We start from the raw sequence: 207,551 nt of genomic DNA on the forward strand, positions 1-207,551 counted from the left end.
CGCCCGCCTGCGGCCAGGAGGCCCAGAAGCCGCGGCGCGCGGCGTCGCCGTGCTCGGAGACGATCAGCACCGCGCCGCCCCACTCGCCGCCGAGGGCGAAGCCCTGGACGAGCCGGAGCAGGGTCAGCAGCAGCGGCGCCGCCATGCCGATCGCCGCGTGGGTCGGCAGGCAGCCGATCAGGAAGGTCGCCCCGCCCATCATCAGCAGACTGACCACCAGCAGCTTCTTGCGGCCGAGCCGGTCACCGAAGTGCCCGAAGACCACCGCGCCCAGCGGGCGGGCCACGAAGCCCACCGCGTAGGTCAGGAACGCCAGCAGGGTGCCCGTCAGCGGCTCCGACTGGGGGAAGAACAGCTGCGGGAAGACCAGCGCGGCGGCGGAGCCGTACAGGAAGAAGTCATACCACTCGATCGTGGTGCCGACGAGGCTGGCACCCACGATCTTTCCGATGGGGGTACGGGTTTTCTCTGCCATCTCACTCACCAAGGGGAATCGCTGTTGGGGGGGATTCCGGCTACCGTACGTAGTGACCGGCGTCACTCCTATGGGTACGACCGCCATAGCCGACGGGCGCCCTATGTGGATGTGTGAGGCCGCCCGCCACGAGGCCTTCCCGGCGGCCTTCCCGCAGCCTTCCCGCGGCCTTCCCGCGGCCCGATCAGCCGCTGAGGCGGTGCAGGCGCAGGGCGAGCTGGATCTCCAGGGCCCGCTCGGGAGTCTGCCAGTCGTCGCCGAGCAGCTGGCCGATCCGGTCCAGACGCTGGGTGACCGTGTTGACGTGGATGTGCAGGGTCTCGCTCGTCCGCGACAGCGAGCCGCCCGTGCCGAAGTACGCGGTGAGCGTCTGGATCAGCGCGGTGCCCCTGCGGGCGTCGTAGTCGATCACCGGGCCGAGCGCCGAGGCGAGGAACGCCCCGATGTCGCGCCCCTCGCCGACCAGCAGGCCGACGAAGCCCAACTCCCTGGCTCCGGCGCCCTCCCCGGCCCTCCCCAGTGCCACCAGGGCGTCGGCGCAGCGCTGCGCCTCCCGGTGCGCGGCGGCCACCTCCGCGGTGCCGCGTACGGGCCCTCCGGCGCCCGCGGTGGCCGGGTGGCCGAGCGAGGCGCTCAGCTCGGCCGCCACCCGCTTGGCCAGGGGTCCCGGCCGGTCCCCGGGGAGCAGCAGGACCACCTCGTCGCCGCGCTGCGCGGCGAGGCCGTGGTGCAACGTCGCCTGGGAGGACGCCCAGAACGCGGCCCGCTCCCGCCCGCCGCCGTGGCGGACCACGACCACCACGTGGTCGTGGTCCAGGTTCACCCCCACCCGCCGGGCGCGGTCGGCCAGGCCGTCGAGGGCGGGCCGCGAGATCAGGTCGTCGAGCAGCTCGCCCCTGACCCGGCCCTCCGCCTCGGCCACCGTACGCCTGAACAGCAGGAGCAACGCGGTCACCAGCGCGGCCCGCTCCAGGATGCGCTGGTCGGCGTCCGACACCTGGCCGCCGTTGCGCAGCACCAGCGTGCACAGCGGCTCCGCGCCCACGTCCACCGACGCGACCAGCAGGTGCCCCTGCCGCACGGTGCGCCCCAGCGCCCTCGACGACCGCGCGGCGTCCGCGATCACCTCCGCGGCCTTCCGCGTCCTCTGCCTGGTGCCGGGCTTCGAGCCCGGCCTCCGGCCCGTCCCCGGTCCTGACACGGGCTGGTCGGAGGCCGCCTCGCCCGGCGCGTCCTCCTCCAGCACGCCCGCGTCCCCGGCGATCGGGCGCCCCGCGTCGTCGAGCACCGTCAGCGAGCCGCCGAGCACCTCCGTCACCACAGCCGCCACGTCCTCGACCCCGCCGCCGCGCAGCACCAGGCCGGTCATCCGGTCGTGCGCGAGCGCGGCGCGCTCCACGGCCTGGCTGTGCGCGTTCACCTGCCGGTTGGCCTCGCTGAGCTCCTCCAGCGCGTTCCTGGTCTCCTGCAGCAGCCGGGCGTTGTCGATCGCCACCGCCGCGTGCGCGGCCAGCGAGCCCAGCAGCACGACCTCGTCCTGGGTGAAGGGCCGCACGCTCCGGTTGGCCGCGAACAGCACGCCGATCACTCGCGCGCCCAGCTTGAGCGGTACGCCGAGGATGGCGACCAGTCCCTCTTCGAGCACCGCGTCGTCGATGTCGGTCTTGTGGCGGAAGCGCTCGTCGGCGAAATAGTCGGCGGTCGAGTACGGGGTCGCGGTCTGGGCGACGAGCCCGCCGAGCCCCGCGCCCATGGCCAGCCGCAGCGCCCGGAACTTCGCCGACACCGAGCCGTCGGTCACCCGCATCCAGGTGTCGCCCCGCTCGGGGTCGTGCAGCGTCATGTAGGCGGCGTCGGTGCCGAGCAACTGCCTGGCCCGGTGCACGATGGCCTCCAGGACGGCGTCCAGATCCCGCAGCCCGGCCAGGTCGCCCGCCGTGTCGAACAGCGCGGACAGCTCGGCCTCCCGCTTTGCCCTGCGCCGCAGCAGCGCCCGCACCTTCAGCGCGGCGAGCTTGGCCTCCTCCAGCTCCGCCAGCGCCTCCGCGTCGGCCCCGCCGGTCCTCGCCGCGAGAACGGGCCCCTCGAACTCGACCGCCGACGCCTCCCTGGCCAGCAGTTCGAGAAAGACCCGTGTGCTCATGGCGACCATTCTCCGATGCTTGCGACGCCGCTCAGGTCAGGCTCCTTCCCTCGCCGGCCTGGTCCCCGGTGCGGCTGCACGGGTTCACCGGGCGGTCCAGCCGCCGTCTATGGGGAGGGAGGTGCCGGTCATGAAGGAGCCGTGCGGACCGCAGAGGTAGGCGACGAGTTCGGCGACCTCCTCGGGCTCGATCAGCCGCTTGACGGCGGCGGGGGCGAGCATGATCTGCTCGACCACCTCGTCCCTGCCGATGCCGTGGGTGCCGGCCTGGGCGCCGATCTGGTTCTCCACCAGGGGTGTGCGGACGTAGGCGGGGCTCACGCAGTTGGAGGTGACGCCGTGCGGGGCGCCCTCCAGGGCGATCGTCTTGGACAGCCCTTCGAGGGCGTGCTTGGCGGTGACGTACGCCGACTTGTAGGGCGAGGCGCGGAGCCCGTGGACCGAGGAGATGTTGACGATCCGCCCCCAGCCGCGCTCGTACATGCCCGGCAGGACCTCCCTGACCAGCAGGAAGGGCGCCTCGACCATCACTTTGAGGATCTTGGAGAACACCTCCGGCGGGAACTCCTCGATCGGGGCGACGTGCTGGAACCCGGCGTTGTTCACCACGATGTCCGTGCCGGGCGGGATCGCCCGGACGAAGTCCGGTTCCGACAGGTCCGCGACGACGGGTGTCCCCGAGATCTCCGCGGCGACCTTCGCCGCCGCCTCGGCGTCGATGTCGACCACCAGCACGTGTGCCCCTGCCGCGGCCAGCCGGTGCGCACAGGCGCGCCCGATCCCGCTGCCCGCCCCGGTCACCACGGCTCGCCGACCCGCTAGGTCAATCATGCTGCCGAATCTAGGCATGACCCGAATCCCGGCCCATGTCGCCCACCCCCACACTCCGTTACGTGCTTATGTGGCGAGCCTCCGCTCCGGCGGGGGTGCCGCCTGCTCTCCGCACCCGTTCCCGGGGGCGCCTACGCGCGGCTCCGGGGTGCGAACGCCCGGAGCCGGTCGCCGCCGGGGCACGGTGCCGGCGACAGAGCCGGCGGCGGGGCCGGCGGCGGGGCCGGCGACGGGGCCGACGGCGGGGCCGCGCGACTCTCAGATGGTGACCGGGTACATGAGCGTGAGCTCGTCGCCGGGGAGGCCGCGGATGCCCCAGTTGACCTTGGGGGACTCCATGATCACGATTTCCAGGTCCTCGGCGGGGAGGTCGAGCGCCTCCCCGGCCCTGGTGAACAGGGCGCGGATCAGCGAGCGCTTGGCCTCGTCCGACCGGCCGCTGAAACAGGCGATCTCCACGATGAGGTACCGCTCGCTCCGCTGCGGGCAGATCATGTCCTCGGCGTCCAGCAGCAGGAACCGGTGGAACCGCTTGTCCTCGGGGAGTTGCCAGACGTCCACCAGGCAGCCGTGGACGGTGTCGGAGATCTCCTGACGCCGCTCGGACCACACATCTCTGCGGCCGTAGAACTTGATCTGGGTCATGTCCCGAGTCTCCCAGGCAACCGATCTACGGCGTCAATCGGGGCGCCGATCCACGACCGGCGGCCGGGACCACCGGTCCGCGACGTCGGCCCGGTCACCGGCCCGCGACAGGCGGGGGCACGGTCTACGAGGGCGGCCGGGTCATGGACAGCACGTCGAGCAGCTCGTCGAGCCGCTCCTCGGTGAGGGTGCCGTTGGAGACGTGTCCGCGCTCGATGACGACCTCGCGGATGGTCTTGCGCTCCGCCAGGGCCTGCTTCGCTATCTTCGCCGCCTCCTCGTACCCGACGTACGGGTTGAGCGGGGTGACGATCGACGGCGACGACTCCGCGTACTCGCGCATGCGGTCGACGTTGGCGGTGATGCCGTGCACGCACCGGTCGGCCAGCAGACGGGAGGCGTTGGCGAGCAGCCGCACCGACTCCAGGACGTTGCGCGCGATGACCGGGAGCATCACGTTGAGCTCGAACGTTCCCGAGGCGCCGGAGAAGGCGATGGCCGCGTCGTTCCCGACGACCTGGGCGGCGACCATGGTCACCGCCTCGGGGACGACCGGGTTGACCTTGCCCGGCATGATCGAGGAACCGGGCTGCAGGTCGGGCAGGTTGATCTCGCCCAGTCCCGCCCGGGGGCCGGATCCCATCCAGCGCAGATCATTGGCGATCTTGTTGAGCGAGATCGCGACCGTGCGGAGCTGGCCGGAGAGCTCGACGACGGCGTCCCGGGCACCCTGGGCCTCGAAGTGGTCGGGAGCCTCGGAGAACGGCAGCCCGGTGGCCTCGCGCAGCCTCTCGATGACCTTGGCCGCGAAGCCGGGAGGAGTGTTGACGCCGGTGCCGACCGCCGTACCGCCCAGGGGCAGCTGGGCGAGGCGCGGGAGCGCGCTCCGCACCCGCGCGATGGCGTTGTCGATCTGAGTGGCGTACCCGCCGAACTCCTGTCCCAGCGTGACCGGGGTGGCGTCCATCAGGTGCGTGCGCCCTGCCTTGACCACGCCGTCGAACTCCAGCGACTTGTCCCGCAGCGCGGTGGCCAGGTGCCGCAGCGAGGGGATCAGGTGGTACGAGACCTCGGTCGTGGCGGCGACGTGGATGGACGTGGGGAACACGTCGTTGGACGACTGCGAGGCGTTCACGTGGTCGTTGGGGTGGACGGGACGGCCGAGCCGCTCCTCGGCGAGGGTGGCGATCACCTCGTTGGCGTTCATGTTGGAGGAGGTGCCGGAGCCGGTCTGGAAGACGTCGACGGGGAACTCGCCGTCCCACTCGTTCTCCGCAACGTCGGTCGCGGCCTCGGCGATCGCCTGCGCCAGCTCCTTGTCGAGCACCCCCAGCTCCGCGTTGACCTCGGCGGCGAGTGCCTTGATCAGGCCGAGCGCCGCGATGTGCGGGACCTCCAGCCCGCGCCCGGAGACGGGGAAGTTCTCCACCGCCCGCTGGGTCTGCGCCCGCCACTTCGCACCCGCGGGAACCCGTACCTCACCCATCGAGTCATGCTCGATCCGATACTCGCTCATGAACCCAGTCTGCGTCCTGGAGGGGGAATCAAACCGGGTGGGGAGCGGGTGGGTACGGGGTTCTCCTCGCGGGCGGTGCTCAGGACCTGCTCGGAAGTGCTCTGGGCCGTGCCCGGAAGTGCTCCGGGCCGTGCTCAGAAGAAGGCGGCCACCGTCAGGATCATGATCACCACGAGGGCGATCGCCGCCACGCCCATGAGGACGAGGACGCCGATCCGGGTCTTCTGCGACGGCGGCTTCCTCGGCCCTGGGCGGCCGGGGTCGGGCCGGGCGTTCTGGTTCGCGATCGCGAACAGGTCGGTGCCCAGGCCCGGGGAGCGGTAGGCGCCGTCGGACGCCTCGGGGCCCGGCGGACGCCAGGGCTGGGCGGGCCCCGGCCCTCCCCGGTCGGGCGGGCCGCCGGCGCCGGGCGGCCGGTTGCCGGGGAAGAGCCTCAGCGGCGGAGGGGGCGCTTCGGAGTCAGGGGACCCCGGCCGTCCCTCGCCGGAGGCCGCGAACTCCGGATCGACCGGGGGGAAGCCGTGCGGCGGGGTGGCGGAGAGATCGGGCCTGCCGCTCACCGGGAACCCGTGGGGCGGGGTGGCCGCCGACTCGCTTCCCGGACCTCCGAAGGCCGCCGTCTCCTCGGCCGGCTCCTCGAAGGCGCCCCGTCCGGACGCCCCGGGCTTCCCGAAGGCGCCACCGGGAGTCGCGGATCCCCGCGCGACGGGGGTGCCGAGACCGGCGGGACCCTGCCGTCCCGCGACCGGCCTGCCCGGCTCCGCGAGAGGCGGCCGGTCCGGGTAGGGAGAGGTCGTCGGGCGGCCGGAGGCCGGCGCCGGAGAGGCGGAGGGTTCGGCGGGCGCCGCCCCCCCGGGGATGCGCAGACCGTCCTTGGGGCGGATGACCACCATGGTGCGGTCGGCGTCGAAACCGCCGGCGCCGTCCTCGGTGGCGTCGGGACCTTCCGGCTCCTGCTCGGTGTCCGCGGTGTCCGCCTTGTCTTCGGCGTCTTCGGCGTCTTCGGCGTCTCCGAGAGCTCCGGCGTCATCCACGAGCGGGGTCTCGGAGGCCGGGGGAGACGGCGCGAAGGCGGGGGAGGGAGGGGCCGCGGCGGGCGCCGGGGGCGGGGGGAGGGACTCCGCGAGGTGCGAGGGGGTGTCGGCCACCGCCCGGAGCAGCGCGCCCGCCTGGGCGGCCGTCAGCCGCGCCGTGTGGTCCTTCTCCAGCAGCTGTTCGAGCACCGGGCGCAGCGGCCCCGCCTGGGTCGGCGGGTCGACCTGCTCGCTCATCAGCGCGGCCAGGGTCTCCGCCACCGAGGACCGCTCGTAGGCCGGGCGGCCCTCGACCGCGAAGTACAGCGTGGCGCCGAGGGACCACAGGTCCGACTCGGGCCCGGTGTGCTCGCCGCGTGCCCGCTCGGGCGCGGTGTATCCGGGGGAGCCGATCACCATGCCGGTCTTGGTGAGGCTCGTGTCGCCCTCCGCCTTGGCGATGCCGAAGTCGGTGAGGACCACCCGGCCGCTCTCGGTGATCAGCACGTTGCCGGGCTTCACATCGCGGTGCAGGACCCCCTGGGCGTGGGCCGCGCGGAGCGCCCCCAGCAGGTCGGCCCCGATCTCGGCGACGAGGCGGGGTGGGAGGGGACCCTCCTCCTCGATCACCTGCTCCAGGGAACGCGCCTGCACGAGCTCCATGATGATCCAGGGGCTGCCGTCCTCGACGATGGCGTCGTGGACGGTGGCCACCGAGGGGTGGCTGATGCGGGCGGCCGTACGACCCTCGCGGATCATCCGTTCCCGAAGTTCGGTGCGCTGCGCCTCGGTGAGGCCGGGCTCCTGGCGGATCTCCTTGATGGCGACCTCACGGCCGAGGGAACGGTCGTGGGCTTTCCAAACGGTGCCCATCGTGCCCCGGCCGAGCGGCGCGATCAGCTCGTAACGGTCCGCGAGCACACGCGTCTGCTGTTCCGGCATGAGAAGAAGATAGCCATTCCACCTTGAGAAGCGCTTTACCCGCGCTTACGGAGTTCCCTCGGCCAGAGAAGACGCGGGAGGACCAACCTTATGAAGGGTGTCATAAAACGGACAATTGGGCGATAGGTTGGCGAAATCTCCATCGGCTTCCGGTGGACGCCCTCGCCGGGACGCCGGTGCGAGCGAAGCTGGGGTGTCGGCCCCGACGCGGGACCCGACGGCGGCGGGGGCGATCCGGGCGAGGAGGGCCGCGGCGCCGGGGGTGGCGCGGAGCCGACCCGGTGCAGCCCGCGGTGCTGCGAGCGGCGGCTGAACGGCGGAGCCGACGCCCCGTCGGACCCGCCCGCGGACGGCCTGCCGTCGGGCCGCCCGGGGGGCCTGGGGAAGGACTCCTCGGCCATCCCGCCGGCCGCCACCCTGGCGAGCATCATCGAGGCCCGTCCCGCCTCGAGCCGGGAGTTCGGGTCGATCGTCAGGAGGCCGCGCAGCACCGGCGTGAGCGGTCCGGCCCGCTCCATGGGGATCGGCTCGCCACTGGTCAGCGCGGCGAGCGCGGCCGCCGCCGTACGGCGCCCGTGCAGGCCCCGGCCCTCGACGGCGGTGTAGAGGGTCGCGCCGAGCGACCACAGGTCGCCGGACGGGCTGGCCTTGGCCCCCAGCACGCGCTCGGGGGCGATGTATCCGGCGGAACCCAGCACGATGCCCGCCTGGGTGATCGACACGTCGCCTTCGAGCGCGGCCAGGCCGAAGTCGGTGAGCACGGCCCGGTCGTCGGTCACCAGGACGTTGCTCGGCTTCACGTCGCGGTGGAGGATCCCCTTGGCGTGCACGGCGCGCAGCGCCCCCAGGACCTGCCGGCCGATCTCGGCCACCTGGCGCGGCGGCAGCGGTCCGTGGTCCTGGAGGAGCTGCTCCAGCGATCGGGCGCGGAGCAGCTCCATCACGATCCAGGGGCGCTCGTCCTCGGTGACGACGTCGAAGACGGTGATGACGGAGGGATGGGCGACCATCGCGGTCGCGCGTCCCTCGCGCTCGGTCCTGGCGCACAGCTCGGCACGGAGCTCCTCGTCGAGGACCAGGGGGAGGCGGACCTCCTTGACGGCCACCTCGCGGTTGAGCAACTCGTCGTGTGCTCGCCAGACGGTGCCCATGCCACCGCGCCCCACCGGCTCCGACAGCCGGTAGCGCGCTGCGAGAAGGTATCCGGGCGGCGCACGCATGTGGTGCAGCTTACCGATTTGCGTAATGCGACCAGTAGAGACCGGGCCGAATCTTCTTGCCAACTTGGGTCAGATTTTCGCGCTCGTGACTGTTGAGAAACGTTGCGTGACATCTGACCAATCGACCAGGCTCCACAGCTTCTCTCCATAATCGGGCCGTACGTCGCGGTACTGGAGGTAATAGCGGCCGTCCGGCCCACGCAGATCCCCTGCAAGGAGCACCGGCAGGGCCACGAACTGGACATCGTGGTTACCGAGACGGCTCCGTTCGCCGCCGACAGGATCGTCGCGATCGGGGAGGCCTGTTCAAGACGGGGCACGACCACACCCGTCTCCCTCGCCGAGCTCCAGCGCCTCGAACACCTGCGGGTGCTGCTTCCCGGCGCGAAGGTCACCGCGCCGCCCAAGCTCCTGCTGTTCTCCCGGTCGGGCTTCACCGCCGACCTCGCGCACACCGCCGCACGGCGCTCCGACGTCGAACTCGTCGACCTCGGGCGCCTGTACGGCGGATCCTGAAGGGGCGGCGCCCCGCCAGGGGACGATCAGCGGCGGCCGATGGTCAGGACGGGGCCGGTGGAGTCGGTGAAGAAGTCCTCGCCCTTGTCGTCCACGACGATGAAGGCGGGGAAGTCCTCGACCTCGATCTTCCAGACGGCCTCCATGCCCAGCTCGGGGTATTCCAGGACCTCCACCTTCTTGATGCAGTCCTGGGCGAGGCGGGCGGCGGGGCCGCCGATGGAGCCGAGGTAGAAGCCGCCGTGGGCCTGGCACGCGTCGGTGACCTGCTTGGAGCGGTTGCCCTTGGCGAGCATGACCTTGGAGCCTCCGGCCGCCTGGAAGCGTTCGACGTAGGAGTCCATCCGCCCGGCGGTGGTGGGACCGAAGGAGCCCGAGGCGTAGCCCTCGGGGGTCTTGGCGGGCCCGGCGTAGTAGACCGCATGGTTCTTGAGGTATTCCGGCATCTCGCCGCCCGCGTCCAGCAGCTCGCCGATCTTGGCGTGCGCGATGTCGCGGGCGACCACCAGCGGCCCGGTCAGCGACAGGCGGGTCTTGACCGGGTATCTGGTCAGCTCGGCGAGGATCTCCGGCATCGGGCGGTTGAGGTCGATCTTGACGACGTCGTCGGAGAGGTGGTCGTCCGTGGTCTCCGGCAGGAACCTCGCCGGGTCGGTCTCCAGCTGCTCCAGGAAGACCCCCTCGGGGGTGATCTTCGCCAGGGCCTGGCGGTCGGCGCTGCAGGAGACCGCGATGGCGACGGGGCAGGAGGCGCCGTGGCGGGGGAGGCGGATGACGCGGACGTCGTGGCAGAAGTACTTGCCGCCGAACTGCGCGCCGATGCCGAGCTTCTGGGTGAGCTCGAAGACCTTGGCCTCCAGCTCGGTGTCGCGGAAGCCGTGGCCCGAGGGGGAGCCCTCGGTGGGAATGGAGTCCAGGTAGCGGGCGCTGGCGTACTTGGCGGTCTTCAGGGCGAACTCGGCGGACGTGCCGCCGACGACGATCGCCAGGTGGTACGGCGGGCAGGCGGCGGTCCCGAGGGAGCGGATCTTCTCCTCCAGGAACTGGAGCATCCGCTTCTCGTTGAGCACCGCCTTCGTCTCCTGGTACAGGAACGACTTGTTGGCGCTGCCGCCGCCCTTGGCCATGAACAGCAGCTTGTACTCGTCGGGGTGGCCGCCCGGGTCCTCGGCGTAGAGCTCGATCTGCGCGGGGAGGTTGGAGCCGGTGTTCTTCTCCTCCCACATGGTGAGGGGGGCCATCTGGGAGTAGCGCAGGTTCAGCCGGGTGTAGGCGTCGTAGACCCCGCGGGAGATGTGCTCGGCGTCGGCACCGTCGGTGAGCACGTGGCGGCCGCGCTTGCCCATCACGATCGCGGTGCCGGTGTCCTGGCACATCGGAAGCACGCCGCCCGCCGAGATCGACGCGTTCTTCAGCAGGTCGAGGGCGACGAAGCGGTCGTTCCCGCTCGACTCGGGGTCCTCGATGATCTTGCGGAGCTGGGCGAGGTGGGACGACCGCAGGTAGTGGGAGATGTCATGGATCGCGTTCTCGGTGAGGAGCCGCAGCGCCTCGGGCTCGACCTCCAGGAACCTGCGGCCCGCGGCCTCGACGACCCGTACCCCCTCGGCGGTGATCAGACGGTACTCCGTCTCGTCCGGTCCCATGGGAAGCAGGTCGGTGTAGTCGAACTCGGGCATCGTCGTCGATCCTCCGTGCGGGCGCTGTTTTCCCTAGAGGGTACGGCCTCGCGTTCACGCTCCGTCCTCGCGGTCGGTGCGGCGGACTCCCTCCCCCGAGCCGCGCACCAGCGGGCGGACATATAACGCTAAATCAGCATATTTGGGACAAGCATTAGTGGGTTATGCGTCTTTTGGGCACATATGTCCGAATGTACAGGGAAAGGTGAGAGGAGCCGGGCCGAGCGTCCGGCGGAAGCTGGGGGACACCATGAACATCGGAAACGCCGTCCTGGCCGGAAACATCGTCCTGCTGGCGATCGTGGCCATCTTCGTGGTGGCCGGCCTCGGCGTGTCACTCATAGCCATCACGCTGACGAGCATCAAGGAATCCAACGGCCGTACCCCCCAGTGGCCGGTGAGCTGGCCGGAGCCCCCGCTGACCCTCTCCCGGCAGCGGCTGAAGGTCGCCTCGGGGAGGGCAGGCCTGCCCTCGCAGCAGGTGACCCTGCCCCTGCGGCGGGCCGGTGAGTCCGCGCGGCAGATCAGCCTGCCCCAGCGGGTCGAGATCCCCCGGCAGCGGCTCGCTCCGCCTCAGCCGGCCGAGGTGCCCCCGCAGCGGGTGAGCCCGCTGAGCTGAGGCCGACGACGATGCCGGTGACCACGAGCGCGGCGCCGAGCAGGTCGGGCACCGTCGGCGTGCCCAGGCCGAGGACGGCGCCGGTGACGATGGCGCCCACCGGGATCAGCCCGGCGAACAGCCCCGCCCTTCCCGGGCCGAGCCGGGGCAGGGCGTCGTACCAGAGGAAGAACGCCACGGTCGTCACGATCAGCGCCTGGTAGCCCAGGCCCGCCGCCTCGGAGACGGTCGGCACGCGGAACATCGCGGTGCCGTCCGCGAGCAGGCCGGCGACCACCAGCATCGGCACGGCCAGCGTCACCGAGTACGCCGAGACGCGCACCGCGCCCAGCTTCGGCAGCAGCGGGATGGCCAGCAGGGAGAAGCAGAGCTCGCAGCCCAGCGCGCCCAGCGACCAAAGCAGCCCGGGCAGGTCGCCGGTGCCCAGCCCCGCGGCCACCGTCGCCCCGGCGGCGACCAGCGCCGCCGCCCCGAGGAGCGGGGGCGAGGGGCGCCCGCCGAGCAGGGCCAGCGCCAGCGGCACGGTGCCGAGGACGGTCCCGACCAGGGCCGGGCCGCCGTGCCGGGTGGCCTCGACCACGCACACGTTGAAGATCACCAGTCCCGTCAGGGAGAGCGTCGCCAGCAGCGCCGTCTCGCGGGCCGTGAGCCGCACGAACCGCAGCCCCGCGACCCGGGCGACGGTGAGCAGGGCCGCGGCCGCCAGCAGGTGGCGCAGAGCCTGGCCGCCGTAGACCGGGTAGTCCCCGATCACCCCGGCGACCGCCGCCAGGGTGCCCACCAGGAACATCGCCGTCGCGGCCTGGACCAGGCCGCGCGACTCCCGCGGGACGGCAGGGCGGGCGGCGGGGCGGGTGATGCTGACATCCACGTTCATGTGCGGAATGCTAGGAAGTCAATGGCACCCCTGTCGGGTCCAATACGGCAGCGGAACAGAGGACCAATTGGCCGATCTGCACCTCGTCGTCGACCGGGCGGCGGGCGGCGTCGCCGCCCAGATCGCCCGCGAGCTCCGCGAGGCGGTACGCCGCGGGCGGCTGGCCGCGGGGGTCAGGCTGCCCGCCAGCCGCGAGCTGGCCAGGGATCTCGGCCTCTCCCGAGGCGTGGTGGTCGAGGCGTACGAGCAGCTCGTCGCCGAGGGGTTCCTGATCTCCCGGATCGGGGCGGGAACCGTCGTGGCCCCCGCCGCGGGCCGTCCCGCCGCCCTCCCCGTCCCTCCCGAGCACCCCGCCGGTCCTGACGGCCCTTCCCGGACGCCGGAGGGTCCGCCGCGCGCCGGGTCCCGGCCCGCGGAGGCCCGCGGCGCGGAAGGGGATCGCGAGCCGTACCACGGGCGCCGCTCCACCGCGCCCGACCTGGGGGCGTTCCCCAGGGAGCGGTGGCTGGCCTCGATGCGCAGGACGCTCGCCGCGCTGCCCGCCGAGGCCCTGGACTACGGCGATCCCGGCGGCGTCCCGGCGCTGCGCGAGGAGCTGGCCGCCTACCTCAGGAGGGTGAGGGCGGCCGACGTGAGCCCGGACAACCTGGTGATCGTGGGCGGGGTGGCCCAGGGCGTCAGCCTCACGATCCAGGCGCTCGCGGGGAGGCTTCCCCAGGGTCCCTCGCCCCACGACCTGGGCTGGTTCGTCCGGCGGGCCTCGCGTCCGGCGCCGCCCCCCGGCCGGATCCGGCTGGCGGTCGAGGACCCGGCCGGGGGACGCCAGCTCCCGCTGCTGCACGCCGCGGGCGCGGACCTGGTCGCCGTCCCGGTGGACGGCGAGGGCGTCGACGTCGGGGCCCTGGCCGCGACCGGGGCGCGCGCGGTGCTGCTCACCCCCGCGCACCAGTACCCGACGGGCGTCGTGCTCTCGCCCCGCCGCCGCGCCGAGCTGATCGAGTGGTCCGCCGCGACCGGAGCGGCGATCCTGGAGGACGACTACGACGCGGAGTTCCGCTTCGACCGCGACCCGGTGGGCTGCCTGCAGGGCCTCGCCCCCGACCGGGTGATCCTGATCGGGAGCGTCAGCAAGTCCCTGGCCCCTGGGCTCCGCCTGGGCTGGGTGGCCGCGCCGCCCGAGATCGCCGGGTCGCTGCGGCGGGCCCGCGGAGAGCTGGACCTGGGCTCGCCCGTCCTGGAGCAGTACGTCCTGGCCGACTTCGTCACGACCGGCGGCTACGACCGGCACCTGAGAAGGATGCGCCGGGAGTACCGCGCCCGCCGCGACGCCTTCGCGCTGGCGCTCGGCGAGCACCTTCCCGAGATCACGGTGTGGGGCGTCTCCGCCGGGCTCCACCTGCTCGCCGAGCTGCCGTACGGGTGGGACGAGGCGGCGGTGGCGGAGACGGCCCAGGACTGCGGGCTCGCGGTCGAGCCGGTGGGCCCGATGCGGCACGCCCCGGGCCCGCCCGCGCTGGTGATGGGCTTCGCCCGCCTGCCCGCCCGCCGCGCCGACGCGACGATCCGCGCCTTCGCGGACGCCCTGCGCCGTCGCCCCGCACCGTGAGCAGGCCTCCCACCTGCGAACACGTTCACGTCGGAGCTTCAGATACGGCCCGATGGATCGTCTGGATGTCCTGACAAATTCTTGACGGCTTCTGACTCGTCGCTTAGAACTGGAGATCGACCGCTTTCTTCCTCGGAGGCACGATGCGTGTTGGACTACTGGGACTCGGCAGGATCGGGGCGTTCCACGCCGCGACCCTGGCGGCGCATCCCGGGGTCGGCGAGCTGGTGGTGAGCGACGCGGACGGCGGGCGGGCGGCGGAGGTGGCCGCCAGGCTGGGTGCCCGGGTGGGGGACGCGTTCGACAGCGACGCGGTGGTCATCGCCACTCCCACGGCGACCCACGCCGAGCTGCTGATGCGCGCCTGCGCCGAGGGGGTGCCGGCGTTCTGCGAGAAACCGGTGGCGGCCGGCGTACGGGACACCCTCCGGGTGCTCGACGCGGCCAGGCGGAGCGGCACGGTCGTGCACATCGGTTTCCAGCGGCGCTTCGACGCCGGGTACGCCGCGGCGAGGAGGGCGCTGGCCGGCGGCGAGCTGGGCACGCTGTACCGGGTGCACATGGTGAGCGCCGACCCCCACCCGCCCGACCCCGGATACATCCCGCTGTCGGGCGGCATCTACCGCGACTGCCACATCCACGACTTCGACATCCTGCGCTGGGTCACCGGCGGGGAGGCCGACACCGTCTACGCGACCGGCGCCAACCGGGGCGAGGCGTTCTTCGCCGAGGCGGGGGACGTCGACAACAGCGCCGCGCTGCTCACCATGGACGACGGCACGCTCGTCACCCTTCAGGGGTCGCGGTACAACGGCGCCGGGTACGACGTGCGGATGGAGCTGGCGGGCACCCTGCGGACCTGGGCGGTCGGCCTCGACCCGCGCGTGCCGCTGACCAGTGCCGAGGGCCTGCAGCCGCCGGGCGAGCCCTGGCCCGACTTCGCGGCCAGGTTCGAATCCGCCTACGTCGCCGAGCTCGACGCGTTTCTCCGCGCGGCGCGAGGGGAGACGGAGAGTCCCTGCACTGTCGAGGACGCCCTCGCGGCGCTCTATCTCGCCGAGGCCGCGGAGCTCTCCCGGCGCGAGGGGCGCCCGGTGCGCGTCACGGAGGTGATCGTGTGAGAAGAGGCGACCCGGTGAGAGAGACCGGCTCCGCCGGCGGAGGCGGTCCGGTGCGAACGGCCGGCGCGCCCATTTCCTGGGGGGTCTGCGAGGTCCCCGGCTGGGGGCGGCAACTGGATCGTTCCCAGGTGCTCGCGGAGATGAGGGAGCTGGGCCTGACGGCCACCGAGCTCGGCCCCGAGGGGTTCCTGCCGCCCTCGCCGACGCGCTGCCGCTCCCTCCTCGCGGAGTACGGGCTGCGGGCGGTGGGCGGGTTCGTCCCCGTCGTCCTGCACGAGGCCGACCACGACCCGCTCCCGGTCGTCCGGGCCGCGATGCGCGCCTTCATGGACGGCGAGGTGGACATGGTCGTGCTGGCCGCCTCCACCGGAGGTGAGAGCTACGACGCCAGGCCGGAGCTGGACGCGGCCGCCTGGAAGATCCTCATGGGCAACCTGCGCCGGATTTTGAAGAACGCCAAGGAGTTCGGCAGGACCGTCACCCTGCACCCGCACATCGGGACCGTGGTGGAGAACCGGGAGGAGGTCCAGCGGGTGCTCGACGGCAGCGCGATGCCGCTCTGCCTCGACACCGGCCACCTCCTCGCGGGCGGCACCGACCCCGCGGAGCTGGTCTCCCACGCCGCGGAGCGGATCGCGCACGTCCACCTCAAGGACGTGGACGCCGCCATGGCCGGGCGGGTCAGGGCGGGCGAGCTGACCTACACCCGGGCGGTGAAGGACGGCCTCTACCGCCCGCTGGGCCGGGGCGACGTGGACCTCCCCGCCATCGTCGGCGGCCTGACCGGGGCCGGGTACGACGGCTGGTACGTCCTGGAGCAGGACGTCGTGCTCGGTCCCGCCGACGGCGACCCCGGCGCTCCCGGCGCTCCCGGTGCTCCCGGGGGTTCCGGCGACCCCAAGGAGAACGTCCGCGAGAGCCTGGCGTACCTGAGGAAGCTCACCGGCGACGAGACCGGGCCGTCCGGAGGCGGCGGGGGCGGCGGTGCGGCCGGGATCGGCGGGGTGTCCCCCGGTGAGCCGCCCGGCGGGGGACGCGCATGATCGAGGTGCTGGCCATGGGGCGGGCCGGGGTCGACATCTACCCGCTGCAGGTGGGGGTGTCGCTGCGCGAGGTCGAGACCTTCGGCAAGTATCTGGGCGGCAGCCCCACCAACGTGGCCGTGGCCGCCGCCCGGCTGGGCCGCTCCAGCGCGGTGATCACCAGGACCGGGGACGACCCGTTCGGGCTCTTCGTGCACGACGCGCTGCGCGAGTACGGGGTCGACGACGGCTACGTCACCCCGGTCGCGCACCTGCCCACCCCGGTGACGTTCTGCGAGATCCGGCCGCCGGACGACTTCCCCCTCTACTTCTACCGCTTCCCCAAGGCCCCCGACCTGGAGATCTTCCCCGAGGAGCTGGATCTGGAGGCCGTCGCGGGAGCCCGGCTGTTCTGGGCGACCGTCACCGGGCTGTCCCAGGAGCCCTCCCGGAGCGCGCACCTCGCGGCCTGGCGGGCCAGGGGACGCGTGCCGCACACCGTGCTGGACCTCGACTACCGCCCGATGTTCTGGTCCGGCGCGGAGGAGGCCCGCGAGCAGGTGCACGAGGCCCTGCGCCACGTCACGGTGGCGGTGGGGAACCAGGACGAGGCCGAGGTGGCGACCGGCACCCGCGAGCCGCACGATGCGGCCGCGGCGCTGCTGGCGGCGGGCGTCGAGCTCGCGATCGTGAAGCGGGGGGCGGGCGGGGTGCTCGGCATGACCGCGGGCGAGACGGTGGAGGTGCCGCCGGTGCCGGTGGAGGTGGTCAACGGTCTCGGCGCGGGAGACGCCTTCGGCGGTGCCCTCTGCCACGGTCTCCTCGAACGCTGGCCCCTGGAGACCACGCTGCGGTTCGCCAACGCGGCCGGGTCCATCGTCGCGGGACGGCTGGCCTGCGCCCCGGCCATGCCACGGATCGACGAGGTGATGGACGTGCTCGGCGCGAGCGGTGGCGGTCGGGCGGAGGCGGGAGGCGCATGAACGAGCAGGAGCACCGGGCGCTCATCGACACGCGGGCGCGGTTTCCCGGGCGGATCGCCGAGGCGGCGCGGGCGCGGCGGCGCGGAGGGCCGCTGGAGGAACGCGACCGGCTCCTGATCATCGCCGCCGACCACACGGCCAGGGGGGTCGTCGGCGTCGGAGGCCGTCCCGGGGCGATGGAGAGCCGCGTTGAGCTGCTGGACCGGCTGTGCGTGGCGCTGGCCAGGCCCGGCGTGGACGGCGTGCTCGGCACCCCCGACATCGTCGAGGACCTCCTGCTGCTCGGCGCGCTGGAGGGCAAGGTCGTGATCGGGTCGATGAACCGGGGCGGCCTGCACGGGTCGGCCTTCGAGTTCGACGACCGCTTCACCGCCTACGACACCTCCTCGATCGTCCGGATGGGTCTGGACGGCGGCAAGATGCTCTGCCGGATCGGCATGGACGACCCCACCACCGCCCGCACCCTGGAATCGTGCGGCCGGGCCGTCACCGAGCTGGCCTCGCACGGCCTGGTCGCGATGGTCGAGCCGTTCTGGTCCCGGCGGGCGGGGGACGGCGCGATCACCCACGACCTGTCGCCCGAGGGGGTCATCCGGTCCATGCACGTCGCCCAGGGGCTCGGCGCGACCTCCGCGTACACCTGGCTCAAGATCCCGGTCGTGGACGGCATGGAACGGGTGATGCGGGCCACCACGCTGCCGACGCTGCTCCTGGGGGGCGATCCGGGCGGCGCGCCGGAGCTCACCTACGCGGCCTGGCGCGAGGCTCTGCGACTTCCCGGCGTGCGGGGTCTGGTGGTGGGCCGCGCGTTGCTGTATCCCTCCGATGACGACGTGGCCGCGGCCGTCGACACCGCCGCGGCGATGCTGGAGGTGACATGAACGGGAGACCGGGCCGGAACCGCGACGGCGAGGGCACGCACGGGAGACCGGATCGGGGCGGCGACGGCGGGGAGCGGCCATGACCTTCATCCCCGCGGGAAGCACCGCGCTGGCGCCGTGGGCGCTGTCGATCACCCCGGAGGCGGCCGGGTGGACGTACGCGGGGCTCCGCGTGCTCTGCCTGTCCGGCGAGGGTGTGGAGTTCGGCACCGGTGACGAGGAGATGCTGGTCCTGCCGCTGTCGGGCACGTGCGTGGTCGAGTGCGACGGGGAGCGGCTCACGCTGGACGGCAGGACCTCGGTCTTCCACGCGGTCACCGACTTCGCGTACCTGCCCGTCGGCGCGACCGCGCGGATCACCGGCGAGGGCCGCTTCGCCCTCCCCGCCGCCCGCGCGACCAGACGTCTTCCCGTACGGTACGGCCCCGCGCGGGCGGTCCCCGTCGAGGTGCGCGGGACGGGGTCGGCCAGCCGCCAGGTCAACAACTTCTGCGCCCCCGACGCCTTCGACTGCGACAAACTCGTCGCGGTGGAGGTGCTGACCCCCGGCGGCAACTGGTCGTCGTACCCGCCGCACAAGCACGACACGGCCTCCGAGCACGAGGCCGTGCTGGAGGAGATCTACTACTTCGAGGGCGGCCCCGGCTACCAGCGGGTGTACGGCACCCACGACACCCTGGCCGAGGTGGCCGCCGGAGACGTGGTGCTCGTGCCCAGCGGCTACCACGGCCCGTCGATGGCGGCCCCCGGCTACGACCTCTACTACCTGAACGTGCTGGCCGGGCCCGCGCCCGAGCGGTCGATGGCCTTCTGCGACGACCCCCGGCACGCCTGGATCCGCGCCTCGTGGGCACAGCAGCCGATCGACCCGAGGCTTCCGATGACAAAGGCCTTGTAAGGCCCTCTGAGGGGTTGCGATGAGACTCACCGTGGCACAGGCGCTCCTGCGGTTCCTCGCGAACCAGTGGTCGGAGCGCGACGGAGTGGAACACCGGCTGGTGGCCGGATGCCTGGGCATCTTCGGCCACGGCAACGTCGCCGGGATCGGGCAGGCCCTGGCCGAGCGGGGGGCGGGTACGGACGGCGACCTCCCGTACTACCTGGCGCGCAACGAGCAGGCCATGGTGCACACCGCCGTCGGCTACGCGCGGGCCCGCAACCGGCTGTCCGCCTTCGCCTGCACCTCCTCGATCGGCCCCGGCGCCACCAACATGGTCACCGGGGCGGCGCTGGCCACGATCAACCGGATCCCGGTGCTGCTGCTGCCCGGCGACGTCTTCGCCACCCGCGCCGCCGACCCGGTCCTGCAGCAGCTGGAGGACCCCCGCTTCCCCGACGTGACCGTCAACGACGCGCTGCGTCCCGTCTCCCGGTTCTTCGACAGGATCAACCGGCCCGAGCAGCTCCTCGCGGCCCTTCCGGCCGCGATGCGGGTGCTGGCCGACCCGGCCGAGACGGGCGCGGTCACCCTGGCGCTGCCGCAGGACGTGCAGACGGAGGCGTACGACTGGCCGGAGGAGCTGTTCGCCCGCCGGGTGTGGCACGTGGCGCGTCCCGTCCCCGAACCCGCCGCGCTGGCGCGGGCGGCCGAGCTGGTCAGGCGGTCGCGGCGGCCGTTGATCGTGGCGGGGGGCGGGGTGGTCTACAGCGAGGCGTGGGAGACGCTGGCCGCGTTCGCCGCCGACCACGGCGTCCCGGTGGGGGAGACCCAGGCGGGCAAGGGGACGCTGCCGTACGACCACCCCTGCGCGGTCGGCGCGATCGGGCACACCGGCACCGCCGCCGCCAACGACCTGGCCCGCGACGCCGACCTGGTCATCGGGGTCGGCACCCGCTACACCGACTTCACCACCGCCTCCCGCACCCTGTTCGGCGAGGCCGCGTTCCTCAACGTCAACGTCGCGGCCTTCGACGCCGCCAAGCACTCCGGCGAGATGCTCGTCGCCGACGCCCGCGAGGCACTGCGCGCCCTGGATCTCGGCGACTGGAGCGCCGACCTCGGCTGGACCGCCAGGGCGACGCGCCTGACCCACGAGTGGCAGGAGCAGGTCTCCCTGCTGACGACCGGGGACGCGCTGACCCAGCCGGTGGTGCTCGGCATGGTCAACGAGGTGGCCCGGCCCTCGGACGTGGTGGTCAACGCGGCCGGGTCGATGCCCGGCGACCTGCACAAGCTGTGGCGCGCGAGCGACCCGAAGTCCTACCACGTCGAGTACGGCTACTCCTGCATGGGCTACGAGATCGCCGGAGGGCTCGGGGTGAAGCTGGCCGCGCCCGAGCGCGAGGTGTTCGTGCTGGTCGGCGACGGGTCCTACCTGATGATGGCCCAGGAGATCGCCACCGCCGTGCAGGAGGGCGTCAAGCTCGTCGTCGTGCTCGTCGACAACCGGGGCTTCGCCTCCATCGGCGGGCTGTCGGAGGCGGTCGGCGCGGGGCGCCTGGGCACCGCCTACCGGATGCGCGGGGCCGGGGGCGCGCTGGACGGGGCCCTGCTCCCGGTCGACCTGGCCGCCAACGCGGCCAGCCTGGGCGCCGACGTGATCCGCGCCGACGGCCCCGAGTCCCTGCGGGTGGCGCTCACCAAGGCGAGGGAGGCCGTCGGCACCACCGTCGTGTACGTCGAGACGGTGCCGGGTCCCGCTCCGCAGACCACGGCCTGGTGGGACGTCCCGGTGGCGGAGGTGTCGGGGCTGCCGGAGGCGCGGCGGGCCCGCGCCGCCTACGAGCAGGCCAAACGGGACCAGCGCACCTACCTGTGAGGTCCTCCCGCGACCGGGGCCGTGGCCGTGCGGCGGGTTCCGGCACCCGCGGGGTCCCCGGGGTCCCCGGGGTCCCCGGGGTCACGGGGGTCACGGCCGTGCGGCTGGTTCCGGGTCCGGCTGGAAGCCCCTGGCGAGGAACACGATCAGTACCACCAGGACGGCGGCGGGCACGAAGGCCACCCGGATGTCCACCGTGTCGTTGAGCGTCCCGACCACGGCGACGCCGACGAGGACGCCGACGTAGTTGAACATGTTGACCCGCGCGATCGCGGTCTCCGCCCCGGCACCCAACCGGCCCGCGGCCGAGAACGACTGCGGGGCGATGACGGACAGGCCGACGCCGATCAGGCCGAACGACACGACCGCCACCGCGACGCCGGGCGCCACGACGACCCCCAGCGTGCCCACGGCCGCGATCACCGCGCCCGCCCGGACCACCGGCGCGGGCCCGTACCTGCGGACGGCGAGATCGCCGGGGACCCGGGCCAGGAGCATGGTCGCCTGGTAGACGAGGTAGGCGAACGGCACCAGCCAGCCGCTCGCCGCCAGCGCCTTCTCCATGTAGACCGTGCTGTAGCTGGAGACCGCCGCGTCGCCGACGTACAGGAACGCCATCGCCAGGCAGAGCGGGATGATCGGCCGCCACGGCACCTTGACCGCCGCGGGCGCGGCCCGCTCGGCGGACCTCTCCTCCTCCCGCCCGTAGAGGCGGGGAAGCACGATCACCGAGATCAGCGCGCCGATCAGCACCGGGACGGAGAAGGACCAGCGCAGTTCCACGCCGAGCTCGCTGAAGGCGGAGGTGAACCCGGCCCCCAGCATCGAGCCGACGCTCCACACGGCGTGGAAGCCGGTCAGCACGCTCATGCCGTACCGGCGCTCGACCGCGACCGCCTGCATGTTCATCGCCGCGTCCACCGCGCCGAGGAACAGGCCGAACATCGCGCTGAGCGCGTAGAGGCCGATGAGCTGGTCGTTCCAGCCGGACAGGATCACCGCGGTGCAGACGCCGACCTGGGAGATCCGCAGGACCGGGGCGCTGCCGTACCGGCTCGCCAGGGGGCCCGCGACCGCGCTGCCGACCCCGGCGATCACCGGTACGAGCAGCAGGACCAGGTTGAGGTCGCCGTCGCTGAGCGCGAACTTGTGCTGGAGGTCGACCACATGGGTGAGCAGGGTGGCGAGGCAGAGGCCCTGGACGAAGAAGGCCGCCCAGGTCGCCACGCGCGCCTGCCGGTCACGTGGGGTCGGCATGACGACCTCCGGGGGGAACGTGAGGGGGATTCAAGTTCCCGTCAGGTTATGGGCGGGTCACCCGGGGGTCAATGGCCGGTCACCTGCCGGTGGAACCGGCAGGTGACCGGTAGGCGACCGACGCTGCCGGGGGCCGGGGGAACCGGACGGGGCGCTCGAAGGTGAGGGGCCGAAGTCCGCTGTGCCGGGGATCGGGGCGACCGGAAATCCCGCCGGTGAAAGGGCCCGCGGTGCCGCGGGCACGGCCTTCCGGGGCACGCCGGCGCTCTCTCGTCGCTGCCGGAGCCCCGGCAGGGATTATGGTCGAGGGGTGGAGAGTCCCCGTCCCCCCGCCGTCCGCCGTTACGCCCCCGAGCCACGCCCCGCCGATCTGAGGGCCGGGGACACCGACCGCGAGAGGGTGGCCGCCGTGCTGGGCGACGCGCTCGCCGACGGGCGCCTCGACCACGAGGAGCACGACGAGCGCACCGAGGCCCTCTACCGCGCCCGCACGCTGGGAGAGCTCTCCGCGCTCACCGCCGACCTGCTGCCGCCCGAGGCGCAGCCGCTCCGCACCGACGTCCGCCCGGTGACGGCGTTCTTCGGCTCCGAGGAGCGCTCGGGCCGCTGGGTCGTGCCGACCCGGTTCACGGCCACCGCGATCTGCGCCAACGTCAAGCTCGACCTGTGTGACGCGCTGCTCCAGTCCAGCCACGTGACCCTGCACGTCACCGTGATGGGCGGCACCCTCACCCTGATCGTCCCCGAGGGCGTGCGGATCGAGATGCCCGCCTCGGCGTTCATGGGCGGGAAGAAGAACCAGGTCCCGGCCTCGCCCGACGGGCCGGTCATCGAGATCACCGGTGTCGTCACGCTCGGGAGCATCGTGGCCAAGTCTCCCAAGCGTCCTCGCCGCTCCTGGTTCCGCCGCTGACGCCGTTTCCCGGCGTCACCGATCCCCCGGCGAGGGCTCTTCGCCGAGAACCCCCGCCCGGGGCCGTTCCCCGGCCGGCGCCGGTGCCGGCTCTGGTCCGGGCTCCGGTGCCGCCGCTCAGCTGGCGCTGTCGAAGTTGATCGCGCTGTAGGCCCGCAGCTTCCAGAGCTGGTGCTCGCTCTCGATCTTCCGTATCGTCCCCGAACGGCCGCGCATGACCAGGGAGTTGGTGATGGCCCGGCCCGCGCGGTAGCGGACGCCCTGCATCAGCTCGCCGTCGGTGATCCCGGTGGCCGCGAAGAACACGTCGTCGGACCTGACCAGGTCGTCGGTGCTCAGCGTGGCGTCGAGGTCGAGACCCGCGTCCAGCGCCCTGCGGCGCTCGGCGTCGTCCTGCGGCCAGAGCCTGCCCTGGATGACGCCGCCCAGGCACTTGAGCGCGCACGCGGCGATGATGCCCTCCGGGGTGCCGCCGATGCCGAGCATCAGGTCGACGCCCGTGCCCACCCGGGCCGCCATGATCGCACCGGCCACGTCGCCGTCGGTGATGAGCCTGATCCGGGCGCCGGTCTCCCGGATCTCACGGATGATCTTTTCGTGGCGGGGCCGGTCGAGGACGACCACGGTCACGTCCGAGGGCTCGCCGCCCTTGGCGCGGGCCACCGCGGCGATGTTGTCGGCCACCGGGGCGTTGATGTCGACCGACGAGGCGGCCTCGGGGCCGGTGACCAGCTTGTCCATGTAGAAGACGGCCGACGGGTCGTACATCGAGCCGCGCTCGCTGACCGCGATCACCGAGATGCCGTTGGGCATGCCGAGCGCGGTGAGCCGGGTGCCGTCGATCGGGTCCACGGCCACGTCGCACGCCGCGCCGCTGCCGTCGCCCACGTGCTCGCCGTTGTAGAGCATCGGCGCGTTGTCCTTCTCACCCTCGCCGATCACCACCACGCCGCTCATGGACACCGTGTTGATCAGCTGGCGCATGGCGTTCACCGCGGCGCCGTCGGCGCCGTTCTTGTCACCCCGCCCGACCCAGCGGGCACCGGCCATCGCGGCCGCCTCCGTGACCCGGACCAGTTCCAGAGCGAGGTTGCGATCGGGTGCGTGTTCTCCCGCGGCGAGGGCGTCGGGAACGGACGTCTCATCGGACATGGTGGGAAACCCCTCTCGTGGTCAATGCAACGATCGTAGTTGGCACCCCTCTGACCGGTCGGCGGAGGATAATGTGCCCACCATGAGCAGCGACACGGAACGACTGGTGAAAGGCGTGGGTGCGCGGACCTCCGAGCGAGGTGCCGCCACGCGCGTCGCGCTCCTGTCCGCCGCGAGGGAGATCTTCGTCACGAGCGGTTTCGCCGAGACCGGGGTCACCGACGTGGTCGCCCGCGCGGGAGCGAGTGTCGGAAGTCTTTACCATCATTTCTCCGGAAAAGCCGACCTCTATCTCACCCTTTTCGAGGAGTTCCAGACCCGTCAGACCCAGCGGACCAAGCAGGCGGTCCAGGACTCCAGGGCCGACGGTGAGAGCGACCCGATGCGGCTGTTCATCGCCGGGGCCCGCGCCTACCTGGAGGGCTGCCTGACCGAGCGGGAGATCTCCGCGCTGTTCCTGCGCGGGGACGGGCCTCCGGGGTTCGAGCTCATCATGCGCGACCGGCTCCGGCAGTGGGCCAAGCGCAACGCGGCCCTGTTCGAGGGCGACGAGGGAGCACTGGTCGTGGTCCTCACCGGCGCGCTCGCCGCCGCGGTCTCCGAGGTCGCCCTGTCCGACGACGAGGACGCCTCCCGGGTCCTGGTCGAGGACGTGCTGACCATCATCGCCCAGATCCGCCGCCCCTGAGGCCGGACCGCCCTCCCGAACGGATAGTGTCGACAGTCGTGCAAAAGTTCACTCAGGGCTTCTACGGCTACGTGTTCGCAATGGCGGTCTGCCTGGGCGCCGTCGGCCTGTTCCTGCTGGTCACGCCGCAGAGCAGAACCGAGCACATCCCCAGGGTCGACTACTCGATCGCCCTGGCCGACCTGCGCCGCACGGCGCCCTTCCAGGTGTGGGCACCCGAGCCCGTCGCCGCCGGATGGGTCCCGAACAGCTCCCGGAACACGAACGTCAACGGCGTCACGACCTGGAGGCTCGGCTTCGCCACCGCGAAGCGCTTCCACGCGATGCTCGCCCAGAGCAACGAGAAGCCCGCGGCCGGGTTCGCCAACCGGCTCTCCAACACCTCCACGGTCACCGGCACCGTCCAGATCAACGGTGTGACCTGGGAGCAGCGCGTCCGCGAGGACAAGAACCAGCGTTCCCTCGTCCGGCTCCTGCCGGACGTCACGATCGTCGTCACCGGCACCGCCCCGTGGGACGAGCTGTCCGCCCTGGCCGGATCCCTCAAGCAGCAGCCGAAAGTCACCTCCTGAGGCCCGTTTCCCCGAAGGTCGGGGATCGCGCTCACCCCGGACCCGTGCGGGGGCGGGGAAAAAGAGGGCGACCCGACCGGCGGTTACGCTGATCGGGTGTCCGATCTTTGCGGGAGCCGAGCGGAAGTGCGTCCGTGATGTCCTTCACCCCCGACACGCGCGGCCGGAGCGCGGGCCCGGCCATGGCGGCCCGGATCCCGCCACGCGCGGGCGGGAGCCGGTCATGGGCGTGACCGAGGAGCGGCTGGAGCGGTTCGAGGCCAACCGCGGGCGCCTGTTCGGGGTGGCCTACCGGCTGCTCGGGGAGGCCTCAGGGGCCGAGGACGTGGTGCAGGACGCCTACCTGCGCTGGGAGCGCGGCGACACGGCGGTCTCGCCGGAGGCGTGGCTGACCAAGGTGGTCACCAACCTGTGCCTGGACCGGCTCACCTCGGCGCGGGCGCGACGGGAGCGCTATGTCGGGACGTGGCTGCCCGAGCCGGTCGTCACCGGCGGCGGCGCGCTCGGCCCGCTGGAGACGGTGGAGCAGCGGGAGTCGCTGTCGCTGGGGATGCTGGTGCTGCTGGAGCGGCTCACCCCGCCGGAGCGGGCGGTGTTCGTGCTGCGTGAGGCGTTCGGTCACAGCCACCGCGAGGTCGCGGAGATCCTGGAGGTGAGCGAGCCGCACGCACGGCAGCTGTACCGCCGGGCGCAGCGGCATGTCGCCGAGGCGCGCACGCGGTTCACCGCCCCGCCCGGGCAGCACCGGAAACTCCTGGAGCGGTTCTTGGAGGCCACGCTGGCCGGCGACGTGCCGGCGCTGGAGCGGATGCTGGCCGAGGACGTCGTCGCCTGGGCCGACGGTGGCGGCAAGGCGCGAGCGGTGCGGCGTCCGCTGGTCGGCCGGGAGCAGGTCCTGCGTTACCTGCGCGTCCTCGCCGAGTACGCGCAGCGCATCCGCCTCGTACCGGAGGTGGTGAACGGGGAGCTCGCCCTCATGGTGTACCTGGACGGCCGGTTGTCCGGAGTCACCGCCCTCGAGTTCGACGGCGACCGCGTCATCGCCCTCCGTACCATCGCCAACCCAGACAAGCTCGCCTTCATCGCGAAGCAAAAGATGTAGTCATTTATCGGGTCGAGGTGTCACGAATCGCCGCCGTATCCCGTTCATCCAGCGTCGAACGACGGATGGAGAACGCTCATGACGACGACACCGAACATCGCGGTCCTGGGCGCCGGATACACCGGCGTCACGACCGCAAAGCTGCTCGCCAGGCGCACCGGCGCGAACGTCACGATCGTCAACGACCGTGACCGGTTCGTGGAGCGGATGCGCAACCACCAGCTCGCCTCCGGCCGGAGGGTGCGCCACATGCCACTGCGCGGGCTGTTCGAGGGCACCGGCGTCCGGCTGATCGTCGACCGGGTCACGCGCGTCGACACGGAGGGCAGGCGGGTGGAACTGGCCGGTGGCGCCGAGCCGGTCGGCTACGACCTGCTGGTGTACGCGCTGGGCAGCCGCGCCGACCTGGACACCGTCCCCGGGGTGGCCGAGCACGCCTACACCGTCGCCGGCGGGGAGCAGGCCGAGCGGCTGCGCGACCGGATGCGCACCGCCGACACGGTCGCCGTGATCGGCGCCGGACCGACCGGTCTGGAGACGGCCGCCGCGCTGGCCGAGACCTACCCCGACCGCACGGTACGGCTGGTCACCGGCGGAGCGCTGGGCCAGGAGCTGTCCGAGCAGGGCCGTGACTACCTGCACCGCGCTCTGGGTCGCCTCGGCGTCCAGGTGTGGGAGCACGCCAGGGTCGCCAAAACGCGGCCGCCGACGCGGCCGGACAGAAGGCGGACGGCAACCGGCCGGCACCCGGCCGACAACGCCTCCGACGACGCCGAACACGAGGGGACCGGTGGTGCGGCCGCGCTCGGACCGGGCCGCTCAGAAGGGGGCGTCTCCGGCGGGATCGGGCTGCCGCCGCTGCGCCATGGCCGCCGCGAGCTTCACCCTGGCCCCCTGGAGCCACTCCTCGCAGACCGCGGCCAGCCTCTCGCCGCGCTCCCAGAGCTCGATCGACTGTTCCAGGGTGAGCCCGCCCGCCTCGAGGCTGCGGACCACCTCGGTCAGCTCCTCGCGCGCCTGCTCGTACGACGGTGTCTTCTCATCGGCCACGCACCCCACCTTAGGTCGTGTCCCGGAGATCTTCAGCCCGTGACCGTCCGCCCGGCGTGGTCCCGGCGCGCTCTCACCGGTGAGGTCAGACCGGCGGCCCCTCGCCGTACCGCCCGCGGCCCCGCCACGGGTGGTCCACCGGCGCCTCCCCGGCTGCTCAACCGCGGCGTACGGCTGGGACAATTCCCGGGTGAACGTTCGCGACGCGACCCCGCAGGACATCCCCGAGCTGGTGCGTCTCCGTGAGGTCCTGGCCGACCGGATGGCCCAGGACGGCACCTACCCGATCGACGAGGAGTGGCAGGGAGCCTACGCGGAGAGCCTCGAGGAGCGGCTGGGCAGTTCCGACACGGCCGTCTACGTGGTGGACGCCCCCGGAGGACTGGCGGCCTGCGGGATCGGCCTCATCTTCCAGCGCTTTCCCGGCCCCTCCCTGCCCGACGGCCGCTACGGCTACGTCCAGGGCATGGCCACCGACCCCCGGCACCGGCGCCGGGGTCACGGCCGGGCGATCATGGGAGCCCTCCTGGACTGGTACCGAGACAGCGGGGTCCACAGGGTCGACCTGCACGCGACCTCCGACGCCGAGCCCCTCTACCGGCAGTTCGGCTTCGTCGACGACGGCTACCCCTCGCTCACGTGGCGGTCTCGCTCCTGACCGTCACCCGGTCGTCGGGGAAGCGCACCGTCAGCTCGTCACCGGGGGAGACCTCGCTCGCGAGACGTACGACATCGCCCGAGGGACGCTGCACGATCGCGTAGCCGCGCTCCAGCGTGGCGGCGGGGGACAGCGAGACCAGGCGGGCGCGCAGGTGCTCCAGCGAGTCCTGGGCGCGGTCCAGGGAGGCGGTGAGGGAGCGTCTCGCCCGGTCCCTGAGCTGCTCGGCCTGCTCGGCCCTGCGTTCGACCTCGCGCACCGGGTCGGCGAGAGAGGGCCGGGAGCGGGCCGCCGCCAGCCAGGCCGTCTCACGGTCGAGCCAGCCGCCCGCCACCCTGCGGCCCCGGTCGCGGAGCTGGCGGATCAGCGTCATCTGCTCGCCGACGTCCGGCACGACCTTCTTCGCCGCGTCCGTCGGCGTGGACGCGCGCACGTCGGCGACGAGGTCGAGCAGCGGATTGTCCTGCTCGTGACCGATCGCGCTGACCACGGGCGTGCGGCACGCCGCGACCGCCCGGACGAGGGACTCGTCCGAGAAGGGCAGCAGGTCCTCCATCGACCCGCCGCCGCGCGCGACCACGATGACGTCGACCTCGCCGTCCGCGTCGAACTTGCGCAGCGCCTCGGTGACCTCGCCGACCGCGTACGGCCCCTGCACGGCCACCGGCTCGACCTTGAACCGCACGGCGGGCCAGCGGCGCCGCGAGTTCTCCAGCACGTCGCGCTCGGCGGCCGAGTCACGACCGCAGATCAGCCCGACCGTGCCCGGCAGGAACGGCAGCCGCCGCTTCCTGTCGACACCGAAGAGTCCTTCGGACGCGAGCAGCTGGCGCAGCCGCTCCAGCCGCGCCAGCAGCTCGCCGACCCCGACCGGCCGCAACTCCAGCGCGGTGAACGCGAAGGAACCCTTGTTGACCCAGAAGTCGGGCTTCAGGTGGGCCACGATCCTCGCGCCGTCCACCGGCCGGGGGAGGGTCGCCTCGTACACGCCCCGCGGACAGGTGACCCGGGCCGACACGTTGGCCACCGGGTCGCGCAACGTCAGGAACACCGTGCCGCCGCGGGCGGTCAGCTCGGTGATCTGCCCCTCGACCCAGACGGTGCCGAGCTTGCCGATCCAGCCGCCGACCATCTGCAACACCGTGCGAACCGGGAGGGGCTGCTCAGGGGTGGTCTTCGAGCTCATGGCCGGGAGCCTACGCGCCGGACGTGACTATTCCGCGGTCTCCAGCTTGGCCAGGCGGTTCTCGTACATCCGCACGACGGTCTCGCGGTTGGTGGTGGCCCGCTCGTAGGTGATCAGTTCCAGGATCTGCCCGGCCGTCCTGCCGCGCATCCGCGCCCGCAGGGACGCGACCGTCAACTCCGCGTAACCGGGCAGCGGCTCGGCGGGCGTGCCGGTCGTCGCCGTGGGGGAACCGGCCGCGCCGACCGCCTCGGAGGCCGCGGCCCTGGTCTGCGTCACCTCGACCACCGCGGCGTCCGCGGTCTCGGGCTTCGCGGTCTCGACCTTCGTCACCTCGACCTTCACCGCCGAGGGGGTCTCGAGCACGGCCTCCGCGGGGGCGTTCGCCGTGCTGCTCGTCAGGGCGCCGCTCTCCGCGCTCTCGGCGGCGTTCTCGGCGTTCTCGGCGTTCTCGGTGTTCTCGGTGTTCTCGGTGTTCTCGGTGTTCTCGGCCACGGTCTCCGCGGGGGCGGCCTTGGTGGTCTTGCGGGTCCTGGTCGCCTTGGCCTTCGGAGCGGTCTGGGCGGCCTCGGGCGCGATGCTCTCGGACTGCGTGGCCTCGGACTTCCCGGCCTTCGACCCCGCGGCCTTGGAACTCACGGCCTTGGAATTCACGGCCTTGGAGTCCACGGTCTCGGACGCGGCGGCCTCGGTGGCCGGAGCCTTGGCCTTGGCCCGGGTGGCCCTGGGCTTTTTGGCGGGGGTCTCGGCGACCGCGCTCGCCTCGGCGGCCTGGGGCTCCGCGGTCTCGGGCTTCGCGACGGGAGCCTTGGCCCGGGTGGTCCTGGGCTTCCTGGCGGGAGCCTTGGCCTCGGCGGCGGGTGCCTCGGGGGCGGTGGTCTCCGTGGTCTCCGTGGCCTTCGTGACCTTCGTGGTCTTCGTGGCGGCGCTCTCGGTGACCTCGAGCTCGGCGGGCTTGGTGGGCTCGGCGGCCGGGGCCTCCGCGGCCTTGGCTTCGGCGGCTTCGGCGGCCTCGGCGGTGGCGGGGGTCTCCGTGGCCTTCGCCTCCGGGGCGGCGGCTGCCTGCGCGGCCTCGGCCTTCGTGGCGGCCGGGGTCTCCGCGACGACCGGGGCTTCCGTCTCCGCGGCGGCGGGAGCCTCCGCGGCGGTGGCCTCGGCGGGCTTCGCCGCGGCGGCCTCGGCCTTCGGGGCGGTGGGCGCGTCGGTGGTTCCGGCGGTGGCCGGGGCGTCGACGGCCTCCTCGGCCCTGACCTCGGAAGCCTTGACCTCGGGAGCGGAGGGCGTCGCGGTGTCGGGCTTGGTGGGGCTGAAGATGACCGGGTCGGGGGCGGTCCTGGTCCCGTTGCTCTCGGCGGCGGGCCTGCCGGCGGCCTTCTCCGGACGCGGCGCGAAGATGACGGGCTCGCGGCGGGTGGGCTCCCCCGCCTGGTCCTTGGTCTTCTCACCGGTCTCCGCGGGCCTGTCGCCGGTCGTCCCGAAGGGCTCGTCGGTCTCGCCCTGGCCGGAGGTGCCCTTGAACCTGTTCCGGACGCGGTCGCCCAGGAGCAGGGCCTGGCCGACCCCGCTCAGCGCGCTCTGCAACATGTGCAGCGGCAGGTCTTTTGCCTTTTGTGTGACATTGCGGATCATGTCGGGGACTGACATATCGTCTCCCTGGGAGGTCTGTATCGAGAAGGCTAGTGTGGCAAGACTTGTGCCGCATGAACCTGTGGGACGTATGGGCTGTCTCGCGGGCGTGTCCACGTAGCATAAGAGCATGACTTCAGACACCCCCGCGACCCGACGCGTACTAGTGGCGAAGCCCCGTGGTTACTGCGCGGGGGTTGATCGTGCGGTGCAGGCCGTGGAGAAGGCGCTGGAGCAGTACGGCGCCCCGATCTACGTTCGTAAGCAGATCGTTCACAACACCCACGTGGTCAAGACGCTGGAGCAGCGCGGGGCGATCTTCGTCGAGGAGACCGAGGAGGTGCCCGAGGGCGCCATCGTCGTCTTCTCCGCCCACGGGGTCTCCCCGGCGGTCCACCAGGAGGCCGCCCTGCGCAGCCTCAAGACGATCGACGCCACCTGCCCCCTGGTGACCAAGGTGCACAACGAGGCCAAGCGCTTCGCCTCCCAGGACTACGACATCCTCCTCATCGGCCACGAGGGCCACGAGGAGGTCGAGGGCACCGCGGGCGAGGCGCCCGACCACGTCCAGCTCGTCGACGGCCTGCACTCGGTCGACACCGTGCGGGTCAAGGACCCCGAGCGGCTGGTCTGGCTGTCGCAGACCACGCTGTCGGTGGACGAGACGACCGAGACGGTCTCCCGGCTCAAGGAGCGCTTCCCCAACCTGATCGACCCCCCGAGCGACGACATCTGCTACGCCACCCAGAACCGCCAGGTCGCGGTCAAGGAGATCGCCGCCCAGGCCCAGCTGGTCATCGTCGTCGGTTCCGAGAACTCCTCCAACTCCAAGCGGCTGGTCGAGGTCGCCCTCGACCACGGGGCCGACGCCTCCTACCTGGTCGACGACGCCTCGCTCATCGACGACGCCTGGTTCGACGGCGTCACCACGGTCGGCGTGACGAGCGGCGCCTCGGTGCCCGAGGAGCTCGTCGCCGAGGTCCTGGCCCGCCTGGCGCGGAACGGTTTCGGGGACGTCGAGGAGGTCGAGTCCGTCCACGAGAGCGTGCGTTTCGCGCTCCCGCACGAGCTGCGCAAGGACCTGCGCGCCACGGTCTGACCACGGGTCCGGACCACGCGGCTCCGATCAGGCGCCTCCCTCGGGAGACCCCGTCAGTCACCCGAGGGAGCCCTCACCGGCGAGGCCTCACGCCCGGCCGCTACTGCCCCTCGCGCGGGGTGCCGTACACCTTGGGCTCGAAGTATCCCTCGGGCTCGGGGGCGAAGGCGGTGCCGCCGCCGTCGCCGCCGCTCCTCGGGCGGGGGACCGAGGCCTTGGTCGCCTTGAGCTCCTCGCGCAGCTCGCGGACGCAGCGGGTCAGGCCGCGGCGCCAGGCGATGACCAGCACCAGGAACGAGCCGCCGAACAGCCAGGGGGCTCCCTGCGACAACGCCGTGTACATGCCCAGGCCGAAGGCCTGGACGGGGGTGGCCGCGAACAGGGAGCGGACCGCCTCGATGAACGCGGTGGTCACGAAGAAGACCAGGGGCGGGGACACCACCAGCGACAGCAGGTCCCGGCGGTTGACGAGGGCCGCGGCGGCCACGCAACCGGCCACGAACGCCGCCCCCGTCAGCGCCGCCACTCCCAGCAGCGCCTGCAGCACGCTGCCCACCAGCGTGGACGCCAGTACGAAGGCCAGCGCGCCCCGGACGGTCAGCCGGATGCCCGTGGCCCGGTCAAGCTCACTCATGCGATCACCCCGCCGGCCGGCTGCACGCCGCCTCGCTCGTCCACCACTCGCCCCCTTGACCCTGCCCGGCCCTCGCGGACTCCCGCGTCGTCGACCCCGCTGTCTCCAGTGTCCGGCCGCCGGAGCTTTCAGGGAACAGTTTCTAGGGCAGGTCGTTGGCCAACCTACCGTTCAGGCGGGATACGAGAGGTGAGCTTGGCTCCTCTTGCGCGAGCAGTTCCGGCGAGGTCAGGGCGCGCGGCAGGTCCTCGACCGCCTGCGGCGTGTCCAGGTCGGTCTCGACCAGCCCCAGATCGTTCAGCTTGCGGGCGCTCACCAGCACCCGGGTCTCCAGCGAGCCGACCGTCCTGTTGTACGACTCCACGGCCCGGCTCAGCGAGCGGCCCAGGGCGTCGACGTTGCGCCCCATGCTGCTCAGCCGCTCGTACAGCTCCTTGCCGACCTCGAAGATCGCCCGCGCGTTCTCGCCGAGCGCGGCCTGCTGCCAGGCGTACTGCGCGGTGCGGAGCATGGTGATCAGCGTGGTGGGCGTGGCGATGTGAACCCGGCGCCGCATGGCGTACTCCAGCAGGGCGGGGTCGCGTTCCAGGGCCGGGGCGAGGAACGCCTCGCCGGGGATGAACAGCACCATGAACTCCGGCGCCGGGCTGAACGCCTGCCAGTAGGGCTTGGAGGCGAGCCGGTCGACGTGGTCGCGCACGTGCCGGGCGTGGGCGTCGAGCCGGGCCGACTGGTGGTCGGGATCGGCCGACTCGGCGGCCTCCAGATAGGCGGACAGCGAGACCTTGGAGTCGACCACGATGTTCTTGCCGCCGGCCAGCCGCACGATCATGTCGGGTCGCAGGACACCGTCCGGCGTGGTGACGCTCACCTGCTCGTCGAAGTCGCAGAACCGCTGCATCCCGGCGATCTCGGCGACCCTGCGGAGCTGGAGCTCCCCCCACCTGCCCCTGGCCTCGGGCCGCTGCAGGGCCCGTACCAGCGAGCTCGTCTGGGCGCGGAGCTGCTCGTTGCTCTCGCGGACGACGTCGATGTGCTTGGCCAGCTCGGCGTGGGCGGCCCGCTGGCCCGTCTGGGTGTCGCGCAGCTGCGTCTCGACACGGGCCAGGGTGTCCTTCAGCGGCTCGATCAGGTGTTCGACGGCCTGCTTGCGCTGCTCCAGCTCACCGGCCGCCTCGGCCCGGTTGGCGGCCAGCCTCGTCTCCGCCAGTTCCAGGAACCGCAGGTTGTTGACGTCGAGCGCCCGGCTCGACAGGGCCTGGAACCGTTCGGAGAGCTGCCCCTCGATGTAGGCGACCTTCTCTTCGGCGATCTTCGCGCGGGCCTCGGCGTCGGCCAGGCGCGCCGTGACGTCCGCGGCTCCCGAGGAGGCGCGCGCCCGGCCCAGCAGGAACCCGATCGCGAGCCCCGCGGCGAGGCCCACCGCGAGCTGGAAGGAGAGCGCCATGACATCCACCCCGGCATGATTCCAGGCTCGGCCGCTCCTGGCGTGCCGACACGCTCCCGGACCGGAACCGGCTCCGTCCGTGCCCGTGACTCTCACCTGTGACCCGTCCGTGGCGGGTAGCAGTGGGTCATTCCGCGTAAACTCGGCTCACGTGAGCCTGAGCATCGGCATCGTCGGATTGCCCAACGTCGGCAAGTCAACGCTTTTCAACGCGCTGACGAAGACCGCCAACGCCCTGGCGGCGAACTATCCGTTCGCCACCATCGAGCCCAACGTGGGCATCGTCGGCGTTCCCGACCCGCGTCTTGAGAAGCTGGCCGAGATCTTCGGATCCGCCAAGATCCTTCCGGCGAAGGTCGAGTTCGTCGACATCGCGGGTCTGGTCCGCGGCGCCTCGGAGGGACAGGGGCGAGGCAACCAGTTCCTCGCCAACATCCGTGACACCGACGCGATCTGCCAGGTCATCCGGGTCTTCAACGACCCCGACGTGACCCACGTGGACGGCGGCGTCGCCCCCGGGCGCGACATCGAGACGATCAACACCGAGCTGATCCTCGCCGACCTGCAGACGCTGGAGAAGGCGATTCCCCGCCTGCAGAAGGAGTCCAGGACCAACAAGGACCGCAAGGCCGCGCTCGACGCGGCGGAGGCGGCGTTCAAGCTCCTCGACGGCGGCACCACCCTGTACGCCGGGGCCAAGGGCGCGGGCATCGACCCGAAGGACCTGCGCGAGCTGCACCTGCTGACGGCCAAGCCGTTCCTGTACGTCTTCAACCTCGACGCCGACGAGCTGGTGGACGACAAGCTCCGGGCCCAGCTGTCGGCGCTCGTCGCACCGGCCGAGGCCGTCTTCCTCGACGCGAAGATCGAGTCCGAGCTCGTCGAGCTCGACGACGCCGAGGCGCTGGAGCTCCTGCAGTCCGTCGGCCAGGAGGAGTCGGGGCTGACCCAGCTGGCCAGGGTGGGCTTCGAGACCCTGGGGCTGCAGACCTACCTGACCGCCGGCCCCAAGGAGACCAGGGCCTGGACGATCCGCAAGGGCGCCACCGCCCCCGAGGCGGCCGGGGTCATCCACACCGACTTCCAGCGCGGTTTCATCAAGGCCGAGATCGTCTCCTTCGACGAGCTCGTGGAGGCCGGGTCCATCGCCTCCGCCCGCCAGGCGGGCAAGGCCCGTATCGAGGGCAAGGACTACGTCATGCGCGACGGCGACGTGGTGGAGTTCCGCTTCAACGTCTGACCGCTCGCGGGTCACGAACTCACGTGTCACGAAGGAGTCCCCGGCCCGCCGGTGGGGCGGCCGGGTGTTCCCTTCCGAGGGGGCCCGTGGGGATCTGAGGGGACCCGAGGGAACGCGGCCTGCCCGCCGTCGGGGGTCACGTCCATGGGTGTGGGGTACGGGCACCCGGGGCGGGGTGGGCCGACCGGGTTCCGGCGAGGGGCGCGGCGCCGCGCGTGCCAGGGGCACTCCGGACCCCTCACTCACCCCCGTCGTGCTTTCCGCCGCCCAGACAGGCCCGGACACAGGCAGGCCCGGACGATTGCCCACCGCATCCGAGGGTCCATCCCTGGCCGGACGTGCTGAGTCACGCTATTTGGGGGTTGTCACCCTAGGTGACGTATTTCGTGTTAAATGCGCAGGTCGCGACAGTCCGGGGGCCGTCCAGTTAGCAATGGGTGGCTTTTGAGTAATCAGCCCACGCGCTGGCCAGGGGTAATGCGCTTTTCGCGGGTCATCGGCGGCATCGGCGGCCTCGTCGGCGTTCCAGACCGGGTTTGCTCAGTCATCGCGATGCCTGCAGCATAGGCGTGGCTTTCCTGGAAGAATCGGCTGGGCGGCTAGAGTAAGTGCGTCACCATGGCCAATGGGATCGGCGGCGATACGACCCCGCACCGGCCGAGGATTGACGCGAGCGGAGGCGTGATGGCTCGAAGGTCGACGGTCCAGCGTGATCCCCGGATCGCTGGCGACCCCGAGCTGTCGGCATACCCGGACTTTCCCGACGATTCCGATCTCGATCGCGCTCCGGCGCGCGGGCGGGGCGCGTCGCGCGGACGCTGGTCCGGTGGAGGCGGTCGCTGGCTGGTGTGGACCGGCCGTGCCGTGCTCTGGGCGCTGATCGTCGTCATCGTGGTGAACGGGGTCCGTGCGCCCTTCGAGCGCTTCACCCAGCAGAACGCCCCCTCCGGCGCGGCGTCCGTGCCGGACGACGGATTCCCCACGGCCCAGGCCTCGGCCTTCGCGGCGCAGTTCGCCGAGGTCTACCTGAACTTCGACGGGGCCCGCCTCTCGGAGAGGGAGGCGAGGCTCGCCCCCTACCTGCCCGAGGGCGCCGAGGCGCAGTTCGGCTGGGACGGTTTCGGGAGGATGAGCGCTGGAGCGGTGCAACCGTACGGGATCGAGGTCGTCGACACCGCCAACGCCGTCGTCACCGTCGCCTACCAGTCGGATGACCGCCGCCAGCTCCTGTCGGTGCCCGTCTACCACAACCGGGCCGCGAAGAGGTTCGTCGTCGCCGGGCGTCCGGGCATCCTGCCCGCGCCGAGGGTGGCCGACCTGCCGCCCAAGGCCGCGCCCGAGCGCGACCGAACCGCGGAGCAGGAACTGCGCACCACGCTCGAGGACTTCTTCAGGGCGTACGCGGGTGACACCACCGCGCTGCAGCAGTACGCCGACGCCGGGGTCACCCTGCAGGGGTTCGGCGGCGCGTTCACCTTCCAGCAGCTCAAGGACTTCATGGTGCCCCTCGACGGGGGGGCCACCCGCAAGGTGACCGCGACGGTCCTGTGGGGTGTCCCGTCGAAGGCGGAGCCGTCCGCCGAGCCGGAGCCCGCCGACCCCGGCCAAACAGGAGGCAAGCTGGAACAGTCCTACTTGCTCACCATGGTCAAGCAAGGCGACAAATGGTTCGTCAAGGACATCCGCGGCGCATATCGATCTGTGGCGGGGTAACGCATGATCGAATGGTGCCGGTCCACGGTGAGCAGACCCCCCTTGATCGATGAGCCGCCGGTCCGGGTCCCCGCGCTTACGCGCCGCGGGCCCGTCGCCGCCCGGCGGGCACGATCGTGAGTACGGAGGACAAGAAGTGATTCTCAAGACCATGCTGCTGAGCGCCATAGAGCTCGCTCAGCCCACAGCTCCTCCGGCGGGCGTCAACACCGAGGGCCTCGCCGACTTCCTCCGCAGCTTCTTCGCCCCGCTCTTCCTGGTCATCGTCTCGGTGGTGGCCCTCTTCTTCCTCTTCACCCGTGAGATCACCAGGTTCGTCCAGTTCATCATCCTGGCGATCGCCATCGGAGTGATCTTCTACGTGCCGAACATCATCGAGGTGACTGCCAAGGCGATCGCGGGCGCACTGGGCATCTCGGGGGGTTGAGACCGGGTTCGAACGGTCAAACAAGGAGAGGCGGAGAGGAGGATCACGTGGATCTGCCCACGTACACCAATATCTGGAGGATCGAGAAGCGGCTCTACAAGCTGTACGACCTACGGCTGCCGATGCCGCTCCCGATCGTCTGGATCGGTGGGTTCGTGGGAGTGCTGGCCCCGTGGTCGCTGCTTCTCTACCTGCTCGGCCTGCCCTTCGCCGCCCCCTGGCACGTGCTCTACCTGGTGCCGCCCGGTATCGTCACCTGGCTCTCCACCCGGCCGGTGATCGAGAGCAAGCGGCTCACCGAGCTGCTCCAGTCGCAGGCCCGCTACGTGGGGGAGCCGCGCACCTGGTGCCGGATGGCCCCTCTCTCCGAGCCCGCCGAGGTCACGCTGAGCGGCCGGATCTGGCGGGCCGCGCCGCAGCACGCGGCCGTACGGGTCAAGGCGTCGCGCAAGGCCAGGCACGCCCAGTCCAAGCGCGCCGCCGCCCGCTCGCGCGAGGTGCGTCCCGCCGTGGCCGCCGCCGCGGCGGCCGCCGCCACCGCTCCGGTGGCCCGCGAGCGCGTCGCCTGGGCCGAGGTCCACGCTCCTCGACAGGGCGCCGCCCCGGCTCTCGGCCGGCCCTCGGCCGTCGAGGCGCCTCGGGCCGTCGAGGCTCCCTGGGCCGTTGAGGCGCCCCCGGTCGTCGTCCCCGCCGTCCTCCCGATGCCTCCCGCGCCTTTCGCGCCTTCCGTGCCGCGCGCGCCCCTGCCCGTCGTGTCGTCCCTCCCGGGGCCCGTCGAGACCCCAGCCTCCGAGCTCGCCGAGCCCGGGGCCGCCTCCGAGGTTCCCGCCTCCAAGGACTCCGAAGCCTCCGCGTCCGGCTCCGGGGCCTCCGCGTCCGCCTCCAAGGTCGCCGCGTCCGCCGAGGAGACCGGGTCCGTGCCCGGTACGCCGGTCGTGGGCTCGGTCTCGCATCCGTCCGCCGACCCCTCCACCGGACGGCCCGGGAGGCGGGAGGACCGTGTTCCGGCGGCCGGATCCGCCGCGGGGCAGGCGGGCGATTCGAGGGACGAGGCTCCGGCGGCGTCCGGCGCGACCGCGGCTCCGGCCGCTCCCATCGGCACCGAGGCGCTGCGGCGCCTGCGCAGGCTCGCGGCCTCCGCCGAGGCCCAGCGCGCCGCCACCGCCCCGGCCGCGGCGAACACGCCTCCCGTGCCGACCCCGCCGGCCGCGCCCCCCGAGGTGATCGCGCCCGCCGCGCCCGCCGCGCCCTTTGAGACCGCCGTGCCCTTCGAGGCCGTCGCCCCCACCTCGAAGCCTTCCGTCCGGCAGCGGCCGGAGGCCCCGGCCGTGCCGCCGCCCTCGGTTCCCGAGCCGCCTCGGGTGGAGACGCCCGCCCCGGCCCGTGAGGTGCCCGCCGAGCGGCCGACCGTCGTGCCCGACCCCGCGGGGAAGCCCTCCGCCCCGGGCGTTCCTTCCTTCGTGCCGAGGTTCGTCGGACCGGCGCCGATCGGGCACCGCGCCACGGAAGCGGCCGGGCTCCCGCAGGACAGGCAGGACGAGGAGAGCGCGCGGCGCCAGCACCGCAAGGGGCAGCCCGCGCCGATCGGGCGACCGGCCGCCACCTCGCAGGCGTGGCCGCCGGAGAGGAACACGGGCGCGCAGGGAGGGCCCGGTGCCCCGGCTGGTACCGGCGTCCAGGGAAGCGGCGTGTCGATCCGCGCGGTCCCTTCGGGATCGGCCACGGCGGATCCGGTCGCCCCCGCGGTGCCGGTGACAGGTTCCCCGCGCGGCGAGGCCGAGACCAGGGTCCGCCGGGTGGAGTCGGTGGTCGGCCGGGACTCCTCGGGCGGCTGGCGGCGGCTCGCCCAGGTGGTGATCGGACCCGGCGGCGGTGGCCGTACGGACGGCTCGGAGATCGACGAGGCGCGGGCCAGGGCGGTGTTCAGCGGCAGCCGCCGGGTGGTGGTCCTAGGATGCACCGGCGGTGCCGGGCAGACCACGACCGCGCTCATGCTCGGCCACACCCTCGCCCGTTACCGGGAGGACCGGGTTCTCGCGGTCGACGCCAGCACCGGCTCCCACGCCCTGTCCGGCAGGATCCAGGGCGAGTCGCCCGAGACCCTGAGTTCCCTGCTCTCCGGGCTCGACAACGTCCAGGGATACCTCGGCATGCGCGCCTACACCAGCCGCTGCGCCTCGGGGCTGGAGGTCCTCGCCGGAGACAGCGACGCCGGTGCCGAGCAGCGCCTGTCGGACCGCACGCTCTTCTCCGACCGGCGGCTCGGCCAGGCGATGGACATGCTCGACCGGCACTACAAGACGATCGTCGTGGACCCGGCGGCCGCCCTGGCCGCGCGGGTCCTCCCCTACGCCGATCAGCTCGTCCTCGTCGTCCCGGCCAGCGAGGACGGGCCGGACGCGGTGGCCATGACCTACGAGTGGCTCGACGGGCACGGCTGCGCCGACCTGCGCCACCGGGCGGTCATGGTCGTCAACGGGGTGAGCCGCCGCAGCATGGCCGACGTGGAGCAGGCCGAGGCGGTCGCGCGGGGCAGGTGCCGGGCGATCGTCCGGGTTCCCTGGGAGGACGCGCTGGCCCCCGGCAGGGCCGATCGGGTGGAACCGTCCCACCTGAGGGCACCGGGCCGCCGGGCGTACCTCGCCCTGGCCGGTGTCGTCGTGGCGGGCTTCGGAACGGTTCAGGCGGGTCGACCCAGCGAGGAGGAACTAGCCCAGTGATCCCCCGGGCGCGAGGAGATGTGGTGAACGGGCGAGACGAGGTCCAGGTGGTGAGGCAGGCCGGCGTCCGGGCGAGCGGGTCGGGCCGGGCGCGGGCGAACGGGTCGTACGAGGTTCGTGCGGCCGGGCCGGGCCTGGCCGGACCGGAGCGGGCCGGTACGGGCCGCCTCGGCGGGGTTCGTCAGGGTGGGCCGGGCGAGGTGCGGGCGAGCGGGTGCGACGGGATCCGGGCCGGCGAGGGGTCCGGAGGCCACGAAAGCCGCGGAGACCACGAAAGCCATGGAGGCCGCGGAGGCCGTGAGGGCCGTGAAGGCCGCGGAGGCGGGACCGCGCGCGCGGTGGGGGAGGGGCTGTGAGCCGCGCCTCCCGGACGCGCAGCCGTCTGGCCGTCCGATACTTCGACGATCGGATCCTGCTGACCGACTCGTCGGTCTGGGCCTACTTCAGGCTTCCCACCGTGAGCTACGAGTTCATCACCCCCGAGGAGCGGGAGGCGCTGGCCACCAACATCACGATCGCGCTGGCCGCCATCCGCATGCCCGACGCCGAGGTCCACCTGCGCGTGGCGCACCGCACCTACCCCGCCGCCGAGTGGGCGATGGCGCTGAACGCCACCTCCGACGAGGGGCCGGGCTGGCGCGACTACCTGGAGGACATGTACCGCCACGTCTGGGCCAAGGACTTCTGGACCAAGGAGGTCTACCTCGGCGTGCGGCTCGGCACGCGCGGGCGGCAGCTGGGCACCGGGGTCCTCTCACAGCTCTTCGGCTTCTACCAGCGCAGCGAGAAGGCCCTGGGCATCGAGGACGACCACGTCCCCAAGGCCGAGATCGCCAAGTGGTCCGAGCAGGCGGAGCGGCTGGGCAGGGCGCTGTCCGCCAGCGCGCTGTACGCCAGGCACGCCACCTCCGTCGAGCTCGCCTGGCTCTTCCAGCACGCCACGACCGGGTCCCTCGGCGACCCTCCGGCCTCGGCGAGCCCCAAGCGCCGGTGGGGGCAGGGGGAGATCGAGTCCCTCGTCGAGGGGCAGATCCACAACGGCAGGGCGCTGCTGCGCATCGAGCAGCCGCAGGGCGACTCCTACGTGGCGCACATGTCCTTCGCCCGCTTCCCCGACCTCATGCCCTTCCCCGACGGCGAGCCGTGGATGCACTTCGCCGACCAGCTGCCCTTCCCGGTGGAGATCAGTTCGAGGATGCGGCTGATCCCGCCGGTCAAGGCGAGCAAGGACGTGGCGCGCAAGCTCGCCCACGCCCGCGACATGGACATCCACATCCGCGAGGCGGGCGCGGAGGCGCCGCTGGCCCTGGCCGAGCAGATCGACGCGGCCCGGATGCTGGAGCACGGCATCACCAAGGAGCGCCTGCCGTTCGTGTACGGCTGGCACCGCCTGATCGTGTCGGCCCCGACCGAGGAGATCTGCGTGCAGCGGGTCGAGGCGGTCGTGGAGCACTACCGCGACATGGGCATCGACATCGTCAACTCCACCGGCGACCAGTTCTCGCTGTTCTGCGAGACGCTGCCGGGAGAGCGGGTCCGGGTCAACGCCTACGCGCAGCGGCAGCCGCTGCGCACCATCGCGGGCGGCATGGCCACCGCCACCGTCGACCTGGGCGACCGGGTGGACGAGAGCGCCTCGGGCTGGATGGGCCCGTACGTCGGGGAGACCCTGGGCCGGGCCCGCAGCATCGTGCACTTCGACCCGCTGGTGGCGGCGACGCGCAACCGGCCGACGGCCATCGCCATCACCGGCGAGCCCGGCGGCGGCAAGACCACGCTGGCGCTGCTGATGATCTACCAGATGGCGCTGCGCGGGGTGACGGTCGCGGTCATCGACCCCAAGGGCGACGCCGACTCGCTGGTGCAGCTGCTGAAGAAGCGGGGCAGGAAGGCGCGGATCATCCCCCTGGGCTCGGCGGCTCCCGGCCTGCTGGACCCGTTCTCGTTCGGCGACGACCTGGCGGCCAAGAAGACGATGGCCACCGAGACGCTGCGGCTGCTGCTGCCTCGCATGTCGGAGGAGCGCGAGTCGGCGATGATCCAGGCGGTCGCCGCGGTGTCCAACGCCGAGGACCCGTCGCTGGGCAAGGTCGTCGACTTCCTGGAGCGGGCCGAGGACGCCGCCTCCAAGAACCTGGGCGCGGTGCTCCGCTCCATGTCGGACATGCATCTGGCCAGGCTCTGCTTCGACCCCTCGGGCGGCGACCAGATCGACACCGAGGGCTGGACCACGGTCTTCACCCTGGGCGGCCTGACGCTGCCCGACGCCTCCACCGGCCGCGACGACTACTCGTACGAGCAGAGGCTGTCGGTGGCGCTGCTCTACCTCGTCGCGCAGTTCGCGCGGGGTCTGATGAACGGCCTGGACCGGCGGACGCCCAAGGCGATCTTCCTGGACGAGGCTTGGGCGATCACCTCCACTCCCGAGGGCGCCAAGCTGGTGCCCGAGGTCAGCCGGATGGGCCGCTCCCGCAACACGGCGCTGGTCCTGGTCTCGCAGAACGCCGGAGACCTGCTGAGCGAGCAGGTGACCAACTGCCTGTCGTCGGTCTTCGCGTTCCGCTCCACCGAACGGGTCGAGGTGGAGCACGTGATGGCGCTCCTCGGGGTCGAACCGTCCGAGGAGCACAAGGCGGTGCTGCGCTCGCTCGGTAACGGCGAATGCGTCTTCCGGGATCTGGACGGTCGCGCGGGCCGTATCGGGGTGGACCTTATCTCGGATGAGCTGCTGCGCTGGCTGGACACGAATCCGACCCACGACAAACCCGACGAGAAAGTGCATGATCTTCCTGGGGGCGACAGAGTCGGTAGGCCGGGGGCTGCGGCGCTGGAGGTGCGGTCATGAAAGGCTCCCGCAAGGGGCGTGAGGGCTCTCGTGAGAGACGGTCCCCCAAGGGGCCGAAGGGTCCTCTTGGGCTTCGCAGGCTTCGCGGGGCGACGGGCTCCCGCGGGAGGGGTTCCCGCAGGGGACGGCTGGGCAGGCGGATCGCCATCGGGCTGGTGGCGCTGGCCGCCTTCCTCGCGCTGCCGCTGGTGTTCCCCGCCGACACGTCCACGGCCGTCGCCGCGGCTCCCTGCGACATGTCTCCCGACCTGTCCCCGGACATGGTCGCCGGAGGCGTCGACGGCCTGATCCAGCCGCCGCTTCCCGACGCCGCCCAGCCGGGCGCCCCGGCGGCACAGGCCCCGGCGGTCCAGGGCAACTACGCGACGTACGGCATGAGCGGCCAGTTCTGGCACACCCACCTGCTCGGCTGCGACGACATCGCGGCGGTGATGGGCAACGCGATGGCCAACACGGTCTTCCTGTGGGCCAAGGCGCTGGACCGGCTGACCATCACGACCTACCAGGCGGCGGCCACCGAGGGCCCGCTGGAATCGATCAAGAACGTGGTCGACGACATGGTGGTCCGCCTGGCCGACGCCATGTACTGGCCGTACCTGCGGCCGCTGGTGATCCTCGGCGCCATCTGGCTGGCCTGGTACGGGCTGATCCGCAAGCGCGCCACCACCACCGCCGAGGGCGTCATCTGGATGGTCCTCGCGGTCACCGTGGCGGTCTGGTTCTTCAGCCGCCCCGGCGACCTCACGGGGCTGGGCAAGGTCGTCACCGACAAGACCGGCGAGGTGGTCAACTCCGCCTTCTCCGGGCTCCCCGGCGCGGGCGGGACCTCCTGCCTGCCGGCCAAGGGCGACGCCAACCCGCAGGTCAAGAGCGGCGGGTACGGCCAGAGCGGCGTGCCCGGCGTCGAGCAGAACTCCGACGCGCTCTGGTCCACCCTGGTCTGCAAGCCGTGGCTGATGGGCCAGTTCGGCACGGCCGACGCCGACGCCCCCATCATCAAGGTGTTCGGCGCGAAACTGCTGGAGATCCAGACGATCGACGCGGCCGAGATGAAGGCCGAGCAGATGCCGGAGGCGAACTCCCACCAGGCACGATATGAGACCGAGGTCGCCGACAAGCTGCAGAACACGCCGGTCTTCCCCCTTTTCCAGGGCAAGGACTGGACGAGCCGCCTGGGGGTCGCGATCGGCGCCCTCATGGCCGCGGTGGTCGCGGGACTGCTGATCTTCCTGGTGGCGGTCTCGCTGCTGGTCCTCAAGGTCGGCTTCCTGCTGCTGCTGATCCTCGCGCCGGTCTTCCTGCTGATCGGCGTCCATCCGGGATCCGGGCGGATCATCGCCATGCGCTGGGTGGAGATGCTGATAGGCACCCTGCTCAGACAGGCCGTGCTCGCCCTCGTCCTCGGCGTGCTCGTGTACGGCTACGCCCTGATCATCTCCACGGCGATGCCGTGGGGCATGCAGGTCATGTTCATGGCGATCCTGACGATCGCGGTGTTCTTCTACCGGCGGCCGTTCCAGCACCTGTTCTCGTCCATGGACGGGCACACGCTCACCACCCGGATGCTCGGCGACGCGGCGACCGCGCCGACCCTGCAGCGGGCCGCGTCCGTGCTGCCGCCGGTCGCGGCGGCCAGGGCGGGCCGGTGGGGCATGCGCAAGGCCGAGCCGATGCTGCAGGCGGCCGCGATGGCCGGCGGGGCCTCCGTCGGCGCGGCGGCGGCCGCCTCGGTCGCCCAGGGCAGGGTCCGCGGCGAGGACGGCGGTGCCACGCCGGCCACGCCGTCGGGCACCCGGGTCCCGGCGGGCGCGCAACCGGCTCCGCTCGACACCGACTCCCAGGCGGCCGGGCGGCGCAGGGGCGCCGGCAGGCCGGTCACCGCGGCCCGCCCCGGCGCGGCGCCGCCGCTCAACCTCTCCGGAGCCGGTACGGGAGGCGGCGCGCCCCCCACCAGGTCCGGAGGCTCCTCCGGGCGCGGGTCGAGCGGCTCGGGCGGGTCGAGCGGCTGGTTCGGCGGCCGTTCCGGCGGCTGGGCCCCGCAGGGAGGCTCGGGCGGCCGGTCGTCCTCGGGCGGCGGGTCCTCCTCGGCGGGCAGGTCGTCCGGTGCGCCGGCGGTCAGGCCCTCGGCGCCCCCGGCGGGCAGGTCCTCGGGTTCCTCCGGCTCCTCGGGGGGCGGTCGTTCGGGCACGAGCATCTTCGGCGGCGGTGGCTCCTCCCGGGGCTCCTCGGGTTCGGGCTCCTCGCGGGGCGGCTCCGGCTCGGGATCGCGTAACGGCGGCGGGTCCTCGCGCGGCTCCTCGGGTTCCGGCGGTTCCGGCGGGAGCATCTTCGGCGGCGGTGGCTCCTCGCGGGGCTCCGGTGGTCCGCGGAACCGGGACTCCGCAGGCAGGTCGTCCGAGGCGCCGCCGCTCTGGATCACCAGGCGGGCGGAGCGCGGCGGGGAGGCCGGTGAGCCGCCGCCGTTCTGGCTGCGCCCGTCCAACCGCGACAAGGACTGACAATGATCGAGGGAGGCAGCCGGCGGGGAGCCGTCTTCGCGGTGCTGGTCGTGATACTCGCCGCGGTCGGCATCTACGTGACCATGTGGTCGGACACCGGGGAGAGCCCGGAGACCCGGGCGGAGCCGGCGGGCGTCACCCGCACGGTGGCGTCGGGCCGGGAGCCGGCCGCGGAGCCGGCGCGCCCGGCGGCGACGGCCAGCAACGCGCCCTTCGACGTCTACTCCTACCTGCCGATGACCAAGCAGGAGCTGGCCGCGGCCGCCGACTACGCGCAGCGGTTCACCGCCGAGTACGGCACCTTCAGCTACGACGAGGACCCGGCGGTCTACGGCGACCGTCTCAAGGGGTACGTCACGGCGGAGTTCTCGGGGGCGCTGCTGCGGACCGTCACCTCGCCGGGCACCGTCGAGGCGAACAAGGCCGACGAGATCGTCTCCGTCGGAACGGCGCGCGTGAAGGGCATCCGGCAGATCGACAGCGCCTCGGTGGTCTTCGTGGTCGTCGGCACCCAGAACGTCACGGCCAGGAGCGGGGTGAACGAGAGGACCGCGGAGTACGCCGTCACGCTCATCCAGGTCGGTGCCGAATGGCGGGTCCACGATCTCCAGCCCGCCGACTCCGGCCAGGAGGGGGACGACCAGCCCTTCGAGACCGGCGCGACCGGATGACCGGCGGGACCGCGTACGGGCGCGGCGGGGTTGCGTACGGGCGTGGCGGGACGGGCGGCGGGTCCGCGTACCGGCGCGGCGGGGTCGCGTATGGACGTGGCGGGACGGGCGGCGGGATCGCGTATCGGCGTGGCGGGACGGGCGGCGGGGCCGCGTACCGGCGCGGCGGGACGGGCGGCGAGGTCGCATGAGGGACGGCAAACACCTCCGGCTCGCGCTGATCCTCGGAGTCGCCGGGCTCTGCCTGGTCACGCTGATCATGGCGCCGATGATGATGATCAGTAGTTTCCCGTCCTTCCCGTCGGTCACCGGGGAGACGCAACCCGACTGCGGGGAGGACGCGCGGGCGGCGGAGGACCTGTCGGAGACCGCGACGTCCGACATCCCCGAGGAGTATCTGAAGCTGTACCGCGAGCACGGCCGGAAGGTCGGCGTGCAGTGGAACGTGCTCGCCGGCGTCGGCAAGCGCGAGACCAACCACGGCCGCTCCACGCTCCCCGGCGTGCGGAGCGGCACCAACTACGCGGGTGCCGCCGGGCCGATGCAGTTTCTCATCAGCACGTGGGGCGGCAAGGCCAAGATCAAGATCCCGTCCACGTTCAACGGCTACGCCTCCGACGGCGACGGAGACGGCTGGGCCGACGTGTACAACCCGGCGGACGCCATCCTAGGCGCGGCGAAGATGCTGAAGCGGAACGGCGCGCCGGAGGACGTGCGGCGTTCGCTGTTCGTCTACAACCGCGCCTGGTGGTACGTCGACCAGGTCATGGAGATCGCCGGGAAGTACGCCAAGGACGGCGAGGTCACGACCCCGCCCGAGGCGGACGAGAGCTGCGACGAGCCCATGCTGCAGGCGGCGCCGACGAGCACGGTGGCCGCGATCCTCGAGTACGCGCTGGCCCAGCGGGGCAAGCCCTACATCTGGGGCGGCACGGGCCCGGCCGGCTACGACTGCTCGGGGATCATCTACATGGCCTACCGGAGCGTCGGCCTGACCATCCCGCGCACCACGTTCGGCCAGTGGCCGTTCGGCATAGAGGTTCCCGAGGGGGAGGAGCAGGCCGGGGACCTCGTCTTCTTCAACTCCGGGCCAGGAACCGGCCCAGACCGTCCCGGGCACGTGGGAATGGTGGTCTCTCCGGGCAAGATGGTCGAGGCGAGATGCCGGTTGTGCGGGCCGATCAAGGTCACCACCTACCGGGAACGTACCGGGATCGTGGGATTCACCCGGCCGTTGCAACATCCTCAGATCCTCGCGCAGCTGAAGGCGCGGGAGCAGGGCTGACAGAATCGGGAGCCATGGAAAAGGTCGTTGTGGGCGCCGCCATCGTCGACGGTGACGGAAAACTGCTCGCCGCCCAGCGTGCCGACCCTCCCGAGCTGGCCGGAGGGTGGGAGCTGCCCGGGGGGAAGGTCGATCCCGGCGAGGACGAGCACACGGCACTGGTCAGGGAGTGCCAGGAGGAACTCGGCGTGCTGATCGAGGTGGGCGAGCGCGTCGGCGGCGACTGGGAGCTCGCCGGCGGCTACGTCCTCCGGGTCTGGCTCGCGGTGGTCGCCGAGGGCAAGCCCGAGGCGAGGGAGCACCTAGATCTGCGCTGGCTGGGCGCGGACGAGCTTTACGAGGTGGCGTGGCTCCCCGCGGACCTTCCAATCGTCCGGGCGGTACAAGGTCGTCTCAACGATGGGCAAGGTCGGTTCAATAAGGATTGATCGACTCCGCAACGTGACATAACTGCTACTGGACGTGGCGATGTCGCGTGTCCGTACCCGGGGAACGGAGATATGCGGTGACCGTATGGTGGCGTGGGGCTGGGTTAGTGTCCGCGGTTGGAGCGGGGGTGCTCATCCTCGGATCCTCGGGGGTGTACGCCGTCCAGATGGACGGGCCGGGCGCGCCGCCCCTCGACCTGGCCGCCGCCGCCGACACCGGTACGTGGGCGCCGGGAAGCCGCGCCGACCAGGCGATCCGCTTCCGCATCCGCCTGCAGGGACCGGGCTCCGACGCGCGGCTGGCGGTCCTGACGACCCCCGCCGAGGCGCTCGCGGGCATCGAGTGCCCTGAGGAGACCAGATCCTCGGCACCCGTACCCAAGGGGGCGGGGGTGTGCGTGATCGGCGCCCTGCCCGCCCGGGGCGGTTCCGTCGACGTGCTGCTCGCCGTGCCGCGGCGCCCGCAGGACGTCACGGTGACAGCCCTGGCCCGGATGAGCGGGCCCGACGGCAAGCCGGTGACGCAGCGGGCCCAGAGCACGATCAAGAGCTCGGACGCGGCGATGCGGCCGGGCGGGGCCGTCGCGGGGCCGGAGACGCTGGAGCACGCCCGCGCCGCGAGGGAGGACAGGTCCGCGGGCGCCCGCGGCGTCGGGGCGCCAGGTGCCGCCAGCATGGTCCTCAGGGTTCCCCGGACGGCCGGGGAGGCCGAGGGCGCTCCCCTGGCCGCACCGGACACCTCGCAGGCCGCAGAGGCCGCAGAGGCCGCAGAGGCCGCGGAGGCCGCGGAGGCACTGAGGGCCGAGCGGCGCACGTCGGCGTTCCTGCTCGATCTTCTCGGAAAGTCGTTCGTTCCCCCGGCCGTGGGGCCGGGCGCGGCGGGTACGGGGGCGAACGGCACCGCCGCGCTTCCGGGCCGGGCGGCTTCCACGCTTCCCGCCGGGCCGGGAACGTCGCCGGGGGCCGGCGCGCCGGTGAGCCCGCGGGCGGGCGCGCTCCCCGGGGACGCGGGAGCGACGGGAGGCCCGGCGGCCTCCGACGAGACGCGGGTCACCGCACCGGGCGGACGGCAGGAGGCCGGATCCCCCGCGGCAGCTCCGGTGGCTCCCGCCCCCGTCCGGGTCCCGGGGGCGGCCGCCGCTCCCGGTCGTCCCGCGGGTCCGGTCACCCCGGGTCTTCCGCCGGAGGGGACGCGGCTTCCAAACGGCACCGTGGCCCCGGGCGTCGCGCCCGAGGCCGCTACCGGCGCGCCGGGTCAGGGGCAGGCCGCCGTGCCGCCGGTGGGAGTGCCCGCCACTCCCACACTTCAGGGACAGAACGGCAGGCACCACTCGGCCGTGGGCTCCCAGACGGGTCGCAAGGCGGCCGGGCGGAAGGCGCGCGGGCAACGGCACGCGGCCGGCCGGTCCGGTGCGCGCGGGCAGGGAGCGGGCCGGTCGGCCCTCCGGCACGCGGGTCCCGGCCAGCTGGGCATCGGCCAGCCGGGAATCGGCCTGCCGATGACCGGTCCGCCCGGGGGACCGCAGACGGGGCCGGGTCTCCAGACGCTCGGCCCGGTCCTCCCGGGGGGCGGTCAGAAGATCGCCGGCCGCCCCGGAGCGCGCCGGCCGGTGGTCGGGCCGATGGTTCCCGGCTATCCGGGGGGCGGCCCGCAGCCCGCCATGCCGGGACAGGGCATGGGCCGGCCGATGATGCCGGGCTATCCGGGGATCGGGCAGCCGGGCATGGGACAGCCCGGCGTGCCGCCGCAGGGGGTGGGCGGGCCGATGGGCGGGCCCCTGCCCCCCGGCCACCCCGGAGCGGGTTACCCGGGAGCGGGTCAGCAGCCGGGCGCACAGCAGATGCCGGGCGGGCCGGGGGCGCCGGGGGCGCCGGGGGCGCAGGGGCCCATGATGCCGCCGGTCTCGATGGGAATGGCGGGGGCGGGCCAGATGCCCGGCCTCGTGAACGGTCTCCAGCTGCCGCAGGCGGGTCCCTTCCCCGCCGCGCAGGTGCCCCTTTCGCAGGACCCGCGCCCGCAGGGCGCACCCCTCCCGCAGGACGTCGACGGCCCGAGCGACCAGGTCCAGCCGGTCGCCGAGTCAAGTCCGCTGCTGACAGGGGTCCGGGGTCTCCCGGCGGTGGGGGCGGCGGTGGGAGCGCTGCTCGGTCTCCTGTGGCTGCAGAGGAGGATCCAGCGCCGCCGCCGGTCGCGACACGTTTTGTAAAACGCGGTTTACTGTTACTTTTGCCCAACTAGTATTTACTTTGACGTGTTCATGGTTGATTTCGCGGAGGGCACCGGTGACGCGAGCACGGCACAGGGCAGCTGTCTCCGCCGTTGTGATGTCCGTGGGACTCAGCGGCGCCGTCCTGCTCGCCCTGGCGCCGCTCACCGGATCCTCCGCGGCCGGCGCGACCGTCAGGGTGATGAGCGTCAACCCGGACCCGTCGCAGATCGAGGGCTGTGACGTCGATCCGGCCGGACCCTGCGAGGAGCCCACGCCGATCGTCACCGTCACGGTCACCGAGGATCCCCAGGGCGGCGTCCCCGAGGAGACCGCGGTACCGCAGAAGACCGTGACCACCACGATCACCGTCCCGGCGTCGCCGAAGCCCCCCAAGCCTCCCAAGACGTCCTCGGCCCCGCCGCCGCCCCCGCAGGAGACGGCCGTGCAGCCGCCGCCGGTCCAGAACACCATGCCTCCGGTGACTCCGCCCGCCGATACCGCTTCGCCGGAGAACAACGACCCCCAGTTCCCGCCGACCAACCCCGAGCCGACCCCGCTTCCCACCGCCTCGCCTACGCCGTCCGACACCGCGACGCTCGACGAGAGCGCCGCGGGCACCTCCGTGTACGAGATCCGCAACGCGGGTTCGGAGTTCGACGGGGCCACGCTGAGCCGCCAGCTCGGCATCCCGGCGCTGATCCTGGTGCTGCTGGTGCTGTTCGCCGTCCTGATCTTCGAGGGCAGGCTGCGCCGCCTGGCGCACGCCGCGGCCATCCGCCGGGCCGGTCCGCGCGGGATGGGCCGCGATCCGATGGAGCCGATGGCCTACCCCGGCGGCCCCGGCTACGGTCCCGGCCCCTACCAGGGCGGCACGGCCTACGCGCCGATCATCAGCTTCGTGCCCATGCAGATGTACGCCCCGGTCTATCCGGAGGGCTACACCCCCGAGCGGTACCCCCACGGGTACGACCAGACGACGGCGTACCTGCCCGCGCCCGGTTACGAGCAGCAGCCGGTCGCCGGCCACAGCGACTCGCACGACTTGCACGACCCGTACGACCCGCAGACCGGTCACGTGCAGCCGGGGAGGCCCGCGCAGGCGTCCTACGGCCCGACGGCCCAGGACGGCTCACCGGCCGCCTTCCAGAGCACCTCGCGGTTCGACTCCGGCGAGGGGCGCCTCCCGCAGGGGGCGCCGGAGTTCCCCGGGGCGCCGTTCCCGCAGGAGCCCGCCCGGGGCGATCTGGCAGCCGACGGTCCGCGAGACGACTTCCGGCCGTTCGGCACCGGTCCCGCTCCCGTTCCCCAGGACGTCTCCGGTCAGGGTCCCTCAACGGGCCGGCCCCTCCCCGGCGGTCCCCGGGACGGCTTCACGCCGTCCGGCGGGGAACCGCAGGGCGACCGGAGCGGGCCGGAGCGTCCCGCGGGGGAGACGGCCAAGCCCTTCGGGCCCGAGCCGCGGGGCGGCCCCGCCCAGGGCCCCGCTGAGACGGGTCCCGGCGACCGGCCCGCCGGTGACGAGCGGCCTCCCGCCGAGCCGACCCCGACGGCGGTCTATCCTCTCCCCGGCCAGGACACCGGCAAGAAGAAGCGCGGCCTCTTCCGCCGTTCCACCTGATCCCGGACGATCCTGACCGTTGTCCCCTGCGGCCCGGTCGTGGACGGAGCGGGCCCAGCGGCGCGGCCGGGGTAAGAGGAACGACGTCACGCCGGAGAAGAGCGACGGCCTGTGCCGACGCGGTTCATGCGGAAGCGGACACGGCGGCTGCCGCATGACCGAGAACGGCGGCGCGGGAGAACGGCGGCGCGAGGAAACAACGGGGTAACACGACGGCGCCGCCCCCGGGAGAATCCGGAGACGGCGCCGTCGTGAGCGGTGGGGAGGGTCAGGTCTTCGAGCCGGAACGCTTGAAGATCTTGTTGCCCAGCCAGACCAGCGGGTCGTACTTGCGGTCGACGACGCGCTCCTTCATGGGGATCAGCGCGTTGTCAGTGATCTTGATGTGCTCGGGGCAGACCTCGGTGCAGCACTTGGTGATGTTGCAGTAGCCGAGACCGTGCTCCTCCTGGGCGGAGTCCTTGCGGTCGGCCACGTCGTACGGGTGCATGTCCAGCTCGGCGATCCGCATCAGGAAGCGCGGACCGGCGAAGTTGGTCTTGTTCTCCTCGTGGTCACGGATGACGTGACAGACGTTGTTGCACATGAAGCACTCGATGCACTTGCGGAACTCCTGGGACCGCTCGACGTCGATCTGCTGCATGCGGAACTCGCCCGGCTTCACGTCGGCCGGAGGGGTGAAGGACGGGATCTCCCTGGCCTTCTGGTAGTTGAACGACACGTCCGTGACCAGGTCCTTGATCACCGGGAACGTCCGCATGGGCGTCACGGTGATCGTCTCCTCCTCGGTGAAGGTGGACATCCGGGTCATGCACCCGAGCTTCGGCCTGCCGTTGATCTCCATCGAGCACGAGCCGCACTTGCCGGCCTTGCAGTTCCAGCGGACGGCCAGGTCGGGGGCCTGGGTGGCCTGGAGCCTGTGGATGATGTCGAGGACGACCTCGCCCTCGTTCACCTCGACCGTGAAGTCCTCGAGCTTGCCCTCGCCGCCCTCGCCCCGCCACACGCGGAACTTCGCCTTGTAACTCATGGTTACTCCTTGGCCAGCGCGTCAAAGGCGGCCAGCTCTTCCTCGGTGATGTACTTCTTCAGCTCGTCGCGGTCGAAGAGCTTGATGAGGTCGTCCCGCATCGGCTGCTGCACCTGCTCCTGCACCGTGACGCCGGAGCCGTCCGGGGTGAGACCGCAGCGCAGGATCTTGGTCCGCCACTCGGACGACATGCCGGGGAAGTCGTCGCGCGTGTGACCGCCACGGCTCTCCTGGCGCAGCAGCGCCGCCTTCGCCACGCACTCCGAGACCAGGAGCATGTTGCGCAGGTCGAGGGCGAGGTGCCAGCCCGGGTTGTAGATGCGGCTGCCGGCCGCGCCGACGCCCTGGGCCCGCTCCTTGAGCTTCTCCACCGCCTCCAGCGCCTCGGAGACCTCCTCGGCCTTGCGGATGATGCCGACCAGCTCGTTCATCGTCCGCTGCAGCTCGTGGTGGACCTCGTACGGGTTCTCGCCCGCGCGCTCCAGCGGGGCCAGCGCCTCCGCGCTCGCCTCGGCCACGGCCTCCTCGGAGATCTTCGGCCGGGCCGCCAGACCGTCCACGTACGAGGCCGCTCCAGCGCCCGCTCGGCGGCCGAACACCAGCAGGTCGGACAGCGAGTTGCCGCCCAGCCGGTTGGAGCCGTGCATGCCGCCGGAGACCTCACCGGCCGCGAACAGGCCGGGCACGTCCGCCGCGCCGGTGTCGGCGTCGACCTCGACGCCGCCCATGATGTAGTGGCAGGTCGGGCCGACCTGCATGGCCTCCTTGGTGATGTCGACGTCGGCCAGCTCCTTGAACTGGTGGTGCATCGACGGCAGCCGCTTGATGATCTCCGCGGCGGGTAGGCGGGTGGAGACGTCCAGGTAGACGCCGCCCTGGGGCGATCCGCGGCCGGCCTTCACCTCGGAGTTGATGGCCCGCGCGACCTCGTCGCGGGGGAGCAGCTCCGGAGGGCGGCGGTTGTTGGCCTGGTCGGTGTACCAGCGGTCGCCCTCCTCCTCGCTGGTGGCGTACTTGTCCTTGAACACCTCGGGGATGTAGTCGAACATGAAGCGCTTGCCCTCGGAGTTTCTCAGCACCCCGCCGTCGCCCCGGACGGACTCGGTGACGAGGATGCCCCGCACCGAGGGCGGCCAGACCATCCCGGTGGGATGGAACTGGATGAACTCCATGTTGATCAGCTTCGCGCCGGCCAGCAGGGCCAGCGCGTGGCCGTCGCCGGTGTACTCCCACGAGTTGGACGTGACCACGTACGACTTGCCGATGCCGCCGGTGGCCAGCACGATCGCGGGGGCGTCGAACAGGATGAGCTTGCCGTTCTCCCGCCAGTAGCCGAAGGCCCCGGAGATCGCGCCGCTCCCGCCGGGACCCGTCTCCTTGAGCAGGCGGGTCACCGTGCACTCCTGGAAGACCTTGATGTACGCCTCGGCGTCGCCGTGGAGCCTCTCGTCCTCCTGCTGGAGCGCGACCACCCGCTGCTGCAGGGTGCGGATCAGCTCCAGGCCGGTGCGGTCGCCGACGTGGGCCAGCCGCGGGTACTCGTGCCCGCCGAAGTTGCGCTGGCTGATCTTGCCGTCCTTGGTGCGGTCGAACAGCGCGCCCCACGCCTCCAGCTCCCAGACCCGGTCCGGAGCCTCCTTGGCGTGCAGCTCGGCCATCCTCCAGTTGTTGAGGAACTTGCCGCCGCGCATGGTGTCGCGGAAGTGCACCATCCAGTTGTCGTCGCTGTTGACGTTGCCCATGGCGGCGGCCGCGCCGCCCTCGGCCATGACCGTGTGCGCCTTGCCGAACAGCGACTTGCAGACGATCGCCGTCCGCTTGCCCTGCTGGCGGGCCTCGATGGCCGCCCGCAGACCCGCACCGCCGGCGCCGATGACGACGACGTCGTATTCGTGACGCTCGATTTCCACAGGAGATCCTTATGCGAACGAGAAGGCGATGATGCCCTTGGCGACCAGGCGCACGTACAGGTCGGCGCCCATGACGGAGAACATGGAGATCAGCGCGAGCTGCGAGTGCCTGGCGTTGAGCTTGGAGACGAATCCCCAGGCCCGGTAGCGGATCGGGTGCTTGGAGAAGTGGTTCAGGCGCCCGGCCGTGATGTGCCGGCAGGAGTGGCACGACAGCGTGTACAGGTTGATCAGGACCGCGTTGACGATCAGGATCCAGGTGCCCAGACCGGCCGGCTTCTCGATGAGGGCCTTCACCGCGTCGTACGCGAGGACGAGGCCGACGACGATCGCCGCGTAGAAGAAGTAGCGGTGGATGTTCTGCAGGATCAGCGGGAACCGCGACTCGCCGGAGTACTTCTTGTGCGGCTCGTTCACCCCGCAGGCCGGGGGCGAGAGCCAGAACCCCCGGTAGTAGGCCTTGCGGTAGTAGTAGCAGGTGAAGCGGAACCCCGCGGGAAGGCCGAGGATCAGCAGGCCGGGAGGCAGGGTGTACCAGTCGCCGAAGGGGGCGAGGCCGAACAGCCGCGCGTCCGGCGGACAGCTCGTCGCCAGACAGGGCGACGCGAACGGCGCGTGATACGGCGATACGAAGTATTTTGTATCAAAGATCGCCCACGTGGCGTAGACGAGGAATGCCGTGAAAATGATGAAAGTGACCAGCGGATAGCGCCACCACTGGTCGGTCCGCAGAGTGCGCTCCTTGATCTGCGCACGTTGCCTTCTGGCCGGGCTCTCGGCCGTTGTCTGGGTCATCGAGACCTCTCCACCTCCCGCGGACCCCGCTCGCCCAGGGGTCCGGGTTGTTTCAGTTGTGCCGCGCGTCCGGGCCATCGTCGCGCCGGCTCACACGTGCGCGCGCATGTTGGTGGGGGATACGTTACGACGGAGCCCAGGGGTTGTGTGTAAGGGGTCTCTCACAATTTCACCGACCCGGTGTGATTCCTGTCACGTTCGCCTGGCAGGAGCCCCTCGCCTGCGACGTCTCACGAGGTGGACGATCACAGGGAGGTCTCGGGAGGTTGTGGAGGCGGCTGTGGCGGATGAGCGACCCCTGTTCTCGCCCCCCGCCCGCGCCCCGGCGGGCTCGCCCGTCGCCCGTGTCCTGGGGAGCTCGCCCGTCGTCCGTGCTTCGGCGGGTTCGCCCGTCGCCCGTGCCCCGGCGGGCCGTCAGTAGTGCTGGCTGGAGTTGGGCAGCTTGACGACGGTCACGAAGAAGTCGTCGATCCGCCGGACCACGCTGATGAACTGGTCGAAGTCGACCGGCTTGGAAACATAGGCGTTGGCGTGCAGGTTGTAGCTGCGCAGGATGTCCTCCTCGGACTCCGACGTGGTCAGCACCACCACCGGGATCCCGCGGAGCTTCTCGTCGGCCTTGATGTCCTGGAGCACCTCCCGGCCGTCCTTGCGGGGCAGGTTGAGGTCGAGCAGGATCAGGTCGGGCCGGGGCGCGTCGGCGTAGTCGCCCTCCTTGCGCAGGAAGGCCATGGCCTGCTCGCCGTCGTTGACCACGTGCAGCTTGTTGCGGACCTTGTTGAGCTCGAAGGCCTCCCGCGTCAGCAGGACGTCGCCCGGGTCGTCCTCGACCAGGAGCACGTCGATCCAGCGCAGGTCATTCATCCATGTCTCCTGTGGGAAGGGTCCAGCGGAAGGTCGTGCCCGGCGTGGCGGTTTTCCCGACGTTCTCGCTGTTCTCGGTCTTTTCGGTGATCGCGGTGCTCTCGGTGCTCTCGGCGTTCTCGGTGTTCTCGGTGGTGCCGGCGCCTTCGGCGCTCTCGGCGGTCCCGCCGCCTCCGGCGTCCCCGGTGTCCACCCAGATGCGGCCGCCGTGGTATTCGACGATCTTCTTGCACAACGCCAGCCCGATGCCCGTGCCCGCGTACACGTCCCGGCCGTGCAGGCGCTGGAAGATGAGGAAGATGCGGTCAGTGTATTTGCTGTCGATGCCGATGCCGTTGTCGGTGCAGGAGAACTCCCACATGTCCCCGTCGCGCCGCACCCCGATGTGGATCACCGGTGGTTCCTGCGAGTGGAACTTGATCGCGTTGCCGATGAGGTTCTGGAACAGCTGGGTCAGCTGCGCCCGGTTGCCGTGCACCTCGGGCAGCTCGTCGTGGGTCACCGTCGCCCCGGCGTCCTCGATGGTGGCGCCGAGGTTGTTCAGCGCGGCCTTGAACGGCACGGTGGCGTCGATCCTGGTGCGCTCGCCGCCCATCCTGCCGACCCGGGAGAAGTCGAGCAGGTCGTTGATCAGCATCTGCATGCGCTTGGCGCCGTCGACGGAGAAGGCGATGTACTGCTTGGCGCGCTCGTCGAGCTGGTCGCCGTAGCGCTGCTCGAGCATCTGGGTGAAACTGGCCACCTTGCGCAGCGGCTCCTGCAGGTCGTGGCTGGCCACGTAGGCGAACTGCTCGAGCTCGCCGTTGGAGCGCTTCAGCTCCGCCGCCTGGTCCTCCAGCTTGCGCCGCGTCTCCGAGGACCGGCGCCACTCGGCGAGGATGCGGCGGCGCATCGCGTCGACATGGCCCGACAGCTCGGACAGCTCGGCCGGGCGATCCACCCTGAGCTTGTGGTCGAAATCGCCCTGGGCGACCGCGCGGACCTGCTGGTTCAGCTCGGCCAGCGGGCGGAGCACCGCGTGCCGCACGATGAGCACCGCGGCGATCCCGGCCACGACGAGCGCCGAGGCCACCCCGATGAGCGCGACGTAGAAGGCCTGCCAGCCGCGGTCGAGCCGGACGACGCCGACCTCGTGCAGCCGGTTCAGGTGGCTCTGGAGGCCGGAGAGGGACTGGCGGACCTCGTTGAACCGGGTGGCGTTGATGGGGGCGTTCTGCCGGGCGGCGTCGGTCTTCAGGGTCGGTACGGCGGCGATGACCTTCTCCGCGTAGTCGCGCCGCCAGGCCTCTCCCGTCGCCTTCAGCCGGATCACCTCGGCGGTGACCGCCTGCCGCTCCGGCATCCGGGGGAGCAGCGTGATGAGCGTGTCCAGCGAGGTCTTCTCCGCGGCGATCGCGTTCCGGTATTCCTGCAGGGAGACTTCCTCGTTGGTCCTGCCGTACGCCCGCACCGAGCTCTCCTGCGAGGTCATCGCGTTGGAGATCTCCAGAAGCCGCAGCGCCGCCGGGTCGACGACGTCGACCAGCGTCTCCCTGGCCTCTCGCGTCTCCTCGATCGACTTGATCGTGACGACGGCGGAGACCATGAAGACCAGCGCGATGCCCACCCCGGCGAGCGTGAACCAGCGTCCCACCGGAAGGTTCCCGAACCCCTTCGCGGGGGTGAACGCGGGCAGGGGGCGAGGACTGGGGCCGCGATCCGGACGCTCCGAAAGGTCCGGACGGCCGGTCATCGTTTTCCGTTTCGGGAGATGAGCACGGTCGCCAGGTCGTCGCTGAGCGCGTCGCGGTTCAGCTCTATGACGCGTTCGATGAGCCGGTCGAGCTCGATCCCGCCCTGCTCCTGGACGAGCCTGAGCAGGCCCTCGGTGCCGAGCAGGTCGGGCCCGCCGCCCACGGTGGCCTCGATCAGGCCGTCGGTGTAGAGCAGCAGCGACCAGTCGTCGCCGAGCGGAACGTCGATCGCCGTCCACTCGACGTCCTGGAAGATTCCCAGCGGGGGCCCCGAGGGGGTGCCGGGCACCACGCCGATCACGCCGTCGCGGATCAGCAGCGGCGGCGGGTGGCCGACCACGTGCATCCGCGCCCGGTCGAGCGTGGGGTCGATCGTGGCGATGCACAAAGTAGTGAAGATCTCCGCGGACTTGCGCTCCAGGCGGAGCACCGACTCCAGGGTGCCGAGCAGCTCGTTGCCGGTGTGCCCGGCCAGGACCAGGGTCCGCCAGGCGATCCTGAGCGCGACACCCAGCGCGGCCTCGTCGGGGCCGTGCCCGCACACGTCGCCGACCACCACGTGGATGGCGCCGTCGGGGCTCTGCACGGTGTCCCAGAAGTCACCGGCCAGAAGGGCGCGCCTGCGCCCCGGCAGGTAGCGGGCCTGGTGGTCCAGGACCCCGGGGGCCAGCAGCGGGACCGGCAGGAGCCCGCGTTCGAGGCGGGAGTTCTCCTTGGTGAGCAGCTCGGCCTCGACCAGCTTGCGCTGGGCCAGGTCGGCGCGCTTGCGCTCTATCGAGTAGCGGATCGCCCGCGCCAGCAGGCGGGCCTCCACGTCCTGTTTGACCAGGAAGTCCTGGGCGCCGGCGGCGACGGCCTCCACGCCGACGTGGGTGTCGTTCAGGCCGGTCAGCACGAGCACGGCGGCGTGCGGAGCCATCGACAGCACCTGCTCCAGCGCCTCGAGGCCGGTCGCGTCGGGCAGGGAGAGGTCGACGAGCACGCACCGCACGTCCTCGGTGAGGCGCTCCCGGCTCTCGGCCATGCTGCGCACCCAAATGATCTTGGGTGGGTTGTCCGCCTCGCTGAGCAGTTCCTCCACGAGGAAGGCGTCGCCCGCGTCGTCCTCGATGAGGAGGAGTGTGAGCGTTTCATTGGCGGGGGCGGTCACTGACGCCTCTTCGTGAGATCGGGAGAACCTGTCGACGCTACGTAGAATAGTGTGACACCGGGACTTAGAGGGTGTTGATCAGTTCCCGTGATCCACGCGACCGATATCGTGACCTGCCGCACGTCAGGAACGCGCCGCAGCGGCCGTCGAGCACCCGTCGAGCACCCCCCGGTCGCCGGGCATCCATGGCCGCTGCCCGGCCGGACGGCCCGCAAACCCCCGCCGTAACACGCGAAGAAAACCCCCGCCGTCACACGCGACGAAATCCCCGCCGTCACACGCGACGAGCGACCGCGCCGCGTGCCGAGGTGACGGTTTCCGGAGCGGATCCGCCGGACGGGGGCCGGCCCTCGGCGACCAGTCCTCGACGATCGACGACCGGTGGCCGGTGGCCGGTTCTCGGTGGTCAGCTCTCGGTGATCAGATCGAGTCCCTGGGGGAGGCTGCCGTCGCGGGCGGCCTCGGTGAGGAAGAGGAGCAGGGTCGAGCGGAAGGCCTGCGCGGCGCGGGTGGGCTCGACGTCCTTGCGGTGCGCGATGGCTATGGTGCGGCGCAGCCCGGGGGGCGCCAGCGGCGTCCCGGACAGTCCCGGGCGGCCGTCCAGCACCATCGAGGGCACCAGCGCGATGCCCAGCCCGGCCTCCACGAAGCGCAGCACGGCGTCCATCTCGCCGCCCTCCACCGCGAACCTGGGCTCGAACCCGGCCTGCCTGCAGGCGCTGAGCGTCGCCTCCCGCAGGTCGTACCCGCGCCTGAACATCACCATCGGCCGCCGCCGCAGCTCCTCGATGCGCACGTACGGCCGGCGGGGGTGATCGTTCGAGGGGGAGGCGACGACGAGGTTCTCCCGCAGGATCTCCTCGGTGACGAGGGAGGGGTCGTCGCTGTGCAGCGGCATGATGATCAGCGCCAGGTCGAGCTGGCCGCGGGCGAGGGTGCGGACCAGGTCGCGAGAGCCGCCCTCCTCCACGAACAGCTCGATGCCGGGGTAGGCGTGGTGGAACCTGGCCAGCGCGTCGGCGAGCAGCCCGGCGCAGAGCGAGGGGGTCGCGCCCAGCCGGACCCGTCCCCGGCGCAGTCCCGCGAGCTCGCCGACCTCGCTCCTGGCGGTCTCGGCGTCGGCCAGCATCCTGCGGGCCAGCGGCAGCAGCGCCTCACCCGCCGGGGTCAGCGTGACGTTCCCCCGGGCGCGGCTGAACAGCGGCGCGCCGAGCTCGGCCTCCAGGGCCTTGATCTGCTTGCTCAGCGAAGGCTGGGCGACGCGCATCCCCTCGGCGGCCTGGGTGAAGTGCCGGGCCTCGGCGACCGCCACGAAGTAGGCGAGTTGCTGGAGCTGCACGTTTCCCTAGCGTAGGGGCTCCTCCGCGTACGGCTCCCCTGGTATGCGCGTCGCCGGGGGTGCGAGTCGCCGGGCGGGTGAGGCCCTGGGCGTCGAGGATCCGCCGGGGACCTTGAGCGCCTGGGGTCCCGGACGCGGGACCCATAGCGCACGGGCCCCGCGGTCTCGGATCCGGGACGGGCGGTGGCGTGCGAGACGATGTGAGGCTTTGGCGAGGAAGTTGTGAGATTGCTCGCACCGCAGCGGGGCCATGGGCCTGGAAGCCGCAGGAAAGCAGAGTTAATAGCCACAGGCTATGGAAACCACATCCACGATGACTTGGACGCCGGTAAACCCTCCTACCTAGCGTGACGAGCGTGACTGCCACGATTGAGCGCGGATCCGCCACCGCGTCGGTGAAACCCCCGGCGGACGCCCCAGCCAAGCCGGCTCCGCCCAGGCGGCGGGGCGGCTTCCTCCGCTCCTCCAACGGCAAGAAGGCCGTGATGGCCGTCACGGGCGCCTTGATGGTGCTCTTCCTTGTCGGCCACATGGTCGGAAACCTCAAGAGCTTCTTCGGCGCCGAGTCCTTCAACTCCTACGCGGCCTTCCTGCGGACCGTGGGCGAGCCGATCCTCCCGTACCGCACCCTGCTGACCGCCATCGAGATCGGACTGGTCGTCACGGTCGGGCTGCACATGTGGTCGGCGATCTCCCTGGCCCGGCGGGCGCGCAAGGCCCGTCCGGTCAGGTACGCGGCCAGGCGCAAGTCCCGGGCGAGCGGCTACGCGGTCCACACCATGCGCTACGGCGGCGTCGTCATCGTGCTGTTCGTGGTCTACCACCTGCTGGACCTGACGTTCGGCGTGGCCAACCCAGCGGGCGTGGGCTCCACCCCGTACGAGCGCCTGGTCGAGGGCTTCGCGCCGTCCCGCTGGTGGATCACCCTGTTCTACGTGCTCGCGGTCGTCATGGTCGGCCTGCACCTGCGCCACGGCCTGTGGAGCGCCTTCCAGACGCTCGGCCTGGCGGGCCGCCGCAGCTACCGCTCGCTGAGGGCCGCCGCCACGGGCCTGTCGGCACTGCTGGTCGCCGGCTTCCTCGCGGTCCCGGTCGCGGTCGTCATCGGAGTGATCAAGTGAGCGGGGCCCGGGGTGACGGGCACGACGGCGTACGAGGAGCGGACCTCCCGTACGGCGGACGAGAAGCGGATCTTCCGCATGGCGAGCGAGGAGCGGTGAGCGGGGCATGACCACGGGATACACAGAGGGCGCGCCGATCCGCGACACCAAGGCCCCCGACGGCCCGATCGAGGACCGCTGGGAGAAGCGCAAGTTCGGCGCCAAGCTGGTCAACCCGGCCAACAAGCGCAAGCTCAACGTCATCGTCGTGGGCACGGGGCTGGCGGGCGGCTCGGCCGCCGCGACCCTCGGTGAGCTGGGCTACAACGTCAAGTCCTTCTGCTACCAGGACACGCCCCGGCGCGCGCACTCCATCGCGGCCCAGGGCGGCATCAACGCGGCCAAGAACTACCGGGGCGACGGCGACTCGATCTACCGGCTGTTCTACGACACGGTCAAGGGCGGCGACTTCCGCGCCCGCGAGTCCAACGTCTACCGGCTCGCCCAGGTCAGCGTGAACATCATCGACCAGGCCGTGGCCCAGGGCGTGCCGTTCGCCCGCGAGTACGGCGGCCTGCTCGACACCCGCTCCTTCGGCGGCGCGCAGGTCTCCCGCACCTTCTACGCCAGGGGCCAGACGGGCCAGCAGTTGCTGCTCGGCGCGTACCAGGCGCTGGAGCGGCAGATCGCGGCCGGGACCGTCGAGATGCACACCCGTCACGAGATGCTCGACCTGATCGTCTCCGACGGCCGGGCGCGCGGCGTCATCGTCCGCGACATGGTCACCGGCGAGATCGAGCGGCACCTGGCCGACGCGGTCGTGCTGGCCAGCGGCGGGTACGGCAACGTGTTCTTCCTGTCGACCAACGCCAAGGGCTGCAACACCACGGCGATCTGGCGGGCGCACCGGCGCGGCGCGATGTTCGCCAACCCCTGCTACACCCAGATCCACCCGACCTGCATCCCGGTCAGCGGCGACTACCAGTCGAAGCTGACCCTGATGTCGGAGTCGCTGCGCAACGACGGCCGCGTGTGGGTGCCGCTCGAGCGGGGCGACACCCGCCCGGCCTCGGAGATCCCCGAGGAGGAGCGCGACTACTACCTGGAGCGCATCTACCCGGCGTTCGGCAACCTGGTCCCGCGCGACATCGCCTCCCGCGCCGCCAAGAACGTCTGCGACGAGGGCCGCGGCGTCGGCCCCGGCGGCCTGGGCGTCTACCTCGACTTCGCCGACGCGATCCGCCGCCTGGGCCGCGACGCGGTGGAGAAGAAGTACGGCAACCTCTTCGAGATGTACGAGCGCATCACCGGCGAGGACCCCTACGCCCAGCCGATGCGCATCTACCCGGCCGTCCACTACACGATGGGCGGCCTGTGGGTGGACTACGACCTGCAGTCCACGATCCCCGGCCTGTTCGTGATCGGCGAGGCCAACTTCTCCGACCACGGCGCCAACCGCCTCGGCGCGTCCGCGCTGATGCAGGGCCTGGCCGACGGCTACTTCGTGCTGCCGACCACGATCGGCGACTACCTCGCGAACGGCCCGTACGGCGAGGTCGACGAGGAGGCCGCGGCCGAGGCCGAGGTGGCGGTGCGCGAGAAGATCGCCAGGCTGCTGTCGAACGACGGGGACCGCACCGCGGACTCCTACCACCGCGAGCTGGGCAAGCTCATGTGGGACCACTGCGGCATGGAGCGCACCGAGGAGTCGCTGCGCAAGGCCCTGGAGCGGATCCCCGAGCTGCGCGAGGAGTTCTGGAGGAACGTGAAGGTCTCCGGCGAGGCCGGGGAGCTCAACCAGGCGCTGGAGCGGGCCGGGCGGGTGGCCGACTTCTTCGACCTGGCTGAGCTGATGTGCATCGACGCGCTGCACCGCACCGAGTCGTGCGGCGGCCACTTCCGCGCCGAGTCGCAGGACGCCGACGGCGAGGCCCTGCGCGACGACGAGCACTTCGCCTACGTCGCCGCCTGGGAGTACGGGGAGCAGGGCCCGATCCTGCACAAGGAAGATCTCGACTACGAGTACGTCAAGATGAGCCAGCGGAGTTACAAGTGAATCTCACTCTCAAGGTCTGGCGGCAGCGGGGCCCCGAGGACAAGGGCCGCATGGTCACCTACCGGGTCGAGGACGTGTCCCCGGACATGTCCTTCCTGGAGATGCTCGACGTCCTCAACGAGCGGCTCATCCTGGAGGGCGACGACCCGGTCGCCTTCGACCACGACTGCCGCGAGGGCATCTGCGGCATGTGCGGCATGGTCATCAACGGTGTCGCGCACGGCGAGCAGGTGGCGACCACCACCTGCCAGCTGCACATGCGGCACTTCGAGGACAACGCGGTCATCACCATCGAGCCGTGGCGCGCCGCGCCCTTCCCGGTGGTGAAGGACCTGGTCGTGGACCGCTCGGCGTTCGACCGCATCATCCAGGCGGGCGGCTTCGTCTCCGTCCCGGCGGGATCGGCCCCCGACGCGCACAGCGTCCCGGTGAAGAAGGTCGACGCCGACTCGGCGTTCGACGCGGCCACCTGCATCGGCTGCGGCGCCTGCGTCGCCGCCTGCCCGAACGGCTCGGCCTCCCTCTTCACCGCCGCCAAGATCACTCACCTGGGTCTGCTGCCGCAGGGCCAGCCCGAGCGCGACTCCCGCGCCAAGGCCATGGTCGAGCAGATGGACGCGGAGGGCTTCGGCGGCTGTACCAACACCGGCGAGTGCACGGCGGTCTGTCCCAAGGGCATCCCGCTGGACACCATCGCCCAGATGAACCGCGACTACCTGCGCGCCGCCAAGTAGGTTCCCCGGAGACGGGAGTCGCCCCTGTCGGGGGGCGGCTCCCGTTTCCCGTTCCGGATCGGGGCCGCCCCGGCCCGCCGCCGGCACGAACCGATCGCAGAGGAGAGAACCCGCGATGAGCCCCGAACCGACGTCGCCCCAGGCGGTCGCCGAGCGCATGGTCGAGGTCCCCGCGGGGAGGATCTTCCTGCGGGACGAGGGGACGAAGAGGATCTGGAAGGCCGAGATCGAGGACTTCCGGCTGGCACCGCATCCCGTGACCCGCGAGCTGTACCGCGCCGTCCTGGGCGAGGTGCCCGCGAGCCCGGCGGGTCCCCGGACGCCGGTGACCGAGGTCTCCTGGATGGAGGCGGTCCGGTTCTGCAACCTCCTCTCCCGGGCGGCGGGGCTCGACCCCTGTTACTCGACGGGCGACGACCGCGACGGGCAGGACGTGGTCTGCGACCGGGGGGCCGACGGCTATCGCCTCCCCTCCGAGGCCGAGTGGGAGTACGCGTGCAGGGCCGGGACCTCCGGCGTCCGCTACGGGGAGCTGGACGACATCGCCTGGCACCGGGGGAACTCCGGCGGCGAGGTGCGCGACGTCGCGACCAGGGCGCCGAACGCGTGGGGCCTCCACGACATGATCGGCAACGTGTGGGAGTGGTGCTGGGACGTCTACGACCCCGAGGTCTACGGCCCGTACCGCGTGTTCCGCGGCGGAGGCGCGTACGACCTCCCCCGGGGATGCCGGGCGTCGTGCCGCCGCAAGAGCCACCCGACCTTCCGCGTCGACGACCTCGGGTTCCGCCTCGCCCGATCGCGCTGAGCGCCGAACGCCCGATCGCGCTGAGCGCCGAACGCCCGATCGCGCTGAGCGCCGAACGCCCGATCGCGCTGAGCGCCGAACGCCCGATCGCGCTGAGCGGGGGCGGCGAGCGGGGAACGGGTACGCGCCCACTCGCCGGCCGCGTACCCGACCGCTCGGGACCGGTGGCTCGGTCCGGCACGGCACGCACGGCCTGGCACGGCACTCACGGCTAGCCGAGCTCGGCGACGATCTCCTGTCGCAGCCTCGCGGCGTCGAGGCCCGCGTCGGCCAGCACCTTGCTGCCCAGACCCTGCCCCTCGCGCAGGATGCCCAGGAGGATGTGGCCGTCGCCGATGTAGTTGTGCTTGAGGCTGATGGCCTCGCGCAGGGACAGCTCCAGGGTCTTCTTCGCCCGGGGGCTGAAGGGGACGTGGAAGCCGCCGAACACGCGGCCCCGCCGATCGGTGCCGGGCCTGCGGTCCAGGGCGCCCGGCCCGAAGGCCGCCTCCACCTTCTCCCTGATCGCCGACAGGTCGATGCCGATCGACTCCAGCGCCTCGGCGTCGAGCGCGTCGCCCGGCTTCTGCGGGGTGAGGCGGACGACCGACCGGTAGGCGCCGTCGTGGTCGAGGCCGTGACGGCCCAGCACCCGGGCGGAGAGACTTTCCGGCTGGTCGAGCAGGCCGAGCAGGATGTGCTCGGTGCCGATGACGTCGTGCCGCAGCCTGCGGGCGTTCTCCTGTGCGAGGGTCACCGCCTGGCGGGCCTCGCGGTGGAACCGTTCGAACATCGCTATCTCTCCCGTCTCAGCAAACCTCGGCCACCCGCGTACTTCTTGTGCACCGCCTGCCGGGTCACTTCCAGACAGTGCGCGATCTCCTGCCAGGACCAGCCCTGGTCCCGTGCGTTCTCCACCTGCAGGGCCTCCAGCCGGTCGACCAGCGTCCGCAGTGCCCGCACGGCTCGCAGGCCCACGGCGGGATCGCGGCTACCGGCGTCGGATGCCAGTTGCGCCGTATCACTCATGGTGTCAATCTAAGTTGACGCGAGCCTTTTGTCAACCCTGATTGACGACGACACGCCCGAGGATCGAAAATGATTTGCCTGGTCAGCGCGGAGTTTGTAACCCTTGCAGGGCTATGCGCTCCTTACCCGCCGCCGATCCCGGCGTTCCCGACGCCCGCAGCCCGATCAGATACCTGCGGTGGGTGGCCCGCATGCAGGGGGGCCCGCTGCTTCTCGGCATCGTCTACGCCGTCCTGTGGTGGCTCGCGATGGCGCTCGTGCCGTACGCCATGGGCGAGGGGATCGACGCCATCAGGGCCAGGGACGTGCCGTCCCTGACGACCTGGGGCGGGGTGGTGCTCGCCCTGGGAGTCGCGCAGGCCGTCACGGGCGTCCTGCGCCACCGGATGGCCGTCTACAACTGGCTGGCCGCCGCCTACCGGACCGTCCAGGTCACCGTCAGGCAGTCGACCCGGCTGGGCGCGACCCTGCCCAAGCGCATGTCCACCGGCGAGGTGGTCAGCGTCGGCAACTCCGACATCGCCCACATCGGCAACGCGGTCGACATCCTGATCCGGGGCAGCGGCGCGATCGTCGCCATCGCCGTCGTGACCGTCATCCTGATGAGCAGCTCGCAGCCGCTGGGCCTGGCGGTCCTGGTGGGCCTGCCCCTCATGGCGGTCGCCGTCGCCCCCATGCTCAGGCCGCTGCACCGCCGCCAGAACGCCCACCGCGACCTGCAGGGCGACCTCTCCACCCGCGCCGCCGACATCGTCACCGGCCTGCGGGTGCTGCGCGGCATCGGCGGCGAGCGGGTCTTCGCCGACCGTTACGGCGCCGAGTCCCAGCGGGTGCGGCACGCGGGCGTGCGGGTGGCCTCCGTCGAGTCCATGCTGGAGGGCGCGCAGGTCCTGCTGCCGGGGCTGCTGATCACCGGCGTGATCTGGCTCGGCGCGACCCTCGCGACGCGCGGCGAGATCAGCGTCGGCCAGCTCGTCGCCTTCTACGGCTACGCCGCCTTCCTGATCGCCCCCGTGCGCACCCTCACCGAGGCCGCCGACAAGCTGACCAAGGGGCACGTCGCCGCCCGCAGGGTGGTGCGCATCCTCTCGCTGCGGCCCGAGGTGGAGGGCGGCACCGGCCGCTCCGAGGGCGGCCTGCTGCGCGACGTGGCCTCCGGGGTCGCCGTGCGCCCCGGCGTGCTCACCGCCGTCGCGGCGGCCGCCCCCGAGGAGGCGGCGGCCATCGCCGACCGGCTCGGCCGCTACAGCGAGGGCGACGTCGACTTCGGCGACGTGGCGCTGGAGACCCTGCCGATCTCCGAGGTGCGGCGCCGGATCCTCGTCGCCGACAACGACGCCAAGCTGTTCGCCGGGGTGCTCAGGGAGGAGCTCGACGTCACCGGCCGGGCCACGGCCGAGGAGCTCGATCAGGCACTGAGCGCCGCGTGCGCCGAGGACATCGTCGAGGCGCTGCCCGGCGGTCTCGACGGGCGCGTCGCGGAGGCGGGCCGGGAGTTCTCCGGCGGCCAGCAGCAGCGGCTCCGGCTCGCCAGGGCGCTCACCCTCGACCCGGAGGTGCTCATCCTCATCGAGCCCACCAGCGCGGTCGACGCCCACAGCGAGGCGCGCATCGCCGACCGGCTGGCCAAGGCCCGCGCCGGCAAGACCACGCTGGTCTGCACGACCAGCCCGCTGGTGCTCGACCGCACCGACCACGTCGTCTACGTCGAAGGAGGCGTCGTGCGCGCCGAGGGCACGCACCGGGAGCTGCTCGCCGCCCACCCGGGTTACACCGCCGTCGTCACCCGGGGGGAGGCGTCATGAGCAGGCAGATCCTGCCCGTCGCCGACCGGGCGCAGGTCCGGGCGTACGCCCGCAGGCTCACCCTGAAGTACCCCCGCGATCTGACCGTCGCCCTGCTCCTGCACGCCCTGGCCGCCGTCGCGGGCCTGGCGGTGCCGTGGCTGCTCGGCGGCCTCGTCCAGGGCGTCCACACCGGCTCCGGGGTCGATGTCACCCAGGTGTCGCTCGCCATCGGCGGCTTCGTGGTCGCCCAGGCGGTGCTGGTCAGGTTCGCCGTCTACGCCTCCTCCAGGCTCGGCGAGAAGGTCCTCGCCGAGCTGCGCGAGGAGTTCGTCGGGCGGGTGCTCGGCCTGCCGCTGTCCACGGTGGAGCGTGCCGGATCCGGCGACCTGATCTCGCGGACCTCGCGCGACGTCGACTCGCTGTCGCGCACCGTGCGGCACGCCGTGCCCGAGACGCTGATCGCGCTGGTCACCTGCGTGATCACCGTCGGCGCGCTGCTGCTGGTCGGGCCGCTGCTCATGCTGCCCTCGCTGATCGCCGTCCCCCTCCTGTGGATCTCCACCCGCTGGTATCTCAAGCGGGCCAGGGACGGCTATTTGCGCGAGAGCGCGGCGTACGCCGACATGACCGACGGCCTGGCCGAGACGGTCAACGGCGCCCGCGCCGTGGAGGCCCTGGGCCTGCAGCGGCGGCGGCATCAGCGCACCGACGCCGACATCGCCGAGTCGTGGGCGGCCGAGCGCTACACGATGAGGCTGCGCACGGTCTGGTTCCCGTCGGTCGAGCTCGGTTACGTGATCCCGATCGTGGCGACGCTGGTCATCGGCGGCCTCTTCTACGTTCAGGACTGGGCCTCACTGGACCAGGTCACCACCGCCACGCTGTACGTCCAGCAGCTCATCGACCCGCTCGACCGGCTGCTCATGTGGATCGACGAGCTCCAGGTCGGCGGTGCCTCCATGGCCCGCCTGCTGGGCGTCGCCGAGGTGCCCGACGACCGCGAGACCGGTTCCACCGCCCCCGAGGGCAGCGAGCTGAGGGCCGACGACGTCCGCTACGCCTACCGCGAGGGCCACGACGTGCTGCACGGCATCGACCTGACGGTCAGACCGGGCGAGCGGCTGGCCATGGTCGGCCCGTCAGGAGCCGGCAAGTCCACGCTGGGCCGCCTGCTCGCGGGCGTCCACGGCCCCCGCACCGGCGCGGTCACGGTCGGCGGCACCCCGTTGGTCGAGCTGCCCCTGGAGGACCTGCGCGGCCATGTCGCCCTGGTGACCCAGGAGCACCACGTCTTCCGGGGCACCGTGCGCGACAACGTGCTCATCGCCCGGCCCGACGCCGACGACGCGCGGGTCCGCGAGGTGCTGGAGGCCGTCAACGCCTGGGAGTGGGTCGAGGCCCTGCCCGAGGGGCTCGACACGGCCGTCGGCTCCGGCGGCGAGCCCGTCCCCGCGGCCCAGGCGCAGCAGCTGGCCCTGGCCCGGCTGGTCCTGGCCGACCCGCACACCCTCGTCCTCGACGAGGCCACCTCGCTGATCGACCCCCGCGCCGCCCGCCACCTGGAACGCTCGCTGGCCGCCGTCCTCGACGGCCGTACGGTCATCGCCATCGCCCACCGCCTCTACACGGCCCACGACGCCGACCGCGTCGCGGTGGTGGAGGACGGCCGCATCAGCGAGCTCGGCTCCCACGACGAGCTGGTCGCGGCGGGGGGCTCGTACGCGGCGCTGTGGAGCAGCTGGCACGGCACGTCCCGGTGAGAGCGGGTTTCCTGTGACTCTCGCCGGGACGCGCGGGCACAGATCCGCGCCAGACTTTCGGAAGCGGTGGGACGCGACCGTCGGACCCCTCCTGACGCACCGGCAGATGTGATCTCCGCCCAGATCACCTTTCCGTCCACCGGGGGCACCATGCCGAACCCGCCGGCACGGTGCGCCACGAGATACAGGCCGCGCCCATCGCACGCTTCGAAGGAGTCGTACGCGATTCCAAGGCCACGGACATGCTCGCCATCATGTTCTCCGTCATGGCCCGGTCGCGGTTCCTCGATGTCGTGAAGGCCGGGATCGCGGATCACGAACTTGTGGCATCTCCGCAGGACAAAGCAGAACCGTACGACTTAGATCTTTCCGGCGTGACATGGCTGGGCGCCGCCGGAAGCGGTCCCGTCGATCGTGTCGAGACAGCTCACCCACCAGGCGGGGCGACCGCGCCGCGCCGTTCGGAGGTGGAGACGACCCTGCGCCACACCTGTACGGAATGGATCGCTTTCAGGCGGGGTCCTCGGGCCGGGGAATTCGACGTGTCGACAGCCGTGTGATGTTGGAAGCCGTTCCCGCCCTTGCTGTGCGGCGAGATCCTATTCGTGAGCCGGGGGCTCCAGCGCGGACCGGAGCCCCACATCCTCAAGGAGCCATGACACATGACAGATGATCCGCACCTCTATGACCTCCTCGACGAATACGACCTCGACAACGAGGATTTCGGCTTCCGCGCGGCCTGGTGTGAAGGCCTGACCGCTGAGGAGGCCGTGCGCCGCCTTCGAGCGGACCCCGACACCGCTTACGCGTCCACTATTGACGAGCTGATGCACGAAGAGGAAGAGGGGGACTCCGATTTCGATGAGGGTGCGGTCCTTATCGGCCCAGCCGGGACCTGGACGATGATCCTGCAGCTCAACGGACTGGACTGCACTCGATATTCGACACTTGAGGCATTGTCCGCCGGGGGCGGGCGAGCGGTTGGAATCGGATGGAACGCCAATGGTGACGAGCGGCTGACCTACGCAGAAGACGGGCGCGTCTTGGTCTCAATGGACTTCACGTTTCCGGAGGACCGCAGCGGGCCTGATCGCCAGGCGCTCGACTCGTACATGGAGGGGCTTGCCCTCGGATACGAAGAGGGCGCCGATATCGAGGAGAGCATCAACGCCGCCTTGACGCTGATCGGCCGACTCACCGGACATCCCATCGATCGTGACTGGATCGAGGCCAGTCACACGTTCTACGTGATCCCCAAGGACGCGTGGGCCCTCCAGTCGTAGGCGTGGGACCTCGCGACCCGCGAGGTCCCACCGCCGTCGGCTCGAATCCGCCGGTGCGGCCACTTCCGCCCTCGCTGACGAAGACGGTATTACGTCGCGACCGGAGACGGCCGGGGGCAATCGCGCCGCGCACCTCCTGGGACGCGCAGTTCCCCGGTCTACCTGCGCCGGGGCGGCGTGGAGGGGCTCGCCGCCGACGCGCTCGACCTGGCCGGTACCGAACCGTGGCCGATTCCCGACACCGGCACGATCGAGGGGGAACTGCGCGAACTCACCTGCCCGGTACCGCGGAGACGAGCGCCGGGCGGGTGAACGTCCCCGGTCAGGCGGCTTCAAGGATCTCGCGGGTCAGGGGGCGGCGAGGATCGGGACCTTGCGCTGGATGAGGTCGGCGAGGGCGGCGTGGCCCTGCCGGTTGAGGTGCAGCACCGCGACGCCGCCCTCCTGCCCGGGGGCGAGGGCGTCGAATCCCCGGTAGAACGGGTCGGTGGACTCGCACAGCGAGTGCCCGGCGAACTCGGGGCGCAGGGTCGTCGAGTTCAGGTGAGGGCCGACGAACCGGACGTCGACCCCGCGTGCCCTGGCGGCCTGCGCGCTCCTGGACAGGGTCGCGTCCAGCGCGCCGGAGACCTTCGCCCCCGCCAGGCGCTCCTCGGCGCTGAGGACACCGGCGTCGCAGATCGGGTCGAGCGGTACGCCGGTGGCGTTCTGACCGTTGGTGACCGCCCTGCCGTACCCGGTCATGACGATCTGGGCGCGGGGGCTGCGGCGCTTGATCTCGGTGAGGAGGCCGCTCAGGGACCGCCTCAGGGCGGGCATGCGGTCGAGGATCGCCGTGGTGGGCGCGCCCGCGCAGTCCGCCTGGACGCACACGCCGCCGTATCCGGCGAAGTCGATGTCGTTGCCGCCGATGTTCAGCGTCACCAGATCGGTGCTCCGGCGGAGCGCGTCAAGTTGCGGGGGCTCTCCCTTGAACGGCTGCCGCAGATCCTGGACGGCCGCGCCGCTGCACATGACGTTGGCGAATCTCACATTCGTGCCGCGCTGCCGGAGCCGCTCGACGAGGATCGTGGAGGCGGAGTTGCGGCTGCGGTAGCAGATCCCCTCGGTGCCCGGCTCGTAGTCCCCGGCCCCCGTGCCGGCTCCGTAGGAGTCGCCCAGCGCCACCACGTCGAAGGACCGTGTGACACCGGCCGCGGCGGGGGCCGCCGTGCCCGCCGTCAGCCCGGCGGCCATGACGAGGCCGGTGAGGCCCGCGACGATTCTTGTGCGAGTGACCATCATCAGTGGTGCATCCTCCCGTGAAGACGACGAAGGCCACGGCGACAGGAACTACCCCACCCCCGTGGCGCCTCCCCCTGCGAAGCGTGGATTCGCGCCGGTGCGTCCGTGGTCCGGAACCTGGCCTGGAAACCAGGGAATCCCGTCGGCTGTACGGACCACTCGCGACCGGTTTGGGCACTTATGTTAGGACCGTCGTGTTGACGAAATCTTGAAAGACGGCAAATCCGGTATAGCGGGCCGTCCGCAATGGCCGGGGAGGCGTGCCTGGCGCGGCAGAAAGCTCTTCAGCCCGAGAAGCTACACTCTCGCCCCATGGGTATAGGCCGCATCCTTTTTCTCACCTTCGGCTGCATAGTGCTGTGCATAGCCTTTTTGCTGGCCATGGAGGAGGAGGACCCCATGAACATGCCACGGGCACAGGTCTTCGCGCTGGGGGGCATCGCGTTGATGGTCGCCGGCGCCGCCTGCGGAGCTGCCGAGCGCCGGACCGCTCGGCTCCCGCAGCCTCCCCCGCAGCCCCCGGCTCCGCAGCACTACCCGCCGCAGGGGCACAACCCTCAGCAGGGTTACGCCCCGCAGGGCTACATCGCCCCGCAGGGCCACAACCTCCAGCAGGGCTACATCGCCCCGCAGGCGTACAACCCGCAGCAGCAGGGCTACACCGTTCCGCTCCCTCCCGGCCAGAACCACTGACGCCCTCGGTAAGGCTCAGGACCTGACGCCCTCGGTAAGGCTCAGGACCAGAGCCTTACCGAGGAGAGCTCAGGACAGCGCCTTCTTCAGGAAGTCGACCTGGAGCAGCAGCAGGTTCTCCGCCACGGCCTCCTGCGGGGTCATGTGGGTGACTCCCGACAGCGGCAGCACGTTGTGCGGGCGGCCCTCGGCCAGGAGCGCGGAGGACAGGCGCAGGGTGTGCGCGGCGACCACGTTGTCGTCGGCCAGGCCGTGGATCAGCAGGAGGGGACGGTCCAGCTTCTCCGCGTCGGCGAACAGGGACGAGGAGTCGTAGTGACCCTCGTCCGGGTGGCCGAGGTAGCGCTCGGTGTAGCAGGTGTCGTACAGGCGCCAGTCGGTCACCGGGGCCCCGGCGACGGCCGCGTGGAACACGTCGGGGCGGCGGAGCACGGCCAGGGCGGCCAGGTAGCCGCCGAACGACCAGCCCCGGATGCCGACCCGCGACAGGTCCAGGTCGTCGGGGAACCGCGCGGCGGCGCCGTGCAGGGCGTCGATCTGGTCCTCCAGGACCGGGGTGGCCAGGTCGTGCAGGACGGCCCGCTCGAACTCGGGGCCGCGGCCCGGGGTGCCCCGGCCGTCGGCCACGACCACCGCGAAGCCCTGGTCGGCGAACCACTGGCTGGTCAGGTGAGCTCCGGCCGCGGCCAGCACGCGCTGGGCGTGCGGTCCGCCGTACGGGTCCATGAGGACCGGCAGTTTCGCGGAGCCGGGCACGTGCCCGGAGGGCAGGAGGACGGCGGTGGCCAGGTCGCGCTCGCCCGCCCTGATCAGGGAGACCCGCAGGTCCAGGCTGGGGCGCTCGGCGTGCGAGGTGATGTGGCCGCGGGGCGTGCCGTTGTGCAGGACGCGGGTGACCGAGCCCTCGCTGTCGAGGGTCTGGCCGGTGATCACGAGGGTGCCGCCCGCGGTGTGGCCGCTGTAGACGCCGCCCTCGGCCGGGCTGACGAGGGTGATCTGGCCCCTCCGGTAGGCCCAGACGGCGATCTCGGTGGGCTCCCCGCTCGCCCGGAAGAGCACGGTCTCGCCGTCGATGTCGAGGATCTCGCGGACCTGGAGGGTGGGCGGCGTGACGGGCGAGTCGCCGACGATGAGGCGGTGGCCGCCCTCCGAGGTGGCGGCCCAGACGAGGCTGCCGTCGGACAGGTGGCCGGGGACGCCGGTGACGACGTCGACCCAGGCGGGGTCGGTGTCCTCACGCACGACCGTGGAGGTGCCGGTGGCCGGGTCGACGTCGAGCAGCCGCATGGTCCGCTGGTCGCGCGTCATGGTGACGATCGACAGGCCGTGGGCGTCCCAGGTGACGTTGACCAGGTACTCGTCGTCGAAGGGCACGGCGACGCGGGCCCCGCTGAGGGTGAGGACGAAGAGCTCGACCCCGGCGTTGGCCGTACCCGCGGAGGGGTAGCGCTGCTCGGTGGCGGGACGGGCCGGGTTGGCCGGGTCGGCGATGTGCCAGCGCTGCACCGGCGACTCGTCGGCCCGCTCGACCAGGACGGCGTCGCCGGACGGCGACCACCAGTAGCCCCGCATGCGGTCCATCTCCTCGGCGGCGATGAACTCGGCCAGGCCGTACGTCACCTCCGGGGACTCGGGGCGGGCCAGCGCGTGGTCGACCTCGTCCTCCAGGTCCTGGATGTGGAACGCGCCGCCGGTCACGTAGCCGACGTGGACGCCGGTGGGGGACATCCGGGGGTCGATCACCGGCCCGGAGGTCTTCAGCCGCCGCACATGCGCGGTCTTCAGGTCGACGACGTACAGACCGCCGGAGAGCGCGAACGCCGCGACGGTCACCGCGGCGTCGGTGCTGTACCCGACGACGCCCCCGGCCTGTTCGCGGCTCCGCTCGCGGCGCGCCCGCTCCTCGGGCGGCAGGTCCTCGTCGTCGGCCGCCAGGGCGCGTGGGTCGACGATCAGCCGTTCGGCGCCGCTGAGGACGTCGTACTCCCACAGGCAGGTCACCGGGTCGAAGCCGCCCCTGGTCCGGAGGAAGACGACGCGGTCACCGCCCGGGGCGATCGTGAAGCCGCGCGGCACTCCAAGGGTGAATCGACGGGTTCTGGCGTGCAGGCGAGGGAAGCTCTCACTCATACGAGCCATCTTGCCAGTTCCGCATCGAGTGTCTTGTTTCCGAGGCGCGGACGGACCGGGAATCCGGCGTTCTGCACGCCGCGCGGCATCGATACCCTCGGACGCATGACTGATCGGCGCCTGATGCTCGTGCACGCCCATCCGGACGACGAGACGATCGGCAGCGGAGCCACCATGGCCAGGTACGCCGCCGAGGGCGCGCACGTCACGCTGGTGACCTGCACCCTGGGGGAGGAGGGGGAGGTGATCCCCCCGGAGCTCGCCCACCTGGCCGCCGACCGCGACGACACCCTGGGCGGGCATCGCGTCGGGGAACTCGCCGCGGCCTGCGCGGCGCTCGGCGTCACCGACCACCGGTTCCTGGGCGGTCCCGGCCGCTGGAGGGACTCCGGCATGATGGGCGTCGCCTCCAACCACAGGGCGAACGCCTTCTGGCGGGCCGACCTGGACGAGGCGGCCGGCGAGCTCGTGAGGATCATCCGCGAGGTGCGGCCCCAGGTGCTCGTCACCTACGACGAGAACGGTTTCTACGGTCACCCCGACCACATCCAGGCCCACCGCGTCGCCTGGCGGGCCGTCGAGCTGGCCGCCGACCCGGCGTTCGAACCGGCGTCCGGAGCGGGGGCCGGAGCGATCTCCGGATCGAAGGCCGAGCCGATGTCCGGGGCGGTGGCCGGGGCGGTGTCCGGGGCGGTGTCCGGAGCGGGGCCCGAGCCGGTGTCCGGGGCGGGCTCAGGCGCGGGCGGGCCGTGGCGGGTCGCCAAGATCTACCACACCGCCATGCCCCGGTCCGTGATGTACAGGACCGAGGAGGCGATGCGCGAGAGGGGCGCCCCCTTCCTCGTCGAGCCGGTCGACGACCTGCCGTTCGGCTGCGAGGACAAGGACGTCACCACCGAGATCGACGCCCGCGCCCACGTCGGCCGGAAGATCGACGCGATGCGGGCGCACGCCACCCAGATCAGCGTGGACCCGCCCTGGTTCGCCCTGTCCAACGACGTCGGCCAGGAGGTGCTCGGGGTCGAGCACTTCATCCTCCGCTCCGGCGTGCCGGGGCCCGCCGGTCCCGGAGCGCCGATCGAGGCGGGAGGGCTCGGCGAGCCGTACGACCGCGAGGACGACCTCTTCGCCGGGATCCACTAGCCTCGATGCTTGTGATGGAGCAGGTGCCGGCTGTGCGTGAGCCCTCGGAGACGGTCGTCACCGTGGCGGCCAACGCCGTGCTCGTCATGCTCGGGCTCCTGCTGGGCGTCCTCGGCGGGTTCCAGCACTCCTGGTACGTCAGGCCCGTCCCGGTCTCCGCCATCGGCTGCCTCGCCCTGCTGTTCGCGGTGACCTACGGGGCCGGCCGGATGACGCACGGCAAGGCGGCACCCCTGTCGTTCGCGGCGGGCTGGGCGCTGGTCACCGTGATCTGGATCTCCGCACGGCCGGAGGGGGACCTGGTCATCGCCAACGACCTGTCCGGTTACGTCTACCTCTACGGGGGCCTGGTGGCGGTCGTGACGGGGGTCCTGCTCTCGCCGTCGGCCGCCGTGGCCGGGTCGTGGCTGCTCACCCCGCACGGGTACGGCTCCGGACCGCAGCCCTCGCCCGTACCGCAGGCGCCGCAGGCGCCGCACGCACCGCCCGGCCCGCAGGTCCCACCCGTACCGCCGGGCCCGGCCGCTCCCTGACGACCTCGTCACACACGAGAAAAGCCGGGGAAGACGGGGAAAGGCGGGGAAGACGGGGAAAGGCCGGGGAAAGCCACTGTCGCCGTTCGGCCGGATGACGCACAATCCCGGTATGCGGCGGTTGCATCGGGTACGGCGGACGCTCAACTACGTCAACCTGTCCACCCCACTGGGGCTGCTCCTGGCACGCCTCGGCCGTGCCCGGGTGAGCGCCGGGCCCGACGGGCTGATCCTGGCCTACGGCTACCGCTTCCGGTTCCCGATCGCCTCGGCGTTCACCGTGGGCAACGTGGTGCTGACCAAGCACCCGGAGGGTTTCCTCACCGGTGCCCTGCTCAGGCACGAGGACCGGCACGCCTCCCAGTACATGTGCTGCGTGGGCCTGCCGATGCTCCCGCTCTATCTCGTCGCGGTGGCCGTCTCCATGATGATCTGCGGCAACCAGGCCTCATGGAACCTCTTCGAGCGGCTGGCGAACCTGGAGGACGGCAACTACACCCGTAGATCTCCCTGGTGGTTTCACACTAGACCCCCGCAAAAGGAATGAATCTCTCTGGGAGGGGATCTACAAGGGGTGAGCTGTTGATGACCGAAGGGGGCCGCCCATGTCACAGACATCCCACCCAGCAATCGCCTCCCACGTGCCCGCGGAACCCGACGGCCTTCTCGAAGAGCCCTCGCGGCGCTCCGGGTGGTCGGCCCGCTTCACCACGCGGCCGGTACGCGCGCTCAGGCAGCTGGGCCGGACCGCCGGCCGGGCGGTGCGGGACCGGCCCGCCGAGCGGCGGGCCGCGGTGCCCGGGGCGGTACCCCGCGCTCCCGAACCCCCCGGGCGATCCGCGCGACCGGCACCCTACGCGCGGTCCGCGCCTCCCGCGCGACCGGCGCCGCCGAGGCGGCCCGAGCCCCTGCCGCGGCGGTCGTGGCCGGGCGGTTTCAAGGACCGGCTCACCTCGCCGATCCCGACGTTCCAGGAGCTGCTGGCGGTCGCCTGGCACGGCACGCTCCGGCCCGGCGTCGGGGACGAGGACCGCATCCCGGTCCACCGGGACGGGCTTCCCCTGGCGACGGGTACCGACGCGGTCGTCACCTGGGTGGGGCACGCGACGTACGTGGTGCAGATCGGCGGGCTGACCATCCTCACGGACCCGGTCTGGGCGAGGAAGATCGTCGGCATTCACCGGCCCCGGCTCACCCCGCCCGGTGTCGCGTGGGCGGACCTGCCCCGGATCGACGCCGTGGTGATCAGCCACAACCACTACGACCACCTGGACGCGCGGACCGTGCGGCGGCTGCCGCGCGGTACGCCCGTGCTCGTGCCGGCGGGGCTGAGGTCCTGGTTCACCCGGCGCGGGTTCCGCGACGTCACCGAGCTCGACTGGTGGGAGAGCACCTGGGTGGGCGGTGTCCGCTTCGACTTCGTCCCCGCCCACCACTGGAGCCGCCGGTCGGTGTGGGACACCTGCAAGTCCCTCTGGGGCGGCTGGGTGATCGCCTCCGACGACCAGACGATCTACTTCGCCGGGGACACCGGCTACGGCGAGCGCTTCGCCCAGATCGGGGCCCGCTACCCGGGAGGCATCGACCTGGCCCTGATGCCGGTGGGCGCCTTCGAGCCCCGCTGGTTCATGAAGGCCGCGCACGTCGATCCCGCGCAGGCCGTACGGGCCTGCCAGGACGTGGGGGCCCGCCGGATGGCGACCATGCACTGGGGCACGTTCGTGCTGTCGGGCGAGTCGCTTCTCGCGCCGGTGGAGGAGGCCAGGGCGGCCTGGGCGGAGGCCGGGCGGGACCGCGCCGACCTGTGGGACCTCGCCATCGGGGAGTCCCGCGTCCTGACGACCTGACGACCTGACGACCTGACGTCTCACGTCCTGACGATCTGACGTCTCACGTCCTGACGGCCGGCGGCCCGGAGGACGGGCCGCCGGGCCGCGGACGCGCTCGTCCCGCGGCCCGGAAGGCCTCCGCGCCGTCAGGGGCTGAGCGTCAGGGTGTGGGTGGCGGCCTTCTCGACGGAGTCCCGGCGGGCGAGCATGGGAACGGTCTCGCCGTCCGCCCACAGCGGCGCCTGGTCCCAGTAGTTGGCGTGGAACGCGTGGCCGGAGGCGCCGGTCAGGTTGATCCACCGGGACTTGTCCAGGTTCGCCAGGTCCACCACCATCCGCATGGACGGCAGCCAGCTCACCGCGTAGCCGTCCTGCGCGTCCCACCCGGCGGCGTTGACCGCGTCGTCGCTGCCGGACACCGGGAACGGGCCCCGGTTGAACAGCCACTCGATCGGGCCGATTCCCGAGGTGCCGAAGCTCTGGTGGACGAGCTCCAGGGAGTGCAGGTCGCCCCAGCGCCAGCCCTTGACGTCCGGGCCGAGCAGGCCGTTCAGCTCGTCGTAGGCCAGCGCCATCGCCCGCCGCAGCATGTCGTCGCGGGTCTCGGCGCCCGGGGTGGCCGTGTCGTTCCAGAACGCGTCGTCCGGCTTGTCGAGCATGACCCGGACGACCTCGAACCAGCGGTCGCCGCCCTGGGACCTGGCGCCCTCGGGGAGATCGTCGTTGAAGGTCTCGACGAGCAGGTGCCGCCAGACGGCGTTGAAGTACATCGCGGGCCCCGACTCCGCGCCCTGCGTGCGATCCCACTTGCGCAGCAGCTCGCGGGCGTCCTTGGCGGGCCCGGCCATCTCGACGTCCAGCAGCTTGGGCACCAGGAACCGGGCGAGGCCGTTGTCGCTGTCCTGCTGCAGCTCGCTCATCGCGGCCACGTCCACCTTGCCGCCGTCCTTCACCGCCTCGCGGAGGCGATCCAGGATGCGCTGGGAGCGGTATCCGTACGCCCAGTCCTTGGTGAGGATGTACGGGTAGCGGGCAGGGTCGACGACCGCGTTGTTCGCGGTCACGATGTAGCCCTCCGGCGGGTTGTAGAGGCTGGGCAGCTCGTTGAAGGGGATCGTCGACTGCCAGGCGTACTCGCCGGTCCAGCCGGGCACCGGCCAGGTGCCGTCGCCGCGGGTCCGCACCGGGATCCGCCCGGGGGCCTGGTAGCCGATGTTGCCCGCGGTGTCGGCGTAGATCAGGTTCTGTGCGGGCACCTCGAACCTGGCGGCCGCGGCCCTGAACTGCTGCCAGTCCTGCGCGGTGTTCAGCGCGAAGATCGCGTCAGCGGTCCTGCCCGGCTCCAGGGCCGTCCATTTGAGCGCGACCGCGTCGGCCTGCTCCTTGAAGAGCGCGTCCATGCCCGGGAGCGTGTTCCTCACGTTCTCCAGGACGTCGGAGATGATCGGCCCGTGTATGGTGTCGCGCACCTTGAGCCGTACGTCGGCGCCCCCGGCCACCTTGATGGTCTCGGTCCTGGTGGTCAGCGGCTTCCAGTCGCCCATGAACAGGTACGAGTCGTCCTTGACCCGTTCCAGATAGAGGTCGGCGACGTCCGGGCCCAGGTTGGTGAAGCCCCAGGCGACCTTGTCGTTGCGGCCGATGACCACGCCCGGCACGCCGGAGAAGGTGAACCCGGTGACGTCGAACGGGCACTCGGCGCTCTTGACGCGGCAGTGCAGCCCGGCCTGGTACCAGACCGAGGGCATGCCCGGCCCCAGGTGGGGGTCGTTGGAGAGCAGCGGTTTGCCCGACGCGGTGTGCTCGCCGCCGACCACCCACGAGTTGGAGCCGATGCCGTGCCCGCCCGCCGGGTCGCCCATCAGGCTCGGCACCGCGCGGATGGCCTCGGCCGCCCGGGTCAGCGCCCCCGTCGCCGGAGCCACCCCGGACGGCTCGGTCTCGACCTTCTTCGGCTCCTGGCCCTGGTCGAACCCGCGCTCGCCGACCGAGCCCCGGGTGACGATCGGCTGGTGGGTGCCGTACGGGTAGCCGGGCCACAGCTGCTCCACCCGGCCGCGCGGCAGCTTGCTCGCCGCGAGCGCCCGGCCGATCTCGTCGGCCATGTTGGAGCGCAGGTCCCAGGCCATCGCCTTGAGCCAGGCCAGCGAGTCGACCGGGGTCCACGGCTCCGCCTTGTAGTCCGGGCTGGTCGCCCGCAGCAGCACGTACTCCAGGCTCCTGTCGGCGAAGCCGTCGTTGCGCGCCATCCAGGCGTTCACCCCGCGGGCGTAGGCGTCCAGGTAGTGCCTGGTCTGCTCGCCGAGCAGGGGCAGCTCCTTCTCGGCCACCTTCCGCCAGCCCATGGTCCGGATGACCCTGTCCTCGGTCAGCGTCGCCGAGCCGAACATCTCCGACAGCCGCCCGGCGGTCACGTGGCGGCGGAAGTCCATCTCGAAGAAGCGGTCCTGGGCGTGCACGTAGCCCTGGGCCAGGAACAGGTCGTCGGGGGAGTCCGCGTAGATGTGCGGGATACCCGTCTTATCGCGATATACGGTGACTTTCCCCTTCAAGCCTCTCACCTTGAGCTCGCCTTCGAGCTGCGGGAACGACGCCCGCACGCTCCACACGCCCGCTCCGGCGAGTAGCAGCCCGAGCACCAGAAACACGGTGAGCACCCGTGCCAGCCACGTGAGCGGGCGGGGCATCCAGGCGTACGGGCGAAACCTCACAAAAACCTCCTAGGCGACAAGCTCCCGCAAGTGTGGCACCACCCCCGCGGTGTCGGTGCAGCCGTAATTGTGAAGATGCACGCATGAGACTTTCCACGGCCGACCTGGTCGACGCCCACGGTTCGGCGGTCGCGAGCTGCCTGACCCAGTTCCGCTCCTACGGCCCGAGCCCCCGGTTCGCCGGGCCGATCGCGACCGTCCGCTGCCTGGAGGACAACGCCCTCGTCAAGCGGGTCCTGGCCACCCCGGGCGAGGGCCGCGTGCTGGTCGTGGACGGCGCGGGATCCCTGCGCACCGCCCTGATGGGCGACGTCATCGCCGCCTCCGCCGTCGCGCACGGCTGGTCCGCCGTCGTCGTCAACGGCGCCGTCCGCGACACGGCCGCCCTCGCCGGACTGGACCTGGGGATCAAGGCGCTCGGCTCGAACCCGGCCAAGAGCGCCAAGGAGGGCACCGGCGAGCTCGACGTGCCGGTCACCTTCGGAGAGGTCGTCTTCACCCCCGGCGCCTGGCTCTACAGCGACGAGGACGGCATCCTCGTCAGCCCCGCCGAACTCTCCTGAGGGTCTTTCCGCGACGTTGGTGGGCCCCTCCTGACCAGGGGCCTTTCCTCGGAACTTTCCCGAGGGTCTTTCCGCGACGTTGAGGGGCCCCTCCTGACCAGGGGCCTTTTCTCGTTCCCGAAAGAGTTCCCGCGCCTTTGGCGGGCCGCTCCGGCGGGGCCCGGTCCGACGGCCGGGCGTCGGACGTCAGATCGGGCCGATTCCCCAGTGGTGCACGGCGCGGTCGCCGGGGGCCAGCCTGATGACGTCCTCGCCGGTGCGGAAGGCGTTCGGCGGGCAGGTCATCGGCTCCACCGCCAGCCCCTGGCGGCGGTGGCCCTCCGGCAGGGTGTCTCCGGTGTAGAGCTGGAGCCACTCGATGCCCTCGCCCGCCCACAGCTCGACCCCGGTCCCGTCCGGGCCGGCCAGCGTGACCCGCACCCGCCCGTCGGCGCCGCGCTCCAGGCCGGTGAACGCGGTGTCGAGCTCCGTCCCGCCGATCGGGCGGGCGGTCCTGAAGTCGTACTCGGTGCCCTTGACGTCGTGGCGGCCGGTGGGGATCTTCCGGTCGTTCACCGCGATCCACTGCTCGGCGGGGAGTTCGAGCACGGCGTCGTCGAGGGCGCAGAGGGCGCCGAGGGACAGGTAGGGGTGGGCTCCGAAGCCGTACGGCGCGTCGCCGGCGCCGACGTTCTCCGCGGTCACCTCGATCTCCAGGCCGGTGGCGCCCAGGGCGTACCGGATGGAAAGGTCGAGGACGTGCGGGTAGCCGAGCTGGGGGAACAGCCGCAGCCCCAGCCGGATCGAGGACTCGTCGTGGGACAGGACCCGCCAGGGGAACGACCGGGAGAAGCCGTGGATCGCGTTGCCGGTCTTGGGCTCGCTCAGCGCGAGCTGCCGGTCCTCGCCGTCGAAGGTGTAGCGGCCGTCCTCGACCCTGTTCGGCCAGGGAAGCAGCGGCAGCCCCGCACCGCCGAGCGGGGACTGGTCCTCGGGGAAGTCGACGACGAGCGGCCTGCCGTCCAGGGTGAGGCTTCTGAGGCCCGCCCCGAGCTCGGTGATGACGGCCTGGAAGCCGCCGGCCGCGATGGTGTGTTGGGCGCCGGTGGGCGCGATGTATGTCACCCGGCAATTCAACACCTAACGTCCGTCGCTTCCCGTCCACACCGCCATTGGCCCGCCCTCCACCCCGCGCGTCACCCGCCCGCGCCGCCGGTCTCCCCGGTCTGGCGCGTTCCCCGCGGCCCTACAGCACCGTCTCCAGGACCGTGGACTGCACGGCGAAGCCGTTGGTCCGGTAGAAGCGGACGGCCGCCTCGTTGCTCGCGTAGGCGGTCACCCCGGCGTACCGGGCGCCGTGGTGGCGGGCCCACTGCCTGAACTCCTCCACCAGCCTGGCGCCGATCTTCCGGCCACGGTAGGACGGCTCGACGTACATGCTGCCCAGCGTCGCCACGGTGACCGGCCGCATCGCGGTGGGTCCGGACAGGGTCCCGGTCAGGTGGCCGACGATCCGGCCGCCGTCCTCGGCGACCATCACCAGGCGGTCCGGATCCTCCAGCGCGTCCACGAAGCGGGCCCGCCCGTGCTCCACGGGCCAGTTCACGTTCAGGGCGGGGTCACGGGTCCCGGCGTCCTCGGCGAACAGCGCGGAGCTGCAGGCGACGATCCCGTCCACATCCGCGATCGTGCCGGGTCTTACGGCGACGACGATCTCACTCATGATCAGGACGCTATCGGTCGCGACCGACATTACGAGTGATCTGCTGCTTTCGTCCCTCCCGGCGGGGCGGAAACCCTTTCCGGCGGGGTGGGAATCCCGCCCCCGGGCCGGGAGATCCTCTCCCGGCGGGACCGGTCCAGGGCGTAGGGGCGTACCGGTCCCGCGCGAAACGGCCGTCAGGCCCAGGTCTGGCCCTCCGGGGTGTCGACGACCTTCACGCCGAGGGCGGCCAGCTCGTCGCGGAGGCTGTCGGAGGCGGCCCAGTCCCTGGCGTCGCGGGCCCGCGCGCGCCGCTCCAGCAGCTCGGCGGCGCCCTCGGGCAGGGGCTTCGGCCGGACCGTCCTGCCGATGTCGAGGGAGAGGTCCAGGGCGAGGACCTGGTCGAGGTGCAGGAACGCCTCGAAGCGGGAACCGGGGGAGATCGAGTCGTCGCGCTCCAGCTCGCGCAGGAGCCGCAGCGCCAGCGGGGTGTCGAGGTCGTCGTCGAAGGCGGCCTCGATCCGGGAGACCCGGTCGGCGGGCATCGGGCCGCTCGGCGACTCCGACCACTCGGCCACCTGGCCGCGCCAGCGCCGCAGGGTCTTGTCGGCGGCCCGGAGGGTGTCCCAGGTGAGGTTCATCTGCTGGCGGTGGCGGTGCTCCAGCAGCGCCAGCCGCACGGCCAGCGGGTCGAGGCCCGCGTCCGCCACGTCCTTGAGCAGGACCACGTTGCCGGTGGACTTCGACATCTTGCGCCCGTCGAAGAGCAGGTGCTCGCCGTGCACCCAGTGGCGCACCACCTCGTGCCCGGCGGTGGCGTCGGACTGGGCACGCTCGTCCTCGTGGTGCGGGAAGCGCAGGTCGATCCCGCCGGTGTGCAGGTCGATGTGCTCGCCGAGGAACCGCAGCGACATGGCTGAGCACTCGATGTGCCAGCCGGGGAAGCCGCGGCCCCACGGGGTCTCCCAGGTCAGCCCCGCCTCCGAGGGCTTCCACAGCGCCCAGTCGGCGTGGAACCGCTTGCGCGGGTCGACGGCCTCGATCCGGTGGCCCGGCCTCAGCCGGTCGAGCCGGTTGCCGGAGATCTCCCCGTACGTCGGGAAGGAGGCGGCGTCGAAGAAGACCGACCCGTCGGGCACCGCGTACGCGTGCCCCTTCTCGATCAGCTTGGCGATCATCTCGATCATCAGGTCGATCGTCTCGCTCGCCCGGGGCGAGTGCTCGGGCGGGCGGATGTTCAGCGCGGTCGTGTCCGCCACGAAGGCGTCCTCGTAGAACCGGGCGACCTCCAGGACGCTCCGCCCCTCGGCCCTGGCCTGGGCGAGCACCTTGTCCTCGCCCGAGGGGTCGAGCTCGGTGTCGTCCACCAGGTGCCCGACGTCGGTGATGTTGCGGCAGGCCACCACCCGGATCCGCTGCCGCTCGCTGACCCGCCTGATCAGGTCCGCCAGCAGGTAGGACCGGAGGTTGCCCACGTGGGCCGACCGGTAGACGGTCGGGCCGCAGGTGTACATCCGCAGGGAGCGGCTCCCCTCGGGAACGATCCGCTCAACCCGGCGATTCCGCGTGTCATACAGGCTCAGCATGGGTCGAGCCTACGCAACCGCGCCCGCTCCCACGGCGTAAGAGCCCGCACGGGTGAGTCCACGCCGGTGAGTTCGCCCGGGCGCGCCCCGGGCCCGGTCGTGTCCGGACCCGGGGCGCGACTCCTCGGCCTTCCCTGCCTTCCCGGCTCGTCCGGCCCGCTCAGCCTTCGAGGAAGGCGAGGATCTCGCGGTCGCCCCGGTCGCGCAGGCGGGCGATCACCTCCTCGCGGGTGCAGCCCTCCGACAGGCCGATGCGGGCGCCGATCAGGCGGATGCCCTCGGCCTCCGACGCCACCGGCGCCGTGTAGCCGATCAGGTGCAGCGCCCGGTTGAGCGCGGGCAGGGCCGGCGAGGCCGCGGGCAGGTAGCGGGTGAGCAGCTCGCCGCCGTCGGAGACCGTGAGGAAGACGTGGTCGCCCTCGGAGGCGTTGGCGGCGATCAGGACGGGGCGGATGGACCCCATGGTCGGCTGGTTGTGCCAGCTGATCACCACGTCGCCCGACGGGGTGGAGGCGGTCAGCTGGCCGCCGGGGGCCATGCCCAGGTGCGCGGCGAAGCCGGTCGGCAGCGGGGAACCCGAGCCGCGCAGGTGCTCGGCGTTGACGTCCACCCGGTGCCACCAGCGCCCGTCGCGGCTGCGGAAGCAGCGCCGGGTCTCCGAGACGTCCCGGCGCGGCTGGTAGTCGGCCTGCTCGGACCCGGCCACCCTGATCCACCCGCGCTGCGTGCGCTCGAAGCCGGGCCCGCCCGCGTACGCGCGGACCGAGCTCTCGCTCACGTCGTAGCGCCCGGTGAGGTTGGTGACGATCGTGTTGACCGACGCCTCGCCGTTGGACCGCTCGATCTCCCTGACGATCATCTCCCGGATGCCCAGGTACTGCTCGCCGCCCCAGCGCGACAGCCCGTACTTGTTCCGGTCGACCCGCAGGAAGCGGTCGTCGGCGGTGAGCTGGTTGCGGATGCCGACGAGGCTGTAGTCCTCGCCGATGCGCTCCTGGATCTCCTCGGGCGTCAGCGGGCCGCCCGCCACCGCCAGCACGGCCTCGGCCTTGTCGTTGACGCTGCGCGGCCACGGGACCACGTGGTTCTCCAGCACCCGCAGCTGGGGCACCGCGATGAGCCAGCGCTCGGCCACGTCCTCGCGGATGCCGAGCTGGCTGGCCAGCGTCACGGCCTCGTCCAGCGGGCGCGGCCCGTCGGTGAACAGCTGCCGGGTCTTCTCCCTGAGCTCGTCCGCCCCCCCGGCGACCAGCCAGCCGTCCACCTGCTCGTAGCCGGTCAGCAGGGTCCGTACGAACCGCCAGGAGGGGATGCCCAGCGTGGCCAGGTCGGTGCGGTGCCACGGCACGGCCGCGGCCAGGTCGTCGGCGGGCACGGCGGAGCCCAGCCGGCCCCGCAGCCACGACACGTGGGCGATCAGCGGCGCCGCGTCGTCCTTGGCGAGCCAGGCCTCGACGTGGTCGCGCAGGTCGCGCTCGATCTGCCGGATGCGCTCCCTGGTGACGGAGAACCGCTGGGCGAGGTCGTCGAGCGTGGCCCGCTGGGAGGCGTACAGCCGGTCCCTGGCGATGGCCCGCTGGCGCTCGTCCAGCGTGGCGAAGACCTCGTCGATCAGCTCGGGCAGCGGCCGGTCGGGCCGGGAGGGGCGGATCCTGGCGACGCTCTCCTCGGTGACCGGTTCGAGCAATCGCTCCAGCACCCCGGTGAACAGCTTGTGCACCACCTCGCGGCCGAGCCCTTCGGGCGTGCGGACGCTCGCGGCGGGGTCGGCGAACCTGAGCAGGGGGAGAACGTCACCGAGCATGAGGTGCCCCCAGCACGCCAGGGCGAGGTCGGTCAGGCGACCGGCGACCTCGGACGTCCCGATGGTCGAGCAGGCGGTGTCGAGCGGAAGCGCCTGCCACCACGCCTCCGGGAGGCGGGGGTCGGTCGCGATCGGCGCTACCTGGCCGGGAGAGGTCCAGCGCAAGGGTGGCGCGATGTCGCTCAGGCTGAGGTTCATTGAGGTCCAACCGGCAAAGGGGAATATATCCGCAGTTCAGACTATGTGGTCAGGTAGGAAGGAAGGGACTGGCCCGTCCGTAATGAGAAACGTAGAGGAGTTCCCTCGCCCGGGTGCAGGCCACGTAGAGCAGGCCGCGTTCCCGCTGGAGATCGTGTGCCCTGGCGGCGGGGTCCTCGCCGACCGGGGTCAGGGAGTCGGGGTCGGGCACGATCCCGTCGGCCACGCCGATCACCGCGACCCGCCGGAACTCCAGTCCCTTCATGGCGTGCAGCGTCGTCACCCGTACCCCCAGATCGCGCAGAGCGGCCCGCGCGTCACGCACGAGGCCGGCGGTCCTGGCGGCCACCGCTATCTCCTCGGGCGTCACGCCCTCATTCACCCACTGTCCCACCTGTGCCACCAGACCCGTCAGCTCATCCTGCGGTGAATCGTAGGCGCGGACCATCGGCCGGAGCCCGTGCCGGGTGCCCCGGAAGCCGTAAAGCTCCTGCACACCCTTGACGAGCCCGTCGGCGGGACCGCCCCCGCGCAACCGGACCCCCCAGGAAAGGATCTCCCGGGGAAGCCGGTACGACACCCGCAGGCGCTGCTGGATCGCGTCGATCCCGACCGCGCCGAGCGTCACCCGCGTGTCGAAGATGCGCTGGTGCGGGTCGCCCACGATGAACATGTCGTCGCGGGCGTGCGGCACCGCCGCCCGCAGCAGCCGCCACTGCGCCGGGTGCAGGTCCTGCGCCTCGTCCACCACGATGTGCCGGTACGGCTCCCGCGCCGGCTCCGCCTCCTCCAGCAGGTCCCCGGTCGTCTGGCCGAGCAGCGTCGACGCCTCGGAGGCCAGCTGCAGCAGGGTCCGCTTGCCGCGCTCGCGCAGCTGCCCGGTGACGTGCTCGACGGCCTTCCACACGGAGGTGCGCTCCCCGGCCGTCAGCTCGACGCTGCGGCCCGGGCGGGGGGCCTCCAGGTATTCGTCCAGGGTCCGCAGGTTCTGCGCCAGGACGACCTGCTCCCACTCGCGCAGCAGGAACGCCGGGCTGTGACCGGTCTCGGTCTCCTCCCAGAGCGCGGTCAGCTCGGCGGCGCCGACCAGGGCGGGCGGGCGGCCCTCGGCCTCGGCGACGATGCGGTGGGCCAGCCGGTCCACGTTGCCGACCTCGATCCGCTTGCGGATCACCTCGTCCTCGATCAGCTGGTCGAGCCTGGTCGCGAGCTCGGCGCTCAGCCCCTGGGAGAAGGTGACGAGCAGGATCTGCCCGCTCGCGCGCCCGGCCAGGTAGGCCGCCCTGTGCAGGGCGACGAGCGTCTTGCCGGTGCCCGCGCCGCCGGTGACCAGCGTCGGCTGCTGGTAGGACTCCCAGTACGCCAGCCGGTGCTGCGGCGGGTGCAGGAACACGCACCAGCCCGGCGCGTCGAGCACGCGGTTCAGCTCGCGCGGGTCGTCGGTGAAGACGGCGCGGTCCGGGCTGCGCAGGAGCGCGGCGCCGAAGTCCTCGGGATTGATCGGCTCGGGGTCCGCGGCGACGGCGCGGCAGTTCTCCAGCTCCCGCCAGGCCCCGGCCATCGACTCGCCCCTGGCGAGCGCCGCCAGCGGCTCGTACTGCGTCGGGGGCAGCAGCGGTTCGAGGGCCTCCAGGGTGAGCTGGTCGGTGATCTGCCTGACCAGCGGCAGGAACCGGCCGTCGACCCCCAGCTCGGCCAGGTCGCTGTCGCAGAAGTCGGAGAACAGTCGCGTCGCGGACGCCTCGGCCGCCCTGCGCACCGCGGGCCGCACCCGGTCCAGCGCCTCGGCGTCCCACATCTCGACCACGCCCAGCGCCGTGTTGACGCCGAACCGGTAGCGCTGCGCGTACGCCCACGCCTCCGCGTCCGGCAGCACGGTCAGCAGCCAGTAGACGTCCCGCTGCTTGACCACGACGCCCCGGTGCCGGTCGGCCAGCCTCAGGGTCGCCACCCTGGGGTCCCTCGCCCCCCTGACCCGTTCGGGGTGCGGGGCGCCCGCCACGTTCTGCAGGAACCTGCGCGCCGAGACCACGACGTCCCGGCGCACCGGCTGGGCCAGGGCGCCGAGTTCGACGGGGAAGTCCGGGGAGATGGCGAGGCGGGGCATGGATCAGGCCAACAGTGACAGGAGATCGCGGTCCCCGCGTTCTCGCAGCCGGGTGAGGAGTTCGGGGGTGGCCACGGGTCCCGTCATGCCGACCCGGGTGGCGATCACCCGCCCGGCCTGCTCGGGGGTGCCGCCCGTCGCGGTGTAGCCGACGAGCCGCAGCGCCCGCGCCGTCGCCTCCACCTCCTCGCCCGCGGCCGGCAGGTGCCTGGCCCGCAGCACGCCCTCGTCCGACAGGGTGAGGAACAGGTGGCTGCCCTCCTTGGCTCCCACGTCCTCCAGGAGCGTCATGAGCGACTCCAGCACGGGCCTGTCCTGCCAGCTGAGAACCAGCTCCCCGACCGCGCTGCTGACCGTGCGGCCGTCACCGGGCGACATCCCGAGGTAGGCGGCGAACCCGCTGGGCAGCGGGCACTCTGCGCCCCCGAGGTGCTCCGCGGTGACGTCGATCCTCAGCCACCAGCGGCCGTCGGGCTGCCGGAAGCAGCGCCTGGTCAGCGAGACGTCCTTCAGCGGGCGGAACGGCGCCTTCCTCGGCTCCCGCCCGGACTCCCCGCCGTTCGTCCCGCCGTTCGCCCCGCCGATTCCGCCGGCCCCGCCGCTCAGGTCGCCGGGCTTCTCCGCGGTCAGGGCCGGGGCGCCGTTCGAGCGCTGGGGAGGCCGCTCGCCCGCGCCGAGGATCCGGAGCTGCGGGACGTTCTCCAGCCACTCCTTGGACACCTCGGGGTGGATGCCCAGCGAGGAGACCATGTCGAGGGCCTTGTTGATGGTGAGCGGCGGCTTGGCGCCGCTGATCATGTCGCGGGTGCGGTGGCGCAGCTCGGTGATGTCGCCCTCCACCAGCCACTCGTCGACCAGGTGGTAGCCGGGGAGGGTGGCCAGCACGAACTGCCAGGCCGGTACGTCGAGGGAGTGCAGCTCCTGGGTGTGCCAGGGGGCCGCGTTGATCAGCCGCTCCCTGGGCGCGGCCTTGCCGAGGATCCCCTTCACCTCCTCCAGGTGCTCCCGGTACGGGGCGGCCTCGTCGGAGGCGGTCCACTCGTCGAGCTCCCTGCGCAGGTCGGCCTCGATGTCGGCGATGACCTCCGGGGGCACCGCGAAGAGCTTGGCCAGCGCCTCCACGGTCGCCGGGGCGTCGCTGAACAGCCTGTTCTGCGCCACCGCCCAGCGCTTGTCCTCCACGTTGGCGAAGACGCCGTCCACCAGCGCGTGCAGGCTCCTCGGCGCCGGCCGCACCGGCGGCCGCGCGGCTCCGCCGTCCTCGTGGTCCTCCGCGCTCTCGTGGTCCTCCGCGTCCTCGTGGCCTTCCGCGCTCTCGTGGTCCTCCGCGTCCTCGTGGCCTTCCGCGCTCTCGTGGCCTTCCGCGCTCTCGTGGTCCTCCGCGCTCTCGTGGCCTTCCGCGTCCTCGTGGTCCTCGTGGCTCTCCGCGACCGGCTCGGGGACGTCCGCCGCCTCGGGGGCGCCTGCGGGTACGGGGTCGCCCGCCCGGTCGTCCTCGGGGCCGTTCTCGCGGCCGTCCACGGATTCGTCCGCGGGCCCGGCGACGCGCCCGGCCTCGGGGACGGCCTCCGCTCCCGCGGGCCCGGCCTCGGCGGCCCTCACGTCCTCGGCGGCGAACCCGGTCTCGGCGGCCCTCACGTCCTCGGGGGCGGCCGCGAACCGCTCTTCCCCCGCGGAGGTGCTCGACGGCCGGTTCTTCCTCGAGGCGGGCTGGAAGAGCGACCCGGGGGCCTCCTGGGGGCCGGCGTCCGGATCCGCCGTGCGACGGGCCTCGGGCACCGGCAGGGCGTCGCGCTCCCGGGGGGGCTTGCGCTTCGGCAGGGCCACTGGCTCGGCGAGGGCCTCCGGCTCCGGCGCGTTCCCGGGATGGCCTGGATGGGAGGCCGCCGCGGCGGGCGGAGCGTCCCGAGCCGGGAGGTCTCCGGCGGCGGACCCGCTCCCGGCGGGCGCGGGCGAGCCCACCGGCCCGGGGGAGGGCTCGGAGGATTCGGAGGTCTCACGCGGGGGGACGGGCGTCCGGGCGGCTCCGGCGGTGAGCGTCGCCGGGACCGGGACCGCGTGGGCGGGGGCCGCCAGGCGCGTGAAGACCGCCGTGAAGAGGGCCTGCAGCAGCGGGACGGGCTGGATGAACGGCTGGTCGCGCAGGTCGTGGCCGGTCAGCGCGAGAAGGCCCGGCCAGGACCCGGCCCGGTCGAGGGCGATGGCCGTGTAGGGCTCGTCCGCGTCGTCCGGGTCCAGGACGTGCAGAGCGGGGAGCACGTCCCCCACGGCGGCGGCCGGCCAGTGGTTCAGGGCGACCGAGGCGAGGATGTCGGCCAGCCTCTCCGGGCCCAGCACGGCGAGCACGCGGGCCATCGGCAGGCTCCGCCACCAAGCGTCCGGTAGGTCGGGCTGTTCGCGCAGAAGTGGGATCGTGGCCGCGTCGCTCCAGCGCAGCGGCGGCACGAGGTCACTCAGACAGAAGTTCATCCGTTCCCTTCACCAGCCCCTCAAGCCGCCCGAGTCACTCCATGTGGCCGGGGAACGAGACTCATGGAACAGACCATAGTCTGGCAAATCGCCGCGGCACATTGGGCCGGTTCAGCGGCGTACGGCCGCGAACCGCAGTCGCACGTAGTCGGCCATCCAACCGGTCTCCCGCCGGAGGGCGGGGGCCGCCAGCTCGTTCACCCGGCGGAGCAGCGGGTCGACCATCTCCGCGGGCACCTCCTTGAGCAGCGAACCCGCGAACATCCGGACCCAGTCGGCCGCCCCGCCGGGGCACTCGTCGAGCGGGGTCGGCCTGTCGAAGTATTCCAGCAGGCGGACGGTGAAGCCGCCCTTCTCCAGCCGTGTGGCGTACTCGGCGGGGGTGGGGAAGTACCACGGCAGGTCGGGCTCGCGCAGCCCGTACTCCCGCCAGGCGGTGGAAAGCGCCGCCGTCAGCGCGGCGCAGTTGCCCGCGCCGCCCATCTCGGCCACGAACCGCCCGCCCGGGGTGAGGGCCTCGCGGACACTGGTGATCACCGCGTCCGGCTCCCGGCCCATCCAGTGCAGGGCGGCGTTGGAGAAGACCGCGTCGTACGGCTGGGCCACCGTGAAGTCGCGGCCGTCGCCGACGATGAAGTCCAGCCCCGGATACTGGGCCAGGGCCTTCTCGATCATCGCCTGCGAGCCGTCGATCCCCAGGACGCGGGCGCCCCGGGAGGTGATCTCGGCCGTCAGCATCCCGGTGCCGCAGCCGAGATCCACGATGCGTTCCCCCGGTTGCGGGTCGAGAAGCTCGACCAGGGGGGCGCCGTGCGCCGAAACGTACCCAAAGCTGCTGTCATACGCGCGAGCGCTCCACCTCATCGAGCTCGGGGTGTCGTATCGCAAGACGATCAGCTCACATTCTGAGACGCGAGGCTTCCTGTCGGCCTCTCCAGACACTTTAGAGCCTCTGGGAAGTCACGACATATCAGTCTCGGCAGCCTCAGGTTCATCTCACCTTCTTGACCCATTCGCGCTGAAGGTAGGCCCTGGCCCTGTCGATCTCCGGGATGGTGAGGATCACCGGCTTCGCGCTGGTCGCGGGCAGTTTCGCGGCCAGCTCGCGGTCGAGGGTGCCGCGCATCTGCAGGGCCTCCATCCTGGCCGGGCGGGCATAGCCCTTCAGGAACAGGTTCTGTCCCCTGTCGGAGAACAGGAACTCCTGCCAGAGCCGGGCCGCGGCCGGGTGCGGGGCCTGCTTGTTGACGGCCTGGACGTAGTACGCGCCGAGCACGGCGTCACCGGGAATCGCGACCTTCCACGCCTTGTCGACGGCGGCCCGCTCGGCGTTGTGGTAGTCCCAGTCGACGAGCACCGAGGCCGCCTTGGGCGTGGCCGCGAGATTGCCCTCGCCCTTGAGGCGGTGGAAGAACTCCACGCCCCGCTCGGCCCTCGCCTCGCCGCCCCTCAGGGAGACGGCCATCACCCCGTTGAAGGCCGCGGAGACCTCCCGGGGGTCGCCGGGCAGCGCGACGCTGTGTCCTGGTTTGAGCAGGTCGGAGAAGGAGGCGGGGGCCGCGACCTTGCTCGGGTCGTAGCCGATGGACATGTAGCCGCCGTACCCGGCGTACCAGAGGCCCCTGTGGTCCTTCAGGCGGTCGGGGATGTCCTGCCAGCCCTGGACCCTGTACGGGGCGAAGAGGGCGGACTTGGCCGCGGCGACGTCCATGCTCAGGTCGAACACGTCCGGCTTGAGCTCGGCCGCGGCGGCGATCTCCCTCGCGCTGCTGGCGTCGGGCTCCAGCTGGTTGACCTTGATCCCGTACTCCTCGGAGAAGGTGTCGATGATCTCGCCGTAGTTGACCCAGTCGCGCGGCAGCGCGATCACCGTGAGTGCCCCCTCCTTCCTGGCCGCCTCGACGAGGCGCTCCATCGTCGAGAAACCCTCCTTCAGGGAGGCGGCCTGCGTGTTGAGAGGCGGGAATTGGACGTTCTGAGGAGCCGGGGCGCCACATCCGGCGATCGTGGCCGTGAGGATCACGGCGGCTGCGGCGCTGGTACGTACGGTCACGAACGGAATACTCTCCGCTGTCATTCGTCTGGTCGAGCAGGCGCGACCCTTATTGGCGAACGGCTTACACGTGTCTTGGCGAGTGGCTTACCCGGCGCGGTCCGGCCGTCGTCCGCGCGCGCCGCGCGGGAACTCCGCCGGTGCCCGAGAGCCGGTGCCGGAGAGCCGGTGCCCAGGTCGGCGGGGTGGGCCGCTCCGCTCAGGCGCGCGGGCGCGGGGACTCCGGGACGACCTTCGCCGCGGCGAGCGTCTCCTCGTCGATTTCCACCAGGGTGCCGTTTCGCCTGCGGACGCCGAGCACGCCGTCCCGCCAGAATTCCAGCTCACCCACCGCGTCGCGGAACCCTTCAGGAACCCGTCTCCGAGTGGTGACTCTTTTGCCCACGTCGGAAGGGGTTATGGTGATGTTCAGGCGAGCGCTGAAACCAAGGGCCATCGGCTTTTGCCCCCTCCCGTTTCAGACAGATGGCAGGCACGGCAATACTAGGGCGTAGCAACTCGCGGTCGAAGTCGTGCCTAGGTGCGTTAAGAAGAAGGAGCCCGAGGTGACCTACGTCATCGCGCAGCCTTGCGTGGACGTCCTGGACAAGGCGTGCATCGAGGAGTGCCCCGTCGATTGCATCTACGAGGGTGAGCGGATGCTCTACATCCACCCCGACGAATGCGTCGACTGCGGCGCGTGCGAACCCGTCTGTCCGGTGGAGGCCATCTTCTACGAGGACGACCTGCCCGAACAGTGGAAGGACTTCTACAAGGCGAACGTGGACTTCTTCGAGGACCTGGGGTCGCCCGGCGGCGCCTCCAAGGTCGGCAAGATCGAGAAGGACCACCCGGTCGTCGCGGCCCTGCCCCCGCAGGCCGAGAGCCACTAGGAGCGGGTGCCGGAGGGGGGCGGCCACGACGGCCGTCCCCCTCCGGTCCCGCCTCCGGCAGACCCGCCCCAGCGAAGGACGACGGCTGATCACCATGAACGCCATTCCCGACCCGTCAGAGGCCACGAGCGTCCCGGCGAGGTTCCGATGAACGGTTTGCCGGACTTCCCGTGGGACCGGCTCACGCCGCTGAAGGAGCTCGCGGCGTCGCACCCCGACGGGATCGTCGACCTGTCGGTGGGCACTCCCGTCGACCCGGTGCCCGCCGTCGTGCGGCAGGCCCTCGCGGACGCCTCGGACAGTCCCGGATACCCGCTGACGTACGGCACCGAGCGCCTTCGCTCGGCCGCCGCCGGGTGGCTGCGACGCAGGCACGGCGTGGTCCTCGACCAGGCGGACGTGCTGCCGCTGATCGGTTCCAAGGAGTTCGTGGCCTGGCTGCCGACGCTGCTCGGCGTCGGTCCGGGGCAGCGGGTGATCCTCCCCGAGCTGGCCTACCCCACCTACGACGTGGGAGCGCGCCTCGCGGGCGCCGAACCGTACGCCACCGACGGGCTGCTCGCGCTCGGCCCCGAGCGGGTGCCCCTGGTCTGGGTGAACTCCCCGTCCAACCCGACCGGCAGGGTCCTGCCCGCCGAGCACCTGCGCAAGGTCGTCTCGTGGGCGCGCGAGCACGGCGCGGTCGTGGCCTCCGACGAGTGCTACATCGAGCTGGGCTGGGAGGAGCGGCCGGTCTCGATCCTGCACCCGGACGTCTGCGGCGGCTCGCACGAGGGCCTGCTCGCGGTGCACTCGCTGTCCAAGCGCTCCAACCTGGCCGGTTACCGGGCCGGGTTCGTCGCGGGCGATCCCGTGCTGGTCAAGCGGCTGCTGGAGATACGCAAGCACGCGGGCATGATCATGCCCGCGCCGGTCCAGGCGGCGATGGCCGTGGCCCTGGACGACGACGCGCACGCCGAGGAGCAGCGGGCCCGCTACGCCGCCCGCCGCGCGGCGCTGCGTCCCGCGCTGGAGGCGGCCGGCTGGAAGATCGAGCACTCCACCGCGGGCCTGTACCTGTGGGCGTCCGACGGGGCCGGCTGCTGGGACCAGGTCCGCGCGCTGGCCGACAGGGGAATCCTGGTCGCACCCGGCGACTTCTACGGGACCGCGGGCGAGCGGCACATCAGGATCGCCGTGACGGCCGGTGACGAACGCATCAGTGCGGCGGTGCGCCGCCTCCAGTAGGATCGCGCGGCATGACCACCGAGGTCGCCGTGATACTCGGATTGAGTGTGGCCACGCTCGTCCTGCTGCTCGGCGCGTTCTTCGCGACGACGCGCCAGGACAGGAAGGCCGGCGATTCCGAGCGTTCCGGCGAGACCCCCCTCCCCTCGGTTGAGGCCGCGCAGCCGCAGGCCCAACCGTCCATGGGCCGTGTCGGCATCGACTACCCCGACCCCCGCACGATCAAGGTCGGTGACACGATCGACTGTCAGGGGGTGCGCAGCCGCGTCCTCGGCGCCCTGTACCTGTCCTGGCAGGGCAGCCAGTGGACCGAGTACCTCCTCGACGACGGCACCCGGCGCTACCACTGGCTGTCGATCCAGATGCGCGAGGGCCTGGCCGGCGAACCGCCGCACCTGGAGGTGCTGCTGTGGACGCCGGTGCCCACCGAGGGCATGATCCCCGCCAAGGCCACGCTGAGTGTCGAGGGGGTCGACTTCTTCCCCGTCGACCGGGGCACCGCGGCCTTCCGCGGGGAGGGCGTCACCTCGATGCCCGAGCGGGGCCTGCTCGACTTCGCCGACTACCGGGCCGCCGACGGCCGCCTGCTCAGCTTCGAACGCCTCCAGGGCAAGCGCTGGACCTCCTCCCACGCCCAGCCCCTCGCCCCCGGCACGATCAGGATCGAGAAGAAGAAGGGCGGCTAGGAGAGCTCGACCTTCCCGGCGGAGGACCCCGGCTCGGCCTTCCAGCCGTCGTGGCCCTTCGCAGAGACCCATGACTGGCCGTCGTAGCGGATCCTGGACAGCCCGAACGTCTTGGCGTGCGCCATCGACCAGGCGGCCACCAGCCAGCCGCGCCTGCGCGAGGGGGCCTCGAAGGCGTCCCCGGGCCCCAGGGCCCTGGCGAGCCTGCGCCCGGCCCCCCGCTCGTCGGGGAGAGGGGTCTTGCCCGCCGGGGCGGGGAACCAGCAGTGCACGGCCTTGGGCACGCGCCCGGTGAACCCCGCGGCGAGGATCTTCCCGTCGTCCTCGTGCTGGGCGTACGCCGTCCCGTCGGCCGAGCGCTGCACCTCCTGGGCCGCCTCGTGGAGCGGCAGCTTCCGGTAGCCCTTCACCTTCACCAGCGCGGCGAAGAACTTCCCCGAGGCGTAGACGGGGTCGACGAGCTGCTTGGGAGTGCCCCAGCCCTGGGAGGGGCGCTGCTGGAACACGCCGACCGAGTCGCGGTCGCCGCCCGTCAGGTTCTCCAGCTTGGACTCCTGCATGGCGGTGGCGTAGGCGATCACCACGGCCCGCTCGGGCAGCTTCCTGCGGGCCGCCACGGCCGCGATGACCGCCGCCACCTTGGCCTGTTCGAGATCCAGCTCCAGCGAGCCCTCCGGCGTCGTGATCTTGCATCCCTCGCCGAAGTCGACGAGCGGTGTCACCCGCCTGAGCAAGATGAAGAGACCCACGGTGATGGCCACCGCGAGCACGGTCACGATCACGATGATCGCGATGACCCCTTTTGAGAAGCGCCGTCGCACGGTCAAGAACCTACAGGTCCCCAGCGATTGCGCGGTCTGGTAGAACCCCGCGAACATAGGCTCCGGGCCATGACCCAGAGCGATGCCAGCCCGTTGCCCGCGGCCGTCGACGAGCTGTGGTGGCGCAGGGCCGAGCTGAGCCCCGCCGACGCCGAGGCCCGTGCCGTCGTGGTGAGCGCCGTGGACATGCTCGACAGCGGCAAGGCCAGGGTGGCCGAGGTCTCCCGCACCGGCGAGGTGGTCGTGGACGAGCGCGCCCGGCGGGCCGTCATGCTCGCGTTCCGGGTGCTCGGCATGGCCAGGTCCCAGGTGGGCGACTTCCACCACCACGACCGCGTCCCGCTGAAGACCTCCGTCGAGGGGGTGCGCGTCGTGCCGGGGGCGATCGCCCGCTGGGGCTCCTACCTGGCGCCGGGCGTCGTGCTGATGCCCTCGTTCGTCGACATCGGCGCCCACGTGGACGAGGGCAGCACGGTCGGCACCTGGGTCTCGATCGGCGTGGGTGTCCAGATCGGCAGGAACGTCCGCCTGTCCGGGGGAGCCGGTGTCGGCGAGACCGGCGGCCGGGACGGCGCGGAGGACCCCCGCGCCACCGGGGAGCCGTCGGGGACGGTGCCCGTGGTCGTCGAGGACGGCGCGCTGATCGGCGGAGGGGCCGTGATCGTCGACGGGGCCCGCGTGGGCCGGGGCGCCGTGGTCGGCGCCGGGACGGTCCTGTCGGGCTCGACCCCGGTCGTCGACGTGCGGACGGGTGAGGAACTGGGCCGCGGGCGCGTCCCCGACTGGTGCGTGGCGACCGGAGGCACCCGGTGGCGCGAGTTTCCCGGCGGCGGCTTCGGTCTGCGCTGCGTCCTGGTGCTCGAACGCCTGGAGGAGGGCCACCGGCCCGGCAGGGCCGAACTCGACCGCCTCCTGCACGGGTGACCGCCTCCCGCGCGAGCGGGGCCGGGACGGGCCGGATCCCGTACGAGTACTAGGGTCGCGGGCATGAGTACGCGTCTGGACCTCACGCAGGATGTCGGGGAGCTCACCGCCGGGATCGTGGACGTCGAGTCGGTCAGCGGCGGCGAGAAGGCCCTGGCCGACGCCGTGGAGGAGGCACTGCGGTCGCTCCGGCACCTGACCGTCGAGCGCGACGGCGACTCGGTCGTGGCCCGCACCAACCTGGGCCGCGGCGAGCGGGTGGTGATCGCCGGACACCTCGACACCGTCCCCGTCGTCGGCAACCTGCCCAGCCGGGTCGAGGGCGACCGGCTGTACGGCTGCGGCACCTCGGACATGAAGGCCGGCGTCGCGGTCGCCCTGAAACTGGCGGCCGCCCTTCCCGAGCCCGGCAGGGACGTGACCTACGTCTTCTACGACTGCGAGGAGATCGAGGCCGAGCGCAACGGCCTGCTCCGGCTCAGCCGCAGCCACCCCGACTGGCTCGCGGGTGACTTCGCCGTGCTCATGGAGCCCACCGACGGCGTGATCGAGGGCGGTTGCCAGGGCACGCTCAGGGCCCAGATCGTCACCCGGGGCAAGCGGTCGCACAGCGCCAGGTCCTGGCTCGGGGTCAACGCCATTCACGCGGCCCAGCCGGTGCTCGCGATCCTGAACGCCTACCGGGCCAGGCTTCCCGTCGTGGACGGGCTGGAGTACCACGAGGGCCTGAACGCGGTGGGCATCGGCGGCGGCGTCGCGGGCAACGTGATCCCCGACGAGTGCGTGGTGACCGTGAACTACCGCTTCGCCCCCGACCTGTCGCTGGACGAGGCACGCGCCCACGTGAGCGAGGTGTTCGAGGGGTACGAGGTCCGCTTCACCGACGCCGCCGCCGCCGCGCGGCCCGGCCTGACCCATCCGGTGGCGGCTGCCTTCGTCGACGCCGTCGGCGGCACGCCGCGCGCCAAGCTCGGCTGGACCGACGTCTCGCTCTTCTCCGGCCTGGGCGTGCCCGCGGTCAACTACGGTCCCGGAGATCCGAATCTGGCGCACCAGAAGGACGAGTTCGTCTCGTTGAGCAAGATCGCCGACTGCGAGCGCGGAATGCTCGGCTGGCTGTCCTGAGAGAGGCGGGGCCCTGTTCTGAAAGGGAAGGATCCCGCCGGAGCCGGTGCGCCGTTCGCGAGGCCCCCGGTAGGCGGGACCCCTCGGTGCGCGTGACCCGGGAGGGGCCGGTACAAATGAAAGTGGCTTTCCTCGCCGGCCATTTGGCGGGGAAAGCCACTTTCAGTCCCGAGCAGCACCCTCGTGCAGTTAGACGCACCCTGTTCAAAATCCGGTTCCATGTTTTCATGGAGATTTTTCAAGATTTTTCTGGGACGGCGCTACGGTGACCCGCATGAAGAAAACACGTCCGGAACGTCGTCAGGGAGCCGCGGTGGTTCGCGGCGATCTCGTCTCCGACTCCACCCACGACCAGCGGCTTCTTGATCGGAGGGGGCCGGCCGACTGGCTGCACATGGATCCGTGGCGGGTGATGCGCATCCAGGCCGAGTTCGTCGAGGGCTTCGGCCAGCTCGCCGAACTGCCCCAGGCGGTGACCGTCTTCGGGTCCGCGCGCACCCCCGTGGACAGCCCCGAGTACGAGATGGGGATCCAGCTGGGCCGCAAGCTGTCCGAGGCGGGCTACGCCGTGATCACCGGTGGCGGCCCCGGCTGCATGGAGGCCGCCAACAAGGGGGCCGTGGAGGCGGAGGGCGTCTCGGTGGGCCTGGGCATCGAGCTGCCCTTCGAGCAGAGCATGAACGAGTACGTCGACCTCGGCATCGAGTTCCGCTACTTCTTCGTCCGCAAGACCATGTTCGTGAAGTACTCCTGCGGATTCGTCACGCTGCCCGGCGGTTTCGGCACCATGGACGAGCTCTTCGAGGCGCTCACCCTGGTCCAGACCCAGAAGGTCACCTCCTTCCCGGTGGTGCTCATGGGAACGGAGTTCTGGGGCGGCCTGCTCGACTGGATCAAGAACACTCTCATGGGGACGGGAAAGATCTCTCCGGCGGACGTTGATCTCATTCACGTCACCGACGACGTGGACGAGGCGGTCCGGATCATCGTCGAGGCCGACAACAACAGGGGCGGGCGACTGGAGGACGAGCGGAAGGCCGCCATGACCACGGTCGGCGACGCCGAATAAGGTCGGCACGTGTTCATTTGTGTATTCCTCGCATCGAGTCAGAAGATCGACAAGAAGTATCTGGAGCTGGCGGAGCAGGTCGGCTCCGAGCTCGCCGGCCGGGGGCACGCCCTGGTGAGCGGCGGGGCCAGGATCTCCTGCATGGGCGCCGTGGCCCGCGCGGCCCGCGCGGGCGGCGCCCGCACCATCGGGGTGATCCCCCAGGCGCTGGTGGACATCGAGCTCGCGGACGAGGACGCCGACGAGCTGGTGGTCACCACCGACATGCGTGAGCGCAAGGGGGTGATGGACGCCCGCTCCGACGCCTTCCTGGTGCTGCCCGGGGGCATCGGGACGCTGGAGGAGCTGTTCGAGATCTGGACGTCCCGCACGCTCGGCCTGCACGACAAGCCGCTGGTGATCCTCGATCCCTGGGGGATCTACGCGCCGCTGCGGGAGCTGGTGGAGGGCATGGACGAGGCGGGCTTCACCCGCCCGAACGTCTTCGACGCCATCTCCTGGACCACCACGGTCGACGAGGCGTTCCGGCTGCTGGAGAAGTCGACCAGGCACCTGGAGCCGAGCCCGGAGGAGCTAGGCGAGGCCACGGCGGGTTAGCGCGGGCGGGCGCCGCCCGGCGAGGGAGTCGGTCATCTCGACCGCGAGCCGCACCTGGTCGGCGCGGTCCGTACGGAAGACCCGGGCGCCGGCCCAGGCGCAGATCGAGGCCGCGGTGAGTTCCGCGGCCTCGGCGTCCCGCTCCCTCACGACGGCGGTTCCGGCGTCCCCGCCGACGTCCGCCCCGGTGTTCTCGATGTTCCCGGTGTTCCCGGTGTTCCCGCCGCGCGCGGCGGTTTCGGCGGCGGCCAGCCGGGCGGGGGTGACGACCACGGTGTGCCCGGCACGGACGAGCTCCTCGACCTCCCCGACCGAACGGGCCTCGACCCAGCCGGGTTCACCCCGGTCACCGGGTCCGAGCACGACGAACATCATGATCCGATCCTAGGCCAGTGGAGATGTGGCACGATTCGTATGTGCTGGTCGTATTAGCTTTCGCTGCCGTAGCCGTCATCGCCGGTGTCACGGTGGTCGCCATGGGCCGGGGAGGCGAGCTGAGTGAGTTCGCCCCCGACGTGCCCCCGCTGAACCTGCCCCAGGCGGGTCAGCTCGGCGCGGTCGACTTCATGGCCCTCCAGCTTCCGGTGAGCCTCGTCGGATACAACACGCAGAGCGTGGACGAGACCCTGAACCGGGTCGCCGGGGCCCTGAGCGAGCGTGACACCAGGATCGCCGTGCTGGAGCAGCGGGTGTCGGAACTGCTCGCCGGCAGGCTCCAGGCCCGCCACGAGCTCAACCCCGGCTCCCCGCCTCCTCAGCGCGGGCTCGAGGCGCCGTACGAGTTCCCCGCCGGGGACGGCTTCGGGGCGGCCGAGGAGCTGTCCAACGGGTCGCCGGCCGAGCGCGAGCCCGAGGGGTCCGGTGAGCCCTCCGGGCCGGAGAAGGCTCCCAAGGCCACTGGGACCGCCGGGACGGCCGAGGGCGGCACGTCGTCCGGTGTGTCGCCGTTCGCCAGGCCGTCCGAGCCGGCCGAACCGCTTGAGCCGGCCGAACCGTCCGGGTCGTCCGAACCGTTCGGGTCGTCCGAACCGGAGAAGCTTCTCGAGACAGCTGAGACCGCCGGGACGGCCGAGGCCGCCGCGCCGTCCGACCTGTCGCGGTTCGCCAGACCGTCCGAACCGTCCGATCCGTCCTCAGTGCCGGATTCGCCGTCATCGCCCTCCTCTTCCGGGGCTTCCGGGGCTTCCGGGGCTTCGGATTCCGGGACCTCGGACTCGAAGGAGTCGTCTCCCGGTTCCGTCGGCCTTCGTACGGGGGAGCGGCAGGAGACGGAGGACCCGCGGTGACCGAGACCTCGCGGGTCGCGGGCGGCGTCGAGGCCGTAGAACCCGCGGAGGCCGCAGTGGCTGTGGGGGCTGTGGGGGCCGTGGAGCTCGTGCGCTGTGGCTGGGCGACCTCCGCCCCCGACTACGTCGCCTACCACGACGATGAGTGGGGCCGTCCGGTCACCGGCGACGACCGGGTTTTCGAGCGGATCGCGCTGGAGTCGTTCCAGTCCGGCCTGTCGTGGATCACCATCCTGCGCAAGCGGGAGAACTTCCGCAGGGCCTTCGAGGGGTTCTCCATCCCGGCCGTGGCCGGATTCGGCGACGAGGACGTCGCCCGCCTGCTCGGCGACGCGGGCATCGTCAGGAACCGGGCCAAGATCGAGGCGACGATCGCCAACGCGCGGGCCGCGCTCGGCATCGGCCTGTCCGACCTCGTCTGGAAGCACGCGGACCCGGGCGCGCCCGTCCCGAAGACCCTGGCGGACGTGCCCGCCCAGACCGCCGGTTCCAAGGCCCTGGCCAAGGACCTCAAGGCGCGCGGCTTCCGTTTCATCGGCCCGACCACCGCCTACGCGCTGATGCAGGCCATCGGCCTGGTCAACGATCACCTGGCCGACTGCTGGACACGCCGGGCCTGACGCCCCCGCGCCGGGGCGGCCCCGGAAGCCGCCGCCGGCCCTCGAACCCGGCGCCTCCAGAAGTCCGCGCCCCCAGAGCCTTCGCGGTTCGCGGCCCCGGCGTCGGCGCCCCCCGACGTCCGAGGTCTTCGAGGTCAGCGCCCCTCGAAGGAGGTCAGCGCCCCTCGAAGACGGGGCGCTCCTTGGCGAGGAAGGCGCGGGTCGCGTTCAGGTGGTCGCCGGTCCTGGCACAGGCGTCCTGGAGATCGGCCTCCAGCTCCAGGGCCTCGGCCAGGGAACTGGTCGCGGCGAACCGCAGGGCGCGTTTGGTCGCCGCGTAGGCGCTCGTGGGGCCCTGCGCCAGCCGTACGGCCAGAGCGCGGGCCGCGGTGTCCAGCTCGCCGGCCGGGACGACCCGCGAGACGACCCCGAGCTCGAGCGCACGGTCCGCGCCGAAGGGCTCGCCGAGCAGCAGGAGTTCGGCCGCGCGCGCCGGGCCGACCAGGCGCTGGAGGGTCCAGGAGGCGCCGGAGTCGGGGGCCAGGCCGATCCCGGAGAAGGCCGTCGCGAATCTGGCCCTCTCCGAGGCGATCCGCAGGTCGCACGCGAAGGCCAGGGAGGCGCCCGCGCCCGCGGCGACGCCGTTCACCGCCGCGACGACCGGCTTGTCCATCTCGGCGATCGTTCGGACGACCGGGTTGTAGTGCGTGCGCACGGTCCCGTCCAGCCCCCGGCCGGCCTCCAGGTTCGCGGCGTGTTCCGTCAGGTCCTGGCCGGCGCAGAACGCCCGTCCCGACCCGGTCAGCACCACCGCCCGCACCGAGGACGCCCGCGCCGCCGAGGTCAGCGCCTCCAGCAGGGCGGTCTTCGCCCGGACCGTCAGCGCGTTCATCGCCTCCGGCCGGTTGAGGACGATGGTGGCGACGGCGTCGTCGACGGAGTAGAGGACGTCGTTCAACGAATGCTCCTTCCGGACGTCCCGGCCTCGCCCGAGGGCTCACCGGGACCCTGCCTGTAAGGGGGGTGTCGGTACGGGGGCGTCCGTGCGGCTCCGCCGGGCCCGCGCGGCTGTTCGCACGGCTCCACCGGCGGCTCCGGGCCTCGCTCCCGGTCGCGGACGCCGGCCGGGGTCTCGCCACGGTGTCCCACGTTGTTCGTCGCGGTGTTCGTCACGGTTGCGGCACGATGTCCGCTACGCCTCGCCGAGGTGGCGGTCGACGAAGGCGGCGGCGGCCGGGAGCAGCCGCCCGGCCTCGCGCTCGAAGTAGATCCTGGCCTTCTCCCCCGGCCAGCCCCGGGGCAGGAGCTCCGCGGGAAGCCCGGGGTCGCGGAACAGGAAGTTGCGCCACCCGTGCAGCAGCCTGCTCCGGGTGGCGAACACCTGGTCGTCGCCCGCGTTGTCGGGCAGCCGGCCGACCAGGTCCGTCGCCTGGGCCATCCACTCCTCGTAGGCGGCCCCGATGCCGTCCAGGTCCCAGGTCCTGGCGACCAGCGCCGCGGGGTCGCCGTCGAGCACCGCGTCGAACCGGTCCACGGACAGGTCCTCGCCCTCGAAGATCGCGTCCAGCTCGGGGGAGGGCCGCGGCCCGATCCAGGTCGTCTCCGACATCGGCGCGTACCCGATGAAGGCCAGATCCGAGCGCAGGCGCTCCCGCCTGGACCGCTCGCGTACGGGTTCCACCACGAGGATGTGCCACCGGCCGTTCCATGTGATCGTCCCGACTCGGTAAATTCTCAGCGCGGCCTCGTCGAGGCGGTGCACGCACTTGGGGGTGACCTCGTAACCGGGCCCCCTGGGCAGCCGGGCGGGCGCGAGCCAGCCCTGCCGCACCATCCGCGAGACGGCGGTGCGCACGGCGGGAGCCGCGATGTCCAGCGGGGCGAGCAGGCGGACGAGGGCGGCCACGGACGCGCGGCCGCCTCGGGACCTGAGGTGGTCCCCGTACAGATCGAAGAGAGCGGCGCGAGCGTTCACGAGGACAAGTTTGGTCGTCCGAGGGGCCCCGGACAACGGTCTTGATCGCCGGATGAGCCGACGCTGAGACTGATCGTTCCCATTCTCCGTGCGGAGGCGGGATAATAGGACATCACAGAAGACGTGAATGCGTCGGCCACCCTCGGGTCAGTCGGAGATCCGGAGCCCGAAGCAGGAAGGGATACACGCATGGCGGCTATGAAGCCGAGGACCGGTGATGGTCCGCTGGAGGTCGTCAAGGAAGGCAGGGGGATCGTCATGCGGGTTCCTCTGGAGGGTGGCGGCCGCCTTGTCGTCGAGCTTTCGGCGGACGAGGCAAGTGCCCTCGCTGAGGAACTGAAGAAAATAGTCGGTTGATCCCGATCTAAGACAGAAGTGGTGGAGCCGGGCCCTATTTGAGCTTGCTCGGGGAGCATGACACCTGCGATGGCCCGCGCGACCGACGACGAACACGGCCCTGGCCGCCGGACCGCCTCACGGCGGCTCGCGCCAGGGCCGCGGTGTTCTCCCCGGCGTTCTCCACCACGCCGGGCCTGATGACTGGAGTTACCCCTATGCCCATCTCCCCCTACCTGCTCCTGCCTCGCGTTCCCTACGCGCAGGGGCTCTCCGCCGCGCCCCCCGCGGGCGCGGCGCCCGCCACCGGGGAGGAAACCGGGACCGTGCCTTCCGGGCTCCCCGGTGACGCCGAGCTGCTGGCCGTCCCCTTCGCCGAGGACCTCGCGCCCGAGATCGAGCTGCCGGTGCCCGCGGCGGCGCTGCTCGCCCACCACAAGGCCAAGGGCGAGGCGGGTGAGATCGTCGAGGTTCCCGTCGCGAACGGCGACGCCGTCGGCCGGGTGCTCCTCTACGGGGTCGGCGACGGCTCGGCGACCGCCCTGCGCAAGGCGGGCGCGGCGGTCGCGCGGCGCGGCAAGGGCAGGGACGCCATCAGGATCGTGCTCCCGGGCGGGCCGGTGGCCGCGTTCGTGGAGGGCGCGCTGCTGGCCACGTACACCTTCAGGGCCGGCGAGGCGAAGTCCGCCCCGGTGACGCTCGAGTTCGTCGGCGAGGGGGTCGAGGCGGAGGTCGCCGAGGCCGAGGTGATCGCCGGGGCCGTGGCGCTCGCCAGGGACCTGGCCAACACCCCCTCCTCGGTGAAGTCCCCCGCCTGGCTCGCCGAGCGCGCCGCCGAGCAGGGTGTCGCGGTGCGGGTGTGGGACGAGCGGGAACTGCGCTCCGGCGGGTTCGGCGGCATCCTCGCCGTCGGGCAGGGGTCGGTGCACCCGCCCCGGCTGATCCAGCTCTCCTACGAGCCCGAGGACGCGACCGGCCACGTGGTCCTGGTCGGCAAGGGCATCACGTACGACACCGGCGGCATCTCGCTCAAGCCGACGAGCAACATGGTGTTCATGAAGACCGACATGGCCGGCGGGGCCGTCGTCATCGCGGTCCTGGGCGCCCTGGCCGCGCTCGGCGTGCGGGTGCGGGTCACCGGCCTCGTCGCCGCCGCCGAGAACGCCTTCTCCGGCACGGCCCAGCGCCCCTCCGACGTGATCACGCAGTACGGCGGCCGGACCGTGGAGGTGCTCAACACCGACGCCGAGGGGCGTCTGGTCCTGGCCGACGCGCTGGCCTACGCCGACGCGGAGCTGGACCCGGACGTCATGGTCGACATCGCCACGCTGACCGGGGCGATCGGCATCGCCCTGGGCAAGGACCTCGGCGCGGTCTTCGCCTCCGACGACGAGCTGGCCGACGAGCTGGCGGGGGCGGGGACGACCAGCGGGGAGCGGCTCTGGCGCATGCCCCTGATCGAGGACTACGTTCCCGCGCTCGACTCGTCCGTGGCCGACATGACCAACATCGAGGCGGGCTCGACCTACGGCGCCGGTTCCATCACCGCGGCGCTGTTCCTGCGCGAGTTCACCGGCGGGCGGCCGTGGGCGCACCTGGACATCGCGGGTGTCGGCCGCAGCGGCGCGGACGAGGGCGTTTTCAGCAAGGGGGCCACCGGGTTCGGCGTGCGCCTGCTGCTCGAATGGCTGTCGGGGCTCCAGAAGCGCTGACCGGGGACGGCCGGGGACGACAGGGGACGACAGGGGACGCTGACGGGACGGTGTCAGTCGGCGAGCTTGACGGCCGCCAGGATGCCGTCCCCCAGGGGCATCATCAGCGGGCGGAGCCGCTCGTCGGAGCGGACCAGCTTGCCCAGCTCCCTGATGGCGACCGTGTCGGGGTCGCGCTGCACGGGGTCGGCCACCCGGTTGCCCCAGAGGGCGTTGTCGAAGACGACGATGCCGCCGACCCGCAGCAGCCGGACGGACTCGGCCAGATAGTCGGCGTACTCGTGCATGGCGCCGTCGCAGAAGACGAGGTCGTAGCCGCCGTCGGAGAGGCGGGGGAGCACGTCGAGGGCGCGGCCGGTGATCAGGCGGATCCGGCCGCCGGAGAATCCGGCCTGGGCGAAGCTCTGCCTGGCCAGCCGCTGGTGCTCGGGCTCCACGTCCACGCTGGTGAGCGTGCCGTCCTGGCGCATGCCGCGGAGCAGCCACAGCCCCGAGACTCCGCAGCCGGTGCCGATCTCCACGACGGCGCGGGCGTTGATGGCGGTGGCGAGGAAGCAGAGAGCGGCGCCGCCACCGGGCAGGATCGGGGGCGCTCCCACTTCCGCGCCGCGCATGCGCGCGGCCCGCAGGATGTCGTCCTCCCTGTGGAACTCGTCGGCATAGGCCAGAGTGGCCTCCAACGGACTTGTCGGCGTCTCTGCCATCGGCCTCTCCTCCCGCTTTCTCCGTACACAGTCATATAGGCACTGGGTCGCAGCCTAAGGGAGGCAGGCCCGATCGGGAACTCATGTCACCCCCGGTGCGTTGCACGGTTTAAGCGGCCTTTGCCGGTCCTGAAGGTAGTCAGTGCGCACGAAGGGACGAAACCAGGCACTATGGCGATAGCGGTGGTCCCGGAGAGAGGAGTGCTGGTGGAGGAGTCCGACCACCAGGCCGAAGCTCCCGTGTCTGATTGGACGCCTCCTACATGGGAGGAGGTGGTCCGGACGCACTCGGCGCGCGTCTACCGGCTGGCCTATCGGCTGACCGGCAACGTGCACGATGCGGAAGATCTCACACAGGAGGTCTTCGTCCGGGTCTTCAGGTCGTTGTCGAACTACACGCCAGGCACTTTCGAGGGCTGGCTGCACCGCATCACCACCAACCTGTTCCTCGACATGGCGCGGCGCAAGCAGCGCATCAGGTTCGAGGGGCTCGCCGACGACGCCGCCGAGCGGCTGCGCGGGCGCGAGCCTTCTCCCGCACAGGTGTACGACGACACCCATCTGGAGCCCGACATCCAGGCGGCACTCGACGCGCTCGCGCCCGAGTTCCGCGCGGCCGTCGTTCTGTGTGACATCGAGGGGCTGTCCTACGAGGAGATCGCGGCGACGCTGGGCGTGAAGCTCGGCACGGTACGCAGCCGGATCCACCGTGGGCGGGCGCAGCTGCGTGAGGCGCTGGAGCATCGCGCGCCGCGGAACGATCAATTCCCCCCGAGCGTTACCCACGGGGAGGAATTCGCATGAGAAACCACAGTCATGACGAATGTCACGACGAGCCACTTGGCAAGGAGTGCGCATGAGTCACCTTGGAGAACGCGTTTCCGCACTGGTCGACGGTGAGCTGAATCACCACGAGCGCGACCGTGCCCTGTCGCATCTGACCTTCTGCGCCCCCTGCAGGGCCGAGGTCGACGCCATGCGGGCGCTGAAGAGCCGGTTGCGGTCCCTCGACGGTCCCGCGATGCCGACGGACCTGACGACGTCCCTGCTGCGGATGGCGGAGCCCGGCGGCCCGCTGCCCCCGCGTGAGCGCCCCTTTCCGGCCTCACGCACCTTCGGCGGCGCGCCCATTCCGAGCATGCACAGCGTCGCGCCCCCCGACAACCGGCCCCGGGGCCGTGCCGGGGGTCCCCGCCGTGCCCGGAGGGCGGGATACGTCGCGGTGGGCGTCGCCTCGGCCGCCGTGGCGATCGGGACGCTGTTCGTGGTAGGCGGGACCGACCCCAACCCTCGTGTCGTGCCACCGGTCGACATGTTCGCCAACCAGCACAGGAACACCGCGCCCTACGGCGGATCGGCGACGCCGATTCTCTCCCCCTCTCCGTGATCCGGCTGCCCGCCACGGTCATCCTGGCCGCCCTGTTGCTGCTGGGGCTGGTGGCGGGCGGTCCGGCGTACGCCGTCCGGTCCCCGCACGCCGTGCCGCCGGACGACGTCGAGAGCGAGGACACCGGCCTGCACCTGCTCCGTGAGGCGGCGGTCGCGGGCCGGTCCCGTGGATACTCCGGCACCCAGTACGTCACCGCCTGGGGCGCCGACGCCTCCTCCGGTGCCGCCGCCGCGGTGCTGGAGGTGCGAAACGTCCCCGGAAAGGGCATGACGGTCCGCGCCGAGCCCTCCGGCTCCGTGCGGAAGGCCGATCCCGGCACCCCGGCCGGGGGCATGTCCAGCCCGTCCGAGGCGATGCTCGAGGTCCTGGCACGCAACTACCGGGTCGTGACCGCGGGGGAGGGCTTCGCCTGCGGGCGCCCCGCCCGCCTCGTGGACGTCCTGCGGGCCGACGGCACGGCCGCCGCCCGATACTGGCTCGACGAGGCCGGGGGCCCGGTGCTGCGCCGTGAGCTCATGGACGCGCAGGGCCGGGTCGTCAGCGCCGGGGCCTTCGTCGATCTGACGCTCGACCCGGTGGAGAGGGGGACGGCGCCCGCGATGGCCGCCGGCGGCCCGGACCTGGCCGAGCTTCCCCGGCTGGAAGCCGAGGGCCGGCGGTTCCCCCGCACCCTGCCCGGGCGCCTGGAGCTGTTCGCCGCGCACGACATCCCTCCTGGATACTTGTATCTGGGCTACTCGGATGGCCTGTCGGTTGTGTCGGTTTTTATCCAGTCTGGGATGCTTGATGAGGAACGCCTCCGTGGTTGGCATGCGGAGGAGCGCAAGGGGCATACGATCTGGGTTCGAGACCCAGCTGGGCAGGAGACGATCTGGGCGAGTGGGGGTCATGTCTACACCGTCTTTGCCGACGCGCCGGCCGACATGGTCGACGCCGCTGTCGCGGCGTTGCCGCACGAGCCCGTTCCCGATCTCTGGACGCGGCTCGGCCGAGGCGCGAGCCGCCTGCTCTCCTGGGTCAATCCCTTCGGATAACGCGTGCTTTACACATCTCGTATGCCGCTCGGGGGAAGATTGCCGGGTTGACTCGGTGAGCGGCCGCCTGCGAGGCAAGGAGTAGTGAGTATTCGATGACCGACGATGCCCGTACTTCCCATGAGGCGCACGATGCTGAGGGGCGTACACCGTCGGACTTCACCGACGGCGGACACGGCACTCCTGAGTCCCGACGCGCCGACTCCTCAGGTCCTGAGTCCTCCCGCCCGGAGTTCCTGCCCGCCGGGGAGGGGCCCTTCCCGGCCGAGCAGCCCCGCGACGACGGCTGGAGCCAGCTGGGCGCCCCGCCCGACCGCGCCCGGTGGGGCCGGCAGGACCAGCCCGAGCTGCTCCGCCACGACGACAGGTACGACGACGGCGACGTGCCGCCCGGCGAGGGCGGCCGGGATCCCGGCTTCACCGGGGAGCACTGGGGGGATCCCTCGGGCAGGCCCAGGCACGACACGGCGGTCTTCGCCTCCCAGGCCGCGCCGCCCCCGCCACCCCCGCCGCCCGCCCAGGCGTTCGGCATGGGACCGGGCTGGGCGCCGCCTCCGGGGAGCCTGGGGGCTCCCGGAAGCTTCGGCGGCCCGCCGCCCGCGCCCGTCCGGCGCGGGCCGCGTACCGCCACGCTGGTGATCCTCGCCCTGATGGTCGCGCTGCTCGCCTCCACGCTGGGCAGCGTCGGCACCTACCTCCTCACCAAGCCCGCGGGCTCGGGGCGCGACCCCTCCTTCAGCCTCGGAGGGGCGCCGACGGGTTCCAACGTCCGGCCCCCCGAATCCGTCGCGGGCGTGGCCTCGAAGGTCCTGCCCAGCGTGGTGTCGCTGGCCGTCGAGGGCGGAGCGAGTTCCAGCACCGGTTCCGGCTTCCTGATCAAGGGCGGCTACGTGGTGACCAACAACCACGTGGTGGCCAACGCCGAACCGAGCGGCCAGATCCAGATCCAGTTCAACAACCGCAAGTCCACCTCTGCCATCGTCGTGGGCACCGACCCCGAGTCCGACCTGGCCGTGGTCAAGCCCGCGGAGACCTTCGGCGCCCCCGAGATCACCCTCGGCAACTCCGACAACGTGGTCGTGGGCGATCCGGTCATCGCCATCGGATCCCCGCTGGGGCTGACCGGCACCGTCACCTCCGGCATCGTCAGCTCGCTGAACCGTCCCGTCCAGGCGGGCGAGGAGAACAGCTCCGAGGCGACCTGGCTCAGCGCCGTGCAGACCGACGCCGCGATCAACCCCGGCAACTCGGGGGGCCCGCTGGTCAACGTCAACGGCGAGGTCATCGGCGTCAACTCGGCGATCGCCACGCTCGGCAGGTCGGTCGGCGGCCAGAGCGGCAGCATCGGCCTCGGCTTCGCCATCCCGGTGAACCACGCCCGGCGGGTCGCCCAGGAGCTGATCACCACGGGCAAGGCCAAGAAGTCGCGGATCGGCGTCGCCATCGACCCGACCTACCAGGGCGTCGGGGTGCGCATCGCCACCGAGCCCAGGCAGGGCACCCAGCCGGTCGAGCCGAACGGTCCCGCCGCCCAGGCGGGGCTCAAGCCCGGAGACGTCATCCTGGAGGTCGAAGGTGTCGTGCTCCAGGACGGCAACGAGCTGATCGCCATGATCCGCAACAGGGCCCCCGGCGAGAAGCTCTCGATCAAGTACCAGCGTGGCGGCCAGGAGAACATCGCGACGGTGACCGTCGGCGCCGCCCCTGAGCAGCCCTCCCCCAAACCCTCCTGAGCGCGAGGGCGGGGCGCGTGCTCACGAGTGGGGGCGTTAGTGTGGAACCTCTCCGGCGTGTGGCCGGAGAGGAGCTTCTGGCATCCTCCCGGTAGGAGATCACCGTGTTCGGACTCGGCTGGCCTGAGATCGTGGCGCTGGTGGTGATCGCCCTTCTCGTCTTCGGCCCGGAGAAGCTTCCCCAGGCCGCCTCGCAGGCGGGCAAGACGCTGCGCAACCTGCGCCGGATGGCCAACAACGCGAGAGACGACCTGCGGACGGGCCTCGGGCCCGAGTTCGCCGACTTCGACCCGGCCGACCTCAACCCGAAGAACTTCGTCCGCAAGCACCTCACCGCCGACCTCGAGGACGACTGGAACGCCACCTCGGCCACCACCGCCACCGCCGAACCGGCCGACCACGCGATGAGCGTCGCCGACGAGTTGGGCTACGGCGAGATCCCCCCGTACGACTCCGACGCGACCTGATCGCCGAGCTTCGCCTGGTCGTCAGGCCCCACCCGGCTGAAACGCGTCTCATACGGCCGACGGCGGCGCCCCGTGAAGGGGCGCCGCCGTCGTCGTGCCTGGGGAGGGCCCGGACCGGCCGGGCCGGGGGCGGAGCAGGTCCGTTCCCCGGGGGCGTGTGGCCGGTCCGGCCGGGCGGTGGGCCGGGGCTCAGCCGCGCCGGGTGGGCGAGATGCCGAGCTGGAGGCCCTTGATGCTGCCCGACTTCTTGCTCAGGGAGGCGGCGATGCGGCTCAGCTCGACCGCCGCCGGGGCGTCCGGGTCGGTCAGCACCAGCGGCTTGCCCTCGTCGCCGCCCTCGCGCAGGCGCATGTCGATGGGCACCTGGCCCAGGAGCGGCACGCGGGAGCCGAGGGTGCGGGTCAGCGCGTCGGCCACGGTCTGGCCGCCGCCCTCGCCGAAGACCGAGATCCGCTCGTCGCAGTGCGGGCAGGGCAGCCACGACATGTTCTCGATGACACCGGCGATCTGCTGGTGGGTCTGGACGGCGATCGATCCGGCGCGCTCGGCGACCTCGGCGGCGGCCTGCTGCGGGGTGGTCACCACCAGGAGCTCCGCCGAGGGCATCCGCTGCGCCACGGAGATCGCGATGTCGCCGGTCCCCGGGGGCAGGTCCATCAGCAGCACGTCCAGGTCGCCCCAGTAGACGTCGGCCAGGAACTGGTGCAGGGCCCGGTCGAGCATCGGGCCGCGCCACACGACCGGGGTGTTGCCCTCCGGCTTGAACATGCCGACCGAGATGACCTTGATGTCATGCGCCACCGGCGGCATGATCATGTCCTCGACCTTGGTGGGGCGCTCGGAGACGCCGAGCATGCGGGGAACGCTGTGACCGTAGATGTCGGCGTCGACGACGCCGACCTTCAGGCCGCTCGCGGCCATCGCGGCGGCGAGGTTGACGGTGACGGACGACTTGCCGACGCCGCCCTTGCCGGAGGCGACCGCGAAGACGCGGGTCAGCGAGCCGGGCTGGGCGAAGGGGATCTCCTTCTCGGGCCCCTTGTTGCCGCGCAGCTTGGTCTGCAGCGTCTTGCGCTGCTCGGTGCTCATGACGTCCATCTCGACGGAGACGCCGGTCACTCCGCCGACCTTGGAGACCGCGCCGGTGACGTCCCGGGTGATGGTGTCCTTCATGGGACAGCCGGACACCGTCAGGAAGATCGCGACACGTACGGCTCCCTCGGGGGAGATGTCGACGCTCTTGACCATGTCGAGTTCGGTGATCGGCCGACGGATCTCAGGGTCGTTGACGGTCGCGAGGGCGGCCATCACCAGTTCCGGGGTAGGTGCCATCGAAGTGTCGGCAATCACGCCACCCTGGGGCGACGGGGAATGCCGTCCCTCCTTGTCTGTTATCGATGAGGCGTCTCACCGGCGGGACCTGCCCGTCGTGGCGCCCTTGTGGCTTGGCGGGAGGCCGATCCCGTCAGGGAACGGTCGGAGTCGTGAGCCCATGGTATGAAACCCGAGGCCACCGGAAGGAATTCCGAATCCGGCGATGATCACTGGATTCGGACAATTCGCTGTGTAGATGCGCGTGCAACGTTCTAAGGTTACTCCGTGACCCTCACGGCGGGCGAGTCAAGAGAGAGCGTCGGTTCGGCGGAGCTGGTGGTCTGGCGCATGCTCCAGCGGGCCCAGGTCCGCATCACCCGGGCCCTGGAGGCCGACCTGCTGGCCGAGCACGACCTGGCCCTGGCCTCGTACGAGGTGCTGTTGCAGCTGTCCGAGGCGCCCGAGCGGCGGCTGAGGATGAACGACCTGGCCGACCGGGTGCTGCTCTCGCGCAGTGGCCTGACCCGGCTCATCGACCGCCTCCAGCGCGACGGCCTGGTCGAGCGCGAAGCCTGCGCCAGCGACGCGCGCGGCCTGTTCGCGGTCCTGACGGACGCGGGCGCCGCGCGGCTGGCCGAGGCCGGCCCCACCTACCTGCGCGGGGTCCGCGCCCAGTTCCTGGACATGCTCGACGCCGACGAGCTGCGGCGGTGCGCGGCCATGCTGACCAAGCTCTTCCCCGGCCCCCAGGCGGACACCGACCCGTACTGAGCCGTGCCTGAGCCGTGCCTGAGCGGTGGGCCCGGCCCCGTCCGGGCCGCAGGGTCCCGTCCGGCGCGTCCCCGCCGGTCCGCCGCGGTTCGTGGCCGGCCGGTCCACAGTGGTTCGTGGCGGGGCCGGCCCGCCGTGGAGTGCCGCCGGGGCGCTCCCAGGACCGCCCGCGGGCTCTTTCCGAGCGCCATGACGGGTTTCCGTCCTGCCGCGACCCCGCCCTGCCCGTTCTGACCCCTCTTTCGGACAAGGCCGCCGGGCGCCATGTCACATGCCAGACCCAGAGTGATGTCGAACGCATAAAGGATCTTGCCGGTCATACGGACACTCGTGGAGATTGCGGATATTCACGACTAATGCGGAGGCGCGATGCCAACGTTACGAGCAGCCCTCACCGCCCTCATCGTGGTCGCGGCGGGTGTCACCCCGGCCCACGCGGCCGCCCAACCCTCTCTCACCGTCGAGCAGGGACGGACCCAGCCGGTCTTCTCGTACGCCGACGCCGTCCGCGAGCACGTCTACGTCGAGTCGAGCGTCGACAGTGACGCCGACGGCAGGCCGGACCGGGTCCGGGTCGACATCATCAGGCCGAAGGAGTCCGGTCCCGGGCTCAAGGTGCCGGTGATCATCGACGAGAGCCCGTACTACGACAACTCCGGCCGGGGGAACGAGGCCGAGCGGAAGGTCTACGACGCCGCCGGGAACGTCACGAAGTTTCCCCTGTACTACGACAACTACTTCGTACCGCGTGGTTACGCCGTCCTCAACGTCGACATGATCGGGACCACCAGGTCCGACGGCTGTCCCGACGTCGGAGGGCGGGCCGACGTGCTGGGCGGCAAGGCCGTCATCGACTGGCTGAACGGCCGCGCCACCGCCTACCGCGCCGACGGCACGCCCGCGGTCGCGGACTGGACCACCGGCAAGGCCGCGATGATCGGCAAGTCGTACGACGGCACGCTGGCCAACGCCGTGGCGGCGACCGGCGTGCAGGGGCTGGAGACGATCGTCCCGATCTCGGCGATCAGCTCCTGGTACAAGTACCAGCGCTCCAACGGGGTGATCTACAACTACGACTACATGTCGTGGCTGGGCAACTACGTCGACAGCGACCCCACGGACAAGTGCGCGGCCACCTGGGCGCGCCTGGACGCCGAGGACGGCGACGACACCGGGAACTACAACGGCTTCTGGGCCGAGCGCGACTACATCGCGGGCTCGCTGGCCGACGTCTCCAAGGTGCGCGCCAGCGTCTTCGCCGTGCACACGGTCAACGACCTCAACGTCATGCCCGACAACTTCTCCACATGGTGGAAGGCACTGGCCGACCGGAACGTACCCCGCAAGATCTGGGTCGGGCAGTACCAGCACGTGGACCCCTTCGACTTCGAGGGGCGCCGTGACATCTGGGTCGACACGCTGCACCGCTGGTTCGACCACTGGCTGCTCGGCGTGCAGAACGGCATCATGCGCGAGCCCCGCGCCGACGTGCAGAGCAGCCTCGACCGCTGGACCACCCAGCGCGACTGGCCCGCCCCGCTCGCCCTGAAGGTCCCCTTCCGCCCCGCGGCCGACGGCTCGTTCGGCCTCGTACCGGCGAAGAGGGGCCAGACCGCCACGTTCACCGACATCCGCCAGTCCGAGGAGGCGATGGTCGCCGACGTCGGCACCGTCAAGCCGGGGAGGGTGGCCTTCACCACCGGCGCGCTGCCGCTGGACCTGCGCCTGTCCGGCACTCCCGTGGTGGACCTGCGCGTCGCGCTCGACAAGCCCACCTCGAACCTGACCGCGCTCCTCGTCGACTTCGGCGAGGACACCCGGATCGACTGGCGGCGCGGCCAGGGCATCACCACGGTCACCGAGGAGAGCTGCCACGGCGAGAGCACGGCCGACGACGACGCCTGCTACAAGCAGGTCGTCACCAACCGGGCCACCCGCCCCCTGGAGATCGTCGCCCGGGGCTGGATCGACGTGCAGAACCGCGACTCGCTCAGCACGCCCTCGCCGCTGCCCGCGGGCACCTACGGCAGGGTGAGCTGGGAGACGCTGCCGCAGGACTACGTCTTCAAGAAGGGGCACAGGCTGGCCCTCGTGATCGCGGGCACCGACTCGACCTACAGCGACGAGACGGCCACCGGCGCGAACGTCACCGTCGACCTGGCCGGGAGCAGGGTGCTCCTGCCGCTGGCGATCAGCACCCTGCGGAGCGACGACGTGCCGAAGGACACGGCCAGGTGGAGTGGCCCGAGGCAGCTGGACCTGCCGGAGCCGGAGAACCGGTTCTTCTGATCCAGGAGTGATCTCCAGGGGCCCCTGATCCTCAGGAGGCCCGCGGGGGGTGAGCCGGGCGGGACGCCGGGCTCACCCCCCGTCCCGTGTCACCGGGTACGGTGCTCGGCCCGCGCGTCCGCCGGGCGGGAGGGCCGGGCGGCCCGGGAACCCCGGCTCACGACTCCACGGACTCCTGGGGCTCCTGGAGGTCCTCCTGCAGGCGTTGCAGCTCCGAGCGGATGTAGTCGCGGGTCGCCACCTCGCCGAGCGCCATCCGCAGGGCGGCGATCTCCCGGGTGAGGTAGTCCAGGTCGGCCTGGTTGCGCTCCGCAGCCCTGCGGTCGTGCTCGTTCTGGACCCGGTCGCGGTCGTCCTGCCGGTTCTGGGCGAGCAGGATCAGCGGCGCCGCGTACGAGGCCTGGAGCGACAGGATCAGCGTCAGGAAGATGAACGGGTAGGGGTCGAACTTCAGCGACGGGGGGGCGAGGACGTTCCACAGGACCCAGAGGGCGACGAAACCCGTCATGTAGACCAGGAACCTGGCGGTGCCGAGGAAGCGGGCGATCCGCTCCGACAGCCGCCCGAACGCCTCGGGGTCGTAGTGGGGGCGCAACCGCGGGCCGGGCTGCCTGGGCTGGTCGAGGCGGTCAGGCATCGTCGCCCCCCCTCGGCCGGTCGTCCCGCTCACGCCAGTCCTCCGGCAGCAGGTGGTCGAGCACGTCGTCCACGGTGACGGCGCCGACCAGGCGGCCCGCCTCGTTCACCACGGGAGCCGCGACGAGGTTGTAGTTGGCCAGGTAGGAGGTCACCTGGTTCAGGCTGAACCCCGGCCTGATCGGGTCCAGGGAGGTGTCCAGGATGCCGCCCAGCAGGGTCGAGGGCGGCTCGCGCAGCAGCCGCTGGAAGTGGGCCAGGCCGAGGAAGCGGCCGGTGGGCGTCTCGACGGGCGGCCGGGCCACGTAGACCTGCGCGGCCACCGCCGGGGTGAGCTCGCGCTGGCGGATGTTGGCCAGCGCCTCGGCGACCGTCGCGTTCGGCGGCAGGACCACCGGCTCGCTCGTCATGATCCCGCCCGCCGTGTTCTCGGGGTAGATCAGCAGCCGCCTGACCGGCGCGGCCTCCTCGGGCTCCATGAGCGCCATCAGCGCCTCGGCCTGCTCGGCGGGGAGATCCTGGAGGAGGTCGGCCGCGTCGTCGGGGTTCATCTCCTCCAGCACGTCCGCGGCCCGCTCGGGGGCGAGCCTGCTCAGGATGCCGATCTGGTCCCGTTCGGGAAGCTCCTCCAGCACGTCCGCGAGCCGTACGTCGTCCAGGGCCGCCGCCACCTCGACCCGCCGCTTGTCGGGCAGCTCGTGCAGGGCCCCGGCCAGGTCGGCGGCGCGCATCGACTCGAAGGCGACCAGCAGGTTGGCCGCGCCCTGGTCCTTCTGGACGGCGCCGAAGCCGCGGACCTCGCCCCAGTCGACGATCTTGGTCGCGCCGCGCCGGCGCAGTCCTATGCCGGGGGGACTCCCGACCACCGCGACCTTGGTGATCAGCCACTCGGAGCCTCTCGTCTCCTCCATGGCCAGGTCCAGGACCGTCATCCGCTCGCCGTCGACCTCCACCCGGAGGTCGAGCAGCTCGGCGATGGCCAGTGTCTCGGTCGCCCGCTGCTCGAACCTGCGCATGTTGAGCTGGCCGCTGAAGACGACGGCGCCGGCCTTGGCGGACCGTATCCGGGTGATCGGCAGGAAGACCCTGCGCCGGGGCTGCACCTCGACGACCAGCCCGTGCACGTGCGGTGGCGCGCTGCCGGCGATGGCCACCACCACGTCGCGGACCCGGCCGATCTGGTCCCCGGCGGGGTCGAAGACCGGGGTGCCGGCGAGACGCGCGATGAAGATCCTCACATCTGAAGCGTAGGCCGCATCTCGGGCCGACCGGTCGCTGCCACGCACCCCGGCTCACAATCCGGAATCGGCTTGCTGTCCGATATACCGACATGCCAGCATCAAACGTGCTTAACGGTAATTACAGAAACGGTGGGTCATGAGACGTGCAGGACTGCTGATCGCGCTCGCGTCCTCCCTGTGCTTCGCCTTCTCGGGACCCATGGCCAAATACCTGGGCGCGGCGGGACTGGCCCCGCTGGAGGCGGTCTGGATCCGCATGGCGGGCGCCGGGCTGCTGCTCGTCGGCATCCTCGCGGTCGCCCGGCCCTCGGCGCTGCGCATCCCCCGCTCGCGGCTGCCGTTCCTCCTGGCGTACGCGATGATCGCGGTCGCCGGTGTGCAGGCGCTGTTCTTCGCGGCGATCACCCGGCTGCCGGTCGGCGTCACCCTGCTGATCGAGTACACCTCGCCGGTGGTGGTGGTGCTCTGGGTGCGCTTCGTCCGGCGGGTACGGCTGCCGCGGGCGGCCTTCGTCGGCGCCGTCGTCGCCGTGGTCGGGCTCGGCATCGTGGTGGAGGTCTGGTCGGGTCTCGCCCTCGACCCGGTGGGACTGCTGCTCGCCTTCGCCGCGATGACGGGCTGCGCCGGATACTTCCTGCTCAGCGACAGCTTCGGCGACGACATCGACCCGCTCGGCCTGATCGCCTGGGGCCTGCTCGGGGCCGCCGTGGCGCTCCTGCCGATCTCCCGGCCGTGGAACATCCCCTGGGGGGCGATCAGCGGGACGGCCACCCCCGAGGGCGGCCACACGCTGCCGGTCGTCGGGGCGCTGGTCTGGCTGATCGTGGTCGCCACGGCCGCCGCCTACATCCTCGGTGTGCTCGCGATCCGCCGCCTGTCGGCCGCCATCGGCTCCACGGTCGCCTCGCTGGAGGTCATCGCCGGGGCGGTGGTCGCCTGGATCCTGCTGGGCGAGGCGCTCGGGCCCTTCCAGATCGCGGGCGGCGTGATCGTCCTGGTCGGCGCCTACCTGGCCCAGCGGGCCACGGCCGCGCTGCCCGCGCCCGTACCCGTGCGAGAGACCGGGGAACCGGCCCCCGTGGGGTGAACCTGGATGAACCGGCATGAGCCGGGCTGAGCTGCTATGAGCGGGGCTGAGCTTCTACGAGCCGGGTTGAGCTGCTATGAGCCGGGATGGGCTTGTGCGAGCCGGGACGAGCGTCGCCGGACGGACCCGGCGGCCGGAGGGGGCCGTGCCGGACGGCGGCGGTCAGGCGGGTTCGCGCGGGACGAGACGTATCACCTTGGAGGCCGCCGCCCAGCGCTCCAGGAGCCTCGCGCCGTCGGGGGCGTTGAGCCGCTCCTTGGCGAGCGCCGCGACCGCGTCGGGGGCCTTCGCCTGGTCCACCACCTCCACGGAGGCCTCGAAGGCCACCAGGTGCCCGCCGTTGTCCTTGCTGCGCAGCGTCACCCGCACCTCCCCGGCCTCGGCCAGCCCCGGCAGCGGCTGCTCGCCCCCGCCGGTGACCAGGTAGATCGCGCCGTCGTGCCAGGTGTGCCAGGCCAGCCGGGGCCGGTCCAGCGACAGCCACAGGACGCTCGACTTCTTCGCGCCCTCCTCGATCACGCCCATGAGACGAATGTACGGCCTGCGCCCCCCGAATGGCGGTACAGGCCGTACACGCCACGAGGTCAGCGCCGCGAGAGCCTCCAGGCGGCCGGGAGGAGCTCCGCCGCGACAACGATCTTGAGGGCGTCGCCCAGCAGGAAGGGCACCACGCCCAGGGCGAGCCCGGTGGCGAGGTCCACTTGGGCGACGGCGACGAGGACCGGCAGGCCGAAGGCGTAGATGACCAGGTTGCCGAGGATCATCGTGCCGATCGTGCGCGGGACGGTGCGGTCGCCGCCGCGCTCGGCGAGCTTGCCGACGACGGCCGCCGCGGCGACGAAGCCGATGACGTACCCGAAGGAGGCTCCGCCGAAGCCGGAGGCGCCGTCGGCGAACCACGGCACGCCCGCGACGCCGGCCAGCATGTAGAGCGCCATGCTCAGCACCGCGCGGTTCATGCCGAGGGCGGCGCCGACCAGCACGACCGCGAAGGTCTGGCCGCTGACCGGCACCGGCGAGCCGGGCAGCGGGAAGCTGAGCTGCGCCGCCAGGCCCGTCAGGGCGGCGCCGCCGACCACGAGCGCGACGTCGCGGACGCGGGAGGCCGGGATGAGGTCGGACAGTACGGCGGGCCTGGCCACCGAAGAAGCGTTTGCCATGGTGCTGGTCTCCTTTGGCAGATTCTTGATGTCCATTCTTCTGACATCTCCGGCAAGGGTCCTACGAGATCATCGCCAAGAACAGGGCGGGGTCTTTGTGCGGACGCCATAACGTCCGCAACGTCCCTCCGGCCTGTCGTCCGTCCCCGGGCGGGCGTTAGCGTGTTCCCCATGCGTTCCCGACGATCGTGTCTCGCGGTGCCCGGCAGCAACCCCAGATTTCTGGAGAAGGCACAGGGGCTCCCCGCCGACGAGGTCTTCCTCGACCTGGAGGACTCCGTCGCGCCGCTCGCCAAGGAGGGCGCGCGCAAGAACATCGTGGCCGCCCTGCGCGAGGGCGACTGGTCGGGCAGGACGAGGGTCGTCCGGGTCAACGACCTCGGCACCCAGTGGACCTACCGGGACGTCATCGAGGTCGTGGAGGGCGCGGGGGAGTTCGTCGACTGCCTGATGCTGCCCAAGGTGGAGGACGCGGCCCAGGTGATGTGGCTCGACACGCTGCTCACCCAGATCGAGAGGGCGAACGGTCTCCCGGTCGGCCGGATCGGCATCGAGGCCCAGATCGAGAACGCCAGGGGCCTGGTCAACGTGGACGCCATCGGCGGCGCGTCCCCGCGCCTGGAGACGCTCGTGTTCGGCCCGGCCGACTTCATGGCCTCGATCAACATGCGGACCCTGGTGGTCGGCGAGCAGCCGCCCGGCTACACCGAGGGCGACGCCTACCACTACATCCTGATGCGGATCCTGATGGCCGCCAGGACGCACGACCTGCAGGCCGTCGACGGCCCGTACCTGGCGATCAAGGACCTCGACGGGTTCCGGCGGGTGGCGGGGCGGGCCGCGGCGCTCGGGTTCGACGGGAAGTGGGTGCTGCACCCCTCCCAGATCGAGGTCGCGAACGAGGTGTTCTCGCCGTCGCAGGACGACTATGACCACGCCGAGCTGATCCTCGACGCGTACGAGTACTACACGACGGTCGAGAGGCGCGGCGCGGTCATGCTCGGCGACGAGATGATCGACGAGGCGTCCAGGAAGATGGCGCTGGTGGTCGCGGCGAAGGGCAGGGCCGCCGGGCTGCGGCGCACCACGGCCTTCACCCCGCCTACAGCTTGACCCCGATGGTGGTGAAGAACCAGAACGACGAGGTCAGCCAGAGGCCGGTCAGGGCGACGAAGGTCAGCCCGCCGAGGACCGGGAGGGTCCAGCCGGGCAGGCCCCGCTTGGGCAGCGACAGCATCTTCGCGGTGAAGACACCGTAGAAGAAGCAGCCGAGCAGCGAGTGGATCATCACGCGCGGCACGTCGAACTGGGTGCCGAGCGCGTACAGGCAGTGGAGCGCCACCGGGATCGTCAGGATGAACGCCACCCGCCCCGACCAGCGGTGCAGGGTCCCGATCCACGGCACGTCCAGCTTGATCCGGCCCCACATGACCAGGGCCGAGAAGAGCTGGACCAGTGCCAGCAGGAACGCGCCGGTGGTGAGCCAGGCCTTCATGGCCAGCGCCCCGGAGAATCCGGCCAGGCCGATCGCGTACCCGGTGGGCGCGTGGACCCGGCCGTAGACGCCCAGCCCGACCGCGACCAGCCCGCCGACGACGAGCGGGACGAGGAGCGGCGCGAGGTTGTTCGGCTGCCGGTGCTGGACGGGTGTGATCTGCGTGTCACTCATCAGAACCCCTCGATGAACTCGTCGACGTCCTGCGGATCTACTTCCACGCCGTTCACGACGGCGTTCTCGCCCGGCTCGGGGATCGCCACGTCGGCGACCTTGTCGCCCACGAGGGTGAGGCCGACCCGGGTGCCGTCGTCGAGGTAGATCCATCCGGCGCGGACGTTCGCGCCGCGGACGAGCGCGGTCGCCCGGTAGAGGCCGGAGGGCTTCTTCACGGTCGGAGCCTTGAAGTCCCACTCCTTGCCGTCGAAACCGAGGCTCCCCGCGGCCCTGCCGCCGCCGAGCCGGGCGGTGAGCGAGGCGCCGTGGCGCCCGGACAGGGTGACCTTGCCGTCGGCGGCCCTGCCCTTCATCCAGGCCTCGATCTTGCCGTCGCAGAAGTAACCGACCGCCTTGCCGTTCCTGATGGAGATGGCGATCAGCCCGCCGTTGCCGGTGACCCGCCCGGCGTAGTCGGCCTTGACGGGGGTGGGCTTGGCCGTCTTGACGACCTCCGGCTCCGGCGTCGGCGACGCCACCGTGGTGGCCTGGGCCACCGGAGGGGGTGCGTCGTCCTGCGCGTTGACGGTCTGTGTGGTGGGTGAGGTGGTGGCGCTGGCCACGCCGAGGGCGACGGCCATCACCGCTCCTGCCGCCAGTGTGTATACGGGCCCCAGCCGTGTCATATCCGCTCCCTGGGGTGGTGGGTTGTAAGTCAGGTGTACATGCCGTCGTTCCGGAAGTCTGTGAACTAATCCGCACACGGGCGGACGACGCCGAGATGATCTCGGGCTCGCCGGCCGTCCGGTCCTCGCGACGGGGGGTTCGGGGGATCTTCCAGTGGCTGATGTTTTTGAAATTTAAAGGATAAGGCATGACAATTCGGGCGCTCGGTTGATAAATCTGACTAGAGAGGTCTCGTCATCGCGGCCCGGACGTGTTGCTCTTGACTGTGTACGGACGGGAGCCGGGTATCCGGCCGCGGGAGGTGATCGTTTCCGGAGAACGGGGTAGTAGTAGGGTCGCGTGCGATTCGCCGCATCCGTAGGGGTTGCGGCCTGCTGTTACGGAGACGACTGGAACGGTCCGGGGTGGTGACTCCGGACTGGAACGGGCTTCCTGCGAGGAGGTGCTGAGCGTGGCCTCGGGCCCCCACGACCCGCGCTCGCGAGAGTGGCCGGCGGACGACGACGGCGTTCACGACGATGCTGTGCACGAAGGCGGGTCCCAGGAGTCCCACACGTCCCCGCCGACGATCCAGCACTCCCCGCCGGGCCCCGCCGACGACGGGGCGCGAGGGCGCCCCATGGCCTCCCCGTGGATGCTCCCGCCGTTCGCGGCACCCACCCCGGACGACGGCGAGCCGCCCCGGGCCCGCCCCGAGGGACTGGGAGGCGAGCGCCGCCGCCCGTACGCCCGCCCCTACGGCCCCGCACCCCAGCCTCCCGCCCGGCCCGCCGGACCGCCGCCCCCGCAGGAGCCTCCCGCCGGCCCTGTCGCCGCCGATCCCCCGCCCGCGGAGGAGGGGCCCGCGGAGGAGAGGCCCGCGGGGCCGGGACGCCACGCCACGCCCGAGCAGGGGCGGCCGCGTCTGGTGGACCGTCCGGATCTCCTGGTCGCCTCCGGGCCGGCTCCCGAGCGCAGGGGCAGGAGAAGGGCGCAGCGCCCCGATCTCCTGGTCGCCTCGGCGCCACCCCGGGAGCCGGTGAGGGACGAACGGACGGAGCCTTTGCCGCCACCCGCGCCCGAGGACCGGATCAGGGTCGAGCCGAGCATCGCGGCGACGCCGGAACCGGCTCCGGAACCCGGCCCCGAGCCCGGGACGGAAACCGGAGCGCGGGCCAGGCCGGACGCCGGTCCGGATCGCGGATCGGCGCCCGGCCCCGGACCCGGGTGGACTGCCGGGCCCGAGCGGTCCTCCGTGCCGGTCGAGGACGACTTCGAACCCGTACGCCGGGTGGGGCGCCCGCCCGGTGGCAGGCCCGCCAGGCCCGACCTGCTCGTCGCGCAGGGCCCGCCCGACAGGCGGGGGCCGAACGGCGGGCGGCACCACCGCCCGGCCAGCGCGCCCTCCGCCGTACGCCGTTCCACCCCGACCAGGCGCAGGCGCGGCCGGGGCCTGGTGATCCCGTTCCTGATGGTCATGGTCCTCACCGTCGCGGTCGGCGGCGGCCTGGTCCTGTGGGGCTGGGTGAGCAGCCCGTTCGCCACCGGTCTCCGGCTGGTCGGCGACGAGGTGAGCTCGGGCGACGACAACTTCGTGCCGCAGGCCGGTGTCGGCGGCAACGGATCCAACCAGGTGCTCAACGCGGTGGCCTCGGTGGGCTCCGTCATGGTCGCGGTCGGCAGCGACACCACCAGCCCGGTCCCCAGACCGCTGTTCCTGGTCTCTCCCGACGGCGGCGCGACCTGGCAGCTGGGCAAGGTGACCGGCCCGGAGGGGTACGAGACGGGACCGACCACGGTGGGCCGGGTGGCGGGCGGCGACGGCCTCTGGCTGGCCGCGGGAAACGACCCCCTCGGCTCCGGGCACGGCCTGTGGACCAGCTCCGACGGCCAGGGCTGGACCGCCGCCGACCCCGGCGAGCTGGGCGCCTTCACGCGCGGGGACAAGATCATGGATCTGGCCAGGACCGCCTCCGGGTTCGTCGCGGTCGGCGCGGCCGTACTGGAGGACGGCACCACCGGGGCCGTCGCCTGGGTCTCCCCGGACGGGCGGGCCTGGGACCGGGTGGAGACCCGGGAGATCGGCATGCCGGACAAGGTGCGCGGCATCAAGGCGGTCGTCGCCAGGGGGGACGCCGTCGTCGCGCTGGCGGACCCGGCCCAGGGCCAGTCCACCTCGGTCATCCTGCGCTCGGCCGACGGGGGCAGGAGCTGGCAGCGGACCGGTACCGCGCTCAACGACGTCGTCCCGGAGCCGGGCGCGCTGGCCGTGGCCGCCGGGGGGTTCGTGCTCGTACCGACCCAGCAGCGCAGCGACAAGGGCGAGGTCCGCGTCTACTGCTCGCCCGAGGGCGCCGACTGGAAGGCCTGCGGCACCATCACCGGCCTGGGGCCCGAGGGCACGGGCGTCAAGCGCCTCGCCTCCTCCTCGGCGGGGGTGGCCGCGGTCGTCGAGTCGGGCTTCGAGCGCTACACCGTCCACACCAGCGAGGACGGCCGCGACTGGAGCAGGACCACCGACCTCGGCGAGGTGCCGGGCTCGCTGCGGGCGCTCGCGCTGTCCGACACCGGCACGCTCGTCGTCGGCGGCGACGAGCGCGCCGCCGACGTGGACAACCGGGTGGTCCTCATCACCGCGCCCAAGGGCGGCGAGCCGAGACCGGTGCCCCTGAGCGGGATCCAGGGCCTCGCCAGAGCCGCCCGCGAGACGGCCAGGGTGGCCGCGGGCGACGGCAGGTTCGTCGCGGTCGGCGCGGTCTCCGGCGACGCCGGGATCTGGAGCAGCGCGAGCGGCGAGAACTGGAAGGCGGGCGGCCCGGCGCAGCTCCTCGGCGGCCCCAGGCGGCAGGCGCTCGCCGACGTCGCGCACGGCAGGCGGGGCTGGCTGGCGGCGGGCAGCACGATGACCGACGCCTCCTCCACCGAGCCGTTGCTGCTCACCTCCTCCGACGGGCAGAGCTGGCGCAGGGTGCCGGTGCTGGGTCCCCTCGCCCCGGCGGGCGACCACGACTTCCTCGCCCCGCACGCGGTGGCGGCGGGGCCGTCCGGCTACGTCATCGCGGGCGAGGACCGCGGGCCCGCCGCCACCGTGCCCGTCCTGTGGTTCTCCACCGACCTCAAGCGCTACTCCAGGGCGGCCAAGCTTCCCGCGGGCGGTACGGGGGTGCGGCTGCACGACGTCTCGGCGACCTCGTCCGGGTACGTGGCGGTCGGCGGCACCGGCACGGCCGAGCGCGAGACCGGGGTGGTCTGGGTGTCGGCCGACGGGGTCAACTGGACCGCGCGCAAACCGGTCCTGCCCCCGGGGGCGACGTCCGCGGGCCTGCGGCACGTGGTCCTGTACGGCGGGTACGTCGTCGCGGCGGGCACGGCCAGGACCGAGGACGGCGTGAAGGCCTTCGGCGCGGTGTCGGACGACAACGGGGCGAGCTGGGAGTTCTCCTGGTTCCCCGCGGACCGGGCGTCCGCCGTCCAGGACCTCGCCGCGACGCCGGAGGGCGTGGTGGCCGTCGGCTGGCACGGGGCGCCGGGAGCCGGAGACAGCGCGGCCTGGACCTCCGAGGACGGGCTGAAGTGGCAGCGCCACACCCCGAGCCAGGGCAGCCTGGACGGCGACGGCGCCCAGTGGCTCGGCGCGGTGGCGGTCTCCGGCGGCCAGGTGGTGGCCCTGGGCCGCTCCACCACCTACAGCGCGGACCACCTCACCCTGTGGCGCTCCACGCTCACCTCGTCGCGATGACGGGCAGGCGCCGGGAAACGCCGGCAAGCGCCGGCAAGCACCGGGGAGCGCCGGGGAGCACGGCGCCCCGGGCTCGCGGCGGTCCCGTGACCGGACCCCGCGAGCTCACCCGGGCGCGATGACCGCCCACTCGACCAGCGCGTCCAGCAGGCCCGGGGCGAGGGGGAGGCGCGCGAGCTCCCCGGGGGCGAACCAGCGGGCGTCCGCGGCGTCGTCCCCGGCGGCGAGCGTGCCACCGGAGACGACGGCGAGGTAGTCGCGGATCTCGTAGACGGCGCCGCCGGGGCCGGGGCGGTCGACGGTCCCGGCCAGGAGCCCGGGGACGACCGTCAGGCCGGTCTCCTCGAGGACCTCCCTGACGACCGCCTCGGGATCGGACTCCCCGGGTTCGACCCGCCCGCCGGGGACGGACCACAGGCCCTCACCGGGCGGCCGGCCACGGCGGACCAGGAGCATCCGCCCCGAGCCGTCAAGGATGATCGCTCCGACACAATTTACGCGCACGTGGAAAAGATTACGTTGTGATAACGACCAAGCCTCTTGACGGATGGCCCGCCGAAGAAGCAGCGTGGGTAGTCGTGAAAGCCGCCCCTACGTGCCCACGGTGTTTCGGCCCGCTTCGTCCGCCGAGTGCTTGGTCAAGCTCCTGGAGATGCGGTCCCCACGGCGATGTCCTGCCGTTCCAGCCACCCAGACCTCCGTCCTCCGCCGCGGTGGAGGCCGTCACCCGAGCTTCCCGCGTGCCCGTCTGGGTCCCCTGGCCGCTGCCCACGGGGTGGCTGGTCACGGGGTTCGGCGAGGTGGGCGACGAGCGCAGCGACGTGCGGGCCACCGTGGTCGCGCTCTCCGGTCCCTCGCTGATCCACGGTCCCGCCGACATGCTGATCATCGCCGAGGAGCCCGGAGTGGGGCTCGGCGCGGCGTTCGCGGGGCTGGAGGGCACCGATCCGGGGACCGGGTTCGACAAGGGCCCGCCGCACGCCAAGATCGCCGTCAGGGGCCATCCGGCCGCCCTGTGGTGCGTCACCGCGGCCCCCGACCGGGCCGTCTACGCGGGTGAGGCGCTGGGAAACTGGTTCTGGGCGGTGGTGTGGCCGGCCGAGGCCGGTTACCTGATCACCCTGGCCGAGCTGTCCCTGCGCGACCTGCGCGACCAGGACCAGACCCTCGACCTGCCCTTCGGGGCGTTCTCCCCGCGTCTGGACGCCCCGGCACCCTGAAACCGCCCGCGCGCCCGCCTCCCCGCCCGGGCCGCCCTCGCCCTCCCCGCCCGTTCCCTCTCCGGAGCCTTGACCCTCGCGTCCGAACCGGAAGGCGGGGTGAGGCAGTAAAGTTCGGAAGCGTGACAGCGCGTATCGAGCGAGTGGTGACCGAGGGCGTCGTCGATGTCGACGGCGTCGAGCACAAGGTCGAGAACAACACGTGGATCCTGGGTGACGACGAGGATGTCATCGTCATCGACGCCGCGCGCGACGCGGAGAAGATCCTGGAGAAGGTCGGCGAGCGGGAGGTGCTGGCGATCATCTGCACCCATGGCCTGCCCGACCACGTGGGCGCGGCCATCGAGGTCGCGGCCAGAGACGAGGCGGTGGTCGCACTCCACCCGAAGGACCGGCCGCTGTGGCGGCTGACCTGGCCCGACACCTGGCCGGACATCGACATGGAGGACGAGGGCCTGTTCGAGGTCGGCGGCGTCCAGCTTGAGGTCATGTCCACCCCGGGCATCTCCCACGGCGGCGTCTCGCTGTACTGCGAGGCCCTTGACGTGGTCTTCACCGGCAAGACCCTCCAGGCCGACGGCCCCGGCAGGATCGGCGGTGAGTATCCCGCCCTGGCCGACCAGCTGACCGCCATCGGCGGGCGCCTGTTCACCCTGCCGCACCGCACCCGGGTGCTGCCCGCGCACGGCGAGGAGACCACCATCGGCGATCTGGAGCCCCAGTTCGACGCCTGGCTCTCCGGCTCGCTGACCCGCGGCCCCGAGGCGCCGGAGGAGGAGGGTCCGCTGACCGACGGCACGCGCGCGGCGGGAATCCGGCTGAATCCCCGGAACGACCTGCTCTAGATGGACCAGCTTCCCCTGGAGGGCATGCCGCGGCGGCTCTACGCCTGCACGCCGTCGCGGCTGAACAACTGGCTCGACTGCCCCCGCCGCTACCGGTTCACCTACATGGACCGGCCCACGCCGCAGAAGGGCCCGCCGTGGGCCCACAACAGCGTGGGCGCCAGCGTGCACAACGCCCTGGCCGCCTGGTGGCGCGAGCCGTACGAGCGGCGCACGCCCGAGGTCGCGGCGAGCCTGCTCACCAGGGGATGGATCAACGAGGGGTTCCGCGACGCCGAGCAGTCGCGGACCTGGCGCGACCGGGCCGGGGAGATGGTCTCCGGATACGTGGCGAGCCTCGACCCGTCCGCCGAGCCGGTCGGCGTCGAGCGCACGGTCGCCACGCGCACCTCCGTCGTGGCGCTCTCCGGCCGCGTGGACCGGCTCGACCGGCGAGGCGAGGAGCTGGTCGTGGTCGACTACAAGACCGGCCGCCGCCCGCTGAGCACCGACGACGCCCGCTCCTCGCTCGCGCTGGCGGTCTACGCCATCGCCTCCTCCCGGATGATGCGCCGCCCCTGCCACCGGGTCGAGCTGCACCACCTGCCGACCGCCTCGATCGTGGAGTGGGAGCACACCGACGAGTCGCTGGCCCGCCACCTGGGCCACGCCGAGGAGATCGCCGTCGAGGCCTCCGAGGCCGACGAGCGCTACAGGGAGTGGTCGGCCACCACCCGGCCCAAGGGGACCGCCCCGCCCCGGGCGCGCGGCGAGGGCGACCGCACCCCGCCCGCGGTGCCCTCCGAGATCGACGCGGTCTTCCCGCCCCGTACGGGCCCGCTGTGCTCGTGGTGCGACTTCCGCCGCCACTGCCCCGAGGGCCAGGCCGCGGGCGACGACCGCGAGCCCTGGGCCGCTCTCGCCGACTGAGCCGCGAGACCCGCCCGGCCGTGCTCGAGGCTCGCGCCCGGCTCGGCGGACCGGCCGCCGAACCGCACGGCGCCCGGTGCCGGGCCCGGGGCCCGGCCCCCGGGGCCGCGGGGTCGCATTCGCGAGAGCGTGTCGCCGGTGCCGTCAGGAGGGCCGGGACGGCCAGCGGCGCGGGTCGGTCAGTCCCCTGAGCCCTCCGGCCATGTCGTAGCCCGCCGCGCCGAGCCGCTCGCGCGAGGCGGCGAGCATCTCGCGGGTGGCCGGCATGAACGCCCGGTCGTGGACACGTTCGGGAAGCGCGCCCACGGCCAGCCGGAACGCCCTCAGCGCCGCGGTCACCGCACCCGGCGGCACCTCGGGCAGCACGCCGTACATCCGCCTGGCCCAGCCGGGCAGCGCGTAGTAGCAGAGCGCCCCGAAGGGGAAGTAGGCGGGTTTGCCGGGGGTGAGGGCGCGCAGCCCGGCGGGCAGGCGCGGCCACATCAGGAAGCGGACCGTGGACACGGCCTCGGGGGTGACCCTCAGCAGCGGGCGCGTCGCGGCGAAGTAGTCGTCCAGCTCCGCCACGGAGCCGGGCACGTCCTCGGCGTGCAGGCCGACGTAGGTGGCGCTGCGGCGCTGCTCGGCCAGGTAGCGGTCGGCCTGGCGGTCGTCGAGCCCCAGGCCCGCCCGCCGTGCCACGGACAGGTAGGAGGAGACCTCCGCGCAGTGCACCCACAGCAGCAGCTCCGGGTCGTCCACCCGGCGGACCCGGCCGGTGCCGGGGTCGTCGAAGCGCAGCCGCCGGTGGATCCCCCGGACGCGGCGGCCGATCTCGTCGGCCTCCGCGGGACTGCCGAAGGTGACCCTGCCCACGAAGTCGGCCGTACGGCGGAGCCTCCCGAACGGATCCCGCCGGAAGTCGGAGTTCTGCCAGACCCCGCGCATCGCGAGCGGGTGCAGGGCCTGGAGCATGAGACCGCCGACCCCGCCGATCCACATGGAGCGGTCGATGTGCACCAGCCACGTCACGGTGTGCGGGGGCTGGACGACGATGTCCTCGATGCTCGCCATGGTCGGCACATGGTTACACGGCGGCCGGCGACCCGTCCAACGGGACCGCCCCGGCCGGTCAGCTCCTCAGACGGCTCTCGGCGGCGTTCCAGAAGCGGATGAGGGCGGCGGCCGTGGTCTCCGGGGCCTCCACCGCCGGGGAGTGGGCCGCGCCGGGGACGACCACGCAGTCGGCGTCCAGGCGGCGGGCCATCTCCGACTGCATGCGCGGCGGCCAGCCGTCGTCGTGCTCGCCGTACAGGACCAGGGTGTCGACCCCGACCTGGGTGAGCTCGTCGCACCGGTCCTGCGCGGAGAGCACCTCCTCGGTCATCGTGAGCATGCCGACGGGCGAGTTGGCGAACAGCCGCTTGCGCAGGAAGGCGATGATCTCGTCGGACACCCCCGAGGCCAGGGCCTCGGGCTCCATCCGGGTGTGCCACAGGTGCTCCAGGCCGACGCCGGGCAACTCCGAGATCATGAAGCGGCCCGCGCGCTCGCGAGGCCCGACGATCGCGCCGGGCCCGGAGCTCATGAGCGTGTAGGACACGAACCGGGTGCGGCCGTCGATGACCGCCTCCCGGGTGACCAGGCCGCCGAACGAGTGGCCGACCAGGTGGATCGGGCCGCCGTGGCCGATCACCTGGGCCAGGACGTCGACGTCGTTGCCGAGCGCGGCGCAGGTGTAGGCGCTCCTGTCGTCAGGGCCGCTCGTCTCGAACTGGCCGCGCATGTCGATCGCGACGACCTGACGGCCCGACTGCGCGAGCGTCTGCAGGACCGCGATGAAGTCTTCCTTGCTGCCGGTCAGGCCGGGAACCAGCAGGGCGGGCCACCGCTCGGGGATGCCGCTGACGGGCAGGGCCTCCAGTACGGCGAAGGCGCCCACCGCCGTCTCGATCTGGCGAGAGCGGACGCCAGGAGGCAGGGTCAGAAAACGCGGCGTACTCACGTGGCCCCACGATACCTCTCTTGGTGACATCGCTCCGTGCGTCCGGAAGGGGCCGGGAGCGTGAAAAGGGGCGCCACCGACATGGTCGCGCCCCTTCTCATGGTGACACTTGCTAGTTGGGGCGACGCGTTCCCCGCTGCTGCTGGCCGCCGCGCACCGGCGGGCGGCGACGGCTCTGCACGCGTTCCGAGGCCGCCGAGGGGGCGATCTCGTCGTCGTCCGACGCCAGGTCCGGCGACTTGAAGATCACCGCGAACGGGCTCGGGGGAATGATCTTCTCGGGCTGCGGCCGGGGCTTGGAGGCCTCCACCACGGGTTCGTCGTCCCAGCGCTCTGCCATGGTGTCGTCGTCCTCTCCGCGATCCGTGAACTCCGCCACCCGCTCCTCGGCCCACGACGGAGCCGGAGGGGCCTCCGCGATCGCCGGGGTCGCCGGGATGTCCGCCGGCTGCTCGCGCCTGCCACGGCGCTGCCGGCGAACCGGCTCCTCCGCCGCGGGCTCGGCGTGAACCGGGGCCAGCGGGGCCACCGGGTCCGCCGGGGCCTCTGCCGTCGTGCCGACCAGGCTCACCTCGGGGTTCAGCCCGGCCTTGCGAGCCCGGCCCCTGCGGGGCGCGGTCTCGGCGGGCTGCTCGTCACGGACGTCCCTGCGGGGTGCCACGTTCGTCTCCACCTCGGCGATCTCGACGACAGGGGGCTGAACCTCCTCGGCCACGACCGGCGCGGGGATCTCCTCGCCGGTACGGCCTCCGCGGGTGCGACGGCGCTCGCGGGACGTGCGCGCGGGGCGCTCGCGGCGCTCCTCGCGATCGTCCTCGCGTCCCCTGCGGGAGTCGTCCTCGCGCCCCTTACGGGGAGCGCGGGAGCGGATCCGGCCGGTCTCACCGAGATCCTCGACCTCCTCGGCGGCCAGGCCCGCCCGGGAGCGGTTGGCGCGCGGCAGCACGCCCTTGGTGCCCTCGGGGATGCCCAGGTCGCTGAAGACGTGCGGGGAGGTCGAGTAGGTCTCGACCGGCTCGGGGAAGGGGAGCGAGAGCGCGTTGTTGATGACCTTCCAGCGAGTGAGGTCCTCCCACTCGACGAAGGTCACCGCGACGCCCGTCTTGCCGGCCCGGCCGGTGCGGCCGATCCGGTGGACGTACGCCTTCTCGTCCTGCGGGCAGTCGTAGTTGACGACGTGGGTGACGTCGTCGACGTCGATGCCGCGCGCCGCGACGTCGGTCGCGACCAGCACGTCGATCTTGCCGTTGCGGAAGGCCCGCAGGGCCTGCTCGCGCTGGCCCTGACCGAGGTCTCCGTGCACGGCCGCGGCGGCGAAGCCGCGCTCCTTGAGCTGCTCGACGACCATGTCGCAGGCGCGCTTGGTCTCACAGAAGATCATCGTGAGCCCGCGGCCCTCGCACTGCAGCAGCCGGCCGACGATCTCGATCTTGTCCATCCGGTGCGTGCGCCAGACGAACTGCGTCGTCTGCGGGGTCGCCTCGGCCTCGATGTCGTTGTTCTCGGCCCGCACGTGGGTGGGGCGGGTGAGGTAACGCCTGGACAGGGCGACGATCTCGCCCGGCAGGGTCGCGGAGAACAGCATCGTCTGCCGCTCCGCGGGGATGAGCTTGATGATGCGCTCGATGTCGGGCAGGAAGCCCAGGTCGAGCATCCGGTCGGCCTCGTCGAGGACGAGCGTCCCGATCTGGCTGAGGTCGAGGTGCTTCTGCTTGACCAGGTCGAGCAGGCGGCCCGGGGTGCCGACGATGACGTCGACGCCCTGCTTGAGCGCCTCGATCTGGGGTTCGTAGGCGCGCCCGCCGTACACGGTGAGGATCCGCGAGCCGAGCTTGCCGGCCGCCGTCACGAGGTCCTCGGTGACCTGGACGGCGAGCTCGCGGGTCGGTACGACGACCAGCCCGCGGGGCTTCTTGCGGTTCTTCCTCGGCTTGCCGACACGTTGCAGCATCGCCACGCCGAAGGCGTAGGTCTTGCCGGTGCCGGTGCGCGCCTGGCCGATGATGTCCTGGCCGTTGAGGGCCAGGGGGAGTGCCATTTCCTGGATCGGGAACGGCGCGATGATGCCCTCGGTCTCAAGGGCATCGGCGATCTCTGGGGTGACTCCGAGGTCTCGGAACGTCGTCAGCTTGGCCTGCCTAAATCTCCGTTGAAGGCAGGCCTGCCGGGACCACGGGCAGAAAACGTGTTCCCCGTGCCGGGTCCTCGCGGAAGGTCCAGCCCTCTCATGTCATCAGCGACCGCTGCGGCGTCACGCCGACTTTTGGGGGCGTCCGGGAGTGGATATCCCGGATTAACACGGTGCGGTCGCACTTTCACAGAGCAGTGTACTCGATACCACAACGGAGAACCGATTTCTTCTTGTTCCTGGTGAATCGCGAGGTCGCTCAGCTCGTAGGCTGCGTCCATGAGCGATTCCCCTCCCGGCGTCTCCGACCTGCTCGGTGTCCTCGCCTACGCCGAGCTGACCGCCTTCCTCAGACTCGCCGAGGACGCCACCAGGTACGCCCCCTCGCTGACCGACCGGGCGGCCCTCGGCGGCCTCGCGGCGGCCGAGTACGCGCACTTCGAGTTGCTCCGCGACCGGCTCGCCTCCCTCGGGGTGGATCCCGAGGAGGCGATGGCGCCGTTCACCGGGCCGCTGGACGACTGGCACGCCCTGACCTTCCCCGGAGACTGGCTGGAGGCTCTGGTCAAGGCGTACGTCGGCACGGGGATCGCGCTCGACTTCTACCGCGAGGCGGCCATCGGCGTGGACGACGAGACGCGGAGCCTCGTCGACGAGGTCCTCGCGGACGAGGGGCGGTCGCAGTTCGCCGTCGAGAGGGTCCGCGCGGCGCTCCAGGAGGATCCCAGACAGGCCGGGAGGCTGGCGCTGTGGGCCAGGCGCATGGTGGGGGAGGCGTTGAGCCAGGGACAGCACGTCGCCGCCGCCAGGCCCGAGCTCGCGGCCCTGCTGGTGGAGGCGGCCGGGGAGGACATCAGCCGGATGTTCGCCCGGCTGACCGAGAAGCACGGCCAGCGGATGGCCGCCCTGGGGCTGACCCCGGGCCCGTAGCGCGGCGGCCGGGCCTCCACCGGCCTTCCGGCCGTCGTGACCGCCGCTCCCGCCCGGCGGGACCGGACGCGGGCGACGCCCCGGGTGCCGGACGCGGGCGACGCCCCGGGGCGGGTCCGCCGTGGTGACGAACCGGTGCTTTCCGCCCCGTCACGTGGGAGAGTCCGCTTCACCTTTGGCCTGAACGCCGGAGCACTGCGGACGAATCCGGTAGCGTGCGGGACATGAGGGCCTCGCGCCGCTATGGCAGTTCCTTGACGAGATGTGGGCCGAACCGCTGGACTTCGCGTCCCGTGCTGCGCAGGGGAGGCGGGGGCTGTCCGGCCATCAGCCGGGGGCGGGAGCATCTCCGCCGTGTCAGGCGCCCGCGCTGCTGCGGGCTCGGCGAGCGGGACGAGTGCTCGGGCGGCTGAGGGCCACGCTCGCGCCGGATCCGCGGACCGCGCCATGCCGCGAAGGACGGCCTGGCGCGAGCCCGGAATCCGTCAGAGCGTGCCGCCGAAGCCGACGGGGCGCGCCTCCTCCTCGCCGATCTCGATGAAGCCGAGTGAGGCGACCGGGACGATGATCTTCCGGCCGTTGACGTCGGTGATGGTGAAGACACCGCTGCCGGACGAGAGGGCGGCGCTGATCTCGCTCTCGAGCTGCTCGGCGGTGAGGTCGGTCTCCACTACGAGTTCACGGTGTACGGAACGTACGCCGATCTTGATTTCCATCGTGCTCCCTTTCGATGAGGGTTGCTCGTCCCATGGTCGCCCCACAGGGGGGCCGACGCGCCGGTTGATCGCGCCAAGCGAACAGATGATCGCGTCAAGCGAACGGCCGGTCGGGGGCCGGGGACGCCGGAGGATCGCCGAGACGCCCGGCGAGGGCGCGGGAAAACCGGCCCGGGCCGGCGCGGGAGCGCGGGTGACGCCCGGGGTCCCTCAGTGGTCGGCGACGGTGCGGGGGAAGCCGGAGATGCCGCGCCACGACAGGCGGGCGATGAGCTGGGTGGCCGCGTCCTTGGGGATGGAGCCGTTGCTGCTGATCCAGTAACGGGCGCTGACCTCGGCCATGCCGACGAGCCCGACGCCGAGCAGGCGCGCCTCGTCGCTGGAGCAGCCGGTGTCCTCCTGGATGACCTGGCTGATCATCTCGGCGCTCTCGCGGAGGTTGCGCTCCATGCGCTGGCGGACCGGGGCGACGTTACGGAGATCCGACTCGAACACCAGCCGGAACGCCTCACCCTGGCTGGAGACGAAGTCGAAGAAGGCGCCGATCGCGGCCTGGACGCGCTGCTTGTTGTCCGTGGTGGAGGCGAGGGCGTCGCGACAGCGGGTGATCATGTCGTCCACGTGCAGGTCGAGCAGGGCCAGGTAGAGCTCCTGCTTGCCGGGGAAGTGCTGGTAGAGGACCGGCTTGCTGACCCCCGCCCGCTCGGCGATCTCGTCCATCGCGGCCGCGTGGTAGCCGTTCTCCACGAACACCTCCTGCGCCGCGCTGAGCAACTGGCGGCGGCGGGCCGTCCGGGGCAGCCGGGTGCCCCGGGGCTTGGCGTCCGGGGTGGCGGTCACGTGGTCTCCTCGTGTCAAGCTCCTGGCGTCTGTGGCCATCCTACGCGTGGGTAACCCGGGTCAGCGATAATCGTCCTCGTCGAGCTCGACGGTGCGCCGCTGCTCGAAGGCGTCCGCGGGATCGGCCTCCAGGGGGATGGAGTCGGGCCACTCCGGCTCCTCCTCGCGCACCGTGCGGCTCTGCTCGGCGGCGTCGGCGGGGTCCACCTCGGCCGGGAGGTCGACGGGCGCCTCGGAGCCGTTCTCGCGCACCGGCCGGTGCTGCTCGGCGGCGTCGGCCTCGGGCGTCTCGACGGAGAGCTCCTCGGGAAGGTCGTCGACCGTTTTCCCGTGCGATGTGTCGCCGCGCGCGTTCATATGTCTGACATCCCCTGTCGTCATCCGGGCTTCGGCACGTTCTCTCTCCTCACCCGGTTCCTGCAAACGTCGGACATCGCCCAGCGTACGACCTCGGATGCCGCGCGCCGAGAAAGACGCGGCATCGGATTGCCCATGGCGGCACCTGCCACGTCGACGGCGTCTCGCATCCGCGCGGAGGTGTTTCGAACATGAGTGCGACGCCGGTGAGATGTCCGGCCGGGAGGACCGTGTCGGGAGGCCATGAGGTGTGCGCGCCGCCTGAGGCGGAAGGGGGCGAGCTGCTCCAGAGTGGGCAGGCGGCCCGAGGGGGAGGGCGGGGGAATGCCGGCGGGGGCTTCTGCGCCGGGCGTCGGATGTCTCGGATATGACAGTGTCTCGGATATGACAGGGCGGGGGCCCGCGGTCGGAAAACCGCGGAGCCCCCGCCTGCAATTCGTGAGAAATGAAAACTCGCACTGTGTCGAGAGCCGGAATCCGGGAAATCTGTCCCCGGCCTTCCGTGCTCACCGTTCTGATCGGCGTTTCTCCGTGGAGGAACGCGACCCTGGTGGATACGGGACCTCTACTCTGCCGTCACGGTTCCGGAGCCGCTCGGAAAAGCGGTTCCAGCCGTTTCCGGTGTCGTGTTCCGATCCCGTGTCAAGCGTGGATCAGGACGCGACCGGCGGCGGGCCCAGGGGCGGTCCGGGAGGGCCGGGAGGCCTGCTGTCGGTCTCCGTCAGAGGCACGAGGCGGTCGGAACGGGTCTTGTTCTCCAGGCGGTTGCGGTTGCAGTTGTCCTGGTCGAGAGTCAGCCTGAAGCGGTGGTGAGTACGACGGTAGTGGTGGCGGCGGCCGCAGCAGCCGCCGCCGCCCCAGGTGGTGAAGGTGCCGGCGGTGACCGCGGTGGTCATCGCGTTGGCGCTCGTGACGGTGGTCGCCGCGCCCATGGCGACGACCCCGCCGGCCAGCGCCGTGCTGATCGCGAGCCCTGCGAGCACACTCTTGAACTCGGGCATTGCGTTTCCCCCTTGAAAGGATTGATTTACCAATTTTTGACATTTTCCGTATGAGTCGGAAATTGCCAGAGATGGTTAGAGATGGCCGATGATGAGCCATCCCTGGTTGTCATAGTTTCCTCGCATGTCTGCCGACAAACAGAGATCGAAGGCTTTTACCCTACTCTTAGCTATTTATCGTCGACGTTGGATACTTATTGATCGCTTTAAAGTGAAATGTATTTAATGTCGGATTTGTTCTTCGGGGCGGAGAAGTAGGGGGCCGGGTACCGGCGGAAGGCGAGCCGGTGCCGCTCGCGCCATGTCCTCTCGGTCCTCTCGGTCCTCTCGTGTGCCGCTCGGTGTCGCCGCGGGGCCTCGGCTCCGGGAGGCGGTCCGGGGCGTCCAGGAAGGGGCGGGAAGGGGGCGGGAAGGGGGCCGGCCTCCGCCGCGGGGGATCCGCCGGCGTACTTCGGCTTCCAGGTGGTGGAGACGGGAGTTCCGAGGTGGTGGGGAACGGAGGGCGGGGTGCGCCGGAAATGAGGTGTGCCAGAAATAGGGCATAACGTACGAAAGCCCCGCGGTCCGGAAACCGCGGGGCCTCGCTTGTGACTTCGTGAAATGAAGAACTCGCACTGTAGGTGAGGGTCAGGCTCCTGGGGATATCTCCTCAGGCTCCCGCTGTCGCCGTTCGACCGATGTCTCCGGGTGGGAAGCCCGGCCGTGGCGGATACGGGGATCCTGTCCCTCCGTCACGGTCTCGAAGCCGCGGACGATCGCGGATCCGGCCGTGAGTGAGCTCGTCCCGTGGCCACGCCCCGGTCGGGGTGTGCGGCCTCGGGCCGACGACTAGCTGACGCCCGCGCCGAGGAGCGGCACGATGCGGTCGCTGCGGTTGTCGTTGAACAGCTCGTTGTCGTTGTTGTTGTGGTTGTTGATGATCAGCCTGAAGCGCTTGCGGCTGTGGTGACGGTGGCAGTGGCCGCCGCCGCCGCAGCAGCAGCGACGCCCGCCGTAGCCACCGCAGGTCGGGAAGGCTGCGGCGGTGACCGTGGTGGTCATCGCGTTGGCGCTCATGACAGTGGTCGCCGCGCCCATGGTGACGATCCCGCCGGCCAGTGCCGTGCTGATCGCGAGCCCTGCGAGGACACTCTTGAACTTGGGCATTGCGTTTCCCCCTTGGAAGGACTAATTACCCCTGTTTTCGACATTTTCCATATAAACCGGAAAACATCAGAGATGGCCGGTGATGAGCCATCCCTGGTTGTCATAGTTTCCTCACATGTCTGCCGACAAACGGACATCGAAGGCTTTTGCACTCCTCTTAGCTATTTATCGTCGATGTTGGATGCCTATTGGTCGTTTTGAAATGAAATGTATTTAATGTCGGATTTGTTCTTTGAAAACGGGAGCAGGGGGTGGGACGCCGTCCGCCGGTGAGCAGGTGTGACCCTCACGTGCCGGCGCTGAGGCGGTGGGGACCGGGCGGGGCGGGGGGCGGAGTGTCAGGCGGTGGCGGGAAAGGCGGTCCTCGGGAAGCCGGAGGACGCGCGAAGGCCCCGCGGTCCGGAAACCGCGGGGCCTCGCTTGTGACTTCGTGAAACGAGAACTCGCACTGTGTCGAGGGTCAGGGTCCTGGGGATCTCTCCTCAAGTTTCCGCTGTCGCTGTTTGGCCGGCTTCTCTGGGTGAGAGGCGGCGCCGCGGCGAATGCGGGAGTCCTGTCCCTCCGTCACGGTTTCGAAGCCGCCGGAAATCGCGGATCGAGCCGTGAGTGGTCCTGTCCTCTGACGGTGCCGCGCCTCCGCGGGGACGCGCGACTCCGGGCCTGGCGACTAGTCTTCGTCGCCGCCGAAGGTCAGGGGCCGGAGACGGTCGCTGCGGTTGTCATTGCGCAGGTAGTTGTCGTTGTTGTTGTGGTTGTTGATGATCAGCTTGAAGCGGTGGTGGCTACGACGGTGGTGGCGGTGGCCACCGCAGCAACGGCCGCAGCCGCGACGCCAGCCGCAGCCGCCGCCCCAGGTCGGGTAGGCGGCTGTGGTGATCGCGGTGGTCATCGCGCTGGCGCTCGTGACGGTGGTCGCTGCGCCCATGGCGACGGCTCCACCGGTCAGCGCCGTGCTGATCGCGAGCCCTGCGATGACACTCTTGAACTTGGGCATGCGTTTCCCCCTTGAAATGATCGGTTACCCCGATTTTCGACATTTTCCGCATAAGGCGGAATTGCCAGAGATGGCCGGTGATGAGCCATCCCTGCTTGTCATGATTTCCGCCCATGTCTGGTGAGAAACGGGAATCGAGGGGTTTTGCTATCCTCTTATCTATTTATGGCACGTGTTGAACTCTTATTAGTTGTTTTGAAGTGAAATGTCCCTAATGTCGTTTTTGTTCATCGAGGGTGAGCGGGGTTCGGCTGCCGGTGCCGCGCTCGACGAGCGGGGGGCGGGGCGGAAACACCACCGGTCTAATGCTGATAAATCGTGCAATAAAAGACATCTGGGGAAAATGGGCTTATGTGTCTTTTGTGATACCCGGAGGCTGTTGCCTGGCATGGTGCGAGCCGAACTATCGTGGAAGGCAGTGGAACGACAGGAGGAGGCGCGGTGAACAGCCCAATCCCCATCTGGCAGGGCGAGATGATCGACCTCGGCGACCAGCGGGTCCACGTGCGGTCGACGCCGCGAGGGCCCGCCGAGACCGCCGTCTACGTGCACGGTCTCGCGGGTTCCGCGACCAACTGGACCGACCTGATGGACGAGCTGTCCGGAGTGGTGACCGGGCACGCCCTCGACCTGCCCGGCGCCGGATACTCGCCGGAGCCGCCCGGCGGCGACTACTCCGTCGACGCCCACGCCCGGACCGTCACCGCCCTGATCGAACGGGTCTCCGGCACCCCCGTCCACCTGTTCGGCAACTCCCTGGGCGGCGCCGTCTCGGTGCGGGTCGCCGCCACCCGCCCCGACCTGGTCCGCTCGCTGACCCTGATCTCGCCGGCCCTGCCCGACCTCCTGCCCCGGTCCGGCCCGGCACGGGTGGCGCTGTCCACCGTGCCCCACATCGGCGAGTGGGCGGCGAGCCGGCTCACCCTCGTGCCCGCCGAGCGCAGGCTCGGCGTCACGCTCGCCCTGTGTTACGCCGACATCGAGCGGATCCACCCGGACCGGCTCAAGGAGGCGGCCGACGAACTGCGCCGCAGGGACGGCCTGCCGTACGCGGTGGAGGCGATGATCAACTCGGCCCGCGGCATCGTCGCCGAGTACTTCAGGCGCGGCGAGACGAACCTGTGGCGGCAGGCGGCCATGGTGACCGCGCCCACGCTGGTCATCCACGGCCGCCACGACCGCCTCGTCAACCCCCGGATGGCCGCCCGCGCCGTCCGGACGTTCCCGAACGTGCGGCTGATGCTGCTGCCCGACGCCGGGCACGTGGCCCAGATGGAGTTCCCCGAGCGGGTGGCCCGCGCGGCCCGGCTCCTGATCGCCGAGACGGTCCTCGCGCCGGTTGGGGAATGACAGGGGCATCGGGTTAGGTTGTGAGGAAGGCGTGCTGCGCCAGCCGCATCAAGGACCCCTGAAACGGGAGCAGAACTGTGTCGTTGCCACCGCTGGTAGAGCCGGCAGCCGAACTGACCGTCGACGAGGTGCGTCGTTACTCGCGCCACCTGATCATCCCTGACGTCGGCATGGCCGGGCAGAAGCGCCTGAAGAACGCCAAGGTGCTCTGTGTGGGCGCCGGAGGCCTGGGTTCCCCCGCGCTGCTCTATCTCGCGGCCGCGGGAGTGGGCACGCTTGGCGTCATCGACTTCGACGTGGTCGACGAGTCCAATCTCCAGCGGCAGGTCATCCACGGCCAGTCCGACGTCGGACGCCCCAAGGCCGAGAGCGCCGCCGACAGCGTCAGGGAGATCAACCCGCTGGTCAAAGTGGTCGTCCACAACGAGGCTCTCACCACCGACAACGTGATGGAGATCTTCGCCGCCTACGACCTGATCGTGGACGGCACCGACAACTTCGCCACCCGCTACATGGTCAACGACGCGGCCGTCCTGCTCGGCAAGCCGTACGTCTGGGGCTCGATCTACCGCTTCGACGGCCAGGCCAGCGTCTTCTGGGCCGAGCACGGCCCCTGCTACCGCTGCCTCTACCCCGAGCCCCCGCCGCCCGGCATGGTCCCCTCGTGCGCCGAGGGCGGCGTGCTCGGCGTGCTGTGCGCGTCGATCGGCTCCATCCAGGTCAACGAGGCCATCAAGCTCCTCGCGGGCATCGGCGAGCCGCTGGTCGGCCGCCTGATGATCTACGACGCCCTGGAGATGAACTACCGCTCGGTCAAGGTCCGCAGGGACCCCGAGTGCGTGCTCTGCGGCAAGAACCCGACGGTCACCCAGCTGCTCGACGACTACGAGGCGTTCTGCGGCGCGGTCTCCGAGGAGGCCCAGGAGGCCGCCTCCGGCTCCACGATCACCGCCGCCGAGCTCAAGTCCTGGCAGGACAAGGGCGAGAGCATCTACGTGATCGACGTCCGCGAGCCGAACGAGTACGAGATCGTGTCCATCCCCGGCGCCGTGCTCATCCCCAAGGGCGAGTTCCTCAACGGCTCCGCGCTGGAGAGGCTGCCGCAGGACAAGAAGATCGTCCTGCACTGCAAGTCCGGTGCCCGCTCCGCCGAGGTCCTCGCGGTCGTCAAGAGCGCCGGCTTCTCCGACGCCGTCCACGTGGGCGGCGGCGTGCTCAGCTGGATCAAGACGGTCGACCCGAGCCTGCCCGCTTACTGAGAAACCGAGCCTGCCCGCTTACCGAGAAACCCGAGAACCCGCGCGACCCGCGCCCCGTGGAGCACCCGCTCCGCGGGGCGCTCGCCGCTCAGGGGCTCCGCGGGGGTTCCGCCGAGGTCACCAAGTCCTCTCCACACTGACGGATCTGGACGGAACGGCGGATGACACCCGCCACACCGCATTAAGGTCGGGGACGTGAATGAAGTCCCACGTCAGCGGCGGCGTTCATGGCCGACGCTGGTCGTGGCTTCCGCCCTGACGCTGCTCTGCGCGATCGTGGCCGGGGTGGCGAGCAGTGCCGCCGCGACGGAACTCACCCGGGGGCCGACCCAGGCGGAGCTCGACCGGGCCGCCCTCGACGAGGTGGCCAGGCGCTGGCAGGCCTGGCCCGCCGGGCGCGTCTTCCCCGAGACCGTCCCCTACGCCGCGGAGCAGGGTGGTGAGGAGAAGGCCCGACGGGTGGGCATCTCGCCGGAGACCCGCTGTGACGGCGCGGTCGACGCCAGGTTGCGCAAGGTGCTGCGGCGGGCGGGCTGCCTGGGCATCCTGCGGGCCACCTACATCGACGCGCTCCAGGGGATCGTGGTGACCGTCGGCGTCGCGGCCTTCGCGGACGAGTTCGACGCCACCAGGGCCAAAGCGGCTCTGCCCAGAGGCGGCGGTCCCTCGCCCGGCCTGAGGGCGCTGGCCTTCCGCGGCACCGTGACCGACCGGTTCGTCTCCGCCGGACGCCAGGCGGGCCTCGTCCGGCAGGCGGGCCCGTACGTGGTGATGGCCACGGTCGGCCAGACCGACGGCCGGCCCGCCAGGGCGGTCGGCGAGCAGCGGCCGACCCTGTTCGCGTTCACCGGGGACATCGCCGACCGCATCCTCGCCGATCTGTCCATGCCCGCCCACCCCGACTGCGTCTCCACGGAGTGGCGATGCTGACCACGCCCCGACGCCCTCCCGCCGCCGGTCCGTCCGCGAGGGCGGAACCGAGGGGGCCGGGGGACCCGGCGGTGCCGGTGGCGACGTTGACCTTGAGGGCGTTGAGGGCGTTGAGGGCACTGGGGAAAGCGGTGACGCGGACGGTGCCGGTGGTGCTGACGGCGGTGGTGGTGCCGGTGGTCCTGGTCCCGGTTCCGGCCGCGCGGGCCGACGACGTCAGGGACAGCCAGCGGGAGGTGCTGCGGACCCTCGACCTGCCCGCCGCCTGGCGGATCTCCGAGGGCAGGGGCGTGACCGTGGCCGTGCTCGACTCCGGGGTGGACCGTGACCACCGTGACCTGGTCGGTTCGGTGACCGAGGGCAAGGACTTCACGGCCGGGGCGAACCCGCCGGGGGTGAGCCCCCTGAGGCTGCACGGCACGTACATGGCGTCGCTGATCGCCGGGCACGGCCACGGGCCGGGCGGGGCCGACGGGGTGATCGGAGTCGCGCCCCGCGCGAGGGTGCTGTCGGTACGGGTCATCCTGGAGGACGAGGAGCCGGGTTTCCGGGAGTTCAACACCGCCGAGCGCTACGAGAACGTGGTGGCCAGGGGCATCAGGCACGCGGTGGACCGCGGCGCCGACGTGATCAACATGTCGATCTCCAAGGAGCTGGCGACCAGGGAGGAGCGGTCGGCGATCCGCTACGCGATCTCCAAGGGGGTCGTGCTCGTCGCGGCGGCGGGCAACGAGGGCGCCGGGAAGCCGGACGCCAGCGGCCACGCCCCCTACTCCTACCCGGCGGCCTTCCCGGGAGTGGTCTCGGTCGCCGCGACGGACCGCGGGCTGCGCCGGGCCTCGTTCTCCAACCGGAACCCCTCGGTCCTGGTGGCCGCGCCGGGGGTGGACATCCTCGGCGCCGGTCCGGGGGACGAGTACTGGGTCGGCCGGGGCACCTCCCAGGCGACCGCCCTGGTCTCGGGGGTTGTCGCCCTCATTAAGGCCAAATATCCAAAAATGTCGCCCGTGCTGGTCGTGCAGGCGATCACCGAGGGGGCCACCCGGCGGCCCACGGGCGGCTACGACACCGGTACGGGCTTCGGCGTGGTCAACGCGACCCGGGCCCTCGCCGCCGCCGCCAGGATCTCCCGGCACACCCTCACCGCCGAGGGGGCGGGGGGACACGACCCCGCTCGCCCGCTGGGCGTGGCGGCCGAGCCGGTGCGGGTCGTCCACCGCGACCGGGACCGGATCACCCTGTACGGCGGCGTGGCCGTGGCCGCCGGGTTCGGCGCGGTCGTCTCCCTGATCGCGCTCGCCGTGTTCGTCGGCCGTACCCGCTCGTCGGAGGCCTTCGACGAGCCCGGGCCAGGCCCGGCCGCGGCCCCCTGGCCGTGAGCTCCCGGCGGTGCCGGGCGAGCCTCCGAGACCCGGTCCGGCCACGGAGAGTGCCGCGAAAATACCCGCCGCCGATAGGGCGGAGAGGTCCTTCGACGTAGCATCGGAGTATGTCGCAGCAAGGGCGGTCCCAGGAGCCGGAGCGGCCTCTGGGAACCCCCGCCCCCCGCGCTCGCGGCGGCTGGCCGCCGTCAGGCTCCCGGGTGGGCGGCATCGGCGGGTCCGGCGGTGGCCGGATCCGGCGGGCGTCCGCGCCGGGCTCCGCGGCCAGGCGGACCCGCGTGCGGGCCTGGCCGGCGGCGGGGCGCGACCGCGCGGCGGTCAAGCGGACCGAGCTGGCGACCCTGGAACAGGGCATCCGCTTCCGTACGATCTTCCTGATCCTGATGGGCACGATCCTCGCCATCGCCGCCACCAACGTGCTGACCGGTACGGTCGGGCTGGTGCGGGAGACGAGTTCGCGCCCGCTGACCGCCGCCGAGCAGGCCCGCTACATCCAGGACGACATCGCCAGGCGCTGGCACACCTGGACCGCCGACCTGGTCTTCCCCGTCGAGCTGCAGTACCTCGGCCTCGGCAGGGTCCAGCAGTACGCCCGCAGGGTCGGTCTCGCCCCCGAGGTGGCCTGCGCGGCGGGAACGGACGCGCCGGTGGGCTCGGTGCTCTCGGAGTACGGCTGCCGCACCCTGCTGCGGGCCACCTACGTCGACCAGACGTCCTCCTTCGCCTTCACCGTGGGCATCGCCGTGCTCGACGACGAGGAGCGGCGGATCGCCGCCTCCGCGCAGCTGGCCGTGGACGATCGGGTGGGGGTGCGCCCCGTGGCCTTCCCCGGCACGGCGACCGAGCTGTTCGGGGCCGCGCAACGCCAGCGCAACGCCTGGGTGGGCGTCGGCCCCTACATCGTCTTCTCCACCGCCGGCTACACCGACGGCCGCACCCGGCAGGCGGTCGCCCCCGAGGAGATCCTGCACAGCGAGCTGTGGCCCACGGCCCAGGCGGTCGCGGGGCGCATCGCCCGCGCCCTGGGCGACGAGCCCAGCGCCGTGCCCCAGTGCACCCAGGGGAACGTGTGCTGAGGCGGCGCCTCTGGGCGGCGGGAGCGCTGGTCGCGCTCTCCGTGGCGGGTCCGGTCCCGGTCGCCGCCCCGGCGACGGCCATCTCGGCGCTCGCCGGGTCGTCGTCGTCCGTTCCACCCTCGCCGTCCGTGTCGACCGCGCCGCCCGAGCCGGTGCCGTCGGAGTCGGCTCCACCCGAGCCCGCGCCTCTCGAGGGCGCCGCGGACGTGCGCGAGGACCAGCGCTGGGTGCTGGAGATGCTCAACGCCGAGGAGGCGTGGAAGGTCACCAAGGGGTCGGGCGTCATCGTGGCACTGGTCGACAGCGGGGTGGACGACCAGGTCGCCGAGCTGCGGGGACGGGTGATCTCCGGGCCCGACATGGGGTCGATCAGGTTCGACAGGGACACCCCGGACGCCGGGCGGCACGGCACCGCGATGGCCTCGCTCATCGCCGGGGCGGGCAAGGGGCGGGAGGGCCTTCTCGGCGTCGCGCCCGAGGCCAGGATCCTCTCGCTGCCGCTGATCGTCGAGGAGCGGCCCGAGGACGGGTCCGCCCTGCCCGAGGAGGACCTGCGCTCGCGCAGCGACAGCCCCCTGGCCCGCGCGATCCGCTACGCCGTCGACCACGGGGCCAAGGTCGTCAGCATGTCGCTGGGCGCGTACGGGCCGCACCGGAGCGAGCGGGAGGCGGTCTCCTACGCGCTGTCCCGGGGGGTGGTGCTCGTCGCCGCCGTGGGCAACGACGGCGAATCCCAGTACTCCATGGACAACGCCACCTCCTTCTGGAACTTCCCCGCCGGATACTCGGGGGTCATCGGGGTGGGCGCGGTCGACGACCTGGGCAAGCCGGCGACGTTCAGCAGCGACAACCTGTCGGTCATGGTCTCGGCGCCGGGCGTCGACGTGCCGGTGGTCGTTCCCGGCGGAAAGTACGGATCGTCGGAGGGGACCAGCTCGGCGACCGCGCTGGTCGCCGGGGTCGCCGCCCTCATAAAAGCAAAGTATCCGGATATATCACCGCAAATGGTGTCGCAGGCTCTCACCTCCACGGCGACGGCGGGTCCCGCCAACGGCTATGACGACCACATCGGGTTCGGTGTCGTCGACGCCGCGGCGGCCCTGGCCAAGGCGGGCCGGCTGGTGGCCGGCGCGGCGGAGGTCCCGGTGCCCGACGGCAAGCGCTTCGGTGACGGCACCCTGCCCACCGAGCCCAGCAGGCCGGGCCCCGAGCCCGTGCGCCTCTGGCTGTACGGCGTGGGCCTCGCGGGCGGCCTGCTGGCGTTCGCGGGGGCCGTGGCGATGCTCAACCGGCACTCCGGCAGGGAAGGGCCGATGGCGGCGGCCTTCGAGCCGGTCCGGCGCGGTAGATCGCGAAGGTAACCGTAATTCGACTGCGATTCGAACGCGTTTTGGACACCGTTCGGATGCGGTAGCCCGGATGTCTGGATTCACGCCCCGGAAAACCGGGAACGTTCGCTAGTCTCGCGCGTTATGGGGTACGAGTTGCGCGTGGAGCGCCCTGCGCCTCTCGCCTTCGCGGAACTCGCGACTGTGCTGGGGCAGGCGGGGTTCGAGTTCAGGGGCTCGCAGGAGTCTGGGGAGATCCTGGCCCGCCACAACGGCGCGGTCCATGCCATCGCGGTATGGGACGGCCGCCTTTCCGGCACTCCCGGGTCCGACTGGCAGGTGGCCCAGCTGGCGCGCGTGTCCGCCCTGCTGGGAGCGCGGCTGGTGGGCGAGGACGGCGAGTCCTACGCGATCCGCGGCGGCCTGGTCGAGCAGCTGAACGGCTCGGCGGCCTACGAGTTCGGCAAGCTCGACGAGATCCTCTCCGCCGGACCGACCGTATGGAGCCAGTAGGCCATCCCACCCCGTACGCCGAGCGGGTGCTCGACCTGGTCGAGCGCATCCCGGCCGGAATGGTGATGTCCTACGGCGACGTCGCCGAGTATCTCGGCGAGGGGGGCCCGCGCCAGGTCGGCAGGGTGATGTCCACCTGGGGCGGGGGCGTGCCCTGGTGGCGTGTCGTGCACGCCGACGGCACCCCGCCGCCCGGCCACGAGCAGCGGTGCCTGGCGAGCTGGCGCGAGGAGCGGACCCCGCTCAGGGGCGCCCGCGCCGACATGCGGGCGGCCAGGTGGGACGGGAAGTCGTAGATCGTGCGGCGGCCGGGCGGGACGGGAGGCCGCTGGATCGTGCGGTGGTCAGGTGGGACGGGAGGCCGTGGATCGTGCGGCGGCCGGACGGGACGGGAACCCGCCGGGTCGCGCGGCGGGAGGGCGGGGGAAACCCGCTAGATCACAAATGCCTGTAAATCCTGCAAGCCCGTAAATCACGGCGTAACCGGCCCTGCCGCGGCGCACTACCATGGCCTAGGACAGCGCTCTGTCCGAAAGGCGGTGCTTTCCCCATGGCCACCGGTGCCACTCCCGCACGAGCCAGCGGCGACCCCGTCGCTGATCGTCTGCGGGCTGTCCAGGATCTCTGCGACCGGGGAGAACCCCTCGACTCGATCATGGCCGCTGTGCTGGCGGACGGGCTGAAACCGGACGAGCGCCGACGCTTCGACGCCGACGCCCTGGCCGGCCCCCTGGGGTCCCGGCTGGAGATCGCGGCCAAGCGGGGCGCCGCCAGGCGCCGCGAGTTCGTCACGCTCCTGAAGCCGTACGTGACCGGTGTCGACGCGAAGGTCAAGCGCGACCTGCCGGTCGCCCGCAGGATCGCCTTCCACCTGATCGAGCATCGGGGGATCGACGACCTCGCCGACGGCGACGCGCTGCAGAAGCTCGTGACCGCCGCCGCGGAGCCGTCCAAGCGGGTCCGCAAGAGCCTCCGCTGGTACGCGGACCTGCCGCTCCAGGACGAGCTGCCCGAGTCCCTGTACCGGCTGCGGGCGGCCGACCTCATCCCGGTGACCCAGATCGAGGACATCTCCTGGTCGGGCGGGCGGCTGCACATCAGCGGCCACGCCTACCTGGCCGGGCTGTCCGTGCGAAGCCGCCGCTTCAACCGGGCGAGCGTGGTGCTGCGCGGCCCGCGCTGGCTGCCGCCGGTACGGCTCCGCACCCGCAGGGTCTTCCACCCCGAGGCGACCCACGGCGCGGAGGAGGCGGGCTGCAACTACGACTGGTCCGGCTTCACCGCCGAGATGAGCCCGTGGCCGCTGCGCTGGCGTTCGGCCGTACGGGCCGTGGTGCGCGGGGGCAAGCGGCTGCTGCGCCGCCGGGCGACCGTGCAGGACACCACCACCTGGCGTACCGAGATCGTGATCTGGAGCCGGGGCGCCCGCGCCGGCGGTCTCCTTCGCGGCCCCTCCACCGGCCGCACCGAGCGCCCGGCGGGGCTGGACCTCGGCAAGGGCTGGTGGATCCGTCCCGTCTGGACCTCCGACCGCGCCCTGCAGATCGTGCTGCAGCCCACCCGGGCCGAGCTGGCCGGCGTGCGGCTGGAGGGCGAGCGCCTGGAGGTCGAGGTCTTCCTGCCGGGCAAGGGCGTGACCAGGGGACAGGCCCGCCTGGACGGCCACCGGATCGCCGCCGACTTCACCCCCGTCGAGGGCGGCACCACCGTCGTCGTGCCGCTCGCGACGGCGTCCCTGCTGCAGGAGCGCGACGGCGGCCGGCTCTGGATCGAGCCCAAGGGCGACCCCGCGGCCTCCGTCATGATCGGGAAAGCTCGGGAGAGCCGTACGGTCGTCGGAGACCGTGAGATCACCGTGCTGCGCGACCGGCGCGACCGGGTGAGCGTCTCCGCCCACCGGATCCGCCCGGTCATCGACGCGGCGACCTGGGACGAGCGGGGCGTGCTCACCCTGGAGGGCTCCTACCCGGGCTCCGGCGAGGCCGCGCTGACCCTCAAGCACCGCAGCGGGCTGATCCAGGCCGTCCCCCTGGAGCGCGAGGACTCCCGCTTCACGGTCCGGCTCGCGCCCGCCGCGATGCCACGCTTCGGGGACACGGCCCCGCTGAGCAGCGGTACCTGGAGCATGGCGGTCCGCGACGCGGCCGGTCAGATCGTCCCGTTCCGCGTCGACCACGCCATCCTCGACGGGCTGGACGAGGACACGAAGATCCTCGACGGCCGCGAATACCGCCTGATCTCCACCCGTTTCGACATCCCGGTGCTGTCCGTCGCCGAGCACCTTCCCGACGACGAGAAGGGCGCCGGCGGCCTGTACGCCCTGCGCCGGCACTTCTACCCCGCCGAGCGGACCCGCGAGCTGAACGACGCGACCGTCTACGCCGCCTACGACGGGCGGCAGTACGAGGGCAGCGTCCGCGCGGTCTACGAGGAGCGCGTGCGGCGCGGTGACGCCGGCGAGCACATCTGGGTGGTCAAGGACGGCGCGTTCGTGCCTCCCGGCCCGCAGGAGCTCGGCTTCGGCACGGGCGCGGGCCCGACCGTGGTGCGCGCGGGCAGCCGCGAGCACTACGCGGCGCTGGCCCGCTCGCGCTACGTGGTGACCAACGGCTTCCTGCCGCCGTGGTTCCGCTCCCGCGAGGACCAGGTCGTCGTGCAGACCTGGCACGGCACCCCGGTCAAGCGCCTGGGCAACGACCTGCCGCACATGTCCCGCGACCCCAGGCCGCCGGCCTGGCACCGGCAGGCCGTCGAGGTGCGCGGCTGGGACCTGCTGGTCTCCCAGAGCCCCTGGGCGACCCGCGTCCTTCGCAAGGCGTTCGGCTACCAGGGCGAGGTCCTGGAGAGCGGCTACCCGCGCAACGACGTGCTCGTCGCCCCCGACCGCGACGAACTGGCCGCGGCGGTGCGCGCGCGGCTCGGCATCGCCGAGGGCGCCAAGGTGGTCCTCTACGCGCCGACCTACCGCGACTACGACCGCAAGAACGCCTCGATCCGCCTGGACCTGGCCGAGGCGCACCGGGTGCTCGGTCCCGGCCACGAGTTCCTGATCCGGGGTCACTCGATGCAGGCGGCACCGAACGTGCGTGCCGGCCTCGGGCGCGACGTCACGACATATCCGGATATCACGGATCTGCTGTTGATCGCGGACGTGCTGATCACGGACTACTCGTCGGTCATGTTCGACTTCGCGGCGACCGGCAGGCCGATGCTCTTCTTCACCTACGACCTGCCGCGCTACTCGTCCAAGCGGGGCGTCTACCTCGACCTGGCCGCCGAGGCCCCCGGCCCGCTGCTGTCCACCGGGGCGGAGGTCATCAAGGCCCTGCGGTCGATCGACGAGGTGGTCGCCGCCCACGCCGAGAAGTACGACCTCTTCCAGCGCACCTACGCGCCCCGGGACGACGGCAAGGCGACGGCGAGGCTCGTCGACCACGTCTTCCCGACCTGATCGCCGCGCGCCGGTCCGGGTGATCCGACCGACCCTCCGGGAGCCGTTTCCCTGAAACGGCTCCCGGACCCGTTTTCCGGCTTTTTGTCCGAGGGTGGAGGCTTCCGCCCAGGTCCGCGCGGTGCTCGGGCCGGCGGATCTTCCGGAAACCGCCCGCCGCCCGCCGTGTTCGGTGGAGAATCCGCCATGCCGTACCCACCGACTCGGCACGATCATCGTCCGGGATCTGGTGGAATGGCGAGTTGTGAGTGGTCAGGACTGGCGGCTGATACGTCGTGAGGGCGCGGGGAGGGCTGTTGCCCCTGTGCTCGACGAGCACCAGCGGGCGGTGGTGGCCCATGAGAGCGGCCCGCTCCTCGTGCTCGCGGGGCCCGGCACCGGCAAGACCACCACGATCGTCGAGACCGTCGTCGACAGGATCGAGCGCCGGGGCGTCGACCCCGAGCGGGTGCTCGTCCTCACCTTCAGCCGCAAGGCCGCCGAGGAGCTGCGCGAGCGCATCACCGCCCGGATGCGCCGCACCACCCGCACCCCCCTCGCCCTCACCTTCCACAGCTACGCCTACGCGCTGCTGCGCCGCGAGGCCGTGCTCGCCGGAGGGCTGCCGCCGCGGCTGCTGACCGGTCCCGAGCAGCTGCTGGAGATCCGCCGCCTGCTCCACGGCGAGCTGGAGGACGGCGCCGCGCACTGGCCCGACGACATGCACGAGGCGCTCAAGACGCGCGGTTTCGCCTCCGAGCTCCGCGACTTCCTGGCCCGCGCCGCCGAGCGCGGCCTCGACGGGCCCGAGCTGAGAGAGCTGGGCCGCCGCCACGGCCGTCCGGACTGGACGGCCGCGGGGGCGTTCGCCGACCGCTACCAGGCCAGGTTCGACCTCGACCTCGAACCGGTCCTCGACTACGCGGAGCTGATCCGCGCGGCGGGGGCCCTGCTGTCCGACCCCGAGGTACGGGCCCGCGAGCGGTCGGCGTACGACGCCGTCTTCGTCGACGAGTACCAGGACACCGACCCCGCGCAGGAGTTCCTGCTGCAGCAGCTGGCCGGGGAGGGCCGCGACCTGGTCGCGGTCGGCGACCCCGACCAGTCGATCTACGGTTTCCGCGGCGCCGACGTCCGCGGGATCATGAACTTCCCCGACCGCTTCCGCGACGCCGGCGGCGCGAAGGCCCCCGTCGTCGCGCTGCGCGTCTGCCGCCGCAGCGGCCGGGACCTGCTGCGGGCCACCCGCCGGGTCACCGCCCGCCTGCCCGCCACCCCGGGCGGCGCCGCCCACCGGGACCTGCGCGCCCTGCCGGACGCCGAGCCCGGCGACGTACGGGTGCTGGTGGCCGACGGCGCCACCCAGGAGGCGGCGATCGTGGCCGACACGCTCCGCAGGGCGCACCTGCTGGACGGCGTCCCCTGGTCGCGGATGGCCGTGCTGGTGCGGTCGGCGACGCGCCAGGTGCCGCTGCTGCGCCGCGCCCTGGTCACCGCCGGGGTGCCGGTCGTGGTCGGCGGCGGCGAGGTGCCGCTGTTCCAGGAGCCGGGCGTACGGCCGCTGATCAGGCTCATCCAGGTGGCGCTGCACCCGGAGACCCTGGACGAGGGGGTGGCGGAGGAGCTGCTGACCGGGGCGCTCGGCGGCACCGACATGATCGGGGTGCGCCGCCTGCGCCGCGCCCTGCGGATCGCCGAGCACGAGGCGCTGGCCGACCCCGGCGAGCACGAGGCGCCGGACGGCCCCGGCGAGCACGACCCGGCCGGCCTGGACGGCCTGGACGACGTGGCCGAGATGGTGGAACGTGTCGCCGAGCGCGAGAGTCCCGGCCCGCGTTCCTCGGGCGAGCTGATGGTCGCGGCGCTGAAGGACGCGCGGGAGCTGGTGAGGGTGGAGCCGCACGTGGCGCTGCCCGCCGAGCGGCTCGCCGGTCTCATCTCCGCCGCCACCGAGGCCGTACGGCAGGGCGGCACCGCCGAGGACGTGCTGTGGGCCGTCTGGCAGGCCACCGGCCTGGCCAGGAAGTGGACCGACGTCAGCCTCAGGGGCGGCGTCAGGGGCACCATGGCCGACCGCGACCTCGACGCGGTCGTGGCGCTGTTCGACCACACGGCCAGGTTCGTCGACCGGCTCCCGCACGCCGGGGTGGACGTGTTCGTCGAGGACCTGGTCGCCCAGGAGATCCCCGGCGACTCCCTCGCCGACCGGGCCCCCGACGGGGACACGGTCCGCATCCTCACCGCGCACCGCTCCAAGGGCCTGGAGTGGGACGTGGTGGTCGTCGCGGGGGTCCAGGAGGGCGCCTGGCCGGACCTGCGGCTGCGCGGGTCCATCCTGAGCACCGACGACATGGTCGCCAGGGCCGAGGGCTCCGAGCACGAGAACCCGGCGGCCGTCTCCGCGGCCCTGGCCTCCCAGCTGCTGGCCGAGGAGCGCCGCCTGTTCTACGTGGCCGCCACCAGGGCCAGGAAGAGGCTCATCGTCACCGCCGTGGGCGGCGACGACACCGAGGAGCGGCCCTCCCGTTTCCTCACCGAGCTGGTCCCCGGCTCGGCCGAGGACGCCGCGGGCGTCGACGAGCGGTCCCGCTGGCTCAGCATGCCCGCGCTCGTCGCCGACCTGCGCTCGGCGGTCGCCGACTCCACCAGGCCCGAGCCGCTGCGCAGGTCCGCGGCCGAGCACCTGGCCAGGCTCGCCGCCTCCGGGGTGCCCGGCGCCCACCCCAACGAGTGGTACGCCCTCACCCCCATCTCCGACGACCGCCCGCTCAGCTGGCCCGACGACATCGTGCGCGTCTCGCCCTCGGCGGTGGAGAGCTTCAGCAAGTGCGGCCTGCGCTGGCTGCTGGAGACCTCCGTGGGCGCGGGCGGCACCGACGTGGCCCGCGGCCTGGGCACGGTCGTGCACGCGCTCGCCGTCCTCGCCGCGACGGGCATGCCCACCGAGGAGACCCTCGGAAAGCGACTGGACGACGTCTGGCACGAGCTCGACTTCGGCGGCGTCTGGTACAACCGCAAGCAGCGCAGGGTCGCCGAGGAGATGATCTCCAAGTTCGTCCGCTGGCACGAGGAGAACCCCCGGGAGCTGGTCGGCCTGGAGGAGGCGTTCACGGCCATGGTCTCCGAGGGTGTGCAGATCAAGGGCCGGGTCGACCGGGTCGAGCGCGACGGCGACGGCCGGGCCGTGATCATCGACATCAAGACCGGCAAGAACGGCCCCAAGGACGCCGATCTCGAACGCCACCCCCAGCTCGGCGTCTACCAGCTCGCCGCGCTGCTGGGCGCCTTCCAGCGGCACGGCATGACCGAGCCGGGCGGCGCGGCCCTGGTCCAGGTGGGCGACGCGGCGGGCAAGAAGGCCGCCAAGGAGCAGATCCAGCCTCCCCTGGCGGACGACCCCGACCCCGGCTGGGCCCGCGACATGGTCGACACCGTCGCCGTCGGCATGTCGGGACCGTTCTTCCAGGCCAAGGTGAACGACGGCTGCCGCACCTGCGCCGTGCGGTCGAGCTGCCCGGTCAGCAAGAACGGAGATCAGGTGTGCTGAGCCCGGTCCAGCTGGCCGCCAAGCTGGGCATCCTGCCGCCGACCCCCGAACAGGCCGCCGTGATCGAGGCCGGTCTCGAACCGATGGTGGTGATGGCCGGAGCCGGGTCGGGCAAGAGCGAGACCATGGCCGGGCGCGTCGTCTGGCTGGTCGCCAACGGCCTGGTCCGCCCCGAGCAGGTGCTCGGCCTGACCTTCACCAGGAAGGCCGCCGGAGAGCTGGCCGCGCGCGTGCGCGAGCGGCTCAACGGCCTGGTCGAGACCAAGCAGGTGCCCGCCGACCTGATGGAGGGCGAGCCGACCATCTCGACGTACCACGCCTACGCGGCCCGCCTGGTCACCGACCACGCCCTGCGCGAGGCGCTGGAGCCGACCATGCGCCTGGTCTCCCCGGCCGTCTCCTGGCAGCTCGCCGGCCGGGTGGTCAGCGCGTACGACGGGCCGATGGAACAGGTCGAGTGGAGCCCGGCGACCGTCACCCGGGCGGTGCTGGAGCTGGCCGGGGAGCTGGCCGAGCACCTGCGCACCCCGCAGGACGTGCGCGACGTCGGCGCCTGGCTCGCCCAGCGGTACGCCGAGCTGCCCGGCACGCCGATCAAGGACCAGCGCAGGCCGCTGGCCGTCCAGCGGGCCAGGGAGCAGCTGCTGCCGCTGGTCGAGGCGTACGACCGGCTCAAGCGGAGCAGGGAGGTCGTCGACCACGGCGACCAGATGGCGCTCGCCGCCCGGATCGCCGCCAAGCACGCCGACGTCGGCGAGATCGAGCGCGGGCGGTTCGCCGTGGTCCTCCTGGACGAGTACCAGGACACCAGCCACGCCCAGCTCGTCCTGCTGCGCGCCCTGTTCGGCGGCGGCCACCCGGTGACGGCCGTGGGCGACCCCTGCCAGTCCATCTACGGCTGGCGCGGCGCCTCCGCGGGCAACCTGACCCGCTTCCCCCGCGACTTCAGGACCGCCTCCGGAGAGCTCGCCCCGATCAACCGCCTGTCGGTCAGCTTCCGCAACGGCGACGCCGTGCTGGACGTCGCCGCCCGGCTCCAGCTGCCGCTGCGGATGGAGGCCAGGGAGGTGCCGGTCCTGGTGCCCGGCGGCAACCGGGTCGACCGCGGCCGGGTGGTGTGCGCCTTCCACGAGACCGCCGACGACGAGGCGGAGTGGGTCGCCTCGGGGATCGCCAGGGTGCTGGGCGCGGAGAGCGCGCCCGACGGCATGCCCTGGGGCGAGGGCGAGCGCAAGAGGGCCAAGCAGAGCGCCTGGGGCGGCCCGCAGTGTCTCCAGCCGCACGACGTGGCGATCCTGGCGCGCAAGCGCTCGCAGTTCCCCGCGCTGCGCAGGGCGCTGGAGGCGCGCGGCATCCCGGTCGAGATCGTCGGCCTGGGCGGCCTGCTCACCGTGCCCGAGGTGGCCGACATCGTCTCCACGCTGCGGGTGATCTACGATCCGAGCGCCGGGGACGCGCTGGTGCGGCTGCTGTCCGGCCCCCGCTGGCGGATCGGCCCGGCCGACCTCAAGGAGCTGGGCGAGCGGGCCCGCGAGCTGAACCGGGAGACCCGCGAGGGCTCCTCGCCGGTGGCCGACCCGCTGGACCAGGTCGTGGCGGACATGGCCGAGGAGCGTGGCAGCCTGGTCGACGCCCTCGACGAGCTGCCCGACCGCCCCGCCTGGCAGGACCTGTTCTCCCCCCTGGCCGCGGTGCGGCTGACGGCGATGGCCCAGGAGTTGCGCGTCCTGCGCGCCCACACCGGCCAGCCGCTGCCCGACCTGATCCTGGAGATCGAGCGCACGCTCGGCCTGGACATCGAGGTGGCGGCCAGGGGGACGGCCGTCGGCCCGTTCGCCGCCCGCGCCGACCTCGACGCCTTCCTGGACGCCGCCGCCCGGTTCGCCGGTGACTCCGAGGACCCGACGCTGGGCGCGTTCCTGGCGTTCCTGAAGGCGGCCGACGAGGAGGAGAACGGGCTGGACGCCGGGCGGGTGGGCGAGAGCAACAGCGTGAAGCTGATGACCGTGCACGCCTCCAAGGGACTGGAGTGGCCGGTCGTCGTGGTGCCCGGCCTGTCCCAGGCGCTGTCCAAGGCCGGGACGCTCACCGTCGGCACCATGTTCCCGGCCCGCGCCACGACCAGCCCGAAATGGACGGAGAACCCCCGCAAGCTGCCCTACCCGCTGCGCGGCGACGCCTCGGACCTGCCGGAGCTGGCCGGGCTCGCCAAGGAGGAGCTGGCCGCCTTCGACGAGCGCTGCCGCGACCGCGACCTGCTGGAGGAGCGCCGCCTGGCGTACGTCGCCGTCACCCGCGCCCACTACCTCCTGATCGCCTCCGGCTACCGCTGGGGGACGGCGGCCAAGCCGCTGGAGCCGTCCGACTTCCTGGTGGAGATCCGCGAGACCTGCGGCCGGGTGGCCTTCTGGGCCCCGGAGGTGGAGGAGGGGGCGACCAACCCGCTCCTCGCCGAGCCCGCCGAGTCCGTCTGGCCGATCGCCCCGGAGGACGTCCGCTACGCGGCGGTCCTCGACGGCGCCACCATGGTCGAGGCGGCCCTCGCCGCCCTGGCGGGGGGCACGGCTCCCGGGGCCGGTTCCGTGCCCGGGAGCAGGCCCGCGTCCGCGTACGAGGACGTTCCCTTCCCCGAGGGTCCGGGGGGCGGGGGGGCTTTTTCCGAGGACGCGGACGTGCCCTTCCCGGACGACGAGAGTGTGCCCTTCCCCGGCGACCCGTGGGACGAGTCCTTCCCGGCGGATCCGGAGGACGAGGACGTGCCGTTCGCGGCGGCTCCGCAGGACGCTTTCCCCGGGGCGTCCGAGGCCGTGGCCCCCACCCGGGGGAGCCAACCGGCCGGGGCAGGCCCGGGAGTGCTGTCCGAGGCCGGGGCGGGGCCGGAAACGGTGTCCGAGCCGGTGTCCGGAGGGGCCGGGGCGGTGTCCGAGGGCGAGGCCGAGCCGGGGGCGGCGGGCGCGACATCCGAGGCCGAGTCCGGGTCCGAAGCCGAGTCCGGCCCCGGGTCCGAAGCCGAGTCCGGCCCCGGGTCCGAGGCCGAGTCCGAGCCATGGGCCGGGTTCGAGGCCGAGGTCGGGGAGCCGCCGGAGCGTCGGCCGGTGCCGACGGCCGACCTGCGCGGGTGGGACAGGGAGCGGGCGAAGGCGTGGGAGCGCGACATCGAGCTCCTGCTCAGGGAGCGGGAGCTGAACCGGCGGCGCGGTGGCGGCCGGGTGGAGCTGCCCACCCACCTGACCGTGTCCTCCCTCGTCACCCTGGCCTCCGACGCCAAAGCGCTGGCCCGGCAGATCCGCCGCCCGGTGCCCAAGAAGCCCGCCCCGCTGGCTCGCCGGGGCACCTCCTTCCACCGCTGGCTGGAGGGGCGCTGGGGCCAGCAGCGGTTGATGGACGAGTTCGAGCTGCCCGGCGCGTCCGACGACTTCGAGGAGACCGACGCCCACCTCGACGAGCTGCGCGCCCGCTTCGAGGAGAGCGAGTGGGCGGGCAGGGAGCCGTTCGACGTCGAGGTCCCGTTCGAAACCATGATCGCCGACCGGGTGGTACGCGGCCGGATGGACGCGGTCTTCCAGATCTCCGACGACCGCTACGAGGTCGTCGACTGGAAGACCGGCCGCCGCCCCAACGGGAAGAAGGCCGAGGCCGCCGCCTCCGTCCAGCTCGCCGCCTACCGGCTGGCCTGGTCCCACCTGGCCGGGGTCCCCCTGGACCGGGTGAGCGCCGCCTTCCACTACGTCCTGCTCAACGAGACGGTCCGCCCCGTCAACCTCCTCGACGAGCGCGGCCTCGTCACCCTTGTCGAATCGGTGCCGGCCCTACGCTGATCCGGTGCCGTAACCCGTCCGGTGAACCGGCTCCCCGCCCGGAGGGCATGGCCCGCGACTTCGCGAAAAGGAAAAGCCCCAGGCCGCTTGCATCAGAGGCGGCACTGGGGCGTTCGTAATAACGATACCATCACCGAGTGCCACACGTCGATGACAACGTCGCTGCCGTCTGGAATATGCTCTCCGAGCCACGAATGGCTCCTTATCTGGAATTGGCGGGCCAGAACAAGCGGGATGCGCTCGCACTGTACGAGTGGAGCACCCGAACGGCCGCGACCGCGTTCGAAATCGTCGGTCACCTCGAAGTTCTTTTCCGTAATGCCCTAGACAAAAACCTCCGGGCGCACTTTCGGGAAGAGTCATGCGGAATTCCTTGGTTCCTGCTGCCCACTCCCGGTGGGGAACATGTCGCCGAGGCGGTCACAATCGTGCGCGAACGGTTGCGGCCGCAAAGAAAGGAATCGCGCCATCAGATCGTCGCCAACCTCAGCTTTGGCTTCTGGGCGGGCCTTGTTGGGCCAAAATACGAGGAACTATGGCGCGAATCGCTGTACAAGGCGTTCCCCAACTCGTCCGGCCGGCGCAAGCAGGTTTCCACCGCAGTCGAAAGAGTGCGAAAGTTCAGGAACCGTTTGGCGCATCACGACTCAATGATCAACGTTGATGTCCCCTTCGAAGTTCGCCAAATTCTCGAACTCGCAGGCTACATCAATGCGGATGTGGCGACATGGCTGGAGCGGCGAAACGAAGTGATGGCCGCCTATGCGCAACGTCCCGTCGAAGTCCAGGACACAGTGGTCGTCGCGGCCAAAGACGCCTGGCCGTTGTACGAACAGTGCCGTGCATATGTGTGTCAGGCAGGGCGTACATTCAGGCCGATTGACCGTATCGCATTCTATGCGGACCGTGAGATCAAGTGGGACGTTCCCAAAGTGCTTCACCGCCGGGATAACGTGGAATGGACGGCCGACGAGGCCTCCCGCCTCCGGACGGCTGATGATCGGAATGATCGGAAAATTGCCGAAGTCATCGATCAGAGCCGGAAGCTAGGTTGGGCCGACGGTCGATATCAGGTGTTCCTGCTCACTCGTCATGGTGATCCGACCCATCGTCGGCTGCCGATGTCGCTGCCGCACGTGGAAACCGGTCGAGGCTCGGCATTCACGCAAAGGCAGCGATATATTTCCCTCCACTCGCTGGAGATGGCGACAACCACCACGGACCTGTGCGGTACCTAAGTCGCCACTACGCCGCTCGGATTCGCCGAGTGCGCGCTGTGAAATCGCGCTCATCGGGCAATGCGCAGGATTCCCGCGCCTGAGGCCGCCCAGCCTGACCCCCACCACGGATTACTGCCGCAAACGCCGTCCGGCAACCTGGCGTACGGGGAGGAAGAGCGGGAGATGTCGATGGGTGAGGAGAAGGTGGCCCGTCCGCGGGGGCCCCGTACCGGCCGCATCGGGTCGTCGAGGCACTCCTGAAGAGCGGCACGGCCGTGTGCGGGACGCCCGGGGCGTGATGACCGCACCCGAGCCGGAGCTTGTCCACTCCCGGACGGAGGTCTACTCTCTGACTTGTTGACCAGATTTCATAATTGGTCATGAAGTCAGAGGGATCAGAGCGAGAGGTGCCGGAGTGGCGGAGCGAGCAGGGCAGGCCGACGGGCGCGCCGACCGGATCCTTGACGCGGCCGCCGAACTGCTCGTGCGCCTCGGCTACCGGAAGGTGACGATCGAGGACATCGCCCAGCTCGCGGGCATCGGAAAGGGCACGGTCTACCTGCACTGGCGCACCAAGCAGCAGCTGTTCGAGGCCGTGCTGCTGCGCGAGTCCATCTCGTACGTCGAGGAGTTGCTCGACGGGCTGCGCCGGGATCCGGCGATGCTGCTGCCGCACCGTTTCGTGTCGGAGTCCTTCCTCATGGTCGGTGACAGGCCGGTGCTGCGGGCGCTGTCCGAGGGATACCTCCAGCAGGGGCGGTACAGGTACGCCGACGCCTTTCTGCACAGCCAGGAACTGCTCGCCTCCGAGCGGTTCTACGGCCTGATGATCCGGCACGGCCTGTTCCGCGACGACGTCCCGAACCTGTCGTACACACTGAGCGCGATGATGTTGGGGTTCCACCTGCACGACGCCGCGAACCTGATCGGCGTCGAGGTGGACACGCGGGCCAGGGCCGAGTCGATCTCGTTCATGGTCAGGCACGCCTTCGAGCCGCCCGAGCCGCCGGGGCCCGAGGAACTGGCCAAGGCCGCCGCCGAGGTCATCGCCGTCTTCGAGGCCCTGATCCCGCCGTACCGCACCTGGATCTACGCGCACGACCGCACGCACGAGCCCGGCTGACCCCGGACCCGTCCCGACGAGAAAGGCGGACCATGACCACCATCGCCGACACATGGGGCCTGCACGAGGGGCACTTCTGGCTGCGCGGACGGCACCCGGACCAGCCGGTGAGCTTCGACGCCGCCACCGGCATGTGGAACGTCTACGGCTACCCCGAGACGCTGCGGATCCTCGGCGATCCGAAGACGTTCTCCTCCGACACCGGCCGGGTGGTTCCCGACGTCGAGCCGGCCGGCGAGGGCATCCTGACGCAGATGGACCCGCCCATGCACGGCAAGCTGCGCAAGCTCGTCAGCCACGCCTTCACGCCGAAGGTCGTCGCGGACCTCGAGCCGCGGATCGCCGCGCTGACCCGCGACCTGCTCGACGAGGTGGCCGACCCGGACCGCCTGGAGCTGGTGACCGACCTCGCCTACCCGCTGCCGGTCATCGTCATCGCGGAACTCCTGGGGGTGCCCGGCAGTGACCGCCACCTGTTCAAGCAGTGGGTGGACAAGATGTTCGAGAACACCCAGCAGTTCTCCCTCGTCAACCGGAGCGAGGAGCAGGAGCGCAGCGTCGAGGTCGCGATGGAGCAGTTCAAGCACCTCGCCGACTACATCGGCGAGCACGCCGACGAGCGCAGACGCCGGCCGCGCGCCGACCTGCTCACCAAACTCGTCGAGGCCGAGGTCGACGGCGAGCGTCTCACCCGGACCGAGGTGGTGAACTTCGCGAACATCCTGCTCGTGGCCGGGCACATCACCACCACCATGCTGCTGGGCAACACGGTGCTGTGCCTGGACGCCCATCCCGAGCAGCTCGCCAGGACCCGCGAGGACCGGTCGGCGATCCCCGCCGCCATCGAGGAGTCCCTGCGCTTCTTCAGCCCGTTCGCGGCCGTCGGCCGGGTCACCAACACCGATGTCGAGCTCGGCGGGCAGCACATCCCCGCCGACCGGTTCCTCATGGTGTGGATCGCGGCGGCCAACCGCGACCCGAGGCAGTTCGCCGACCCCGACGTCTTCGACTCCGCCCGCGACCCCAACCCCCACCTCGGTTTCGGCAGGGGCATCCACTTCTGCATCGGCGCGCCGCTGGCACGCCTGGAGGGCAGGGTCGCGCTCGACATCCTGCTCGACCGCTTTCCTCGCCTGCGCACCGATCCGGACGAGCCGCCGCGGTTCATCCCGAGCCCGGGCATGACCGGGGTGCGCGAGCTGCCGCTGCTCACCTCCGGTTCCTGAACGAGGCCGTTCCACCGGGCACGCCCGGGCGGCACCGCCCGCCCGGGCGTCACCTCGGTGGCGGCAGCTCCCCCGAACCGCGGACGACGAGCTCGACCGGCACCGTCACCTGCTGTCTCGGGCGCGCGGGATCCCGCAGCCGGGCGAGCAGGAGCTCCACCGCCGCGCTGCCGAGGCGGCCGACGTCGTAGCGGATCACGGTGATCCCCGGGTTGAGGACCCCCGCCATCTCGAAGTCGTCGAAGCCGACGAAGGCCGGGCGGGGACCCGGATGGTCGCGCAGGGCCTGTACGAGGCCGAGCGCGGCGCGGTTGTTGGTCGCGAAGAACGCGGTCGGCGGATCGGGCAGCGCGAGCAGCCGCCGCACCTCCTGCTCGACCCGCCAGGGGTCGAACACGCCGGTCACGCACAGTGCCGGGTCCACGGCGACCCCGGCCGCGCGCAGCGCCGCGCGGTGTCCCTCTGCCCGGGCGTGCACCGAGCTCAACGGGTCGTTGTCCGAGATCAGGGCGATCCGCCGGTGGCCGTACGCGAGCAGGTGCTCGGTGGCGATCCGGCCGCCCGCGCCGGCGTCGAGGAGCACGGCGTCCACCTCAGCCATCCCCTCGGGCACGCGGTCGACGAAGACCGCGGTGAGCCCGCTCGCGACGTACTCCGCCAGCCAGGCGTGGTCACCGGCGGTCGGGACGATGACCATGGCGTCCACGCCCCGGCCGTACATCGTCTCGATGATCATGACCTCGCGGTCGGCCCGCTCCTCGTAGCTGCCGAACACCACCAGGGCCTCGTGCGCCGAGGCGGCCGACTCCACGGCCTTGGCGAGCCGCGAGTAGAACTCGTTGGAGATGTTCTCGATCACCAGGCCCAGGGTGAGGACCGAGCCGCCCCTGGCCAGCCGGCTGGCGGCCTCGTTGCGCCGGAACCCCAGCGTCGTGATCGCGTCCTGGACGCGTCGCACCACGTCCTGCCGTACGTGGGGCTCCTGGTTCACCACCCGGGAGACCGTCTTGAGGCTGACCCCCGCGTGGCGCGCGACGTCGGCCATCGTGGTCCTGCGAGGGCTCATCCCCATCCTTTTCCCGGACTGGTCGAACTGATCTTCCGGAACATGTTGTACCTTGCGCAGTCATGTACGAACACATCGACGACAACTGGATCTGCAGCCGGTACGGCGAGGACGAACCCTGGATGCTCGGCGCGGTCAACCCGCCGGTCTTCGAGAGCTCCCTGTTCACCTTTCCCACGGCGGGGGCGCTGTCGGGGAGCCTCGCGGCCGAGGACGAGAACTACGTCTACTCGCGCGGCACCAATCCCACGGTGGACCTGCTCCAGCGCAAGCTCGCCGCGCTGGAGCGGGCGGAGCGGGCCAAGTGTTTCGGCTCCGGCATGGGCGCCATCGCCGCGACGATCTCCTCGCTGGTCTCCGCCGGCGACCACGTGATCGTGCTCGGCGCGGTCTACGGTCCGACCACCCAGTTCCTCCGCTACCTGGAGAAGTTCGGGGTGTCGCATACGACGGTGCACACCGATAATCCTGCCGCTCTTGATAGCGCTGTCAAGCCGAACAGCCGGATGCTCTACCTGGAGTCGCCCTCGTACATGCGCTACGGGGTCATCGACATCCGCGCCTTCGCCGAGTGGGCGCGCGGCCGCGGCCTGACCACCGTGATGGACAACACCTGGGCGACGCCGATCTTCCAGAAGCCCCTCACGATGGGGGTCGACCTGGTCGTGCACTCGCTGTCGAAGTACATCGGCGGCCACAGCGACCTCGTCGGCGGCGTCGTGGCGGGCCCCGCGCGCCTGGTCAGGCCGCTGGCGCTGACCGAGTACCAGCTGTACGGCGCCGCGCTGTCCGCCCACGAGGCGAGCAAGGCGATCAAGGGGCTGCGGACCCTGCCGATCCGCATGGCGGCACACCAGGAACGCGGGCTGCGGGTGGCGGAGTTCCTGGTCAAGCACCCCGCGGTCCGGGCGGTCAACCACCCGGGACTGCCTGGCCATCCGGGGCACGAGCTCGCGAGCGCCCAGATGACGGGCTTCTCCAGCGTCTTCAGCGTCGAGCTGGACACCGAGGACGTCGCCGAGGTCGGCCGGTTCGTGGACGCGCTGCGGCACTTCCGCATCGGCGTGTCGTGGGGCGGCTACGAGAGCCTGGTCAACGCGCCGGCGCTCACCACGCTGGACTCCGTGCGCGCGACCATGGAGATCCCGGTGGGACTGGTCCGTCTCTCGGTGGGCCTGGAGGACCCCGCCACGCTGATCGCCGATCTCGCGAACGCCCTGGAGAAGTCTTGACGGACCACTGAGGGCTCCGTAGCATCCCCGTCATCCAGAGTTGTGACAGCGCTGTCAAAAGCACTGCCCTCCGTTGAGCCAACCCCGTTGGGGAGACCATGAGAACACCCCCCAGGTTCGCCGCCCTGATGGTCGGCGTGCTGACCATGACACTGGCCGCCTGCGGCGCCGACGACGCCGCGGGCACGGTCAGGCTGCGCATGATCGAGAGCCTGACCAGCCCGGACCGCACCAAGCTGCTGCGGAGCCTGATCACCGACTTCGAGCGGCAGAACCCGGGGGTCAAGGTCGAGCTGATCTCGCCGCCCCTGGAGAGCGCCGACCAGAAGATCACTCAAGTGCTGCAGACCAAGAAGGGCGTGGACGTCCTGGAGGTCCGCGACCACACCGCCAAGTCGTTCTCCAACAACGGCTGGCTGGCCGAGCTCCCGACGCAGGGCTGGTCCGGCTGGGGCGAGCTGACCGAGCTCGCCCAGAAGAAGGCCGTCGAGGTGGGCGGCAAGCCGTACCTCATCCCCTACGGCTTCTACGAGAAGGTGCTCTTCTACCGCTCGGACTGGCTGCGCGAGGCCGGCGTCGCGCAGCCGCCCGCCACCTGGCAGGAGCTGCACGACACCGCCAAGCGGCTCACCGACAAGGGCAAGCGCCGCTACGGATACTCCTTCCGCGGCGGCAAGGGCGGCTTCGACTACGCCGTCCTGATCGTCAGCGCCTTCAACGGCGACAAGGTGGACCCGGAGAAGTCCTTCTTCCTGAAGGACGGGAAGACGATCTGGTCCACGCCGGAGGCCGCGCAGGCCATGGACCTGTTCGTCCGGCTGTTCAAGGAGGCGTCCCCCGCCGACTCCGTCTCGTGGAGCTTCCCGGAGATGGTGCAGGGCTTCACCTCCAACGTCACCGGCATGCTCATCCAGGACCCCGAAGTGATCAAGACGATCCAGGAGAGCGGCGTGCCCGAGGACGGGTGGAGCGCCGCGCCGATCCCGAAGGGTCCCGGCGGGTACGCGCTGCAGCCCGTCGGGTACGCCGGCTGGGGTGTGACGTCCTTCAGCACGTACAGGAACGAGGCGACCAAGCTCGTCCAGTTCCTCAGCGAGAGCGCGCAGAGCATCAAGTTCGCCAAGGGCAACTCGCTCATCCCGATCGCCAAGGCCGCCGAGCAGGACCCCGAGTTCTCCCAGGGAGCGTGGAAGGCGTACCTGGACGCCCAGCAGGACGCCCAGCAGGTGATCACGATCCGGCCGGTCGACTACCCGGGCTGGAGCGAGTGGCAGCAGGCCGCCGACAAGGACATCCAGTCCCTGCTGACCGGCGGCAAGACGGCCGCGGACGTCCTGGGCGCCTGGGACGCGTTCTGGACGGACCAGGCGAAGAAGAAGACCTCGTGACGGTGGCGGAAAGAACCGGGCCGGGCGCCGGCAGCACCGGCAGTGCGGCCCGGCCCGTCTTCGACGCCAGGCGGGCCCGCTTCATCGCGCTCTGCCTGCTGCCCGGGGTCGTGTTCGTCGCGGTGTTCACGTACTACCCGATGATCCGGGGCGGCGTGCTCGCGTTCCAGCGCTACAACCTGTTCGACCTGACCTCCACGCCGTTCGCCGGGCTGGAGAACTTCCGGGCCGTCCTCGGCGACGACCAGTTCTGGACCGCACTGGCCAACACCGGCATCTGGGTGGCCGTGTCCGTGGTGTTCCAGCTCGTGCTCGGCTTCGGGCTCGCCCTGCTGCTGCGCAGGCACTTCCGGGGTCGCGGGCTCTACCAGGCGTGGGTCTTCTTCCCCTGGGCCATGTCGGGCTTCCTCATCGGCCTGCTGTGGCGCTGGATGTTCAACGGCGAGTTCGGCGTCGTCAACGACCTGCTGATCAAGACCGGCCTGGCCGACGAGCCGATCCCCTTCCTCTCCTCGCCCGGCTGGGCGATGGCCTCGATCATCATCGCCAACGTCTGGTACGGCGTGACGTTCTTCGCGATCATGATCATCGCGGCGCTCCAGTCGGTGCCCCGCGAGCTGTACGAGGCGGCGGACGTCGACGGGGCCTCCCGCTTCCGGCAGTTCCGCCACGTGACGCTGCCGGCGATCCGGACCACGCTGGTGCTCATCGTCCTGCTGCGGGTCATCTGGATCCTCAACTTCCCCGACCTCATCTACTCGATGACCGGCGGCGGCCCCGCGGGAAGCACGCACATCGCCACGACCTACCTCATCGAGCAGGTGCAGAACGGCGACTACGGCAAGGCCGGCGCGGTGGGGATCTTCGTTCTCGGGCTCCTGCTCTCGTTCAGCATCTTCTATCTCAACGCCACCCGGTTCGAGAAGGCGAGGGACTGACCCGTGAACCGCCCGGCCCCGCTGCCCGCCCGGATCGCGAAGGCCGTGGTCCTCGGCGTCTGGCTGCTGATCACCGTCTTCCCGCTCTACTGGATCGTCGTCACCTCGCTGAAGCCCACCTCGGAGATCTTCGCGGTGCCGCTGCGCTATCTCCCCGGCGACGCCACGCTGGACCACTACCGTGAGCTCTTCTCCTTCGCCTCGTTCGGCACGTATCTCGGCAACAGCCTGATCGTCTCGCTGGTCTCGGCCGCGGTGGTCACCGCGACCGGCGTGCTGGGCGGCTACGTGCTGGCGCGCTTCCACTTCCCGGGGCGCGGGGCGCTCATGCTCGCCTACCTGGTCACCCAGATGATCCCGCTGTTCATCGCGCTGGGCCCGCTGTACCTGATGATGTCCGGGTTCGACCTACTCAACCGGCTGAGCGGGCTGATGCTCGTCTACGTCGCGATGCTCGTCCCGTTCTCGACGATCATCATGCGCGGCTTCTACGAACGGGTCCCCGCCGCGCTCGAGGAGGCGGCCATGGTCGACGGCTGCTCGCGGCTGACGGCGATGGTGCGGGTGGTGGTGCCCGTCATGCTGCCCGGGATCGCCGCCACCTTCATCTTCGGCTTCGTGCAGTGCTGGAACGAGCTCTTCCTGGCGATCGCCTTCATCGACAGCGAGGAGACCAAGACCATCCCGGTCGCGATGAACTCGTTCATCACGCAGTACGACATCGACTGGGGCCCGATGGCGGCCGCGACGGTGGTCTCGGTCATCCCGACGCTCGTGCTGTTCTCCTTCGCGCGCCGCTACATCGTGGAGGGGCTGACCTCGGGCGCGGTCAAGGGCTGACACCACCCGTGCCGTCCTCCCGGCACGTCACACGCCGGGAGGACGTGACGGTCAGAGCTTGCGGCCCACCCCGACGTAGCCGATCGAGGTGTTCCGGTCGGTGAACAGGGGCGGGTCGACGGGACGCCAGTCCTGGGGGAACACCAGGCCGGGCTCGGCCAGCTCGTAGCCGTCGAAGAAGCGGGCGATCTCGTCGTGCGTGCGCAGGCTCAGCGCCTCGGTGGCCCGCTTGTAGACCTCCAGTGCCTCCGGCGTGCTGTCGGCGCTGGGGTCGATCGCGTGACTGAGAACGAGGTGGCTGCCCGGCGCGCTCGCTTTGCGCAGCCGCTCGATGATCTCGTACGCGCCCGCGCCGTCGGGGTTCTCGTCCGGGACGAAGTGCAGGATGGCGAGCAGCAGGAACGCCACGGGCCGGTCGAAGTCGACGTGCTCGCGAAGCTTGGCCAGCAGCGTCTCCGGGTCACGCACGTCGGCCTGCACGACGGTGACGTTGTCGCCCTTGCCCAGGATCGCCCGGCTGTGCGTGCACACGACGGGGTCGTAGTCCACGTAGACCACGCTGGTGTCGGGCGCGCTCTCGTGCGCGATCTCGTGCGTGTTGCCCCGCGTGGGCAACCCGGAGCCCAGGTCCACGATCTGCCGGACACCCGATTCGACCAGATGGCGTACGGCGCGTGCGAGGAACGCCCGGTTCTCCCGCGCGGAGTCGCGGGTGTCGGGGAAGAGCTTCAGGATCTGCTCGGCCGCGGCCCGGTCGGCGGCGAAGTTGTCCTTGCCGTCCAGGTAGTAGTCGTACATCCGGGCGACGTTGGGCACGCTCGGGTCGACCCCGGCCGGCGAAGCCTGATCATCCACGGTTTCTCCAGACTTTCCAGCGTTTGTCTGGGTTTGATCTTAGAGAGTCTTTCGCGTTTTGGTAGCGAGATGGGGCGATCACTACCTTGACCCCCCGGTTATCCGGACAGAGGGGGTCGGGGGATGTGCAGTATCGGTGCAGACGCAAGCGCAACACGCCAGCTCCAGTGATTGACTACTATATGCACCCAAACAAACACTTAGCGTAAGAAGACTCCTCGGTGGCATGTTCCGTCCGTACAGACCCACAGCAGGAGGAATGAGGATGAATGTCCTAAATACGTCGGAAGATGGGCATCAGCGCGCCGACATGGAAACCTCGGATCGACGGGCCTTCTTGTCCAAGACGCTCGGCGTGACAGCTGGTCTCGTCGGAGCCGCAGTGGCCGGGGCGTATGCCGCTCCAGCTTCCGCCCAGGGGTCCAAGCTACGGGCGGTGCAGGAAAAGTGGCGGTTCTGCGCGAACTGCTACGGCATGTTCTTCTGGGGCTACCCGGACCACGGCCGCTGCCCGGTCGGCGGCTCCCACAGCGCCGCCGGATACAACTTCGTCCTCCCGGTTTACCGGAGATAACGTCCAGAAGAGGATCCTCAAAGCCCCGGGAGCGATGCCGTGCAGGTGTGCGAGGAGAGGTCTCGCCGGACGACCCTTATGATCACCGGGTGGTTTCACCGAGGGTCGCGACGGTCGTCTGGATGCTCGCCCTGACGGCCGGCTGCGGAGGCGGCGGCGCGGTCACGGCGGAAACGCCCGCCGAGGCGGTGACCCAGCGGATGAAGGGCTCGGCCGGTGTGAAGGTCGCCAGGCTCGTCCGCCTGGACTACGGCGAGAAAGCGTTCACCCCTCCGGCGGAGGACGACTTCGTCGTGCCGGTCGACATCGGCGAATACAGCGAGAGCCGTACCGCTGGAGTCCTCGGCGCGACCGCCTCCGACCTGACCACGACCTACTACCGGACCAACGTCCCCGATGAGCTGAAAAGCGTTGTCCCGACCGACCTGTCCTTCATGATGACCAGGACGATCACGATCGCGGGCTCCGGCACCTACGAACACCGGGCTGACCGGCAGGACGTTCCCGCGGGCAGGTCCTGGCTTCACAGCCGCGACTCCGAGTGCGAGCGGTTGTCGCGCGCCATCGGCTCACTCGGCGTACGCGACCTCGTCTCACCTGAGGTGCTGCGAAAACTGGCGGCCCCGGTTCCCTCGTCGGGGGAGGCCATCGACGGAGTCGCCACCGTCGTGCACGCCGGGAGTGGCTCGCTGGGGGAGTTCGGCGACGCGACTTTGCATGACGACCCCGTGGTTGTCGCCCGGTTGCGCGAATGGCACGACTTGCCACGGGTCTCCTGGCGGTTGTGGGTCGGACCGGACCGGCTTCCCCGTCGGGTGCACCTCACCTCGACCTATCCCACGGCTGAGAACGACCAGCCCAAGAGCACCGTGATCGAGGTCGATTTCACCGGCTGGGGCAGTGACGTGCTCGTCGACCCCCCACCGCCGGACCAGGTGCACGAGACCGGGACCTGTCTGGCCCCGGAGCCGGACTGAGCCGTTGGAGGTCCGGCCTCGGCAGCGGCTCGTGGGAGGTTTCCCGCTCCGGGACCGCCGTCGGTTGTGCGGACCCGGCCCCGGCCTCCCGGCTCCACGAGAGGGCCGACCGGCCCCTCTGACAACGAGTCACAAGTGGTACGGGCGATTATCACAGCGGCCATTGATTCGGTGTTGGGCGGAACGTATGTTCCTCTCACCATCCGAGTAAGACTCATGTTTAGGGGACCCTCCTAATGCATGCACGTCTCCGGCGGGTGATCACGGCGGCCTCCGGGTTGTCGCTGGTCCTCGCGCTGGCATCCCCCGTCGTGCCCGCATCCGCCACCGCGTCCGAAACCGTGGCCGAAACCGCGTCTGGAACCGCGTCCGAGGCCACGGCGGCGGCCGTTCTCCCTCCCGACGACTACTGCCTCGGCGAGTGCTCCGACATCCTGCCCCCGGGGCAGAACGGCAACGCCACCCTGGCCGGGATCCTCGCCCACCAGACCCTGGGCACCAAGCCGAGGCACAGCGACGACCAGCTCGGCAGGTACGCGAACCTCCTGTCCGGCTACACCGGCCTGACCAACGACCAGATCGCCGACTTCTTCAACGACGCCTCGTTCGGCGTCCCCGCGGGACAGGTGGAGAGCACCACGAGCCCGCGCTCGGACGTGACGATCGTCCGCGACCGGGCGACCGGGGTCCCGCACATCACCGGGACGACCCGCGAGGGCACGATGTTCGGCGCCGGGTACGCGGGCGCGCAGGACCGCCTGTGGGTGATGGACCTGATGCGGCACGTGGGCCGCGGCGAGCTGACCCCGTTCGCCGGGGGTGCGCCGGGCAACCGGGCGCTGGAGCAGAGCGCGTGGCGCAACTCCCCGTACACCGAGGCGGACCTGCAGGCGCAGATCAACAGGGTCAGGGACTCCGGCCCCCGGGGCGCGCAGCTCTACACCGACGTGCAGAACTACATCGCCGGTGTCAACGCCTACATCGACCGCTGCATGGCGGACCGCAACTGCCCCGGCGAGTACGTCCTGACCGGGCACCTCGACGCGGTCACCAACGCGGGTGGCCCGGTGGACTTCACCATGACCGACCTCGTCGCGATCTCCGGCGTGATCGGCGGCCTGTTCGGCGGCGGCGGCGGGGCGGAGATGCAGTCCGCGCTGGTGCGGGTCGCGGCCCGCGCCAAGTACGGCACGGCGGCCGGCGACCAGGTCTGGTCGGCGTTCCGGGCGCAGAACGACCCGGAGACGACGCTCACCCTGCACAACGGGCAGAGCTTCCCGTTCGGCGGCGCGCCCGCCGGGGCCACCGGCGTCGTCCTGCCCGACCCGTCGACGGCGCCGGTGGACATCACCGCGAACGAGACCGGCTCCGCCACCTCGTCCGCCGCTTCGGCTCAGAAGGGCGTGCTCGACGGGCTGCTCGTCGACAACTCCAAGCCCGGCATGTCCAACGCCGTGGTGGTCTCGGCGGCCAAGTCGTCGACCGGGAACCCCGTCGCGGTGTTCGGCCCGCAGACGGGTTACTTCGCCCCCCAGCTGCTCATGCTGCAGGAGCTCTCCGGACCCGGCATCCGGGCGCGCGGCGCCGCCTTCGCCGGGCTCAACCTCTACGTGCTGCTCGGCCGGGGCACCGACTACGCCTGGAGCGCGACCTCCAGCGGCCAGGACATCACCGACACCTACGCCCTCCAGCTCTGCGCGCCCGGTGGCGGCGCGGTCACCACCGCGTCCGACCACTACCTCTACCGGGGCGTCTGCACGGAGATGGAGACGCTGAGGAAGACCAACTCGTGGAAGCCCACCGTGGCCGACTCCACCGCGCGCGGCTCCTACGACCTCGTCGTCCAGCGCACGAAGTACGGCCTGGTGAGCTGGCGCGGCACCGTCGGCGGGCAGCCCACCGCCTTCACCACGCTGCGGTCGACGTACCACCACGAGGTCGACTCGGCGATCGGCTTCCAGATGTTCAACGACCCGGCCCAGATGGGCGACCCCGCGGCGTTCACGAACTCGGCCTCCACCATCGGCTTCGCGTTCAACTGGTTCTACGTCAACTCCAGGGACTCGGCGTACTTCATGTCGGGCGACACCCCGGTCAGGTCCGCGGTGTCCGACCCGAACCTGCCGATGACGGCCGACGCGGCGCACGAGTGGGCGGGTTACGACCCGGCCGCCAACACCGCGACCTACACCGCCCCCGCCACCCACCCGCAGGCGGTGAACCAGGACTACTTCGTCAGCTGGAACAACAAGCAGGCCAAGGACTACGGCGCCGCCGACGGCAACTTCAGCTTCGGGCCGGTCCACCGGGTCGACCTGCTGGACGCCCCGATCAAGGCGGCCCTGTCGGGAAGCGGCAAGCTCGACCGGGCGGGCACCACGAGGATCGTGGCCGACGCCGCGGTGACCGACCTGCGCGGCAAGAAGGTCCTGCCCGACCTGCTCAGGGTCGTCAACAGCGCGGCGGTGACCGACCCGGCCCTCGCCTCGGCGGTCGCCAAGCTGTCGGCCTGGACGTCGGCGGGCTCCCGCAGGCTGGAGACCTCGCCGGGCAGCAGGGCGTACGCCCACGCCGAGGCGATCCGCGCGTTCGACGCGTGGTGGCCCAAGCTCGTCCGCGCGCAGTTCAGGCCAGGGCTGGGTGACGGCCTCTACCAGTCGGTGGTCAACGCCATCCAGATCAACGAGTCGCCCTCCGGCCACCAGCAGGGCGACCTGTCCACCCTGCCCACCTCCGCGAACGAGGCCCAGGCGCACAAGGGGTCGGCGTTCCAGTACGGCTGGTGGGGCTACGTGAGCAAGGACCTCAGGAGCGTGCTCGGCGACCCGGTCTCCGGGCCGCTGCCCGCCAGGTACTGCGGGGACGGCACGGTGGCCGGCTGCCGTACCGTCCTGCTGGAAAGCCTGGCGGCGGCGCTCGCCGAGCCCGCGACCACGACCTACCCGGCGGACGACGTGTGCTCGGCGGGCGACCAGTGGTGCTCCGACGCCATCGAGCACTCACCGCTCGGCGGGATCACGCACTCGCTGATCTCCTGGCAGAACCGGCCGACCTACCAGCAGGTCGTGTCGTTCCCCGCCCGCCGGGGTGACGCGATCGCCAACGTGGCGGAGGGGAAGAGCGCCAGGGCGTCGAGCACCCAGCTCTTCTACCCGGCGAGCAGGGCCGTCGACGGCGACCCGACCACCCGCTGGTCGAGCTCGTCCAGTGACAACCAGTATCTCCAGGTCGACCTCGGGGCGGCCACGACCGTGGCCAGGGTCCTGCTGCGCTGGGAGGCGGCCTACGGGGCCGCGTACTCGATCCAGACCTCGACCGACGGCTCCACCTGGACCACCGTCCACTCCACCACCACCGGGAACGGGGGCGTGGACAACGTGAGGTTCAGCCCGACCAGCGCCCGCTACGTCCGCATGCAGGGTGTCACGCGCGGCACGTCGCACGGCTACTCCCTCTACGAGCTGGAGGTCTATCCCCGCTGACACGGAGGGTGGGGGAGGGCGGTGACCGTCACCGCCCTCCCCGCCGCTCAGGCCGTGGCCAGCGGATTGGCGACCGTCACGTACCCCGCGGAACGGTCCGCCGAGCGCGCCCACCGGACCGACAGGTTGGCCTTGGCCGGCAGCGGCGCCCCCGACAGCAGGTCCGACAGCGGCCGGGGCCATCCGCGCGACGCCGCGTACTCCGCCAGCACCTCCCCGGCCACCGCCCACAGCTCCCGCGTGGACCCGGTCCCCGCGAGGGAGGCGGCGATCTCGACGAGGTGGTTGACCATCAGGCAGTAGACCACCCGGTTCCAGCCGGAGGCCGCGTCGTAGGTGAGCGCCTCGGCGACCCGGCCGGGCAGCCCGGACAGGTCGTGCCGCCCGGCGACGAGCTTCGTGCCCTCCAGGTCGCGGAAGACGGCCTCCACCGGCAGCCCTTCCGCGTCCACGCCGATCAGGACGTTCTGCAGGTGGGGTTCCAGCACCACGCCGTGGCCGAAGTAGGCGTCGAGCACCGGCGGCGCCACGCGTTCCACGTACGCCCGCCACCAGCGCGCCGGATCGGCCACCGGCCACCCGGCCATGGTCGGCGCGCCGCCCGGTGCCGGATCCGCCAGGACCGGCACGTCGCCCGGCACGCTGCCGGCCCCCTGCCGTCCGGCGGCCAGCGCGCCGCTCAGCAGCGGGGTCACCCCCGGCCTGCAGACCGACCACGGCCCCATCCGGACGATCACGCCGAGCCCTTCCAGCAGCCGGGTCCCCAGCTCCGCGGAGCGGTAGCCAGGTTCGGGCAGCCAGCGGGTGCCCGGGAAGGCGGCCGCCAGGTCGAGGAACACCGGTTCGAGGCGACGGCTCAGCTCGACCGCGCCCGCCAGCTCGTACCAGGAGTTCTTCCGCACGCAGTTGGTGATCCGCACGTCCAGGCTGAACTTCAGGCACCGGTCGATCAGCGGCTCGTAGACCGTGCGGACCGACGACGTGGGAACCGCCGTCCGGGAGCCGTCTCCCAGGTCGACCAGACGGCCGTCGGCCAGCGGCGCGGCCAGGTCCGCCGCGAGCAGTTCCAGCTGCCACGGGTGCGCGGGCAGCAGCGAGTAGCCGGGCGGCGCCTGGCCGAGCTCGTCGAGCGCGCCGGTGTCGCCCGCCTCGGCCAGCACGTCGTCCCTGACCCCGAGCAGCCGCAGCGGGAAACTCGCGTGCGCCTCGGGCGCGTAACGCAGCCAGCCCGCGCCGCCGCGTGCCTTCGGGCTGGGATGGAACGGGTGCCCGAAGACCAGCGCCTGCTCCGAGGCCAGCCACGGGTCGGCGGGCGGCGGGACCTCCCGCCGGGCCGCGATCAACGTCGCCAGGGCGTCCCTGCTCGCGGCCACCTGGGCGCCGAACTCGTCGTTGCCCTCGCGCTCGCCTTCGCCTTCGCCCTCGCTCTCGCCGAGCTCGGTCTCCACCAGCCGGACGAGCAGGTCCGCCGAGAGCGGCTGCCAGGAGTCGTTCTCCAGCCACTCGGGCCGCCCCTCGAAGCGCAGCGCGAGCCCGCCGTGCGTGCGCGCCCGCAGGCGGGTGCCCGCGACGCGCAGCAGCACGTACGGTTCCTCGTACCCGACCTGCCCGCGAGGTCCCGCGATCTCCCTTACGCAACAGCGCAGCAGCGCCGACACCGAGGCTTCCTCGGCGACGGCGACGGCGACGGCGACGGCGGAGGGTGAGCCGAGGGCGAGGCTCGTCATGTCGTCCTTTGCGTGATCTGGGAGGGCTGGCGGAGATAGTTCGGCCCGCTCGTGCCGTAGAACTTGTTCACGTCCCGCGCACCGGTGCGCGCCTTGTCCACCAGCGTCCCGGCGGTGATCATCGATTTGCCGACGAGCCGTGCGGCGTCGAGGGTCCTGGCCCGCAGCAGCCTGGCCATCGGATCCTCCCCGTACGCGTCGAGCGCCTCGGCGAGCGTGCCCCGGACCAGCTCGAAGGCCGTCGGCGGCGGCAGCGCGCCGAACGTCACGGCGGCGGCGGCCAGGTGCAGGGTGATGGTCACGAACACGTCGGCGAGCGCGTGCGGGTCGTCGGTGAACATCCGCGCGTCGGTGAGGTCCGGCACCGCGAGCCCCGCGTCCCTCAGCCTGTCGGGCGAGGTCAGCAGGCCGTCGTTGTCCTTGACGAGCAGCCGCACGCCCCCCTCGCCCGCGGTCCCCTCCGCGCCGAACACCAGCGAGAGGTTCTGCTGGTGGGCCTCCAGCGCCGTGCCGTATCTGACGAAGAGCCGCACGTGGAAGCGGAACAGCACCCGCAGGTACCGGCCGAGCAGCCGGGCGACGTCCCCGCCGGACCATCTTTCCGCGAGCTCCTCCACGACCAGCCCGCCCCCCGGCAGCGGCGCCGTCAGCGCCGCGACCGGGACGACCTCTCCCGCGGGGTGGCGGCGCAGGAGCCAGCCCAGGTACTCGTGCCCGGCGTGCCCGTACGTCTGCTCGTCGGCCAGGAGCACCTCCGGATCGGGCATGGCCCGCAGGAGCAGCTCGGCCCGCGCCCCGTCGGCGAGCGTGTCCGGTTTGAGCGACCTGCGGTTGCGCAGCCCGAGGGTGCTGGTGGTCAGCGGCAGCTTCAGGTGCGTGCCCGGGGCGATCTCGACCGTGCGCATCGACAGCGTGGGCCTGACCTCCAGGCGCGCCAGCGGGGCCACGACCGTCCCGGGGATCTCCTCGACCGCGGGGACCGTCAGCGGGTGGACGGGGAACAGCACGTGGGTCTCCGCGAGCTCCGCGGCCAGGCCGACGGCGGGGAATCCGGGCGCCCCCGGCAGCTCCGCCCCGGTGAGCCGCTCCCGCGGCACCGCGGCCCAGCGCAGCTCGAAGGAGGGCGCGAACTCCGGCGCGTACGCGGTCAGATCCTCGTCGGACAGGCCGGTCCGGCACCGGGCCGTCGGGTAGACGGGGTGATCGACGAACGCGGCCAGCGTCTCGTACCACATGCCGTCGCGTCCCCTCCCGCCGTCCGCCGTATGCCCGCTTTCCTGGCCCTGGCCCTGGCCCTGGTCCGGCGTGCGCGTGGGGCCGGGGCGAGCGGCGGGGCGCACGGCGACGGTGGCGTCCAGCCTGGCGAGCACCTCCTCGCGGTGGACGTCGTGAAGGTCGAGGGCGCGCAGCGCCTCGCGGCACTCCGTGACGAACGACTCGACCCCGGCGGCGTCGGCGGGGGCGGAGATCTCCCGCAGGGCGCCCAGGACCTCGTCCAGGCGCAGTGCCTCCTCCGGGGCCGCCACGAAGTCCTGGAACAGCGAGCCGGGGGTCAGCCGGACCCGCCTGCCCCCGGGCAGGACCAGCGCGACACCGTCCTTGCTGCGGGTCACCCGCCCGGCCAGGCCGCCGTAGTCCTCGCGCAGGAGCGCGTTCAGCACCCGGGTGGCGAGGTATCGTTCCCGCCCGCTCACGGGGCCCGCGCCGATCACGCGGCCACTCGCGGATCCCCGGCTCACGCGGTCGCCCGTGGATCCCCGGGCCGTGCGGTCGCCCGTGGAATCCCGGCTCACGCGGTCGCCTGCGGGCCCCCTGCCCACGCGGTCGCCCGTGGACTCCCGGGTCACGCGGTCGCCCGTGGACTCCCGGCTCATGCGATCACCCACGGGTTCTCCGCGGTGAAGGCCGCGACGGCCGCGTCCACGCGTGCCCGGTCGGGCCCGATCGCGCGGACGATGCCCATGTAGTCGCGGTTGGTGTTGCTCAGGTCGATCCGGTCACCCACGGCGCGCAGCGGCCGGTGCCAGATCCGGACCGGATCGCCGGGCGCGGGAGCGATCGTCCCGGGGGACCTCACCACGGTCCCCGGGCGGTCGGCGACCAGGCTCAGCGCGGTCGCGTGCCCCTCCACCCGGTCGGGGAGCTTCGGTTCCGCCCCGAGATGCACCCTGAGAACGAGTTCGAACAGGGGTGCGTCCAGCATGCTCGCCAGCAGGAAGTCGCAGTGGTCGCCGATCACCCGGTAGTTGACCTCGACGATCCGCGGCCCGGCCGGGGTCATCACGTACTCGGTGTGGCAGGCCCCGAACCCCACCCGCAGTGCCTCCAGCGCCCGCAGCACGTGGTCGCGGCCGGGAGGCGGCTCCCAGTCGAGCCGTTCCTCCACGAAGTGCGGCAGCGGTCCCAGGGTGGTGCGGAAACCGCCGAGCACCCTGATCCGCTCGCCGTCGCCGAGGGTCTCCATCGTGTGCAGCGGCCCGTCGAGATACTCCTCCACGACCAGCGTCTCTCCCGGCCGCCTGTCCCGGATGGCCGCGACGGCCGTCGCGAGCTCGCCCGCGTCACGGACCAGCACGACGTCCTCGCTGGCCACGCCCTCGCGCGGCTTCACGACCGCCGGGAACGGCATGTCGGCGGGCGGTGGGTCGGCCGGTGCCAGCCGCGCGGAACGGACGGTCTCGACTCCGGCGGCGGCCAGCCGCCGCCGGGTGAGCGCCTTGTTCTTGGTGTCGACGCAGGCCCGCCAGTCCTTGCCGGGGAGGCCGAAGTAGGCGGCGGCGAGTGCCGTCTCCGCCTGGATGTGGTCGGAGTTCGAGAAGATCGCGTCCGGGACGTGGTGGTGCGCGACGGCGTCGATCACGGCCCGCGCGTCGCGCACGTCGCAGCGGAGCACCTCCGCCCCGGAGTCGCGGTACCGCTCGGGGCGGTCGGTGAGGATCGTGACCTCACAGCCGAGCGCGCGCGCCGCCGGGAGGAAGCCGTCGGTGACCGAGTCGGTCGGCTTGAGCGCGGTGAGGTACAGCCGCAATGCAGGGACCCCCGATATCAGGCAAGGCTAACCTAACTCGGCGATCCTAGCCTGAGGCCGATCAGCACGCGGAGGCGATCGGCCTATTGACAGTACATGTCCGTGTCGCCCGATGATGAGAGTCTTCTCATCTCCATCCCAGCCTCATCTCCCATGGCGGCGCCTAGCGTGGACGCCATGAGCCGCAGGACGTCAACCGTCAGCATGGTGATCGGGATACTCGTCACCGCGGTCGCGATGTTCGCGGTCGTGATGCTGGTCCAAGGCAGCCCGGGCAGCCTCGGGGAGGCCGTCGTGGTCGACAGGGAACGGGGCGAGGAGACGGCCGGGACGGGCACCGCGCAGCCGCGGCCCTCCGGAGACTCCACGGCACCGGCCGGCCCGCGAGCCTCGAACGACTCCGGGGCGCCCGGCGATCAGAAGGCGCGGGACGACCGGACGCCTCCGGGCTCCGCGACCTCCGGCGAGCCCGGTGCGTCGAGCCTGGCCGGAAGGGAGCGGGCCGAACGGGTGCAGCCCCCACCGCCGCCGCGAGGCGGAGGAGACGACGATGACGGTGGCGACGACGGCGGCGGCGATGACGGCGACGACTGAGACTGCGGCTGAGACGGGGACGGCGACGGCTGAGACCACGACTGTGGCTGAGGCGGGGACGACGGGGACGGCGGCGGGAACGGGGACGGCCGGAACGGCGGCGGCAGAGGCGACGGCCGGGCGGTGAGCGCACGGACCCGCATCGTGGGTTGGACGCTCGCGGTCGTCGCCCTCGCCCTGAGCGTCTCGGTGTTCGCCACCTGGACCATCCTGCTGGTCAGGCTCGAAGACCGGGTGAACGCCGAGCTGGCCAACGAGGTGGAGAAACTCCACTGGTACGCGAAGAACTCGACCGCCTCCCCGCCGGCGCTGCTCGAGGAGTACCTGAAGATCAACGCGCCCGACCGCCACGAGACCTTCTTCGTGATCCTCGACGGGAAGGTCCGCTGGCGTACGTACGCGGAACCCCCGGCCGTGCTGGACACCGACCGGGCGCTGGTGGCGCGGATGGCCGCCGCGACCGAACCCACCTGGGACTGGGCCCCCAGCACGGCGGGGCTCGTCCGCTGGGCGGTCGCACCCGTGATCGCCGACGGCGAGGTGGAGGGCGCCTTCGTGGCCATCGTCTTCTACGACCTCGAACGCCGCGAGGTCGTCGAGGCGGTGCGCGTGCTCGGCCTCACCGCGCTGGCGGCGCTCCTCCTGGCCGGGGCGGGCGGATGGTTCGTCGCGGGAAGGGTCCTCGCCCCCGTGCGGCTGGTCCGCCGGACGGCGGAGCGGATCGGCGGCTCCGGCGATCTCAGCCGGCGCCTCACCGTCTCCGGCGACGACGACGTCTCGGCGCTGGCGGCGACCTTCAACCACATGCTCGACCGGCTGGAGCGCGCCTTCGCCGTGCAGCGCGACTTCCTCGACGACGCCGGGCACGAGCTGCGCACCCCGATCACGGTCGTCCGCGGCCATCTCGAGCTCATGGGCGACGATCCCGAGGAGCGGGCCGCCACCCTGGCCCTGGTCACCGACGAGCTGGGGCGGATGAACAGGATCGTCGACGACCTGATCATGCTCGCCAGATCGGAGCAGCCGGGCTTCCTCACCCTCGGTGAGGTCGAGCTCGCCGATCTCACCGTCGAGGTCGTGGCCAAGGCCCGCGCCCTGGGAGAGCGTCGCTGGCGGGTGGACGAGGTGGCCGAGGAACGGGTCACGGCCGACCGGCAGCGCCTCACCCAGGCGCTGATCCAGCTCGTGGCGAACGCCGTGCGGCACACCGGCCCCGGCGACCTGATCGCGGTCGGTTCCGCCGTACGGGAGGGCCGGGTGGAGCTGTGGGTGCGCGACACCGGCCCCGGCGTGCCCGCCCAGGATCGCGAACGGATCTTCAACCGCTTCGTCCGGGGCGCGAACCGCACCGGGTCGCACGACGGCGCGGGGCTCGGCCTCGCCATCGTCCGCTCCATCGCCGAGGCGCACCGGGGCACCGCGCAGGTCCGCGAGGCCGACGGAGGCGGGGCGCTCTTCCTGATCTCCTTCCCGTACGAGGAGATCCCCGTGACGCTCTCGTACGAGCACTGATGTCCTCGTACGAGGAGAACCCCCGACGTGTCCTTCCACGCCGCGCGGTGTGGAAGGCACGACCGTGACAGTCCCCCGAGGAGGAGCCGAGGGTGAACCGCATCCTGATAGCCGAGGACGAGGGCCGGATCGCGTCCTTCCTGGAGAAGGGCCTGAGAGGCAACGGGTTCACGACCACCGTCGTCGCGGACGGTGTCGCGGCGTACGAGTACGCCCGCGCCGGTCGCTTCGACCTGATGATCCTGGACATCGGGCTTCCGCTGAGCGACGGCTTCACGGTCCTGCGACGGCTCCGGCAGGAGATGGCGACCATCCCAGTGATCATCCTCACCGCCCGCGACAGCGTCGCCGACACCGTCGCGGGTCTTGAGGGCGGAGCCGACGACTACCTCGCCAAGCCCTTCTCCTTCGAGGAACTGCTGGCACGGGTACGGCTCCGCCTGCGCCCGGAACGCGTCCCGGAGACGACCGTCCTGCGCGTCGGCGACCTCGCCCTGGACCTGCGGACCCGGCGGGCCCACGTGGGCGAGCGCTCCGTCGACCTGTCCACCCGAGAGTTCGCCCTCGCGGAGATCTTCTGCCGCCACCCCGACCAGGTTCTCACCCGCCAGCAGTTGCTCAGCCACGTGTGGGGGTTCGACTTCGACCCCGGCTCGAACGTGGTGGACGTCTACGTCCGCTACCTGCGCCGCAAGCTGGGAAACCAGCGGATCGAGACCGTCAGGGGGTCCGGCTACCGCCTGCGGGTTCAGTGAGAGTCCTCTCATCCCGCGCTCATGGTGGGTCCACCGGCCACCGGAAATCTGGAGTCATCCGCACAGAAGGTGCGGAACGACTTTCAGGAGGGCCAGATGAGCCTGGTACTACGGCGGACCCTGCTCGCCATCGCGATCACCCTCGGCCTCGGGACCACCGGCGTCCTCGCCGGTATCCCGGCGGCCCAGGCATCCGCGTTCCCGGCTCCGCCCACGGCGGTTACCAACGTCGCGGACGACGATGACGACGACGATGACGACGATAACGACAGAGGTGGTGATGACGACGACGGTGGTGACGACGACCGCGACGACCGGCGAGCCGGACCCGCCGGCGACCGGGACGACGACCTCCCCCGGGGCGGCGTGGAAACCGGCCAGGGCAGCACGTCGCGCGATGACGACGATGACGACGATGACCGTGCCCCGGCCGGTGGTGTGGACACGGGTCAGGGTGGTGCATCCCGCGACGATGACGATGACCGTGCTCCGGCCGGTGGTGTGGACACGGGTCAGGGTGGTGCGTCGCGCGATGACGACGATGACGATGACCGTGCCCCGGCCGGTGGTGTGGACACCGGTCAGGGCGGTGCATCCCGCGACGATGACGATGACCGTGCTCCGGCCGGTGGCGTGGAGACCGGGTTCGGCGGGACGGCCGAGAAGGAGGGCGTGCCGCTCTGGGTGCCGGCAGGACTGGCCGGTGCCGGGCTGCTGGCGGGTGGCGGTTTCTGGTTCAGCCGCCGATTCACCTCGGGGAGCTGACCGTGCGGACTCCCGGTGCCCTCGTGACCGCTCTCTCCACTCTCTCCGCCCTCGTGGCCATGACCGCGTGCTCCACCGAGGTCGCCGCGCACAGCGTCTCCACGGTCTCCACGGCCTCCATGCCCTCCGAGGCTTCCACGGCCTCCACCGCCGCCCAGGTCGTACGACCTCCGGCCAGGGGTGAGGTCGCCAACCCCGTGCGGCTCCGCGTCCCGGCGATCGGGGTCTCCACCGCGGTGATCGCGCTGAGGCTGGACGCGAGGAACAAGCTGGTCGCCCCGGTGCGCTTCGACAGGGTGGGCTGGAACAAGGCCGGTCCCGAGCCCGGCGAGGCCGGTGCGGCGGTCATCGCCGGGCACGTGGACTCCAGGACGGGACCCGCTGTCTTCCACCGGCTCGGGAAACTCCGTCCGGGACATCGCGTCCACGTCGACAGGGCCGACGGAAGCACGGTGACGTTCACCGTCCGGCGCCTGGCCCGCTTCCCGAAGAGCCGGATCCCCGACAGGCAGGTGTACGGCTCCGCCAAGGGAGCCGAGCTGAGGCTCATCACCTGCGGCGGGACCTTCGACCGCAAACGGCGCAGTTACCGTGACAACGTGATCGTGTTCGCGAGCTGACGGCCCGGCGCCGCGGGGACGGCCGGGTGGAGCGTGCCACGAGAGGCGCGGGTGTCGGGAGAGATCCCGGGGCCCGCGCCTGCGTCCGTGTTCCCGCCCCCGGATCCCCCGTCGCGCCCCGGCTCGTGCCGGAGGAGCCCAGAAAAGCCCGGGAGAAGCCGGGAGAGCCCGGGGAGCCCCGGACCGGAGGAGACGGGAACCAGGAACCGGGGACGGGGAGAGGAAGGAGGGAAAAGCCGGTGATGTGCTGGGACGCGTACCGCCCACTCCCGCCCTCACGCAGGGCCGTAAGCAGGGAAGGGCGGAGAGGGCCCCGTCCGGCGACATAGTATGTGCACTCGGTTGGGGAGGCGGAACAGCGTGGAGATCACGGCACAAGAAGGACTGTTGGGGCCGCTGCTGCTCGCGCGCAGTGCCATCGACCGGTCGGCGATGCTTCGCGGCGACGCCGAATGGCTCGAAAGGACCTGGGCGGACACCGCGACCAGGGTCGTGGTCGTCGACGACGGGCAGGCGCTGGTCCGGCGCAGTGGCGGAGAGGTCAAGCTGGTTCTGCTGCCCACGGCCGACGCGCCGGAGGGGGAGCGCTACCTGCTCGGTGTCGACGCCGAGGGCATCGCCTACTTCGCCGTGGCGGCGCCGCTGGCCGGCAGCGTCCACAACGGTTCCTTCACCCGGATCGTCTCCCCGCTGCCCCCCTCGGAGCCGGCGGAGGACCAGACCCTCACCGCGGGGCTCCGCCAGGTGGGGTCGTTGCTGGGCGACCTGGACGCCGGGCTGCTGGTGTACGCGGTCGCCCTGGACGCCTGGCACTCCACCCACGAGTTCTGCCCCCGGTGCGGGAGCGGCACCGAGGTGCGCGCGGGCGGGCACGTGCGCGTCTGCCCCAAGGACGGCAGCCAGCACTTTCCCCGGGTCGACCCCGCGGTGATCATGCTGATCCACGACGACGATGACAGGTGCCTGCTGGCCAGGGGGCCTCAGTGGCCCGAGGGGCGGCTGTCGGTGCTGGCCGGGTTCGTCGAGCCGGGCGAGTCGCTGGAGCACGCCGTGGCGCGCGAGGTGGCCGAGGAGGTCGGGGTGCGCGTCGCCGAGCCGCGCTACATGGGCAGCCAGCCCTGGCCGTTCCCGCGCAGCCTGATGCTCGGCTTCTTCGCGCGGGCCACGTCGACGGAGTTCGTCCTCGACCCCGAGGAGATCGCCGAGGCCCACTGGTTCAGCCGCGCCGAGCTACGGGCCGCGACGGAGAGCGGCGAGGTGCGCCTGCCGTCCGAGGTGTCGATCGCCCGCAGGCTCATCGAGACCTGGTACGGCGAACCGCTGACCGGCGACTGGTGACCCCGCCCGCCGGTGACCACGCCCGCCGCGGGGAGGTCTCATAACCGGCGGGCCGTCCCGGGCGAGGCCGTCCGGGAGATCGTCCGGGTGGAGGCCGTCCCGGCGGACGGGAGCCCCAGTGTCCGTGGAAGCGGAACCGGGGCTCGGGCGTCGCGGGGGAGCGGCTACACGCCCGCGCCCGCCAGGATGCGCTTGAGTTCGATCACCGAGGGGTTGGTCCTGACGATCCGGCCGGTGGGGGAGTCGACCACAACGGTGGGTACGACCTGGTTGCCGTTGTTGACGCTCATGACGAACGTGGCGGCGTCCGGATTGCTCTCGATGTCGATCTCGTTGTAGGAGATCCCCTCGCGGCTCAGCTGGCTCTTCAGTCGCTTGCAGGGGCCGCACCAGGTGGTGGTGTACACAGTCAGCGCCATGTCGTGAGAAATCCCCTCATGTGATGTCCGGCGCCATTGGCAACAAAGCGAGGGCCGTTCATCTTCCCGGTGAGAGCAGCTTCTCCGCGACCCACTGCTGAACCCGCTCCGCCACGCCGGGCAGCCGGTAAAGAGGCGCGCTGTGCTCGATGCCGGGCTCGGTGACGATCGTCACCGGTACGCCGACCTGGCGCAGGTGCTCCTTGAGCTGCTTGCCGTGCTCCGCCGACACGAACTCGTCCTCCGAGTGCACGACCAGCATGGGCGCGTCACCGCGGCTCGCGTGCCACGGGACCTCCATGCTCGCCCAGACCCTGGCGCACTTGCCGGTGGGCTCACAGCCCCCGGCGAGCTTGATGGCCGACTCGCGCAGCTTGCGCTTCTCCAGGTCGAAGGTGTCGGTGCCCTCGGTGTACGCCGTGAGCGGGGAGATCACCGGGGAGATGCCGACCACGCCGCGCAGGCCGGGCAGGCGGCTCTTGTAGGTGCCCGCCGCACTGGCCAGGTGGCCTCCGGCGGAGAAGCCGACGATCACGTAGTCGCTCGGGTCGAAGGACCACAGCGCCGCGTGCCGCCGCGCGGTGGCGATCGCGTCGAGGGTGTCGGTGCGCTGGGCCGGCCAGGAGGCGTCGGTGGAGAGGCGGTAGTTGATGTTGAAGACGACGTAGCCCTGCTCGGCGTAGCTCCGGCTTATCTCGGTCATGTACTTCTTGTCACCCGACGACCACCAGCCGCCGTGGATCAGGAAGACGCCGGGCCGCTTCAGCTCGTCGGTCTGGTACCAGACGTCCATGCGCTGGCGAACGTGCGGGCCGTACGCGACGGTGTTGACGACGGTGCCCTGGGTCAACGGGTCGGGCTCCGTCACCGGAGGGGGTGTCGGGTCGCCCTTACCGCCCTTCGGGGTACCGGTCTTCCCCGCGCCGGTCCTCCGGGTCTCGGTCGCGTTGACTCCGGCGGCCCTGGTCCCGGTCGTGCGGGCTCCGGCGGCCCTGGTCCCGGCCGCGTCCGTGGCGGTCCTGCCGGCACCGGTCCTGCCGACATCGGCCCTGCCGACCTCGGCCACCCCCACGCTGGCCTTCGCCGTGCCGTACGTGCCGGTGTCCGCCCTGCCAGCTCCGGACCTCGCCGTACCCGAGGCCCTCTCGGCGCCGGTCCCGGCCGTATCGGCGGTCTCCCCGGTGCCGGCCTTCGCCGGGCCGGGCGTACCGCTGGGCTGGGCTGGAGTCGAGATCCCGTGGGCATACGCGGTCGTGTACACCACCGCGGGTCCGATCATCGCCGCCGCCAGGGCGAGCGCACCCACGGTTACCCCAGTTCGCACGGGCCTCTTCCTTCCCCGGAATCGTTCGGCCCCCATTGTGGAGTAAAAAGCCTGCTTTGTGCATCTCGACGAACCACATAGGTTGACGGCGGCAAGTTGCCAGAATGACTGATGCTTGGCCGGTGACTGGGAGGATGTTGCCGCCCGGTCCGTTCGATCGCGTGTGTTCGACTGCGTGTAAGGAGGCTCCGTGGGGCCCGACAACGTTCTGGCGGCACTGGATCCCGAGCAGCGTGAGGTGGCCGAAGCCGTCCGGGGGCCGGTCTGCGTCCTCGCCGGAGCCGGGACGGGCAAGACCCGCGCCATCACCCACCGCATCGCGCACGCGGTTCACAGCGGGGTGGTCGATGCCCAGGGCGTGCTGGCGGTGACGTTCACCACACGCGCGGCCGGTGAGCTCAGGCAGCGGCTGCGGCAGCTCGGCACGCCGGGCGTGCAGGCGCGCACCTTCCACGCCGCCGCGCTGCGCCAGCTCACCTACTTCTGGCCGCGTGTCATCGGCGGCGACCCGCCCAGGGTGATCGAGTCGAAGCTGCCGCTGCTGATCGACGCCTGCCGCTCCCTGCGCAAGAACCAGGACCGTTCGGAACTGCGCGACATCGCCTCCGAGATCGAATGGGCCAAGGTCACCCAGATCGCCCCCGAGGACTACGCGGAGGCCGCCAGGAAGGCGGGCCGCACCTCGCCCGTGCCCCCGGAGGAGGTCTTCCGCCTCTACGAGGCCTACGAGAACCTCCGCCGCGAGCGGCACCTGGTCGACTTCGAGACCATCCTGGAGCTCACCGCCGCCGTGATGACCGAGCACCGTGAGGTGGCCTCCCAGATCCGCCAGCAGTACCGCTACTTCGTGGTCGACGAGTACCAGGACGTCAACCCGCTGCAGAAGCTGCTGCTCGACACCTGGCTCGGCGGGCGCGACGACCTGTGCGTGGTCGGCGACCCCAACCAGACGATCTACTCCTTCACCGGCGCCACCCCCCGCTACCTGACCGGCTTCTCGGTCGAGCACCCCAACGCCACCGTGATCAAGCTGGTCCGCGACTACCGCTCCACCCCCCAGGTCGTCTCCCTGGCCAACCGGGTGCTCGACAGGGCACGGACCCCGCACAAACTCGCCCTGATCGCCCAGCGCCCGGACGGCCCCGAACCGGTCTTCACCGAGTACGACGACGAGACCGCCGAGGCGGAGGGCGTGGCGCGGGCGGTGAAGAAGCTCGTCGGTGGCGGCGTGCCGACCCGCGAGATCGCCGTGCTGTTCCGGGTCAACGCCCAGTCGGAGGCGTACGAGCAGGCCTTCGCCAAAGCCGGTCTGCCGTACGTGCTGCGCGGCGCCGACCGCTTCTTCGAGCGCCCCGAGGTCCGCCAGGCGGTCGTGCTGCTGCGCGGTGCCGCCCGCTCGGCCGAACCCGGCGACACGCTCGTCTCGACCGTGCACCACATCCTGTCCGGCATCGGGCTCACCCCCGAGGCGCCCGGCGGCGGCAAGGCCCGCGAGAAGTGGGAGTCGCTGAAGGCCCTGGCCGACCTCGCGGAGGACCTCGCGGCCACCGGCGCCGACCTGCCCGCCTTCGTCGCCGAGCTGGAGCGCCGGGCCGGGGAGCAGCACGCGCCGCCGGTCGAGGGCGTCACCCTGGCCTCGCTGCACGCCGCCAAGGGCCTGGAGTGGGACGCGGTCTTCCTCGTCGGCGTCACCGAGGGCATGCTGCCGATCATCTACGCCGAGTCGCTCGACCAGATCGAGGAGGAGCGCCGTCTCCTGTACGTCGGCGTCACCCGCGCCCGCGCCCACCTGGGGCTGTCGTGGGCGCTGGCGCGCTCGCCCGGCGGGCGGCGTTCCCGCAAACCCTCCCGCTTCCTGGACGGGCTCACCGGCCGCTCCGCGCAGAAAAGCCGCGCCGCAGCCCCGGCCGCGGCGGCCGACCGCCGTCAGGTCGCCGCTCCGATCAGCTGCCGGGTCTGCGGCAAGACCCTGGCAGCCGCCGCGGAGCAGAAGCTCGGCAGGTGCGCCGGCTGCCCCGCCGACTACGACGAGGCGCTGCTCGAGTCGCTCAAGTCCTGGCGTACGGGAGTGGCGAAGCACGAGAAGATCCCCCAGTGGGCGATCTTCACCGACGTCACCCTCCAGGCCATCGCCGAGCGGGCGCCGCTCTCGGAACAGGACCTGCTGGCGATCACCGGAATCGGACGCGTCAAACTGGATCGTTATGGCGAGGCGGTGCTCGAACTGTGCCGTATCGCCGCGAACCGGACGGAGGGCGTGTGAACGAGGCGTTAAAGGAGCTCCTGGACCTGCTCGACCTGGAGCAGATCGAGCTCGACATCTTCAGAGGGCGTAGTCCGGAGGAGCGCATCCAGCGTGTCTTCGGTGGCCAGGTGGCCGCCCAGGCGCTGGTCGCCGCGGGACGGACGGTGCCCGACGACCGCAACGTCCACTCGCTGCACGCCTACTTCATCCGTCCCGGCGACCCGGCCATCCCGATCGTCTACAACGTCGAGCGGGTCCGCGACGGCCGGTCCTTCACCACCCGGCGGGTGGTGGCCGTCCAGCACGGCAAGGCGATATTCACGATGTCGGCCTCCTTCCACGTGACGGAGACCGGTGTCGAGCACCAGGCGGTCACGATGCCCCAGGTGGTCGATCCCGAGGGCCTGCCGCTCTTCCAGGACCGGATGCTCCAGGCCGTGGGGGCGGACTCGCCGCTGCGCGAGTGGTTGTCCAGGCCGAGGCCGGTGGACGCCCGCTACGTGACGCCCCTCACCTGGGAGGCCCACCGCGACCCGGAGCTGCGCGGTTCAAACACCGACGTGTGGTTCCGCTACGACGCGGAACTGCCCGACGATCCGCTGCTGCACGTGGTGCTCGCCGCCTACGCCTCCGACTTCACCCTGGTCGACACCGTGCTGCTGACCCACGGCCTGGCATGGGGCGCGTCCAACCTCTCCGGTGCCTCGCTGGACCACGCGATGTGGTTCCACCGTCCTTTCCGCGTGGACGAGTGGATGCTCTACGCCCAGGAGTCGCCGTGGTCGGGGGCGGCGAGAGGGCTCGCCAAGGGCGAGATGTTCACCCGGTCCGGAGAACTGGCCGTGTCGGTAGTGCAGGAGGCGATGATCCGCGTGAGATAGTCGCAAAGTCGCAGGTAGAAAATATGTTGCCCCCTCCCGGGGCCGGGGTTTAGGGTCATGCTCAAGCAAGTCGGACGCAACTGTCCGACGATCAACGAATGGAGGTGAGTCCGCTGTGAGGAACATTCTGATGTCGTCCCAGATGGGGCTCACTTCCGCGCGCCGTAACACCGTTCTGTCTTGTGACAGCCAGATCGTCCTCGCCGGCGGCGCGGCAGCTCTGGTTCAGCAGGCCAATCCTGCCCATCTCCAGGTCGAGACCGGCCGTTGGTTCGCTCCGATCGCCTTCCCGGCGACGGACGTTCCGGCTGCTCGTAACCGAGTGGGCGACAGCTACGCAGCAACGACCAAGCACATCGGAAACGGTGGACTGCGCGGTCCGCAACCCTGGGGGCATCCTCCGGTCATAACCTGACCGAGGAAAAAGCCTTCAGGCCGCGGATCCGCACCCAGGATCCGCGGCCTTCTTGTTTGTCCGCGTCATTCCTGACCCCCACCCCAAGAGGTAATCAAAGATCAACACCTAGCTGAGAGGTGAAGCAGATGGGGGCCCAGACGGTCATGGACCTGATCGACGAAGCCACAATCCCCTGTCGTACCGACCCCGACCTGTGGTTCGCCGAGTCTCCGGAGGACGTGGAGTTCGCCAAGGCGCTCTGCGGAGGCTGCCCGATCCGTGAGGCCTGCCTGGCCCGCGCGCTGGAGCGCGAGGAGCCGTGGGGCGTCTGGGGCGGCGAGCTCGTCCTGCGGGGGGCGATCGTCCCCCGGAAGCGTCCGCGCGGGCGTCCCCGCAAGAACCCGGTCGCTGCCTGAACGATCCGGTCGCTGTTCGGACCGCCGAGAACCATGAACCACCGAGAACCGCACACCACCGAACCACCGAGAACCTGAACCACCGAGAACCTGAACCACCGAGAACCCGAGCCATCACGAGCCGCACGTTCCCGAAAGGACCATTCCGATGAGCTACTTCACCGCCAGAGGCCTCGACCTGCCGTCTATGCAAGAAGAACTGGTCCGTGACCGAATACGGACCCTTCACCGCGAGGCGGAGGAGCATCGCAGGGCCGCCGGCCTTCTGCGCCTCCAGCGCGCGGAGCGCGACGCGGAGCGTGCCTCGGCGCGCCTGCGGAGCGCGATCCTGCGCCTCGTCTGAGCTGTCGTGTCTGTTCGGTAAGACTGTCGTGTCTGTCCGGTGAGAACCGGCGGCGACGTGTGGAGAACGCACGAGAGACACACGTGGTCGCACGCGAGACGGATCGAAGAACGAGACGGACGAGAAAAGCGAGACGGACGAACGAGGGGTGACCCGCTCCGGCGGGTCACCCCTCAAGCGTTTCGCCAGGCCACCATGCGGGGAAGGAGACTATTCCTCAGGCGCTGGTAAGAGTGGGTTCTCCCGAATCCTCGTCGGTGAATCCGGGGACCCAGCGGATGACCTCCTCGCGAAAGCGGGCGGTGGCGCCGAGCTGGCAGAGGACACCGACCCCCGCCGCGTGCACGCGGTGGATGAGGACGTACGAGGCGGGCAGGTTGAGCTGGCGCACCACGTTGCCGGGACGCAGGTCGGTGGCCGTGGCGGCCTGCCGCTGAAGCCACTCCCTGCTGAACGAGAACTCCTCCACGGCGGTCGGTTCGACGTAGGGAGCCAGGAACGCCCGCAGGGCTTCCGGGTCGATCTCGATGTGCGGCTGGATGAAGCCCTCGTCACGCAGGCCCTGCACCACGGTCGACATGTCGCCATTGTTGAAGATGCGGGTCAGCTTTCCGAAGATCGGCGGGTATCCGTCAGGCATCCGGTTGACCGCGCCGAAGTCGAGCACGCACATCCGGCCGTCCTCGACGATCCGGAAGTTGCCCGGATGGGGGTCGGCGTGGAGCATGCCCAACCGCGCGGGCGAGGAGAACAGGAAACGGACGAGCTGGAGTCCGGCCCGGTCGCGCTCCTCCTGGGTGCCGTCGGTGATGATCCGCGACAGTGGGGTGCCGTCGACCCATTCGGAGACGAGCACCTGCTCGTTGGCGGCGATCACGTCCGGGATCAGGAAGTCGGGATCGTCCTTGAACTCCAGGGCGAAGGCGTGCTGGGCCTCGGCCTCGTGGAGATAGTCGAGCTCCTCGACCACCCGCTCGCGCAACTCGCTCAGGACGGCCTTGATGTCGAGGCCGGGCAGCAACACTCCGAAGAGCTTGCCGAGCCGGGACAACTGGGTGAAGTCGGAGAGCAGGGCCTTGCCCGCCCCCGGATACTGGATCTTGACCGCGACCGTCCGGCCGTCGTGCCAGACCGCCTTGTGCACCTGTCCGATCGACGCGGCGGCGGTGGGTTTGTCGTCGAACGACAGGAAGTTCTCCCGCCAGTCGTCGCCCAGTTGCTCGACGAGGACCTTGTGCACGGTCGCCGCGGGCAGTGGCGGGGCCGCGTCCTGGAGTTTGGTCAGGGTGGCGCGGTAGGGGCCGGCGATCTCGGCGGGAAGCGCCGCCTCGAAGATGGACAGCGCCTGGCCGAGCTTCATCGCCCCGCCCTTGAGCTCTCCGAGAACCTTGAAGATCTGCTCGGCGGTGCGTTCCTGGATTTCCTGGGCGACGATCTCGGCGGACTTGCCCCCGATCCGTTTTCCGAGACCGAGAGCGGTGCGGCCGGCGAACCCGATCGGCAGGGCCGCCAGCTTGGCGGAGCGCGCAACGGCGCGGCGCGGAAGGTCACTCACCTTGGTTGGCGGCGTATCCGCTGGCACAGCGAGACGCCGCTCCCTCCCTTCGCTGTGTATCCGTCAGCGGCAGGTAGCCGACGCGACCATTGTTAGCGAACCCAACTCGTTTCGGAAGCAACGACATTGAGGATGAACACTCCAGGATCGCCTCTTCCAGCTCCAATCTGGCAATACTTCCATTGTGCTGTTTGTCACAGCGGGTTCACGGCCGTCGATCACAGCGAGTGCGTGACCTGCCGCCGACGCCGCCACCAGCGTCGACAGCGTCGTGCCGCACGCGATTTCTCCCGCGGGGAAGCCGCCCAGCCGGGCACTGACGACGGGCCATCCGGGGTCGCGGTCTCGTCGGGTCAAATCTAAACAGTGCAGGCATGTGCTCCGACCAGGCAGCACCAGGGGGCCGACCGACCCGGAGCCCTCGAAGGCGGTGACCAGCAGATGCGGGATCTCCCACTCGACGAGCTCCCTGACCAATAGTCCGTCCAGCGGCACCACCGGCGCGAGCACCGCCAGGTCCGGAGGCCTGGCCCCGTCGGCCAGCTGGGCCGCCCCGTCGCCGGTCCAGGCCGTGAGACCGGGCGCGAGTCTCCTGGCCACCGCGACCGCGCCGTCCTGCCTGCTCATTCCCACCTCCGTCCAGCCGAGGCCGCCGGGGACGACATCCCGGCGTCGCGCCGTACCGGGATCGATGACGCAGATACGGCCGATCCCGGAGGCGGCGAGCAGGCCGACGACCTGCGCGCCCACCCGGCCCGCGCCGTAGACCCGCACCTGGGCCTCTCTCCGGCGCTCCAGCACGGCGAGCCCGCCGTCGATCGTGCCCGGAGTCAGGGAGAGCGCGTCGAGATCCGGCTGGAGCCGATCGCGCTCGGCCATCGCGAGCGCGCGCAGCGGGCCTGGACCCGCACCCGCGTCGTCCACCACGCCACGGCTGACCAGCAGGTCGAGCAGGGTCCGGCCTTGCTCCTCGCCAAGACCCGCTTCGGCGGCGCCGGCCAGCACGCCCGCGACATCCCGTACGCCGTCGAGGCTCTCCACCCAGCGGCGGACCTCGGGCTCGAGATCGGTCAGCACCACCGCGTGGCGGGGATGCAGCCCGAACTGCAGAGTGCGCCCGTCGCGGGCGACGCGGCGCAGAGCGGGCTTCAGACGTGGTCGCATCGGGGAACCTTTCCTCGGAACGGCCCGCGGATGAGCCGTTGAGCGGGGGATCGAGCAGGCCGGGGGTGGCTGGGTGTGCCAGCGTGGCATGGCCCGGTACGGTCCCGGACGCCTTTTCCCGCGCCTGTGGATAACTCCCGCCCTGTGGATAACCCGCCCCTGGGGTTAATTCGAAATGAACCTTCCGCGCCCTTCGCCCCTGGGGATACGCCCGTCTCGGGGAGATGCGGACTTCCGCCTCTCCCGGACGAGGAATGTCTGTCCCGCTCGCCGAAGCGGGGAATCCGTCTCGTTTTCCGGGACGGGAAACGTCCAGGGAGACGGGCGGACGGTTTCGAGGGCGACGGTTTCGAGGGCGACGGGAGGAGCGGGGGCGGGCGGACCAGGGGGCAGGCGGGGGCGGGCGGACCGGGGGCAGGCGGGGGCAGGCGGCCCCGGGAAGTGGTGGGCGGGAGAGGGTGGGTTACGCTCCCCGGCATGGACGAGCTCTTGATCGACCGGCGTGACGACGGCGTCGCGGTGCTCACTCTGAACCGCCCCGATCGGCGCAACGCGATGACCGACGGAATGACCGCCCGGTGGCGGCTGGCCGTCGCCGATCTCGCGGCGGATCGCGACCTCCGGTGCGTCGTCGTCACCGGGGCGGGAAACGCGTTCTGCTCAGGAGGAGACCTGTCCTGGCTCGCCGAGCGGGCCGCCGAGGGAGTACCCGCACTGCGCGAGCGGATGCTCGGTTTCTACCGGACCTGGCTGGCGATCGCCGACCTGGAGGTGCCGACCATCGCCGCCGTCAACGGCTCGGCCGTCGGAGCGGGACTGTGCCTCGCCCTCGCCTGCGACCTGGTCTACGCCGCCGAGGAGGCCAAGCTGCTCGTCCCCTTCACCTCGCTCGGCCTGCACCCCGGCATGGCGGCGACCTACCTGCTGCCCAGGGTCGCGGGGGTGGGCGTGGCCCGGGAGATGTTGCTCACAGGGCGGACGATGACGGGCGCGGAGGCGGCATCCGCGGGGTTGGTGACCAGGGCGTTTCCCCGCGAGTCGCTGATGGCCGAGGTGATGGGGATCGCGGCGCGCACGGCGGCCGGCGCGCCGATCGCCACCCGGCTCACCAAGATCGCCCTGGCGGGTGGCGGACACACGGACCTCGACGCCGCGCTGCGCTGGGAATCCCTCGCCCAGCCGGTCACGATGATCTCCGACGACATGCTTGAGGGGTTGGCGGCCCAGAGAGAACGACGGGCCCCGCGATTCGGCAACGCATGAGACGGCTGATATCCAGGTTAATTAGATAAGTCACGGTCATAGTTGATCACCCGTGTTGAACAAACGACGAACGGGGATTGACCAGCGGGAACGTGTTCTACCCCCTGGTGTGAATTCGTCATTCTCGGCTACCGTTCATATGTGCCCCCCGAGACAGTCGAGGTCCGCCGCAGTTCTCGCCGCCGGCGGACGGTTTCTGCGTACCGCGACGGCGAGAAAACGATCGTGCTCCTCCCCGCCGGTCTGAGTAGCACCGATGAGGAACAATGGGTGCGCCGTATGCTCGATCGCCTCGCGGCCAAGGAGCAGCGCAGACGTCCCTCCGACGACGATCTCCTCGATCGGGCCGTCGATCTGTCGGCCCGCTACCTGGGCGGGGAGGCGAAGCCGTCGAGTGTGCGCTGGGTGGAGAACCAGCAGCACCGCTGGGGCTCGTGCACCCCTGATCACGGCACCATCAGGATCTCCACGCGGCTGCGGGGCATGCCGTCGTGGGTGGTCGACTACGTGATCATGCATGAGCTCGTCCACCTGCTGGTGCCGAGTCACGGCTCGCGCTTCTGGGCGCTTGTGGAACGCTATCCCAAGGCCGAGCGGGCGCGGGGCTTCCTGGAGGGATTCTCCACGGCGGCTCACGGTTCCGCGGAGGAATGTTGACGGAAGATCGAGTGGTGGCCGTTCTCGTCACGCCCTCCGTGGCGGACGCGGCTCCCCCGGGAGTCGACGCCACCGACTTCCTCACCGCCGTCGCCGAAGACGCCTACGAGCTCGTCGCCGGCCTGGACTTCGTCTCTCCCGTGGTGGTGACGAGCGTCCCGGGCATGGAGGAGATCGTCTGGCCGGGCACCCCGGTCGTCGAGATCCCCGATCTTTCCGGCGGCGCCCTGGTCGAGGCCGCCTTCGCGGCCCTGCCGTACGGCGAGCAGGCGGTCCTGCTGAGCGCCGACGCGCCCGACCTGCCCCCGCTGCTCATCGGCAAGCTCTTCCGCGAGCTCGGCAGGGCCAGGATCGCCGTCTGCCCGGACGCGGGGGGTGGCACGGTCGCGCTGGCCGCCCATCTGCCCTATCCGGCCTGGGCCGCGGTGGGCTTCGACGACCTCGATCCGATCAAGACACTCCGCGCCTCCGCGCCCGGCAGCCGCATGGTCGCCAGGGGCCCGGGCTGGCACCGCCTGCGCACCCCCGGCGACATCCGCCTCCTCGACCCGGGCCTGGAAGGCTGGGACAACACCCGGGCACTGCTCTCGCCCTGAGTCCTCGGATGATCGAGCGCCTGCTCACCCGTCCCGAAGCGCCCGAGTGCCCGAACCGTCCGGGGTCCAGGTGTCCGGCCCGTCCGGTGTCCGGCCCGTCCGGGTGTCCGGGCGGCTCAGGATGGTTCGTTCAGGCGGCCCGCGAGACCGGGTGCCCGGGTGCCCAGGTACCCGGCCCGTCAGGGCGAGGGCAGGCGCAGGTCGGCGAAGACGGCCCGGTGGTCGGTGCCGGGAACGGTGTGCACGCTGACCGCGTTCACTCCCACCCGCCGGTCCGCCACGACGTGGTCGATCGTGATCAACGCGGGGACGCGCTTGTTGACCGGCCACGTGGGGGTGAGGCCCTCCCCGGCGCTGTCGGCCGCGTCCAGATAGCCGCGGCTCAGGAAACGGCGCATGGCCGCGTGGTCGAGGCTGGCGTTGAAGTCGCCCGCGAGGATGCGGATCGTGTCGGGCGCGGCGGAGGGCAGCGCGTCCAGCGCCGCGGTCCAGTCGTACACCTGCCTGCCCAGCGGCGGGAAGGGATGCACGTCGACGATCTCGACGGGCTTGGCGCCGGGCACGGTCATCAGCGCGGCGGGCATGTTGTGCCCGATCGCCTCGAACAGGTTCTTCCTCGGCGTCAGCGGATACCGCGCGTACAGGCCGCTGCCCCCGGCGCTCCACTCCGGCTCCAGCACCTGGTACGGCATGATCTTCTCCAGCCCGGCCGCCTCCAGCTTCTCGACCATCCCCGGTGTCAGCTCCTGGGTGCTGAGCACATCCGGGTTCAGCCGCCGGACCAGATCCATCACGGCGCCGGGTTCGGCGTGCCCGAACAGGGTGTTGATCGTCAGCACCCGCAGGGGCGTCCCCGTCACGGGATCCCCGGAGCGGAAGGCCCTGGGGAGCACGCTCAGGCCGAGCGCCGCGGCGGTGACCAGCGCCACGGCCGTCGCCGCCCGGTTGCGGGCCAGCGCGGACAGCAGCACCGGCACGAGCGAGGCCGCGGCCACGTACGGGGTGCCGGTCATGAGCTGGGTGGTCAGCGAGTCGCGTTCGAGCCCGGCCACCCGGGCCACCGCCCAGGCGGCGAACGGGGTCACCGCGGCCCAGGCGAGGGTTCTGGGAATCCTCCAGCGGCGGCGCCGCGCCGGCGGCACGACCGTGCCTCCGACGCCTCCGACGCCCCTGTCAGCCACGATGTCCACACTCACAGTGCCCCGATCCGCTCCGTACAGCCTGATGAGGACGAAGATATCCGGGGAAAGGTGAGACAAGCGTAAAACGGTCCAACGCCCTCGGCGCATGCCCCGGACGGCCCGGAACCGGTCGCCGAGCCGCACGAGGCCGAGCGTCCGGTCACGTGGAGCGCAGGACCTCGCGGGCGCGGCGGGCCAGGCGGCGGGTCGCCTCGTCGGAGGGCTCGGGGATCTCCTCCACCGGGAACCAGCGCAGGTCGAGCGACTCGGCGCTGATCACGGCCTCCACGCCGGCGGGGGCGACGGCGCCGTACTCGACGTCGAGGTGGCTGCTGTGCGGCGGGTGGCACCAGACCAGGTGCCGGTCGAGCGCGAGCGGGCCCGGTAGCAGCCGCAGTCCCGCGATGCCGGACTCCTCGGTGGCCTCACGCAGCGCCACCGCCTCCAGGGAGGCGTCGCCGCGCTCGCAGTGCCCTCCCATGGGCAGCCACATCCCGGCCTTGGGGTGCAGCGTCAGCAGCACCCGCTCGCCGTCGTGGGAGAGCACCGCGGTCGTGGCCGTCAGGTGGCCGGGGACGCACTCGCGCCACATCGCGTCGTCATGGGCGTGGAGGTGCTCCAGGAACTCCTTGCGGAGGATCTCCTCCTCCGCCGTGGGCGCGTTCCACCCCGTGAGCACCTCCTTCGCGTCGGCGCGCAGGCTCACACGCCGCCGTCCCGGCCGCCGTCGTCCTTGCGGCCCTTCCCGTCGTCGTCGCCGTCCTCGCCCGGGGCGGCCGGAGGCTCCTGCCGCAGGGTCCCCTCCAGGGACGACAGGTCGAGCTCGGGCTCGCCCCGTACGAACCTCTCGGGGTTGTCGAGGTCGTCGGCGGTGGGCATCAGGTCGGGGTGGCTCCAGACCGCGTCGCGGCCGTCGACGCCCCGGTCGGCCTCCAGGGCCTGCCACAGGGCGGCGGCCTCGCGCAGGCGGCGGGGCCTGAGCTCGAGGCCGACGAGCGTGGCGAAGGTCTGCTCGGCGGGGCCGCCGGTCGCCCTGCGGCGCCGTACGGTCTCCGACAGCGCGGTCGCCGAGGGGAGCTTGCCGTCCGCGGCGCCGTCCACGACGGTGCCGACCCAGCCCTCGACCAGGGCGAGCATGGTCTCCAGCCGGGACAGGGCGGCCTTCTGCCGCTCGGTCTCCTCGGGCTTGAGCAGGTTGCCGCCGCTCAGCGCCTGCTGGAGCTGCTCGGGGTTGTTGATGTCGAGCCCGCGGAGCTGCTCCTCCAGCGCGGAGGCGTCCACCGTGATGCCCTTGGCGTACTCCTCCACGGCTCCGAGCAGGTGGGCGCGCAGCCACGGCACGTGCTGGAACAGCCGGTGGTGGGCCGCCTCGCGCAGGGCGAGGTAGAGGCGGATCTCCTCGGCGGGGGTCTCCAGACCCTGGCTGAACGCCGCGACGCCGCCGGGCAGCAGGGCGGCGTTGTCCGACAGCGGCAGGCCGATGTCGGTGGAGCCGATCACTTCGAGGGCGAGCGAGCCGACGGCCTGGCCGATCTGCTGGCCGACCATCATGCCGCCCATCTGCTTCATCATCCCCATCAGCGGCCCGGCCATGGCCTGTGCCTCCGGGGGCAGACCGGTGGCGCTGAGCGTGCCGCTCATGGTCTCGACCATGCGGGCGGCGATCGGGTCACAGAGTTTCTGCCAGACCGGGACGGTCTTCTCGATCCACTCGGAACGGCTCCACGCCTGGGGGTTGCTCACCCCGCTCGGCAGGGAGGTCGCCTCGTTGAGCCATAGATCGGCCAGATTCAGGGCGTCGACGATCTGGCGCCGCTCGCCCTCCATGACACTCGGATCGCCCTCGGCGACCACGACGTGCCGTGCGATGTTCTTCGCCATGTCCCAGTTGACGGGACCTGAGGTCGGCGGAGCGGAGAGCATGTCGGCGAACTGGCGCATTGCCGCTGCGATCTGCTCCGGGTTGCCGAACATGGCGAACGGATTCTCGTTGGGGTCGTTTTCCCGACCTGGCAAGTCAGTCACCGCTCTACCTCGTGCAGGATGGAGGAGTCCACATCCGCCACGTTATCCGTCGCATGGCGGGTCAGTGCAAAGTGAGGACCTGGTGCCTACCTCGAAACGCTCCCGGCCCCCCGTCGTCGCCGTCACCGGCGCCGCCTCGGGCCTAGGCCGTGCCTTCCTCGCGAAGGTCGCCTCGTCTGCGGATTTCCGCAGGGTCGTGGCCATCGACGAGCAGCGTGGCGATGTTCCCGACGTCACCTGGCGGGTCCTCGATGTCCGAGATCCGCTCTTGGCGAACCGCATATCTGATATTGACGTGCTCGTGCATCTGGCGGCCGACTACGCGCTCGACGTCAACCCTGCGGAGCGGCGCGCCTACAATCTGCGAGCGGCCCAGACGGTGCTCACCGCCAGCGCCGCCGCACGGGTGCGGCGGGTCGTGCTGGTCACCAGCGCCATGGTGTACGGCGCCGTTCCCGAGAATCCCGTCCCGCTGCCTGAGGGATCGGCGGTGGCCGCCGAGCCCGACACGGGCATGGTCGGCGACCACCTGGAGATCGAGGCGCTGGCCCGGCGCTCCCTGCGCAGCCATCCCGGTCTCGGCGTGACCGTGGTCCGGCCCGCCGCGGTGGTCGGTCCCGGCGTCGACAGCGTGGTGACCCGGCACTTCGAGGCGCCCAGGCTGCTGACCGTCAAGGGCTGCAGCCCCCGCTGGCAGTTCTGCCACGTGGACGACCTCGTCTCGGCGCTTGAGATGGCGGCGCTGGGCACGGTCTCGGGGGTGGTGGCCGTCGGCGGCGACGGCTGGCTGGAGCAGGAGCAGGTGGAGGAGATCTCCGGACTGCGCCGGCTGGAGCTGCCCGCCGGGCTGACCTTCGGGACCGCCCAGCGCCTGCACCGCCTCGGCGTCACCCCGGCCCCGGCCACCGACCTGCACTACGTCGTCTACCCCTGGGTGGTCGACTGCACCGCGCTGCGCGAGGCCGGATGGAAGCCCCAGTGGAGCAACGAGGCCGCGTTCGAGCAACTCCTGGAGTTGCGTGAGGGCAAGCACGCCGTCGTGGGCCGCCGCCTGTCCGGCAAGGAGGCCACGCTCACCGCGGCCGGCGCCACCGTCGCCGTCCTCGGCACCGCGGCGATCGTCCGCGCCGCCCGCAAGAAGCGCCGCACCTGAGGTTCGCGCGGGGCGAACGGCCCGCGGGTGGCCACCGGTTCGTATGGGTTCGTATGGACCGTGCGAGTTCGTACGGTCTCGCATCGTCACGTGGGCATGAAGGATGACGGGGCAGGGCGAATCGGATGCCTGTCCCTGAGGGGGTGCGCGGCCGAACGCCGTTTTTCCCGGGCGGTACGCTTTGCGGCGTGGATGTCATCCGGTTGCTCGATATTCGCGACAGCGCGCTCTCCGTCGACGAGGTGCTCGCCGCCGTCGGTGACCACGCCGCGGGCGGCACGACCGTCTTCGTCGGCACGGTACGCGAGCAGGATCACGGAAAGCCGGTCACGAGCCTGTCCTACTCGGCGCACCCGAGCGCCGTGGACGAGCTCCGCCGGGTGGCCGAGAAGATCGCCACGGACTTTCCCGTGACCGCCCTGGCCGCCGTCCACCGGGTCGGCGACCTGGAACTCGGCGACATCGCGGTCGTCGTGGCGGTCGCCGCGCCGCACCGGGGTGAGGCGTTCGAGGCCTCCCGCAGGCTGATCGACGACCTCAAGAGCCAGGTCCCCATCTGGAAGAACCAGCTTTTCACCGACGGCTCCTCCGAGTGGGTCGGGGCCTGCGAGTGAGCCCGGCCGGCGGGTGCGCGGCCGTCGGCGCGGCGGCGTCGGGGTGCGGTTTCATGACCTGTCGTACGGCATAGGCTTTGTCCATGTCCCGACGAGCGCTGACCCTCATGGTGGCGGGCTTCCTCACGCTCATGCTCGCGCTGGTCGGCGCCGTGCTGCCGGTGCCGTACGTCGTGCTGAGCCCCGGGCCGACCGAGAACACGATCGGCGACGTCGACGGCAAGCCGGTGATCAGCGTCGAGGGGCGCCAGACGTATCCGACGGAAGGCAAGCTCAGCCTCGTCACCGTCGCCTACCAGGGCGGGCCCGGCACCAGGATCGACCTTTTCAGCGCGCTCAGGGGATGGATCGATCCCACCATCGCGGTCGTGCCCGAGGAGACGATCTTCCCTCCGGCGACCACCGCGAAAGAGGTCGAGCAGCAGAACACCCAGGAGATGACCAACTCCCAGGACGACGCGACCGCGGCGGCGCTGACGGAGCTGAAGATCCCCTACAGCTCGGTCGTGACCGTGGCCTCCACCGAGAAGGGCCTGCCGGCCGACGGGAAGTTCAAGGTCGGCGACGAGATCGTCTCGGTGGACGGCACGCCCGTGTCCGACCGCGAGACCGTCTCCGCCTCCGTCCGCAGGCACAAGCCGGGCGAGCAGGTCAGTTTCATCGTCAACCGGGGCGCCCAGAGCGTGACCGTCGCCGTTCCGACCGCCGCGGGCAAGGACGGCAACCCCATCGTGGGCATCACCATGCGGGTCGGCTACAAGTTCCCCTTCCAGGTCAAGATCAACGTCGGTGACGTCGGCGGGCCGAGCGCGGGGATGATCTTCTCCCTGGGCATCGTCGACAAGCTCACCCCCGGGGCGCTGACCGGCGGCAGGTCCATCGCCGGGACCGGGACGATCACCCCTGAGGGTCAGGTCGGCCCGATCGGCGGCATCCAGCAGAAGATGGTCGGCGCCAGGAAGGCGGGCGCGACGATCTTCCTCACCCCCGCGGAGAACTGCGCCGAGGCGGTCAAGGCGATCCCGGCCGGCCTCAGGCTGATCAAGGTCTCGACCCTGCACGAGGCCGTCCAGGCGGTCGACGCGCTCCGCACCGGCTCGGGTTCCGTGCCGAGCTGCCCGGCCGGCTGACCCCGGAACCCGGAACCGCACGGGAAGAGAAGCCCGGAAAGCGGGACGCCACGCCCGATCCACGAAAAAGATCAGGTTTTCCGGTCCCGGACCTCGTCGCGGGGCACTCATCAGGCCTCTCGTACGTTGGACCTGTGGACCCGAGACCAGCGGGCGTTGTGGCCGGACCGTGCCCGAAAGGCTGACCGCGACCCAACTCCCGCCGGTGTAGGTTGCCAGACACGGACCGTGCTCTTACGACAAGGGGTTGGCCTTGAGCTTCCGGACCCCCGGAGCCGGCAGGGCAATGCGCTTGCCCCGCCGGCCACGACTGCTAGTTCCCGTCGCGATCGCGCTGGTCGCGATAATCGCGTTGTTCTTCCTCTTTGCCAGTATTTTCACCGATTACCTCTGGTACGACTCGGTCGATTACACGGCCGTCTTCTCCGGCGTGGTCGTCACGCAGATCCTGCTCTTCATCGTCGGCGCGTTGCTGATGGTGGGCATCGTCGGCGGCAACATGCTGATGGCGTACCGGATGCGGCCGATGTTCGGCCCGGGGATGTTCGGCGGCGCCAGCGGCGCCGACCGGTACCGGATGGCCCTCGACCCGCACCGAAAGCTGATCTTCCTGATCGGCGTGGCGGTGCTCGGCCTGTTCTCGGGATCGTCCTTCTCCGGTCAGTGGAAGACCTGGCTGGAATTCGTCAACGCGACGCCGTTCGGCGAGGTCGACCCGCAGTTCAAGATCGACATCTCCTTCTTCATGTTCACCTATCCGTTCATCCGGATGGTGCTGAACTTCCTGTTCGTCGCGGTGGTGCTCTCCGCCCTGCTGGCGGCGATCGTGCACTACCTGTACGGCGGGTTCCGCCTCCAGTCACCCGGCGTGCACGCATCGCGCGGCGCCCGGGCGCATCTGTCGGTGCTGCTCGGCGTCTTCGTGCTGCTGAAGGCGATCGCCTACTGGGTCGACCGGTACGGGCTGGTCTTCTCCGACCGGGGATTCCGGCACGGAGCCTCGTACACCGACGTCAACGCGGTGCTTCCCGCCAAGAGCATCCTGGCGGTCATCGCCCTGATCTGCGCGGTCCTGTTCTTCGCCGGGGTCGTGCGATCCGGCGGAATGCTGCCCGGCGTCGGCTTCGGGCTCCTGGTGCTCTCGGCCATCCTGATCGGCGGGGTCTACCCGGCCCTGGTCGAGCAGTTCCAGGTCAAGCCGAACCAGCAGGGCAAGGAGCAGGAGTACATCAAGCGCAACATCGACGCGACCCGAAAAGCCTACGGCGTCGACAACGCCGAAGTGATCGACTACACGGCTCAGGGCGACCCGACCAAGGTCAACGTCACCGCCGACAGCTCCATCTCCGGCGTGCGCCTGCTCGACCCGAGCCTGGTCGCCAAGACCTACCAGCAGAAGCAGCGGATCCGCGGTTACTACGACTTCCACGAGCCGCTCGACGTCGACCGCTACCCCGACGCCAACGGCACGATGCGCGACACCGTCGTGGCCGTGCGAGAGCTCACGGGACCGCCGGCGGAGCAGAACAACTGGATCAACCGGCACCTCGTCTACACCCACGGCAACGGTTTCGTGGCCGCGCCCGGCAACGAGGTCGACTCCGAGGGCCTGCCCAACTTCGACGCCAAGGACATGCCGGTCACCGGCGCCCTGGTGGACCGGACGAAGCTCAAGGAGTCGCGGATCTACTTCGGCGAGGCACCCGGCTCGACCGAGTACGTCGTCGTCGGCGGCACCGGCCAGCAGAAGCAGGAGCTCGACTACCCCGAGAGCGGCGGCACCGGCCAGAAGAACACCACCTACGACGGCAAGGGCGGGGTCCCTGTCGGGTCCTTCCTCAACCGGATGCTCTACGCCGCCAAGTACGGCGAGATCAACCTGCTGCTGTCGGGTGACGTCAACGCGAACTCCAAGATCCTCTACGAGCGCAACCCGCAGGCGCGGATCGCCAAGGTGGCGCCGTTCCTGAGCCTGGACGACAACCCCTACCCGGCCATCGTCGGCGGCAGGGTGGTCTGGCTCGCCGACGCGTACACCACGTCCAACGCCTACCCGTACTCCCAGAGCAAGAGCCTGGAGGCGATGACGCGCGACACCATCACCGACCCGCGCCTGGTGGTCCCGCAGCCGCGCGACCAGATCAACTACATGCGCAACTCGGTGAAGGCCGTGGTGGACGCCTACGACGGCACCGTCAGCCTGTACGCCTGGGACGAGAAGGACCCCATCCTGCAGACCTGGCGCAAGGCCTTCCCCGGCGTCATCAAGCCGCAGACGGAGATGTCGACCGAGCTCAAGCAGCACCTCCGCTACCCGGAGGCGCTGTTCAAGGTCCAGCGTGACGTGCTCTCCCAGTACCACATCTCCGACCCGAACGCCTTCTACAGCGGCCAGGACTTCTGGAACGTCCCGAACGACCCGTCGTCGGGCGAGCGCGACATCAAGCAGCCGCCGTACTACCTGTCGGTCAAGATGCCGAAGACCGCGGCGCCGTCGTTCTCGCTGACCACCACGTTCGTGCCGCGCCAGGGGCCCAACCTGGCCGCGTTCATGGCCGTGGACGCCACCCCGGGAGCCGACTACGGGAAGCTGCGCATCCTGCGCATGCCGTCCAACACCACGATCCCCGGGCCCGGCCAGGTACAGAACAACTTCCAGAACAAGTTCTCCGGCGAGCTCAACCTGCTCGGACTCGGCCAGGCGAAGGTCCGCTACGGCAACCTGCTGACCCTGCCGTTCGCCGACGGCCTGGTCTACGTCGAACCGGTCTACGTGGAGATCGCGGCCGCCTCCGGCCAGGAGCCGTACCCGATCCTCCGCCGTGTCCTGGTGGCCTACGGCAGCAAGGTCGGTTCGGCCGACACGCTCAAGGGCGCGCTGGAGCAGGTCTTCGGCGACGGCACCCAGGCGGCGCCACAGGAGGAGGCCAAGCCGGGCGAGGCCAAGCCGGCAGAGGAGGCCAAGCCCGCCACCGCGCTGGCCCAGGCCATCGACGAGGCACAGGCGGCGTACGACAAGGCGCAGAAGGCACTCCAGGAGACCCCGCCGGACTGGGTCGAGTACGGCAACGCCCAGAAGGAGCTCCAGGCGGCGCTGTCGAAGCTGAAGGGCACCGAGGCGACGACGGGCGCCACCCCCACCCCGTCGCCCTCGCCGTCGGGAACCCCGGCGCCGTCGGCGACACCGTCCGCCACGCCGGTCCCGTCGGTCACACCGAGTCCCTAGGAGACACCTGAGGGCCCAGCGCTATTCGATTCGCGTCCACCACCAAAGCCGGGTATGGTTAAGACATACACCGACGCGGGGTGGAGCAGCTCGGTAGCTCGCTGGGCTCATAACCCAGAGGTCGCAGGTTCAAATCCTGTCCCCGCTACAAGAGAAGGCCCCGGTCGCCGGAAACGGCGACCGGGGCCTTTGTGTTGTCGCTCCTTCCCGGAAAGACCGGTTTTTCCCTCAAAAGGTTCTCCGTCGAAAACCCGCTCCCGGCGAAGACCGGACGCGTGTCTCGTGAAACTCGCCTGCACCGGCGGGTATGCGGATCCACGACACGATCCCCACCCGAGGTCGTCCCGGCCTCGCGGCGCTCGTCATCGGTCCTGCAGAGGGGCGGAAGGGGGCGGACCTCCGGGCCGCTTTCCCGGCGTCACGGAGGCACTGAGCCCGCACCGCACGGGTGCCCCGCCCGTCTGCCCCGCCCGTCCACCTGCTCGGCCTCATCAGGTCGGTGACCACGGCGCCGCCCTGGCGCCCCGGCCGCCGCTCGGCCGGCCCCGCCCTCTCCATCGGTGGCTTCGCGCTCGGTGGTTTCGCGCAGTCGACGACGGGTGGCGCGGACATCACCGTCATTCACGTGCCTGTGGCACCCGGGCTCGTCGCCCGCACCGTGGCCTCACCGACCTGGGCAATCTCCCGCGGCCCGAGCTCTCGCGGACGGGACGGCGCGGGCACGCCACCCCGCGTTCCCGCACCGATTTGCAGCCGGAGGGGGATTCCGGATATTGTTCAAACACACACCGACGCGGGGTGGAGCAGCTCGGTAGCTCGCTGGGCTCATAACCCAGAGGTCGCAGGTTCAAATCCTGTCCCCGCTACCAATCGAAAGGCCCTGATCTTCCAAAGATCAGGGCCTTTCGCATTTCCGGCAGCCGGAACCCGCCTTTCTGCGCCGGGGCATCACACCGCCGTAAGCACGGCGGGCGAGAGGTACTTCGAAAGATGCCGAGTCCGAGAGGTAACGTGCCGCTGTGGCCGAAACGTCCGAACCCGTTCTGCGCTGGCGCGTGCGCCGTGACCTCCTCATCATGAAGATCGTCGCCGCGCTCGCCTTCGCGGTGCTCACGGTGTCGACCCTCGGCGACCTTCGAGGCGCGATCCTGGCGGGTGTCGCGTCCGCGGTCCTGGCGGTCCTGGCGGTGCGCGACGTCCTCGCTCCGGTACGGCTGACCGCCGACGGAGAGGGCCTCGTCGTGGTGAAGGGCTTCGCCGGATCCGAACGGGTGCCGTGGAGATCCGTCGAACGCATCCGGGTGGACACGCGGACCCGCTTCACCTCGCGCACGGAACTCCTGGAGATCGACACGGGGGAGGGCATTCACCTCCTCAGCCGGTTCGACCTGGGGGTGCCGTGCCGGGAGGTGGCCGACGAGCTCCGCTCGTTCCGGACGGGTTCGTAGCCTCTCCGGACTCCACCGGACCGGCCGAAGGGCCAGGCTCCCGCGGGCCGTCACCGGCCACGCCTTCGGGGCACCGCCACGGGCCGGGACCCGGCGCCGGTCGGCGGCCGCCGAGGCTCGGCCCGCGATGACGTTCGTCAGGCTCTCACCCTCACCCGGCGATGTCTCGGGACGAAACTGGGCTTGGTACGGCGTACCAGCAGACTCGCCTTGTAGAGAGCCCAGCAGGTGAGGAAGGTCCCGAAGGAGACCTGTCCGATCCACGTCCACGCCGGGGTCTCGACGGCCGCGAACATCACTACACCGGTCCAGACAAAGCCGAAGACGCCCACGAGGGTCGCCGCAGCCCAATTCAGCCCTCGCTGCAACATGCCTGGAGTCTTACAGATCTTGGTTCAAGGCCAGGTCAATGACGCGGAACGCCTCATCGTGGGAGGCTACGGCTTGTGCCGGCACACCTCCGCGCGCGAGATCCGCCGGTGCCCATCGGGGTGGCCCCGAGAGGGGTCTCCTCGAGGCAGGCCAGCAACGCCGCCGCGGTATGGGCGTCGGCGAGGATCCGGTTCACCTCGTCCTCGGATGTCGGGAGCTGGCCACGCTTGGCGAGCTCGTCGGTGAGGAAGGTCAACGGCTCCGGATAGCCGGCCGCCTCCGCGGCGACCGTCGCCCGAGCCGCGGTGAGGAGACGCAGATAGTAGGCGCGGAGGGTCGCCTCTCTCATACGTGCGTCTTCAAGGTCGTTCAGCAGAGACCTGGCAACCCTCAGTAGGTCACCTGGATGGTCGGCCTCCGCGTCGATGTGCGCGCGGATGTCGTCGAACTCCGAGCGGGTCATGGTGCTCACCTCCACGGCGGAGTCAGGATCCTGACCCTCGCGCCTACTTCGTATCCAGAGTCGATTGCGAATGGCTTGACGTCTGGTTGCGCGCTTCGACTTCCTATGACTGTTTGGGACGCGCGAGTCTCCGGGATGGTTGGCAAGTTGTCTCTGTGACGTGAGAGTCCTGGTAGTGTTCTTTCCGCAGGGCAACGAAGTCCCAGGTTTAAACCTCCTGAGGCGGACGAACTGCCCAGCAAAACCCTCTCTGATCCCGGCAAATCGGGCGTGTCCGTACGATTGGACAACGACCGGATGTTGGAGTAAGTTAGAGGGGTTGCCCTGGAAACGGGGCAGTCGCAATCCTAGCGGGTTCGGCGGGATCGAGTCGAGAGTCGGAAAATCCGACAGTTTGACACGAAACCGGCACTCCTGATAAGATAGTGACACGAAATGGAACGCCCCGGAGTTGTGGCCGGACCACTTGGTCGGGTCAGGGTGATGGTGTACGCGTCCGTTTCTTGAGAACTCAACAGTGTGTTAAAAGCCAGTGCATGAAGCACAATCCCGTCCAACCCATCCTGTGGGTGGGGGA

General features: G+C 71.5%; 179 protein-coding genes, 2 tRNA genes and 1 pseudogene (1 of these 182 cut by a window edge). 108 read left to right on the plus strand and 74 right to left on the minus strand.

What is annotated here, in order from left to right; translation table 11 throughout:
• The 8 genes from AB0F88_RS18950 to AB0F88_RS18985 all read right to left on the minus strand — a co-directional run.
• Positions 1 to 475, minus strand: partial view of an MFS transporter gene (locus AB0F88_RS18950; protein ID WP_362685077.1) — the 5' end (the start) only. 845 nt of this gene lie to the left of the window's left edge; the window shows 475 of its 1,320 coding nt (coding positions 1–475); it begins with the start codon at positions 473 to 475; its stop codon lies off the left edge, out of view.
• 184 nt (positions 476 to 659) lie between these two features.
• Entirely contained in the window at positions 660 to 2,618 is a 1,959-nt protein-coding gene (locus AB0F88_RS18955) for a helix-turn-helix domain-containing protein (RefSeq protein WP_362685080.1), read from the minus strand.
• A gap of 84 nt (positions 2,619 to 2,702) precedes the next feature.
• Positions 2,703 to 3,467, minus strand: coding sequence for a 3-hydroxybutyrate dehydrogenase (locus AB0F88_RS18960; protein ID WP_362685083.1), 765 nt, complete (start codon positions 3,465 to 3,467; stop codon positions 2,703 to 2,705).
• A gap of 240 nt (positions 3,468 to 3,707) precedes the next feature.
• The gene (locus AB0F88_RS18965; protein ID WP_362685086.1) at positions 3,708 to 4,094 is read right to left on the minus strand and encodes a tautomerase family protein; all 387 of its coding nucleotides are present in this window, start codon (positions 4,092 to 4,094) and stop codon (positions 3,708 to 3,710) included.
• 124 nt (positions 4,095 to 4,218) lie between these two features.
• Positions 4,219 to 5,610 (minus strand): class II fumarate hydratase, encoded by a 1,392-nt coding sequence (locus AB0F88_RS18970; RefSeq protein WP_362685089.1) that lies wholly within the window; start codon positions 5,608 to 5,610, stop codon positions 4,219 to 4,221.
• Positions 5,611 to 5,744: 134 nt separating this feature from the next.
• Positions 5,745 to 7,565, minus strand: coding sequence for a protein kinase (locus AB0F88_RS18975; RefSeq protein WP_362685092.1), 1,821 nt, complete (start codon positions 7,563 to 7,565; stop codon positions 5,745 to 5,747).
• 35 nt (positions 7,566 to 7,600) lie between these two features.
• Positions 7,601 to 8,785 (minus strand): serine/threonine-protein kinase, encoded by a 1,185-nt coding sequence (locus AB0F88_RS18980; RefSeq protein ID WP_362685095.1) that lies wholly within the window; start codon positions 8,783 to 8,785, stop codon positions 7,601 to 7,603.
• 69 nt (positions 8,786 to 8,854) lie between these two features.
• A complete protein-coding gene (locus AB0F88_RS18985; RefSeq protein WP_362685098.1) occupies positions 8,855 to 9,019 on the minus strand; it encodes a Fe-Mn family superoxide dismutase in 165 nt (54 codons plus the stop codon).
• Between the two features lie 12 nt (positions 9,020 to 9,031).
• Between AB0F88_RS18985 and AB0F88_RS18990 the strand changes: the two genes are divergently transcribed.
• Positions 9,032 to 9,301 carry a hypothetical protein gene (locus tag AB0F88_RS18990; protein ID WP_362685101.1) on the plus strand — a complete coding sequence of 90 codons (270 nt, stop codon included), beginning with the start codon at positions 9,032 to 9,034 and terminating at the stop codon, positions 9,299 to 9,301.
• Between the two features lie 26 nt (positions 9,302 to 9,327).
• On the opposite strand, the gene AB0F88_RS18995 is transcribed toward AB0F88_RS18990, so the two are convergent.
• Positions 9,328 to 10,980: a fumarate hydratase gene (locus AB0F88_RS18995; RefSeq protein ID WP_362685104.1), complete on the minus strand. Its 1,653-nt coding sequence runs from the start codon at positions 10,978 to 10,980 to the stop codon at positions 9,328 to 9,330.
• A gap of 250 nt (positions 10,981 to 11,230) precedes the next feature.
• Here AB0F88_RS18995 and AB0F88_RS19000 point away from each other — a divergent pair, with 250 nt between their 5' ends.
• Positions 11,231 to 11,599: a hypothetical protein gene (locus AB0F88_RS19000; protein ID WP_362685107.1), complete on the plus strand. Its 369-nt coding sequence runs from the start codon at positions 11,231 to 11,233 to the stop codon at positions 11,597 to 11,599.
• Here AB0F88_RS19000 and AB0F88_RS19005 read toward each other — a convergent pair.
• Positions 11,505 to 12,476 (minus strand): DMT family transporter, encoded by a 972-nt coding sequence (locus AB0F88_RS19005; protein WP_362685110.1) that lies wholly within the window; start codon positions 12,474 to 12,476, stop codon positions 11,505 to 11,507. The genes AB0F88_RS19000 and AB0F88_RS19005 overlap by 95 nt on opposite strands.
• A 67-nt stretch (positions 12,477 to 12,543) precedes the next feature.
• On the opposite strand from AB0F88_RS19005, the gene AB0F88_RS19010 reads away from it, so the two are divergent.
• The 7 genes from AB0F88_RS19010 (at position 12,544) to iolD (ending at position 20,848) form a co-directional block, all read left to right on the plus strand.
• Entirely contained in the window at positions 12,544 to 14,082 is a 1,539-nt protein-coding gene (locus tag AB0F88_RS19010) for a PLP-dependent aminotransferase family protein (protein ID WP_362685113.1), read from the plus strand.
• 143 nt (positions 14,083 to 14,225) lie between these two features.
• The gene (locus AB0F88_RS19015; RefSeq protein ID WP_362685116.1) at positions 14,226 to 15,203 is read left to right on the plus strand and encodes a Gfo/Idh/MocA family oxidoreductase; all 978 of its coding nucleotides are present in this window, start codon (positions 14,226 to 14,228) and stop codon (positions 15,201 to 15,203) included.
• Positions 15,204 to 15,331: 128 nt separating this feature from the next.
• Positions 15,332 to 16,246: a TIM barrel protein gene (locus AB0F88_RS19020; protein WP_362685119.1), complete on the plus strand. Its 915-nt coding sequence runs from the start codon at positions 15,332 to 15,334 to the stop codon at positions 16,244 to 16,246.
• Complete coding sequence (gene iolC / locus AB0F88_RS19025) at positions 16,243 to 17,208, plus strand: 5-dehydro-2-deoxygluconokinase (RefSeq protein ID WP_362685122.1); 966 nt, start codon at positions 16,243 to 16,245, stop codon at positions 17,206 to 17,208. Before AB0F88_RS19020 ends, iolC begins: the two co-directional genes overlap by 4 nt.
• Positions 17,205 to 18,089: a deoxyribose-phosphate aldolase gene (locus AB0F88_RS19030; RefSeq protein ID WP_362685125.1), complete on the plus strand. Its 885-nt coding sequence runs from the start codon at positions 17,205 to 17,207 to the stop codon at positions 18,087 to 18,089. The genes iolC and AB0F88_RS19030 overlap by 4 nt, the downstream gene beginning before the upstream one ends.
• A 79-nt stretch (positions 18,090 to 18,168) precedes the next feature.
• Complete coding sequence (gene iolB, locus AB0F88_RS19035) at positions 18,169 to 18,987, plus strand: 5-deoxy-glucuronate isomerase (RefSeq protein WP_362685128.1); 819 nt, start codon at positions 18,169 to 18,171, stop codon at positions 18,985 to 18,987.
• A gap of 19 nt (positions 18,988 to 19,006) precedes the next feature.
• Positions 19,007 to 20,848, plus strand: a complete 1,842-nt coding sequence (gene iolD, locus AB0F88_RS19040) for a 3D-(3,5/4)-trihydroxycyclohexane-1,2-dione acylhydrolase (decyclizing) (protein WP_362685131.1) — start codon at positions 19,007 to 19,009, stop codon at positions 20,846 to 20,848.
• A gap of 90 nt (positions 20,849 to 20,938) precedes the next feature.
• On the opposite strand, the gene AB0F88_RS19045 is transcribed toward iolD, so the two are convergent.
• Entirely contained in the window at positions 20,939 to 22,105 is a 1,167-nt protein-coding gene (locus AB0F88_RS19045) for an MFS transporter (protein WP_362685134.1), read from the minus strand.
• Positions 22,106 to 22,415: 310 nt separating this feature from the next.
• Between AB0F88_RS19045 and AB0F88_RS19050 the strand changes: the two genes are divergently transcribed.
• Positions 22,416 to 23,018, plus strand: coding sequence for a DUF1707 domain-containing protein (locus tag AB0F88_RS19050; protein WP_362685137.1), 603 nt, complete (start codon positions 22,416 to 22,418; stop codon positions 23,016 to 23,018).
• A 117-nt stretch (positions 23,019 to 23,135) separates the two neighbouring features.
• On the opposite strand, the gene glpX is transcribed toward AB0F88_RS19050, so the two are convergent.
• The gene (gene glpX, locus AB0F88_RS19055; protein WP_362685140.1) at positions 23,136 to 24,170 is read right to left on the minus strand and encodes a class II fructose-bisphosphatase; all 1,035 of its coding nucleotides are present in this window, start codon (positions 24,168 to 24,170) and stop codon (positions 23,136 to 23,138) included.
• An 82-nt stretch (positions 24,171 to 24,252) separates the two neighbouring features.
• Between glpX and AB0F88_RS19060 the strand changes: the two genes are divergently transcribed.
• From AB0F88_RS19060 to AB0F88_RS19075, 4 genes and pseudogenes are all read left to right on the plus strand, one after another.
• A complete protein-coding gene (locus AB0F88_RS19060; protein ID WP_362685143.1) occupies positions 24,253 to 24,858 on the plus strand; it encodes a TetR/AcrR family transcriptional regulator in 606 nt (201 codons plus the stop codon).
• 38 nt (positions 24,859 to 24,896) lie between these two features.
• On the plus strand, positions 24,897 to 25,430 hold the full coding sequence (locus AB0F88_RS19065) for a DUF4245 domain-containing protein (protein ID WP_362685146.1): 534 nt from the start codon (positions 24,897 to 24,899) through the stop codon (positions 25,428 to 25,430).
• A gap of 223 nt (positions 25,431 to 25,653) precedes the next feature.
• The gene (locus AB0F88_RS19070) at positions 25,654 to 26,532 is read left to right on the plus strand and encodes an RNA polymerase sigma-70 factor (RefSeq protein ID WP_362685149.1); all 879 of its coding nucleotides are present in this window, start codon (positions 25,654 to 25,656) and stop codon (positions 26,530 to 26,532) included.
• 78 nt (positions 26,533 to 26,610) lie between these two features.
• A pseudogene (locus AB0F88_RS19075) lies at positions 26,611 to 27,222 on the plus strand (FAD-dependent oxidoreductase); the annotation flags it as partial.
• Between the two features lie 129 nt (positions 27,223 to 27,351).
• Here AB0F88_RS19075 and AB0F88_RS19080 read toward each other — a convergent pair.
• Positions 27,352 to 27,582 carry an exodeoxyribonuclease VII small subunit gene (locus tag AB0F88_RS19080; RefSeq protein WP_350971911.1) on the minus strand — a complete coding sequence of 77 codons (231 nt, stop codon included), beginning with the start codon at positions 27,580 to 27,582 and terminating at the stop codon, positions 27,352 to 27,354.
• A 190-nt stretch (positions 27,583 to 27,772) separates the two neighbouring features.
• Between AB0F88_RS19080 and AB0F88_RS19085 the strand changes: the two genes are divergently transcribed.
• Positions 27,773 to 28,240, plus strand: coding sequence for a GNAT family N-acetyltransferase (locus AB0F88_RS19085; RefSeq protein WP_362685152.1), 468 nt, complete (start codon positions 27,773 to 27,775; stop codon positions 28,238 to 28,240).
• Here the strand turns inward: AB0F88_RS19085 and xseA are convergent.
• Both xseA and AB0F88_RS19095 read right to left on the minus strand, forming a co-directional pair.
• A complete protein-coding gene (xseA, locus tag AB0F88_RS19090) occupies positions 28,218 to 29,426 on the minus strand; it encodes an exodeoxyribonuclease VII large subunit (protein WP_362685155.1) in 1,209 nt (402 codons plus the stop codon). The two genes, AB0F88_RS19085 and xseA, sit on opposite strands and share 23 nt — an antisense overlap.
• Before the next feature lie 27 nt (positions 29,427 to 29,453).
• The gene (locus AB0F88_RS19095; protein ID WP_362685158.1) at positions 29,454 to 31,070 is read right to left on the minus strand and encodes a hypothetical protein; all 1,617 of its coding nucleotides are present in this window, start codon (positions 31,068 to 31,070) and stop codon (positions 29,454 to 29,456) included.
• 112 nt (positions 31,071 to 31,182) lie between these two features.
• On the opposite strand from AB0F88_RS19095, the gene AB0F88_RS19100 reads away from it, so the two are divergent.
• Positions 31,183 to 32,151: a 4-hydroxy-3-methylbut-2-enyl diphosphate reductase gene (locus AB0F88_RS19100; protein WP_362685161.1), complete on the plus strand. Its 969-nt coding sequence runs from the start codon at positions 31,183 to 31,185 to the stop codon at positions 32,149 to 32,151.
• Between the two features lie 100 nt (positions 32,152 to 32,251).
• Here AB0F88_RS19100 and AB0F88_RS19105 read toward each other — a convergent pair whose 3' ends face one another.
• Positions 32,252 to 32,785 (minus strand): DUF6542 domain-containing protein, encoded by a 534-nt coding sequence (locus tag AB0F88_RS19105; RefSeq protein WP_362685164.1) that lies wholly within the window; start codon positions 32,783 to 32,785, stop codon positions 32,252 to 32,254.
• Between the two features lie 142 nt (positions 32,786 to 32,927).
• On the minus strand, positions 32,928 to 34,232 hold the full coding sequence (gene rmuC / locus AB0F88_RS19110; protein ID WP_362685602.1) for a DNA recombination protein RmuC: 1,305 nt from the start codon (positions 34,230 to 34,232) through the stop codon (positions 32,928 to 32,930).
• 151 nt (positions 34,233 to 34,383) lie between these two features.
• Here rmuC and ychF point away from each other — a divergent pair, with 151 nt between their 5' ends.
• From ychF to AB0F88_RS19165, 11 genes are all read left to right on the plus strand, one after another.
• Positions 34,384 to 35,472, plus strand: a complete 1,089-nt coding sequence (ychF, locus tag AB0F88_RS19115) for a redox-regulated ATPase YchF (RefSeq protein WP_362685167.1) — start codon at positions 34,384 to 34,386, stop codon at positions 35,470 to 35,472.
• Positions 35,473 to 36,156: 684 nt separating this feature from the next.
• Entirely contained in the window at positions 36,157 to 37,185 is a 1,029-nt protein-coding gene (locus AB0F88_RS19120; protein ID WP_362685170.1) for a conjugal transfer protein, read from the plus strand.
• Positions 37,186 to 37,336: 151 nt separating this feature from the next.
• Positions 37,337 to 37,612, plus strand: coding sequence for a hypothetical protein (locus tag AB0F88_RS19125; RefSeq protein ID WP_329093688.1), 276 nt, complete (start codon positions 37,337 to 37,339; stop codon positions 37,610 to 37,612).
• Positions 37,613 to 37,659: 47 nt separating this feature from the next.
• Positions 37,660 to 40,332 carry a TcpE family conjugal transfer membrane protein gene (locus AB0F88_RS19130; protein ID WP_362685173.1) on the plus strand — a complete coding sequence of 891 codons (2,673 nt, stop codon included), beginning with the start codon at positions 37,660 to 37,662 and terminating at the stop codon, positions 40,330 to 40,332.
• A gap of 352 nt (positions 40,333 to 40,684) precedes the next feature.
• Positions 40,685 to 43,177 (plus strand): ATP-binding protein, encoded by a 2,493-nt coding sequence (locus tag AB0F88_RS19135; protein ID WP_362685176.1) that lies wholly within the window; start codon positions 40,685 to 40,687, stop codon positions 43,175 to 43,177.
• Positions 43,174 to 45,675, plus strand: coding sequence for a type IV secretion system protein (locus tag AB0F88_RS19140; protein ID WP_362685181.1), 2,502 nt, complete (start codon positions 43,174 to 43,176; stop codon positions 45,673 to 45,675). The genes AB0F88_RS19135 and AB0F88_RS19140 overlap by 4 nt, the downstream gene beginning before the upstream one ends.
• 2 nt (positions 45,676 to 45,677) lie before the next feature.
• The gene (locus AB0F88_RS19145; RefSeq protein WP_362685184.1) at positions 45,678 to 46,346 is read left to right on the plus strand and encodes a hypothetical protein; all 669 of its coding nucleotides are present in this window, start codon (positions 45,678 to 45,680) and stop codon (positions 46,344 to 46,346) included.
• A gap of 187 nt (positions 46,347 to 46,533) precedes the next feature.
• Positions 46,534 to 47,631, plus strand: a complete 1,098-nt coding sequence (locus AB0F88_RS19150; protein WP_362685187.1) for a bifunctional lytic transglycosylase/C40 family peptidase — start codon at positions 46,534 to 46,536, stop codon at positions 47,629 to 47,631.
• A gap of 14 nt (positions 47,632 to 47,645) precedes the next feature.
• Positions 47,646 to 48,059, plus strand: coding sequence for a (deoxy)nucleoside triphosphate pyrophosphohydrolase (locus tag AB0F88_RS19155; RefSeq protein ID WP_362685190.1), 414 nt, complete (start codon positions 47,646 to 47,648; stop codon positions 48,057 to 48,059).
• A 128-nt stretch (positions 48,060 to 48,187) separates the two neighbouring features.
• Positions 48,188 to 50,266: a hypothetical protein gene (locus tag AB0F88_RS19160; protein ID WP_362685193.1), complete on the plus strand. Its 2,079-nt coding sequence runs from the start codon at positions 48,188 to 48,190 to the stop codon at positions 50,264 to 50,266.
• Positions 50,267 to 50,384: 118 nt separating this feature from the next.
• The gene (locus AB0F88_RS19165; protein WP_362685196.1) at positions 50,385 to 51,887 is read left to right on the plus strand and encodes a hypothetical protein; all 1,503 of its coding nucleotides are present in this window, start codon (positions 50,385 to 50,387) and stop codon (positions 51,885 to 51,887) included.
• 268 nt (positions 51,888 to 52,155) lie between these two features.
• Here AB0F88_RS19165 and AB0F88_RS19170 read toward each other — a convergent pair whose 3' ends face one another.
• The 7 genes from AB0F88_RS19170 to AB0F88_RS19200 form a co-directional block, all read right to left on the minus strand.
• Positions 52,156 to 52,917 (minus strand): succinate dehydrogenase/fumarate reductase iron-sulfur subunit, encoded by a 762-nt coding sequence (locus AB0F88_RS19170; RefSeq protein ID WP_362685199.1) that lies wholly within the window; start codon positions 52,915 to 52,917, stop codon positions 52,156 to 52,158.
• 2 nt (positions 52,918 to 52,919) lie between these two features.
• On the minus strand, positions 52,920 to 54,827 hold the full coding sequence (locus AB0F88_RS19175; protein WP_362685202.1) for a fumarate reductase/succinate dehydrogenase flavoprotein subunit: 1,908 nt from the start codon (positions 54,825 to 54,827) through the stop codon (positions 52,920 to 52,922).
• Between the two features lie 9 nt (positions 54,828 to 54,836).
• Positions 54,837 to 55,622, minus strand: a complete 786-nt coding sequence (locus AB0F88_RS19180; RefSeq protein WP_362685205.1) for a hypothetical protein — start codon at positions 55,620 to 55,622, stop codon at positions 54,837 to 54,839.
• Positions 55,623 to 56,036: 414 nt separating this feature from the next.
• Positions 56,037 to 56,486 (minus strand): response regulator, encoded by a 450-nt coding sequence (locus AB0F88_RS19185; protein WP_362685208.1) that lies wholly within the window; start codon positions 56,484 to 56,486, stop codon positions 56,037 to 56,039.
• Entirely contained in the window at positions 56,479 to 58,119 is a 1,641-nt protein-coding gene (locus AB0F88_RS19190) for an ATP-binding protein (RefSeq protein ID WP_362685211.1), read from the minus strand. The genes AB0F88_RS19185 and AB0F88_RS19190 overlap by 8 nt, the downstream gene beginning before the upstream one ends.
• 95 nt (positions 58,120 to 58,214) lie before the next feature.
• Positions 58,215 to 59,369, minus strand: a complete 1,155-nt coding sequence (locus AB0F88_RS19195; protein WP_362685214.1) for a SpoIIE family protein phosphatase — start codon at positions 59,367 to 59,369, stop codon at positions 58,215 to 58,217.
• Between the two features lie 406 nt (positions 59,370 to 59,775).
• Positions 59,776 to 60,708 (minus strand): LysR family transcriptional regulator, encoded by a 933-nt coding sequence (locus tag AB0F88_RS19200; RefSeq protein ID WP_362685217.1) that lies wholly within the window; start codon positions 60,706 to 60,708, stop codon positions 59,776 to 59,778.
• A gap of 356 nt (positions 60,709 to 61,064) precedes the next feature.
• Here AB0F88_RS19200 and AB0F88_RS19205 point away from each other — a divergent pair, with 356 nt between their 5' ends.
• From AB0F88_RS19205 to AB0F88_RS19220, 4 genes are all read left to right on the plus strand, one after another.
• Positions 61,065 to 61,829 carry a succinate dehydrogenase cytochrome b subunit gene (locus AB0F88_RS19205; RefSeq protein ID WP_362685220.1) on the plus strand — a complete coding sequence of 255 codons (765 nt, stop codon included), beginning with the start codon at positions 61,065 to 61,067 and terminating at the stop codon, positions 61,827 to 61,829.
• A gap of 106 nt (positions 61,830 to 61,935) precedes the next feature.
• A complete protein-coding gene (locus AB0F88_RS19210) occupies positions 61,936 to 63,864 on the plus strand; it encodes a fumarate reductase/succinate dehydrogenase flavoprotein subunit (RefSeq protein ID WP_362685223.1) in 1,929 nt (642 codons plus the stop codon).
• A complete protein-coding gene (locus tag AB0F88_RS19215; protein WP_362685225.1) occupies positions 63,861 to 64,598 on the plus strand; it encodes a succinate dehydrogenase/fumarate reductase iron-sulfur subunit in 738 nt (245 codons plus the stop codon). The genes AB0F88_RS19210 and AB0F88_RS19215 overlap by 4 nt, the downstream gene beginning before the upstream one ends.
• Before the next feature lie 115 nt (positions 64,599 to 64,713).
• Positions 64,714 to 65,406 carry an SUMF1/EgtB/PvdO family nonheme iron enzyme gene (locus AB0F88_RS19220; protein ID WP_362685228.1) on the plus strand — a complete coding sequence of 231 codons (693 nt, stop codon included), beginning with the start codon at positions 64,714 to 64,716 and terminating at the stop codon, positions 65,404 to 65,406.
• A 211-nt stretch (positions 65,407 to 65,617) separates the two neighbouring features.
• Here AB0F88_RS19220 and AB0F88_RS19225 read toward each other — a convergent pair whose 3' ends face one another.
• Together AB0F88_RS19225 and AB0F88_RS19230 are read right to left on the minus strand one after the other, a co-directional pair.
• Complete coding sequence (locus tag AB0F88_RS19225) at positions 65,618 to 66,178, minus strand: Clp protease N-terminal domain-containing protein (RefSeq protein WP_362685231.1); 561 nt, start codon at positions 66,176 to 66,178, stop codon at positions 65,618 to 65,620.
• Positions 66,179 to 66,180: 2 nt separating this feature from the next.
• Positions 66,181 to 66,414: an RNA polymerase subunit sigma-70 gene (locus tag AB0F88_RS19230; protein WP_362685234.1), complete on the minus strand. Its 234-nt coding sequence runs from the start codon at positions 66,412 to 66,414 to the stop codon at positions 66,181 to 66,183.
• A gap of 113 nt (positions 66,415 to 66,527) precedes the next feature.
• Here AB0F88_RS19230 and AB0F88_RS19235 point away from each other — a divergent pair, with 113 nt between their 5' ends.
• The 4 genes from AB0F88_RS19235 (at position 66,528) to AB0F88_RS19250 (ending at position 71,244) form a co-directional block, all read left to right on the plus strand.
• Positions 66,528 to 68,219, plus strand: a complete 1,692-nt coding sequence (locus tag AB0F88_RS19235; protein WP_362685237.1) for an ABC transporter ATP-binding protein — start codon at positions 66,528 to 66,530, stop codon at positions 68,217 to 68,219.
• Positions 68,216 to 69,961, plus strand: a complete 1,746-nt coding sequence (locus AB0F88_RS19240) for an ABC transporter ATP-binding protein (protein ID WP_362685240.1) — start codon at positions 68,216 to 68,218, stop codon at positions 69,959 to 69,961. Before AB0F88_RS19235 ends, AB0F88_RS19240 begins: the two co-directional genes overlap by 4 nt.
• A gap of 242 nt (positions 69,962 to 70,203) precedes the next feature.
• A complete protein-coding gene (locus AB0F88_RS19245; protein WP_362685243.1) occupies positions 70,204 to 70,521 on the plus strand; it encodes a hypothetical protein in 318 nt (105 codons plus the stop codon).
• Between the two features lie 102 nt (positions 70,522 to 70,623).
• Positions 70,624 to 71,244: a DUF6461 domain-containing protein gene (locus AB0F88_RS19250; RefSeq protein WP_362685246.1), complete on the plus strand. Its 621-nt coding sequence runs from the start codon at positions 70,624 to 70,626 to the stop codon at positions 71,242 to 71,244.
• 348 nt (positions 71,245 to 71,592) lie between these two features.
• On the opposite strand, the gene AB0F88_RS19255 is transcribed toward AB0F88_RS19250, so the two are convergent.
• Positions 71,593 to 72,525, minus strand: a complete 933-nt coding sequence (locus tag AB0F88_RS19255) for an SGNH/GDSL hydrolase family protein (protein WP_362685249.1) — start codon at positions 72,523 to 72,525, stop codon at positions 71,593 to 71,595.
• Positions 72,526 to 72,927: 402 nt separating this feature from the next.
• Here AB0F88_RS19255 and AB0F88_RS19260 point away from each other — a divergent pair, with 402 nt between their 5' ends.
• A complete protein-coding gene (locus AB0F88_RS19260; RefSeq protein WP_362685252.1) occupies positions 72,928 to 73,221 on the plus strand; it encodes a hypothetical protein in 294 nt (97 codons plus the stop codon).
• A gap of 69 nt (positions 73,222 to 73,290) precedes the next feature.
• Here the strand turns inward: AB0F88_RS19260 and AB0F88_RS19265 are convergent, their stop codons facing one another.
• Entirely contained in the window at positions 73,291 to 75,351 is a 2,061-nt protein-coding gene (locus tag AB0F88_RS19265; protein WP_362685255.1) for a prolyl oligopeptidase family serine peptidase, read from the minus strand.
• A 105-nt stretch (positions 75,352 to 75,456) separates the two neighbouring features.
• Between AB0F88_RS19265 and mshB the strand changes: the two genes are divergently transcribed.
• The 4 genes from mshB to AB0F88_RS19285 all read left to right on the plus strand — a co-directional run bounded on the left by mshB (position 75,457) and on the right by AB0F88_RS19285 (position 78,874).
• Positions 75,457 to 76,494, plus strand: coding sequence for an N-acetyl-1-D-myo-inositol-2-amino-2-deoxy-alpha-D-glucopyranoside deacetylase (mshB, locus tag AB0F88_RS19270; protein WP_362685258.1), 1,038 nt, complete (start codon positions 75,457 to 75,459; stop codon positions 76,492 to 76,494).
• Positions 76,495 to 76,526: 32 nt separating this feature from the next.
• On the plus strand, positions 76,527 to 77,027 hold the full coding sequence (locus tag AB0F88_RS19275) for a DUF6113 family protein (protein ID WP_362685261.1): 501 nt from the start codon (positions 76,527 to 76,529) through the stop codon (positions 77,025 to 77,027).
• A 112-nt stretch (positions 77,028 to 77,139) separates the two neighbouring features.
• Entirely contained in the window at positions 77,140 to 77,574 is a 435-nt protein-coding gene (locus AB0F88_RS19280; RefSeq protein ID WP_362685264.1) for a hypothetical protein, read from the plus strand.
• 58 nt (positions 77,575 to 77,632) lie between these two features.
• Positions 77,633 to 78,874: an MBL fold metallo-hydrolase gene (locus AB0F88_RS19285; RefSeq protein ID WP_362685267.1), complete on the plus strand. Its 1,242-nt coding sequence runs from the start codon at positions 77,633 to 77,635 to the stop codon at positions 78,872 to 78,874.
• A gap of 128 nt (positions 78,875 to 79,002) precedes the next feature.
• Here AB0F88_RS19285 and AB0F88_RS19290 read toward each other — a convergent pair whose 3' ends face one another.
• Positions 79,003 to 81,543 (minus strand): penicillin acylase family protein, encoded by a 2,541-nt coding sequence (locus AB0F88_RS19290; RefSeq protein ID WP_362685605.1) that lies wholly within the window; start codon positions 81,541 to 81,543, stop codon positions 79,003 to 79,005.
• Between the two features lie 107 nt (positions 81,544 to 81,650).
• Here AB0F88_RS19290 and rraA point away from each other — a divergent pair, with 107 nt between their 5' ends.
• Positions 81,651 to 82,130 carry a ribonuclease E activity regulator RraA gene (rraA, locus tag AB0F88_RS19295; RefSeq protein WP_362685270.1) on the plus strand — a complete coding sequence of 160 codons (480 nt, stop codon included), beginning with the start codon at positions 81,651 to 81,653 and terminating at the stop codon, positions 82,128 to 82,130.
• Between the two features lie 186 nt (positions 82,131 to 82,316).
• On the opposite strand, the gene AB0F88_RS19300 is transcribed toward rraA, so the two are convergent.
• From AB0F88_RS19300 to AB0F88_RS19340, 9 genes are all read right to left on the minus strand, one after another.
• Positions 82,317 to 83,234, minus strand: coding sequence for an aldose 1-epimerase family protein (locus tag AB0F88_RS19300; protein ID WP_362685273.1), 918 nt, complete (start codon positions 83,232 to 83,234; stop codon positions 82,317 to 82,319).
• Positions 83,235 to 83,355: 121 nt separating this feature from the next.
• A complete protein-coding gene (locus AB0F88_RS19305) occupies positions 83,356 to 83,832 on the minus strand; it encodes a GNAT family N-acetyltransferase (RefSeq protein ID WP_362685276.1) in 477 nt (158 codons plus the stop codon).
• Positions 83,833 to 84,008: 176 nt separating this feature from the next.
• The gene (gene cysS / locus AB0F88_RS19310) at positions 84,009 to 85,397 is read right to left on the minus strand and encodes a cysteine--tRNA ligase (RefSeq protein ID WP_362685279.1); all 1,389 of its coding nucleotides are present in this window, start codon (positions 85,395 to 85,397) and stop codon (positions 84,009 to 84,011) included.
• Positions 85,398 to 85,557: 160 nt separating this feature from the next.
• Positions 85,558 to 87,399 carry a sigma factor-like helix-turn-helix DNA-binding protein gene (locus AB0F88_RS19315; protein ID WP_362685282.1) on the minus strand — a complete coding sequence of 614 codons (1,842 nt, stop codon included), beginning with the start codon at positions 87,397 to 87,399 and terminating at the stop codon, positions 85,558 to 85,560.
• Between the two features lie 49 nt (positions 87,400 to 87,448).
• Positions 87,449 to 89,506 carry a UvrD-helicase domain-containing protein gene (locus tag AB0F88_RS19320; RefSeq protein WP_362685285.1) on the minus strand — a complete coding sequence of 686 codons (2,058 nt, stop codon included), beginning with the start codon at positions 89,504 to 89,506 and terminating at the stop codon, positions 87,449 to 87,451.
• A gap of 3 nt (positions 89,507 to 89,509) precedes the next feature.
• Positions 89,510 to 91,975 (minus strand): hypothetical protein, encoded by a 2,466-nt coding sequence (locus tag AB0F88_RS19325; protein ID WP_362685288.1) that lies wholly within the window; start codon positions 91,973 to 91,975, stop codon positions 89,510 to 89,512.
• Positions 91,976 to 92,086: 111 nt separating this feature from the next.
• Entirely contained in the window at positions 92,087 to 92,839 is a 753-nt protein-coding gene (locus AB0F88_RS19330; RefSeq protein WP_362685291.1) for a methyltransferase domain-containing protein, read from the minus strand.
• Between the two features lie 127 nt (positions 92,840 to 92,966).
• On the minus strand, positions 92,967 to 94,028 hold the full coding sequence (locus AB0F88_RS19335) for an ABC transporter substrate-binding protein (protein WP_362685294.1): 1,062 nt from the start codon (positions 94,026 to 94,028) through the stop codon (positions 92,967 to 92,969).
• Between the two features lie 199 nt (positions 94,029 to 94,227).
• Positions 94,228 to 94,359 (minus strand): hypothetical protein, encoded by a 132-nt coding sequence (locus AB0F88_RS19340; RefSeq protein ID WP_344921291.1) that lies wholly within the window; start codon positions 94,357 to 94,359, stop codon positions 94,228 to 94,230.
• A 214-nt stretch (positions 94,360 to 94,573) separates the two neighbouring features.
• Between AB0F88_RS19340 and fdxA the strand changes: the two genes are divergently transcribed.
• The 3 genes from fdxA (at position 94,574) to AB0F88_RS19355 (ending at position 96,813) form a co-directional block, all read left to right on the plus strand.
• Positions 94,574 to 94,900 carry a ferredoxin gene (gene fdxA / locus AB0F88_RS19345; protein WP_344902423.1) on the plus strand — a complete coding sequence of 109 codons (327 nt, stop codon included), beginning with the start codon at positions 94,574 to 94,576 and terminating at the stop codon, positions 94,898 to 94,900.
• A 147-nt stretch (positions 94,901 to 95,047) separates the two neighbouring features.
• Positions 95,048 to 96,127, plus strand: coding sequence for a succinyldiaminopimelate transaminase (gene dapC / locus AB0F88_RS19350; RefSeq protein WP_362685297.1), 1,080 nt, complete (start codon positions 95,048 to 95,050; stop codon positions 96,125 to 96,127).
• Between the two features lie 11 nt (positions 96,128 to 96,138).
• Positions 96,139 to 96,813 carry a DUF4178 domain-containing protein gene (locus AB0F88_RS19355; protein ID WP_362685300.1) on the plus strand — a complete coding sequence of 225 codons (675 nt, stop codon included), beginning with the start codon at positions 96,139 to 96,141 and terminating at the stop codon, positions 96,811 to 96,813.
• Here AB0F88_RS19355 and AB0F88_RS19360 read toward each other — a convergent pair.
• The gene (locus tag AB0F88_RS19360) at positions 96,810 to 97,634 is read right to left on the minus strand and encodes a hypothetical protein (protein ID WP_362685303.1); all 825 of its coding nucleotides are present in this window, start codon (positions 97,632 to 97,634) and stop codon (positions 96,810 to 96,812) included. The genes AB0F88_RS19355 and AB0F88_RS19360 overlap by 4 nt on opposite strands.
• Before the next feature lie 69 nt (positions 97,635 to 97,703).
• On the opposite strand from AB0F88_RS19360, the gene AB0F88_RS19365 reads away from it, so the two are divergent.
• The 4 genes from AB0F88_RS19365 to AB0F88_RS19380 all read left to right on the plus strand — a co-directional run bounded on the left by AB0F88_RS19365 (position 97,704) and on the right by AB0F88_RS19380 (position 101,349).
• Positions 97,704 to 98,558, plus strand: coding sequence for a 2,3,4,5-tetrahydropyridine-2,6-dicarboxylate N-succinyltransferase (locus AB0F88_RS19365; RefSeq protein ID WP_362685306.1), 855 nt, complete (start codon positions 97,704 to 97,706; stop codon positions 98,556 to 98,558).
• A 63-nt stretch (positions 98,559 to 98,621) separates the two neighbouring features.
• Positions 98,622 to 99,683, plus strand: coding sequence for a succinyl-diaminopimelate desuccinylase (gene dapE, locus AB0F88_RS19370; RefSeq protein WP_362685309.1), 1,062 nt, complete (start codon positions 98,622 to 98,624; stop codon positions 99,681 to 99,683).
• Between the two features lie 274 nt (positions 99,684 to 99,957).
• Positions 99,958 to 100,752 (plus strand): TIGR00730 family Rossman fold protein, encoded by a 795-nt coding sequence (locus AB0F88_RS19375; RefSeq protein WP_362685311.1) that lies wholly within the window; start codon positions 99,958 to 99,960, stop codon positions 100,750 to 100,752.
• A gap of 9 nt (positions 100,753 to 100,761) precedes the next feature.
• The gene (locus tag AB0F88_RS19380; RefSeq protein ID WP_362685313.1) at positions 100,762 to 101,349 is read left to right on the plus strand and encodes a TIGR00730 family Rossman fold protein; all 588 of its coding nucleotides are present in this window, start codon (positions 100,762 to 100,764) and stop codon (positions 101,347 to 101,349) included.
• On the opposite strand, the gene AB0F88_RS19385 is transcribed toward AB0F88_RS19380, so the two are convergent.
• A complete protein-coding gene (locus AB0F88_RS19385; RefSeq protein WP_362685316.1) occupies positions 101,326 to 101,724 on the minus strand; it encodes a hypothetical protein in 399 nt (132 codons plus the stop codon). The genes AB0F88_RS19380 and AB0F88_RS19385 overlap by 24 nt on opposite strands.
• Positions 101,725 to 101,747: 23 nt before the next feature.
• Between AB0F88_RS19385 and AB0F88_RS19390 the strand changes: the two genes are divergently transcribed.
• Together AB0F88_RS19390 and AB0F88_RS19395 are read left to right on the plus strand one after the other, a co-directional pair.
• Complete coding sequence (locus tag AB0F88_RS19390) at positions 101,748 to 102,635, plus strand: hypothetical protein (protein WP_362685319.1); 888 nt, start codon at positions 101,748 to 101,750, stop codon at positions 102,633 to 102,635.
• Between the two features lie 56 nt (positions 102,636 to 102,691).
• On the plus strand, positions 102,692 to 103,255 hold the full coding sequence (locus tag AB0F88_RS19395; protein WP_362685608.1) for a DNA-3-methyladenine glycosylase I: 564 nt from the start codon (positions 102,692 to 102,694) through the stop codon (positions 103,253 to 103,255).
• A 154-nt stretch (positions 103,256 to 103,409) separates the two neighbouring features.
• On the opposite strand, the gene AB0F88_RS19400 is transcribed toward AB0F88_RS19395, so the two are convergent.
• Both AB0F88_RS19400 and AB0F88_RS19405 read right to left on the minus strand, forming a co-directional pair.
• Entirely contained in the window at positions 103,410 to 104,192 is a 783-nt protein-coding gene (locus AB0F88_RS19400) for an enoyl-CoA hydratase-related protein (protein WP_362685321.1), read from the minus strand.
• 234 nt (positions 104,193 to 104,426) lie between these two features.
• Complete coding sequence (locus AB0F88_RS19405; protein WP_362685324.1) at positions 104,427 to 105,209, minus strand: PaaX family transcriptional regulator C-terminal domain-containing protein; 783 nt, start codon at positions 105,207 to 105,209, stop codon at positions 104,427 to 104,429.
• Positions 105,210 to 105,398: 189 nt separating this feature from the next.
• Between AB0F88_RS19405 and AB0F88_RS19410 the strand changes: the two genes are divergently transcribed.
• Complete coding sequence (locus tag AB0F88_RS19410) at positions 105,399 to 105,566, plus strand: DUF3117 domain-containing protein (RefSeq protein WP_362685327.1); 168 nt, start codon at positions 105,399 to 105,401, stop codon at positions 105,564 to 105,566.
• Between the two features lie 197 nt (positions 105,567 to 105,763).
• A complete protein-coding gene (locus AB0F88_RS19415) occupies positions 105,764 to 107,257 on the plus strand; it encodes a leucyl aminopeptidase (protein WP_362685330.1) in 1,494 nt (497 codons plus the stop codon).
• Positions 107,258 to 107,310: 53 nt separating this feature from the next.
• Here the strand turns inward: AB0F88_RS19415 and AB0F88_RS19420 are convergent, their stop codons facing one another.
• Positions 107,311 to 107,961 (minus strand): O-methyltransferase, encoded by a 651-nt coding sequence (locus tag AB0F88_RS19420; RefSeq protein ID WP_362685333.1) that lies wholly within the window; start codon positions 107,959 to 107,961, stop codon positions 107,311 to 107,313.
• A gap of 171 nt (positions 107,962 to 108,132) precedes the next feature.
• Here AB0F88_RS19420 and sigE point away from each other — a divergent pair, with 171 nt between their 5' ends.
• The 5 genes from sigE (at position 108,133) to AB0F88_RS19445 (ending at position 112,585) form a co-directional block, all read left to right on the plus strand.
• Positions 108,133 to 108,765 (plus strand): RNA polymerase sigma factor SigE, encoded by a 633-nt coding sequence (gene sigE, locus AB0F88_RS19425; protein ID WP_329085768.1) that lies wholly within the window; start codon positions 108,133 to 108,135, stop codon positions 108,763 to 108,765.
• Between the two features lie 52 nt (positions 108,766 to 108,817).
• Positions 108,818 to 109,348, plus strand: coding sequence for an anti-sigma factor (locus AB0F88_RS19430; protein WP_362685337.1), 531 nt, complete (start codon positions 108,818 to 108,820; stop codon positions 109,346 to 109,348).
• Positions 109,345 to 110,385, plus strand: a complete 1,041-nt coding sequence (locus AB0F88_RS19435) for a sigma-E factor regulatory protein RseB domain-containing protein (RefSeq protein WP_362685340.1) — start codon at positions 109,345 to 109,347, stop codon at positions 110,383 to 110,385. Before AB0F88_RS19430 ends, AB0F88_RS19435 begins: the two co-directional genes overlap by 4 nt.
• 95 nt (positions 110,386 to 110,480) lie before the next feature.
• Positions 110,481 to 112,118: a trypsin-like peptidase domain-containing protein gene (locus AB0F88_RS19440; protein WP_362685343.1), complete on the plus strand. Its 1,638-nt coding sequence runs from the start codon at positions 110,481 to 110,483 to the stop codon at positions 112,116 to 112,118.
• Positions 112,119 to 112,222: 104 nt separating this feature from the next.
• A complete protein-coding gene (locus AB0F88_RS19445; RefSeq protein ID WP_362685346.1) occupies positions 112,223 to 112,585 on the plus strand; it encodes a sec-independent translocase in 363 nt (120 codons plus the stop codon).
• 189 nt (positions 112,586 to 112,774) lie between these two features.
• Here AB0F88_RS19445 and AB0F88_RS19450 read toward each other — a convergent pair whose 3' ends face one another.
• Positions 112,775 to 113,917: a P-loop NTPase gene (locus AB0F88_RS19450; protein WP_362685349.1), complete on the minus strand. Its 1,143-nt coding sequence runs from the start codon at positions 113,915 to 113,917 to the stop codon at positions 112,775 to 112,777.
• Positions 113,918 to 114,184: 267 nt separating this feature from the next.
• Between AB0F88_RS19450 and AB0F88_RS19455 the strand changes: the two genes are divergently transcribed.
• A complete protein-coding gene (locus AB0F88_RS19455) occupies positions 114,185 to 114,670 on the plus strand; it encodes a MarR family transcriptional regulator (protein WP_362685352.1) in 486 nt (161 codons plus the stop codon).
• Between the two features lie 369 nt (positions 114,671 to 115,039).
• Positions 115,040 to 116,959 (plus strand): Xaa-Pro dipeptidyl-peptidase, encoded by a 1,920-nt coding sequence (locus AB0F88_RS19460; protein ID WP_362685355.1) that lies wholly within the window; start codon positions 115,040 to 115,042, stop codon positions 116,957 to 116,959.
• 157 nt (positions 116,960 to 117,116) lie between these two features.
• Here AB0F88_RS19460 and AB0F88_RS19465 read toward each other — a convergent pair whose 3' ends face one another.
• Both AB0F88_RS19465 and AB0F88_RS19470 read right to left on the minus strand, forming a co-directional pair.
• Positions 117,117 to 117,596 carry a DUF1003 domain-containing protein gene (locus AB0F88_RS19465; protein WP_362685357.1) on the minus strand — a complete coding sequence of 160 codons (480 nt, stop codon included), beginning with the start codon at positions 117,594 to 117,596 and terminating at the stop codon, positions 117,117 to 117,119.
• Positions 117,589 to 118,833 (minus strand): CBS domain-containing protein, encoded by a 1,245-nt coding sequence (locus AB0F88_RS19470; protein WP_362685359.1) that lies wholly within the window; start codon positions 118,831 to 118,833, stop codon positions 117,589 to 117,591. Before AB0F88_RS19470 ends, AB0F88_RS19465 begins: the two co-directional genes overlap by 8 nt.
• A 139-nt stretch (positions 118,834 to 118,972) precedes the next feature.
• Here AB0F88_RS19470 and AB0F88_RS19475 point away from each other — a divergent pair, with 139 nt between their 5' ends.
• Positions 118,973 to 119,923: a DMT family transporter gene (locus AB0F88_RS19475; RefSeq protein WP_362685361.1), complete on the plus strand. Its 951-nt coding sequence runs from the start codon at positions 118,973 to 118,975 to the stop codon at positions 119,921 to 119,923.
• A 162-nt stretch (positions 119,924 to 120,085) separates the two neighbouring features.
• Here the strand turns inward: AB0F88_RS19475 and AB0F88_RS19480 are convergent, their stop codons facing one another.
• Together AB0F88_RS19480 and AB0F88_RS19485 are read right to left on the minus strand one after the other, a co-directional pair.
• Positions 120,086 to 120,448 carry a hypothetical protein gene (locus AB0F88_RS19480; protein ID WP_362685364.1) on the minus strand — a complete coding sequence of 121 codons (363 nt, stop codon included), beginning with the start codon at positions 120,446 to 120,448 and terminating at the stop codon, positions 120,086 to 120,088.
• A 59-nt stretch (positions 120,449 to 120,507) separates the two neighbouring features.
• The gene (locus tag AB0F88_RS19485) at positions 120,508 to 121,083 is read right to left on the minus strand and encodes a biotin transporter BioY (RefSeq protein WP_362685367.1); all 576 of its coding nucleotides are present in this window, start codon (positions 121,081 to 121,083) and stop codon (positions 120,508 to 120,510) included.
• Between the two features lie 171 nt (positions 121,084 to 121,254).
• Between AB0F88_RS19485 and AB0F88_RS19490 the strand changes: the two genes are divergently transcribed.
• Positions 121,255 to 122,196: a CoA ester lyase gene (locus AB0F88_RS19490; RefSeq protein WP_362685370.1), complete on the plus strand. Its 942-nt coding sequence runs from the start codon at positions 121,255 to 121,257 to the stop codon at positions 122,194 to 122,196.
• On the opposite strand, the gene AB0F88_RS19495 is transcribed toward AB0F88_RS19490, so the two are convergent.
• Both AB0F88_RS19495 and AB0F88_RS19500 read right to left on the minus strand, forming a co-directional pair.
• A complete protein-coding gene (locus AB0F88_RS19495; RefSeq protein ID WP_362685373.1) occupies positions 122,186 to 122,752 on the minus strand; it encodes a DUF6529 family protein in 567 nt (188 codons plus the stop codon). The two genes, AB0F88_RS19490 and AB0F88_RS19495, sit on opposite strands and share 11 nt — an antisense overlap.
• The gene (locus tag AB0F88_RS19500) at positions 122,752 to 123,375 is read right to left on the minus strand and encodes a hypothetical protein (protein WP_362685376.1); all 624 of its coding nucleotides are present in this window, start codon (positions 123,373 to 123,375) and stop codon (positions 122,752 to 122,754) included. Before AB0F88_RS19500 ends, AB0F88_RS19495 begins: the two co-directional genes overlap by 1 nt.
• A 497-nt stretch (positions 123,376 to 123,872) precedes the next feature.
• On the opposite strand from AB0F88_RS19500, the gene AB0F88_RS19505 reads away from it, so the two are divergent.
• Positions 123,873 to 127,139 (plus strand): hypothetical protein, encoded by a 3,267-nt coding sequence (locus AB0F88_RS19505; RefSeq protein ID WP_362685379.1) that lies wholly within the window; start codon positions 123,873 to 123,875, stop codon positions 127,137 to 127,139.
• 105 nt (positions 127,140 to 127,244) lie between these two features.
• Here AB0F88_RS19505 and AB0F88_RS19510 read toward each other — a convergent pair whose 3' ends face one another.
• Positions 127,245 to 127,643: an NUDIX domain-containing protein gene (locus tag AB0F88_RS19510; RefSeq protein WP_362685382.1), complete on the minus strand. Its 399-nt coding sequence runs from the start codon at positions 127,641 to 127,643 to the stop codon at positions 127,245 to 127,247.
• A gap of 74 nt (positions 127,644 to 127,717) precedes the next feature.
• On the opposite strand from AB0F88_RS19510, the gene AB0F88_RS19515 reads away from it, so the two are divergent.
• From AB0F88_RS19515 to AB0F88_RS19525, 3 genes are all read left to right on the plus strand, one after another.
• Positions 127,718 to 128,359: a DUF6758 family protein gene (locus tag AB0F88_RS19515; protein WP_362685385.1), complete on the plus strand. Its 642-nt coding sequence runs from the start codon at positions 127,718 to 127,720 to the stop codon at positions 128,357 to 128,359.
• A gap of 122 nt (positions 128,360 to 128,481) precedes the next feature.
• The gene (locus tag AB0F88_RS19520) at positions 128,482 to 129,204 is read left to right on the plus strand and encodes an MBL fold metallo-hydrolase (protein ID WP_362685388.1); all 723 of its coding nucleotides are present in this window, start codon (positions 128,482 to 128,484) and stop codon (positions 129,202 to 129,204) included.
• Complete coding sequence (locus AB0F88_RS19525) at positions 129,205 to 130,113, plus strand: PD-(D/E)XK nuclease family protein (protein WP_362685391.1); 909 nt, start codon at positions 129,205 to 129,207, stop codon at positions 130,111 to 130,113.
• Between the two features lie 144 nt (positions 130,114 to 130,257).
• On the opposite strand, the gene AB0F88_RS19530 is transcribed toward AB0F88_RS19525, so the two are convergent.
• From AB0F88_RS19530 to AB0F88_RS19540, 3 genes are all read right to left on the minus strand, one after another.
• Complete coding sequence (locus AB0F88_RS19530) at positions 130,258 to 131,166, minus strand: oxygenase MpaB family protein (protein WP_362685394.1); 909 nt, start codon at positions 131,164 to 131,166, stop codon at positions 130,258 to 130,260.
• A 58-nt stretch (positions 131,167 to 131,224) separates the two neighbouring features.
• On the minus strand, positions 131,225 to 132,097 hold the full coding sequence (locus AB0F88_RS19535; RefSeq protein WP_362685397.1) for an alpha/beta fold hydrolase: 873 nt from the start codon (positions 132,095 to 132,097) through the stop codon (positions 131,225 to 131,227).
• Positions 132,098 to 132,209: 112 nt separating this feature from the next.
• Positions 132,210 to 134,135: a DEAD/DEAH box helicase gene (locus AB0F88_RS19540; RefSeq protein ID WP_362685400.1), complete on the minus strand. Its 1,926-nt coding sequence runs from the start codon at positions 134,133 to 134,135 to the stop codon at positions 132,210 to 132,212.
• A 369-nt stretch (positions 134,136 to 134,504) separates the two neighbouring features.
• Here AB0F88_RS19540 and AB0F88_RS19545 point away from each other — a divergent pair, with 369 nt between their 5' ends.
• On the plus strand, positions 134,505 to 135,155 hold the full coding sequence (locus AB0F88_RS19545; RefSeq protein ID WP_362685403.1) for a ferritin-like fold-containing protein: 651 nt from the start codon (positions 134,505 to 134,507) through the stop codon (positions 135,153 to 135,155).
• A 485-nt stretch (positions 135,156 to 135,640) separates the two neighbouring features.
• Here the strand turns inward: AB0F88_RS19545 and AB0F88_RS19550 are convergent, their stop codons facing one another.
• The 6 genes from AB0F88_RS19550 to AB0F88_RS19575 all read right to left on the minus strand — a co-directional run bounded on the left by AB0F88_RS19550 (position 135,641) and on the right by AB0F88_RS19575 (position 140,209).
• Complete coding sequence (locus AB0F88_RS19550; protein WP_362685406.1) at positions 135,641 to 135,871, minus strand: DUF3107 domain-containing protein; 231 nt, start codon at positions 135,869 to 135,871, stop codon at positions 135,641 to 135,643.
• Between the two features lie 210 nt (positions 135,872 to 136,081).
• On the minus strand, positions 136,082 to 136,711 hold the full coding sequence (locus tag AB0F88_RS19555; RefSeq protein WP_362685409.1) for a TetR/AcrR family transcriptional regulator: 630 nt from the start codon (positions 136,709 to 136,711) through the stop codon (positions 136,082 to 136,084).
• Positions 136,712 to 136,771: 60 nt separating this feature from the next.
• Positions 136,772 to 137,068: a hypothetical protein gene (locus AB0F88_RS19560; RefSeq protein WP_362685412.1), complete on the minus strand. Its 297-nt coding sequence runs from the start codon at positions 137,066 to 137,068 to the stop codon at positions 136,772 to 136,774.
• 653 nt (positions 137,069 to 137,721) lie between these two features.
• A complete protein-coding gene (locus tag AB0F88_RS19565; protein ID WP_362685415.1) occupies positions 137,722 to 138,069 on the minus strand; it encodes a hypothetical protein in 348 nt (115 codons plus the stop codon).
• Positions 138,070 to 138,897: 828 nt separating this feature from the next.
• Entirely contained in the window at positions 138,898 to 139,215 is a 318-nt protein-coding gene (locus AB0F88_RS19570) for a hypothetical protein (protein WP_362685418.1), read from the minus strand.
• A 667-nt stretch (positions 139,216 to 139,882) separates the two neighbouring features.
• Entirely contained in the window at positions 139,883 to 140,209 is a 327-nt protein-coding gene (locus AB0F88_RS19575; RefSeq protein ID WP_362685421.1) for a hypothetical protein, read from the minus strand.
• Positions 140,210 to 140,650: 441 nt separating this feature from the next.
• On the opposite strand from AB0F88_RS19575, the gene AB0F88_RS19580 reads away from it, so the two are divergent.
• The 14 genes from AB0F88_RS19580 to AB0F88_RS19645 all read left to right on the plus strand — a co-directional run bounded on the left by AB0F88_RS19580 (position 140,651) and on the right by AB0F88_RS19645 (position 162,411).
• On the plus strand, positions 140,651 to 141,559 hold the full coding sequence (locus AB0F88_RS19580; protein ID WP_362685424.1) for an alpha/beta hydrolase: 909 nt from the start codon (positions 140,651 to 140,653) through the stop codon (positions 141,557 to 141,559).
• A 77-nt stretch (positions 141,560 to 141,636) separates the two neighbouring features.
• Entirely contained in the window at positions 141,637 to 142,818 is a 1,182-nt protein-coding gene (gene moeZ / locus AB0F88_RS19585) for an adenylyltransferase/sulfurtransferase MoeZ (RefSeq protein WP_362685427.1), read from the plus strand.
• 195 nt (positions 142,819 to 143,013) lie between these two features.
• Positions 143,014 to 143,748: a hypothetical protein gene (locus AB0F88_RS19590; protein WP_362685429.1), complete on the plus strand. Its 735-nt coding sequence runs from the start codon at positions 143,014 to 143,016 to the stop codon at positions 143,746 to 143,748.
• A 131-nt stretch (positions 143,749 to 143,879) separates the two neighbouring features.
• Positions 143,880 to 145,127, plus strand: coding sequence for a S8 family serine peptidase (locus tag AB0F88_RS19595; RefSeq protein ID WP_362685432.1), 1,248 nt, complete (start codon positions 143,880 to 143,882; stop codon positions 145,125 to 145,127).
• 110 nt (positions 145,128 to 145,237) lie between these two features.
• Positions 145,238 to 146,206: a hypothetical protein gene (locus AB0F88_RS19600; protein WP_362685435.1), complete on the plus strand. Its 969-nt coding sequence runs from the start codon at positions 145,238 to 145,240 to the stop codon at positions 146,204 to 146,206.
• Positions 146,200 to 147,567 carry a S8 family serine peptidase gene (locus AB0F88_RS19605; RefSeq protein WP_362685438.1) on the plus strand — a complete coding sequence of 456 codons (1,368 nt, stop codon included), beginning with the start codon at positions 146,200 to 146,202 and terminating at the stop codon, positions 147,565 to 147,567. The genes AB0F88_RS19600 and AB0F88_RS19605 overlap by 7 nt, the downstream gene beginning before the upstream one ends.
• 111 nt (positions 147,568 to 147,678) lie before the next feature.
• The gene (locus AB0F88_RS19610; protein ID WP_362685440.1) at positions 147,679 to 148,047 is read left to right on the plus strand and encodes a hypothetical protein; all 369 of its coding nucleotides are present in this window, start codon (positions 147,679 to 147,681) and stop codon (positions 148,045 to 148,047) included.
• A complete protein-coding gene (locus tag AB0F88_RS19615) occupies positions 148,035 to 148,343 on the plus strand; it encodes an MGMT family protein (protein ID WP_362685443.1) in 309 nt (102 codons plus the stop codon). The genes AB0F88_RS19610 and AB0F88_RS19615 overlap by 13 nt, the downstream gene beginning before the upstream one ends.
• A 359-nt stretch (positions 148,344 to 148,702) precedes the next feature.
• Positions 148,703 to 151,498: a CDP-glycerol glycerophosphotransferase family protein gene (locus AB0F88_RS19620; protein WP_362685446.1), complete on the plus strand. Its 2,796-nt coding sequence runs from the start codon at positions 148,703 to 148,705 to the stop codon at positions 151,496 to 151,498.
• Positions 151,499 to 151,802: 304 nt separating this feature from the next.
• On the plus strand, positions 151,803 to 155,024 hold the full coding sequence (locus tag AB0F88_RS19625; RefSeq protein ID WP_362685449.1) for an ATP-dependent DNA helicase: 3,222 nt from the start codon (positions 151,803 to 151,805) through the stop codon (positions 155,022 to 155,024).
• Complete coding sequence (locus tag AB0F88_RS19630) at positions 155,018 to 158,842, plus strand: UvrD-helicase domain-containing protein (protein WP_362685452.1); 3,825 nt, start codon at positions 155,018 to 155,020, stop codon at positions 158,840 to 158,842. The genes AB0F88_RS19625 and AB0F88_RS19630 overlap by 7 nt, the downstream gene beginning before the upstream one ends.
• 137 nt (positions 158,843 to 158,979) lie before the next feature.
• On the plus strand, positions 158,980 to 160,080 hold the full coding sequence (locus tag AB0F88_RS19635; RefSeq protein WP_362685455.1) for a hypothetical protein: 1,101 nt from the start codon (positions 158,980 to 158,982) through the stop codon (positions 160,078 to 160,080).
• Between the two features lie 397 nt (positions 160,081 to 160,477).
• Entirely contained in the window at positions 160,478 to 161,185 is a 708-nt protein-coding gene (locus AB0F88_RS19640; RefSeq protein WP_362685458.1) for a helix-turn-helix domain-containing protein, read from the plus strand.
• Between the two features lie 32 nt (positions 161,186 to 161,217).
• Positions 161,218 to 162,411: a cytochrome P450 gene (locus AB0F88_RS19645; RefSeq protein WP_362685461.1), complete on the plus strand. Its 1,194-nt coding sequence runs from the start codon at positions 161,218 to 161,220 to the stop codon at positions 162,409 to 162,411.
• A gap of 49 nt (positions 162,412 to 162,460) precedes the next feature.
• On the opposite strand, the gene AB0F88_RS19650 is transcribed toward AB0F88_RS19645, so the two are convergent.
• Positions 162,461 to 163,477, minus strand: coding sequence for a LacI family DNA-binding transcriptional regulator (locus AB0F88_RS19650; protein ID WP_362685464.1), 1,017 nt, complete (start codon positions 163,475 to 163,477; stop codon positions 162,461 to 162,463).
• Between the two features lie 62 nt (positions 163,478 to 163,539).
• On the opposite strand from AB0F88_RS19650, the gene AB0F88_RS19655 reads away from it, so the two are divergent.
• The 4 genes from AB0F88_RS19655 (at position 163,540) to AB0F88_RS19670 (ending at position 167,875) form a co-directional block, all read left to right on the plus strand.
• Entirely contained in the window at positions 163,540 to 164,709 is a 1,170-nt protein-coding gene (locus AB0F88_RS19655; protein WP_362685467.1) for an aminotransferase class I/II-fold pyridoxal phosphate-dependent enzyme, read from the plus strand.
• A gap of 98 nt (positions 164,710 to 164,807) precedes the next feature.
• Positions 164,808 to 166,097 carry a sugar ABC transporter substrate-binding protein gene (locus tag AB0F88_RS19660; protein WP_362685470.1) on the plus strand — a complete coding sequence of 430 codons (1,290 nt, stop codon included), beginning with the start codon at positions 164,808 to 164,810 and terminating at the stop codon, positions 166,095 to 166,097.
• A complete protein-coding gene (locus AB0F88_RS19665) occupies positions 166,094 to 167,035 on the plus strand; it encodes a sugar ABC transporter permease (RefSeq protein ID WP_362685473.1) in 942 nt (313 codons plus the stop codon). Before AB0F88_RS19660 ends, AB0F88_RS19665 begins: the two co-directional genes overlap by 4 nt.
• Positions 167,036 to 167,038: 3 nt before the next feature.
• Complete coding sequence (locus AB0F88_RS19670; protein ID WP_362685476.1) at positions 167,039 to 167,875, plus strand: carbohydrate ABC transporter permease; 837 nt, start codon at positions 167,039 to 167,041, stop codon at positions 167,873 to 167,875.
• 51 nt (positions 167,876 to 167,926) lie between these two features.
• On the opposite strand, the gene AB0F88_RS19675 is transcribed toward AB0F88_RS19670, so the two are convergent.
• Positions 167,927 to 168,730 (minus strand): SAM-dependent methyltransferase, encoded by an 804-nt coding sequence (locus AB0F88_RS19675; RefSeq protein WP_362685479.1) that lies wholly within the window; start codon positions 168,728 to 168,730, stop codon positions 167,927 to 167,929.
• Positions 168,731 to 169,166: 436 nt separating this feature from the next.
• Here AB0F88_RS19675 and AB0F88_RS19680 point away from each other — a divergent pair, with 436 nt between their 5' ends.
• From AB0F88_RS19680 to AB0F88_RS19690, 3 genes are all read left to right on the plus strand, one after another.
• A complete protein-coding gene (locus AB0F88_RS19680) occupies positions 169,167 to 169,304 on the plus strand; it encodes a hypothetical protein (RefSeq protein ID WP_362685482.1) in 138 nt (45 codons plus the stop codon).
• Between the two features lie 89 nt (positions 169,305 to 169,393).
• A complete protein-coding gene (locus tag AB0F88_RS19685; RefSeq protein WP_362685485.1) occupies positions 169,394 to 170,281 on the plus strand; it encodes a hypothetical protein in 888 nt (295 codons plus the stop codon).
• Positions 170,282 to 170,517: 236 nt separating this feature from the next.
• Entirely contained in the window at positions 170,518 to 173,763 is a 3,246-nt protein-coding gene (locus AB0F88_RS19690) for a penicillin acylase family protein (protein WP_362685488.1), read from the plus strand.
• Between the two features lie 47 nt (positions 173,764 to 173,810).
• Here AB0F88_RS19690 and AB0F88_RS19695 read toward each other — a convergent pair whose 3' ends face one another.
• From AB0F88_RS19695 to AB0F88_RS19705, 3 genes are all read right to left on the minus strand, one after another.
• On the minus strand, positions 173,811 to 175,490 hold the full coding sequence (locus AB0F88_RS19695) for an IucA/IucC family protein (RefSeq protein ID WP_362685491.1): 1,680 nt from the start codon (positions 175,488 to 175,490) through the stop codon (positions 173,811 to 173,813).
• A complete protein-coding gene (locus tag AB0F88_RS19700; protein WP_362685494.1) occupies positions 175,487 to 177,229 on the minus strand; it encodes an IucA/IucC family protein in 1,743 nt (580 codons plus the stop codon). Before AB0F88_RS19700 ends, AB0F88_RS19695 begins: the two co-directional genes overlap by 4 nt.
• A 131-nt stretch (positions 177,230 to 177,360) precedes the next feature.
• Positions 177,361 to 178,518, minus strand: a complete 1,158-nt coding sequence (locus AB0F88_RS19705; RefSeq protein WP_362685497.1) for a siderophore biosynthesis protein — start codon at positions 178,516 to 178,518, stop codon at positions 177,361 to 177,363.
• Between the two features lie 177 nt (positions 178,519 to 178,695).
• Here AB0F88_RS19705 and AB0F88_RS19710 point away from each other — a divergent pair, with 177 nt between their 5' ends.
• The 6 genes from AB0F88_RS19710 to nudC all read left to right on the plus strand — a co-directional run bounded on the left by AB0F88_RS19710 (position 178,696) and on the right by nudC (position 184,102).
• On the plus strand, positions 178,696 to 179,112 hold the full coding sequence (locus AB0F88_RS19710) for a hypothetical protein (protein WP_362685500.1): 417 nt from the start codon (positions 178,696 to 178,698) through the stop codon (positions 179,110 to 179,112).
• Between the two features lie 123 nt (positions 179,113 to 179,235).
• Positions 179,236 to 180,624, plus strand: a complete 1,389-nt coding sequence (locus AB0F88_RS19715; protein WP_362685503.1) for a HAMP domain-containing sensor histidine kinase — start codon at positions 179,236 to 179,238, stop codon at positions 180,622 to 180,624.
• Between the two features lie 92 nt (positions 180,625 to 180,716).
• A complete protein-coding gene (locus tag AB0F88_RS19720; protein ID WP_362685506.1) occupies positions 180,717 to 181,379 on the plus strand; it encodes a response regulator transcription factor in 663 nt (220 codons plus the stop codon).
• 96 nt (positions 181,380 to 181,475) lie between these two features.
• Positions 181,476 to 182,144 carry a hypothetical protein gene (locus tag AB0F88_RS19725; protein WP_362685509.1) on the plus strand — a complete coding sequence of 223 codons (669 nt, stop codon included), beginning with the start codon at positions 181,476 to 181,478 and terminating at the stop codon, positions 182,142 to 182,144.
• A 2-nt stretch (positions 182,145 to 182,146) separates the two neighbouring features.
• Positions 182,147 to 182,764 carry a class F sortase gene (locus AB0F88_RS19730; RefSeq protein WP_362685512.1) on the plus strand — a complete coding sequence of 206 codons (618 nt, stop codon included), beginning with the start codon at positions 182,147 to 182,149 and terminating at the stop codon, positions 182,762 to 182,764.
• A gap of 360 nt (positions 182,765 to 183,124) precedes the next feature.
• Entirely contained in the window at positions 183,125 to 184,102 is a 978-nt protein-coding gene (gene nudC / locus AB0F88_RS19735; RefSeq protein ID WP_362685515.1) for an NAD(+) diphosphatase, read from the plus strand.
• 164 nt (positions 184,103 to 184,266) lie between these two features.
• On the opposite strand, the gene AB0F88_RS19740 is transcribed toward nudC, so the two are convergent.
• Both AB0F88_RS19740 and AB0F88_RS19745 read right to left on the minus strand, forming a co-directional pair.
• Positions 184,267 to 184,521, minus strand: a complete 255-nt coding sequence (locus AB0F88_RS19740; protein ID WP_362685518.1) for a glutaredoxin domain-containing protein — start codon at positions 184,519 to 184,521, stop codon at positions 184,267 to 184,269.
• Between the two features lie 58 nt (positions 184,522 to 184,579).
• Positions 184,580 to 185,845, minus strand: a complete 1,266-nt coding sequence (locus tag AB0F88_RS19745) for an alpha/beta hydrolase fold domain-containing protein (RefSeq protein WP_362685521.1) — start codon at positions 185,843 to 185,845, stop codon at positions 184,580 to 184,582.
• 190 nt (positions 185,846 to 186,035) lie between these two features.
• Between AB0F88_RS19745 and AB0F88_RS19750 the strand changes: the two genes are divergently transcribed.
• The 5 genes from AB0F88_RS19750 to AB0F88_RS19770 all read left to right on the plus strand — a co-directional run bounded on the left by AB0F88_RS19750 (position 186,036) and on the right by AB0F88_RS19770 (position 190,127).
• Positions 186,036 to 188,108, plus strand: coding sequence for an ATP-dependent DNA helicase UvrD2 (locus AB0F88_RS19750; protein ID WP_362685524.1), 2,073 nt, complete (start codon positions 186,036 to 186,038; stop codon positions 188,106 to 188,108).
• A complete protein-coding gene (gene tesB, locus AB0F88_RS19755) occupies positions 188,105 to 188,971 on the plus strand; it encodes an acyl-CoA thioesterase II (protein ID WP_362685527.1) in 867 nt (288 codons plus the stop codon). Before AB0F88_RS19750 ends, tesB begins: the two co-directional genes overlap by 4 nt.
• A gap of 115 nt (positions 188,972 to 189,086) precedes the next feature.
• Positions 189,087 to 189,386, plus strand: a complete 300-nt coding sequence (locus AB0F88_RS19760) for a hypothetical protein (protein WP_362685530.1) — start codon at positions 189,087 to 189,089, stop codon at positions 189,384 to 189,386.
• A gap of 128 nt (positions 189,387 to 189,514) precedes the next feature.
• Positions 189,515 to 189,784 (plus strand): WhiB family transcriptional regulator, encoded by a 270-nt coding sequence (locus AB0F88_RS19765; RefSeq protein ID WP_329085648.1) that lies wholly within the window; start codon positions 189,515 to 189,517, stop codon positions 189,782 to 189,784.
• Positions 189,785 to 189,932: 148 nt separating this feature from the next.
• Positions 189,933 to 190,127: a hypothetical protein gene (locus AB0F88_RS19770; protein WP_362685533.1), complete on the plus strand. Its 195-nt coding sequence runs from the start codon at positions 189,933 to 189,935 to the stop codon at positions 190,125 to 190,127.
• A 217-nt stretch (positions 190,128 to 190,344) separates the two neighbouring features.
• Here AB0F88_RS19770 and AB0F88_RS19775 read toward each other — a convergent pair whose 3' ends face one another.
• Both AB0F88_RS19775 and AB0F88_RS19780 read right to left on the minus strand, forming a co-directional pair.
• Positions 190,345 to 191,682 carry an AarF/UbiB family protein gene (locus tag AB0F88_RS19775; RefSeq protein ID WP_362685536.1) on the minus strand — a complete coding sequence of 446 codons (1,338 nt, stop codon included), beginning with the start codon at positions 191,680 to 191,682 and terminating at the stop codon, positions 190,345 to 190,347.
• A gap of 63 nt (positions 191,683 to 191,745) precedes the next feature.
• A complete protein-coding gene (locus AB0F88_RS19780; protein WP_362685539.1) occupies positions 191,746 to 192,846 on the minus strand; it encodes a ThiF family adenylyltransferase in 1,101 nt (366 codons plus the stop codon).
• A 477-nt stretch (positions 192,847 to 193,323) separates the two neighbouring features.
• Here AB0F88_RS19780 and AB0F88_RS19785 point away from each other — a divergent pair, with 477 nt between their 5' ends.
• The 3 genes from AB0F88_RS19785 to AB0F88_RS19795 all read left to right on the plus strand — a co-directional run bounded on the left by AB0F88_RS19785 (position 193,324) and on the right by AB0F88_RS19795 (position 195,362).
• Positions 193,324 to 194,109 carry an enoyl-CoA hydratase-related protein gene (locus tag AB0F88_RS19785; RefSeq protein ID WP_362685542.1) on the plus strand — a complete coding sequence of 262 codons (786 nt, stop codon included), beginning with the start codon at positions 193,324 to 193,326 and terminating at the stop codon, positions 194,107 to 194,109.
• A gap of 141 nt (positions 194,110 to 194,250) precedes the next feature.
• Complete coding sequence (locus AB0F88_RS19790; RefSeq protein ID WP_329085638.1) at positions 194,251 to 194,766, plus strand: M48 family metallopeptidase; 516 nt, start codon at positions 194,251 to 194,253, stop codon at positions 194,764 to 194,766.
• A 14-nt stretch (positions 194,767 to 194,780) separates the two neighbouring features.
• Positions 194,781 to 195,362 carry a hypothetical protein gene (locus AB0F88_RS19795; protein ID WP_362685545.1) on the plus strand — a complete coding sequence of 194 codons (582 nt, stop codon included), beginning with the start codon at positions 194,781 to 194,783 and terminating at the stop codon, positions 195,360 to 195,362.
• A 179-nt stretch (positions 195,363 to 195,541) separates the two neighbouring features.
• Here AB0F88_RS19795 and AB0F88_RS19800 read toward each other — a convergent pair whose 3' ends face one another.
• The 3 genes from AB0F88_RS19800 to AB0F88_RS19810 form a co-directional block, all read right to left on the minus strand.
• On the minus strand, positions 195,542 to 196,543 hold the full coding sequence (locus AB0F88_RS19800) for an endonuclease/exonuclease/phosphatase family protein (RefSeq protein ID WP_362685548.1): 1,002 nt from the start codon (positions 196,541 to 196,543) through the stop codon (positions 195,542 to 195,544).
• Between the two features lie 160 nt (positions 196,544 to 196,703).
• On the minus strand, positions 196,704 to 197,249 hold the full coding sequence (locus AB0F88_RS19805; RefSeq protein WP_362685551.1) for an NUDIX domain-containing protein: 546 nt from the start codon (positions 197,247 to 197,249) through the stop codon (positions 196,704 to 196,706).
• Positions 197,246 to 198,568 (minus strand): zinc-dependent metalloprotease, encoded by a 1,323-nt coding sequence (locus tag AB0F88_RS19810; RefSeq protein WP_362685554.1) that lies wholly within the window; start codon positions 198,566 to 198,568, stop codon positions 197,246 to 197,248. Before AB0F88_RS19810 ends, AB0F88_RS19805 begins: the two co-directional genes overlap by 4 nt.
• A gap of 79 nt (positions 198,569 to 198,647) precedes the next feature.
• Between AB0F88_RS19810 and AB0F88_RS19815 the strand changes: the two genes are divergently transcribed.
• The 7 genes from AB0F88_RS19815 to AB0F88_RS19845 all read left to right on the plus strand — a co-directional run bounded on the left by AB0F88_RS19815 (position 198,648) and on the right by AB0F88_RS19845 (position 206,139).
• The gene (locus tag AB0F88_RS19815) at positions 198,648 to 199,721 is read left to right on the plus strand and encodes an NAD-dependent epimerase/dehydratase family protein (RefSeq protein WP_362685611.1); all 1,074 of its coding nucleotides are present in this window, start codon (positions 198,648 to 198,650) and stop codon (positions 199,719 to 199,721) included.
• Positions 199,722 to 199,909: 188 nt separating this feature from the next.
• Positions 199,910 to 200,335: a molybdenum cofactor biosynthesis protein MoaE gene (locus AB0F88_RS19820; RefSeq protein WP_362685557.1), complete on the plus strand. Its 426-nt coding sequence runs from the start codon at positions 199,910 to 199,912 to the stop codon at positions 200,333 to 200,335.
• A gap of 83 nt (positions 200,336 to 200,418) precedes the next feature.
• Positions 200,419 to 201,465 (plus strand): PDZ domain-containing protein, encoded by a 1,047-nt coding sequence (locus AB0F88_RS19825; RefSeq protein ID WP_362685560.1) that lies wholly within the window; start codon positions 200,419 to 200,421, stop codon positions 201,463 to 201,465.
• A gap of 286 nt (positions 201,466 to 201,751) precedes the next feature.
• Complete coding sequence (locus AB0F88_RS19830) at positions 201,752 to 204,691, plus strand: UPF0182 family protein (RefSeq protein ID WP_362685563.1); 2,940 nt, start codon at positions 201,752 to 201,754, stop codon at positions 204,689 to 204,691.
• Between the two features lie 74 nt (positions 204,692 to 204,765).
• Positions 204,766 to 204,839 (plus strand) — tRNA-Met (locus AB0F88_RS19835).
• Between the two features lie 644 nt (positions 204,840 to 205,483).
• Positions 205,484 to 205,560: transfer RNA gene (locus AB0F88_RS19840), tRNA-Met, on the plus strand.
• 150 nt (positions 205,561 to 205,710) lie between these two features.
• The gene (locus tag AB0F88_RS19845) at positions 205,711 to 206,139 is read left to right on the plus strand and encodes a PH domain-containing protein (RefSeq protein ID WP_362685566.1); all 429 of its coding nucleotides are present in this window, start codon (positions 205,711 to 205,713) and stop codon (positions 206,137 to 206,139) included.
• A gap of 137 nt (positions 206,140 to 206,276) precedes the next feature.
• On the opposite strand, the gene AB0F88_RS19850 is transcribed toward AB0F88_RS19845, so the two are convergent.
• Together AB0F88_RS19850 and AB0F88_RS19855 are read right to left on the minus strand one after the other, a co-directional pair.
• Positions 206,277 to 206,510 (minus strand): hypothetical protein, encoded by a 234-nt coding sequence (locus tag AB0F88_RS19850; RefSeq protein ID WP_362685569.1) that lies wholly within the window; start codon positions 206,508 to 206,510, stop codon positions 206,277 to 206,279.
• Positions 206,511 to 206,563: 53 nt separating this feature from the next.
• Positions 206,564 to 206,974 carry a hypothetical protein gene (locus AB0F88_RS19855; protein WP_362685572.1) on the minus strand — a complete coding sequence of 137 codons (411 nt, stop codon included), beginning with the start codon at positions 206,972 to 206,974 and terminating at the stop codon, positions 206,564 to 206,566.
• Positions 206,975 to 207,551 lie beyond the last annotated feature (577 nt).

Source organism: Streptosporangium sp. NPDC023963 (assembly GCF_040639135.1).
Taxonomy (GTDB): Bacteria; Actinomycetota; Actinomycetes; order Streptosporangiales; family Streptosporangiaceae; genus Streptosporangium.

Bases quoted from the DNA above. Each gene is read 5' to 3' on its own strand.
- AB0F88_RS18955 (WP_362685080.1), bottom strand. From the start codon at position 2,618: ATGAGCACACGGGTCTTTCTCGAACTGCTGGCCAGGGAGGCGTCGGCG.
- AB0F88_RS18960 (WP_362685083.1), bottom strand. From the start codon at position 3,467: ATGCCTAGATTCGGCAGCATGATTGACCTAGCGGGTCGGCGAGCCGTG.
- AB0F88_RS18965 (WP_362685086.1), bottom strand. From the start codon at position 4,094: ATGACCCAGATCAAGTTCTACGGCCGCAGAGATGTGTGGTCCGAGCGG.
- AB0F88_RS18970 (WP_362685089.1), bottom strand. From the start codon at position 5,610: ATGAGCGAGTATCGGATCGAGCATGACTCGATGGGTGAGGTACGGGTT.
- AB0F88_RS18975 (WP_362685092.1), bottom strand. From the start codon at position 7,565: ATGCCGGAACAGCAGACGCGTGTGCTCGCGGACCGTTACGAGCTGATC.
- AB0F88_RS18980 (WP_362685095.1), bottom strand. From the start codon at position 8,785: ATGCGTGCGCCGCCCGGATACCTTCTCGCAGCGCGCTACCGGCTGTCG.
- AB0F88_RS18995 (WP_362685104.1), bottom strand. From the start codon at position 10,980: ATGCCCGAGTTCGACTACACCGACCTGCTTCCCATGGGACCGGACGAG.
- AB0F88_RS19000 (WP_362685107.1), top strand. From the start codon at position 11,231: ATGAACATCGGAAACGCCGTCCTGGCCGGAAACATCGTCCTGCTGGCG.
- AB0F88_RS19005 (WP_362685110.1), bottom strand. From the start codon at position 12,476: ATGAACGTGGATGTCAGCATCACCCGCCCCGCCGCCCGCCCTGCCGTC.
- AB0F88_RS19015 (WP_362685116.1), top strand. From the start codon at position 14,226: ATGCGTGTTGGACTACTGGGACTCGGCAGGATCGGGGCGTTCCACGCC.
- iolC (WP_362685122.1), top strand. From the start codon at position 16,243: ATGATCGAGGTGCTGGCCATGGGGCGGGCCGGGGTCGACATCTACCCG.
- AB0F88_RS19030 (WP_362685125.1), top strand. From the start codon at position 17,205: ATGAACGAGCAGGAGCACCGGGCGCTCATCGACACGCGGGCGCGGTTT.
- iolB (WP_362685128.1), top strand. From the start codon at position 18,169: ATGACCTTCATCCCCGCGGGAAGCACCGCGCTGGCGCCGTGGGCGCTG.
- iolD (WP_362685131.1), top strand. From the start codon at position 19,007: ATGAGACTCACCGTGGCACAGGCGCTCCTGCGGTTCCTCGCGAACCAG.
- AB0F88_RS19045 (WP_362685134.1), bottom strand. From the start codon at position 22,105: ATGCCGACCCCACGTGACCGGCAGGCGCGCGTGGCGACCTGGGCGGCC.
- glpX (WP_362685140.1), bottom strand. From the start codon at position 24,170: ATGTCCGATGAGACGTCCGTTCCCGACGCCCTCGCCGCGGGAGAACAC.
- AB0F88_RS19060 (WP_362685143.1), top strand. From the start codon at position 24,253: ATGAGCAGCGACACGGAACGACTGGTGAAAGGCGTGGGTGCGCGGACC.
- AB0F88_RS19070 (WP_362685149.1), top strand. From the start codon at position 25,654: ATGGGCGTGACCGAGGAGCGGCTGGAGCGGTTCGAGGCCAACCGCGGG.
- xseA (WP_362685155.1), bottom strand. From the start codon at position 29,426: ATGAGCTCGAAGACCACCCCTGAGCAGCCCCTCCCGGTTCGCACGGTG.
- AB0F88_RS19095 (WP_362685158.1), bottom strand. From the start codon at position 31,070: ATGTCAGTCCCCGACATGATCCGCAATGTCACACAAAAGGCAAAAGAC.
- AB0F88_RS19100 (WP_362685161.1), top strand. From the start codon at position 31,183: ATGACTTCAGACACCCCCGCGACCCGACGCGTACTAGTGGCGAAGCCC.
- AB0F88_RS19105 (WP_362685164.1), bottom strand. From the start codon at position 32,785: ATGAGTGAGCTTGACCGGGCCACGGGCATCCGGCTGACCGTCCGGGGC.
- rmuC (WP_362685602.1), bottom strand. From the start codon at position 34,232: ATGGCGCTCTCCTTCCAGCTCGCGGTGGGCCTCGCCGCGGGGCTCGCG.
- AB0F88_RS19120 (WP_362685170.1), top strand. From the start codon at position 36,157: ATGGCTCGAAGGTCGACGGTCCAGCGTGATCCCCGGATCGCTGGCGAC.
- AB0F88_RS19125 (WP_329093688.1), top strand. From the start codon at position 37,337: ATGCTGCTGAGCGCCATAGAGCTCGCTCAGCCCACAGCTCCTCCGGCG.
- AB0F88_RS19140 (WP_362685181.1), top strand. From the start codon at position 43,174: ATGAAAGGCTCCCGCAAGGGGCGTGAGGGCTCTCGTGAGAGACGGTCC.
- AB0F88_RS19145 (WP_362685184.1), top strand. From the start codon at position 45,678: ATGATCGAGGGAGGCAGCCGGCGGGGAGCCGTCTTCGCGGTGCTGGTC.
- AB0F88_RS19150 (WP_362685187.1), top strand. From the start codon at position 46,534: ATGAGGGACGGCAAACACCTCCGGCTCGCGCTGATCCTCGGAGTCGCC.
- AB0F88_RS19155 (WP_362685190.1), top strand. From the start codon at position 47,646: ATGGAAAAGGTCGTTGTGGGCGCCGCCATCGTCGACGGTGACGGAAAA.
- AB0F88_RS19165 (WP_362685196.1), top strand. From the start codon at position 50,385: ATGTCCGTGGGACTCAGCGGCGCCGTCCTGCTCGCCCTGGCGCCGCTC.
- AB0F88_RS19170 (WP_362685199.1), bottom strand. From the start codon at position 52,917: ATGAGTTACAAGGCGAAGTTCCGCGTGTGGCGGGGCGAGGGCGGCGAG.
- AB0F88_RS19180 (WP_362685205.1), bottom strand. From the start codon at position 55,622: ATGACCCAGACAACGGCCGAGAGCCCGGCCAGAAGGCAACGTGCGCAG.
- AB0F88_RS19185 (WP_362685208.1), bottom strand. From the start codon at position 56,486: ATGAATGACCTGCGCTGGATCGACGTGCTCCTGGTCGAGGACGACCCG.
- AB0F88_RS19210 (WP_362685223.1), top strand. From the start codon at position 61,936: ATGACCACGGGATACACAGAGGGCGCGCCGATCCGCGACACCAAGGCC.
- AB0F88_RS19220 (WP_362685228.1), top strand. From the start codon at position 64,714: ATGAGCCCCGAACCGACGTCGCCCCAGGCGGTCGCCGAGCGCATGGTC.
- AB0F88_RS19225 (WP_362685231.1), bottom strand. From the start codon at position 66,178: ATGTTCGAACGGTTCCACCGCGAGGCCCGCCAGGCGGTGACCCTCGCA.
- AB0F88_RS19230 (WP_362685234.1), bottom strand. From the start codon at position 66,414: ATGAGTGATACGGCGCAACTGGCATCCGACGCCGGTAGCCGCGATCCC.
- AB0F88_RS19235 (WP_362685237.1), top strand. From the start codon at position 66,528: ATGCGCTCCTTACCCGCCGCCGATCCCGGCGTTCCCGACGCCCGCAGC.
- AB0F88_RS19240 (WP_362685240.1), top strand. From the start codon at position 68,216: ATGAGCAGGCAGATCCTGCCCGTCGCCGACCGGGCGCAGGTCCGGGCG.
- AB0F88_RS19245 (WP_362685243.1), top strand. From the start codon at position 70,204: ATGCTCGCCATCATGTTCTCCGTCATGGCCCGGTCGCGGTTCCTCGAT.
- AB0F88_RS19250 (WP_362685246.1), top strand. From the start codon at position 70,624: ATGACAGATGATCCGCACCTCTATGACCTCCTCGACGAATACGACCTC.
- AB0F88_RS19255 (WP_362685249.1), bottom strand. From the start codon at position 72,525: ATGGTCACTCGCACAAGAATCGTCGCGGGCCTCACCGGCCTCGTCATG.
- AB0F88_RS19260 (WP_362685252.1), top strand. From the start codon at position 72,928: ATGAACATGCCACGGGCACAGGTCTTCGCGCTGGGGGGCATCGCGTTG.
- AB0F88_RS19265 (WP_362685255.1), bottom strand. From the start codon at position 75,351: ATGAGTGAGAGCTTCCCTCGCCTGCACGCCAGAACCCGTCGATTCACC.
- mshB (WP_362685258.1), top strand. From the start codon at position 75,457: ATGACTGATCGGCGCCTGATGCTCGTGCACGCCCATCCGGACGACGAG.
- AB0F88_RS19280 (WP_362685264.1), top strand. From the start codon at position 77,140: ATGCGGCGGTTGCATCGGGTACGGCGGACGCTCAACTACGTCAACCTG.
- AB0F88_RS19285 (WP_362685267.1), top strand. From the start codon at position 77,633: ATGTCACAGACATCCCACCCAGCAATCGCCTCCCACGTGCCCGCGGAA.
- AB0F88_RS19290 (WP_362685605.1), bottom strand. From the start codon at position 81,543: ATGCCCCGCCCGCTCACGTGGCTGGCACGGGTGCTCACCGTGTTTCTG.
- rraA (WP_362685270.1), top strand. From the start codon at position 81,651: ATGAGACTTTCCACGGCCGACCTGGTCGACGCCCACGGTTCGGCGGTC.
- AB0F88_RS19305 (WP_362685276.1), bottom strand. From the start codon at position 83,832: ATGAGTGAGATCGTCGTCGCCGTAAGACCCGGCACGATCGCGGATGTG.
- cysS (WP_362685279.1), bottom strand. From the start codon at position 85,397: ATGCTGAGCCTGTATGACACGCGGAATCGCCGGGTTGAGCGGATCGTT.
- AB0F88_RS19315 (WP_362685282.1), bottom strand. From the start codon at position 87,399: ATGAACCTCAGCCTGAGCGACATCGCGCCACCCTTGCGCTGGACCTCT.
- AB0F88_RS19320 (WP_362685285.1), bottom strand. From the start codon at position 89,506: ATGCCCCGCCTCGCCATCTCCCCGGACTTCCCCGTCGAACTCGGCGCC.
- AB0F88_RS19325 (WP_362685288.1), bottom strand. From the start codon at position 91,975: ATGAACTTCTGTCTGAGTGACCTCGTGCCGCCGCTGCGCTGGAGCGAC.
- AB0F88_RS19330 (WP_362685291.1), bottom strand. From the start codon at position 92,839: ATGAGGTGGAGCGCTCGCGCGTATGACAGCAGCTTTGGGTACGTTTCG.
- dapC (WP_362685297.1), top strand. From the start codon at position 95,048: ATGAACGGTTTGCCGGACTTCCCGTGGGACCGGCTCACGCCGCTGAAG.
- AB0F88_RS19355 (WP_362685300.1), top strand. From the start codon at position 96,139: ATGACCACCGAGGTCGCCGTGATACTCGGATTGAGTGTGGCCACGCTC.
- AB0F88_RS19365 (WP_362685306.1), top strand. From the start codon at position 97,704: ATGACCCAGAGCGATGCCAGCCCGTTGCCCGCGGCCGTCGACGAGCTG.
- dapE (WP_362685309.1), top strand. From the start codon at position 98,622: ATGAGTACGCGTCTGGACCTCACGCAGGATGTCGGGGAGCTCACCGCC.
- AB0F88_RS19375 (WP_362685311.1), top strand. From the start codon at position 99,958: ATGAAGAAAACACGTCCGGAACGTCGTCAGGGAGCCGCGGTGGTTCGC.
- AB0F88_RS19385 (WP_362685316.1), bottom strand. From the start codon at position 101,724: ATGATGTTCGTCGTGCTCGGACCCGGTGACCGGGGTGAACCCGGCTGG.
- AB0F88_RS19390 (WP_362685319.1), top strand. From the start codon at position 101,748: ATGTGGCACGATTCGTATGTGCTGGTCGTATTAGCTTTCGCTGCCGTA.
- AB0F88_RS19410 (WP_362685327.1), top strand. From the start codon at position 105,399: ATGGCGGCTATGAAGCCGAGGACCGGTGATGGTCCGCTGGAGGTCGTC.
- AB0F88_RS19415 (WP_362685330.1), top strand. From the start codon at position 105,764: ATGCCCATCTCCCCCTACCTGCTCCTGCCTCGCGTTCCCTACGCGCAG.
- AB0F88_RS19420 (WP_362685333.1), bottom strand. From the start codon at position 107,961: ATGGCAGAGACGCCGACAAGTCCGTTGGAGGCCACTCTGGCCTATGCC.
- sigE (WP_329085768.1), top strand. From the start codon at position 108,133: ATGGCGATAGCGGTGGTCCCGGAGAGAGGAGTGCTGGTGGAGGAGTCC.
- AB0F88_RS19430 (WP_362685337.1), top strand. From the start codon at position 108,818: ATGAGTCACCTTGGAGAACGCGTTTCCGCACTGGTCGACGGTGAGCTG.
- AB0F88_RS19440 (WP_362685343.1), top strand. From the start codon at position 110,481: ATGACCGACGATGCCCGTACTTCCCATGAGGCGCACGATGCTGAGGGG.
- AB0F88_RS19450 (WP_362685349.1), bottom strand. From the start codon at position 113,917: ATGGCACCTACCCCGGAACTGGTGATGGCCGCCCTCGCGACCGTCAAC.
- AB0F88_RS19460 (WP_362685355.1), top strand. From the start codon at position 115,040: ATGCCAACGTTACGAGCAGCCCTCACCGCCCTCATCGTGGTCGCGGCG.
- AB0F88_RS19465 (WP_362685357.1), bottom strand. From the start codon at position 117,596: ATGCCTGACCGCCTCGACCAGCCCAGGCAGCCCGGCCCGCGGTTGCGC.
- AB0F88_RS19475 (WP_362685361.1), top strand. From the start codon at position 118,973: ATGAGACGTGCAGGACTGCTGATCGCGCTCGCGTCCTCCCTGTGCTTC.
- AB0F88_RS19480 (WP_362685364.1), bottom strand. From the start codon at position 120,448: ATGGGCGTGATCGAGGAGGGCGCGAAGAAGTCGAGCGTCCTGTGGCTG.
- AB0F88_RS19485 (WP_362685367.1), bottom strand. From the start codon at position 121,083: ATGGCAAACGCTTCTTCGGTGGCCAGGCCCGCCGTACTGTCCGACCTC.
- AB0F88_RS19490 (WP_362685370.1), top strand. From the start codon at position 121,255: ATGCGTTCCCGACGATCGTGTCTCGCGGTGCCCGGCAGCAACCCCAGA.
- AB0F88_RS19495 (WP_362685373.1), bottom strand. From the start codon at position 122,752: ATGAGTGACACGCAGATCACACCCGTCCAGCACCGGCAGCCGAACAAC.
- AB0F88_RS19500 (WP_362685376.1), bottom strand. From the start codon at position 123,375: ATGGCCGTCGCCCTCGGCGTGGCCAGCGCCACCACCTCACCCACCACA.
- AB0F88_RS19525 (WP_362685391.1), top strand. From the start codon at position 129,205: ATGGACCAGCTTCCCCTGGAGGGCATGCCGCGGCGGCTCTACGCCTGC.
- AB0F88_RS19530 (WP_362685394.1), bottom strand. From the start codon at position 131,166: ATGGCGAGCATCGAGGACATCGTCGTCCAGCCCCCGCACACCGTGACG.
- AB0F88_RS19540 (WP_362685400.1), bottom strand. From the start codon at position 134,135: ATGGCACTCCCCCTGGCCCTCAACGGCCAGGACATCATCGGCCAGGCG.
- AB0F88_RS19545 (WP_362685403.1), top strand. From the start codon at position 134,505: ATGAGCGATTCCCCTCCCGGCGTCTCCGACCTGCTCGGTGTCCTCGCC.
- AB0F88_RS19550 (WP_362685406.1), bottom strand. From the start codon at position 135,871: ATGGAAATCAAGATCGGCGTACGTTCCGTACACCGTGAACTCGTAGTG.
- AB0F88_RS19560 (WP_362685412.1), bottom strand. From the start codon at position 137,068: ATGAACGCGCGCGGCGACACATCGCACGGGAAAACGGTCGACGACCTT.
- AB0F88_RS19565 (WP_362685415.1), bottom strand. From the start codon at position 138,069: ATGCCCGAGTTCAAGAGTGTGCTCGCAGGGCTCGCGATCAGCACGGCG.
- AB0F88_RS19570 (WP_362685418.1), bottom strand. From the start codon at position 139,215: ATGCCCAAGTTCAAGAGTGTCCTCGCAGGGCTCGCGATCAGCACGGCA.
- AB0F88_RS19575 (WP_362685421.1), bottom strand. From the start codon at position 140,209: ATGCCCAAGTTCAAGAGTGTCATCGCAGGGCTCGCGATCAGCACGGCG.
- AB0F88_RS19600 (WP_362685435.1), top strand. From the start codon at position 145,238: ATGTCGCAGCAAGGGCGGTCCCAGGAGCCGGAGCGGCCTCTGGGAACC.
- AB0F88_RS19610 (WP_362685440.1), top strand. From the start codon at position 147,679: ATGGGGTACGAGTTGCGCGTGGAGCGCCCTGCGCCTCTCGCCTTCGCG.
- AB0F88_RS19615 (WP_362685443.1), top strand. From the start codon at position 148,035: ATGGAGCCAGTAGGCCATCCCACCCCGTACGCCGAGCGGGTGCTCGAC.
- AB0F88_RS19620 (WP_362685446.1), top strand. From the start codon at position 148,703: ATGGCCGCTGTGCTGGCGGACGGGCTGAAACCGGACGAGCGCCGACGC.
- AB0F88_RS19645 (WP_362685461.1), top strand. From the start codon at position 161,218: ATGACCACCATCGCCGACACATGGGGCCTGCACGAGGGGCACTTCTGG.
- AB0F88_RS19650 (WP_362685464.1), bottom strand. From the start codon at position 163,477: ATGAGCCCTCGCAGGACCACGATGGCCGACGTCGCGCGCCACGCGGGG.
- AB0F88_RS19655 (WP_362685467.1), top strand. From the start codon at position 163,540: ATGTACGAACACATCGACGACAACTGGATCTGCAGCCGGTACGGCGAG.
- AB0F88_RS19660 (WP_362685470.1), top strand. From the start codon at position 164,808: ATGAGAACACCCCCCAGGTTCGCCGCCCTGATGGTCGGCGTGCTGACC.
- AB0F88_RS19690 (WP_362685488.1), top strand. From the start codon at position 170,518: ATGCATGCACGTCTCCGGCGGGTGATCACGGCGGCCTCCGGGTTGTCG.
- AB0F88_RS19695 (WP_362685491.1), bottom strand. From the start codon at position 175,490: ATGACGAGCCTCGCCCTCGGCTCACCCTCCGCCGTCGCCGTCGCCGTC.
- AB0F88_RS19710 (WP_362685500.1), top strand. From the start codon at position 178,696: ATGAGCCGCAGGACGTCAACCGTCAGCATGGTGATCGGGATACTCGTC.
- AB0F88_RS19725 (WP_362685509.1), top strand. From the start codon at position 181,476: ATGAGCCTGGTACTACGGCGGACCCTGCTCGCCATCGCGATCACCCTC.
- AB0F88_RS19740 (WP_362685518.1), bottom strand. From the start codon at position 184,521: ATGGCGCTGACTGTGTACACCACCACCTGGTGCGGCCCCTGCAAGCGA.
- AB0F88_RS19765 (WP_329085648.1), top strand. From the start codon at position 189,515: ATGGGGGCCCAGACGGTCATGGACCTGATCGACGAAGCCACAATCCCC.
- AB0F88_RS19770 (WP_362685533.1), top strand. From the start codon at position 189,933: ATGAGCTACTTCACCGCCAGAGGCCTCGACCTGCCGTCTATGCAAGAA.
- AB0F88_RS19780 (WP_362685539.1), bottom strand. From the start codon at position 192,846: ATGCGACCACGTCTGAAGCCCGCTCTGCGCCGCGTCGCCCGCGACGGG.
- AB0F88_RS19785 (WP_362685542.1), top strand. From the start codon at position 193,324: ATGGACGAGCTCTTGATCGACCGGCGTGACGACGGCGTCGCGGTGCTC.
- AB0F88_RS19825 (WP_362685560.1), top strand. From the start codon at position 200,419: ATGTCCCGACGAGCGCTGACCCTCATGGTGGCGGGCTTCCTCACGCTC.
- AB0F88_RS19830 (WP_362685563.1), top strand. From the start codon at position 201,752: ATGCGCTTGCCCCGCCGGCCACGACTGCTAGTTCCCGTCGCGATCGCG.
- AB0F88_RS19850 (WP_362685569.1), bottom strand. From the start codon at position 206,510: ATGTTGCAGCGAGGGCTGAATTGGGCTGCGGCGACCCTCGTGGGCGTC.
- AB0F88_RS19855 (WP_362685572.1), bottom strand. From the start codon at position 206,974: ATGACCCGCTCGGAGTTCGACGACATCCGCGCGCACATCGACGCGGAG.